At 70.8% G+C, this 223,846-nt stretch carries 210 protein-coding genes, 2 pseudogenes and 2 riboswitches (1 of these 214 cut by a window edge); of the genes and pseudogenes, 93 read left to right on the top strand and 119 right to left on the bottom strand.

The genetic code is table 11. The features are described 5' to 3' along the window. The 8 genes in view from ACFY36_RS42440 to ACFY36_RS42405 are tightly spaced (at most 60 nt apart) and all read right to left on the bottom strand, a layout consistent with a single transcriptional unit that may run on beyond the window. Positions 1-569, bottom strand: partial view of a COG1470 family protein gene (locus ACFY36_RS42440; protein WP_499751592.1) — the 5' portion only. It extends 382 nt beyond the left edge of the window; only the first 569 of its 951 coding nucleotides appear in the window; it begins with the start codon at positions 567-569; the stop codon falls past the left edge of the window. An 11-nt stretch (positions 570-580) separates the two neighbouring features. Beyond that, the gene (locus ACFY36_RS42435; RefSeq protein WP_499751591.1) at positions 581-1,201 is read right to left on the bottom strand and encodes a hypothetical protein; all 621 of its coding nucleotides are present in this window, start codon (positions 1,199-1,201) and stop codon (positions 581-583) included. 11 nt (positions 1,202-1,212) lie between these two features. Then, on the bottom strand, positions 1,213-4,209 hold the full coding sequence (locus tag ACFY36_RS42430; protein WP_499751590.1) for a family 43 glycosylhydrolase: 2,997 nt from the start codon (positions 4,207-4,209) through the stop codon (positions 1,213-1,215). Between the two features lie 60 nt (positions 4,210-4,269). Further along, positions 4,270-9,726 (bottom strand): OmpL47-type beta-barrel domain-containing protein, encoded by a 5,457-nt coding sequence (locus ACFY36_RS42425; protein WP_499751589.1) that lies wholly within the window; start codon positions 9,724-9,726, stop codon positions 4,270-4,272. A 39-nt stretch (positions 9,727-9,765) separates the two neighbouring features. Then, entirely contained in the window at positions 9,766-11,706 is a 1,941-nt protein-coding gene (locus tag ACFY36_RS42420) for a glycoside hydrolase family 127 protein (protein ID WP_499751588.1), read from the bottom strand. A 7-nt stretch (positions 11,707-11,713) separates the two neighbouring features. Further along, the gene (locus ACFY36_RS42415; protein WP_499751587.1) at positions 11,714-12,529 is read right to left on the bottom strand and encodes a carbohydrate ABC transporter permease; all 816 of its coding nucleotides are present in this window, start codon (positions 12,527-12,529) and stop codon (positions 11,714-11,716) included. Next, entirely contained in the window at positions 12,529-13,437 is a 909-nt protein-coding gene (locus tag ACFY36_RS42410; protein ID WP_499751586.1) for a carbohydrate ABC transporter permease, read from the bottom strand. Before ACFY36_RS42410 ends, ACFY36_RS42415 begins: the two co-directional genes overlap by 1 nt. A gap of 50 nt (positions 13,438-13,487) precedes the next feature. Further along, the gene (locus ACFY36_RS42405; RefSeq protein WP_499751585.1) at positions 13,488-14,798 is read right to left on the bottom strand and encodes an ABC transporter substrate-binding protein; all 1,311 of its coding nucleotides are present in this window, start codon (positions 14,796-14,798) and stop codon (positions 13,488-13,490) included. Positions 14,799-14,937: 139 nt separating this feature from the next. Here ACFY36_RS42405 and ACFY36_RS42400 point away from each other — a divergent pair, with 139 nt between their 5' ends. Genes ACFY36_RS42400 through ACFY36_RS42390 form a run of 3 tightly spaced genes read left to right on the top strand, consistent with a single transcriptional unit; the run spans position 14,938 to position 17,550 of the window. Next, on the top strand, positions 14,938-15,978 hold the full coding sequence (locus ACFY36_RS42400; RefSeq protein WP_499751584.1) for a LacI family DNA-binding transcriptional regulator: 1,041 nt from the start codon (positions 14,938-14,940) through the stop codon (positions 15,976-15,978). A gap of 5 nt (positions 15,979-15,983) precedes the next feature. Next, positions 15,984-16,652, top strand: a complete 669-nt coding sequence (locus tag ACFY36_RS42395; RefSeq protein WP_499751583.1) for an SUKH-4 family immunity protein — start codon at positions 15,984-15,986, stop codon at positions 16,650-16,652. 10 nt (positions 16,653-16,662) lie between these two features. Continuing rightward, a complete protein-coding gene (locus ACFY36_RS42390) occupies positions 16,663-17,550 on the top strand; it encodes a hypothetical protein (RefSeq protein WP_499751582.1) in 888 nt (295 codons plus the stop codon). A gap of 37 nt (positions 17,551-17,587) precedes the next feature. On the opposite strand, the gene ACFY36_RS42385 is transcribed toward ACFY36_RS42390, so the two are convergent. Together ACFY36_RS42385 and ACFY36_RS42380 are read right to left on the bottom strand one after the other, a co-directional pair. Continuing rightward, entirely contained in the window at positions 17,588-17,719 is a 132-nt protein-coding gene (locus ACFY36_RS42385) for an MFS transporter small subunit (RefSeq protein ID WP_499751581.1), read from the bottom strand. After that, the gene (locus tag ACFY36_RS42380) at positions 17,716-19,107 is read right to left on the bottom strand and encodes an OFA family MFS transporter (RefSeq protein ID WP_499751621.1); all 1,392 of its coding nucleotides are present in this window, start codon (positions 19,105-19,107) and stop codon (positions 17,716-17,718) included. Before ACFY36_RS42380 ends, ACFY36_RS42385 begins: the two co-directional genes overlap by 4 nt. 123 nt (positions 19,108-19,230) lie before the next feature. On the opposite strand from ACFY36_RS42380, the gene ACFY36_RS42375 reads away from it, so the two are divergent. The 5 genes from ACFY36_RS42375 to ACFY36_RS42355 all read left to right on the top strand — a co-directional run bounded on the left by ACFY36_RS42375 (position 19,231) and on the right by ACFY36_RS42355 (position 24,889). Then, positions 19,231-22,269, top strand: a complete 3,039-nt coding sequence (locus tag ACFY36_RS42375) for an NACHT domain-containing protein (protein ID WP_499751580.1) — start codon at positions 19,231-19,233, stop codon at positions 22,267-22,269. A gap of 224 nt (positions 22,270-22,493) precedes the next feature. Then, complete coding sequence (locus ACFY36_RS42370) at positions 22,494-22,730, top strand: hypothetical protein (RefSeq protein ID WP_499751579.1); 237 nt, start codon at positions 22,494-22,496, stop codon at positions 22,728-22,730. Further along, positions 22,724-22,951 carry a helix-turn-helix transcriptional regulator gene (locus ACFY36_RS42365; RefSeq protein WP_499751578.1) on the top strand — a complete coding sequence of 76 codons (228 nt, stop codon included), beginning with the start codon at positions 22,724-22,726 and terminating at the stop codon, positions 22,949-22,951. Before ACFY36_RS42370 ends, ACFY36_RS42365 begins: the two co-directional genes overlap by 7 nt. Next, positions 22,948-23,877 (top strand): NAD(P)-dependent alcohol dehydrogenase, encoded by a 930-nt coding sequence (locus ACFY36_RS42360; protein WP_499751577.1) that lies wholly within the window; start codon positions 22,948-22,950, stop codon positions 23,875-23,877. The genes ACFY36_RS42365 and ACFY36_RS42360 overlap by 4 nt, the downstream gene beginning before the upstream one ends. A gap of 7 nt (positions 23,878-23,884) precedes the next feature. Further along, positions 23,885-24,889, top strand: a complete 1,005-nt coding sequence (locus tag ACFY36_RS42355; RefSeq protein ID WP_499751576.1) for a methyltransferase — start codon at positions 23,885-23,887, stop codon at positions 24,887-24,889. On the opposite strand, the gene ACFY36_RS42350 is transcribed toward ACFY36_RS42355, so the two are convergent. Both ACFY36_RS42350 and ACFY36_RS42345 read right to left on the bottom strand, forming a co-directional pair. Then, complete coding sequence (locus tag ACFY36_RS42350) at positions 24,879-25,586, bottom strand: alpha/beta fold hydrolase (protein ID WP_499751575.1); 708 nt, start codon at positions 25,584-25,586, stop codon at positions 24,879-24,881. The two genes, ACFY36_RS42355 and ACFY36_RS42350, sit on opposite strands and share 11 nt — an antisense overlap. Before the next feature lie 113 nt (positions 25,587-25,699). Continuing rightward, a complete protein-coding gene (locus ACFY36_RS42345; RefSeq protein ID WP_499751574.1) occupies positions 25,700-26,554 on the bottom strand; it encodes an SDR family NAD(P)-dependent oxidoreductase in 855 nt (284 codons plus the stop codon). Positions 26,555-26,653: 99 nt separating this feature from the next. On the opposite strand from ACFY36_RS42345, the gene ACFY36_RS42340 reads away from it, so the two are divergent. Beyond that, complete coding sequence (locus ACFY36_RS42340; RefSeq protein WP_499751573.1) at positions 26,654-27,325, top strand: TetR/AcrR family transcriptional regulator; 672 nt, start codon at positions 26,654-26,656, stop codon at positions 27,323-27,325. 106 nt (positions 27,326-27,431) lie between these two features. Here ACFY36_RS42340 and ACFY36_RS42335 read toward each other — a convergent pair. The 6 genes and pseudogenes from ACFY36_RS42335 to ACFY36_RS42310 all read right to left on the bottom strand — a co-directional run. Next, positions 27,432-28,126 (bottom strand): annotated as a pseudogene (locus tag ACFY36_RS42335) (IS701 family transposase); the annotation flags it as partial. A gap of 1 nt (position 28,127) precedes the next feature. Further along, positions 28,128-30,635 (bottom strand): HAD-IC family P-type ATPase, encoded by a 2,508-nt coding sequence (locus ACFY36_RS42330; RefSeq protein WP_499751572.1) that lies wholly within the window; start codon positions 30,633-30,635, stop codon positions 28,128-28,130. Positions 30,636-30,690: 55 nt separating this feature from the next. Then, positions 30,691-31,350, bottom strand: coding sequence for a response regulator (locus ACFY36_RS42325; protein WP_499751571.1), 660 nt, complete (start codon positions 31,348-31,350; stop codon positions 30,691-30,693). Continuing rightward, a complete protein-coding gene (locus tag ACFY36_RS42320) occupies positions 31,347-32,681 on the bottom strand; it encodes a sensor histidine kinase (protein ID WP_499751570.1) in 1,335 nt (444 codons plus the stop codon). Before ACFY36_RS42320 ends, ACFY36_RS42325 begins: the two co-directional genes overlap by 4 nt. Before the next feature lie 81 nt (positions 32,682-32,762). Then, complete coding sequence (locus ACFY36_RS42315) at positions 32,763-33,539, bottom strand: ABC transporter permease (RefSeq protein ID WP_499751569.1); 777 nt, start codon at positions 33,537-33,539, stop codon at positions 32,763-32,765. Continuing rightward, positions 33,536-34,447, bottom strand: coding sequence for an ABC transporter ATP-binding protein (locus ACFY36_RS42310; RefSeq protein WP_499751568.1), 912 nt, complete (start codon positions 34,445-34,447; stop codon positions 33,536-33,538). Before ACFY36_RS42310 ends, ACFY36_RS42315 begins: the two co-directional genes overlap by 4 nt. 110 nt (positions 34,448-34,557) lie before the next feature. Between ACFY36_RS42310 and ACFY36_RS42305 the strand changes: the two genes are divergently transcribed. The 7 genes from ACFY36_RS42305 (at position 34,558) to ACFY36_RS42275 (ending at position 43,473) form a co-directional block, all read left to right on the top strand. Further along, positions 34,558-35,742 (top strand): SGNH/GDSL hydrolase family protein, encoded by a 1,185-nt coding sequence (locus ACFY36_RS42305; protein ID WP_499751567.1) that lies wholly within the window; start codon positions 34,558-34,560, stop codon positions 35,740-35,742. 50 nt (positions 35,743-35,792) lie between these two features. Next, entirely contained in the window at positions 35,793-36,992 is a 1,200-nt protein-coding gene (locus tag ACFY36_RS42300; RefSeq protein ID WP_499751566.1) for a M28 family metallopeptidase, read from the top strand. 42 nt (positions 36,993-37,034) lie between these two features. Beyond that, positions 37,035-37,721 carry a hypothetical protein gene (locus ACFY36_RS42295; protein ID WP_499751565.1) on the top strand — a complete coding sequence of 229 codons (687 nt, stop codon included), beginning with the start codon at positions 37,035-37,037 and terminating at the stop codon, positions 37,719-37,721. 80 nt (positions 37,722-37,801) lie between these two features. Then, positions 37,802-39,058 carry a hypothetical protein gene (locus ACFY36_RS42290; protein WP_499751564.1) on the top strand — a complete coding sequence of 419 codons (1,257 nt, stop codon included), beginning with the start codon at positions 37,802-37,804 and terminating at the stop codon, positions 39,056-39,058. Between the two features lie 13 nt (positions 39,059-39,071). After that, on the top strand, positions 39,072-41,570 hold the full coding sequence (locus tag ACFY36_RS42285) for a M14 family zinc carboxypeptidase (protein ID WP_499751563.1): 2,499 nt from the start codon (positions 39,072-39,074) through the stop codon (positions 41,568-41,570). 34 nt (positions 41,571-41,604) lie between these two features. Beyond that, positions 41,605-42,921, top strand: coding sequence for an MFS transporter (locus tag ACFY36_RS42280; RefSeq protein WP_499751562.1), 1,317 nt, complete (start codon positions 41,605-41,607; stop codon positions 42,919-42,921). 39 nt (positions 42,922-42,960) lie between these two features. Then, complete coding sequence (locus ACFY36_RS42275; RefSeq protein WP_499751561.1) at positions 42,961-43,473, top strand: hypothetical protein; 513 nt, start codon at positions 42,961-42,963, stop codon at positions 43,471-43,473. A gap of 45 nt (positions 43,474-43,518) precedes the next feature. On the opposite strand, the gene ACFY36_RS42270 is transcribed toward ACFY36_RS42275, so the two are convergent. The 5 genes from ACFY36_RS42270 to ACFY36_RS42250 form a co-directional block, all read right to left on the bottom strand. After that, positions 43,519-44,439 (bottom strand): DUF4240 domain-containing protein, encoded by a 921-nt coding sequence (locus ACFY36_RS42270; protein WP_499751560.1) that lies wholly within the window; start codon positions 44,437-44,439, stop codon positions 43,519-43,521. 40 nt (positions 44,440-44,479) lie between these two features. Then, entirely contained in the window at positions 44,480-45,259 is a 780-nt protein-coding gene (locus ACFY36_RS42265; protein WP_499751559.1) for a DUF4118 domain-containing protein, read from the bottom strand. A gap of 112 nt (positions 45,260-45,371) precedes the next feature. After that, positions 45,372-46,187: a MetQ/NlpA family ABC transporter substrate-binding protein gene (locus ACFY36_RS42260; protein WP_499751558.1), complete on the bottom strand. Its 816-nt coding sequence runs from the start codon at positions 46,185-46,187 to the stop codon at positions 45,372-45,374. A gap of 12 nt (positions 46,188-46,199) precedes the next feature. Beyond that, positions 46,200-46,856, bottom strand: a complete 657-nt coding sequence (locus ACFY36_RS42255) for a methionine ABC transporter permease (protein WP_499751557.1) — start codon at positions 46,854-46,856, stop codon at positions 46,200-46,202. Next, positions 46,853-47,818, bottom strand: a complete 966-nt coding sequence (locus tag ACFY36_RS42250) for a methionine ABC transporter ATP-binding protein (protein ID WP_499751556.1) — start codon at positions 47,816-47,818, stop codon at positions 46,853-46,855. The genes ACFY36_RS42255 and ACFY36_RS42250 overlap by 4 nt, the downstream gene beginning before the upstream one ends. 178 nt (positions 47,819-47,996) lie before the next feature. Between ACFY36_RS42250 and ACFY36_RS42245 the strand changes: the two genes are divergently transcribed. From ACFY36_RS42245 to ACFY36_RS42235, 3 genes are all read left to right on the top strand, one after another. Next, positions 47,997-48,638 carry a hypothetical protein gene (locus ACFY36_RS42245; RefSeq protein ID WP_499751555.1) on the top strand — a complete coding sequence of 214 codons (642 nt, stop codon included), beginning with the start codon at positions 47,997-47,999 and terminating at the stop codon, positions 48,636-48,638. Positions 48,639-48,732: 94 nt separating this feature from the next. Further along, on the top strand, positions 48,733-50,973 hold the full coding sequence (locus tag ACFY36_RS42240) for a catalase (RefSeq protein WP_499751554.1): 2,241 nt from the start codon (positions 48,733-48,735) through the stop codon (positions 50,971-50,973). A gap of 693 nt (positions 50,974-51,666) precedes the next feature. Beyond that, a complete protein-coding gene (locus ACFY36_RS42235; RefSeq protein WP_499751553.1) occupies positions 51,667-51,966 on the top strand; it encodes an HNH endonuclease in 300 nt (99 codons plus the stop codon). A gap of 399 nt (positions 51,967-52,365) precedes the next feature. Here ACFY36_RS42235 and ACFY36_RS42230 read toward each other — a convergent pair whose 3' ends face one another. From ACFY36_RS42230 to ACFY36_RS42205, 6 genes are all read right to left on the bottom strand, one after another. Beyond that, entirely contained in the window at positions 52,366-53,433 is a 1,068-nt protein-coding gene (locus ACFY36_RS42230) for an FAD-dependent monooxygenase (protein WP_499751552.1), read from the bottom strand. Positions 53,434-53,483: 50 nt separating this feature from the next. Next, positions 53,484-54,539 carry a tartrate dehydrogenase gene (locus tag ACFY36_RS42225; protein WP_499751551.1) on the bottom strand — a complete coding sequence of 352 codons (1,056 nt, stop codon included), beginning with the start codon at positions 54,537-54,539 and terminating at the stop codon, positions 53,484-53,486. A 5-nt stretch (positions 54,540-54,544) separates the two neighbouring features. Continuing rightward, on the bottom strand, positions 54,545-56,125 hold the full coding sequence (locus ACFY36_RS42220) for an SLC13 family permease (RefSeq protein WP_499751550.1): 1,581 nt from the start codon (positions 56,123-56,125) through the stop codon (positions 54,545-54,547). A gap of 44 nt (positions 56,126-56,169) precedes the next feature. Continuing rightward, positions 56,170-57,132 carry an ArsR/SmtB family transcription factor gene (locus ACFY36_RS42215; protein WP_499751549.1) on the bottom strand — a complete coding sequence of 321 codons (963 nt, stop codon included), beginning with the start codon at positions 57,130-57,132 and terminating at the stop codon, positions 56,170-56,172. Positions 57,133-57,470: 338 nt separating this feature from the next. Continuing rightward, complete coding sequence (locus tag ACFY36_RS42210) at positions 57,471-57,797, bottom strand: DUF3817 domain-containing protein (protein WP_499751548.1); 327 nt, start codon at positions 57,795-57,797, stop codon at positions 57,471-57,473. A 102-nt stretch (positions 57,798-57,899) separates the two neighbouring features. Further along, entirely contained in the window at positions 57,900-59,003 is a 1,104-nt protein-coding gene (locus tag ACFY36_RS42205) for a ScyD/ScyE family protein (protein ID WP_499751547.1), read from the bottom strand. Between the two features lie 185 nt (positions 59,004-59,188). Between ACFY36_RS42205 and ACFY36_RS42200 the strand changes: the two genes are divergently transcribed. Then, positions 59,189-59,608, top strand: a complete 420-nt coding sequence (locus tag ACFY36_RS42200) for a hypothetical protein (protein WP_499751546.1) — start codon at positions 59,189-59,191, stop codon at positions 59,606-59,608. Here ACFY36_RS42200 and ACFY36_RS42195 read toward each other — a convergent pair. Further along, positions 59,579-60,361 (bottom strand): MBL fold metallo-hydrolase, encoded by a 783-nt coding sequence (locus tag ACFY36_RS42195; RefSeq protein ID WP_499751545.1) that lies wholly within the window; start codon positions 60,359-60,361, stop codon positions 59,579-59,581. The two genes, ACFY36_RS42200 and ACFY36_RS42195, sit on opposite strands and share 30 nt — an antisense overlap. Before the next feature lie 56 nt (positions 60,362-60,417). Here ACFY36_RS42195 and ACFY36_RS42190 point away from each other — a divergent pair, with 56 nt between their 5' ends. After that, complete coding sequence (locus ACFY36_RS42190) at positions 60,418-61,098, top strand: hypothetical protein (protein ID WP_499751544.1); 681 nt, start codon at positions 60,418-60,420, stop codon at positions 61,096-61,098. Here ACFY36_RS42190 and ACFY36_RS42185 read toward each other — a convergent pair. Next, positions 61,052-61,486: a hypothetical protein gene (locus ACFY36_RS42185; protein WP_499751543.1), complete on the bottom strand. Its 435-nt coding sequence runs from the start codon at positions 61,484-61,486 to the stop codon at positions 61,052-61,054. The two genes, ACFY36_RS42190 and ACFY36_RS42185, sit on opposite strands and share 47 nt — an antisense overlap. 123 nt (positions 61,487-61,609) lie before the next feature. Here ACFY36_RS42185 and ACFY36_RS42180 point away from each other — a divergent pair, with 123 nt between their 5' ends. The 5 genes from ACFY36_RS42180 to ACFY36_RS42160 all read left to right on the top strand — a co-directional run bounded on the left by ACFY36_RS42180 (position 61,610) and on the right by ACFY36_RS42160 (position 66,190). Then, positions 61,610-62,353, top strand: coding sequence for an SDR family oxidoreductase (locus tag ACFY36_RS42180; RefSeq protein WP_499751542.1), 744 nt, complete (start codon positions 61,610-61,612; stop codon positions 62,351-62,353). A 99-nt stretch (positions 62,354-62,452) separates the two neighbouring features. Continuing rightward, positions 62,453-63,247, top strand: coding sequence for an SAM-dependent methyltransferase (locus ACFY36_RS42175; RefSeq protein ID WP_499751620.1), 795 nt, complete (start codon positions 62,453-62,455; stop codon positions 63,245-63,247). Between the two features lie 33 nt (positions 63,248-63,280). Further along, on the top strand, positions 63,281-64,174 hold the full coding sequence (locus ACFY36_RS42170) for a Sco1979 family transcriptional regulator (protein ID WP_499751541.1): 894 nt from the start codon (positions 63,281-63,283) through the stop codon (positions 64,172-64,174). Beyond that, positions 64,171-64,956, top strand: coding sequence for an SAM-dependent methyltransferase (locus ACFY36_RS42165; RefSeq protein WP_499751540.1), 786 nt, complete (start codon positions 64,171-64,173; stop codon positions 64,954-64,956). The genes ACFY36_RS42170 and ACFY36_RS42165 overlap by 4 nt, the downstream gene beginning before the upstream one ends. 97 nt (positions 64,957-65,053) lie before the next feature. After that, the gene (locus tag ACFY36_RS42160) at positions 65,054-66,190 is read left to right on the top strand and encodes a hypothetical protein (protein ID WP_499751539.1); all 1,137 of its coding nucleotides are present in this window, start codon (positions 65,054-65,056) and stop codon (positions 66,188-66,190) included. A gap of 7 nt (positions 66,191-66,197) precedes the next feature. Here ACFY36_RS42160 and ACFY36_RS42155 read toward each other — a convergent pair whose 3' ends face one another. Beyond that, complete coding sequence (locus tag ACFY36_RS42155; RefSeq protein WP_499751538.1) at positions 66,198-66,902, bottom strand: glycoside hydrolase family 3 C-terminal domain-containing protein; 705 nt, start codon at positions 66,900-66,902, stop codon at positions 66,198-66,200. A 111-nt stretch (positions 66,903-67,013) separates the two neighbouring features. Here ACFY36_RS42155 and ACFY36_RS42150 point away from each other — a divergent pair, with 111 nt between their 5' ends. Continuing rightward, entirely contained in the window at positions 67,014-67,421 is a 408-nt protein-coding gene (locus tag ACFY36_RS42150) for a TetR/AcrR family transcriptional regulator C-terminal domain-containing protein (RefSeq protein WP_499751537.1), read from the top strand. Here the strand turns inward: ACFY36_RS42150 and ACFY36_RS42145 are convergent. Continuing rightward, entirely contained in the window at positions 67,332-67,874 is a 543-nt protein-coding gene (locus ACFY36_RS42145) for a CPBP family intramembrane glutamic endopeptidase (protein WP_499751536.1), read from the bottom strand. The genes ACFY36_RS42150 and ACFY36_RS42145 overlap by 90 nt on opposite strands. Positions 67,875-67,948: 74 nt before the next feature. Between ACFY36_RS42145 and ACFY36_RS42140 the strand changes: the two genes are divergently transcribed. Beyond that, the gene (locus ACFY36_RS42140) at positions 67,949-68,656 is read left to right on the top strand and encodes a hypothetical protein (protein WP_499751535.1); all 708 of its coding nucleotides are present in this window, start codon (positions 67,949-67,951) and stop codon (positions 68,654-68,656) included. Between the two features lie 15 nt (positions 68,657-68,671). Here ACFY36_RS42140 and ACFY36_RS42135 read toward each other — a convergent pair whose 3' ends face one another. Further along, entirely contained in the window at positions 68,672-69,727 is a 1,056-nt protein-coding gene (locus ACFY36_RS42135) for a LacI family DNA-binding transcriptional regulator (RefSeq protein WP_499751534.1), read from the bottom strand. A 69-nt stretch (positions 69,728-69,796) separates the two neighbouring features. Between ACFY36_RS42135 and ACFY36_RS42130 the strand changes: the two genes are divergently transcribed. Continuing rightward, the gene (locus ACFY36_RS42130) at positions 69,797-70,936 is read left to right on the top strand and encodes a glycoside hydrolase family 53 protein (RefSeq protein WP_499751533.1); all 1,140 of its coding nucleotides are present in this window, start codon (positions 69,797-69,799) and stop codon (positions 70,934-70,936) included. On the opposite strand, the gene ACFY36_RS42125 is transcribed toward ACFY36_RS42130, so the two are convergent. The 4 genes from ACFY36_RS42125 to ACFY36_RS42110 form a co-directional block, all read right to left on the bottom strand. Continuing rightward, positions 70,928-71,152, bottom strand: coding sequence for a hypothetical protein (locus ACFY36_RS42125; protein WP_499751532.1), 225 nt, complete (start codon positions 71,150-71,152; stop codon positions 70,928-70,930). The genes ACFY36_RS42130 and ACFY36_RS42125 overlap by 9 nt on opposite strands. 75 nt (positions 71,153-71,227) lie before the next feature. Then, positions 71,228-71,470, bottom strand: coding sequence for a hypothetical protein (locus ACFY36_RS42120; protein WP_499751531.1), 243 nt, complete (start codon positions 71,468-71,470; stop codon positions 71,228-71,230). A 6-nt stretch (positions 71,471-71,476) separates the two neighbouring features. Then, the gene (locus tag ACFY36_RS42115; RefSeq protein WP_499751530.1) at positions 71,477-71,917 is read right to left on the bottom strand and encodes a VOC family protein; all 441 of its coding nucleotides are present in this window, start codon (positions 71,915-71,917) and stop codon (positions 71,477-71,479) included. A gap of 22 nt (positions 71,918-71,939) precedes the next feature. Then, complete coding sequence (locus ACFY36_RS42110; protein WP_499751529.1) at positions 71,940-72,272, bottom strand: hypothetical protein; 333 nt, start codon at positions 72,270-72,272, stop codon at positions 71,940-71,942. A 153-nt stretch (positions 72,273-72,425) separates the two neighbouring features. Between ACFY36_RS42110 and ACFY36_RS42105 the strand changes: the two genes are divergently transcribed. Together ACFY36_RS42105 and ACFY36_RS42100 are read left to right on the top strand one after the other, a co-directional pair. Beyond that, on the top strand, positions 72,426-73,160 hold the full coding sequence (locus ACFY36_RS42105; RefSeq protein ID WP_499751528.1) for a hypothetical protein: 735 nt from the start codon (positions 72,426-72,428) through the stop codon (positions 73,158-73,160). 10 nt (positions 73,161-73,170) lie between these two features. Beyond that, entirely contained in the window at positions 73,171-73,533 is a 363-nt protein-coding gene (locus ACFY36_RS42100) for a nuclear transport factor 2 family protein (RefSeq protein ID WP_499751527.1), read from the top strand. On the opposite strand, the gene ACFY36_RS42095 is transcribed toward ACFY36_RS42100, so the two are convergent. Further along, positions 73,499-74,233, bottom strand: coding sequence for a class I SAM-dependent methyltransferase (locus ACFY36_RS42095; protein ID WP_499751526.1), 735 nt, complete (start codon positions 74,231-74,233; stop codon positions 73,499-73,501). The genes ACFY36_RS42100 and ACFY36_RS42095 overlap by 35 nt on opposite strands. A 62-nt stretch (positions 74,234-74,295) precedes the next feature. Between ACFY36_RS42095 and ACFY36_RS42090 the strand changes: the two genes are divergently transcribed. After that, a complete protein-coding gene (locus ACFY36_RS42090) occupies positions 74,296-74,928 on the top strand; it encodes a TetR/AcrR family transcriptional regulator (protein WP_499751525.1) in 633 nt (210 codons plus the stop codon). Continuing rightward, complete coding sequence (locus ACFY36_RS42085; protein ID WP_499751524.1) at positions 74,925-75,362, top strand: acyl-CoA thioesterase; 438 nt, start codon at positions 74,925-74,927, stop codon at positions 75,360-75,362. The genes ACFY36_RS42090 and ACFY36_RS42085 overlap by 4 nt, the downstream gene beginning before the upstream one ends. 1 nt (position 75,363) lies before the next feature. Here the strand turns inward: ACFY36_RS42085 and ACFY36_RS42080 are convergent, their stop codons facing one another. Next, a complete protein-coding gene (locus tag ACFY36_RS42080; RefSeq protein WP_499751523.1) occupies positions 75,364-76,266 on the bottom strand; it encodes a LacI family DNA-binding transcriptional regulator in 903 nt (300 codons plus the stop codon). A 113-nt stretch (positions 76,267-76,379) separates the two neighbouring features. Here ACFY36_RS42080 and purU point away from each other — a divergent pair, with 113 nt between their 5' ends. Together purU and ACFY36_RS42070 are read left to right on the top strand one after the other, a co-directional pair. Then, positions 76,380-77,294: a formyltetrahydrofolate deformylase gene (gene purU, locus ACFY36_RS42075; protein WP_499751522.1), complete on the top strand. Its 915-nt coding sequence runs from the start codon at positions 76,380-76,382 to the stop codon at positions 77,292-77,294. A 70-nt stretch (positions 77,295-77,364) separates the two neighbouring features. Then, complete coding sequence (locus tag ACFY36_RS42070) at positions 77,365-78,216, top strand: class I SAM-dependent methyltransferase (protein WP_499751521.1); 852 nt, start codon at positions 77,365-77,367, stop codon at positions 78,214-78,216. A gap of 931 nt (positions 78,217-79,147) precedes the next feature. Here ACFY36_RS42070 and ACFY36_RS42065 read toward each other — a convergent pair. After that, positions 79,148-79,315, bottom strand: a complete 168-nt coding sequence (locus ACFY36_RS42065; protein ID WP_499751520.1) for a hypothetical protein — start codon at positions 79,313-79,315, stop codon at positions 79,148-79,150. Positions 79,316-79,754: 439 nt separating this feature from the next. Here ACFY36_RS42065 and ACFY36_RS42060 point away from each other — a divergent pair, with 439 nt between their 5' ends. Next, the gene (locus ACFY36_RS42060) at positions 79,755-80,753 is read left to right on the top strand and encodes a hypothetical protein (RefSeq protein ID WP_499751519.1); all 999 of its coding nucleotides are present in this window, start codon (positions 79,755-79,757) and stop codon (positions 80,751-80,753) included. 6 nt (positions 80,754-80,759) lie between these two features. Here ACFY36_RS42060 and ACFY36_RS42055 read toward each other — a convergent pair whose 3' ends face one another. Next, positions 80,760-81,650 (bottom strand): endonuclease/exonuclease/phosphatase family protein, encoded by an 891-nt coding sequence (locus ACFY36_RS42055; RefSeq protein WP_499751518.1) that lies wholly within the window; start codon positions 81,648-81,650, stop codon positions 80,760-80,762. A 16-nt stretch (positions 81,651-81,666) separates the two neighbouring features. Next, complete coding sequence (locus tag ACFY36_RS42050) at positions 81,667-83,889, bottom strand: putative bifunctional diguanylate cyclase/phosphodiesterase (RefSeq protein ID WP_499751517.1); 2,223 nt, start codon at positions 83,887-83,889, stop codon at positions 81,667-81,669. Between the two features lie 115 nt (positions 83,890-84,004). Between ACFY36_RS42050 and ACFY36_RS42045 the strand changes: the two genes are divergently transcribed. Next, entirely contained in the window at positions 84,005-85,639 is a 1,635-nt protein-coding gene (locus tag ACFY36_RS42045; RefSeq protein WP_499751516.1) for a glycoside hydrolase family 43 protein, read from the top strand. Here ACFY36_RS42045 and ACFY36_RS42040 read toward each other — a convergent pair. Continuing rightward, positions 85,627-86,163 (bottom strand): MBL fold metallo-hydrolase, encoded by a 537-nt coding sequence (locus ACFY36_RS42040; RefSeq protein ID WP_499751619.1) that lies wholly within the window; start codon positions 86,161-86,163, stop codon positions 85,627-85,629. The genes ACFY36_RS42045 and ACFY36_RS42040 overlap by 13 nt on opposite strands. A gap of 143 nt (positions 86,164-86,306) precedes the next feature. On the opposite strand from ACFY36_RS42040, the gene ACFY36_RS42035 reads away from it, so the two are divergent. After that, complete coding sequence (locus ACFY36_RS42035) at positions 86,307-86,693, top strand: acyl-CoA-like ligand-binding transcription factor (RefSeq protein ID WP_499751515.1); 387 nt, start codon at positions 86,307-86,309, stop codon at positions 86,691-86,693. A 24-nt stretch (positions 86,694-86,717) separates the two neighbouring features. Here the strand turns inward: ACFY36_RS42035 and ACFY36_RS42030 are convergent, their stop codons facing one another. Continuing rightward, entirely contained in the window at positions 86,718-87,749 is a 1,032-nt protein-coding gene (locus tag ACFY36_RS42030) for a hypothetical protein (protein ID WP_499751514.1), read from the bottom strand. Between the two features lie 122 nt (positions 87,750-87,871). Then, positions 87,872-88,468 carry a TetR/AcrR family transcriptional regulator gene (locus ACFY36_RS42025; protein ID WP_499751513.1) on the bottom strand — a complete coding sequence of 199 codons (597 nt, stop codon included), beginning with the start codon at positions 88,466-88,468 and terminating at the stop codon, positions 87,872-87,874. 89 nt (positions 88,469-88,557) lie between these two features. On the opposite strand from ACFY36_RS42025, the gene ACFY36_RS42020 reads away from it, so the two are divergent. Further along, a complete protein-coding gene (locus ACFY36_RS42020; RefSeq protein ID WP_499751512.1) occupies positions 88,558-90,669 on the top strand; it encodes an MMPL family transporter in 2,112 nt (703 codons plus the stop codon). On the opposite strand, the gene ACFY36_RS42015 is transcribed toward ACFY36_RS42020, so the two are convergent. The 4 genes from ACFY36_RS42015 to ACFY36_RS42000 form a co-directional block, all read right to left on the bottom strand. Continuing rightward, positions 90,619-91,701 (bottom strand): hypothetical protein, encoded by a 1,083-nt coding sequence (locus ACFY36_RS42015; RefSeq protein WP_499751511.1) that lies wholly within the window; start codon positions 91,699-91,701, stop codon positions 90,619-90,621. The genes ACFY36_RS42020 and ACFY36_RS42015 overlap by 51 nt on opposite strands. Positions 91,702-91,703: 2 nt before the next feature. Beyond that, positions 91,704-92,237: an RNA polymerase sigma factor gene (locus tag ACFY36_RS42010; RefSeq protein ID WP_499751510.1), complete on the bottom strand. Its 534-nt coding sequence runs from the start codon at positions 92,235-92,237 to the stop codon at positions 91,704-91,706. A gap of 16 nt (positions 92,238-92,253) precedes the next feature. Then, a complete protein-coding gene (locus ACFY36_RS42005; protein ID WP_499751509.1) occupies positions 92,254-93,204 on the bottom strand; it encodes a sugar ABC transporter substrate-binding protein in 951 nt (316 codons plus the stop codon). 167 nt (positions 93,205-93,371) lie between these two features. After that, entirely contained in the window at positions 93,372-94,346 is a 975-nt protein-coding gene (locus ACFY36_RS42000) for an SAM-dependent methyltransferase (protein WP_499751508.1), read from the bottom strand. A 129-nt stretch (positions 94,347-94,475) separates the two neighbouring features. Between ACFY36_RS42000 and ACFY36_RS41995 the strand changes: the two genes are divergently transcribed. From ACFY36_RS41995 to rox, 4 genes and pseudogenes are all read left to right on the top strand, one after another. Then, positions 94,476-94,889, top strand: coding sequence for a hypothetical protein (locus ACFY36_RS41995; RefSeq protein WP_499751507.1), 414 nt, complete (start codon positions 94,476-94,478; stop codon positions 94,887-94,889). A 16-nt stretch (positions 94,890-94,905) separates the two neighbouring features. Beyond that, positions 94,906-95,288: pseudogene (locus ACFY36_RS41990) on the top strand (transposase); the annotation flags it as partial. A 304-nt stretch (positions 95,289-95,592) separates the two neighbouring features. Then, on the top strand, positions 95,593-95,967 hold the full coding sequence (locus tag ACFY36_RS41985) for a PH domain-containing protein (RefSeq protein ID WP_499751506.1): 375 nt from the start codon (positions 95,593-95,595) through the stop codon (positions 95,965-95,967). 38 nt (positions 95,968-96,005) lie between these two features. Next, the gene (rox, locus tag ACFY36_RS41980; RefSeq protein ID WP_499751505.1) at positions 96,006-97,430 is read left to right on the top strand and encodes a rifampin monooxygenase; all 1,425 of its coding nucleotides are present in this window, start codon (positions 96,006-96,008) and stop codon (positions 97,428-97,430) included. A 3-nt stretch (positions 97,431-97,433) separates the two neighbouring features. Here the strand turns inward: rox and ACFY36_RS41975 are convergent, their stop codons facing one another. Both ACFY36_RS41975 and ACFY36_RS41970 read right to left on the bottom strand, forming a co-directional pair. Beyond that, entirely contained in the window at positions 97,434-97,643 is a 210-nt protein-coding gene (locus ACFY36_RS41975; RefSeq protein ID WP_499751504.1) for a hypothetical protein, read from the bottom strand. A 166-nt stretch (positions 97,644-97,809) separates the two neighbouring features. Next, the gene (locus tag ACFY36_RS41970) at positions 97,810-98,235 is read right to left on the bottom strand and encodes a hypothetical protein (protein WP_499751503.1); all 426 of its coding nucleotides are present in this window, start codon (positions 98,233-98,235) and stop codon (positions 97,810-97,812) included. Positions 98,236-98,294: 59 nt separating this feature from the next. On the opposite strand from ACFY36_RS41970, the gene ACFY36_RS41965 reads away from it, so the two are divergent. Beyond that, a complete protein-coding gene (locus ACFY36_RS41965; protein WP_499751502.1) occupies positions 98,295-98,636 on the top strand; it encodes a YciI family protein in 342 nt (113 codons plus the stop codon). Further along, complete coding sequence (locus ACFY36_RS41960) at positions 98,633-99,823, top strand: RNA polymerase sigma factor (RefSeq protein WP_499751501.1); 1,191 nt, start codon at positions 98,633-98,635, stop codon at positions 99,821-99,823. The genes ACFY36_RS41965 and ACFY36_RS41960 overlap by 4 nt, the downstream gene beginning before the upstream one ends. Here ACFY36_RS41960 and ACFY36_RS41955 read toward each other — a convergent pair. Further along, positions 99,806-101,398: a methyl-accepting chemotaxis protein gene (locus ACFY36_RS41955; RefSeq protein WP_499751500.1), complete on the bottom strand. Its 1,593-nt coding sequence runs from the start codon at positions 101,396-101,398 to the stop codon at positions 99,806-99,808. The two genes, ACFY36_RS41960 and ACFY36_RS41955, sit on opposite strands and share 18 nt — an antisense overlap. A 41-nt stretch (positions 101,399-101,439) precedes the next feature. After that, on the bottom strand, positions 101,440-102,207 hold the full coding sequence (locus tag ACFY36_RS41950; protein ID WP_499751499.1) for a sulfite exporter TauE/SafE family protein: 768 nt from the start codon (positions 102,205-102,207) through the stop codon (positions 101,440-101,442). Positions 102,208-102,259: 52 nt separating this feature from the next. On the opposite strand from ACFY36_RS41950, the gene ACFY36_RS41945 reads away from it, so the two are divergent. Together ACFY36_RS41945 and uppS are read left to right on the top strand one after the other, a co-directional pair. Further along, entirely contained in the window at positions 102,260-102,790 is a 531-nt protein-coding gene (locus tag ACFY36_RS41945) for a CGNR zinc finger domain-containing protein (RefSeq protein WP_499751498.1), read from the top strand. 52 nt (positions 102,791-102,842) lie between these two features. Then, the gene (gene uppS, locus ACFY36_RS41940) at positions 102,843-103,604 is read left to right on the top strand and encodes a polyprenyl diphosphate synthase (protein WP_499751497.1); all 762 of its coding nucleotides are present in this window, start codon (positions 102,843-102,845) and stop codon (positions 103,602-103,604) included. Between the two features lie 133 nt (positions 103,605-103,737). Here the strand turns inward: uppS and ACFY36_RS41935 are convergent, their stop codons facing one another. Beyond that, the gene (locus tag ACFY36_RS41935; RefSeq protein ID WP_499751496.1) at positions 103,738-104,709 is read right to left on the bottom strand and encodes a helix-turn-helix transcriptional regulator; all 972 of its coding nucleotides are present in this window, start codon (positions 104,707-104,709) and stop codon (positions 103,738-103,740) included. 53 nt (positions 104,710-104,762) lie between these two features. Here ACFY36_RS41935 and ACFY36_RS41930 point away from each other — a divergent pair, with 53 nt between their 5' ends. Both ACFY36_RS41930 and ACFY36_RS41925 read left to right on the top strand, forming a co-directional pair. Next, positions 104,763-105,416, top strand: coding sequence for an alpha/beta fold hydrolase (locus ACFY36_RS41930; RefSeq protein ID WP_499751495.1), 654 nt, complete (start codon positions 104,763-104,765; stop codon positions 105,414-105,416). A 4-nt stretch (positions 105,417-105,420) separates the two neighbouring features. Further along, positions 105,421-106,092: an HAD family hydrolase gene (locus tag ACFY36_RS41925; RefSeq protein ID WP_499751494.1), complete on the top strand. Its 672-nt coding sequence runs from the start codon at positions 105,421-105,423 to the stop codon at positions 106,090-106,092. Here ACFY36_RS41925 and ACFY36_RS41920 read toward each other — a convergent pair. After that, positions 106,043-106,348, bottom strand: coding sequence for a hypothetical protein (locus tag ACFY36_RS41920; protein ID WP_499751493.1), 306 nt, complete (start codon positions 106,346-106,348; stop codon positions 106,043-106,045). The genes ACFY36_RS41925 and ACFY36_RS41920 overlap by 50 nt on opposite strands. Before the next feature lie 18 nt (positions 106,349-106,366). After that, positions 106,367-107,155, bottom strand: coding sequence for an alpha/beta fold hydrolase (locus ACFY36_RS41915; protein WP_499751492.1), 789 nt, complete (start codon positions 107,153-107,155; stop codon positions 106,367-106,369). 54 nt (positions 107,156-107,209) lie between these two features. Here ACFY36_RS41915 and ACFY36_RS41910 point away from each other — a divergent pair, with 54 nt between their 5' ends. Then, complete coding sequence (locus tag ACFY36_RS41910; RefSeq protein ID WP_499751491.1) at positions 107,210-107,554, top strand: hypothetical protein; 345 nt, start codon at positions 107,210-107,212, stop codon at positions 107,552-107,554. Positions 107,555-107,642: 88 nt separating this feature from the next. Continuing rightward, complete coding sequence (locus ACFY36_RS41905) at positions 107,643-110,270, top strand: tetratricopeptide repeat protein (protein WP_499751490.1); 2,628 nt, start codon at positions 107,643-107,645, stop codon at positions 110,268-110,270. Here ACFY36_RS41905 and ACFY36_RS41900 read toward each other — a convergent pair. Continuing rightward, the gene (locus ACFY36_RS41900; RefSeq protein ID WP_499751489.1) at positions 110,265-111,194 is read right to left on the bottom strand and encodes a class I SAM-dependent methyltransferase; all 930 of its coding nucleotides are present in this window, start codon (positions 111,192-111,194) and stop codon (positions 110,265-110,267) included. The genes ACFY36_RS41905 and ACFY36_RS41900 overlap by 6 nt on opposite strands. A 103-nt stretch (positions 111,195-111,297) precedes the next feature. Between ACFY36_RS41900 and ACFY36_RS41895 the strand changes: the two genes are divergently transcribed. Further along, positions 111,298-112,458 (top strand): alkaline phosphatase PhoX, encoded by a 1,161-nt coding sequence (locus tag ACFY36_RS41895; RefSeq protein WP_499751488.1) that lies wholly within the window; start codon positions 111,298-111,300, stop codon positions 112,456-112,458. Between the two features lie 278 nt (positions 112,459-112,736). Then, complete coding sequence (gene fxsT / locus ACFY36_RS41890; RefSeq protein ID WP_499751487.1) at positions 112,737-115,103, top strand: FxSxx-COOH system tetratricopeptide repeat protein; 2,367 nt, start codon at positions 112,737-112,739, stop codon at positions 115,101-115,103. 206 nt (positions 115,104-115,309) lie between these two features. On the opposite strand, the gene ACFY36_RS41885 is transcribed toward fxsT, so the two are convergent. Together ACFY36_RS41885 and ACFY36_RS41880 are read right to left on the bottom strand one after the other, a co-directional pair. Further along, positions 115,310-115,618 carry an NIPSNAP family protein gene (locus ACFY36_RS41885; RefSeq protein ID WP_499751486.1) on the bottom strand — a complete coding sequence of 103 codons (309 nt, stop codon included), beginning with the start codon at positions 115,616-115,618 and terminating at the stop codon, positions 115,310-115,312. Beyond that, a complete protein-coding gene (locus ACFY36_RS41880; RefSeq protein WP_499751485.1) occupies positions 115,615-116,037 on the bottom strand; it encodes a winged helix-turn-helix transcriptional regulator in 423 nt (140 codons plus the stop codon). Before ACFY36_RS41880 ends, ACFY36_RS41885 begins: the two co-directional genes overlap by 4 nt. 86 nt (positions 116,038-116,123) lie before the next feature. Between ACFY36_RS41880 and ACFY36_RS41875 the strand changes: the two genes are divergently transcribed. Then, positions 116,124-117,050, top strand: a complete 927-nt coding sequence (locus ACFY36_RS41875; protein ID WP_499751484.1) for a Rossmann-fold NAD(P)-binding domain-containing protein — start codon at positions 116,124-116,126, stop codon at positions 117,048-117,050. Here ACFY36_RS41875 and ACFY36_RS41870 read toward each other — a convergent pair. Next, positions 116,937-117,659, bottom strand: coding sequence for a maleylpyruvate isomerase N-terminal domain-containing protein (locus ACFY36_RS41870; protein WP_499751483.1), 723 nt, complete (start codon positions 117,657-117,659; stop codon positions 116,937-116,939). The two genes, ACFY36_RS41875 and ACFY36_RS41870, sit on opposite strands and share 114 nt — an antisense overlap. Before the next feature lie 51 nt (positions 117,660-117,710). Here ACFY36_RS41870 and ACFY36_RS41865 point away from each other — a divergent pair, with 51 nt between their 5' ends. Beyond that, positions 117,711-118,292: a nucleotidyltransferase family protein gene (locus ACFY36_RS41865; protein ID WP_499751482.1), complete on the top strand. Its 582-nt coding sequence runs from the start codon at positions 117,711-117,713 to the stop codon at positions 118,290-118,292. Here the strand turns inward: ACFY36_RS41865 and ACFY36_RS41860 are convergent. Continuing rightward, complete coding sequence (locus ACFY36_RS41860) at positions 118,231-118,845, bottom strand: aquaporin (RefSeq protein WP_499751481.1); 615 nt, start codon at positions 118,843-118,845, stop codon at positions 118,231-118,233. The genes ACFY36_RS41865 and ACFY36_RS41860 overlap by 62 nt on opposite strands. A gap of 64 nt (positions 118,846-118,909) precedes the next feature. Beyond that, entirely contained in the window at positions 118,910-119,728 is an 819-nt protein-coding gene (locus tag ACFY36_RS41855; protein WP_499751480.1) for an alpha/beta fold hydrolase, read from the bottom strand. Between the two features lie 151 nt (positions 119,729-119,879). Between ACFY36_RS41855 and ACFY36_RS41850 the strand changes: the two genes are divergently transcribed. Continuing rightward, the gene (locus ACFY36_RS41850) at positions 119,880-120,521 is read left to right on the top strand and encodes an alpha/beta fold hydrolase (protein ID WP_499751479.1); all 642 of its coding nucleotides are present in this window, start codon (positions 119,880-119,882) and stop codon (positions 120,519-120,521) included. Here ACFY36_RS41850 and ACFY36_RS41845 read toward each other — a convergent pair. Further along, positions 120,494-122,764, bottom strand: coding sequence for a helix-turn-helix domain-containing protein (locus ACFY36_RS41845; protein WP_499751478.1), 2,271 nt, complete (start codon positions 122,762-122,764; stop codon positions 120,494-120,496). The genes ACFY36_RS41850 and ACFY36_RS41845 overlap by 28 nt on opposite strands. Before the next feature lie 158 nt (positions 122,765-122,922). Here ACFY36_RS41845 and ACFY36_RS41840 point away from each other — a divergent pair, with 158 nt between their 5' ends. After that, complete coding sequence (locus ACFY36_RS41840; RefSeq protein ID WP_499751477.1) at positions 122,923-125,880, top strand: helix-turn-helix transcriptional regulator; 2,958 nt, start codon at positions 122,923-122,925, stop codon at positions 125,878-125,880. Positions 125,881-125,883: 3 nt separating this feature from the next. Beyond that, positions 125,884-128,535 (top strand): LuxR C-terminal-related transcriptional regulator, encoded by a 2,652-nt coding sequence (locus ACFY36_RS41835; protein ID WP_499751476.1) that lies wholly within the window; start codon positions 125,884-125,886, stop codon positions 128,533-128,535. Here ACFY36_RS41835 and ACFY36_RS41830 read toward each other — a convergent pair. Then, positions 128,444-129,250, bottom strand: a complete 807-nt coding sequence (locus ACFY36_RS41830; protein WP_499751475.1) for a PrsW family intramembrane metalloprotease — start codon at positions 129,248-129,250, stop codon at positions 128,444-128,446. The two genes, ACFY36_RS41835 and ACFY36_RS41830, sit on opposite strands and share 92 nt — an antisense overlap. 201 nt (positions 129,251-129,451) lie before the next feature. On the opposite strand from ACFY36_RS41830, the gene ACFY36_RS41825 reads away from it, so the two are divergent. Further along, positions 129,452-130,651, top strand: coding sequence for a PP2C family protein-serine/threonine phosphatase (locus tag ACFY36_RS41825; RefSeq protein WP_499751474.1), 1,200 nt, complete (start codon positions 129,452-129,454; stop codon positions 130,649-130,651). On the opposite strand, the gene ACFY36_RS41820 is transcribed toward ACFY36_RS41825, so the two are convergent. After that, positions 130,648-131,559, bottom strand: a complete 912-nt coding sequence (locus tag ACFY36_RS41820; RefSeq protein ID WP_499751473.1) for an alpha/beta hydrolase — start codon at positions 131,557-131,559, stop codon at positions 130,648-130,650. The two genes, ACFY36_RS41825 and ACFY36_RS41820, sit on opposite strands and share 4 nt — an antisense overlap. 52 nt (positions 131,560-131,611) lie before the next feature. Here ACFY36_RS41820 and ACFY36_RS41815 point away from each other — a divergent pair, with 52 nt between their 5' ends. Next, positions 131,612-132,223, top strand: coding sequence for a mechanosensitive ion channel domain-containing protein (locus tag ACFY36_RS41815; RefSeq protein WP_499751472.1), 612 nt, complete (start codon positions 131,612-131,614; stop codon positions 132,221-132,223). Here ACFY36_RS41815 and ACFY36_RS41810 read toward each other — a convergent pair. After that, positions 132,183-133,286 (bottom strand): phytanoyl-CoA dioxygenase family protein, encoded by a 1,104-nt coding sequence (locus ACFY36_RS41810; protein WP_499751471.1) that lies wholly within the window; start codon positions 133,284-133,286, stop codon positions 132,183-132,185. The two genes, ACFY36_RS41815 and ACFY36_RS41810, sit on opposite strands and share 41 nt — an antisense overlap. A 72-nt stretch (positions 133,287-133,358) precedes the next feature. On the opposite strand from ACFY36_RS41810, the gene ACFY36_RS41805 reads away from it, so the two are divergent. Next, positions 133,359-134,378, top strand: a complete 1,020-nt coding sequence (locus ACFY36_RS41805; RefSeq protein ID WP_499751470.1) for a LacI family DNA-binding transcriptional regulator — start codon at positions 133,359-133,361, stop codon at positions 134,376-134,378. 317 nt (positions 134,379-134,695) lie between these two features. Here ACFY36_RS41805 and ACFY36_RS41800 read toward each other — a convergent pair whose 3' ends face one another. Both ACFY36_RS41800 and ACFY36_RS41795 read right to left on the bottom strand, forming a co-directional pair. Next, entirely contained in the window at positions 134,696-136,195 is a 1,500-nt protein-coding gene (locus tag ACFY36_RS41800) for an MFS transporter (protein WP_499751469.1), read from the bottom strand. 378 nt (positions 136,196-136,573) lie between these two features. Next, positions 136,574-137,956, bottom strand: coding sequence for a lysylphosphatidylglycerol synthase transmembrane domain-containing protein (locus tag ACFY36_RS41795; RefSeq protein ID WP_499751468.1), 1,383 nt, complete (start codon positions 137,954-137,956; stop codon positions 136,574-136,576). Between the two features lie 360 nt (positions 137,957-138,316). Between ACFY36_RS41795 and ACFY36_RS41790 the strand changes: the two genes are divergently transcribed. Then, on the top strand, positions 138,317-138,901 hold the full coding sequence (locus ACFY36_RS41790; protein ID WP_499751467.1) for a TetR/AcrR family transcriptional regulator: 585 nt from the start codon (positions 138,317-138,319) through the stop codon (positions 138,899-138,901). Here the strand turns inward: ACFY36_RS41790 and ACFY36_RS41785 are convergent. Then, on the bottom strand, positions 138,891-140,090 hold the full coding sequence (locus ACFY36_RS41785) for an MFS transporter (RefSeq protein WP_499751466.1): 1,200 nt from the start codon (positions 140,088-140,090) through the stop codon (positions 138,891-138,893). The genes ACFY36_RS41790 and ACFY36_RS41785 overlap by 11 nt on opposite strands. Further along, the gene (locus tag ACFY36_RS41780; protein ID WP_499751465.1) at positions 140,087-140,779 is read right to left on the bottom strand and encodes a FadR/GntR family transcriptional regulator; all 693 of its coding nucleotides are present in this window, start codon (positions 140,777-140,779) and stop codon (positions 140,087-140,089) included. Before ACFY36_RS41780 ends, ACFY36_RS41785 begins: the two co-directional genes overlap by 4 nt. Before the next feature lie 112 nt (positions 140,780-140,891). Here ACFY36_RS41780 and ACFY36_RS41775 point away from each other — a divergent pair, with 112 nt between their 5' ends. Continuing rightward, positions 140,892-141,683 carry a PHP domain-containing protein gene (locus ACFY36_RS41775; protein WP_499751464.1) on the top strand — a complete coding sequence of 264 codons (792 nt, stop codon included), beginning with the start codon at positions 140,892-140,894 and terminating at the stop codon, positions 141,681-141,683. Here ACFY36_RS41775 and ACFY36_RS41770 read toward each other — a convergent pair. The 5 genes from ACFY36_RS41770 to ACFY36_RS41750 all read right to left on the bottom strand — a co-directional run bounded on the left by ACFY36_RS41770 (position 141,680) and on the right by ACFY36_RS41750 (position 147,954). After that, complete coding sequence (locus tag ACFY36_RS41770; protein WP_499751463.1) at positions 141,680-144,562, bottom strand: MXAN_6230/SCO0854 family RING domain-containing protein; 2,883 nt, start codon at positions 144,560-144,562, stop codon at positions 141,680-141,682. The genes ACFY36_RS41775 and ACFY36_RS41770 overlap by 4 nt on opposite strands. A gap of 152 nt (positions 144,563-144,714) precedes the next feature. Beyond that, positions 144,715-145,641: an ABC transporter substrate-binding protein gene (locus ACFY36_RS41765; RefSeq protein WP_499751462.1), complete on the bottom strand. Its 927-nt coding sequence runs from the start codon at positions 145,639-145,641 to the stop codon at positions 144,715-144,717. A 14-nt stretch (positions 145,642-145,655) separates the two neighbouring features. After that, positions 145,656-146,315 carry an ABC transporter permease gene (locus tag ACFY36_RS41760; RefSeq protein WP_499751461.1) on the bottom strand — a complete coding sequence of 220 codons (660 nt, stop codon included), beginning with the start codon at positions 146,313-146,315 and terminating at the stop codon, positions 145,656-145,658. Beyond that, complete coding sequence (locus ACFY36_RS41755; protein WP_499751460.1) at positions 146,312-146,947, bottom strand: ABC transporter permease; 636 nt, start codon at positions 146,945-146,947, stop codon at positions 146,312-146,314. The genes ACFY36_RS41760 and ACFY36_RS41755 overlap by 4 nt, the downstream gene beginning before the upstream one ends. Then, complete coding sequence (locus ACFY36_RS41750) at positions 146,944-147,954, bottom strand: ABC transporter ATP-binding protein (protein WP_499751459.1); 1,011 nt, start codon at positions 147,952-147,954, stop codon at positions 146,944-146,946. Before ACFY36_RS41750 ends, ACFY36_RS41755 begins: the two co-directional genes overlap by 4 nt. Before the next feature lie 117 nt (positions 147,955-148,071). Between ACFY36_RS41750 and ACFY36_RS41745 the strand changes: the two genes are divergently transcribed. Then, complete coding sequence (locus ACFY36_RS41745; protein WP_499751458.1) at positions 148,072-149,505, top strand: aromatic amino acid ammonia-lyase; 1,434 nt, start codon at positions 148,072-148,074, stop codon at positions 149,503-149,505. Here the strand turns inward: ACFY36_RS41745 and ACFY36_RS41740 are convergent. Together ACFY36_RS41740 and ACFY36_RS41735 are read right to left on the bottom strand one after the other, a co-directional pair. Beyond that, positions 149,478-149,996: a cysteine dioxygenase gene (locus ACFY36_RS41740; protein WP_499751457.1), complete on the bottom strand. Its 519-nt coding sequence runs from the start codon at positions 149,994-149,996 to the stop codon at positions 149,478-149,480. The genes ACFY36_RS41745 and ACFY36_RS41740 overlap by 28 nt on opposite strands. Continuing rightward, positions 149,993-150,880 carry an amidohydrolase family protein gene (locus ACFY36_RS41735; RefSeq protein WP_499751456.1) on the bottom strand — a complete coding sequence of 296 codons (888 nt, stop codon included), beginning with the start codon at positions 150,878-150,880 and terminating at the stop codon, positions 149,993-149,995. The genes ACFY36_RS41740 and ACFY36_RS41735 overlap by 4 nt, the downstream gene beginning before the upstream one ends. Before the next feature lie 117 nt (positions 150,881-150,997). On the opposite strand from ACFY36_RS41735, the gene ACFY36_RS41730 reads away from it, so the two are divergent. Continuing rightward, on the top strand, positions 150,998-151,990 hold the full coding sequence (locus ACFY36_RS41730; protein WP_499751455.1) for a LacI family DNA-binding transcriptional regulator: 993 nt from the start codon (positions 150,998-151,000) through the stop codon (positions 151,988-151,990). Here the strand turns inward: ACFY36_RS41730 and ACFY36_RS41725 are convergent. Together ACFY36_RS41725 and ACFY36_RS41720 are read right to left on the bottom strand one after the other, a co-directional pair. Beyond that, complete coding sequence (locus ACFY36_RS41725) at positions 151,908-153,323, bottom strand: aromatic amino acid lyase (RefSeq protein WP_499751454.1); 1,416 nt, start codon at positions 153,321-153,323, stop codon at positions 151,908-151,910. The two genes, ACFY36_RS41730 and ACFY36_RS41725, sit on opposite strands and share 83 nt — an antisense overlap. Next, complete coding sequence (locus ACFY36_RS41720) at positions 153,320-154,315, bottom strand: ornithine cyclodeaminase family protein (protein WP_499751453.1); 996 nt, start codon at positions 154,313-154,315, stop codon at positions 153,320-153,322. Before ACFY36_RS41720 ends, ACFY36_RS41725 begins: the two co-directional genes overlap by 4 nt. A gap of 56 nt (positions 154,316-154,371) precedes the next feature. Between ACFY36_RS41720 and ACFY36_RS41715 the strand changes: the two genes are divergently transcribed. After that, positions 154,372-155,361 carry a MurR/RpiR family transcriptional regulator gene (locus tag ACFY36_RS41715; protein WP_499751452.1) on the top strand — a complete coding sequence of 330 codons (990 nt, stop codon included), beginning with the start codon at positions 154,372-154,374 and terminating at the stop codon, positions 155,359-155,361. 18 nt (positions 155,362-155,379) lie between these two features. Here ACFY36_RS41715 and ACFY36_RS41710 read toward each other — a convergent pair whose 3' ends face one another. Further along, positions 155,380-155,598, bottom strand: a complete 219-nt coding sequence (locus ACFY36_RS41710; protein WP_498699506.1) for a hypothetical protein — start codon at positions 155,596-155,598, stop codon at positions 155,380-155,382. 57 nt (positions 155,599-155,655) lie between these two features. Beyond that, on the bottom strand, positions 155,656-156,936 hold the full coding sequence (locus tag ACFY36_RS41705; RefSeq protein WP_499751451.1) for a glucose/sorbosone family PQQ-dependent dehydrogenase: 1,281 nt from the start codon (positions 156,934-156,936) through the stop codon (positions 155,656-155,658). Positions 156,937-157,034: 98 nt separating this feature from the next. Between ACFY36_RS41705 and ACFY36_RS41700 the strand changes: the two genes are divergently transcribed. Next, complete coding sequence (locus ACFY36_RS41700; RefSeq protein ID WP_499751450.1) at positions 157,035-157,382, top strand: hypothetical protein; 348 nt, start codon at positions 157,035-157,037, stop codon at positions 157,380-157,382. Between the two features lie 2 nt (positions 157,383-157,384). Then, positions 157,385-157,885 carry a carboxymuconolactone decarboxylase family protein gene (locus ACFY36_RS41695; protein ID WP_499751449.1) on the top strand — a complete coding sequence of 167 codons (501 nt, stop codon included), beginning with the start codon at positions 157,385-157,387 and terminating at the stop codon, positions 157,883-157,885. Here the strand turns inward: ACFY36_RS41695 and ACFY36_RS41690 are convergent. Further along, the gene (locus ACFY36_RS41690; protein WP_499751448.1) at positions 157,882-158,859 is read right to left on the bottom strand and encodes an aldo/keto reductase; all 978 of its coding nucleotides are present in this window, start codon (positions 158,857-158,859) and stop codon (positions 157,882-157,884) included. The genes ACFY36_RS41695 and ACFY36_RS41690 overlap by 4 nt on opposite strands. A 103-nt stretch (positions 158,860-158,962) precedes the next feature. On the opposite strand from ACFY36_RS41690, the gene ACFY36_RS41685 reads away from it, so the two are divergent. Beyond that, the gene (locus ACFY36_RS41685) at positions 158,963-159,796 is read left to right on the top strand and encodes a helix-turn-helix transcriptional regulator (protein ID WP_499751447.1); all 834 of its coding nucleotides are present in this window, start codon (positions 158,963-158,965) and stop codon (positions 159,794-159,796) included. Here the strand turns inward: ACFY36_RS41685 and ACFY36_RS41680 are convergent. Then, on the bottom strand, positions 159,793-160,230 hold the full coding sequence (locus ACFY36_RS41680; protein WP_499751446.1) for a MarR family winged helix-turn-helix transcriptional regulator: 438 nt from the start codon (positions 160,228-160,230) through the stop codon (positions 159,793-159,795). The genes ACFY36_RS41685 and ACFY36_RS41680 overlap by 4 nt on opposite strands. A gap of 65 nt (positions 160,231-160,295) precedes the next feature. Between ACFY36_RS41680 and ACFY36_RS41675 the strand changes: the two genes are divergently transcribed. Both ACFY36_RS41675 and ACFY36_RS41670 read left to right on the top strand, forming a co-directional pair. Continuing rightward, entirely contained in the window at positions 160,296-160,652 is a 357-nt protein-coding gene (locus ACFY36_RS41675; protein ID WP_499751445.1) for a VOC family protein, read from the top strand. Position 160,653: 1 nt separating this feature from the next. After that, a complete protein-coding gene (locus ACFY36_RS41670) occupies positions 160,654-161,496 on the top strand; it encodes a DNA-3-methyladenine glycosylase family protein (RefSeq protein ID WP_499751444.1) in 843 nt (280 codons plus the stop codon). Here the strand turns inward: ACFY36_RS41670 and ACFY36_RS41665 are convergent. Next, positions 161,463-161,801 (bottom strand): hypothetical protein, encoded by a 339-nt coding sequence (locus ACFY36_RS41665; RefSeq protein ID WP_499751443.1) that lies wholly within the window; start codon positions 161,799-161,801, stop codon positions 161,463-161,465. The genes ACFY36_RS41670 and ACFY36_RS41665 overlap by 34 nt on opposite strands. Positions 161,802-161,830: 29 nt before the next feature. Here ACFY36_RS41665 and ACFY36_RS41660 point away from each other — a divergent pair, with 29 nt between their 5' ends. Then, complete coding sequence (locus ACFY36_RS41660) at positions 161,831-162,670, top strand: TIGR02569 family protein (RefSeq protein WP_499751442.1); 840 nt, start codon at positions 161,831-161,833, stop codon at positions 162,668-162,670. Positions 162,671-162,704: 34 nt separating this feature from the next. On the opposite strand, the gene ACFY36_RS41655 is transcribed toward ACFY36_RS41660, so the two are convergent. Next, entirely contained in the window at positions 162,705-163,157 is a 453-nt protein-coding gene (locus ACFY36_RS41655) for an alpha/beta fold hydrolase (RefSeq protein WP_499751441.1), read from the bottom strand. A 23-nt stretch (positions 163,158-163,180) separates the two neighbouring features. On the opposite strand from ACFY36_RS41655, the gene ACFY36_RS41650 reads away from it, so the two are divergent. Beyond that, entirely contained in the window at positions 163,181-163,399 is a 219-nt protein-coding gene (locus ACFY36_RS41650; protein WP_499751440.1) for a hypothetical protein, read from the top strand. A gap of 4 nt (positions 163,400-163,403) precedes the next feature. Further along, positions 163,404-164,267, top strand: coding sequence for an NADP-dependent oxidoreductase (locus ACFY36_RS41645; protein ID WP_499751439.1), 864 nt, complete (start codon positions 163,404-163,406; stop codon positions 164,265-164,267). On the opposite strand, the gene ACFY36_RS41640 is transcribed toward ACFY36_RS41645, so the two are convergent. The 5 genes from ACFY36_RS41640 to ACFY36_RS41620 are packed head-to-tail and all read right to left on the bottom strand — an operon-like array spanning position 164,262 to position 168,478. Continuing rightward, complete coding sequence (locus ACFY36_RS41640) at positions 164,262-165,011, bottom strand: SDR family NAD(P)-dependent oxidoreductase (protein ID WP_499751438.1); 750 nt, start codon at positions 165,009-165,011, stop codon at positions 164,262-164,264. The genes ACFY36_RS41645 and ACFY36_RS41640 overlap by 6 nt on opposite strands. A gap of 12 nt (positions 165,012-165,023) precedes the next feature. Then, entirely contained in the window at positions 165,024-166,022 is a 999-nt protein-coding gene (locus ACFY36_RS41635; protein ID WP_499751437.1) for a zinc-dependent alcohol dehydrogenase, read from the bottom strand. After that, a complete protein-coding gene (locus tag ACFY36_RS41630) occupies positions 166,022-166,873 on the bottom strand; it encodes a fumarylacetoacetate hydrolase family protein (RefSeq protein WP_499751618.1) in 852 nt (283 codons plus the stop codon). Before ACFY36_RS41630 ends, ACFY36_RS41635 begins: the two co-directional genes overlap by 1 nt. Before the next feature lie 19 nt (positions 166,874-166,892). After that, positions 166,893-167,717 carry an SMP-30/gluconolactonase/LRE family protein gene (locus ACFY36_RS41625; protein ID WP_499751436.1) on the bottom strand — a complete coding sequence of 275 codons (825 nt, stop codon included), beginning with the start codon at positions 167,715-167,717 and terminating at the stop codon, positions 166,893-166,895. After that, positions 167,714-168,478, bottom strand: coding sequence for an IclR family transcriptional regulator (locus ACFY36_RS41620; protein WP_499751435.1), 765 nt, complete (start codon positions 168,476-168,478; stop codon positions 167,714-167,716). Before ACFY36_RS41620 ends, ACFY36_RS41625 begins: the two co-directional genes overlap by 4 nt. A gap of 79 nt (positions 168,479-168,557) precedes the next feature. Between ACFY36_RS41620 and ACFY36_RS41615 the strand changes: the two genes are divergently transcribed. Further along, positions 168,558-170,264 carry an IlvD/Edd family dehydratase gene (locus ACFY36_RS41615; protein ID WP_499751434.1) on the top strand — a complete coding sequence of 569 codons (1,707 nt, stop codon included), beginning with the start codon at positions 168,558-168,560 and terminating at the stop codon, positions 170,262-170,264. On the opposite strand, the gene ACFY36_RS41610 is transcribed toward ACFY36_RS41615, so the two are convergent. Next, positions 170,221-170,973 (bottom strand): TetR/AcrR family transcriptional regulator, encoded by a 753-nt coding sequence (locus ACFY36_RS41610; protein WP_499751433.1) that lies wholly within the window; start codon positions 170,971-170,973, stop codon positions 170,221-170,223. The genes ACFY36_RS41615 and ACFY36_RS41610 overlap by 44 nt on opposite strands. A gap of 75 nt (positions 170,974-171,048) precedes the next feature. Here ACFY36_RS41610 and ACFY36_RS41605 point away from each other — a divergent pair, with 75 nt between their 5' ends. Further along, positions 171,049-172,170 (top strand): FAD-dependent oxidoreductase, encoded by a 1,122-nt coding sequence (locus tag ACFY36_RS41605; protein WP_499751432.1) that lies wholly within the window; start codon positions 171,049-171,051, stop codon positions 172,168-172,170. 45 nt (positions 172,171-172,215) lie between these two features. Next, on the top strand, positions 172,216-173,658 hold the full coding sequence (locus ACFY36_RS41600) for a tetratricopeptide repeat protein (RefSeq protein ID WP_499751431.1): 1,443 nt from the start codon (positions 172,216-172,218) through the stop codon (positions 173,656-173,658). On the opposite strand, the gene ACFY36_RS41595 is transcribed toward ACFY36_RS41600, so the two are convergent. After that, positions 173,642-173,962, bottom strand: a complete 321-nt coding sequence (locus ACFY36_RS41595) for an ArsR/SmtB family transcription factor (RefSeq protein WP_499751430.1) — start codon at positions 173,960-173,962, stop codon at positions 173,642-173,644. The genes ACFY36_RS41600 and ACFY36_RS41595 overlap by 17 nt on opposite strands. 160 nt (positions 173,963-174,122) lie before the next feature. On the opposite strand from ACFY36_RS41595, the gene ACFY36_RS41590 reads away from it, so the two are divergent. Next, the gene (locus ACFY36_RS41590; RefSeq protein WP_499751429.1) at positions 174,123-174,494 is read left to right on the top strand and encodes a hypothetical protein; all 372 of its coding nucleotides are present in this window, start codon (positions 174,123-174,125) and stop codon (positions 174,492-174,494) included. A 3-nt stretch (positions 174,495-174,497) separates the two neighbouring features. Here ACFY36_RS41590 and ACFY36_RS41585 read toward each other — a convergent pair whose 3' ends face one another. The 3 genes from ACFY36_RS41585 to ACFY36_RS41575 all read right to left on the bottom strand — a co-directional run bounded on the left by ACFY36_RS41585 (position 174,498) and on the right by ACFY36_RS41575 (position 177,348). Then, positions 174,498-175,151, bottom strand: coding sequence for a biliverdin-producing heme oxygenase (locus tag ACFY36_RS41585; protein WP_499751428.1), 654 nt, complete (start codon positions 175,149-175,151; stop codon positions 174,498-174,500). After that, complete coding sequence (locus ACFY36_RS41580) at positions 175,148-176,119, bottom strand: WxL protein peptidoglycan domain-containing protein (protein WP_499751427.1); 972 nt, start codon at positions 176,117-176,119, stop codon at positions 175,148-175,150. Before ACFY36_RS41580 ends, ACFY36_RS41585 begins: the two co-directional genes overlap by 4 nt. A gap of 80 nt (positions 176,120-176,199) precedes the next feature. Beyond that, on the bottom strand, positions 176,200-177,348 hold the full coding sequence (locus ACFY36_RS41575; protein ID WP_499751426.1) for an HtaA domain-containing protein: 1,149 nt from the start codon (positions 177,346-177,348) through the stop codon (positions 176,200-176,202). Between the two features lie 106 nt (positions 177,349-177,454). Here ACFY36_RS41575 and ACFY36_RS41570 point away from each other — a divergent pair, with 106 nt between their 5' ends. From ACFY36_RS41570 to ACFY36_RS41550, 5 genes are all read left to right on the top strand, one after another. Further along, positions 177,455-178,348, top strand: coding sequence for a hypothetical protein (locus ACFY36_RS41570; protein ID WP_499751425.1), 894 nt, complete (start codon positions 177,455-177,457; stop codon positions 178,346-178,348). Beyond that, positions 178,345-179,364 carry a heme/hemin ABC transporter substrate-binding protein gene (locus tag ACFY36_RS41565; protein WP_499751424.1) on the top strand — a complete coding sequence of 340 codons (1,020 nt, stop codon included), beginning with the start codon at positions 178,345-178,347 and terminating at the stop codon, positions 179,362-179,364. Before ACFY36_RS41570 ends, ACFY36_RS41565 begins: the two co-directional genes overlap by 4 nt. Then, positions 179,355-180,473 carry a FecCD family ABC transporter permease gene (locus ACFY36_RS41560; RefSeq protein WP_499751423.1) on the top strand — a complete coding sequence of 373 codons (1,119 nt, stop codon included), beginning with the start codon at positions 179,355-179,357 and terminating at the stop codon, positions 180,471-180,473. The genes ACFY36_RS41565 and ACFY36_RS41560 overlap by 10 nt, the downstream gene beginning before the upstream one ends. Further along, complete coding sequence (locus tag ACFY36_RS41555; RefSeq protein ID WP_499751422.1) at positions 180,470-181,228, top strand: heme ABC transporter ATP-binding protein; 759 nt, start codon at positions 180,470-180,472, stop codon at positions 181,226-181,228. Before ACFY36_RS41560 ends, ACFY36_RS41555 begins: the two co-directional genes overlap by 4 nt. Positions 181,229-181,594: 366 nt before the next feature. Next, positions 181,595-182,692, top strand: a complete 1,098-nt coding sequence (locus ACFY36_RS41550; RefSeq protein ID WP_499751421.1) for an NAD-dependent epimerase/dehydratase family protein — start codon at positions 181,595-181,597, stop codon at positions 182,690-182,692. Here the strand turns inward: ACFY36_RS41550 and ACFY36_RS41545 are convergent. Further along, positions 182,679-183,494 (bottom strand): hypothetical protein, encoded by an 816-nt coding sequence (locus ACFY36_RS41545; RefSeq protein ID WP_499751420.1) that lies wholly within the window; start codon positions 183,492-183,494, stop codon positions 182,679-182,681. The genes ACFY36_RS41550 and ACFY36_RS41545 overlap by 14 nt on opposite strands. Positions 183,495-183,753: 259 nt before the next feature. Beyond that, a complete protein-coding gene (locus tag ACFY36_RS41540) occupies positions 183,754-184,311 on the bottom strand; it encodes a GtrA family protein (protein WP_499751419.1) in 558 nt (185 codons plus the stop codon). Positions 184,312-184,764: 453 nt separating this feature from the next. On the opposite strand from ACFY36_RS41540, the gene ACFY36_RS41535 reads away from it, so the two are divergent. Beyond that, the gene (locus ACFY36_RS41535; RefSeq protein ID WP_499751418.1) at positions 184,765-185,115 is read left to right on the top strand and encodes a hypothetical protein; all 351 of its coding nucleotides are present in this window, start codon (positions 184,765-184,767) and stop codon (positions 185,113-185,115) included. Between the two features lie 107 nt (positions 185,116-185,222). Here the strand turns inward: ACFY36_RS41535 and ACFY36_RS41530 are convergent, their stop codons facing one another. Further along, on the bottom strand, positions 185,223-186,053 hold the full coding sequence (locus tag ACFY36_RS41530; RefSeq protein WP_499751417.1) for an ABC transporter permease: 831 nt from the start codon (positions 186,051-186,053) through the stop codon (positions 185,223-185,225). Then, positions 186,050-187,012, bottom strand: coding sequence for an ATP-binding cassette domain-containing protein (locus ACFY36_RS41525; RefSeq protein ID WP_499751416.1), 963 nt, complete (start codon positions 187,010-187,012; stop codon positions 186,050-186,052). The genes ACFY36_RS41530 and ACFY36_RS41525 overlap by 4 nt, the downstream gene beginning before the upstream one ends. An 84-nt stretch (positions 187,013-187,096) precedes the next feature. Between ACFY36_RS41525 and ACFY36_RS41520 the strand changes: the two genes are divergently transcribed. Then, positions 187,097-187,312 (top strand): hypothetical protein, encoded by a 216-nt coding sequence (locus ACFY36_RS41520; RefSeq protein ID WP_499751415.1) that lies wholly within the window; start codon positions 187,097-187,099, stop codon positions 187,310-187,312. Here ACFY36_RS41520 and ACFY36_RS41515 read toward each other — a convergent pair. Next, the gene (locus ACFY36_RS41515; RefSeq protein ID WP_499751414.1) at positions 187,296-188,084 is read right to left on the bottom strand and encodes a universal stress protein; all 789 of its coding nucleotides are present in this window, start codon (positions 188,082-188,084) and stop codon (positions 187,296-187,298) included. The genes ACFY36_RS41520 and ACFY36_RS41515 overlap by 17 nt on opposite strands. Before the next feature lie 82 nt (positions 188,085-188,166). Between ACFY36_RS41515 and ACFY36_RS41510 the strand changes: the two genes are divergently transcribed. After that, the gene (locus ACFY36_RS41510; protein WP_499751413.1) at positions 188,167-188,517 is read left to right on the top strand and encodes a DUF1304 domain-containing protein; all 351 of its coding nucleotides are present in this window, start codon (positions 188,167-188,169) and stop codon (positions 188,515-188,517) included. On the opposite strand, the gene ACFY36_RS41505 is transcribed toward ACFY36_RS41510, so the two are convergent. Both ACFY36_RS41505 and ACFY36_RS41500 read right to left on the bottom strand, forming a co-directional pair. Then, positions 188,518-188,727, bottom strand: a complete 210-nt coding sequence (locus tag ACFY36_RS41505; protein ID WP_498651808.1) for a dodecin family protein — start codon at positions 188,725-188,727, stop codon at positions 188,518-188,520. A gap of 5 nt (positions 188,728-188,732) precedes the next feature. Further along, positions 188,733-191,258, bottom strand: coding sequence for an alpha/beta hydrolase (locus ACFY36_RS41500; protein WP_499751412.1), 2,526 nt, complete (start codon positions 191,256-191,258; stop codon positions 188,733-188,735). Positions 191,259-191,323: 65 nt separating this feature from the next. Between ACFY36_RS41500 and ACFY36_RS41495 the strand changes: the two genes are divergently transcribed. Continuing rightward, positions 191,324-193,537, top strand: coding sequence for a molybdopterin-dependent oxidoreductase (locus ACFY36_RS41495; protein WP_499751411.1), 2,214 nt, complete (start codon positions 191,324-191,326; stop codon positions 193,535-193,537). Here ACFY36_RS41495 and ACFY36_RS41490 read toward each other — a convergent pair. From ACFY36_RS41490 to ACFY36_RS41470, 5 genes are read right to left on the bottom strand one after another with little or no spacing between them, the layout of a single operon-like run. Next, entirely contained in the window at positions 193,494-194,771 is a 1,278-nt protein-coding gene (locus tag ACFY36_RS41490; protein ID WP_499751410.1) for a hemolysin family protein, read from the bottom strand. The genes ACFY36_RS41495 and ACFY36_RS41490 overlap by 44 nt on opposite strands. 10 nt (positions 194,772-194,781) lie before the next feature. Continuing rightward, on the bottom strand, positions 194,782-195,699 hold the full coding sequence (locus ACFY36_RS41485) for a cation diffusion facilitator family transporter (RefSeq protein ID WP_499751409.1): 918 nt from the start codon (positions 195,697-195,699) through the stop codon (positions 194,782-194,784). A gap of 5 nt (positions 195,700-195,704) precedes the next feature. Next, positions 195,705-196,511, bottom strand: a complete 807-nt coding sequence (locus ACFY36_RS41480; RefSeq protein WP_499751408.1) for an ion transporter — start codon at positions 196,509-196,511, stop codon at positions 195,705-195,707. Between the two features lie 23 nt (positions 196,512-196,534). Then, on the bottom strand, positions 196,535-197,671 hold the full coding sequence (locus ACFY36_RS41475; RefSeq protein WP_499751407.1) for a hypothetical protein: 1,137 nt from the start codon (positions 197,669-197,671) through the stop codon (positions 196,535-196,537). After that, positions 197,661-198,170 (bottom strand): SigE family RNA polymerase sigma factor, encoded by a 510-nt coding sequence (locus tag ACFY36_RS41470; protein ID WP_499751406.1) that lies wholly within the window; start codon positions 198,168-198,170, stop codon positions 197,661-197,663. Before ACFY36_RS41470 ends, ACFY36_RS41475 begins: the two co-directional genes overlap by 11 nt. 86 nt (positions 198,171-198,256) lie before the next feature. Here ACFY36_RS41470 and ACFY36_RS41465 point away from each other — a divergent pair, with 86 nt between their 5' ends. From ACFY36_RS41465 to ACFY36_RS41455, 3 genes are all read left to right on the top strand, one after another. After that, entirely contained in the window at positions 198,257-199,315 is a 1,059-nt protein-coding gene (locus ACFY36_RS41465) for an esterase-like activity of phytase family protein (RefSeq protein WP_499751405.1), read from the top strand. A gap of 25 nt (positions 199,316-199,340) precedes the next feature. Beyond that, positions 199,341-202,211 carry an NACHT domain-containing protein gene (locus ACFY36_RS41460; protein ID WP_499751404.1) on the top strand — a complete coding sequence of 957 codons (2,871 nt, stop codon included), beginning with the start codon at positions 199,341-199,343 and terminating at the stop codon, positions 202,209-202,211. 120 nt (positions 202,212-202,331) lie between these two features. Beyond that, positions 202,332-203,927: a serine/threonine-protein kinase gene (locus ACFY36_RS41455; protein ID WP_499751403.1), complete on the top strand. Its 1,596-nt coding sequence runs from the start codon at positions 202,332-202,334 to the stop codon at positions 203,925-203,927. A gap of 10 nt (positions 203,928-203,937) precedes the next feature. Here the strand turns inward: ACFY36_RS41455 and ACFY36_RS41450 are convergent, their stop codons facing one another. The 5 genes from ACFY36_RS41450 to ACFY36_RS41430 all read right to left on the bottom strand — a co-directional run bounded on the left by ACFY36_RS41450 (position 203,938) and on the right by ACFY36_RS41430 (position 213,303). Beyond that, a complete protein-coding gene (locus ACFY36_RS41450) occupies positions 203,938-204,894 on the bottom strand; it encodes a hypothetical protein (RefSeq protein WP_499751402.1) in 957 nt (318 codons plus the stop codon). After that, a complete protein-coding gene (locus ACFY36_RS41445; protein WP_499751401.1) occupies positions 204,891-205,403 on the bottom strand; it encodes a SigE family RNA polymerase sigma factor in 513 nt (170 codons plus the stop codon). Before ACFY36_RS41445 ends, ACFY36_RS41450 begins: the two co-directional genes overlap by 4 nt. A 62-nt stretch (positions 205,404-205,465) precedes the next feature. Beyond that, positions 205,466-205,900 carry a universal stress protein gene (locus ACFY36_RS41440; protein WP_499751400.1) on the bottom strand — a complete coding sequence of 145 codons (435 nt, stop codon included), beginning with the start codon at positions 205,898-205,900 and terminating at the stop codon, positions 205,466-205,468. Between the two features lie 9 nt (positions 205,901-205,909). Beyond that, the gene (locus ACFY36_RS41435; RefSeq protein ID WP_499751399.1) at positions 205,910-207,580 is read right to left on the bottom strand and encodes an MFS transporter; all 1,671 of its coding nucleotides are present in this window, start codon (positions 207,578-207,580) and stop codon (positions 205,910-205,912) included. Between the two features lie 107 nt (positions 207,581-207,687). Then, entirely contained in the window at positions 207,688-213,303 is a 5,616-nt protein-coding gene (locus tag ACFY36_RS41430; protein WP_499751398.1) for an NB-ARC domain-containing protein, read from the bottom strand. Positions 213,304-213,446: 143 nt separating this feature from the next. On the opposite strand from ACFY36_RS41430, the gene ACFY36_RS41425 reads away from it, so the two are divergent. Next, positions 213,447-214,001, top strand: a complete 555-nt coding sequence (locus ACFY36_RS41425; RefSeq protein WP_499751397.1) for a TetR/AcrR family transcriptional regulator — start codon at positions 213,447-213,449, stop codon at positions 213,999-214,001. Here the strand turns inward: ACFY36_RS41425 and ACFY36_RS41420 are convergent. Beyond that, positions 213,955-214,914, bottom strand: a complete 960-nt coding sequence (locus tag ACFY36_RS41420; RefSeq protein ID WP_499751396.1) for an SDR family NAD(P)-dependent oxidoreductase — start codon at positions 214,912-214,914, stop codon at positions 213,955-213,957. The two genes, ACFY36_RS41425 and ACFY36_RS41420, sit on opposite strands and share 47 nt — an antisense overlap. Before the next feature lie 68 nt (positions 214,915-214,982). Then, positions 214,983-216,578, bottom strand: a complete 1,596-nt coding sequence (locus ACFY36_RS41415; protein ID WP_499751395.1) for a methyl-accepting chemotaxis protein — start codon at positions 216,576-216,578, stop codon at positions 214,983-214,985. A 127-nt stretch (positions 216,579-216,705) separates the two neighbouring features. On the opposite strand from ACFY36_RS41415, the gene ACFY36_RS41410 reads away from it, so the two are divergent. After that, positions 216,706-217,515, top strand: coding sequence for a S41 family peptidase (locus ACFY36_RS41410; RefSeq protein WP_499751394.1), 810 nt, complete (start codon positions 216,706-216,708; stop codon positions 217,513-217,515). A gap of 7 nt (positions 217,516-217,522) precedes the next feature. Here ACFY36_RS41410 and ACFY36_RS41405 read toward each other — a convergent pair whose 3' ends face one another. The 3 genes from ACFY36_RS41405 to ACFY36_RS41395 are packed head-to-tail and all read right to left on the bottom strand — an operon-like array spanning position 217,523 to position 220,520. Continuing rightward, entirely contained in the window at positions 217,523-218,365 is an 843-nt protein-coding gene (locus ACFY36_RS41405; protein WP_499751393.1) for an SDR family NAD(P)-dependent oxidoreductase, read from the bottom strand. Further along, a complete protein-coding gene (locus tag ACFY36_RS41400; protein WP_499751392.1) occupies positions 218,362-219,546 on the bottom strand; it encodes a zinc-dependent alcohol dehydrogenase in 1,185 nt (394 codons plus the stop codon). The genes ACFY36_RS41405 and ACFY36_RS41400 overlap by 4 nt, the downstream gene beginning before the upstream one ends. Beyond that, positions 219,543-220,520 carry an NYN domain-containing protein gene (locus ACFY36_RS41395; RefSeq protein WP_499751391.1) on the bottom strand — a complete coding sequence of 326 codons (978 nt, stop codon included), beginning with the start codon at positions 220,518-220,520 and terminating at the stop codon, positions 219,543-219,545. Before ACFY36_RS41395 ends, ACFY36_RS41400 begins: the two co-directional genes overlap by 4 nt. A gap of 70 nt (positions 220,521-220,590) precedes the next feature. Between ACFY36_RS41395 and ACFY36_RS41390 the strand changes: the two genes are divergently transcribed. Then, positions 220,591-221,835, top strand: coding sequence for an alpha/beta hydrolase (locus tag ACFY36_RS41390; protein WP_499751390.1), 1,245 nt, complete (start codon positions 220,591-220,593; stop codon positions 221,833-221,835). Between the two features lie 6 nt (positions 221,836-221,841). On the opposite strand, the gene ACFY36_RS41385 is transcribed toward ACFY36_RS41390, so the two are convergent. Next, positions 221,842-223,188, bottom strand: a complete 1,347-nt coding sequence (locus ACFY36_RS41385; RefSeq protein WP_499751389.1) for an L-serine ammonia-lyase — start codon at positions 223,186-223,188, stop codon at positions 221,842-221,844. 30 nt (positions 223,189-223,218) lie between these two features. Continuing rightward, positions 223,219-223,322: riboswitch (glycine riboswitch) on the bottom strand. Then, positions 223,323-223,415, bottom strand: a riboswitch (glycine riboswitch). It lies immediately after the preceding riboswitch. Positions 223,416-223,846 lie beyond the last annotated feature (431 nt).

Below are 223,846 nucleotides of genomic sequence, written 5' to 3'. Positions count from 1 at the left end.
GGGCGGAACGGGTTCCACGAGCGCTCGTAACGGGCCTGGAGCTGGTCCGCGGTCGCCTCCGAGCGGATCTCGCCCGAGGCTCGCAGCAGGACGCGGAAGCCGACTCGGCTCTCCACCTGGACGGTGCCCTGCTTGCCGGCGATGGTGGCGGCGATGCCGGCCGGGTGGTCGCCCGGGGTCACCTTGGCCGGGACTGTGATGGTGAACGGGACGACCTTCGTCTCCTGCGGGCCGACCGTCACCGATTTCTGGACGCTGATCCACGTGCCGCCGTCGACCGACTTCTTGTCGGACGGCAGCATGTTGAAGCGGCCCTTGCCGGTCAGGTAGCCGTCGGCCGCTTTCAGGGCGAAGACCGCGCTCGTGTCGCCGAAGTTGCGGACGGCCAGGTGTTCGGTGACGGTCTTTCCGGGGTCGAGGGTCTGCTCGATCCAGCGGCGGCCGTCCGGGCCGTTCTTGCCGGCGGGCTGGACGGTCCAGGTGACGGATCCGGATGCGGGCGCCGCCGCGGCCGGCACGGCCGGCAGCAGGAGGGCGGCGGCGATGACGGCAACGACGACGCGACGCATGGCGAGAATCCTTACTCGAACAGGGAAAGGGTGAGCTTGGCGTGGTACGTGCCGGCCGGGACGTCGGCCGGCGTGCGCAGGTTCAGGCCGGCGTTCACCGTGTAGGCGCCGCCGGTCACCTCGCCCGAGTCGTAGGTGGACACCAGCAGTTCCTGGTCGACGAGACCGACATTGTTGCCGGGCTGCGTGGGCTCGTCCAGGACCGTGACGACCTCCTCGCCCTCGGAGACCAGGCCGGTGTCGCCGCCGTCGAGCAGCTTGGGCTTCCAGCCGAGGTGGTCGGCGGTGATGGCGGGCTTGCCGGCCGCGGTGAAGTCGCTCGAGCTGCCGAGCACGGCCCAGGCCGCTCCGGCCGGGATCTCCTCCAGGGTGCGGGTGTCGGTCACGGTGACCGTCGGCAGCGTGCCGGTGAACTGCCGGACCAGCAGGTCCGAGCCGTCCTCCTTCAGGGCGACCGAGTTGCCGGCGACCGTCAGGGCCAGCACGCCGGGCTCCTTGATCTCGGTGATGTCGACGCTGACGTCGAGTTCGGCCTCGTCGCCCGGGTCGGCCACGGCGGCGGCCGGGAAGACGGCGACGCCGGCGAGCAGCGAGCCGGCCGCGGCCAGGCTGATGCGGGTTCTTCTGTTCATCGGTTCTCCCTTTACGAGCAGTTCAGCGCGGAGTAGGTGGCGGTGATGCCGTTGGCGGTCGCGGTGCCGGCCGGCACCGAGGAGGTCCGTGCGGCGAAGGACTGGTACGCGTTGCCGCCGGCCGCGACATCTTCGAAGACCTTCTTGCCGTACGCCGTGACGAGCTCGACGTCGGTGGCGGCGTCCCCCTCGTTGCGGGCGGTCACGGCGACGTACGCCTTCCCGGCGACGCACCGCGGCTGGGCCGTCACGGTGAGCGCGGGCCGGGTCTCGTCGGCGAAGGCCCGCCACTCGGTGACCGCGACCGCCGAGTAGGTGGTGCCGTTGCCGTTGGCGGTGATGGTGGCGCGCAGCCGGGAGGTGGTGACCGGGTCGAACGTCACCTTGTTGAAGGCGGTGCTGCTCGTGCCGTACGCGCTGGGGTTGGTGACGTCGTTCCAGGCCGTGCCGTCCCAGTACTGCAGCTTCCAGCCGTCCGGTTCGGCCACGCCGTCGCCGGTGCCCTTGTTGCTGTCGCGCCAGAACTTGAGCTCGGCGCTCGTCAGCCGGATGGGCCGGGACCAGTCGTACTGGATCCACTGGGTGGCCGGGCGGGTGCCCGACCAGGTGCCCCAGATCTGGGCCTGGCCCGGACTGGCCGGGTCGCTGTCGTCGTTGAGGGCGGAGACGCTGTTCCATCCGGCCGTGTACGAGGCGGTCGGCACGGCGATCGGCCCGACGTTGCCGGTGAGCGGGCCGGACAGGTCGGCCGGGATGACCACCGACTTGGCGGTCTCGAGATTCCCCGCCTTGTCGAGGGCGCGGAACGACACCGTGTGCTTCGACGAGGAGGGCGCGGCGATCGGCCCGGCGTAGGTTGCCCAGGTTCCGTCGCCGAATGTGTACTCGATGCGGGCCAGGCCCGAGGTGGCGTCGGTGGCGGTGACGGTCACCTTCCGGTCGGCCACGGTGCCGCTGCTGGCCGGGGCGATGGCGTCGATGTTCACCGCGAGCGTGGACGCGGCCGAGGTGTTGCCGGCCCGGTCAGTGGCGGTCGCGGTGACCGTGTGCCGCCCGTCGCCGCTGACCGTGACGTCGGTCTGGCGTACCGGCGTGGCCTCGACCGGTGCCCCGCTGTCCACAGTGGTGCGCAGCGTCATCCGCCCGCCCCGGTCGTCCACGGCGGCGGCCCGGACGCGGACGGCCGAGCGGTACCAGCCCTCGGTTCCCGCGCTGCCGCTCGGTGTCAGCGTCAGCGTGGGCGCTGTCGTGTCGCCTTCAGTGTCGGACGGCGAGACGACGGTGACCTCGGCCGTGACCCGGCCGGTGGCATAGCCGAGCACGCTGCCCGAAACCGTGAACTTGCCGGGCTGGGCCACGTCGGCCGGGGTGACCGCGTCCCAGTAGACCGGGGTCTGGAGGCCGTCGACCGGCAACGTGGCCGGCAGGTCGGTCTCGCCGACCTCGACCGTGAGGGCCGGGGCCGTGATCGGCGCGGCGGGCTGGGCCGCCAGAACCTTCCACTCCTCGACCGCGACCGCCGAGTAGGTGGCGCCGTTGGTCGAGGCGTCGAACACCGCCCGCACCTGGGTCGTGGTGACCGCGTCGAAGGTGGTGTTCTGGAAGCCCTGCGTGGCCGTCGGATAGCCGCTGGGGCTGGGCACGTCGGCCCACTGGCCGGTCGTGAGGTCCCAGTACTGGATCTTCCACTTGGCCGGCGCGGCCACACCGACGCCGGTGCCCTGCGGCTGGTCGTTCCAGAACTCGATCTGCGATCCGGCGATCCGCATCGGCTGGTCCCACGTGTACTGGACCCACTGCTGCGGCGGGTTGCTGCCGGTCCAGGTGCCCCACATGTCCGGTGGCAACGGGTTGGCCCGCACGATCTCGTCGTTGAGCGCCTTCACCCAGTACTGCGTGGGCACGGGGTTGTTGGAGACGGTGACCTGCGCGGCCTGGGCGATGTTGGCCCGTGGGCTGCGGTCCGGCTGCTTCACCGGGGTCTGCACGACCTGCTTCATGCGCGGCGGCGACTGGGTGTCGTCCCACTCGACCTTGTCGATCGCCACCGAGCGGCGGAAGTGGTTGCCGCCCACGGCGTCGGCCGTGTGGTAGGCGATGTACCACTGGCCGTCGAACTCGAGGATGCCCGGGTGGCTGGTGGTCGAGGAGACCGGGGTGAGGACGGTACCCCGGTACGTCCACGGCCCCTCCGGGGCGGACGCGGTGGCGTAGGCGATGCAGGCGTGGTAGTTGGCCGGGGTGCACGCCGACGCCGGCCCGGCGTTGTTACCGGCGTACGCCAGGTAATAGGTGTTGTTCCGCTTGAAAAGCCACGGCGCCTCGAAATATCCGGTGGGCGCGGCGATCGAGCGCTGCGTGCCGACCGGGGTCTTCATGTCGGCCTGGTACTCCAGGAAGCGCAGCTGGCCGAACGTCCCCCAGTAGACGAAGACCCGCTGGCCCTCGACCAGGACGGTCGGGTCGATGTTCTGGATGTCGTTGGCGGTCGGGGTGCGCTGCGAGATGAGCGGCCCGCCGATGTGGTCGGTCCACGGGCCGGTCGGGCTGTCGGAGACGGCCACGCCGATGGCGAACTTGTCGGCGGCGGTGCTGACGCGCTCGCTGACCGGGACGTACCAGTAGTAGCGGCCGTCCGGGCCCTGGACGACCTGACCGGCGTAGGCGCGGCCCGGTGTGGCCCACGAGAAGACGGCCTCGGGCCGCATCAGGGACGGGAAGTGGGTCCACTCCCCCTCCGCGACGTCCCCGGTCCGGAAGGCGCCCCACTCGTTCATGATGAAGTCGTTGGTGGTGGGCCCGGCCTCGTCGTGGCCGGTGTAGATGTAGAGCTGGTCGCCGGCCACGAGGGGCGCCGGGTCGGCGGAGTAGTAGGAGCCGTCGGCCAGAATCGGGTTCGACGTGTGGGTGAAGGTGGTCGAGTCGGCCGCTCGGGCGGGCGCGGCGGGGGCTGTGAGGAGCAGCCCGGCCGCGACCATCCCCGCGACCGCTGTTCTCAGCGGTCTCACGGAGGCGATTCCTTCTGGGTCCGGGGTGGCGGCGCCCCGCGAAGGGGCGCCGCCAGGCGATCAGGAACAGCTGATGGAGCCGTACGGGGCGGTGATGGTGGCCGTGCCCTCGACCTTCACGGTCGCCGTGCCCGCGGCGATCTGCGTGGCCCGGCTGGTGAACGACTGGTAGGCGATCTTGCCGGGGGCGAGGCCGGTCACGGTCTTCGTTCCGTACGGGGTGACGAGCTCGACGGTCAGCGGCCGGTCATCGTTGTTGCGGGCGGTGACGGAGACGTACGCCTTGCCGGCGATGCACTGCGCCTTCGCCTCGGCCGTCACCTCATAGGCCTGAGCCGGGACGTCGTAGACCTCCCACTCCTGGACGCCGGGAGCGCCCTTGCCCTCCTCGGTGCCGCTGGCCGTGAGCAGGGCCCGCAGCTTCGTGGTGGTGACCGCCTTGAAGCCGACGGTGTTCCACGAGGTCGCCGAGTTCTCGTAGGCCCCCGGGTTCTCGACGTCCTGCCACGCGCCGGCGGAGGACCAGTACTGCAGCTTCCAGGCGCTCGGCGGGGCGACACCGTTGCCGTCGCCGTCGATGTCATTGGCGAACCAGATCCGGGTGCGGTCGACGGTGACCGGTGAGGCCCAGTCGAGCTGGATCCACTGCTCGCCCACCTGGGGCCAGGTGTTCCACACGTCGGTGTTCGGCCCGAGCGGCCCGGTCGGCGTGACGCCGTCGACCAGGTTGTCCACCGTGAGCCAGCCCGGTGTGTAGGACGCGGAGGCGGTGGCCGTGCGGGCCACGTTCACCGGCGCCTGACCGGCCTCGACCTCGAGGGTGCCGACGGCCGAGGTGTTGCCGGCCTTGTCGACCGAGCGGTATTCGACCGTGGTGGCGGCGGAGCCGATCGGCACCGCGCCGGTCGCCGTCGTCCACTCGCCCGCGTTCAGCCGGTACTGCACCGCCCCGATCCCCGACAGCGCGTCGGTTCCGGTGATGGTGACGGTCCGCTCCCCCGACGAGAAGACGGCTTTCGCGGTCGGCGCGGTGCGGTCGATTCCGACGACCAGCGAGGTGACCGCGGAAACGTTCGAAGCGTCGTCGGTGGCGCGGGCCTTGACCGTGGTCGAGCCCTCGGTGGAGACGGTGACCGGGCCCGTGTAGGCCTTGAAGGCGCCGTCGCCGACCGCGATCTCGATGGACGGGGACTGGTCGCGGTTGTCGGTCGCGGAGGCGGTCACCTTCACGTCGGACGTGGTCCACGACGTGGCCGGGTCGGCGGTCAGGGCCGCGACCGGCGCTGACGTGTCGACCGGGCCGCCGGCGCCGACGGTGACCGTCGCCGTGGCCGTCTTGTCGGTGCCGGCCACCTGGCCGATCGCCTCGAAGGTGCCCGCTTTCGAGTAGGAAGCGGGATCGATCTGCGCCCAGGTGACGCCGATGCCGCTCTGCCGCGAACCGTCGTTGTAGCCGACCGTGACACCGGTGGGCAGGACGGGTGCGACACCGACCGCGGTCGTGACCGCCACCGGGTCGACCGTGTTGATCTGCACCGGGGCGCTGCCGCGGACCCACACGTGAGCCGAAGCGGTCAGCGTGGTCCCGGCGACGAAGCCGCTGACCGTGAAGTCACCGATCTCGGCCAGTTTGGCCGGGTCGACCGTGCCCCAGGCCACCGCCACCGGCAGGGTGGCGCCGTCGGCGTACGTCACCTGGACCGTGGCCGGCAGGGCCGGCTGCACACCGGTCTGGGTGCGCACGTCCACCGGCTGGATCGAGCTCGCCGCGGCGGCGAAGACCCGCCATTCGGTGACGCCGACGGCCGAGTACGCCGTGCCGGCCGCGTTCGGCAGCGCGTTGAACGTGGCCCGCAGCCGGGTCGTGGTGACCGGGTCGAAGGTGACCGCGTTGGTCCGGCCCCGCACGGCCGGGTCGAAGCCGGTCGCCCCGGTCACGTCCTTCCAGGCCGCGCCGTCCCAGTACTGGACCTTCCAGCTCTTCGGCACGGCGACGCCGCTGCCGCCGGTGGTGCTGTCCGACCAGAAGTCGATCGACGCCCGGTTCACCCGGACCGCCGACGCGAAGTCGTACTGGAGCCAGCGGGTGGCCGGCTCGTTGCCGGTCCACGTTCCCCAGATGTCGGAGTTCGAGCCGCCGCTGAAGAACGGCGCCTTGTCGTCGTTGATCGCGTTCACGTTGTTCCAGCCGGCTGTGAAGCTGGCCGACGCGGTGGCCGCGGTGGCGATGTTGATCTCGCCCTCGGTCAGCGCGGTCGCGTTGACCACGACGTCCTTCGTCGAGGTCTCCGAACCGGAACGGACGGTCAGCCGCAGCACGTGCCGGCCGGCCGCGGTGAAGCGGGCGATCGTGGTGGGTGAGGTGGCCGGGTCGAAGGCGACCGAGCCGCCGGCCGGCGCGTCCACGACCGACCACGACGAGGTCACCGGGGTGCCCGGGGTGCCCGGGGTGCCATCGTCCTGGGCCAGGCCGAGGAGCCGGACCGAGCCGTCCTGCGAGTAGGTGGAGTCCACCCAGGCGTCGGCCAGGGGCTTGGCGTCCTGCGCGGCCGGCGCGGCCACGTTGGTGTCGTACGCCTGGACCTCCTTGATGCCCGTTCTGGCCCCGGCCGCGTGGTGCACGGTGATGCGGAGCTTCTGGGCGGTGACCTCCGGGAAGCGGACCTGGTTGAGGTTGCCCTGCGGATAGGCCGGGAACCGGCTCTGCCCCGGGACGGTCTTCCAGCCGTCGCCGTTGTCGTACTCGACCGTGAACTGGGCCGGTGGCGCGTAGCCCTGGACCGTCGCGGTGGTGGACGTCTTGTAGAAGTGGACCCGGACGTCGTCGATCTTGCGCGAGCCCTCCAGGTCGACGGTGATGGCGTCGGTCGCGTTGGGCGAGCCGGCGGTGCCCCAGAAGGGCTCGTTGACCGTGGTGCCGTTGACCGCACCGGCCGGAGCACGGCCCGAGGCCGAGAACGTGGCGGTGGCCGGGTGGCCGGCCGCGACGTTGGTGGCGGTGTTCATGCCGGCCTTGGCCATGATGTCGGTGACCCGGGCGCCGTCCGCGAAGGTGACGTCCTGGGGCGCTTTAGCGGCGATCTTGGCGGACGAAACGACCTGGATGCCCGGCGCCGCTGAAACCTCGCCGGTGGCCGGGTCGTACACGAGCTTGCCGAGCTTGTCGGCGGTGAAGGCGAGCTGCCCGTCGAGGTAGACCGAGTAGCCCTCCGGGGTGTCGCCGTAGTACCGCTGGCCGCCGGGCGCGTCCCAGACGACGGTCAGGTCCTTGTCGCGGTACTTGATGTTGTTGGCGGTGAAGTGGTCCCAGCCGATGTCGATCGGGTCCAGCTCGACCTTGGCGTCGGAGCGCGGGCGCAGGCCCATCGCGTCCTCGATCACGGTGAAGTTGGTCGCGCCCAGGATCGTGTGGTGGATCCAGGAGCGATATCCGATGCTCTGGTTGGCGGCCGAGCCGTCGGCCCAGAACTCGTTCTGGTCCGGGTAACGGTTGTCGCCGTTGTTCTGGTAATGCGCCCAGGCGTTCCAGTACAACAGCTTCTTGTACCACTCGGCGTTGATGTACTGGGTGGGATAGTTGCGCAGCACCGACGAGAGCATCCGGAACGTCACCGTCGAGTTGATGACGGAGAAGTTGTTGCTGCCCGGGTCGCCCTGCGCGGCCGCGGCCGCCTTGTCGGCCTGGTTGGCCGTGGTGAACGGGAAGATCGGGTACTGCGCGTCGTCGGCGAACAGCCGCAGCGCCTCGACGTACGGCTGGTCGTAGTCGGGGTCGCCGGGCTTGGGCATCAGCCCGACCGAGAACGGGTAGTAGTTGTTGATCTCCTTCCACGGCACCAGCGTGTCGGAGGGGACGTTGCGGTGCTTGAGCAGGTTGCCCTTGAGCCCCATCTCGTCCGGGGTGTCGCGGGCCGGCTCCCAGAGGTTGTCCAGCACCGCCTTCTTGATGCGGGCGGCGAAGGCGTCCATCTCGGTGGCCTTGGTGGTGTTGCCGGCCGTGCGATAGGCGGCGGCCGCGGCCTTGGCGTTCGAGTAGAGGTACGCGTTCTCGGTCCGGTCCATGTTCTGGTTCTTGCGCCAGTCGAACGACACCGCGTCGGCGTCGTTGCCGGTCATCGCGCCCCAGCTGTACTCGATCAGGCCGTTGCCGTCGAAGTCGTACGCGTCGAGCAGCCCCTCGACGTCGCTCTCGGCGTACTCGGCGAGGTTTCCGGCGATCGACGCCGGCCCGCCGTGCAGCTGGTACGAGCGCCAGGCGGCCTCCGAGATGTACTCGGTGTAGCTGTTCGACCAGTTGGCCGGGTCGCCCGGGTTGTCGACGTACTTCGCGCTCTTCGCGACCTCACCGGCCGACACCCACGGGCCGTACGAGAAGCTGGGGTCCCGGAAGTACTTCAGGTCGTCGATGAACATGCCGGTGGTCAGCACGATGGCGTTGTTGTAGCCGAGCACGCCCTCCATCGACGTCGGGAACTGGTAGTCGTTGCCCGGGATGTCGGCGTCGAGGAAGTTGTAGCGCATCAGCCACCAGCGGTAGAACAACGTCTTGTCGATGTTGTTCTCGGGGGTGTCCAGATAGGGGACGTTGTCGGCCCACCAGCGGTTGTACGCGGTGACGTGCTCCTTGTAGGCGGCGGCCGGAGCCAGGCCGCGGTAGTGCTCGTACTCCGAGGCCGAGGCCGGTATCTCCTTGGCGACCAGGCCCAGCTGCACCTTCGTACGGGCCGAACCGCTCGCCGGCACGGAGAGCGTGCGCTTCAGGGTGCCGTCGACCGGCGCGAAGCCGTCGCCGGAGAAACGCGGGAAGAGGTCGGTGAGCTTGTTGAAAGCGCGAACGGCGCCGGTGAGTTCGCCGTTGTCGCTCTCGATGGTGCGGGCGAAGGGCGAGCTCGCGGTGAGCGTGACGTCCTTGGCCCCGTTCGTGCTGGTCACCTCGACGTCGGTGACGAGCACGTTCTGGTCGGTGATGTACTTGGTCTGCACCAGCCGCAGGCCGGCGGCGGTGCTGGTGAACACCGAGCGCCAGTAGCTGGGCGTCTGCTTGCGTTGCGCGGCGTCCTCGGTGAAGGTGACGTCGGCGCCGTTCACGGACGCGGTGATGGTGTAGCCGCCCTGGCCGCCGGCGATCGACTCGATGTAGGCGAGCTCGCCGCCGAAGCCGATGACGCCGGGCGTGTGGGTCTTCATGAAGGCGGCGCGGCCCCGGCTGAACAGGTACTGGTTGGCGTCGCCGTTCGACCCGCCGGGCTGGTTGCCGACCCGGGCCAGCATCTTGTCGACCCAGAAGTCGCTGTCGGTGGAGGCACCGGCCCCGGCCGCCACGTCGGCGTCGAAGATGCCCTGGAGCTGGTTGCGGACGTGGTAGCCGGTGCGCTCGTCGGGAACGGGGTTGGCGTCACCCTTGAAGACGGGAAAGGGCGTGCCGGTGTTGGGAGCCGCCTCGGCGGCGGCGATCGGGCTCAGGAAGGTGAGGAGCAATCCGGCGGCGAGGGCCGCCCTCAATCGTGGTGTCTGCACGGACGGGGACACCTTTCTACGGGGGTGTTTCGCAGGCCGTCAGTCGCCGTTGACCGGCAGCCAGACGCGCATGGTGGAGGGGCCGCGGCGGGCCCATCGGTGGTACGGCCGCAGCGGCGCCTGGAAAGTGGTGGCCGCGTCGGTGGGCGCGGTGGCGGCGCCGTACGGCCACGCGTCGCTGCCCTCGGGCAGCGTGCGGAAGGACGCGACGACCTCGCCGTCGCGCTCGGACAGCCCGGCCGTGAGGTCGAGGCGCACCTCGTCGACGCTGAGGCCGCCGGGCAGGTCGACCGACTCGACCGAGTACACCTCGGGGCCGCGCTCGACGGCGACGCTGCCGCGCGCGGCGTCGATCCGCGGGTCTCCGAAGGTGACCCGCGGCGCCACCGGCAGATCGAGGACGACGACCTCGCCGGCGGTGAAGCGGCGACGGATCTGCACGGTGCCGGGCTCGACCCGGTGTTTGCCGGAGCCGTCGTCCACAGTGGCGCCCTCGGCCCACCGGGGCACGCGCAGGCTGAGCGTCCACGGGGTCTCCGGGGCGCGCACGACCCGTACGGCGATCCGGCCCTCGGCCGGGTACTTGGTGTCGATCTCCAGGGCGACCGAGCGGCCGCCCGGCAGGGAGACCTCGAGCGACGCCGCCGCGTACTGGTGGATCTGGACGCCGTCCTCGTCGGTGGTGGCGAGATAGGCGCCGAGCCCGGCGAAGGTGCGGGCCAGGTTGGTCGGGCAGCAGGACACCGCGAACCAGGGCGCGCGCAGGCTGGAGGCGGCCCGCGGGACGATCTGGTCGGGCTGCGGCTCGGTGCCGGGCACCCGCTGGTGCAGCGTGTTGGTGTAGAAGAACCGGGTGCCGTCGTCGGCCGGCGAGGCCGCGATGACGTTGAACAGCGTGCGCTCGATCAGGTCGGCGTAGCGCGGGTCGCCCTCGGCCAGCAGCAGCCGCCAGCTCAGCATGATGGAGCCGACGCTGGCGCAGGTCTCCGAGTACGCCCGGTCGGCCGGCAGGACGTAGTCGTCGCCGTAGGCCTCGTCCTGGTGCCGCGAGCCGACCCCACCGGTGATGTACGTACGGCGGGCCACCGCGTTGCGCCACTGCCGGGCCACCGCTTCGAGCAGGTCGGTGTCGCCGGTCTCGACGGCCACGTCGACCGCGCCCGCGCCCAGGTAGTTCGCGCGGACGGCGTGGCCCCGCAGCACGCCGGCCTCGCGGACGGGCAGATCGTCCTGGAAGTACGCCCGGCCGAACTCGATGTCGTCGAGGACCTGGTGCCCGCGGCGCTCGACGAACAGGCTGGCCTGGTCGAGGTAGCGGCTGTCGCCGGTGACGCGGTAGAGCTCGGCCAGGGCCGGCTCGATCACCGGGTGCCCGCAGACCGACGGGATGCCGTCGGGGCCGAACGTCGCGCAGACGTGGTCGGCCGCGCGGATCGCCACCTGGGCGAGTTCGTCGTTGATGCCGTACGCCCGGGCGGCGGCCACCCCGGCCTGGATCAGGTGCCCGTAGCAGTAGAGCTCGTGACCCCATTCCAGGTCGCTGTAACGGGGCTCCTGGCCCGTACGGCCGAAGTTGGTGTTGAGATATCCGTCGTCCTCCTGGGCCGCCGCGACCCGGTGGACGATGGCCCGGTAGCGCGCGCCGAGATCCGGGTCGCCGGCTCGGCCGTACTCCCAGGCCATGGCCTCCAGAAGCTTGTAGACCTCGCTGTCGGAGAACTCACGGCCGCGGCGGTCGGCCGGCAGCCGGCCCTCGACGGCGGCGTCGAAGTTGGGCAGCCAGCCCGCTTTTTCGAGCCAGTGCTCGATGTGCGCCAGCGAGTTGGCCCGGTTGGTCTCCTGGCGCTGCTGCCAGAAGCCGGGTCGAAGGGTGACCTCGCGCAGGCCGAGGGGACGAAGACGGCCGGTGCTGGGCACGGCGGGAGTGCCCCCGCGCTCGGTCCAGTCCGTACGAGTGGGGAGTGCTTCGTTGATGGTCACGTGTTGATCAACCCTTGAGTGCGCCGGACATGAAACCACGGACGTAGTGCCGCTGGAGGGCGAGGAACAGCACGATGCAGGGCAGCGCGAGTACGACCACGCCGGCCTCCGTCGCTCCGTAGTCGACGATGCCCATCACCTGTTGGCGCATGTTGGCCACGGCCAGCGGCAGGGGCAGCTTCTCGGAGTCGCTGATCAGCACCAGCGGGGTGATGAAGTCGTTCCAGGCGGCCAGGAAGGCGAACAGGCCCACGGTGATCAGGCCCGGCTTCACCGCCGGCATCAGGATGTGGGTCAGCGCGCGGAAGCTGCCGCAGCCGTCCACCTCGGCCGATTCCTTGAGGTCCTTGGGAATCGCCTCGAACGAGATGCGCATCATGAAGACGGCGAACGGCAGCTGGAACATGGTGAGCACGAGGGCCAGGCCGAACAGCGAGTTCTGCAGGCCCAGCTGATTGAGCAGGACGTAGAGCGGGATCAGCAGGGTCGCGTACGGGACCATGAGGATCGCCAGCGTCACCAGGAACAGGGCGTTGCGACCCGGGAACTTGAACATCGCGAACGCGTAGCCGCCGAAGGTGGCCACGCCCAGCGTGAACAGTACGGTCATGGCAGAGACCAATGTGGAGTTCAGCAGGTACTGCCCGATGCCGGCCTGATAGTTGGCCAGCGTCTCGTAGTTGGCGAAGCCGAAGCCGCTGGTCTGCGCGGTGCCGGGCTGCGGGCTGACCGAGGCGTACGAGGCCCAGACCAAAGGAAAGAGGAAAAGCAGGGCCAGGGCGCCGGTGAGTACGTACTGAGGCATGCGGACGAAGCGCAACATCAGCTCTCCTTGTCGCGGAGGCCGCGGAACTGAAGGGCGTTGAGGACCAGGAGCGCGATCAGGATGAGGATCGACAGCGCCGCCGCCCGCCCGAGGTTGTTCTGTCCCTGGAAGGCCATGTTGTAGACGAGCTGGACGATGGTGATCGTGCTGTTGTCCGGTCCGCCCTTGGTGAGGATGTAGAACTGGTCGAAGGCCAGCAGGGAGCCGGTGACGCAGAGGATCGTGCAGAGCGCGATCGACGACTTGAGCAGCGGCAGGGTGACGTACCGGAAGGTGTGCCACCGATTCGCGCCGTCCAGCCGCGCCGCCTCGTACACGTCTCCGGAAATGCCCTGCAGGCCGACGAGAAGCAGGAGCATGTAGAAGCCGGCGAACCGCCACACGATCAGCGCGACCGTCGACCAGAGCGCCTTGCCGGGCGTGCCGAGGAACGACACCGGGCCGAAGAAGTCGAGCGGGCTGCTCTGCGGAGAGTAGAGGGCGTAGAAGAGCAGTGAGGCCGAGGCCAGGCCGAGCGCCGACGGGATCAGGAACGACGTCCGCAGGAAGCCGGTCCAGCGGGTCGACTCCTGCACGAGCAGCGCCAGGCCGAGGGCCAGGGCCAGCAGGATCACGGTGGTGACGACGGTGTACTTGATGGTGAACCACACCGCCGGCCACAGCAGCCGGTCGTCGAGGACGTCCTGATAGTTCTCCGGGGCGTTCCAGCCCTGGTCGCCGGCGAACAGGCCCCAGTCGGAGACCGACATCCGGGCCACGATGATGATCGGCACGACGAAGAAGAGCAGGACGAAGACGGCCGTCGGGGTGGCGTAACCCCAGCCCGCCAATGCTTTTGAGCGCTTCTTTGTCCGGTTCAGCGGCGCGGCGCTTGCTTCCCTGCGCGCCACAAGTGGTGATGCCACGGGGTGTTCCTCCCTGTGCGGCGCCGGGCTTCCCCGGCGCCGCCGCTACGTCACTGGCCGAGGACCTGCGTGATGGCCTCGTTGTCCTTCTCGAGGCTCGATCCGTCGCCGTAGACCTGGTTGCGGAAGAGGGTCACCCAGGGGCTGCCGGGAGCGTTGAACGCCTGCTGGAAGTTGACCGCCACCGGCGTCTTGCTCTGCGGCGACGCCGCCACCTTGTTGATCGTCGCGACCCGGGGGTCCTTGGCCGAGTACTGGTTGTCGGCCAGGTCGGTGCGCGACGGCGAGGTGTTGTTGGCGGCCAGGACGTCGACCTGACCCTGCTCGGACATCATCCAGGACAGGAAGTTCCACGCCTGCTGGGCCTTCTTGGAGTCCTTGGAGACGCCGATGCCGTCGCCGCCGACGAAGGTCGAGCCCTCACCGGCCGAGGCGCCCGGGATCGCGGTGACGCCGACGTCCACGGTCTTGGCCGCGGTCGGCAGCAGCGTCGCCGGGTACGGCATGACGCCGATCTTGTTCTCCTGGAAGGCGGCGACCCAGGTCGCGCCGGTCTCGTCCTTGGAGCCGGGGGCGATGGCGCCGGCCTTCTGGAGCTCGCTCCAGGTGCTGTAGACCTTCTGCGCCTCGGGGCTGTTGAGCAGCGACTTCTTGCCCTCGGCGTCCATCACGTCGGCACCGCTGGCCCAGACCATCGGGAACCAGGTGAACACGCCGCAGCCGCCGCAGTTGCCGCCGAAGTAGGTGCCGTTGACGCCCGGCTTGTTCAGCTTCTGGACGGCGAGCGCCTGCTCCTTGAACTCGTCGAGGGTGGTCGGGCCCTTCTCGGGGTCGAGCCCGGCCTCCTTGTAGAGCTTCTTGTTCCAGAAGATGACCGACAGGTCGAGCACGAACGGCAGCACGAACTTCTTGCCCTCGTACGTGCCGGCCTGGATGTGCCCCTGGTTGATCTTGTCGGCGTACGGAAGCTTGCCGATGTTGCTCGTCAGATCGGCGAACAGGCCGGCCTTGGTCCAGTTGGGCACGTAGACGATGTCGGCCGCGAACAGGTCGGGCAGATCGCCGCTGCCGGCCGCCGCACCGACCTTCGCGACATAGTCGTCGTTGGGGACGATGGTCAGCTTGACCTGGTTCTTATGGCTCTTGTTGTACGCGTCCACGAGCGCCTTGGCCTGGAGCTCGAGCGGGGCGCGGGTCCACAGGGTCAGTTCGGAGCCGTCGTCGACGCCCTCCGCGGTCACCTCGGCCAGGGCCGCGGTGGGGTTCCCCTTGTCGCCATCGCCACCGCAGGCGGCAACCGCGGGCGTCATGAGCCCCGCAATGGCGGCGACAATGATGCCCTTCAATATGGTCCGTCGCACGGATGCACCTCCATGTTTTCGGTGAGTTTTCGGTGATGCCCGTTATGGGGTAGCCTTCAAGCGCAGCGACCTGGGGTTTTGGGGACCGAAAACGTTTTCAGGAACGTAATACGGAGGAAATTTCTTGTCAAGAGCTTCGATGGGCGCTCCGTCTTCATCGGACGGAGACCAGCCGCCCACCCGCACGGTCACGCTGCGCGACGTCGCCCAGCTGGCCGGCGTCTCCATCGCGACCGCGTCGAAGGCGCTCAACGGACAGCCCCAGGTGCGCGCCACCACGCGCGAAAAGGTGGTCAGGGCGGCCGAGCAGCTGTCGTTCTCCCCGAACACGCTGGCCCAGGGCTTGATCACGCAGCGCAGCGGAACGGTGGGCCTGCTGACCTCCGACCTGGAAGGCCGCTTCTCGATACCGATCCTGATGGGAGCCGAAGATGCCTTCGGATCCGACCAAACGTCCGTCTTCCTTTGTGACGCCCGCGGCGATAACGTGCGCGAGCGCCACCACCTGCGGGCGCTGCTGTCCCGCCGGGTCGACGGCCTGATCGTGGTGGGCGCACGCCCCGACGCCCGCCCGTCCCTGGGCGACCTGCCGGTGCCGGTGATCTACGCCTACTCCCCCTCGGACAACCCCGGCGACCTGTCCCTGGTCACCGACAACGTCGGCGGTGGCAGCATGGCCGTCGACCACCTGATCCGCCACGGCCGCCGGCACATCGCCCACATCACGGGCGACGCGACGTACGGCGCGGCACGCGACCGAGCCGCGGGGGCGCTCGACCGCTTGCGGGAAGAAGGACTGCCGCTGGCCGGCGACCAGGTCTGGTACGGCGCGTGGTCCGAGGCGTGGGGCCGGGGCGCGACCCGCATGCTGCTCCAGAGGGACCCCGGCGTCGACGCGATCTTCGCCGGGTCCGACGAGATCGCCCGGGGCGTCCTCGACGTCCTGCACCAGGAAGGCCTGGACGTGCCGGGCCGGGTGGCGGTCATCGGCTTCGACAACTGGAACATCCTGGCCGCGAATGCCCGCCCGCCACTGTCCACCATCGACATGAACCTGGAACAGCTGGGCCGCCTGGCCGCGCAGAGGCTGTTCGCGGCCATAGACGGCAACGTCGGCTCGGGCACGGAGACGATCCCGCCCCGCCTGATCACCCGCGAGTCGACAGCACCCCTACAGTAAGGATCATGACGCCACTGACCCGGGCCGACGCGGAGGAAAGGGCCCGCGAGTGGGCCCCTCCCGGCTCGGAGCCCGTCCTGTACGAGTTCGAGCTCGGCTGGGTTCTGTCCGCCCGCTTTCCGCCCGGCGAGCCCTACGGGGTGCCGAGCATGGTGCTCGACCGGAGGACCGGCGAGCTCGTGGTCGGCGGCACGCTGCCGTCGTCACACATAGCGGAGTGGTACGCGCGTGACTTCCAGCCGAGGCCGGCCGCTCCCGAGCCCCGGCCCCGGCCGTCGGTGATGTGCCGGCTGACCTTGGACGGCCGCAGCTGGCTGGCGGTGAGCCCGCGCCCGGACGACGGCCGGCCACCACACCCGGCGGTGAGCTCGTTCTTCGAGGCGATGCCGGAGCAGTACCGCGAGCCCGGATGCGAGCGCTCAGCCGAGGCGACGGCCTTCTCCGACCTGTTCTGGGCCGAGGAGAACACGCGTGCGGAGGCCGGGTTGCCACCTTTGGGCCCGGCCGAGATGAGAGAGCTGGTCCGAGACGCCCGCCTGGAGACTTTCCGGGTCCGCGACGACGGCGACCCGGCCGACGGCACGCGAGTGCGCCCCGCCCTCCCGGTCCTCCTGTTCCTGGACTACCTGGGTCTGGGCCCGGAAGCCGTGATCATCGACGTCCGGGCGATGTAGTCTCGCCGGCGTGATCGGCGGTCAGGAACGCAACAGCGACGACGTGGCTCCCAGTACAGCCTTGATGGAACACGTGTTGGCGCGGGCATCTGAAGTGCTGATCGTCGAGGCGTACGCCGATGAGATCGACGAACCGGACGCCGCTCGCACCGTGGTTTCGGGAGAGGACATCGGTCAGCTGGCTCGGCGGCTCGCCGTCGTGGACGGCGGCACGGGAGACCATTGCCTGTGCATGGGATGGCCGACGCTCCTCGTCTCGGACGACGCCGGCCGGGAGATCGCCCGCTGGACACTGCATCATCAGACGGGCATCCGAGGCCTCGGGAACTGTGACGCGGAGCTGCTCGACGGCCCCGGGCTGACCGATTGGCTGGCCGATCGGGGACTGACCAGATCACGCGAGGTCCAACAGGAGCTGGCGCGAGAGGCCGCCGAGGGGGAAGAACGCCGTGTCCAGTGGGTCGCAGCCGCTCCGCCCGGCCTTACCGAAGCCGCCGAGAGAACCTCGCGCAGAGAGCCCGGAGCGGAAGAAGCGCTTGCCGACCTCGTGGTCCGGCTCTATGCCGAGCCGATTGAGCGCATTCGAACGCTGACGGCGTGGGCCGGGTTTCCTCCTCGCCACACCACCACGTTGGGTGGCACACCCTGGTACGAACTGGCGCCTGAGCGCATCCTGCTCACCGAGTCACGGGAAGCGATCTTCGATGCGCTGGCGTCCGCATCGTTGTCCGCGGCCCAGCTCGACGGCGCCGCGGAACTGTTCACCTCGCTCGAATGGAAACGCGCGGAGGTTCCGGAGCCGCTCCGGTCCGCGCTGATCGTCCACGTGACGGCGACCGGGACCGATCCGATGAGATTTCGGATGCGGCACGGATACGGCCGGGATCGAACAGGCTGAGACCGGCCGCGCCCCGGGGACACGGCCGGTGTGCACGTCATTCGAAGAGCTTGGCGGCGGTGATGACCGTCTGGACGATGCCGTAGCCCAGCAGGATGGCCACCAGGAGCCACGAGAGGACCAGGCGGGCGGTGCTCGTCGTGGTGGTGGAGGTGTCCTCGGTGGTCATGCGGCGGCCTCCTTCGCGGCTGGGGATGACGTGGGCTCGTGATAGGTGGACGGGACCGGGCGGATCAGCAAGTTCGCTATGAAGCCGACGGCCAGGACGCCGACCATTGTCAGCAAGGCCGGCTGGTAGGCCGATGAGGTCAGTGTGCCGGGCTTGCCCTGCTGGTCGAGGAAGCCGTTGACGATCAGGGGGCCGGCCACGCCCGCGGCGGACCATGCCGTGAGCAGGCGGCCGTGGATGGCTCCGACCTGGTAGGTGCCGAAGAGGTCTCTCAGGTACGCCGGAACTGTGGCGAAGCCTCCTCCGTAGAAGGAGAGGATCACGCCCGCCAGCAGGACGAACAAGGCCGTCGCGACGTCGCCGACCAGGGCCAGCAGCAGGTACAGGACCATGCCTACGCCCAGGTAGACCATGTAGATGGGCTTGCGGCCGATCAGGTCTGATGTCGAGGACCAGGCGAAGCGGCCGGCCATGTTGAACAGGGACAGGACGCCCACGAATCCACCGGCGGCGGCCACGCTGACCGTCGAGACGCCGTCCGAGCGGAAGAAGTCCTGGATCATCGGGCTGGCCTGTTCGAGGATGCCGATGCCGGCGGTCACGTTGCAGAACAGGACAATCCAGAGGAGCCAGAACGCTTTTGTCCGGATGGCGTTCGCGGCCGACACATTCGCCGTCGTGACCAGGGGCTTCTCGCGTACCGAAGCGGGATCCCAGCCGGCCGGCTTCCAGCCGTCGGCGGGGACGCGGATGTTGGCCACGCCGAACATCATGATCAGGAAGTAGCCGATGCCCAGCGTCAGGAACAGGAGCACCAGGGCGTGACCCGACGCCACTGAGGTGGCCACGTTCGGGTCGTAGTCCGAGTCGTACAGGGAAAGCAATTGTCGTGAAGCGGGACTGGCGATCAGAGCGCCACCACCGAAGCCCATGATGGCCAGGCCGGTGGCGAGGCCGGGGCGGTCGGGGAACCACTTGATCAGGGTGGAGACCGGGGAGATGTAGCCGATGCCGAGGCCGATGCCGCCGAGGAAGCCGTATCCGGCGTAGACCAGCCAGAGCTGGCCGGTGGCTATGCCCAGGGCGCTGACTCCGAAGCCGGACGCCCAGAAGCAGGCGGAGACGAACATGGCCTTGCGCGGGCCGTTCGCCTCGACCCACGTGCCGCCGACGGCCGCGGACAGGCCCAGCATGACGATGGCGATGCTGAAGATGATGCCGATCGCGGTCTGGCTGGTGTCGAAGTGCGCGATGAACGAGTTTTTGTAGACGCTGGTCGCATAGACCTGGCCGATGCACAGATGCACGGAGAGCGCGGCCGGTGGGATCAACCACCGGCTGTACCCGGCCGGCGCCACGGTGTGCTGGCGGTCGAGCGCGGTGAGCAGGGACAACGGTACCGCCTCCAACCCTTGGGGGATGGCATCGATCCTCACCTCAATCGTTTGCGGCGGCAACCCGGGAGCGAGATCAAATTCCGTTGATACGGTCGCGGCCGGAGGAGGTGCGCGGTGCGGCGTTCCCTGCTGGTCGTCACGGTGGTCGTGGTGGTGCTCGGCACCGTCCAGGGCCTGGTGGTGAACTACGCGTCCGAGAAGGTGCCGGCGTTCTTCACGGACGACCCTTGGCGCCCCTGGCTGATCCTGGCCCTGATCGTCGCCGGCCTGGTCATCGCCGCGCTGGTGACCGCGCCGCCGCAGGCGCCGGAGACGGCTCCCCCGCCGTCGCGTGAGGCGCGCCGGCGGGCCAAGCTGGCCTCGGTGCTGTGGGACGACGTGCACAGCCTGGCCGTCAACGAGGAGTGGCGGGACAGCCAGTTCACCGAGCTCGAGGCCGAGGTGGAGGTCGAGGCGCCGGCCCGGTCGTGGTTGCGGCGGCGGGCGGCGGTCCGCGTGCGGCGGCTGCCGTCGCTGACCGAGGCGCTGCGCGTGCGGGAGGACAGCCTGGTCGTCCTGGAGGGTGAACCCGGCGCCGGGAAGAGCATCGCGCTGCGCCATCTGGCGGCCACCATGGCCGACGAGGTGCGGCGGCGGCCGGCCGAGAGCAGCGTGCTGCCCTTCTACCTCAATCTCAAGAATTTCGATGTACGGCAGGGGGTGTCGGCCGCCGATGTCGAGCGCTTCGTCCGCGACAACCTCAACCCCAGCCGCAGCCGGGACATCGACCGCTATCTGGAGGAGCGCTTCGACACCGACCGGGAGCAGGGGCGCTGGCTGTTCCTGTTCGACTCGTTCGACGAGATCCCGGCGATCCTGAGCGCGACCGAGGCGGGCCCGGTCATCGACGCGTACGTGGAGGCCATCGCGGGTTTCGTCGGTCTCGGCCAGAGCCGGGCCGTGATCGCGAGCCGGGAGTTCCGCGGCCCGACGCGCAGCGGAAAGCCGCTCCTGCGGGTGATGCCGCTGAGCCGCGAACGCCGGGAGCGTTTCATCCGCAACGCCGACCTGGACGCCGCTGTCGAGCGGACCGTCCTCGACGGGCTGGACGGCATGGAGCTCCAGGTCCAGCAGCTCACCGACAACCCGCTGTTCCTGAGCCTGTTCTGCGAGTACGTGCGGGCGACGGGGTCGCTGCCGTCGAGCACGCACGCGGTGATGGAGAGCTACGTGCGGACCCGGCTGAGCCGCGACCGCGACCGGATCGAATACCGCTTCGCCGTGGAGGTGGACCTCACCCGCCGGGTCGCCGAGGAGATGGCCTTCGTGATGCTCACCGAGCCCGATCTCGGCCTCACCGCCGACCGCGCGGCCATCACCGGACGGCTCGCCGAGCGCGCCGGCTCGTCCGTGGATGAGGTCGACTCCGCGATCGAAGCGTTGCTCTACAGCCATCTCCTCCGGTACACGGGCGCCCGCACCCGCGTGACGTTCTCCCACCGCCGACTTCAGGAGTACTTCGCGACGTGCGCGGTGATCCGCGACGACGGCGCGGTGACCCCCGCTCAGCTCCTCTCGGACGGCCGCTGGCGCGAGACCGCGGTGGTGATCCTGCAAACTCAGCGGGCCGAGCTCTCCACCGGCCTGCTCTCGGCGCTCGAACAGCGGCTGCTGGCCGCGGACGAGTCCACACTGTGGCCGCCGGGCACTCTTTACCTGCTCGATCTCATGGCCGACGCGCTCACGCCGGAGGAGATCGCGCAGCATCCGGTGAGCGAAGCGGCGGACCGGATCCTCGCCCGGGCCTGGGAGCGAGGAACCCTGCTGGACCGTAAGTGGGTGGTCGAACTCTGCGCGGCCGCGGGCGCCGAGAAGGCGGTCGGATATCTGGCTGGGGCCTTCGCCAAGGAGAGCGTCTGGCTGCGGGACGAGGCCTACCGTCAGGTACGGCGGGTGGGGCCGGCGGCCGCGCGCCTCGAGCCCGAGATCCGGCAGACGCTGATCGATCTCAGCCTGGACGGGCGCCTGTGGCGGGAACGCCGCTCGACCCGGATCCAGATGCAACGGCTGCCCTCCCCCGGCCTGCTGCCGCAGGTTGCCGACCTGCTGCTCGCCGCGCCGGTGGCGGCGCTGGTGGCCGGACCACTGGGCATGGCCCTGATCGCGCCTTTCATGCCGGGCGGCGGCGCGCCGTGGTTGCTCGTGGCGCTGGCGGCGCCCTTGCTGTTCCTGGGAACCTGGGCGGCTCGGCTGTTCATGGCCAGTACGAGTGGCATGGAACGGCACGTTGTGCACAGGTTCGGCCGGTACGGCATCGGCGAGATCGGCGTGAAGTCGGCCGTCACGATCGGCGCTCTCTTCGTCGCACCGCTGGCCCTGACGTTACCGATCGTGCCCCTGAACGCCGCCGTCGGCGCTTTCCGCGACGACCGCCCGGCGCTCGGCACGATGGCCGTGGCCTCGGCGCTGGCGGCGCTCTGGCTCTGGCTGTGGCCGTTCGGCGCGTTGTCGGCGGCGCGGTGGAAGACCCCGGCGCATCGCCGGAGCTGGGTCACGCTGCCGTACCGGCTGGTGCCGATCCTGGTGAGGGAGTCCCTCGGATCCGTCCGGCGCAGGCGGGCCGCACGGCGCCTCGCCCGCCATGATGCCGGGCCTGGGAACCGGCTGACGACGGCGGCCCGGCTGGCGGGATGGCTGGGCCTGATGGCCGGCCTCCTCGCCCTCATCGCCCTGGTGCCGTGGGCCTTGTTCATCCTCGCCGTCGTGCCGGCCGGATTGGTCGCCACCGGGATCCACCGGGTCTGGCAGCGTCACCGCGACCGCCGGACGGTGTCGTCCTTCGTCGCCCGGAAGTCGGCGGCCGGAGTCCCGGAGATCCAGCGGGCCTTCGACGATCTGCGCACCGACGCGGGCGTCCATCTGCTCGTGACCGAGATGCGGCGCCACGGCCTGCACCGCAATCCCGAACTGGGCGCGTTCCTGTCGTTCCTGGTTATCGCCTTCGACAGCTACGCCAGATTCAGGTCCACGATCGGTCATCACCCGGAGTGGGACGAATGGTGGCGGGCCTTCATCTCGGGCCGGTTCACCATGTTCGGGCCGTCGTCGGAGACCGTGGACGAGCTCGGGCGAATGGTGGAGGAGGCCAAGCGGGACGTCGCCTTCCACGAGTGAAGCTGAGACGGCGCTGAGGATCATGTCAAAGATCTTTGACTCGATGTCGTGGATCTTTTACATTTCGAAGCATGCCTCTCGAGGAGAAACGGGCCTGGAGCCTCGCCGTGACGAGCGTTCTGGGCTATGGGATCTATCTGGTGCTTCTGGTCGCCGAGGCCGGCTATGTGGCGGCCGCGCTGTAGACCGTCGGCGGCGGGATCGTCGCCAACATCGTCATCGGGATGTTCTTCGGCAAGGACCGGCAGACCGATCAGCGCGACCGCGAGATCGGCCGCTTCGGCGACCACATCGGACAGTCCCTGGTCGTGGCCGGCGCCGTGACCGCCATGCTGCTCGCCTTCGCCGAGGTGCGGCACTTCTGGATCGCCAACGTCATCTACCTGTCGTTCGTGCTGTCGGCCGTGCTCGGCTCGACCGCGCGCATCTTCGCCTATCGCCGCGGGTTCCACCCGTGGTGAAACCGACCCGCATCACCAATGCGATCCGGTCGCTGCGTTTCGCGCACGACGAGATGACGCAGGCTCAGCTCGCCGACCGGATCGGCGTCACCCGGCAGACCGTCATCGCCATCGAGCAGGGGCGCTATTCGCCGTCCCTCGAGGTGGCCTTCCAGATCGCCCGCGTGTTCGGCGTGGGCCTCGACGACGTGTTCCAGTACCCGGAAGGTGAGCAGACATGAGAGCGATCGTCCAGGACTCGTACGGAAACGCCGATGTGCTCCGCCTCGGCGAGGTCGCCAAGCCCGAGCCCGGCCCCAAGGACGTGCTGGTCGAGGTCCGCGCGGCCGGTGTCGACCGCGGCGCCTGGCACGCCATGACCGGCCTGCCGCTGGTGGCCCGGCTCGGGTTCGGCCTCGGCAAGCCGCGCCACCGCACGATCGGCATGGATCTGGCCGGCCGGGTCGCGGCGGTCGGCGCCGAGGTCACCGAGTTCAAGCCCGGCGACGAGGTGTACGGCTCGGGCAGCTCCGCCTGGGCCGAGTTCGCCCGGGCCAAGGCGGCCAAGCTCTTCGCCAAGCCGGCCCACCTGAGCTTCGAGCAGGCCGCCTCGATGCCCACCTCCGGCGCGACCGCCCGCCTCATGCTGGCCAAGGGCCGCGGTGACGTGCTGGTCCTGGGCGCCGGCGGCGGGGTCGGCGCCTTCACCGTCATGCTGGCCAAGGCGCGCGGCGACCGGGTCACCGCCGCCACGAGCAGCGGCAAGATCGAGGCGGTCGAGGGATTCGGGGCCGACACCGTCATCGACTACGCGACCACACCGCTGTCCGGCCGCTACGACCTGATCGTCGAGTGCGGTGGCAACCGCCCGCTGGGCGAGCTCCGCGAGCTGCTCAAGCCGCGCGGCGTCCTGGCCATCGCCGGCGGCGAGGACGGCGGCCGTTTCCTCGGCGGCATGGAGCGCAGCCTCCAGCTCCTGGCCGTCTCCCCCTTCACCAGGCAGACGCTGCGGGCCCCGCTCGCGCTGACCCGCCGCGCCGACCTGGAGGCGCTGGCCACGCTCACCGATCCGCCCCTGGAACGTTCCTACCCGCTCGACGAGGCGGCCACGGCGATGCACCGGCTGGCACAGGGGCGGGTGACGGGCAAGCTCGTACTGACGACATGATCGATGGATGTTGACGCCAACACCCCTCATGGAGCTCGTCACCGGGTTCTGGAGTTTCAAGACGTTCGCGGCCGCGGTGGAGCTGGACCTCTTCACCCGGCTCGCGGGCGGGCGCACCCTGACCAAGGAGCAGATCGGGCTCCCGGAGCGGCCGGCCGACCTGCTGCTCGCCGCCTGCGCCTCGCTCGGCCTGCTGGAGCGCGACGGCGACGGCTATCGCAACTCACCACTGGCCGAGGAGTTCCTCGTGCGCGGGAAGCCCTACTACTTCGGCGGTCAGGTCACCTACTGCGACCAGCGCACCTATCTGCCATGGCACCGGGTCGGCGAGGCACTGCGCACCGATCGGCCACTCACGTGGGACCCGGCGACCCAGGAGTCCATGTTCGACACCGCCGATCCGCGGATGCTGTCGACGTTCTGGGACGCCATGTATTCGACGTCGCTGTTCACCGCGCGGGCGCTGGCCGAGGCCGTCGATCTGGCCGGGCGGCGGCGGATGCTCGACGTCGGGGGCGGCTCCGGGGCGTACCCCATCGAACTGTGCCGGACCCACCCGGACCTGCAAGCGACCGTCCTGGATCTGCCCCATGTGTGTGAGATCGCCGCGGCCAAGGCGGCCGCGGCCGGTCTCGGCGAGCGGATCGCGACGGCGCCGGGCGATTTCCTCAAGGACGGTCAACTGCCCGGTGGGTACGACGTCGTGCTGCTCAGCATGATCCTGCACGACTGGGACGAGGCGACCAACCGGCGACTGCTCGCCAAGGCCTTCGCCGCCTTGGAGCCGGGCGGGCTCGTCATCGTGTCCGAGTTGCTGCTCGACGCCGACCGGACCGGGCCGGCGGCAGCCGCCCTGATGGGCATGAACATGTTGGTGGAGACGGTCGGCGGCCGCAATTACTCCGATGTGGAGTACGAGGAGTGGCTCGGCGGGGCCGGCTTCACCGAGGTCCGCACGGTCCGCTTCGACGCGCCCGGCGCCAACGGGGCCGTGATCGGGGTCAAACCCTAGAGAGCAGAGTGTGTACGACGGCCGGGTCCTCGACATGAGCATTGTGGCCGAGGCCCGGCAGGTCGTGCGGCTCGGCGCCCAAGGCCCGGATCTGCGCGGCCGACACCATGGGGTCGTTCTCGCCGCGAGCCAGGATCACGGGTACGCCGGCCGAGGCCAGCAGCGACTCCATCGGCGGGGCGCCGACGGCGAAGGCGCGGGGGTCGAAGGTCGTACGCCAGCCGCCCTCGACCTCGGCCACCGCCTCCTCCGGCGCCTGACCGTCGAGGCCGGCGACCCGGAGGTGACGGCGCTCCGCCTCCGCGCGGGTGGGGAAGACCTGGGCCGGCCGCTGCGCGAGGGCGGCCGCCTTGGCCAGCTCCTCCTCGGACCATGACACCTTGATGCCCAGGCCGATGACGGCGCGCACGCCGGGCCGGCCGGCCAGCTGAAGCGCGACCACGCCGCCGAAGCTGTGCCCGACGATGACCGTGCCCCGCGAGTCGATCAGGTCGGCCACCGCCTCGGCGACCGCCGCGAACGTGTAGTCCGGCAGCGCCGCCGAACCGCCGTGGCCGGGCAGGTCGGGCGCGATCCACGCGCGGGCGCCGGGTTCGTCCGGCAGCCCGGTCCACACGTCGGCGGTGGCGCCGAGGCCGTGCAGCAACAGGACGGTCGGTGACTCGGTGCCACCCGTGCGGATGCGGAGCGCTGTCATGCGTACAGCATCTCAGGGAGGGAACCATGACCCACGCCGAGGCCGGACCCTGCACGAGACCGCCTGGACGCTGATGAACCGGGCCCGCGCCGAGTACGACGCCCGGCCGCGCCCTAACTGACCTTCTCCGTCGACCAGGCGGACGCGGAGACCTCACGCCACTGGGCATCGGACTCGGCCAGAGCCTTCGACGCGGCGTCCCAGTACTGCAGGGCGTCCTGGCCGAGAAGGATCCGAAGCGGGGCGTCGGCACGGCCGGCGAGGGCGGCCACGATCTCGGCGATCCGGGCCGGATCGGCGGAGTTCGCCGCCGCGGCCTCAGGGTCGGCCGGGTCGCGGATCATGTCGGCGAACACGCCGACGGTCTCCTGATAGGGCTCGCTGACCAGCGGCACGGTCATCGACGAGCCGGCCCAGTCGGTACGCATGCCGCCCGGCTCCAGCACCGTGACCTTCACCCCGAACGGCGCGACCTCCTGGGCCAGGCCGAGGGAGAAGCCGCCGACGGCCCACTTCGCGCTCTGATAGGCGGTCAGGCCGGCCGTGGTGATCCGGCCTCCGAGGGAGGACACCTGGAAGAGGTGCCCGGACCCCTGTCGGCGCAGGATCGGGGTGACGGCCTTGCTGACGTGGACGACGCCGTAGAAGTTGGTGTCGATCTGCGCCCGGAAGTCCTCCAGGGCGACGTCCTCGACCGCGGCGAGGTCGGCGTAGCCGGCGTTGTTGACCACCACGTCGTAGCGGCCGAACGCGGCCAGACCAGCCCGCACGGCCTCGTCCACGCCGGCCGCGTTCGTGACATCCAGCGCCACCGGCAGCACCCGGTCGCCGTACTGCTGAACCAGGTCGTCGAGCTGCTCGGGCTTCCGCGCGGTGGCGACGACCCGGTCGCCGGCCTTCAGCGCGTTCTCGACGACGGCGCGGCCCAGGCCGCGCGAACTACCGGTGACGAACCAGACCTTGGACATTGTCTCTTCTCCCCTTGGATTTTGCGTACCGTCGGTCCCTTAAGCTAAGGGACCGACGGTCCCCTGTCAAGAGACCGACGGTCCCGTACGATGCGGGACATGACGACGTTCCAGCGCGCCCGCAGCGAGGAAGCGCGGGAGATCCGCCGGCAGGCGATCCTGGACACCGCGGCGCGGATGCTGACCGAGATGCCGGCGAGCGCCGTCACCCTCAACGAGCTCAGCCGCCGCAGCCGGCTCGCCAAATCCGGCTTCCTCAAATACTTCGAGTCCCGCGAGGCCGTCCTGCTGGAGTTGCTCAACCGGGCCTGGGAACAGTGGAACGCCGACCTCGGTGAACTGCTCCCGGCCGGCATGGACGCGGACCGGACGGCTCAGCAGCGCGGCGCCGAGATCGCCGCCGTCCTCGCCCGCAGTCTCGCCGACCGGCCGCAGTTGTGTGATCTGCTCAGCGCCCAGGCCGGCGTCCTGGAACACAACGTCTCGGCCGACGTAGCCAGCCGCTACAAAAAAGCCGCCTTCGCCAACGTCGCGGCCCTCACCGGCCTCGTCCGCGAGCGGCTACCCGAGCTCGGGCCCGCCGCCGGGCAACTGTGCGCTCAGATCATCATGGCGGCCGGCGCCGTCTGGACCCACTCCCGGCCCTCCCCCGGCATGATCGCCGCCTACGACGCCGACCCCGAGCTGGCGAAGATGCGCCTGCCCTTCACACCCACCCTGGAACACATGATCACCACCCTGATCGCCGGCGCGCTCGCCCTGGTCCAGTAATGCCATTGCCGGTGGCGGCGGAACAGTGACCAGCTGATGGTGTGCTCGTTGCCCGGGTGAGCCCAGGTGAGGAGGGCGGCGATCAGGCGGCGTGCTTCGGGCACGGTTATGCCGATGAGTTGCTGTTTCTCTGTTCGGATACCCCTTTTTGGTGTTCGGCGGCGCGGACCGCGGCGAGCCAGGCCAGGGCGAGCATGGACAGGGTGATGTGGGCGTACCAGCCTCGCCAGGTCCGGACCTGATAGTGGTCCAGGCCGGTCTCCTGTTTGGCTTGTTTGAAGCATTCCTCGACCGCCCACCGCCGGCCGGGTGCCCAGGACGGCCGGATCGGCACCCGGGCCCAGTCATAGAGGCGGGGCCCTTGGGCGCCGTCCCCGGCCGGCCGACAGGCGTTTCCACCTTCGCGTCGAGAGCGCGTTGCAGCATGTCCATCGCGACTCGGGGTTTGGTCTGCAGCTCGGTGTCTTCCGGGATACCCGCCGCTCGGCAGCGATCAGGGTCACTGATCCAGGACTCGGGCAGATACAAATGCCGGTCGATCAGAGCGTGCCCGGCCGGGGCGACATAGGCCAGGAAGATGCCGATCTGGCAGTTGTCGCGTTTGCCGCTGGTGCCGGTGTATTGGCGTTGCACCCCGGCCGGCTTCACGCCTTTCTCAACGAAGCAGATGTCGTCGTTGACCAGCACCGCCCCGCTATGACCGAGCCGGTCAACGACGTAGTCGCGGAGGTCATCACGCACCCCGCCAACGTCCCAGTCCGCCCGGCGCAGCGGCCGTCGCATCCCGTCCGGGCTGATCTCGCTAGGGCAGATTGTCGAGGCCGAGCACCCGGTCCATGACGCGGAAGCGGTAGGCGCAGCTCAGCGTCACGAACCACAGGCCGAGCATCGGGAAGACCACCTCGAAGGTCGGCTCGGACGGGCCGGCCAGGCCGAAGTAGTTCCACAGGACCGGGATGAACAGCACCGCGAAGAAGACCAGGACCAGGCCGATCACCAGGTAGAGCGGGCGGCGGTCGGCCACCGGCGCCGTCCAGGCCGCGAAGAACCGGTGCGGCGGCTCCAGGAACAGGATCAGAACGAACGAGGCCAGGCAGAAGAAAGTGGACAGTCCGGTCTGCGCGCCGATCGTGGCGGCCGCCTCGGCGAAGTCGGTGTCGCTGCCGTACGTCAGGCCGGTGTAGCGCTCCCACTGGTCGATGATCTCGGCCGGGGTGCGGCCGTCGGAGAAGCCCTTCTCGATGAGGTGGTAGAACAGCGCGTAGATGGCCGTGCCGAAGCCGGCTGTCACCACGGCCGCCGGGACCACGAAGCGGGCCATGTTGCCCAGCAGATGTTTGTCCGGGGGCAGCGGCTTGGCCCACCACGTCATGAAGAACGTGGGCACGCCGACCGTCAGCAGGGTCAGGCCGACCTGGGCCGGCGAGTACGGGAAACCCAGGCCCAGCATCGTCACGGCCAGGATGACCAAGCCCTGCGAGGCCACCCGGGCCAGGAAGACATAGAGGGAGATGCCGATCCCGTTGAGGATGCGGCGGCCCTCGCGCTGGGCCGGGAGCAGCGCGGCGAACGAGTCGTCGACGAGCACGATGTCGGCCACGTCGCGGGTGACCGCGCTGCCGCTGCGCATGGCCACGCCGACCTGGGCGCCCTTGAGGGCGCGGGCGTCGTTCACCCCGTCGCCGATCATCGCCACGTAGTGGTGGCGGCGGCGCAGCGCGGCCACGATGCGTTCCTTCTGCTCCGGGGCGACGCGGCCGAAGACGGTCGTCCGCTCCACGAGGCGGTCCAGCGCGGCGTCGTCGAGACCTTCGAGACGGCTTCCGGGTACGGCTTCACCCGGCTCCAGGCCCGCCCGTTCGGCCAGCGCGGCGACGGTGCGGGGATCGTCGCCGGAGAGCACGATCAGCCGTACGCCGTCGTCGCGGAACCGGGCGACGGTCTCGGCCACCTCGGGTCTCAGCTCGTCGGCCAGCGCGACCAGGGCGACCGGCTGAAGCTCCGGCAGGACGGCCCGTCCCTGCTCGTCGTGCAGGCGCTGACCGGGCCCGGCCGCGCGGGCGAGCAGCAGCACCCGCAGGCCGCGGCCGGTCCGATCGGTGACCAGCGACGGCTCCACCGGCCAGCTCAGGCTCTCGGCGAGCGCGTCCGGGGCGCCCAGCACCCACGTGGCGGTGTCGGTGGCGATGCCCGACCAGCGCAGCGACGACGCGAACGGCACCTCGTCGCGGACCGTCCACGGCTCCCCCGGCAGCGAACCGGCCAGGGCAGTGGTCGTCAGGTTGGGCGTCTCGCAGGTGCGGGCCAGGGAGCCGAGGGTCTGGCGCACCTCGGCGGCGTCGTATCCGCCGAGCGGCACCACCTCGTCGACGGTGAGCTTGCCGGTGGTGAGGGTGCCGGTCTTGTCGGTGCAGACGACGTCCACATTGCTCACCGACTCGACCGCGTTCACCTGCTGCACGAGCGCGCCCTGCCCGGCGATCCGGGCCGCCCCGGCGGTGTAGGCGACGGCGATGAGGAAGAACAGGCCGTACGGCACCAGGCCGGACAGGACCGCGCCCATCTGCACCACGCGCAGCAGGCTGAAGCCCTCGAGCGCGGCCTGGGCCAGGATGGTCAGGCTCATCAGCAGCGCGAGGGCCATGACGAGGCGTACGACGAACTCGATCCGCCGTTGCAGTGGGGTGTCGTCCGTGGTGGCCCGCCGGGCCTCGGTGGTGAGCCGTCCGGCGTAGCTGTGCGGGCCGACGTCGCGGGCGTGCTGGAAGCCCTCGCCGGCCACGCAGAGGCTGCCGGAGCGCAGATCGTCGCCGGGCGCCTTGGCCACCGGGTCGGACTCGCCGGTCAGCAGCGACTCGTCGGCCTCGAGGCGGCCGCCGTCCTGAAGCGGGCCGTCCACCACGATCTGGTCGCCGGCGCGCACCCGCAGCAGGTCGCCCCGGACGACCGCGCCCGGCGCGATCGCGACCTCCCGGCCGTCGCGCACCACGACGACCATCGCCCGGTCGAGCAGCTGGAGACGGTCGAGCTTGTGCTTGGCCCGGATCTCCTGGAGCGCGCTGATGACGGCGTTGATGAGGCCGAGCCCGACGCTGATGAGCGCGTCGCTGTAGCGCCCGAGCAGCAGCAGCGCGGCGCCGATCACGAACAGGATGATGTTGAAGAACGAGAAGACGTTGGTACGCAGGATGGTCGCGTAACTACGGCCGCCGCCCTTGCCGGTGGTGTTCGCCTCGCCCCGGCGGCGGCGCGCCTCGGCCTCCGCCTCGGTCAGCCCCTGCACCGGCGCCGGCCGCACGTCGAGGTCCACGATCAGCCGCCCGATCAGCCCGAATGATTATGTTTTGACCATACACAGGACGTGCTCAGCCCGTGCCGGGTCGGGCCAGACCCATGTCGTACGCGAAGATGACGGCCTGGATGCGGTCGCGGGCGCCGATCTTCGCGAGGACGCGGCCCACATGGGTCTTCACGGTCGACTCGGAGAGCACGAGACGCCCGGCGATCTCGCCGTTGGTCCACCCCTGGCCGATGGCCACGAGGATCTCGCGCTCGCGGTCGGTGAGGGTGGCCATCCGGCCGTCCTGTTTCGGCGGAGCGCTCAGGTGCTGGGCGAACTCGTCGAGCAGGCGCCGGGTCAGCGCCGGGGCGATCACCGCGTCGCCCGCGGCCACGGCCCGGATGCCGGCCAGCAGCTCCTCGGGGTGGGCGTCCTTGAGCAGGAAGCCGCTGGCGCCCGCCCGCAGCGCCGCGTGCACGTACTCGTCCAGGTCGAACGTGGTGAGCATGAGGATCCGGCTGCGGCCACCGGCGGCGACGATGCGGCGGGTGGCCTCGATGCCGTCCATCCCCGGCATGCGGACGTCCATGAGCACCACGTCCGGCCGCAGTTCCGAGACCTGCCGTACGGCGTCGGCGCCGTTGGCGGCCTCACCGGCCACTTCGGTGTCGGGATTGCTCTCCAGCAACATCCGGAAGGCGAACCGCTGCAACTGCTGGTCGTCCACGATCAGCACGGTGGTCATGTGAGGCCCTCCAGCCGTACGGCGTCCAGATCCGCGGTCACGCGCCAGCCGCCGCCGGGTATCGGGCCCGCGTCCACCGTCCCGCCGTAGATCGCCGCCCGCTCCCGCATGCCCACCAGGCCGTGCCCCCGCTCGCGCATGCCCACGCCCTGCCCCTGCTCGCGCATGCCCACGCCCTGCCCCTGCTCGCGCATGCCCGCCCGGCCGCGCGTCTCGCTCGCCGGGGCCGCCGGGCCGTTCGCGGCGCCCTCGGGTGGGCCGCTGTCGCGGATGTCGAGGCGCAGCCGATCGTGGCCGGCGGTCACCGAAACGCTCACGGCGGTGTGCGAACCTGCGTACTTGAGCGTATTCGTCAACGCCTCCTGCACGATTCGGTACGCCGTCACCTGAACCCCGCGGTCCAGGTCGGCGAAGTCGCCGGCGGTCCGGTACTCGATGCGCGGGCCGGCGGCGCGGATCCGCTCGCAGAGGTCGTCGATGTCGGCCAGGCCCGGCTGCGGGCGCAGGTCGGGGGTGCTCTCGTCGTCGCGCAGCACGCCGACCGTGCGGCGCAGCTCGGCCAGCGACTTGCGGCCGGTGTCGCCGATCAGCTGGAGCGCCTCGCGGCCGCGTTCGGGGGCGGTGCCGACCGCGTACGCGCCGGCGTCGGCCAGTGAGACGATGACCGACAGACTGTGGCCGACGATGTCGTGCATCTCCCGGGCGACCCTGGTCCGCTCGGTCGCGGTGGCCAGCCGGTCCCGCTGCTCGCGCTCGACCTCCAGGCGTTCGGCCCGGTCGCGCAGGGCGGCCACGTTGGCGTGCCGCAGCCGCACCGCGATGGCCAGGGCCCCGGCCGCCGTGAAGACGCTGAGAAGGAAGAACAGCACGTCCGAGACGCCCATCCGGTCGGACAGGCGCCACGTGACCGGCACGAACGACGCCAGCAGCACGGGGGCGGCCCAGATCAGGCGGTCGAACCGCCCGTACCGGATCAGGCTGTAGAAGGCGATACCGACCGCCGCGTCGGCCCGCATCAGGATCCCGGACGCGCTCTGCGCGATGAAGACCAGCATGACCACGTGGAACACCGCCATCGGGGCCCGCCGCCGCCACCAGAGCGGGACCAGCAGCGCCAGTTGCAGCGCGACCATCTCGCCCGCCGGCAGGTCGGAGAAGGCGACCGGCCCGTCCTCGTGCCGGACGCCGCCCAGATCGGGCAGGCAGAAGTTCAGGAAGAGCAGCACCACCAGGGCCGTGTCGAGCGCCCACGGCCGCCGGGTGTCGAACCGCCGGAGCCGCTGGCCCAGCCGCAGCAGCCCGGCCGTCGCCCCGGCGTCCTCGCTCCTCACGTGATCATCTTCCCTCGGTAGGGGCCGGCCCCGCCGCCGCCCGAGATCATCCGGGCGATCGGCCGGAAAGGGGCGGTGGGCTCAGGCGTCGGAGCGCTTCAGGCGGTAGGCCGCGCCCGCGAGGGCGGCCGCTGTCCAGGCGAGCATGACCAGCAGGCCGGCGCCGGCGCTCAGCGAGCCGTCGGTCTGGGTCAGGGCGTAGATCGACGCGCCGGCGTTGCTCGGCAGGTACGGGGTGATGGCGTCCGACCACGAGTCGGGCAGCAGCGACATCAGGCCCGGAACGAGCAGGAACGTGCCGACCAGGGTTGAGATGCCGCCCGCGGTCGAGCGCAGCAGCGCGCCCAGCGCCACCCCGATCACGCCGACCAGACCCAGGTAGACGCCCGCGCCGAGCAGGCCTCGCAGCACGCCGTCGTCGGACAGGCTCACCGCGCCGCTCGTGCCGGACAGGACGGCGCTGGTCGCCAGGAACGCCGCGAAGGCACCCACCACGCCGACCAGGAACGCGATGACCCCGTACACCAGAGCCTTGGCCCAAAGGACCGGAAGCCGCCGGGGCACCGCCGCGAGCGTGGACCGGATCATGCCCGTCGTGTACTCGGCCGAGGATGTCAGCACGCCCAGCACGCCGATCGCGATCAGCGCGAACGTCACTCCGAACAGCGCCATGCTGTAGCCGGTGGTACCCTCCGAACCGGGGGCGTCGATGCCCGAGCGGAACTGGAACGCGGCGATGACGCCGAGGCCGACCAGGAACAGCAGGGCCAGGCCGAGCGTGATCCAGCTCGAGCGCAGCGACTCGAACTTGGCCAGCTCCGACCGGGCGACGCGCGGCTGCGTCACGGCGATGCTCATGCCGCCCTCGCCACGTACTCGACGGCGTCGTGGGTCAGGTTCATGAAAGCTTCCTCCAGGGAGACCTCGTGCTTGGTGAGCTCGAAGAGCGGGATGCCGTGCTCGGCCGCGGTGAAGCCGATCTCGCGGGCGCTGCGCCCGGTCACCATCAGCTGTTCCGAGCCGGGCCGGCCGGTCACTTCGACACCGGGACCGGCGAGCAGGCTTCGCAGCCGTACGGGGTCGGCGGTCGCCACGAGCACGGTGTCGCCCCCGGCGTCACGGACGAGCTGCTCCACGGTCGTGTCGGCCAGGATCCGGCCGCGGCCCACGACGATCAGGTGATCGGCGACCAGGGCCATCTCGCTCATCAGATGGGACGACAGGAAGACCGTGCGGCCCTCGGCGGCCAGGCCGGTGAGCAGGTTGCGGATCCACAGCACGCCGTCGGGGTCGAGGCCGTTGACCGGCTCGTCCAGCATCAGCGTCTCCGGGTCGCCGAGCAGCGCGGCCGCGATGCCGAGCCGCTGGCCCATGCCGAGCGAGAAGGCGCCGGCCCGCTTGCGGGCCACCTGGGCCAGGCCGGTCATCTCGATCACCTGCTCCACCCGGTGGCGGGAGATGCCGTGCGTGTGGGCGAGCGCCATCAGGTGGTCGAAGGCGGAGCGGCCGGGGTGGATGGCCTTCGCCTCGAGCAGGGCGCCGATCTCGCGCAGCGGGGCGGGGTGATCGGCGTACGGGCGGCCGTTGACCGTCACCGTGCCCGAGGTCGGCCGGTCCAGGCCGACGATCATGCGCATGGTGGTCGACTTGCCGGCGCCATTCGGCCCCAGGAAGCCGGTCACCGCGCCGGGCCGGACCGTGAAGGTCAGCCCGTCGACGGCGGTTTTCTCGCCGTACGTCTTCGTGAGTTCCCTTGCTTCGATCATGTATCCAGCGTCGGCCCGGCCGGGCTCCGCAACGTCGTACCGCGGGTCGATCTTGCCGGCGGGGCGTAGTACCGCGGTACCACATGATCGACTTCGGTACCCTGGTTCCGATGACATGGACCAAGAAGATGCTGGTAGCGGCTCTGACGGTCCTCGGCGTGGCAGGGTGCACCGCCACGACACCGGCCCCGAGTGCGACGGCCGTGGACTGGGTGGGCAGCTGGGCCGTGGCCGGGCAGAGCGGCGGGCGGACGTTCGGCGAGCAGACCGTACGGCAGGTGGTGCACACCAGCGCCGGCGGTTCGACCGTGCGCCTCCGGCTGACGAATGTGTTCGGCAGCGCTCCGCTCACCCTCGCCAACGTGCGCCTCGCGCTCAGCAAGGGCGACGCCACGATCGACGCGAGCACGTCCACGGCCGTGACGTTCGGCGACGCCCCGAGGGTGACGATGGCCGCCGGTGCGAGCATCGAGAGCGACCCGGTCGCGTTCGGCCTGCCGGCGAGCGCCGACGTCGCGATCAGCGCCTATCTCCCGAACGGCAGCCAGGCGACCACCCAGCACTCGTTCGCGAACCGTCACAACTACGTCGGCTCGGGCGACCAGACCACGAACGCCACCCTCGCCGGCGCGCAGACCGTCGACAGCTACTTCTTCCTGGCCGGGCTCGACGTGCGCGACGCGGCGGCCGAGGGCACGGTGGTCGCGCTGGGCGCCTCCATCACCGACGGCTTCGACTCCGCCTTCGGCGCCGACAAGCGCTGGCCCGACCTGCTCTCCCGCCGGTTCAGCGCGGCCGGCCGCACGGTCGGCGTGCTCAACGCCGGCATCAGCGGCAACAAGCTCCTGAAGGACGGCGCCGGCGAGAGCGTACCGAAACGCTTCGAGCGTGACGTGCTCTCGCAGCCCGGCGTCAAGTGGGTGATCCTGTCCGACGCCGCCATCAACGACCTCGGCGACGACCGCCCCACCGGCGACCAGCTGATCACCGCCCTGCGCGCCGTCATCCAGCAGAGCCACGACGCCGGCGTGCGGATCTTCTGCTCCACCCTGACGCCGTTTCAAGGCACGAGCTATTGGAGTACGGAGGGTGAAGCCGGCCGGGAAGCGGTCAACGCCTTCCTCCGTGGCGGCTCCAGCGGCTGCGACGGCGTGATCGACCTGGACACCGCCACCCACGACCCGGACGCGCCGGCCCGGTATCTATCGGAGTACGACAGCGGCGACCATCTGCACCCCAACGACGCCGGTATGCAGGCCATCGCCGACGCGGTCGACCTGTCGCTCTTCCGCTGAGTCGGGCAGCCGACTGAACCCGCGGCGCCCGGAGGAGGATCGTCGGGGCCATGGAACGTCACATCCACTGGGCCGTGCTGCCCGCCGGCGAGGCCGGACCGGACGGCCGCACCGCCGGACATCGCGTGCTCGTCGGCGACCAGGTGCTGCTCTGGTCGGAGGAAGAGCAGGCCGAGCCCGCTCCCGCCGCGCGCTCGGGCGCCGTGGCCACCGGGCTGTCCCTGGTCACCCAGGTGGGCCGGGCCTTCCAGGAGGCGCACCCGGACGTGCCGGTCATCCTCGACCACGGCCGTCACCTGGTCGTCGAGGGCGGCGAGGCGCTGCGCGGCAAGGACGACACGTGCTGGCGGGTGGAGCCGCTGCCGGCCGGCCCGGTCGTCGTCGACCGGCCGGAGCGACAGGCCCGGCGCGCCGACCCGGCGGTCGAGAACGTGCTCCTGGGAGTCGCCCGCCCGGCGTACGAAAGCGATCTGACCTGGATCTCCCAGCTGGAGACCCGGCACTCGCTCAGCGAGGGGTTCCGTCAGGCGGCCGATCGGGCCGAGATGGCGCTGGCGACGCTGGGCTATGCGACGTCGCGCCAGGCGGTGAGCGTCGGCGGCGGGCAGAGCGCGAACGTCATCGCCGACCGCCCTGGCCAGGCCACCACGGATCGCAAGGTCGTGCTGGTGACGGCCCACCTCGACTCGGTCAGCCAGGCCGGCGGCACCAGGGCGCCCGGCGCCGACGACAACGGCAGTGGGGCGGCCGGGGTGCTGCTGCTGGCGAGCGCCCTCGCGGCCCACCGGTGGGAGAACGACCTGCGGCTCATCCTGTTCGGCGGCGAGGAGCAGGGGCTGTTCGGCAGCAAGCAGTACGTGGCGGGACTGTCACCGGACGAGCGTCTCCGGATCCGCGCCGTCCTCAACATGGACATGATCGGCGTCCGCAACGGACCCGAGCCGGGTGTGCTGCTGGAGGGCGCCCCGGTCTCGAAGGAGCTGATCGACGACCTGGCCGCGGCGGCCGCCACGTACACCGGGCTGCGGGTGGAGACCTCGCTCAGCCCGTTCGCCAGCGACCACGTGCCGTTCATCGTGGCCGGCGTCCCGGCCGTGCTGACCATCGAGGGCAACGACAGCGCCAACGGGAACATCCACAGCGAGAACGACCTGCTCGCGCACATCGACTACGGGCTCGCGGTGGAGATCCTGCGGATGAACGCGGCCGCCGTGGCCGGGTGGCTTCGCCCGGTGGAGGTGGCAGGCTAACATTGCCGCGGTTTCGTCCTTTGAAAGCGAAAACGAGGCGACATGCGGTGGTTCCGGCGCGGGTCCGGCGGTCAGAAAGACCCCGGCCAGCAGCAGGCTCTCGTCGACGACGTCCGCGGCCGGTACGGTCCGCACCAGCCCGGCACGTTCCTCCAGCAGGCCGACGCGGCCGCCGCCCAGCTCGCCGGTGACGACGGCCTGCTGGCCGCGGCCTGGATCGTGCGGGAGTTCACCGACGCCGCCTACGCCGACGTGGCCGGCCAGGTCGGCGGCTACGGATATCAGGTCGACCGCCGCAACTACCGTCCGCTGTGGAGAGAGACGGGCAGCCGGCTGCGCTGGAACCTGTGGGCCCTGCCCGGCGGCCTCCATCCGTACATCCAGGTGAGCGGGGCCGTCGCGGCGGTCGGCGCCGACCCCAAGCGGGTCGTGAAGGTCACCGACCCGGGCCCGCTGTTGGCCCACCTGTTCGAGGTCCTCGACCTGACGATCGCCGGCTGGGAGTTCGCCCGGGTCCGCCCCGACACCGACGCCGCCACCCTGGTCCACCGGGTCATCACGACCACCCGCGACCTGCGCGCGGCGATGAGCGACGAGCCGCCCCTCCCGCAGCCGGTCCGCGAGCTGATGCGCCGCAACAACGTCATCGACATCTACGACCCGAGCTCCCCCGCGGTCGTCGGCGGCTTCAACCCGGGCAAGGAGATGCGCGAAGCCCTCCTGGCCTAGCGCCCGGACGGGACGGCGGCCCGCGACCGCCGGCCCTATCCTCGTCCGGTGATCTCGCGCTTGTCGCCGGCGGGCCGGCCGTGCTCCGGCTGACCGCCTGGCTCGTCCTCGCCGCCGTCTTCACCGGGCTCGTCAAGCTCGGCCTCGACGAGCTGGATGGCGGCACCGGCGGATGGCTCTGGCCGATCGGGACCGCCCTGGTCTCGATCCTGGCGCTCACACCGCTGCACGAAGTCGGCCACCTCCTCGCCGCGCCCCTGCTGCGCTTCCAGGTGACAAAGGTCGTCATCAGCTACAGGGCACAGTCGTACGTCCAGGTCAGCACCACCCACACCGGACGCGCGCTGCCGCTCCGGTTCGCCCTGCTCCACCTGGCGGGCCCGGCGGTCGACGTCGCCGTGGCCGTCGGCCTGGCCCGCTGGGCGACCCACCCGATGCCCGCGCCGGTGCGGGTGTGCCTGCTCGTGGCCGCCCTGACCGCCGCGTTCCTGGCCCTGGGCAACCTGCTGCCGTACGCCCGCGGCGGCGTCACCACCGACGGCGCCCACATCCTGTGCTGGATCCTCCGCCCCGCCCGCACCCGCGCCGATGCCACGGTCATTCCGGCCGGTGCCGCCGACCCCGTCACGCTCCGCCGCGTCATCGACGAGACCATCGACGACGCCATCCTCGACGCCTTCATCGAGGCCACCGCCGACCGGCGGGCGGTGGCGATCGCCGTGTTCCTGCGGCTGCGCCGTACCCTCGGCCTGGTCCCGGGGCGGCCGCTCGCCCTCGAGAACGTCACCATCGGCCCGGCGGCCGCCGCCGACTACATCAGGCTTCAGGAGTACGTCATCTCGCCCGGCGCCGACGTCGCCGTGCTCGACGCGCTCGCCGCCACCCTGGGCGTCGTCCCGGGTCTGTGGCAACTGCACCGCGCCTCGGTCTCCGGGCTGCCGCCCCAGCCCGCGATCGTGGCCCGGATCGAGGCCGTCGCCGCCGCCCTGGCCCACCGCCGCCCCGACACGGTGTCCCGCCGGATCGTCGGGGCCGTCGCCGACCTGCTGCACGACCGTCCGGCCGAGGCGCGGCGGGCCCTGATCGGCGTCGCCCCCTCGGCGAGCGCCGACGGGACCTACGCGCCGCTGATCCGCGCGATCGCGGAGGCGGCCCTGGGCGACCACGATCAGGCCGCCCGTCTGCTGAACGCCGTCCGCCGCACCCGCGTCGAGGCCGGCGTGCCGGGCGCGGACGACCCGATGCCCGTCGTGACCGGCATCCTGGCCGCCCGGCGTTCGGGCCCATCGCTTCCAGCGAATGGCACAGACGGTATTACCACTGACGTACGTCAATAGGTAATAGTGCATTGTGGACCTCTCACGGCTCGCCGCGGGCTTCGGCGCGGCTCTGCTCATCACCGCCTTCCCCGTGCCCGCGCACGCCGACGACCGGGGCTCGACCCGCGAGTTCGGAAACGGGCCCGAGCGCAACGAGGTCGCGGCCACCGACAGCGCGGCGGCGCGGATCCTGTCGGCGCCCGCCCCCGACGTGGCCTGGAAACCCGGGCGGCAGGGCTATCCGCGACAGCATGAGCTGCGGGTCTACCCCGCCAATCCGGAGGACCGCTCGATCAAGCTCGGCCTCATCCCGTACCACGGGATCGCTCCTCGGCTGAACGCCCTCCAGCAGGCCTCGAACCGGGTGTCGGCCGAGGTCGTCGGGCATTCGGCCCTCGACCGGGACCTCTATCTGGTCACCGTCACCGCGCCCGAGAGCGCGGCCGAGGCGGCCCGGCAGGAGCGCTGGCGCAAGCTGATCGAGGACGATCCGGTGGCCGCCCGGCGCGACCGGTCGCTGGCCCGTGGCTACAAGACGCCGGTGTGGATCAACGCGAACATCCACGGCGACGAGTGGGAGGGCACCGACGGGGCGCTGCGGGTCATCGAGCGGCTCGCCACCGCGACCGACGCCGCCACCGCCGCCTTCCTGGCCCGCAGCCGGGTCTACGTCACGGTCACCAACAACCCGGACGGCCGGATCGCCGGCACCCGGGCCAACGGGGCCGGCTTCGACATCAACCGCGACCACGCCACCAGCTCGCAGCCGGAGTCGCGCGCGGTCCGCGACGTCGTCATCGCCACCCAGCCGTTCGTGATGCTCGACGAGCACGGCTACACCGGCACCACGCTGATCGAGCCGGCCACGCCGCCGCACGGGCAGAATTACGAGTACGACCTGTACATCAAGCACGCCCTGCCCAACGCGCTCGGCATGGAGGCGGCCATCCAGCGCCTCGGACATCCGGAGACCACCCGGGCCGACATCCCGTTCCGGGACTACGCTCCCGGCGACTGGGACGACTGGCCGCCGATCTTCACCCCGATGTACGCGATGTACCACGGGGCCATCGGCCACACCGTCGAGATTCCGTTGCAGGTCAACCGGGGCCTCTACACCACGCTGCCGGTCGAGGAGCTGCGCCGCCGCTCGGCCGTCAACACCGACGTCGCGGCGGCGACGATCGAGGCGGCCCTGACGTACGCCGACACGAACCGCGCCGCGCTGCTGGCCGACCAGATCGAGCAGTTCCGCCGGGGCTGGGCCGGCGAGCCGCAGCGCGACGTCCCGGACGGCTACGTGCCCGGCTTCGGCCCCGAGGACCGCTACTCGACAGACTTCCCCCGGGCGTACGTCGTACCGGCCGGCCAGAAGCAGCGTTCCGCGCCCGCCGCCGCGCGCCTCGTCAACCACCTCATCGCCAACGACGTCCGCGTCACCAAGGCCCGGACCGCCTTCGTCCTCAACGGCCGCCGTTACCCGGCCGGCTCGTACGTCGTCGACATGCACCAGCCCAAGCGCGGCCTGGCCAACGTGCTGCTGGAGGCCGGCCGGGACATCTCTTCACTGGTACCCCAGATGTACGACATATCCGGATGGAGTCATCGCCTGCTCTGGGGCGCCTCAGTCGACATAAGCCGCTGGGTTGCGCCACGCGTCGCCACGTCGCCCGTCTCAGCCGCGTCGTTCACCAGCGCCACGCCCAAGCGCCGGGAACTCGCTCTCACGCTGCGGGACCCGGCCGACATCCGCGCCGTCAACGCGCTGCTCGACCAGGGGATCAAGCTGCGGTTGCACGGCCCGGCCACGGTCGTCCTGCCGGCCACGGCCGCGTGGGTTTCAGACCGCTTCGGTGTACGCCTCGACGCCGCCCCGCGCGGCAGCGCCGGCACCCCGATCTCGCGTCCGGTGCTCGCCGCCGCCGTGGCCGCCGACGAGCTGTTCGCGCTGCGTGAGATGGGCTTCGACGTCCGTACGGTCTCCACCGCCACCCTCAACGCCGGCGCGAGCCTGGCCGGGGTGACCGGTCTGATCGTCTCCTCCGGCCTGAACTACACGCAGCTCACCGCGGCCGCCAAGGCGCAGGTCGACGACCTGCTCAGCCGGGGCGGCGTGGTCACCCGGGGCGTCACCGGCGCGATGTTCAACGCGACCGCCGGCCTGCTCCCGGCGACCGCGGTCGCGGGCCGCGGCGACGCCAACGGAGTCGTCGCCGTCCGCAACACCGGGCAGGTCGTCGGCGCCGACTCGCCGCCGCACTCGTTCGTCTACTCGCCGCTGTGGTTCACCGGCACCGGATTCACCGTCGAACAGCGCTACGCCGACGACCCGCTGGTGGCCGGCCACTGGCTGCCGACCACCCCCGGCGTGGGCGGCCCGTCGCAGGCCGCGGGCCAAGCCGCGGTGGTCTCGGGCACCACCGCCCGCGGCAGCCGGGCCGTCCTGTTCGGCACGGAAACACTGTTCCGGGCCCACCCGAAGGGGCTGTACGCGCAGTTCGCCCGAGCGCTCTACTGGACAAATTCATAGACCTCAACCAAGGTTCACCCCTTACGGTGTGCCGATGGGGCGGGTCTTCTATCAGTTGCTGGTCAACACACTGCTGGTCTCGGTCATCAACTTCACCGTATGGTTCGCGATCACCTTCTACGTCTACATCGAGACGCAGTCGGTCTTCGCCACCGGCGTGATCTCCGGGATCTTCCTGGTGATGACGGCGCTGACCGGCATCTGGTTCGGCAGCCTGGTCGACCACTACCGCAAGAAGACGGTCATGCAGGCGTCGGCGCTGGTGTCGCTGACCCTGTACGGGGTCGCGCTCATCCTCTACCAGGCGACGCCGCGCGAGGAGTTCCGCGACCCGGCGAGCGTCCGCCTGTGGCTCCTGGTGGTGCTGCTGATGTTCGGCGTGATCGCCGGCAACCTGCGGACGATCGCCCTGCCCACGATGGTGACGGTCCTGGTCGAGGAGAACATCCGCGACCGCGCGAACGGCCTGGTCGGCACGGCCTCCGGCGTCTCGTTCCTGGTCACCTCGGTGATCAGCGGCCTGCTGGTGGCGCTCGGCGGCATGTTGTGGGTCCTGGTGGTGGCGCTCGGGGTGCTGGGGTTGGCGGTCCTCGCCCTGGCCCTCGTCCGGATGCCCTCCGGCGCGGCCGTGCCCGCCGCCGCCTCGGAGAAGCGCTCGGTCGATCTGCGCGGCACCATCCGGGTGATCGGCGGGGTGCCCGGACTGCCCGCCCTGATCGCCTTCTCCGCCTTCAACAATCTGCTCGGCGGCATCTTCATGGCGCTGCTGGACGCGTACGGCCTGTCCTTGGTCTCGGTACAGACCTGGGGTTTGCTGTGGGGAGCCTTGAGCACGGGCTTCATCGTGGGTGGCCTGCTGATCGCCCGTACGGGCCTGGGCAAGAACCCGGTCTGGCTCCTCCTCATGGTCAACATGGTGCTCTGGACCGTGACCCTGATCTTCCCGCTCCGCGAGTCGATCGTCTGGCTGGCCGCCGGCCTGTACATCTACATGCTGGTGGTCCCGTACGCGGAGGCGGCCGAACAGACGATCCTGCAGAAGGTGGTGCCGTACGAGCGCCAGGGCCGCGTGTTCGGCTTCGCCCAGAGCGTCGAACAGGCGGCCTCCCCGCTGACGGCGTTCCTGATCTCCCCCACTGCCCAGTTCGTCTTCATCCCGCTGATGACCGACGGCGCCGGAGCTCGCTTGATAGGCGATTGGTTCGGCACGGGCGCCAACCGGGGCCTGGCCCTGGTCTTCGTCCTGACCGGCGTCATCGGCGTCTTCGCCACGACGGTGGCCCTGCGAAGTCGTCCATATCGCCGCTTGAGTCGCCGATACACCGAGGAGCCGGCCCCCGTTTCGCCGTAGTCTCTGGAGCCGCGGCCGGCACAAGGAAGGACGTGACATTTGACGGACAAGCAGCCCAATCCCGCGGCCTCGGACTTCGACGCGGCCATCTGGCACCGCCAGGACATGCTCAGCGATCTGCGGGATTGGATCGAAGCCCTGCCCGGCATCGACACCAGCGGCTACATCACCAACATCAACGAGGCCGAGACCGGCTCCACCGTGCTGGTGTGGCACGGTCCGCCCGACCGCGTCCAGCAGCAGATCAGGGACGAAGCTCGCCGCCGGCGCATTCCCCTCTCGATCGAGCAGCGCAAACACACCATGGCCGCTCTCGAAGGGGCTGTCGATCGGCTCTGTGCCATCAGGCCGGGCACTGGCGTGTTCCAGAATTTCCAGGTCAGCGCGCTCGCCGCCTTCGACATCGACTTCGACGGGGTTGTCGTCATCGGCGAGTACACGCGGCCCCCAGCCGAGGACGTCTCCGCAGCGGACGCTGCACTCGCCGGGGCGATCAGCGCCGAAACCGGCGTAGCCGTGGCAATCGAACACGGCAAGTTCGAACTTCTGTGATCAGCGCAGTGCGGGGCGAGCGACGGCCGTCGCCGCTGCGACAGCTCAATCGGTGACGAATTGTCGCCAGAAGGCGGCGTCCTCGGCGTCGGGGTGGGCGCGGACGTAGTCGATGATGTCGTCGATGCCGATGGGCTCGCCGCGCATAGCCCGTTCCTCGAGCTCGGGCGGCAATATTTGCAGCTCGTCGCTCGGGACCGGCTGGAAGGACTCCGGCGGAAGATCGCCGGCCTCGGGCGCGGGCAGCGGCGGCAGCGGGCCCAGGCCCAAATGGTCGCGGGCCATGTCGAGCAGGCCGCGCATCTCGTCGACGGCCAGTGTCAGCAGCGCCTGCGCATCGTCGGACGGGAACGGAGCCGGCACGCGGGTCAGCAGGATCCGGAGGCGCTTGCGGCCCTTCTTGACGTCCACTTCCGGTGGTTCGGCCAGCGTGAGCCACAGCTCCAACGACGGCAGTCCGGCCGGCGCCCACCACCGCCGCCAGGCCGGGTCGGCCCCCACCCTCGCGACGATCTCGTCCAGGAAGTCCGGGTAGGCGCGGGGCACCCCGCCCGGCACAGCGTCGCCGAACGCCAGCGTCAGCCACGGCTCCGGGCCGGCCGGATCGTCGTCGTGCTCCCACAGCATGCCGGTCGCCTGCTCGTACGCGCGTGGCGCCACGGTGAGCAGCAGTTCCGCCTCGTCGTCGGCGAAGCCGGTCAGCCGGTCCGGCGTCTGGAGGACCTTCTCGTACGCCTCCTGCCCGGCCGCCACGACCGCGCACCGCACGTAGAGGAACACGTCGTCGCTCACCGTGTGCGCGGCGGCCAGGTGGGCCGGGGTGTCCAGCGCCGCCAGCAACGCGTCGAGCCGCTCGGCGAAGCCGGTGATGTCGGCCTCGGGCCGCTGCGCGAGCCGGTCCACCACGGGGCCGAAATCCGGGCCCGGCGTCTCCGACAATTGCCAGAACGCTTCCTCGCCGATCACAAGCAGGAGCATATTCGCTGGTGGCGGCCAGCGCGGCAGGTCACCGGCCGGGTGACGGCGTTTCGTCCCGCTCGCCGGGCCGAGGCGATGGCGGCCGGCGCAGCGCCGCGGCGACCTGGTCGGCCAACGTCACCGCGACGCGCAGCTCGTCCATGGACGCGGGTGTATGGGCCGTCGCGCGCAACATGTACCGCCCGTGGACCTGCCCGGCGCTTTCCACCAGCAGCTCGGTCTCCGGCGGCAGGCCGTCGTGCGCGACGTCGATACGCTTGCCGCGCCAGACGATCTGACCGTCGTGCCGCAGCCGTGCCGGTTGGCCCGCCCCGGCCACGCCGGGCTCGTACCGCGCCTCCCGAAGGTGGAGAGTCCCGGCCAGTTCGGCGGCGACCTGTTCGATCACGGCCTGCGCCGGGCCACCCGCCGCGCTCGCCCGTGCGGCTGCGTGGATGCCTTCGAGATACGCCGCCTCGCGCGTGGCGGCGGACGCCTGCCGGCGACCCCAGACCGCGAGCTCGGTGACGGCGACACCGACGGCCAGGAGCAGGAAGAACGTACGGACGTCGGACCGGCCCGAGATGTCCAGCTGGAGATAGGGCGGCGCGTAGAAGAAGTTGAACCAGACACCGGCCGAGGCGGCGGCCAGGTAGCCGGCGGGCCGGCTGCCGAAGGCGGCCACGCCAACCACGGCGACGACCAGCAGCAACGCGACCTGCGTGTTCTGCACATCTCCACGGAACGGCACGAGCGCCGCCGCGACCCCGAAGGGCACGACGATCGCAAGCCCGACGGCGAGCCGTGTCCGGGTGAGCCAGGTGCGCACTCCCCGACTGTATCGATCGGAACGACTGCCGCCTCTGTATCACCGCTCACATGCCAGTGGGCGTACGGAAAAGCGCCGGACCGCCACGCAGCCCGGCGCTTTTCAGAACCGGTCAGAAGGCCGGCAGGACCGAGCCCTGGTACTTGTCGGTGATGAACTTCTTGACCTCTTCGCTGTGCAGGAGCTTCTCCAGCTTCTGGACGCGCGGGTCGTTCTCGTCGCCGGTGCGGACGACGACCAGGTTGGCGTACGGGTTGTCGTCGCCGGACTCCAGGGCCAGCGAGTCGGTGGCCGGCTTGAGGCCGGTCTCGATGGCGTAGTTGCCGTTGATGACCGAGATCGCCGTGTCCTCGAGGCTGCGGGGCAGCTGGGCCGCCTCGAGCGCCTTGAACTTCAGGTTCTTCGGGTTGGCCGTGATGTCCTTCTCGGTGGCCTTGACACCCACGCCGTCCTTCAGCGTGATCAGGTTGTTCTTGGCCAGCAGGCTCAGCGAGCGGCCCGAGTTGGACGGGTCGTTCGGGATGGCCACGACGCCGCCGTCGGGGATCTCGGCCAGGCTCTTGACCGTCTTGGAGTAGACGCCCAGGGGCTCGATGTGCACCGGCTTCAGCGCCGTGAACTTGTAGCCCTTCGACGCCACCTCCTCCTCCAGGTACGGGATGTGCTGGAAGTAGTTGGCGTCGAGCTGCTTCTCCTTGAGGGCCACGTTCGGCTGGATGTAGTCGTTGAACTCGACGATGTCCAGCTTGAGGCCCTCCTTGGAGGCCAGGTTGTCGGCGACGTACTTGAGGATCTCCCCGTGCGGGACCGGGCTGACGCCGACCTTCAAGGTGTCGGAAGAGGCTTCCGAGGAGGAGTCGGAACCGCAAGCGGCCAGCCCCAGCAAGAGGGAAGCGGACGCTACGAGGGCGGTGATGGAGCGGCGCACGAGAGAACCTTTCTATTTGTGGGAGAGCCGGCGGACGACGAGATCGCCCGCCATCTGGACGAGTTGGACGAAGACGACGAGCGCGGCCACGGTCGCGACCATGACCTCGGTCTCGAAGCGCTGGTAGCCGTACCGGATGGCCAGGTCGCCGAGCCCGCCGCCGCCGACCACGCCGGCCATGGCCGAGTAGCCGACCAGCGCGATGACCGTGATGGTCAGGCCCGCGACCAGGCCCGGCCGGGCCTCGCGGAGCAACACCTTGCCGACGATCTGGGTGCGGGTGGCGCCCATCGCGGTGGCCGCGGCGATGACGTCGCCGGGTACCTCACGCAGGGCGGCCTCGACGATGCGGGCGAAGAACGGGATGGCGCCGATGGTCAGCGGCACGATGGCCGCGTCGGTGCCGATGGTGGTGCCCACGACGGCCCGGGTGAACGGGATGACCGCCACGAGCAGGATGATGAACGGCAGGGACCGGGCGATGTTCACGATCAGGCCGAGCACGTTGTAGAGCGGCGGCGCCGACAGCAGCCCGCCGGGCGCGGTGAGCACCAGCAGCACGCCGAGCAGCAGCCCGCCGATCGCGGTGAGCACGGTCGACACGAAGACCATCCAGGCGGTCTCCTGCAGACCCACCCAGAGCAGGTCGAAGACCTCGGACCAGGTCATGCCACCACCTCCACCTGGGCGCCGGAGGAGCGCAGGAACTCGATCTGGGGCGCGGCGTCGCCGGACAGGGCCAGCCGCCACCGGCCGGCGCGGGTCGCCGCGAGGGTTTCGACGGAGCCTTCGAGGATCCGGAAGTCGAAGCGCCGGGCCAGACCGGTGAGGGGCGCGTCGGCGTCCGCACCGCTGGCGGTGACGTCGACAACGGTTTCATCGGGCGCCGTGGAACGGGCCGCCAGAGGGAACAGCCCGTGCGCCAGCTCCGAGCCCTCGCGGTGGAGGAGCTCGGCGACCGGGCCGGACTCGACGAACTTGCCGTCGCGCATGACCGCGGCCGAATGGCAGATCTTCTTCACGACCCCCATCTCGTGGGTGATCAGCAGGATCGTGAGGCCGAGCCGCTGGTTCAGATCGAGCAGCAGCCGCAGGATGGAGTCGGTCGTCTCGGGGTCGAGCGCGGAGGTGGCCTCGTCCGACAGCAGGACCTTGGGCCGTGCGGCCAGCGCCCGGGCGATGCCCACGCGCTGCTTCTGACCTCCGGACAATTGCGAGGGGTACGCCTCCTCGCGGCCGCTCAGGCCCACGAGGTCGATCAGCTCGGACACGCGGGCCTTGCGCGCGGCCCGCGACTCGCCGGTGACCTCGAGCGCGAACGCGATGTTGCCGGCCACGGTCCGCGAGGAGAGCAGCGCGAAGTGCTGGTGGATCATCCCGATGCCGTGCCGGGCGATCCGCAGCCGCTTGCGGTTCAGCGCGGTCAGGTCGACCCCGCCGACCGTGATGCGCCCCTCATCGGGCCGTTCCAGCAGGTTGACGCAGCGCAGCAGCGTACTCTTGCCGGCGCCGCTCTGGCCGAGCACGCCGAAGACGTCACCCTCGCCCACGGTGAGGTCGACGCCGTCGACGGCGCGCACCTCACGCCCGCGGCTCCGGTAGGTCTTCCGGAGTCCCGTTATCTCGATCAAGAAGAAGCACCCTTAAAACCTAGATATCCCATAGGCTGATGGGACATCGACAGACCATAGCGACGTTGCGCGCGCGAGGAAAGCCGGTGTAACGACTGTCACGAGCCTGATACCTGACCGTCACCTACGCACAGCGACGACATAGGGACCGCACAGGCGCCGCGCCTACCTTCGGGTCATGGCACTCCTGGTTCTGGCGCTGCTGTTCGGAGTCGGCGCGGTTCTCCTGTTCTCCGGCCGGCGCAACACAAGCGGACAAAAACACAACGCGCTCAGCGACGCGCGGGCCGAGGCCCAGCGCTGGTACGAGCGTCTCGGCGGCCAGCTGGTCAACCTGAGCAGCGACGATCCGGCGGCCCGGCAGGCGCTGGTCGACGCGGCCGAGCGCCACCAGGCGGCCGGCGGCCAGCTCGCCCGGGCCGAGACGCCGCTGCAGTTCGACATGGCGCGCGAGACGGCGCTGGAGGGCCTGGCCTACGTACGGGCGGCCCGCCTCGCCATGGGCCTGGACCCCGGCCCCGACCTGCCCTCGGCCACCCGCAACACCGGCACGCTCAGCGACGATCGTCAGGTCACGGTGCAGGGGCAGACCTTCTGGGCCGGCCCGCAGGCGAGCTCGCAGACGCCGTACTACTACCCCGGCGGCTACGTCGGCGGACGCCCGGTTCCCGCGGGCTGGTACTCGACGCCATGGTGGAAGACCGCGCTCGCGGCCGGCGCCGGCGCTCTCGGCGGCATGATGATCTTCGACGCGCTCTTCGACCACCACGGCCCGCACGGATTCGGCGGCGGCCCCGGCGGTTTCGGCGACTTCTTCTAAAGGTCTTGACTGGTTCCAGTTCCCGTTTATCGGCTCCGGACCCGGGTACCCGGGTGGCGTCGCAATCCGCCACCTTCCGGAGGATCTACGCAAAATGGCAGCCAGCAAACCGATCAAGAAGATCAAGGAAAAGGTGGCCGAGGCGCTGACCCCGCCGGTTCCGGGAGCGCCCTCGAGCGCACCCCCGACCGTCGCGGAGCCCACCACGCCTGTCGAGCCGCTGCCCCCGAAGAAAGAGCACGGTGCGCCGGACACCCGTACACCCACCGGAGCCGAAACCGGCGCACCCGCCGAAACCAAAGGCCAGCAGGGCGCCTATCTGACCACGGCGCAGGGCGCCCGCCTGCGCGACACCGACCACTCGCTCAAGGCCGGGCCGCGCGGCCCGATCCTGATGCAGGACCACCACTTCCGCGAGAAGATCACGCACTTCGACCACGAGCGGATCCCCGAGCGCGTCGTGCACGCCCGCGGCGCCGGCGCCCACGGCACGTTCGTCGGCTACGGCACCGCCGAGGGCGTCACCCGGGCCGGCTTCCTGAAGAAGGGCAAGGAGACCGACGTCTTCGTGCGCTTCTCGACGGTTCTCGGCTCGCGCGGCTCGGCCGACACCGTGCGTGACACCCGCGGCTTCGCCACGAAGTTCTACACCGACGAGGGCACGTTCGACCTGGTCGCCAACAACATCCCGGTCTTCTTCATCCAGGACGCGATCAAGTTCCCGGACGTCATCCACGCCGGCAAGCCGCATCCCGACCGCGAGATCCCGCAGGCGCAGAGCGCGCACGACACGTTCTGGGACTTCGTCTCGCTGCACACCGAGGCCCAGCACCACACCATCTGGAACATGTCCGACCGGGGCATCCCGCGCTCGTACCGGACCATGGAGGGCTTCGGCGTCCATACGTTCCGGCTGGTCAACGACGCCGGCGAGACCGTGCTGGTCAAGTTCCACTGGAAGCCCAAGCTCGGCGTGCACTCGCTGACCTGGGAGGAGGCGCAGATCGCGGCCGGCGTCGACCCCGACTTCCACCGGCGCGACCTCTACGACGCCATCGAGTCGGGCGCGTTCCCCGAGTGGGAGCTCGGCATCCAGGTCTTCCCGGACAATCCCGAGGAGACGTTCGCCGGCATCGACCTGCTCGACCCCACCAAGATCGTGCCGGAGGAGCTCGCGCCGGTCCAGCGGGTCGGCAAGCTGGTGCTGAACCGCACCCCGCGCAACTTCTTCGCCGAGACCGAGCAGGTGGCCTTCCACCTCGGTCACCTGCCCCCGGGCATCGACGTGACAAACGATCCACTGCTTCAGGGGCGGCTTTTCTCGTACGTCGACACGCAGCTCACGCGCCTCGGCGGCCCGAACTACTCGCAGATCCCGATCAACCGCCCGCACGCCCCGGTCAACGACATGCTCCGCGACGGCTTCCACCAGCACGCGGTCCACGCCGGCGTGGCGCCGTACCGCCCGAACTCGCTCGACGGCGGCAACCCGTTCACGGCGGGCGACAAGGAGCAGGCCTTCCTGGACGTGCCGGTCCGGGTAGCCGAGGCACCCAAGATCAGGGAGAATCCGGCCTCGTTCGACGACCACTACAGCCAGGTGCGCCTGTTCTGGCTGAGCATGTCGCCGGTCGAGAAGGAGCACATCATCCGGGCGTACACCTTCGAGCTGGGCAAGTGCTACGAGCAGGCGATCAAGGAGCGCCAGCTCCAGTCGCTGGCCAACATCGACCCGGTGCTCTGCGCGGAGGTCGCGACCGGCCTGGGCCTGCCCGCCCCGAAGCCCACCATCGAGCTGATCGACCCGCAGCCGAGCCCCGCCCTGTCGCAGGTCGGCGCGGAGTGGCCGCCGGACGGCCGGATCGTCGGCATCGTGGTCGGCCCCGACGGCACCGACATGCCGGGCCTGGCCGAGGTCCGCGAGACGATCCAGGCGGCCGGCATGGTTCCCTTGATCATCGCCCCGCACGGCGGCAAGGTGGGTGGCCTGGCGGTGCAGCGCACGTTCGCCACCGCCCGCTCGATCGAGTTCGACGCGATCCTCGTGGGAGCCGCGCCCGTCCCGGCACCGGACGCGATCCCCGCCCGCGACGACAAGGCAGGAGCCGCAGCCACCTCGGTCGACCCGCGCGTGGTCCTGCTCCTGGACGAGGCATGGCGCCACGCCAAGGCAATCGGCGCCTGGGGCGAGGGCGTAGAGGCCCTGGCCTCAGCCGGCATCACCGGCACTCCCGGCGTCGTCACCGCCGAGTCCGGCGCGGCCGCCCTGACCCAGGTCCAGCAGCTGATGGCCGCCCACCGGGTGTGGGAGCGCTTCCCGGCCACGGTCGCCTGAGCTTCAGGGCACACCGGATTCACTTGCACGAGCACCGGCCCGACTCCCCTCGGGCCGGTGCTCCCTTATTTCTCCCGCGGTCCGCTACTGGCTTCAGCATCTCGACTCCGATGGCGCGCCGGCAAAACTGTCACACCCTTGAGGTAGGACAGAGCAATGACATGCAGCATGCCGAACTGCGGGAAGCCACGGTACAAAACGACCTCATCCTGCTACGAGCACTACTTGCTGCGCACCCGGTGCGAAGTGGCAGACTGCGAGCGCTTACCGATACGCGCCGGCAAAAGGTGCTTCGTACATCAAGAGAGTAAGATCACGGGCCCTGCGAAACCTTGCCCCGGGCCGGAGTGTAAGCGTCGGGCGACCGCAAGAGGCCTATGCGGCGCTCACGCCAAGCAACGGCGGAAAGGTCAGGAGCTTCGGCCTTTGAGAGAAACTTGGTACCAACCCTACTGCAGCTTCGAAAACTGCGGCAGGCCGCATTTAGCCATGGGATATTGCTCTACCCACTATCAACAACTACGCGCAGGGAAGCCGCTCCGATCGATTCCCACCGACAACCGGCGCGGGAAAGCCCCTCGACCACCTTGCGCCTTCAACGGCTGCGAGCGTCTGGCCCGAGGACTCAGCGGCAAAATGATCTATTGCGCAGGCCACCATTCGCAGGTTTTAGCTGGCCAAGATCTTCGGCCGTTGTTCGAAAGCAAAGTAAGCGCCGGATATGTGAATGCGTACGGCTATCGGATCGTCGGCGTCGGCGGTCGCCAAGTCATGGAGCATCGCCTCGTGATGGAGCGCATGATAGGAAGGCCGCTGGAACCATACGAAAACGTTCATCACCTGAACGGCGAGAAGCTCGACAATCGGCCGGAGAATCTTGAGCTCTGGGTGACACGACAGCCGCGCGGTCAGCGCGTAAGTGATCTCATCGCGTTCGTGCTGAAACACTATCGACCCCAGTTGAACGAGCAGCTTAAGGGCACGGGTCAGTAGCGAGCGCCAATACCTGGCGGTGGCCGCGCCGGAAGCACCATGCCATCACGGAGTGAAAGGGCCGTCAGTTCTTGTAGAGGCGCCGGTGCCACCATGGCAGCGGGTCGCCGGCCCAGTTGTTCTGGGGCTGGAGTTGGGAAGAGTGCGGCGGCGGAACTCCTTGTCGAGGTGGCTCAGCAGGCGGCGCATCTCGGCGCGTGCGGGGATGGACGCCCTGTTCGACAGCCCTGACGGCGTCGGCCGCGGCTGGGGACAAGCCCTCGATCGGGCCGCCCGCTTCGCGGGTCCACTGGCGGACGGCACGGCCGGCGGCTTGGTGGGTGGCGCGGATCGCGCCCGGCCGTCTACGCGGCATGACCCTTTCGGTTGATCGTCATGGGGCGATTTTGGCACAGCCGGTCAGCGCAGTGGGCCGTAGGCGGCCTTGTACGAGATCGGGCCCATCAGCGGGAGCATCGCGTTGCGGAGGCGGATCGGGAGGCCGGCCACCTTGGAGAAACGGTCGGTGGCGGCCTGCACGTGGGTGACCCGGTCGCGGCGGCGCTCCTCGTAGCGGGCTCCCACCGAATCCCAGGCCCCGTCGGCCAGCAGGTCGGCGAGCTCGATCGCGTCCTCCATGGCCAGTGCGCCGCCCTGCGCCCAGACCGGGGCCGTGGCGTGGGCGGCGTCGCCGATCAGCACGCAGCGGTCTCGGTGCCACGTCGGGATGCGGACCTCCTCGATCGGCGAGTGGTACAGGCGGCCTGGGCTGTCCAGGACCGCTCGCACCTTCTCCGGGTAGGCGCCGAACGTCTCCCGCAGCCACGACGGGTCGGGGTCGACCGGGCCTCCCCCGGTCGCCGAGGCGAAGACGTACACCTCGGTGTCGTCGACCGGGATCAGCAGGAACGCGCCCTCGGCGCCCGACCACACTGTGAAGCAGCCGACGCCCGGGTTCGGGGCCATGAAGCGCCAGCTGGCCCGGCTCAGCATCGCCGAGCGCATGCCCGCGGTGCCGAACACCTGCTCGCGCACGCTCGAGTGCACGCCGTCGGCGCCCACCACGAAGCCGTAGCGCCGGCCGCCCACTCGCGCGCCCGATGCCTCCAGCTCGACCGGGCCCACCTTTTCGACCGTGCGGGAGATGTCCTCGCCGAGCAGCGCGTGCAGGTCGGACCGCCGTACGCAGCGGGGGCGGGCGTCCGGGCCCCAGAACTCGTCCTCGTCGACCGCGAACAGCACGCGACCGGTCGACGACCGGTATTCGCGGCGGCGGGTCGGGCGGCCGATCTTCTCCAGGCCGGCCCGCAGGCCCAGCGCGTGCAGCGCCGCCACCGCGTTGCCGGGCAGGTTGATGGCCAGGCCGCCGTCGCCGGCCCGCGGGTCACGCTCCACCAGCTCGAACGGCACCTCCCGCTGCCGCAGGGCGTGCCCCAGCGCCAGGCCGGCTATCCCGCCGCCGGCCACCAACACCGCGTCGTCAGTCATCACTCTTTCCTCCCCCGGATCCCGCGAGGAAGGTACCGTTCTGTCGGAGATCAGCCCAGAAGGGCAACCAGCGATGAGACGACGGACGCAGTGTCGCCGGTGCCGCCCAGGTCGCGGGTGCGGGTGTCCGGAGCCATGAGCGAATCCTCGATCGCGGACATCATGTCGGCCGCGGCCGCCGCGTGGCCCAGATGTTCCAGCATCAGGGCGGCCGACCAGACCGCTCCGATCGGGTTCGCCACGCCGTGGCCGGCTATGTCGGGGGCCGAGCCGTGCACCGGCTCGAACATGGACGGATACGTGCGGGTCGGGTCGAGGTTGGCCGACGGGGCTATGCCTATGCTGCCCGCCACCGCGGCCGCCAGGTCGCTGAGGATGTCGCCGAACAGGTTCGACGCCACGATCACGTCGAACCGGGCCGGGTTCAGCACCAGCTTCGCGGCCAGCGCGTCGATGTGCTCGCTGTCCGTCCGTACGTCGGGGAACTCCGCCGCGACCTCGGCCACCACCTCGTCCCAGAACGGCAGCGTGTGGACTATGCCGTTGGATTTGGTGGCCGAGGTGACGTACGAGCCGCGGGTCTGTGCAAGCTCGAAGGCGAACCGGGCGATGCGGGTGACGCCGGGCCGGGTGAAGACGGCCTCCTGCACGGCGAACTCGTCGGGGAAGCCCCGGTTGAGCCGGCCGCCGATCTCGCTGTACTCGCCCTCGACGTTCTCGCGGATCACCACGAAGTCGACGGCGCCCGGCTCGGCGTCGCGCAGCGGCGACCGCACGCCCTCGAAGACGCGGATCGGCCGCAGGTTGACGTACTGCCGGAACGCCCGCCGGATCGGGATCAGCAGGCCCCACAGCGACACATGGTCGGGCACGCCGGGCCAGCCGACCGCGCCGAGCAGGATCGCGTCGTAGGGGCGCAGCCGTTCGATGGCGTCGGCCGGCATCATCTCGCCGGCGGCCGCATAGCGCTGACAGGACCAGTCGAATTCGTCGTACGCCAGATCGATCTTGTGTTTGGCCGTGACCGAATCCAGCACCTGCCGGGCCGCCCAGGTCACCTCGAGGCCGATGCCGTCGCCGGGTATCACCGCTATCCGCTGCGTCATCGGGGTCACCCGAGCCCGACCACGGCCACCATGAGCGGCAGCAGCAAAAGGATGAGGAGGGCGCCGAGGACGTCGAACGAGGCCCCGGACCGGATCATCGTGGTGATCGGGACGACGCCGGAGCCGTAGACCACCGCGTTCTGCGGCGTGGAGACCGGCAGCATGAAGCCGAAGGACGCCGCGAAGGTGGCGGCCAGCGCCGGCACCAGCGGGTTGACGCCGGCCGCGACCGCGATCGGGATGATGATCGGGACGACCACGGCCGCCGACGCGGTGTTGCTGGTCGTCTCGGAGACGATGATGGCCAGCACGACGGCGAACGCGGTGATGGCGAACGCGCTGCTCAGGCCGAGCGCGTCGGCGCTGGAGGTGCCGATCCGCTCGGCCAGGCCGGTGTCGGCCAGCAGCGAGCCGAAGATGATGCCGGTGCCGAACAGCACGATCGTGCCCCAGTCGATGCGCTGGGCGTCACTCCAGTTGAGCGTGAACTCGCGCTCGCGCCAGGAGGTGGGCAGCAGGAAGAGCAGCGACGCGCCGAGCACGGCGACCACGCCTTCGTTGAGGCGGCCGCTCACCACGTCGTACACCTTCGAATCCGTGCCCGAGACCACGGCCACGACGCCGGGGAAGATCCAGAGGGCGACCGTGACCACGAAGGCGATCACCGTGTTGCGCTCGGCCGGGCTGAACTTGCCGAGCTGGGCCCGCTGCTCGGCGATGTACTGCTCGACGCCCTCGATCTTCCGGACCTCGGGCTTGTTGAGCAGCAGCAGGATCACCGCGAGGATGACGAACATGCACAGGCAGATGGGCGCCGCGATGGCCATCCACTGCGCGAACGAGATCTTCTCGCCGGTGGCCTCCTCGATCAGGCCGCGGCCGATGAGGTTGGGCGGGGTGCCGACCGGGGTCAGCAGGCCGCCGACGCTCGCACCGTAGGCCAGCATCAACATCAGCGCCGCGCCCACCCGCAGCCGGGTCGGGTCGAAGCCCTCGCCGACCAGGCCGCGGTCCTGCATCATCTTGGCGATCACGGCCAGGATGCCGAGCGCGGTCGGCAGCAGCATGGCGACCGTCGCGGTGTTCGACACGAAGGCCGACAGCAGGCAGGTGATCACCCCGAAGGCCACGATGACCCGGACCGTGGAACGGCCGATGCCGGGCAGCGACAGGATGCGGAACGCGAACCGGCGGGCCACGCCGTGCTTGAGCATGGCCTGGGCCAGGATGAAGGCGCCGATGAAGGTGAAGACCGTCGACGAGCCGAACGGCGCCAGCACGTCGGCCGCCTCGGCCACGCCGAAGACCACGATCAGGCCGACGCCGATCAGGCCGCCGACCGGGATCGGCACGGCCTCGGTCACCCACAGGATGATCACGCCGAGCAGGACGCCGGCCAGCACCTGCTGGCTGGGCGGGATGCTCAGCGGCAGGGCCAGGAAGACGATGGTGACGACCGGGGCGAGGAAGAGGCCGACCGTGCGGCGGCCGCGTTCGAAGCGTTCCTCGGCCGGTGACAGTTGCTGTTCACCCAGACTGCGGTACGTGGCCCCACCGAGCAGACGTTTCTCGACGTCGACGGCCATGTCGCCTCCTTCGCGTGATTCACATCACTCGATGGTAGGCGTCGTCAGGGCAGGTCGCTCAACAGGGCGTTACCCAAAGGGGTGAGCGTGTGCACCACGGCCTTGCCGGCCCGGCTCGTGGTGATCAGGCGGGCCTCGCGCAGCACCGCCGTGTGCTGGCTGACGCTGGCCGCGCTCACCCCGACCCGGCGGGCCAGCTCGGACGTGGTCCGGGGGTCGGAGAGAGATTCCAGAAGGCTTGTTCTCGTACGCCCGATCAGCGCGGCCAGGCTCGTCGCCTCGCCCGGCGCCCGCAGCGTCAGGTCGTGCTCGACCGGATAGACCAGCACCGGCGGCAGCGACGTGTCGCGCAGGACGTCGGGCGTGCCCCACGACAGGTAGGACGGCACGAGCAGCAGGCCGCGCCCGTCGAGGTGGATGGTCTGCTCGAACGGGACATCGGCCTCGAGGACCGGCGGCTCCCAGCGCAGCTGCGGGCGGAAGCTGTCGAGCAGGCCCTCGGCGCCCTGGTCGAGCAGCACCCGGGCCCGCCGGGAACGCTCGGCCTCGATCTGGGCCCGGGCCGTGTCCCAGAAGGGGGCGACGGCGGAGTCGTACTGCGACCGCAGAGCTCCGGCCAGCCGTTCCAGTGTGGTCCGGTCACCGTCGGCCAGCCGGGCCATCCAGGGCGGGGTGGGCCCGCCGGCGCGCACCAGCTCGCGCATCTCCTCGCGCAGCCGGGTGGCCGGGGTGGAGAGCACGGCCTCGAGAGCGGCCGGCAAACCCTGGGCGCCCTCGGCCGGGGTGAGGAAGTCGGGGTAATAGGCGCCTCGGACCAAGGGCAACAGCAATTCGAGGTCCGTACGCCGGCTCGCCCGCAACGCGTGGTCCCGCCAGCGCCCGTAGATCAGCTCGGGACCGGGCCGGCGCAGCCGCCAGACGCTGAAAATGGTCTCCCAGAGCGGATCGGGCTCACCGGCGATCCGCACGCGCCCGACATCCTCCGGCGTGAAGTGAATCCGCAACACGTCGGCCCGCCCCCTTGGATCTCAGGCGGCGATTCTATCCGGCGGTGGAAAGCACGACAAAGGGCCGTACGTCGCCCCGGAACGCACGGTGGAGAACGGGTGTCGCCACGAGCGGGTCACGGTTTTGGCGGGATACGCACCCCCGATACCGGCATATCCGTTATTGCCCAGGCCCGTCGACCGGCTCGTGGGCGACCCGGCGTCATGACCTTGCATGGGAGCGCGCCCGCCGGGCAACACGTTTAATGCGTCGCTGAAAGGATCGCGCTCTCCCAGCCGTTCAGCGAGCCATTTAGCGGACTATTGCCGGTTTCGTTCCTACGCCCTTTTCGACCGGATCAAGCGGCCTGCCGGATTTCGCCGGCGCCGGCCCCGGCCGGGCGGCGCTTGGCCACCCAGCGCTCGAAGATGAGCGACGTGAAAGGCGGGATGGAGGCGGCCAGGCCGGCCAGGGTGCGCAGCAGGGACCAGCGCTCGGCGCGGGCGGTCCAGATCGCGGCGGCGATGTAGACGACGAAGAGCAGGCCGTGCACCCGGCCGAAGATGTAGACGCCCAGGTCGGTGGTCTCGGTGACGCGCTTGAGGTACATGCCGACGAGCAGGCCGGCCCAGGAGAAGGCCTCGGCCACGGCGGCGATTCGGAAGATCTTGTACGGGGTGAACACGGTGTTCGATCGTACAGACGCAGCTGCCGGGGTGACTTGTCGTCACCCCGGCAGCCGGGGGCGGCGCCGGTCGGAGAGGCGCGCCGCTCCTGTGGAGGGCCCTTAGTGGAAGGCCTTCGGGCTGACCTGCACGAGGCGGCCCGCCTTCTTGATGCCCACGAAGCTCGCCGTGCTCCACGCGGTGGAGTAGAGGCTGCCGTTGGCGTACTCGATGCCGGTCGGCATGGTCACCTGGGCGTGCGTGACCTTGCCGTGCTGGATGCGGGTGAGGCGGCCGACCTTGGACGGGTCGAAGCCGGGCGGCGGCGTCGGCCCGGCGGGCATGCCGTAAAGCACCTCGGAGGCGTACAGCGTGCCGTTGGGCGCGACCGCGACGCCGGTCAGCGACGTGAAGCCGTGCCAGACCTTCAGGACGCGGCCGGTGCGACCGTCGAGCTTCCAGATGGACGACGCTCTCGGCTTCTCTGCGCCCAGGGTGGACACGTAGACGTACTTTCCGCTGGCCACGACGCCGGTCGGCACCGAGTCACAGCCCTTGGTGCCCGGGTTGGCCTGCGCGTCCGGCTTCAGGCATTCCTTCGTGCGCGGGTTCGGCGGGACGAAGAAAGTTGAGACCTTTCCCGTACGCGGATTGACGCGCAGAACATCATTCGCCCCGCCGTCCGCGACCAGCAGTCCCCACTTCGTGGAAGTGATGCTGAACGGGTTGGAAAGAGCGTCGTACGGCTTGCCCTTGGCGTCGAATTGCTTCTGCCTGTCCGGGTTGTGCTTCAGTTCATACTTCAGCAGATCGGCCAGGACCCGGACATTCTTGCCGTTCTTGTCGGCGACCAGCACGGTGGCCGGCTTGTATTTCGACGGCGGCGGCGGAGGCCCGTCCGGCGCCGGCCCGCCCAGCGCGATGTAGATCCGGCGGCCGTCGGTGGTCACACCGGACGGTGACGGCAGCTTCGAGATCAGCGTTCGCTGACGGCCGTTGTGCAGGTCGACCGCGGTGATCTCGCCGGAGTCCCCCTCAGCCACCAGCGCGTGGCGTGACGACGTGACGTCCAGGCCGAACGGCCCGTCGAGACCTTTGGTGATCGTCCGGATCGGCGGCGGGCCGTGGTGGCCACCGCCTCCGGCATAGGCCGGAACGCCGGCCAATACGGTCACCAGGCCGGTCGCGGCGGCCGCCGACGCGGTCAGCGCGTGCGTGAATTTCATCCCTGTCCCCCCGACAGATACGCTCGCTATTCGGTGATTTCCGATAACACTTTTCAACGCACCCGGTAACGGCGCAACCATCCGATCGGCCGAGTGAATGGAGAAATCGGCCTCCCCAATTCGGGTGCTTTTCTTGATCGTTTCTTTTGATGTCAGATCTTGTGCAGCGGGTCTACAGTCGCCTCATGGAACTGCGCTGGTGGTCGATCGAGGTCCTTGACGGGCCCGGCGGCTCCGCGCGCGCCTGGCGCGACGGGCTGGGCACAGCGCTGACGGAGGCCGCCATCACTCACGGTGCCTATCAGTGGGAGTGGCACACCCACACGTGGGGCGTTCTGTTCGAGATCGCGTTCGTGAGCGACGAGCGCTGGACGGCGTTCCGCGCCCTGCCGCTGGTGACGGCGGCGCTCGACGCGGTGCCCGATCCGGTGCACGGCCTCTACGTCTATCCGGGCCGCGGCGGCAGCTCGGGCCCGCACGTGCCTCGCCGGCCGCGCCCGATCGCCGGCGCCGGGGCGGCGCCGCTGCCGATGGAGGAGGAGCAGGATGTCGTACGGCTGACGGCGGCCCCGACCTCAGCTCCGCCCTTCCGCATCGCCGTCTGAATCGGCGCCACCAGGGGCAGCGCTGTCAGGGGCAGCGCCACCCTCGCCGTCAGGGGCGGCACCGTCGTCGCCGGCTGGGCGCGCGCCCGCGTACTCCCGGAAACGCTCGACGGCCCGCCCGGTGACGGCCCGGCCGTGGCCGAAGACGGCATGCTCGAAGTTGTAGGTGGCCAGCTTGGCGATGCTGCGCCCCTGCTCGGCCGGGTCGGCCGAGACCTGCGTGGGCCCCAGCGCCACCTTGCCGTCACGGGTGGTGCCGGCGGTGTCGCCCACGAAGAGCACCCCGCCGTCGCGGTCGAGCAGGTAGGAGACGTGGCCGCGGGTGTGCCCGGGCGTGTGCAGAGCGGTGAAGCCCGGCACGGGGCTGCTCTCGTCACGCGTGATCAGCTGGTCGATCTTGGTCGGCTCGGGGGTGCCGATCAGGCGTACGGCGAACTTGGCCAGGCCTTTGGGAGGCTCACCGGTGATCGCGCCGGTGATGACCGGAGCGTCCGCGGCATGGGCGACGACCCGGGCGCCCGACCGGCGGCGGATGTCGGCCACGTTGCCGATGTGATCGGCGTGATGGTGCGTGAGCAGCACGACGCGGACGTCACCGATCGCCTTCCTCATGTCGCGCAGGGCGCGGTCGATGCGCTTGGCGTTGCGCGGCAACCCCGTGTCGACCAGCACGACACCGTCGTCGGTGACGACCAGGTGCACGTTCACGAAACCGAGGCTCAGCTCGAAGACCCCATCCACCACTTCTCGCACGCGATCATTCTGCCCCACCCGGCCCGGCGATCGTTTTGCCCGTTTAGTCTGATCGAATGGACCGCCGAACGTTCCTGACCACCGCCGCCGGCGCCTTCACCGTGCTGGCGGTCGGCGCCGGAGGCGTACCCAGCCGGCCGATGTTCGAGTGGTCCCGGCCGGGCGGCTTCTTCAAGCCCGGCGCCGGCGTCTTCGAACCGCCTCCGCTCGTGGTCTACGACGACGGCACCGCGTACGCCGACGCGGCAGCCAGCCTGCGCCTTCGCGCCGCCGAGGTGCGGGCGCTGCGGATCCACGCTCTTGACGCGCTCAGCACGCCGGTCGATACGACCAGGGGCGACAGACCTTTCCATGACGTACGGGTGTGGGTCGCCGGCGGCAGATATCTCCGCGCCCGGCTCGACGCGGGACCGGTCGTCTCGTTCCCACCGGCGCTGCACGAACTGCACGACCGCGTGCAGCGGCTGCGCCGCCAGGTCCTCCACGGCGAGATCTTCCGCCCGCCCGCGGTCCTGCTGGCCACGGTGAAGATCGACTACGAGCCCGATTCCTGGAAGGCCTGGCCGTTCGACGCCCCGCCGGCCGGCTGGTACGCCGAGCAGCGTCTTCGCGGTGCGGCCGCGCTCGAGGTCCAGAGCCGGCTGCCCCGCGCCACCGAGCCCGTCTGGCCGATGTACCGGGTCGGCGCCGCTAACTACGTGGCCGCGACGTGGCGTTGTCTGCTGCCCCACGAGTAGCCCAGGCGACGTAGAGCAGCAGGGCGGCCAGCACCACCTCGATGCCGAGGCCCGTGCCCACGCCCAGCGCCTCGGCCAGCGAGAAGTTGTCGAAGTGCGTCACGTGGAAGAAGAAATGCGTCGCGGCGTAGATCAGATAGCCGATCAGCGCCGACATGACGACCTTGTTCTCCATGATCACGGCCGCGAAGTACAGCATCGCGGTCAGCGCCAGCCCGAGCCCGCCCACGTCCGACACCAGATGCTCGTTGTACGGCGGATCCAGCTTCACGGTCGGGAAGTGGTCGTAGAACGCCCGCGGGAAGAGGTACTGCCAGGCCGAGACGATCGTCTGAAGCCCGGCCAGGGTCAGCAGGCCGCCCCGCAGCCACGTGTTCACAGGTGTCATGCGTCATGGACGAGCCATCCCGCCGTTTCGTGACGGCGCGGGTTGTGCCACGGGTCACTGTCACGTTCCCGGCGGCTGCCTCGTCCCTCTCCCGTACGGCCCCTTCAGAGAGATGAGAAGACCATGAAGATCGCAGTCGCGGGCGGCACCGGCCTGGCCGGACGGCAGGTCGTCGAGGCGATCCGCACCCGAGGCCACTCCCCCGTGGTCCTGTCCCGCGCCGCCGGGGTCGACCTGCTGACCGGTTCCGGCCTGGACGCGGCCCTGACCGGCGCCGACGCGGTCATCGACGTCAGCAACGTGCTGACCCAGCGCAAGGCGGTCGCCGTCGGCTTCTTCGACAAGGCCGGCACCAACCTGACGGCCGCGGCCGCCCGAGCCGGTGTACAACACTTCCTGTCCCTGTCGATCGTCGGTGTGGACCGCGTGAAGAACGGCTACTACGCCGGCAAGCTCCGCCAGGAGGAGATCGTCCGCTCCTCGGGCCTGCCGTGGACGATCCTGCGAGCCACGCAGTTCCACGAGTTCGCCGGCCAGCTGCTGTCGTCGGTCCCCGGCCCGTTGGCCCTGGTCCCGACGGGCAAGGTCCAGCCGATCGCCGTCCACGAGGTCGGCGAGCACCTGGCCGGCCTGGCCCTGGAACCCCCGCGGGCCATGGCCCCCGAACTGGCCGGCCCGCAGCTGGAGACCCTGGTCGACATGGCCCGCCGCCTGATGGCCGCGGGAGGCGCCCGCCGCCGCCCCATCCTGCCCGTCTACTTCCCCGGCGGCATGAGCGCCGGCGGCCTGGTACCGACCGGCGACGGCCCCCGGGGCACACAGACCTACACGGAGTGGCTGAAGGAAAACGCACCCGCCGTCCACTAAGCTTGTCAAGCTCAATGCGCCGAGCGGTTGAAGGAAATAGCCGACCGGGTGGAGACTCACCCGGTCCCGGCGTGAGTATGCTGTCGATCATCGTCGTGGATCTCCACAAAGGATGGTCGCGTGGCTGAGGACATCGACCGGCTCGACACGAACGTGCCGGAGACCGCACGGATCTGGAACTACCTGCTCGGCGGCACCGACAACTTCGCCGCCGACCGGGCCGTCGGTGACCAGATCATCGCCACGTTGCCGCAGCTCGCGGAGCACGCGAAGCTCTCGCGCGCCTTTCTCGCCCGGGCCGTCCGCTACCTGGTGCTCGAGGCCGGGATCACCCAGTTCCTCGACATCGGCACCGGGCTGCCGACTGCGGAGAACACGCACGAGGTGGCGCAGAAGGCCGACCCGGCCGCCCGTGTCGTCTACGTGGACAACGACCCTCTGGTGCTGGCGCACGCGCGCCGTTTGTTGAGCAGCACCGACGAGGGAGCCACTGACTACGTACACGAAGATCTCAGAGACCCGGAAGCGATCCTCCGGGCCGCCGCCGCGACGCTCGATCTTTCCCGGCCCGTCGCGGTGACGCTGATGGGCGTTCTCGGGCACATCGAGAGCGACGACAAGGCCAAGAACATCATCGACCGTCTGATGCGCGGCCTGCTCAGCGGCAGTTACCTGGCCATGTACGACGGCGCCGACACCGACCCGGCCACCACGGAGGCCAGTCGCATCTGGAATGTCTCGGCCAACCCGAAGTATCACCTGCGCAGCCCCGAGCGGATAGCGAAGCTCTTCGATGGACTGGCGCTTGTGGAGCCCGGCGTGGTGCCGGTGACCCGCTGGAGGACCGACGAAACCGAGATCAGTCAGTTCTGCGCCGTCGGCCGCAAGCCGTAGCGTGCGAGCTCAGAGCCTGATAAGCAGGTCAACGTGACCGGGAGACAGGACAGCGGTGGCTCCACCGTGCGCAGGCTCCAGCTGGGCGCCCGCCTGCGCGAACTGCGCCTGGCCAAGGGTGTCAGCCGGGAGGACGCCGGATATCGCATCCGTGCGTCCGAATCCAAGATCAGCCGGATGGAGCTGGGCCGGGTCAGCTTCAAGCCCCGCGACATCACCGACCTCCTTGTTCTGTACGGAGTGGAGGACAAGGAGGAGCACGACCGGCTGCTCGAACTGACCCGCGAGGCCAACTCGCCGGGCTGGTGGCGCACGTACGGCGACGTGCTCGACAGCTGGTTCACCAACTACCTCGACCTGGAGCAGTCGGCCGAGCTCATCCGGACGTACGAGATCCAGTTCGTCCCGGGACTGCTGCAGACCGAGGCGTACGCCAGCGCGGTCATCCGCCTCGGCCACCAGGGACCGGGCACGACCGAGGTGGAGCGCCGGGCGAAACTGCGCATGGCCCGCAAGCAGATCCTGACCCGGCCCGACGCCCCGAAGCTGTGGGCCGTGCTCGACGAGGCCGTGCTGCGCCGGCTCATCGGCGGCCGCGAGGTGCTGCACGAGCAGATCCTCTCGCTGCTCGAGGCCACGGAGAACCCGAACATCCGCCTGCAGATCATCCCGTTCGACTCGGGCGGGCACGCGGCGGCCGGCGGCGCGTTCAGCATCCTGCGGTTCCCGCACGAGGAACTCGACGACGTCGTCTACATCGAGCACCTGACCAGCGCCGTCTACCTGGACAAGCACGACGATCTGGACAACTACGCGACCGCGTTCAGCCGCCTGATCATCGACGCCGCGCCGCCGGACGAGACACCCCTGATTCTTCGCAAGATCGCTGATGACGTGGCATTCGATGACAAGGAGAGGGACACATGACGGACGAAGCCCCCGCCGACCTGCAGCCCAACGTGCCGCACGCGGCCCGGATGTGGAACTACTGGATGGGCGGGAAGGACAACTTCGCCGCCGACCGGGCCGCCGGTGACGCGGTCGCGCAGGTCTACCCCGAGATCGCGGTGATGGCCCGGCTGTCCCGGCAGTTCCTGATCCGGGTCGTCCGCCACCTGGCCGCCGAGGCCGGCATCAAGCAGTTCCTCGACATCGGCACGGGCCTGCCGACCATGCAGAACACGCACGAGGTGGCGCAGGGCATCACCCCCGAGGCCCGCATCGTCTACGTGGACAACGACCCGCTGGTGCTGGCGCACGCCCGGGCCCTGCTCGTCAGCGTCACCGACGAGGGCGTCACCCAGTACGTCCACGCCGACTACCACGACCCGGAGAAGATCCTGGCCGACGCCGACGGCCCGCTCGACTTCACCGAGCCGGTCGCGGTCATGTTCATGGGCGTGATGGGTTACGAGCCCAGCCTCAACCGCATCCGCGAGATCGTGAACACGGTGATGGACGCGGTGCCGTCGGGCAGCTACCTGGTCTTCTGGGACGGCACGGACACCACCGAGGCGGTCCGCGAGGGCGCCCGCAAGCTGGCCGAGAGCGGCGGGGTGCCGTACATCCTGCGCAGCCCCGCCCAGATCGAGAGCGTCTTCGACGGCTTCGAGATCATCGAGCCGGGCGTCGTGCAGATCAGCGCCTGGCGCCCGGACGGCGAGGTCGAGACCATCGAGGCGTACGGCGCGGTGGCCCGCAAGCCCTGATGCCGCTCCCCGTCGACGCCGGCGGCTTCTGGGCCGCCGGCGTCGACCAGCCGGGTCAGCCGCTGCTCCGGTCTCCTGATCTTCTAATCTTCGGTCGATGACTGACAAACATGCCGGCGACGTCGTTGACAGTGCCTGGGCCAGATTGACGGCGACGGCCGACCTCGACCAACGCATAGCTCTCGGCTGGCTTTTCGGGCTCGGGCTCAACCGCTCGGCGCCTGAAGACGTGCTTCTCGACCTGCTGGATTTCGGGGAGACCGGCCTTCTCCACCGGGACGACCTTCCGGCCGGAGTCATGGATGCCGCCGTCGTCCACGGCGCCGCGCGGGTGCGCGCCGCCGCGGCCGAATCCGGTCATCTTTCCGCCGCGCAGTGGGACCGGCTCCTCACCACCACGCCGGATCCGGGACAGCGGGACATGTTCGCGGAGCTGGCGGCGGAGCAACTGGCCGCCCGGCGACGTTCCCGCGGTGGCCGCGGCGTCGGCCGTGCTCCGCACCCCGACGCCGCACCACCCCGGACACCGCAGGACATCGAGGCGATGGCCGCCGAGGTCCCCGACATCGACCCGGCCGACGTCACGACCGCGCTCTGGTGGATCGGCGCCCTCCACGACGACGCCGACGCCATGCGCCGGCTCGCCGCCTCGCCGAAGTTGCTGGTCCGCCGCAGCGTCGCACGAGCACCGCGCCTGCCCGCCGACGTGGCGGCGACGCTCTCGCGTGACCAGGACCGCATCGTGCGGCTCTTCCTCGCCGAGTCATGCGACGACGCCCCGCCCGAGATGCTCCTGGAGGTGGCGGCATGGTGGGAGGGAAGCCTGTCCTTCCCGGGCCGGCCGCGCACACATCCTCACTTCCCCCGGGACGGGCTGCTGCGCTACTCGGGTGATCCCAACCCCCGGATGCGGATCCTCGCCCTCGCCGACCCGGCCTCCACGAGCGCACTCGCCGAACAGTTCAGCCACGACCCCGACCCGATCGTGCGCCGAGCCGCCGCCGAGGACCACCGCCTCTCGCCGGAATCGCTGCGGCGGCTTGCCGCCGACACCGATCAACGCGCACGCCTGCGGGCGTGGCTCAACCCCTCGATATCGGCCGGCACCTTGGTGTCCCTCCTGCTCCACGCGGGCAGTGCCAAACACGCCGCCCGGAATCCCGGCATCCCGATCCCGGTCATGCGCCACATGGCCACCATCGCGAGGCTGCCCTCCACAGCACAGACCTTGTGAGTACCGGTCAGCTCAGCGACAGGCCATCGCCGAAGCGGAACGTGGCGCCGGCGGTGTCGAAGGGGACGTCGGGACGGCTGGCCTCCACCGCCGCCATCGAGGACGGGATGTCGAATGGCAGGCGGCCCAGCGGCTGGGCCGCGCCGAACAGCACGCGGATGAAGGCCTCGGCCGACGCTCCGAAGTTGACGATCAGCGCGGCCGCCGACTCGGCCAGTGGGTCCAGGATGGCCGGGCGGTCCAGGTAGACGTCGACGATCGTCGGCACGGTGGCGGCGATGGCCTGGACGCGGGCGACCTCGGCCGGCGGGAACTCCAGGGAACCGGCGCGGAAGAACGACTCGATCGTGCCCTGCTCGCCGCGCTGCTCGAACGGGGCCTGCAACCTCAGCACGGCCACGTCCGCCTCGGCCGGGGTTTCCACCACGGTCGCCCGGTCGGCGAAGGACGACGGCGGCACTCCCTCGGCGTACACCCGCAGACCCGGACCCAGCGGCAAGCGCGCCGGGCCCTCGGAAGCATTTGTCAGTACGGTGTGGGCGGCGGCCTGTGCGGCCACGCCCTCCGCCCGGGCCGCAGCCCCGCCGACGATGGTCTCGGCCGCCGTGGCGTCGACGAACGGGTTGTCGAACAGGCCCAGCTCGAACTTCCCGCGCAGTAGGCGGCGGGCCGACTCGTCGATCCGGGCCTCGGTCAGCGTGCCGTTCTTCACCAGCGCGACCAGCCCGAGCCGTGCGGTCAGGGCGGCGTCCTCGCCGAACGTGGAGCTCTGGCGGGCCCAGCGCGGCTCGGTGGCCAGGTCGACACGACGGCGCGCGACGGGATGTTGCGCACCGGGGCGCTGTTCGACTACGTGAAGATGTCGCTGCCGACCGGCCTGTCCACCATGCAGCCGGCCGAACGGTTCCTCGAGGTCATGGTGAGCGCGGGCTTCACGCCGCACGACGCCTCACGGGCTCTCGCTTTCATTGCCGAGTTCGTGTACGCCTCGGCGCGCGACACGGTGCTGATCGAGCGCTACGACGAGCATCCGCAGGTGACCGAGCTCAGGCGCATGCTGGACGAGGCCCCGCCGGAGTCCCTGCCGATGATCCGCGGGCTCAGCGGGGTGACGTCGCAGGAGGGCCAGTTCGAGTTCGACCTACGGGTCTGCGTCGCCGGGCTGGCCGCGCTGCTGGAAGAAGAGAACGCCCAGGCCATTGGCGGCCCAGTGCCAGGCGAAGGGAACTAGCAGGGACACCTCGGCGCCCCAGGAGAGGACGAGGCCGGCCGCGGCGGTGAAGAGGACTGTCCCGGGCGCACCCTTCGGGTGGAGGTGCCACAACCCGAAAAGGACGGCGGACCAGTACGGGCCGATCTCCGCTTGGAGTACGCCCCGGAAGGCCACCTCTTCGAAGAGGACCACGGCCAGCGGGATCTCGACCAGGGCCTTGCGCCACGGGTGCTCGTCGGCCCGGTTGGCCGGCACGAACCGCGACGCGACGGCGTAGATGATGGCGATCGCGGCGGCGCCCGTGACGGCGTACACCAAAGCGGTCTTGGAGATCTTGACGTCGAGGCCGAAGGCCGTGAACAGCAGAAACGCGGCGATCGGATTGACGACGGGCTGGAGTTTCGGCGGGCCTGCGTAGTTCCAGACCCGGACGGCTACGAGCGCCAGGAGGATCTCCCCTATTTCTGCCATGACCGTCGTCGTCCGCTCCGCGGGGGTGGGTGTGGTGGGCAGGATGCTCGCAACCGACTCAGAGGAGAGCTTCCGTGCGCACCGACTTCAGCATCGCCCGCGTTCCCGCCGCCGTCACGGCCTTCACGGGGCTGATGCTCGTCGCGGCCTGCTCCAGCGAGTCCTCCCCGGCCGCTTCTCCGGGCGCTTCGGCCTCCTCGACCACCACCTCCTCGCCGCCGCCGCCGCCGCCGTCTTCACCGTCGTCCTCCGCCGCCGCGCCCTCCTCCGCCGCCGCGCCCTCCTCCTCCCCCGCCTCCTCCGCTGGTGTCTTCTCGGGGACGCGGCAGGTCTATCTGCTGCCGAAGAACAGCGAGCCGGGTGTGGCCGTGCTCGACAACGGGAAGCTCGGGCTCTCCGAGGCCTTCGACGACAGCGCGCTGTTCGTGCTCACCCGCACCTCGCCCGAGGGCGACCAGTACTGGATCCGGACCGCGAAGATCCGCAAGGGTAGCGAGGCGCTGTGTGTCTCGGCCAAGGCCCCGGCCGTCACCACCGTCGCCTGCGACGCGGCGGCTCCGGACCAGTTGTTCCGCTTCCGCCGGACCGGCGAGTCGAACGGGAAGCCGACCTACACGATCCGGACCGGCAAGGACACGTACATCATCCAGGATCCGACCGGCGAGATCGCCGGCACGGGCACCGGGGTGGCCGCGGTGACGATCGGCGAGGGCACTCCGGACATCGACACCCCGTTCCTGCTCCCGGACCGCGGAAAAGCGACCATGCCCGCCTTGGACTGATTCCCCTGTGAGCGCTCACGCGGACTCTCGGATCACAAGCTCGGTGGGCAGCACGCGGGAGGACGCGGGACGGCCGGCGATCAGCTGGGTCAGCACCTCGACCAGCTCGGCCGCCACCTGCGGCAGGGGCTGGCGGACCGTGGTGAGCGGCGGGGTCGTGGCCGGCGCGATCGCCGAGTCGTCGAAACCGCCGACCAGAACGTCGCCGGGCACGGACCGGCCCGCCTGCCGCAGGGCCTGGAGCGCGCCCACGGCCAGCAGATCCGAGGCGACGAAGACGGCGTCGAGGTCGGGGCAGCTCTCGAGCAGCCGGCTCATCGCGTCGCGGCCGGCGTCGATCGTGTACGCGCCCGCGTAGGCGATGACGCGACGACCGGCCCGGCGGCCCAGCACGTCGCGGAAGCCCTGCCGTCGCTCGGCGCCGCCGGCCATGTCCTGCGGGCCGGCCACCATGGCGATGCGGCGGCGGCCACGGCCGGCCAGATGCCGGGTCATGAGCCGGGCCCCGTCGCGATCGTCGGCGGCGGCGAACGGGAAGGCGGGGCCCGCCGACGGCGGCCGCCCACAGACCACCACCGGCACGCGGGTCTCGTGCAACTGGGCCGCGAGCGGATCGCCGTCGTGCATCGAGACGAGCAGGACCCCGTCGACGTGGCCGCCGCGGGCGAAGTGCAGCACCCGCTCGCGCTCCTCCGGGGCGCCGGCCAGCATCAGCATGAGGCTGCTCCCCCGCTCGGCCAGCAGTTGCGTGCACGTGCGCATCAAGGCGCCCAGCACCGGATCCTCGAAGAGCCGGTCGGGCGCGTCCGAGAGCACGAAGGCGACCGCTCCCGACCGGCGGGTGACCAGGCTGCGGGCGCTCTGGTTGATGACGTAGCCCGTGCTGCGCATGGCGTCGTGCACGGCGGCGAGCGCGGCCGGGCTCACGTGGGCGCCGCCGTTGAGCGCGCGCGACACCGTTCCCCGCGAGACGCCGGCCAGCGCGGCCACGTCCTCCATGGTCGGTCCCCGGCGCTGGGCCCGCCGGGCCGCCCCGCGCGATTTGGGATGAGGCGCCTCGTCGTCCGCCATCTGCCCCTCCTCTTGACTTCCGCATTGTGCAGGAGCACCGTGAGCGCTCACAAGCATTGGAGGTTCTCGATGTCATCAATCAGCCGCCGTGCCCTCCTGGGCGGCGCCGGCGGGGTCGCCCTGGCCGCGCTCACGCCGGGCGCCGCGTCCGCGACCTCCCCCGCGCTGAGCATTCGCGGGGCCGACATGTCGTTCCTTCCTCAGCTGGAGGAGGCCGGCGTGCGCTACCGCGACCTGAACGGCCGGGTCCGCCCGGCCGAGCAGATCCTGGCCCGCGAGGGCGCGACCCACATGCGGCTGCGCGTCTGGGTCGACCCGCCCGACGGCTACAGCGACAAGGCCCGGGCGCTCTATTTGGCGCGGCGGGCCAAGAAAGCCGGCCTGAAGATCGTGCTGGACCCGCACTACAGCGACTTCTGGGCCGACCCCGGCAAGCAGCCCATCCCGGCGAGCTGGCCCCAGGACCTGCCCGGTCTCATCAAGAAGATCCGCTCCTACACCCGCGACCTGCTGCGCGACTTCGCGAGGCAGGGCACGCCGGTCGACATCCTCCAGGTCGGCAACGAGATCACCAACGGCATCCTGTGGCCGGTGGGCCAGCTCTACCTGCCCGACGGCACCCAGCAGTGGCCGGCCTTCACCGACCTGCTCAAGTCGGCCATCACCGGCGCCCGCGAGGCGGCGTCCGACCGCGTCCGGATCATGCTGCACATCGACCGCGGCGGCAAGATGGGCGACACCCGCTGGTTCTTCGACAACATCGCCGCTTACAACGTGCCGTACGACATCCTCGGCCAGTCGTACTACCCCATGTGGCACGGCTCGATCGCCGACCTCGAGGCCAACCTGGCCGACTCGGCCGCCCGGTACGGCAAGCCGATCCTGCTGGCCGAGATCTCCTACCCGTGGACGATGGAGGACGGCGACGGCCGCGGCAACATCGTCACCGACCCGTCCACGCTGCCCGACCTGGCCCAGTTCCCGGCCACACCCGCCGGCCAGGCCGCCTTCTACGAGCGGATCCGCCAGGTCCTGCGGGCCGTGCCCGGCGCCTTGGGCCGCGGCTTCCTGGCCTGGGAGCCGGAGTGGATCCCCGGCGTCGGCTGGGAGCCCGGAGCCGAGGCCCCCAACGACAACCTGACCCAGTTCGACTTCACCGGCCGGGCCCTGCCGTCGATCCGCGCTTACCGCCCGGCCGCCCTACGCTGACCGTTCCACACGCAGAAGGAATCGATGCGCGCGCACGCGGAACTCCCCGTGCGCGCGGATGCGCCGGTCGATGCCGCGCAGACCTTCCTCGTACCGCTCGACCGTGAAATCCGGAACCTGCCAGGCGACCGCGCGCAACTGATAGACCAGAGCGCCCACGTCAAAGAAGGTCAGGAACGGCCATTCCTCCCGTACGTCGGTGACGGCCAACCCCACGGCCTCAAGCCCCGCTCTCACGTCAGGGCGCGAGTACGCGCGCCATCTCGTCCGGGTCGAGTAGGCCATGCCTGTTCAGCACCACGCCGATCGACCGGTGGCAACGGTGCCGGCCGGCAACGGTCCCAACGACGAGAGCAGTTCACCTCCGCCGGTGTCCACATCGAGCAACCGCGTGCTGCCGCGCACGAGCTCTCCCGCCAGCGACGGATAGGACCAGCTCGGATCCGACCCCGCGACCCGCCCGGCCACCCAGCCGAAGTCCCACCCTTTCAGCGGCACGCCGGCCGCCTCGGCCACCAGCCGCTCGAACTCCACCGCGCCTCAGGCTCCGCCTTCCGTGATCGTGTACTTGCCGCCGACCCGGCCGGCGGGCAGTTCTTCGCCCGGGGTGTGCAGGTTCCACCGGTGGCCGAACGGGTCGATGATCCAGCCGGACCGCGCGCCGTCGTCCTGAACCGTCACCGGCCGGTCGACGGTGGCGCCGGCTTCCACGGCTTTACTCAGGGTCGCCTCGGCGTCGGGCACGACGAGCACGAACGACACCGCCGTGCCGCCGATCGTGGTCGGCCCGCGCACGCCGATCTCCGGGTGCTCGTCGGCCAGGAACAGCGTCTCACCGCCCACGCTCACCTCGGCGTGCCCGATGCGGCCGTCGTCCGCCGTCCAGCGCTGCACTTCGACCGCGCCGAACACCGAGGTGTAGAAGTCGATGGCCGACGCGGCGCCGGCGCAGCACAGGTACGGCACCAGTCCTCGTCCCATACCCGGACTCTATGCCGCCGGGTCACGATCCAGCCCGGCCTCGCCCGGCGAATCCCGCCCGGATCGACGACGGACGGGAGCCGTCCACGTCGTGAACCCTTATTCCTCGGCCAGCTCGGTCACGACCAGACAACGCCCGGCACGCCGCCGTGACGTCACGCGCGGTCAGCTGAGCGGCGGTCACCGCACGGGCCGTCTCCCCGACCGTGCCGCCCACCGCCGGAAAGGTCACCCGGCCCCCGGTCGACCGGCCGGTCACGTGGACGACGAACCCCGCCGCGCCGAGCGCCACCGCTATCCCTTTGCCCACCCCGCGGCTCGCCCCGGTCACCACCGCGACCCGCTGCTCAGTCATGCCGAAGACCCTGTCAAAGGGGTACGACAATCCCGGCGCCGCCACCAGCTAGCAGATCGAGGACCCAACCACCGAAGCGGACGCATTTGTGGCAGAGGATGCCGTTGCGGCCATTGACGAGGCCGTTCAATACACGGGGTCGGAGGGCCGGCCATGGCGAGCAGAAGCGTGCGGGCGATCGGCGTAGCGCTGCCCACGTACCTCGTCTCCACAGCCCTGGCCGTGGTCGTCAACATCGCCACCGAATCGTGGCGGTCACCGACGCCGTGGCTCATCATCGGGGTCCTGGTCGTCGCCTCGGCGGCGATTGCGGCCGTGACCGCACCCGCGCAGCCCGACCCCACGCAACCGCCTCTCCCGACGGGCCACTACGGTCCGTACGCGCCGCCGTCCCGGCCCCGGGGCAGCGGCACCTGGCGTGCCGTGATCGCGGTCGTGGTGGTGGCTGTCCTGGTCGTGAGCATCTTCGCCGTCCGCTTCGCCTTCGGCCTGGTCACCGGCCGGGAGTCGGGCGTAGACCGGCTGGTCAAGCCGGTCTCGGCCCGCAACGGCGCGCTCACCCTGACCGTCGACCGGGTCGAGGTGACCGCCCACTTCACCCGCATGTCGATGACGGCTGCCAACGCCGGCGAGAATGCGCTCATGCTGCCGCTCTACGGCAACTGTCAGATGACCGCCGACCGCATCACTACCAGCGCCTCAACGATCGCCAGCCAGTGGCCCGACAGCGTGCCACCCGGATCCACGGTCTCGGGTGTGGTCGTCTTCCGCTTCGTAATCCCAGGTGACACGACCAAAGCTTCGGTGTCGTTCTCCACGATCTTCGGCTCTTTGACCACCCGTGGCTCCATCGTGGTCCGCACCATTCCCCTCCGGACCGACCCGTAGGCTGGGAATCGTGAGCCTGTCGCATGAGGAGCTCTTCCGGAAGTACGTCTACGCCGGTGCCATCTCCCGCGATCCTGATGCGGTGGCGGAGCTATTTGCCGAGAACGGGGTTCTGGAAGCGCCTCTCGTTCCGCTGCGGCTTGCCGGGCGGGAAGCCATCCGCCGTGGTGTCGTCGAGCTGCAGCGGGCGCCTGCGGCCGCGGTCGATGTGGAGCGGTCCGGCTACATGCTGCATGAGACGGGCGATCCCGACGTCTTCATCGCTGAGATCGACACTGTTTTCGAGGGTGGTGGCGTCTTCCCGCTCGTGCAGATCTTCCGGGTGCGGGAGGGGCTGATCACGGTGCTGCGGGACTATTTTCGCGTGCCGTGATGATCCATGCCCGCGCGTCGAACCAGACGCCGTCGGGGGTCTGGTGATCGGCGAACATCGACCGCAGCCGCTCGACGGCCTCCGGGTCGGTCGAGGCCGGCTGAGCGCACGTGAAACCGCTGACCCATGTGACGGCCGCGTCCACGTCGGGGCCGTAGTAGACCGGCTCGTGGACGTCGATGAAATCCACATCCGTAAAACCCGCGGATTCCAGGATCCGGCGGGCCGTTGGCGGGTCGGACAGGGAGAACGGCTCGGGAGCCACCGGCACGGACAGGGCGCGGCGGATGGTCACGTCCCACTCGTTGCGGTCGGCGGCCTGCCAGACCAGCATGGCCAGGCGGCCTGAGGGGCGCAGGGCCCGCGCGATGTTCGTGAAGGCGGCCACCGGGTCGGTGAAGAACATCGTGCCGAAGCGGCTGATCGCCACGTCGTAGGAGTGCGGCGTGAAGGCGTACGTCTGGGCGTCTCCGCACCTGAATTCGACGTTGTCCTGGCCGAGAGCGAGAGCGCGGGCACGCTCGATGGCGACGGGCGATACGTCGATCCCCAGTGCGGACGTGGCCGCGCGGGCGGCCTCGCGTGTGGTCTGGCCGGCGCCGCAGCCGATGTCCAGGACGCGGTCGTGGGAGTGCGGGTTCCAGTGGCGGCGCAGCGCGTCGGTGTGCAGGCGCAGCTCGGCGTCGTAATCGAGAGGCACACCACACGATAAGCCGGTGACAAATGTTTACGAACGGTCGGTCGTTTTGTAGGGTCGACGGCATGACGGTGGACGGCAGGCTGGTACGCGGTGAGCGCACGCGCACCGCCGTGCTCGATCAGGCGCTGCGGCTCGCGACCGTGAACGGGCTCGACGGGCTGTCGCTGAGCCAGGTCGCCGACGCGCTCGGGGTGAGCAAGTCGGGGCTGTTCGCTCACTGGCGGTCCAAGGAAGCGCTGCAACTGGCCGTCATCGAGCACGCCCGCGCGCAGTGGACCGACGAGGTCATCAAGCCCGCGATGGCCGCGCCCAAGGGCGTACGGCGGCTGTGGGCCCTGCATGACCGGCGGCTCGCCTTCTACGAGGCCCAGGTGCTGCCCGGCGGATGCTTCTTCGCCAACGCCAACTTCGAGTTCAACGCCCGGCCCGGCGTCCTGCGTGACCGGCTCGGCGTGCAGCTCGCCGACTGGATGGCCTTCCTGACCCGGCTCGCCGGCGAGGCCGTCGAGGCCGGGGAGCTGCGCGCGGGCGAGGGCGACAGCATTCCCTTCCTGATGGAGTCGCTGGGGGTCTGCGCCGTCATGCAGGCCACCGCGCTCGGTCCCGACGTCACCTTCCGGCACGCGCGGCTGGCCCTGCTCAGCTATCTGCGTGCCCTCGCCACCGACCCGACGATCCTTCCGGAGCTGTCATGACGACCTTGACCGAGACGTACGGCGCCGTCGTGCGCCTGCCCGTGCACTTCGACGACCTTGACGCCATGGGCGTGCTGCACAACTCCCGCTACGCCGTCCTGGTCGAGCGGGCCATCGTGATCTGGTGGCAGGAGCGCGGCGTCTCGTTCACCAACGGCCGCCCGACCACGCCGGACGCTTTCAACGTCGTTCGTGAGTACGCCATCACGTTCCACCGCCCGATCACCGGCACCGGTGAGATCGCCGTGCGGTTCTGGCTCGACCGGATGGGCACGACCAGCGCCGAGTACGGATTCCGGGTGGCCTCCGAGGACGGCGAGACCGTGTTCGCCGAGGGGCGGCGTGTCAACGTACGTCTCGACGCCAAGACCATGCGGCCGGCGCCGTGGACGGACAACGGCCGTGAACTGGCGACGGCGCTGCTGAGGAACTGACCTACGCCGACTCCCGCACGATCACCCGGGCGGGGGTCGGTTCCAGGCCGTCCGCGCTCATTCCCAGCAGAATACGGGCGGCCAGGCGCCCATGGGCCTCGGCGTCGATGTGGATCGTGGTCAGCGACGGGGTGACCATCGCGCCGTGCTCCGTGTCGTCGAAGCCCATCACGGCCAGATCGCCGGGCACGGACAGGCCCTGGTCGCGGGCGGCCACCAGCGTCCGCATGGCGATGTCGTCGTCGTAGCCGGCGACGGCGGTGATCCCGTCGGCGATCAACTCGCGCAACTTCGACAGGCCGGTCAGCGGCCGTAAGGGCGACAGGCCCAGCTCGGCCGCCGCCTCCCCCGCGAACCGCAGGCGCACCTCCCGCAGCGGGGCGTTCGCCGGCAGCGCCATCGCGACGCGGGTGTGCCCCTTGCCGGCCAGATAGCCGATCTGCTGGGCAGCGTGCGCGGCCAGGCCGTCGTCGCGGCCGCCGCCGTGATCCTGCAACTCGTGGCCGGTCAGGTAGGGCTCACCGAACCGGAGCGCGGCTCTCGGGCGTACGACATCAAGAATCTGCTTCTTGGCGACCTCGGTGACCAGGCCGTGGCGGACCAGCAGGACATGGTCGTGCGCGCTGAGCTCGTCGTCGAGACCGCGGATGTAGCTGCGCGAATAGTTGCCCTCGAGCCCGTGCTCGATGAAGAGGACGACCAGCCGGGACGTACCCTCACGCAGGGCTTTGGCAATGCCATGAGGCACATAACCCAGATCTCGTACGGCCTGGAGCACCCGCTCGCGCGTGGCCTCGGAGATCGTCTGGTTCGGCGTGTCGTTGAGAACGAAGCTGACCGTGGCCCGGGACACGCCGCTGGCCGCCGCGACATCCTTCAGGGTCGCGCGACGGGCCTCCGGCATGCGTGTAGCTTACGGAACTGGCTCGATTTAGCCAGGCCGGGTGGGTCACAAACCGACCGCAGCGTGCGGATCTTTGCGTACCCTCGCCACGATCGGATCGGAAGGATTGCTCAGTGACGCTCATCCAGGACGCGCCCCTCGCCAGCCGTCGCCCGCGCGACGACAGCCCTCGTGACCAGGCTGTCCTCATCGTGCACGGCGCCGACCGCACCGGCATCGTGGCCGCCGTCGGTTCGGTGCTCAGCAAGCACGGGGCGAACATCGTGTCGCTGGACCAGTACTCGGACAACCCGCACGGCGGCGCGTTCTTCCAGCGTACGGTGTTCAGCCTGGACGGGCTCAAGGCCGCCCTCCCGGAGATCGAGAACGACCTGCGCACCGAGATGGACCGCGGTTTCGACCTCGAGTTCACGCTGCGCGACCTCTCCCGGCCCAAGCGCGTGGCGATCTTCGCCTCGAAGGAGGACCACTGCCTCCTGGACCTGCTGTGGCGTCACCGCCGAGGCGAGCTGCCGGTGAGCGTAGCGATGGTCATCTCCAACCACACCGACACGGCGGACGAGGTGCGCTCGTTCGGCATCCCGTTCTTCCACGTGCCCTCCCCCGCCGGCCCCGACAAGTCGGTGGCCGAGGCCCAGCATCTCCAGCTCCTGCGCGGAAACGTCGACTTCGTGGTGCTGGCCCGCTACATGCAGATCCTGTCGGGCCGTTTCATCAAGGAACTGGCCGTCCCGATCATCAACATTCACCACTCGTTCCTGCCGGCGTTCATCGGGGCGGGCCCGTACGCCAAGGCGAAGCAGCGGGGCGTGAAGCTGATCGGCGCCACGGCCCACTACGTGACCGAGGACCTGGACGAGGGCCCGATCATCGAGCAGGACGTGGTCCGGGTGACCCACGCGGAGACGGTGACCGACCTCCAGCGCCGGGGCGCGGACGTGGAGCGGGCGGTCCTGTCCCGGGCGGTCCGCTGGCACAGCGAGGACAGGGTGATCCGCCACGACAACCACACCATCGTCTTCGCCTAGCCCGGCGTCCGCTGTCTCCGCTGGGCGAAATTCCTGGCCGTCGCCACGCGCCGCGGGCAGGCTTCCCGGCATGGGATTGGGTTTCCAAGGCGACGTGGTCGACTACTACCAGCGCTACCGGCGGGGATACCCGGCTCCGGTGATCGACGCCCTGGCCGCAGCGGTGAACCTCGACGGTTCCAGCCTCGTCCTGGACCTGGGCTGCGGCACGGGCCAGTTGACGCTTCCGATGGCGTCACGCGCCCGTGCGGTCATCGGCATGGACCCCGAGCCGGAGATGCTGGCCCGAGCGCGGCAAGTGTCACGGGATCGGGCGGTCAGGAACGTGACCTGGATCCTGGGCGCCGACGTCGACGTCCCAGCCGTGGGCGCCACGCTGGGACGGGATGCGATCAGCGCGGTGACGATAGGCCAGGCGCTGCATTGGATGAACGCCGAGACCGTTTTCAAAGATCTGGTCCCCCACCTTCACCCGGGCGGCTCGGTAGCGGTGGTGACCAACGGAAGTCCGGCGTGGTTGCACGACTCCACGTGGTCCCAGGCTCTTCGCGGTTTCCTGGAGGACTGGCTCGGAGAGCCCGTGAGCTACGCCTGCGGCACAGACGCGGCCAGCCAGCAGCGTTACGCGGGTCTGTTACGGGAAGCGGACCTGATCGTATCGGAAACCAATGTCCATTACGTCGACACCATCGACTTCGAACACCTCATCGGCAGCCTGTACTCCGCTTTCTCCATCGACCAGCTCCCCGCTCCGGACAAACGGGAATACTTCGCAGCCAAACTCCGCGCGGCATTACCCGCAACCGAAACATTCGACGAGCCGGTCTCGGTGAAAATACTGATCGGAACAAAGTATCAGGCACGCCGCCATTACCGGGATGAAACTGGCCGCCTCCGCACGCCGACCTCGCACAGACCTTGAGGCGCTTCACTCGCGGCCTCACCAATGATTTCGTTGAGCGCGGCGCCGCAATAGTGCACCGACCGCTGAGGCCATGCGCGAATGGTGGATTCGATCCCGCGACCGCCGCCCACGGCCGGAATCCAAAGCGGGGATCCGGCCTCCCCGGCGGACTCGGCCCGCACCGTGACCTTCATCCGGCCCAGCCGATGCCACAGTTTCAGCCCGCATCATCACTTCAACCGGACCGGTCGACTCAGGTCGAGCCACCGCCCCGACCCGGGCCGCCGGCTCCGCCCGCGCTACCGTCTCGGCCTGATCGACCGGCTCAGCGCGCACTACGGCCCCTGCCCGCACCGCCGGCTCGGCCCGCCCTTCCACCTCGGCCTGCACCGCCAGCTCGGGCCGCACCTCCACCTGCACCGCCAGCTCGGGCCGCACCTCCACCTGCGCCGCCATCTCGACCCGCGCCGGCGACTCGGCTCGCACCTCCGCCTGCGCCGCCATCCCAACCCGCGCCGGCGACTCGGCCTCAACCGGCTCATCCGCACGGCCGGCAGGCGCAACCTCCGGGTGCCCACCAGCCACCGCGCCCGGACGCGGGGGCCGCGCCCAGCTGACCTCCTCATCCCATATCAACGGCGGTATCCGCTCAGTCGAATCATGCAAACCCAACTCTCCGCACACCCGCGAACAACCATGCAGGCGACACAACTTCAACGCATGACGTCGTTGAAGACCCCACCGCCGCCGCTCATCCTGACCACGCCGGAACTCCACCATCTCCGGCGAATGACTCGGCACCCCCGACCAATCCCGCATGGAAGCAATAACCGACCTCGAAAAGAACCCCAGCTGCGCCATGAACCATTATCCCGCGCTCCGAAGATCGAGTGCAAAGAAAGGATCATGCCATTCGGAATTGGCGCAACGCGGTCAGGACAACGGATCGCTACTTTCCGTACAGCTCGGCCATGGCGTGGAAAGCCCGCTTCGGTTCGAGGCGGCCGCCGGGCATCACCTTGCACACCCCGAAGCCGGCCATGTCGAGATCCGGGTGGGGATCGGGGTCGTACGGGCTGTTGTAACTGGCGAAGGTGAACCAGAACGCCGTGTCCACGGCCTCGTGGTCGCGCCCCGGTATGTGCAGCAGCCGAACTCGGTTGCCGCCAGCGGCTTGCCGTGCCGGCGGAACTGCCTCACCGCCGGGCGGAAGCCGGGGCCGTCCGGATCGACGTAGGCGTCGACGCCCACTGTTCAACGCGGCCGACGCCTCCGCGAGCTGAGGCACGTCGGTGGACAAAAATTTGATCCGGGCGAAAGTGTCGTCCTGGGCAGAAAACCCGCTCCGAACAGGCTCAGCTCGCACCCGGTGACGAAGACCGCCGCCTCGGCCCGGTCGGCGGTGGGCCGGTTCCTCGAGGAGCTGGGCCGGTTCGGGAACCGCGCGGCGGAACACGAGGCCGGTAACGCCCCTTGGCAAGAGTCGCGTGCGCGGCGACGATGACAGTGTGAAGAGGACACCTTCGACCGATCGAAGGTGGTCATTGCGAAGGTTGGTGACGTCGGGCGACAGCCGGGCCATCAAGGTCATCACCTCGACGCTCGTGGTGGTGCTGTCGGTGGCTATCGGCATCGCGACCAACAAGGTCTCGGAGAAGTTCACCTGGGGGTGGGCCGCCGGGTTGGCCATGTTCGCGCTGGGCGTCGCGGCCATTCAGATTCTTGATGCCTGGCAGGCACGCTCCGACGCGCAACCCGACGGCGGACGCCAGTCGATATCCGTAGCTTTCACGGCAGGGCGTGACATCGTCGTCGGCCATCCCGTTCGCCTGATGTCCCTGATGCTGACCTCTATTCTGGTGATTGCCATCGCCATCCTTGTCGCCGTTCTGGCGATCCGGCCACAGCGAAATCCTCCACATCAGACCGCATCCGAGGAACAGATACTCGAAAAGCTGGAGCCTGGCGGCACCTACGCACGATTCAAACAACTCCTGAATCAGGAGGCCGACAAGGAGGACAGGATCCAAGACGGCTTCATCGCCCAATTCGACCGCGAGAGTGAATATATCCATGCGGTAGTGAACGGCGACGGGAAAGTTCTTGCCATAACCGTGGTCCTGAAGGACGGAGCAACACTGCGACCGTCCCATCTCGGGGGATGGCCATACCCGTTCGGCAAGACCGTGGCCCAGCACGAGGATGCGCTCAGATTTGAACCGGACGGCGCGGCCGGTGTCTGCGGCGCTCGACACGGCGCCTATCTCAATGTCTACAACACCACCGACGCCTCGTACGACTTCCAGCGTATGGCATTCGGGTTCATCGACACCGGCGACTTCGATTGCACCGGCATCGACATCAAACTGACTACCTGCGATCCGAACGAGAACGACGGCGGATTCGGCGCGTGCCTGGACCGCATGGAATGGAAATCGGCACCGGCCCGGCAGGTGCGGGAGAAGATCGCCGCCTCGGCGATTGTGGTCACGGCGCCGGACGTCGACATCACGACGGAGATGTTGCGCTTCACCTATGATTTCGCCCGTTTCTGACGCGATTCATCCGGGCAGGCGCAACCGGACCTGCACCGGCAGATGATCGCTGGGATATTGGGTGCCGCCACGGTAACGGTTGATCAGAGCGGCCGAGACCGTGACGCCCGGGGTGGTCAGCACCCAGTCGATCCGGGGGCCGTCCGGGACGAGTGGGCGATAGCCGTGGAACGTGCCGTACGCCGGGCCGCGCCGCCCGGCCTCGGCCCAGGCGTCCCGGTAACCGGCTCGGGTGACCAACAGGTCGTAGACAGGGCTGCTCGAGCGCGCGGGAGTGTTGAAATCGCCGGTCAGGATGATCGGCCGGGGCGGGTCCATCGCGGCCAGCCGGGTGCGGATGAGGTCCGCCCCCCGGTCGCGGGCGTACTCGCTCAGATTGTCCAGGTGGGTGTTCACGGCGTAGAAGCTCTTGCCGGTCGCCCGGTCCAGGAACCTCGCCCACGTGACCATCCGGATCGCGAAACCACCCCACGTCTCCGAGCCGGGGACCTGGGGAGTGTCGGAGAGCCAGAAATGGCCGTACGCCTGCGGTGTCAGCCTGTCCTTGCGGAAGAAGATGGCCATGAACTCGCCGGCGGCGCCGCCCTGGCGGCCCTGTCCTATGTAGTCGTAGCCGCCGCCCAGATCGTCCCTGATGTCGCCCAGCTGGGCGGCCAGGCCCTCCTGGGTGCCGATGACATCGGGCTTCTCGGTCGTCAGGAGGGCGCGCATGACCGGGCGCCGCCGCACCCACGAGTCGTCCGCGAAGCGCAGGTTGAACGTCATCACGTGCAGGTCGGCGGGGGCGGCCGGGCCGGCCAGGCGGTCCATCGCCGAGGTGGCCGCGGGGGCCGGGGGCGCCGTCACGTAAAGGAGGCCGGCTATGACGAGCAGAGCTGACATCAGCGGCCTCGCCATGGCGGAATGATAGGCGTCAGGTCGTGATCGTGGCTCCGGGGACCCAGGCCGGCGTGCCGATGATCTCGTTGATGCGGGCGGCCGGCACCGGGCGGGAGAACAGATAGCCCTGGCCGTACTCGTAGCCCAGGGCCAGCAGCAGGTCCCTCTGCTCAGTGGTCTCGATGCCCTCGGCCACCGACGACAGCTCCAGCGCGCCCGCCATCTGGCTCACCGCCGTCGCCACCGCGGACTGGCGGCCGACCGTGGTGATGGACTCGACGAAGGAACGGTCCAGCTTCAGGGTCGTCACCGGGGTGGTCAGCAGCAGGCCCAGCGACGACGCCGCCGTGCCGAAGTCGTCCAGGGCCAGCTTCACGCCGAGCGCGCGCAGGGCCAGCAGGGCGTCCAGCGACTCCTGATCGTCCAGCACCGCCGTCTCCGTCACCTCGATGGTCAGGCAGCTCGGCGGCATGCCGGTCTCCCCCAGCGCCCGGGCCACCTCGGCCACGAAGCCGTGCTCCTTCAGCTGGCGGCCGGCCACGTTGACCCCGACCGACATGCCGGACACCTCGGGGTTGGCGCGCAGCCAGGCCACGCCCTGACGGCAGGCCTGCCACAGGACCCAGCGGCCGATCGCCACGATCAGGCCGGTCCGCTCGGCGACCGGGATGAACTCGACCGGGGAGACCAGGCCGCGTACGGGGTGGTTCCACCGGAGAAGGGCCTCCACCCCGGTCGTACGAAGGTCGGTCAGGCGCACGATCGGCTGGTAGACCAGCTCGAACTGGTTCCCGTCGAGGGCCTCGCGCATCTCGCGGATGAGCTCCGCCTCGGCGCTGATCCGCGCGCCCATCTCGTCGTTGTAGCGCACCCACATGCTCTTGCCGCGGCCCTTGGCCTCGTACATGGCGATGTCGGCGTTGCTGAGCAGGCTGGACGGCTCGTATCCGGCCGGCGCGGCCGCGACGCCCACGCTGGCCCGGGTGAACAGCGTGTGGGACTGGATCTCGACCGGCTCGTTGAGCAGCCGCTGGATCTCGTCGGCGATGGCGCCGCCGATGCCGGCGTCGGCGCCGGGCAGCAGCACCGCGAACTCGTCGCCGCCGAGGCGGGCCACCAGGTCGTCGCGGCGCACCGACCGGCGCAGCCGCTCGGCCACCGCCACCAACAGGGCGTCGCCGGCCGCGTGGCCCATCGTGTCGTTCACCGTCTTGAAGTCGTCCAGGTCGATCAGCAGGACGCAGGCTTCCTGCTTCTCGACGACCGCGGCCATCCGCTCGTTGAACGTGATCCGGTTGGCCAGCTTGGTCAGGCCGTCCAGGGACGCCTGCTCGCGCAGCAGCACCTCGTGCTCGCCGAGGCGGCGGATCAGGGTCATGTTGTCGTGGAAGGCGATGAGCTGCCGCCCGGCGACCAGGCAGGTGATCACGACGACGGCGAGGGCCGCGCCCCAGAGCTGCGACGAGGCGTGGCTGGGCATCATCGCGAAGAAGATCACGAAGGTGAGTGCGATCATCCCGTACGGCAGGAGGCTGTACGGGCGCCGCTGGACCCGGCGGCTGGTGCCGCCCCGGCGGACGAGGACCTCCTGGATGCGGGGGCCGGCCGCGATGAGGGCCGACGGCAGGAGGCGTACGACAAGAACCCAGGGGTTGTTGGGGTCCTGGAAGACGCCCGGCAGGAAGGTGGCGATGCCCTGGAGGCCGGCCGCGGCGACCATCGGCCAGGCGGCGACGCGGGCCATGGGCGGCTCGGGGATGAGCGCGACCTTCGTGGCGCAGAACGCGGCCACGACGACCAGGGCGGCGGTGAGGCCGGCGTTGAACTGGTCGTCGCTCGAGTTGTAGGCGTAGCACCAGGCGGTGACGCCGCCGCCGACCAGCACGGTGGCCGCGTCCAGCCAGAAGATGACCTTGTCACGGCGGCCGTCGAGGCCCTGCGGGAAGATCAGGCAGGCGATGACGTTGCTGCTCATCCCGACCGTGAACAGCACCGTCTGCACGACGCCGCCGTTCATCGAGTCCGATGAGAACGTGATGAACTGCGAGAAGTCGCCGATGGTGAAACACGCGCCGGCGAAGGCGATCATCGTCCAGAAGCGGCGGAAGCGGGCCGGCGAGATCTGGCGCAGCCGCCAGGCGCCGACCGCGAGCAGGGCGTCGAACGGCACCTGGAGGCCCCAGAAAGCGGACACCTGGAGCACACCGTCCGGCAGGGCGTAGAACAGCACACCGCCGACCAGCGTCAGGGCCGCCATGGCCAGTAGGACAGGGTCACGTCGCACAGACTTTTAGATCGGACTTTTCTGGAACCACTCAAGGACTTTCCGCAGGGACTTCCGCAACTTACATCGGAGTCCGTAACTTACGAGGATGACGACGAGTGCCATCACGGGGCGAGCCATCCGGAACCCGATTCTCAGCGGCTTCCATCCGGACCCGTCGATCCTGCGGGTCGGCTCGGACTACTTCATCGCCACCTCGACCTTCGAGTGGTATCCGGGCGTGCGGATCCACCACTCCACCAACCTGGTCGACTGGCGGCCGATGGGTGGCGCCCTGACCGAGAGACGGCTGCTCGACCTGACCGGCGCCGGCGACTCCAACGGCGTCTGGGCGCCCAGCCTCAGCTACCACGACGGCCTGTTCCACCTGCTCTACGCCGACGTGGCGACCTTCGAGGGCGGTTACTGGGACCCGCGGAACTATCTGGTCACCGGCCCGACACCGACCGGGCCGTGGTCCGATCCGGTGGCGCTGCACGGCCGCGGCTTCGACGCGTCGCTCTTCCACGACGACGACGGCACGACCTGGATGCTGTCGATGATCGCCGACTGGCGGCCCGGCCGGAACCGCTTCGCCGGCATCTCCATCCAGCAGTACGACCGGGAGGCCCGCCGCCTCGTCGGCGATGAGCACACGATCTTCCAGGGCACCGGGGCCGCCCTCACCGAGGCGCCCAACCTCTACCGCAAGGACGGCTGGTACTACCTGGTCACCGCCGAGGGCGGCACCAGCTGGGAGCATCAGGTCACGGTCGCCCGCTCCAGCCACCTGCTCGGCCCCTACCTCGCCGACCCCACGGGACCATTGCTGACCTCGTACGGCCATCCGTCGCTCACCTTGCAGAAGGCGGGCCACGGAAGCCTCGTGCGGACACCCGCCGGCCAGTGGTACCTGGCCCACCTCGTGGCCCGCCCCTACACCCCGCTCGGCCGCTGCGTGCTGGGCCGCGAGACGGCGATCCAGGAGGTCACCTGGACGGAGAAGGGCTGGCCCCGCATCACCGACGGCGTGCCGGCCGACTCGCTTCCGGCCCCGCGCGGGGTCACGGTGGCCGAGGTACGCCCGGTCTCCTCCGAGGAGAACGAGCACGACGACTTCGACGAGCCCGCCCTGGGCGTCAACTGGTCGACGCTGCGCCGCCCGGCCGCACCGGACTGGATCGACCTCGCCTCACGCCCGTCGTTCCTGCGCCTGCGCGGCGGCCAGTCCCCCATGGGCCGGCAGCGCCCGAGCCTGGTCGCCCGCCGCGTCGTGGCGGCGAACTGCACCTTCGAGGCGACCATGGAGTTCACCCCGCGCAACTACCGTCAACTGGCCGGCATCACCGCGTACTACAACACCCGCAACTGGTACTTCCTGCACGTCACGGCCGACGACGACGGCACACCGGTGGTCGACCTCCTGGCCTGCGACTCCGGCCGCGTGGCGGTGGTACCCGGCGTCCGCTCGGCCTTGACGGCCGATCGGATCGGACTTCGCCTGCGCTTCGAGGGCCCTCAATTGCGTTTCTCGTACGCCCGTGAGCCCGGCCCGTCCGCCGACTGGACCGACGCCGGGCCCGCACTGGACGCGACCACCCTCTCGGACGAGTACGCGGCCCACGTGGTCGACGGCGAGCCGTCGGCCTGGGGCTTCACCGGCGCCTTCACCGGCCTGTGGGTGCACGACCTGGGAGCCGAGGGCGCCTACGCCGACTTCGACAGCGCCACCTACCGCGCCTGAACCCAGCCGCCGCAAGGGGCGATCCGCCCGAACGACGGATCGCCCAGGTGCGCCGGGGCGAGGACGATTCTGCTCCTCGGCCTCGGCGAAGAGCCGAGCCCTTTCGGCGGTGGCCAGCTCGATGACCACGTGCCCCGGCACGGGCATGACGCGCACGCCGGGCAGGTCCTCGGCGCCGTAGGGACGCAGGACGCCCGCCTTGGCCGCGGCCTCCATGATCTCCCGCGTGGGTTCGTCGCCGTCCAGCAGCGCCCAGTCCTCGGCGCCGTAGTGGACGACAGCGTTCGGAAAGAACGGGACGTCGTCCTCCAGATCCAGCCGACGTGGTCGAGGTGCAGGTGCGTAAGGAGGACGGCGGTGACGTCCTCGGGCGCGACGCCGGCCTCGGCCAGGGCGGCGGGAAGCTTCCCGGCCAGCGCCAGGTGGGACGGGCTGTGCTCGGTGGCCAGCTCGACCGGGAACGGCAGGGCGAGCTCGCCGGCGCCAGCGTCGATCAGGAACGCGCCGGCCGGGCCCTGGACCAGGTGGGCGCCGATCCGGATCTCGTACGTCCTCCCCCAGCAGCCCGGGGAAGCGGTAAAAGGACGGCGGCAGGTACGAGGACCCGTCCCGCAGCACGGTCAATTTCCCCACGAAGGAGGACGCGGTCCTCCAGCCGATCGAGGCCTTGGGCCCGTCGATCGCCGCCGAGCTGCGACGGCGCCCCGCCTCGGAGTCCCCGGCGACGGCGTTGAGGGCAGCCTTCGAAGTAGCCGTCGACTCGGTCACCGCCGACCCGGCCACGATGGCCACGGTGATGCGCCTCAGCCGAAGCGAGCCGGCCTTGCTCGGCCGCCATTTGCAGCAGCAGGATTTGTGGGTGAGCGCTCTGGCCGAGGCCTTGGGCGAACGCCTGAACCGGCCGCCCGCCTCCCCACGCTCACGAATGGAGTGCGGCTTGATGATGCCGGCTTGGGAAAAGGCTTTGACCAGCTGCTACGAGCACAACGACTTCACCCGCGCCGGAGCCGAGCTCGACTCCGCTCTGACCGAGCTGCGCACCTTCCTGAGTTAGCGCGGCCTCGTCACGCCTTTCGGCTCAACGTCGTTGAGGCGTATAGCGCAGCTGGTACACCTTTGGCACATCGCCGATCCACCGGTAAATGATGATCGCCGACAACAGAGTGCGCTTCAGCCAGCGGGTGTTGGCGCGACCTTCCGCCTCGTCGGTGATCCACCCTTCCACATGTTCAGGCAGGCCGAAAGTAAGCGTGTACGCGGACGGCGCATCCGCGGGCGAGCGCAGCCAACGGCTGGCTTGCTGCGATTCCGATCCGGGTGTGTCGTCGCGCCGCAAGTGGACATTGTGTTCGGGATACCGCTCTGCATACTCGGTGAATTGCACGATGCTGTCCGGCGTGGTGCCGGTCAACGTGAGAATGAACGGCGCCGGAGGAAACGCGAGCAGGAATTCGCCACCGTTATAGGCTTCCAGGCTCGCCTTCATGGTGGCTGCGACGTCATACAAGGCCGACACGACCGCATCCGTGACGGGCGGAGATGGTTGGGCGGCGGTCTCCAGAACGGCACGAAAGGCCGTCCTCATAACGCCCACTCCACCGGGTCCGTCGACGTACGGACGGGCACCGCCGGCAGCCGCGCGGACTGCACGACGGAGTGCAGCGAACATCGGCAACGACAAATCGACGAGGCTGACCTGATGCGCCAGCGCGAACCGCTGGGCGTCGGCGGTGAAACCCGACCGAGAGAACAATGCGTAAACGTACCGGTATCGGCCATACGGACCGTCGGATACGTGAAATTCATTGATGTCGGCCACCGTCGCCGAGGCATTACGCACCAGATTGAGACCGACCGGACGAGCCTGGCCGTAGTATTTGGCTTCGACAAACATTCGGATGGGCAGGGAGAACGGCGGGGTGAACGCGAAATCACCAAGCACGTCAGCCTGATGCTCGGCGCCGCGTCCCCGGACGGTCAATCCGGCCCCGTTGGCGGCGAGGCCACTGTTCGGTGATGGTGCGACAATCAGCTGGTAGCCGCTGTTGCGGAGCAACCAGGCCAGCGCTTCTTCCAGTACGTATCCACGAAGCTGATAGATCGTCGGCACCCCAGAACCGTACCGGATCTTCAGCCGGCGTTGACGTCCTTGGCCCCGCGAGCGGGAAGCACCTCGAAGAATGTTCTTTTGAGACACCGCGCCGCCTTTTCGACTGACTGCCGTGGCGCCCGTCAGCCGAGGCCGGCAACGTAGCCGAGCAGGGCGCGTTTCAGCTCGGCGACCAACGCGGCGCGCTCCTCTCCGCCGGCGGTGACGATCGGGACCATCAAAGCGGCGACGATCTGGACCGCGACCATGGCGGCGCGGGCGGCGTCGGCGTCGGGCAGAGCCGGGAAGCGGGCGTGGATCAAGGCGGCCACGCGGCCGGTGACCGCCTCGTGCAACGGGCGGGTGGTGGCGGTCAAGGCGGCCGGCATCGCCGTGGTGCCGAACAAGGTCTTGGCGCCCGGGTTGGCGACGTTGAAGGCGACCAGCGGGTCCACCACGCGGGAGATCAGGTCGGGTAGGGGCAGGTCGGCCGCCGCGGCCTGGTCGAAGGCGGCCGCGTGGGCCGCCCGCAACTCTTCCAGCAAGCGCTGCGACAGAGCCTCGGCGATCGCTTCCTTGTTCGGGAAGTACTGGTAGAGCGAGCCCGGTGACATGCCGGCGCGGGCCGCGATCGCGTTGGTCGAGGTCTTCTCGTAGCCGACCTCGGCGAACAGCGCGAGCGTCGCGTCCAGGATGTCGCCGATCCGGCGCTCGCCTCTCGCCTGCCGCCGCACGGGCATACCTACCCCCTTGCCTTTTACGAGCGGTCGCTCGTATTCTTCGGAAACACGATCGATCGCTCGTATTTTCGCACACCGGGAGTCCTGCGATGATCCTCTACCGCCGTCGCCGCCTCGTCCTCTTTCTCGGCCTGCTGGTCACGCTGGCCGCCGCCGTGCTGGCCACCGGCACCATGAGCCGTCTCGTCCTCAGCCGCTGGGAAGCACCGGGCACGGAATCCGTGCGGGCGCAGCAGGAGCTGGCCCGCTTCGGCACCGGCAACGCCAACCTGATCCTGCTGGTCACGGCCAAGTCCGGCGGGGTCGACGCGCCGGCGGTCCGGGCGGCGGCGGACGCGGTGGCCGGGGAGCTCGCCGCCGAGCGGGCCGTCGCCGATGTCTGGTCCTACTGGACGCGGGACCGGGATCCGACGATGCGCAGCGCCGACGGGCGGGCGGCGGTGATCCTCGCGCACGTCGGCGGGGACGCGACCACGGCCCGGATGGAGATCCGGGAACGGCTCCTTCCGGCGTACACCCGGGACGACGGCACGATCTCGGTGCGGGTGGGTGGCAGCGAGGCCGTGTCCAGTCAGGTCAGTGAGCGGGCGGCGGCGGACTTCGCCCGGGCCGAGCTGCTGATCGTGCCGCTCATGCTGGGGCTGCTGGTGTTGCTCTACCGGCGGGTGCGGCTGGCCCTGCTCACGCTCGGGATCGGGGTCTTCGCCGTGGTCGGGACGCTCGCAGGGCTGCGGGTCGTGGCCGGTTTCACCGAGGTGTCGACCTTCGCCGCGAACATCACGCTGGTCATGGGCGTGGGGCTCGGCATCGACTACAGCCTCTTCGTGATCTCGCGCTTCCGGGAGGAGCTGCGCCGCGGGGTGCCGGAGGCGATGGCGGCCACCATCGGCACAGCCGGGCGGACCGTGGTCTTCAGCGGGCTGACCGTGGCCGCCTCGCTCTCGGCGCTGCTGCTCTTCCCGTTTCCGTTCCTGAGATCTTTCGCGTATGCCGGAATGCTCGTCGTCGCCGTAGCGGTCGCCGGCGCTTTGACGCTGCTCCCGGCCGCCCTCGGCGTGCTCGGACACCGTGCCTTGCGCCGAGGCGGGGCCGAAGGAGGTGGCGGCTTCTGGCATCACAGCGGATCGGCGGTCGTGCGCCGGCCGGTGCTGTTCGCTGTGGTGGGGCTCGTGATCGTCGGAGTCCTCGGCGCGCCGGCGCTCGGGCTGCGGATCGGGCTGCCGGACGATCGGGTGCTACCGCCTTCGGCTTCGACGCGGCAGACCTATGACCTGTTGCGGGCGGGCTTCGCCACCGAGGCCAACGACGCGCTGCATGTGATCGGCGGGCGGCCCGACGTAGTAGCGCTATCGCGGGTGCCCGGCATCGCGCAGGTCAACTCCCCCGCCGGCGTCTTCGTGGCCGGTTCCCGCGTCGGCGACCTGCCCGATCTGGAGCGCTTCGTGCGCGGCGACCTCGCGCGCGTCGAGGCGATACCCGCCCGGGCAGCGCTGGCCGGCACGGGCGTACCGGAAATGGTCGAAGCCGTGCGTAACGCTTCTCCCGACGCCCTGGTCGGCGGTTTTCCGGCCGAGCTGACCGACTTCCGCGCCGCCCTCACCGATCGGATCCCGCTGGTCGGCGGGCTGATCCTGGTGATCTCGTTCGTGCTGCTGTACGCCATGTCGCGCAGCGTGCTCGTGCCGGTCAAGGCAACCGTGCTCAACCTGCTCAGCCTGGCCGTGATGTTCGGCGTGCTGGTCGTCGTCTTCCAGAACGGCGCGCTGGCGGACGTGCTGGGCTTCACTCCGATCGGGACGCTCGATCCGGCGTTCCCGATCCTGATGTTCTGCGTGGCCTACGGGCTGTCCATGGATTACGAGGTGCTGATGCTGTCGCGGATCAAGGAGAGCTACGACCGGCACGGCGACAACACCCGCGCGGTTCTGGAGGGATTGACGCGTAGCGCTCCCCTGGTCACCGCGGCCGCCGCGATCCTGGCCCTGTCGTTCTCGCTCTACGCCACCGGCGAGGTCATGTACCTCCAGATGATCGGTGTCGGGGCGGCGGTGGCGATTCTGGTCGACGCGACCGTCATCCGGGGCGTGCTCGTGCCGTCGCTGATGCGGCTGGCCGGCCGGGCGAACTGGTGGTCGCCCGGCCGGCGCCGCTCACGGCACGGTGAACGGCGTGAGGAGCCGCTGGGTGCCGCTGTCAATTAGCACTGCTCCGCGTACGGACTGGTCGTCCTGCCAGGCCAGTTCGACGGCTGTCCCCTGGCCGTCGACGGGCGTGGCGGCGATCCGGCGGTCGATCAGCACGCGTCCGTCCCCGGCGTCCAGTAGCGCTACTCGGAAACCGTCCTGGCCCAGGTAACCGACGGCCAGCCGGTTGCCGTCGCGGTTGAGCCGCAGACTGGTCAGATGAACGCAGCCAGGCAAGTTCGGCGGCCGCGACTCCCTGATCGAACCGTCGCTGGTCACCTGCCTCACCTGCGGGTGGCACATGTTCGAGGCTGCGTCGTACGCGACCGCGGTGGGGATGCTGTCCAGCGCGATCAACTGTTTGGGTATCCGAAGCAGGAGCCTCTCCCAGCCGGTCGCCAAGTCGTGCGAGTAGTAGCCGTCGGGACGCCACAGATACGCCGTCGTTTCGGTCGCGGCGGCCAGCGTCACCGGTCTGTCCTTCTGCCGTACATTCCGCGACCGCTCGACCTTGCCGTCCGTCCCGACGACCACCAGATCAACGGCGACTCCGTTGGGTGTCGGGCCGTCGGTGATCTCCACGCCCGGGGGCAGGTCACGCGGCCCGAGCCCGACCACGCGGCCGTCGTCGAGCACGGTGAACCCGTCCCATCCTTCGGTGCCCGTGACGGCGTACGTCTGAAGACGGCCGTCACCGAGCAATTCTCCGACGCGTTCCCGCCTGTCGATGGTCACGGCGGCCTGGCCGCCGATGCTGTAGCTGCCGGCGGCGTGATGCAGCAGGAGCCGCTGTGGCCGATCATGCGCGATGGAGGGCGCCGGGCTCGGCTCGACCACTGGCAGGCTCGCCCGTTCCCGCGTCCGCAGCGCGAAGCCGGCGCCGACCACCATGAGCACCGCCACGAAGCTGGCGACGGCACCCACGTACCGCTGCCGGCGCCGCCGGTCCGCCGCCCGTCGATAGACATCGCCGAGCGCGCCCGGGTACCCGATGGCCGTCTCCGCTGCCTGCCGGACCGCGACGGCGACGTCGCGAGGAATCTCGTCCATGATCACTCCTCGGTGCTCAGCGCGGATCGGAGGGTGGCCAGCCCCCGGGAGAGGCGGCTCTTCACGGTTCCTTCGGTGAGCCCGAGCGCGGCGGCCGTCTCGGCGGTCGACAGGTCGAGCAGGATGCGGCAGGTGAGAACGGCCCGTTGCGGGGCCGGCAGCATCGCGAGCGCGTCGCGCGCCACTATCGCGCCGTCCGGCGGCCCATGATGCGGGTGCGCGTCGTCCTCGACCGGCGGCCGTTCGCGGCGCAGCTTGCGCCGCCATGACGTCGCCCAGTTGAACCCGACCCGGAAGACCCAGCCGGCCGGCGACTCGAGCTCGCCGACCACCGGCCATCTCGCGTACGCCCGGGCCATCGCCTCGTCGACGGCCTCGTGGGCAAGGTCGTCGCGGCGCAGGGTTACCGCCAGCGCGCGGTAGACCCGGTCCACATTGGCCCGGTAGAACGCCTCGAAGCCGTCGACATCACGGAGGGCCGGCGCCTCGCCGGCCCTCCTTGTGGAAGCCACCATGTCCGGTACACGCGGGAGCACCGCGAAAGGTTCCCCCTTACAAGCAGTACTTCGGGGCCTCGGCCACATTGTCCTTGGTGATCAGCTTGATCGGGGCCTGGGCGATCTTCTCGGCCGGCTGCTCGTCGAGCAGGGCGAGCACGTTCTTGACCGCGCCCTGGCCGATGTCGGTGGCCGAGTTGGAGACGGTGGCCGAGAACCGGCCGTCCTTGACCGCCTCCAGGCCCTGCTCGGTGCCGTTCACGGTGACGATCTTGACGCTCTTGCCGGCCGCCTTGAACGCCTCCAGCACGCCGAACGCCATGTCCTCGTTGGCGACGAACGCGTACTTCAGGTTCGGGTGGGCCTGGATCATGTTGTCGGCCACGTCCTGGGCCTTGCCCCGGTTGAACATGCCGGGCTGGTTGGCCACGACCTTCACATTGGCCGGGAGGCCGCCGGTGAAGCCCTTGACCATGATGTCCGAGGCGGCGCCGGGCGCGCCCGCGATCACGCCGACCTCGGCCGGTTCGCTGCCCGCGTCCTTGGCGATCCACTCGGCGTCCAGCGCGCCGACCTTGCCCAGGTCGACCACGGTGGCGCCCAGGATCGAGCTGGTGTCGTCGGTGATCACCGACGTCAGGTAGATCGGGATGTTCGCGCTCTTGGCCTTGGCGATGTCGTTCTTGAGCGCGTCGACGTTGACCGTCTGCACGACCAGCGCGTCGACGTTGCGCGAGATCATGTCCTCGATGTTCGACAACTCCGTACCCGGGTCCTGCTTCGAATTGGCCGAGATGACCTTGGCGCCGCTCGCGCTCGCCTGAGCCTCGACCGCCTTGAGCAGACAGGTGTGGAACTCGGTGTTGGCGCCGTTGACGAAACCGAGAGTCACGGACTCGCCGCCCGACCCCTCGGCTTCGGACCCCGAGTCGCAGGCGCTGATCGAGGTCGCGCAGAGCGCGATCGCCGCCAGCGCGCTGACGGAACGGAGCAAGGATTTCGGCATGGTGGCCGCCTTTCTTCGGGCTGTCTCCGGGGAAGGACGCGACGCGTTGTGATCAGGACCACTGGGCGATTCCAGTGCGCAAGAACGTAGCAACGGTTTGATATGTCGCTACACGGCGTGACGCGCAACGTAAGGCTGCACGCCACGTCGCGTACCCCGGAGAGGCCCTAAGGCCGGCGAAGCAGGGCGATCCGCCCAAGGTCAATTTCGAGCGTACGAACCAGCTCGAACCCCGCCGCCTCGATCTCACCCACCAGCTCATCGAGCGGCCGGGCAAACGCCAGCCCTTGAGCCCGCGCGACCAGGCGGGGCAGAGTGAAGGCGGCCCGCGCGGCATCATCATCGTCGCCCGGCTCGGCATCCAGCTGCTGAACAAGCAGGATGCCACCGCTCCGGAGACTGCGCAGAATCATCGCGAGAGTGCCGGCCCGGGTCTCCTCCGGAAAGAAAGGCTGGGCCCAGAAGACCGCGTCGTACGGGGCGGGGTCGTCGAACTCGCGAGCGTCCACGGCCCGGATGTCGACCCGGTCAGTCAGCCCCAGCGCCGAGGCCCGCTCGGTGGCCACAGCGGCGACCTCAGGCAGCAGCTCCAGCGAAGTGGCCCGCAACCCAGGCAGCAGACTGGCCGCGGTAAGCACAAAGCCCCCGACCCCACTGCCGACGTCAAGCAGACGCCCATCAGTGATCGCGTCGCGCATCTCCGGCACAGCATCAAGAATCTGGCCGACAACGCCCCGCGCCGCATCGTTGGGCGTCAACGCCACCGACCGGGCGATCACCACACTCTCGGCCGGCGTCACCACCGAGCCACCCGTACGTACGACATCTCCCACCTGCCGCGCGAGCAGAGCCCCCCGCTCGATCTGCGCCGCGAAATCAACCGGCGCCGCAGCCGACAGCGCCCCGGCCAGCTCCCCCTCAAGCTGAAACTGACCGTCCACCCGCACCACAACGCCATGCGCGACAAGGGCGTCCAGCACATCGCCCGCATCATGCCCCGCAAACGAGGCCACTTCCTCAGCAGTGCGCGGCTCGGTCAGAAAAGTCAGATAGCCCCGCTCACGGGCAGCATCAAGCAGGGCGAGAGCCCGAGCCCCACGTTCCCACCCGGCCAGCGTCTCGGTAACCGATGTCGATCCCATGGCTGCATAGTGCCCGCCACCCCAACCCCCATCCATGCTCTTCACCTGTGCCAAGAATCTCCCACCACCGCCCGCGCAACCCACTGGATGTGCCGCGGGCCGTGAATCTGGGCCCGGTACCGCCGGACGTTGGAGAACGCCGCCGTGGCCGGGCGGCCGGTGAGCTGGCGGCTGTTCGTGCGACGGTTCCGCTGCCCGGCGCCGGCGTGCGAAGTGGCGAGGTTCGCGACGCAGATACCTGAATTGACCTGGAAGTACGCTCGTCGGAGTCTGGTGCCGAAGCGAGCGTTGGAGGCGATCGCAGCCGCGTTGGCCGGACTCTCGACCGGCGGCCACACTCGGCCGATCGGCCAGCCGCAGCGTGCTCCTGCGCCTGCTGCGGGCCTTGCCGCTGCCCGCAGCGAGACCAACGCCACCGCACTGTTCCGCGAGATCGTCGCCTGCGGCTACCAGGGGCCGTCCTGGCGGCCTGCCCGTTACTTTTTTGACCGTCCCCAGCCGGGGCTGCTCGGTCGCTCGGTCCGGTATGACTGTGAGGCTTGATCGCGTCGGTTGATTAATGATCAGCGCTGGCACTACCGCTGCCGAGAGCATCCTGCTCGAAGTCGGCTACATCGCCGCGTTCCCCACATCCGGCCACCTGGCCGCCTACGCCGGACTCGCCCCGGTGACCCGCCGCTCGGGCACCAGCGTCCGCGGGGAACACCCGCCCAAGGGCGGCAACAAACAGCTCAAACGCGCGTTCTTCCTGTCAGCGTTCGCGGCCCTCGCGGACCCGCTCAGCCGGGCCTACTACGACCGCAAAAGAGCCGAGGGCAAGAAGAGCACAACGCCGCCCTCATCTACCTCGCCCGCCGTCGCATCGACGTCCTACACGCCATGCTCCGCACCCGAACCACCTACCAGCACAAACCGGCAGAAAAACTTGCCCTCGCTGCTTGACAGAACCCATAGGGACGCCCCCTGAAGGCGCTGGCGAGCCCCGCGCCGACAATGCCAAGAATCAATCTCCCACCAACCCGCGCAACCGGCCTGGAATTGCCGCGCAACCCACCACCAAGCAGGCCCGCGTGACAAAGCTCCCCCACCCGAACCAAAGCGCGGCAGCGAACAGCACCCCACCCCGGTTCGCAAGGTGACCGCCCAGCCGCCTCACCCACCCAGCGGCGCTCAACCACGTCCTGGCCGTCAGGTGACTCCCCGCCGTCCCAGCGCAGGCAATCCCCCACCCACTACCGTGACCAAGGTGATCGACTTCAACAGCCCTTCAGTCTTCAAGCTCAACCCCTGCGACCCCGCCACGGTCCACCCCCAGGTAGCTCCGCTCCTGATCCAGGGCGAGCATCTGGTAGCCGCCTTCCGCACCACCCGAGACTTCGTGACGTTCACCAACAAGCGCCTGATCGCCGCCAACGTCCAGGGCATGACCGGCAAGAAGATCGACTACACCTCCTTGCCGTACAACAAGATCCAGGCCTTCTCGATCGAGACCGCCGGCAACTTCGACCGCGACGCCGAGCTCGACCTGTGGTTCAGCGGCTTGGGCAAGGTCCGCCTCGAGTTCAAGGCCAACGCCGACATCCGCCAGCTGGGTCAGATGATCGCCTCGTACGTCCTCTGATCGCCTCCCCCGCTCTACGGTAGGGCGGGAGGTTTCTCGTGACTGAGGTGATCGTTGCCGGCGCCGGCCCCACCGGCCTGATGCTGGCCGGCGAGCTACGACTGCACGGCGTCGACGTCGTCGTGCTCGAACGCGACCCCGAGCCGACCCCGAACGTGCGGGCCCTCGGGCTTCACGTCCGCAGCATCGAGATCATGGATCAACGGGGCCTGCTCGGCCGTTTCCTCGAGCGGGGCAAGCAGTTCCGGCTCGGCGGTTTCTTCGCCGGGCTCGGCACGAAGTGGCCCGACGGCCTGGACACCGCCCACTCGTACGTCCTCGGTATCCCGCAGACCGTGGTGGAGCGGCTTCTCGCCGAGCACGCCGCCGAGGCCGGCGCCGCTCTCCGGCGCGGGGCCGAGGTGACCGGGATCGTCCAGGACGACTACGGGGTCACGGCCGAGCTGGCCGACGGCTCGCGGGTGCAGGGCCAGTTCCTCGTCGGCTGCGACGGCGGCCGCAGCACCGTGCGCAAGCTGCTCGGCGTCGGGTTTCCCGGTGAGCCGTCCCGGCACGAGACGCTCCTGGGGCAGATGGAAGCCTCGGCGCCGCCCGAGGAGATCGCCGCCGTCGTGGCCGAGGTGCGCCGGACGCAGTTGCGGTTCGGGCTCGGCCCCTCCGGTGACGGGACCTACCGCGTGGTCGTCCCGGCCGACGGGGTGGCCGAGGATCGTACGGCCGCACCGACCCTCGACGATTTCCGGCATCAGCTGCGGGCCTTCGCCGGCACCGATTTCGGTGTTCATTCGCCGCGCTGGCTATCGCGGTTCGGTGATGCCACGCGGCTGGCCGAGCGCTACCGCGACGGGCGGGTCTTCCTGGCCGGCGACGCCGCGCACATTCATCCGCCGACCGGCGGGCAGGGCCTCAACCTCGGGCTTCAGGACGCCTTCAACCTGGGCTGGAAGCTGGCCGCGGCGGTCGCCGGGTGGGCGCCGCAGGAGCTGCTCGACTCGTACGAGGCGGAGCGTCACCCGGTCGCGCTGGACGTGCTCGACAACACCCGGGCCCAGATGGAGCTGATGTCCACCGAGCCGGGCCCGCAGTCCGTACGCCGCCTGCTGTCCGATCTCATGGACATCGACGAGGTGAACCGCCGGCTGATCTCGAAGATCACCGCGATCGGCGTCCGCTACGACTTCGGCTCGCCGCAGGACCTGGTCGGGAGACGCTTGCGGGATGTACGCCTGAAGCACGCCGGCCGCCTCTTCGACCTTCAGCACGCGGGCCGCGGCCTGCTGCTCGACCAGACCGGCCGGCTCTCGGCCGAGGGCTGGTCGGACCGGGTCGACCACGTCGCCGACGTCAGCGACGAGGTCGATGTCCCGGCCGTCCTGCTGCGCCCCGACGGCCATGTCGCCTGGGCCGGCGCCGACCAGCGGGAGCTGACGGAGCAGCTGCCCCGCTGGTTCGGCCCCGCTTAGGGTCTAGCCCCGCCGTCCCCAGAGGCCCGGCCGTCGCGCGTCGCGCCACGAGCCGCGGCGCGGTGGCGAGTACTTCCACGGCGGCAGGGTCGGCGGCCGGCGCCGCCGGGTCCACCGGGACTTCTCCGCGGTGGGCTGCTGCCGGAAGAGGCTCGACGGCCGGACGTCGTACGGAGCCGGAAGACGGATGTCCAGAAGCTGATGGAAGAGCATATATCGCACCGATCTGCTGAGGTGATCCGCGCACGCCGATGAAGCGCGTGGCACGCGCGGGATGTCACAAGCGGGAAGCTCAGCTGACGCGGTACAACGGCCTGTCCTCTCCCGGTGGGTGTCCGGCGACGCTAGCAGCGCGCCGCCGGTCACCTCCACCGGTTTTTCAGAGCTTGACGAGCGCCAGGTCCCACTGGCCGTGCTCGTCCGCCCACACGGTGACGACCTCGCCCACCGGCAACGGGTTGACCGTCGGGTTCTCCTCGACGTCGATGTCGCCCTCCTCCTCCATCTGGTCCGTGATCCGCAGCGCGTCCTCGCGGGTGCCGTCGGTGGCCACCCGGATGCGCACGACCCGCCACTCGCGGCCGCTGAGGTCGCGCCCGGCCAGTTCGCGTCCCTCGACCCACTCGTCGTCGACGTCGTAGTAGGTCCCGGGCCCGTCGACCAGCAGCGGCCCGTCGTCCACGATGGTCAGGTTGTCGTCGACGACGGCCCGCTCGCCGCTGAGCACGGCCGGATCGATCCAGGCGGGCAGGCGGTCGAGCTCGGCCTCATTGATGAAATTTCCCCAGGCGTACAAGGCGTACATGTAGAGAATCGCGCCTTTCCGTTCGTGTAGTCAGTGAGAAGCGAGAACGAGGAGGAATGATGGCGCAGTATCTACTGAGCATCTACCAGCCCGACGGCGACCCTCCGCCGCCCGAGGTGCTGGGCCCGATCATGGCCGAGCTGGAGAAGCTGAACGACGACATCCGGGCGGCCGGGGCCTGGGTGTTCGCGGCCGGGCTGCATCCGCCGTCGTCGGCCACCGTGGTCCGCGACCGCGACGGGGAGACGCTGCTGACCGACGGGCCGTTCACCGAGGGCAAGGAGCATCTCGGCGGCTTCACCGTCATCGAGGCGGCCGACCTCGACGAGGCGCTCGGCTGGGGCGCCCGCCTGGCCGGGGTGCTGGCGCCGCTGTCCATCGAGGTGCGCCCCGTCGCATGACCGGCAGCGAGATCGAACGGGTCTTCCGGGCCGAGTTCGGCCGGGCGGTCGCTGTTCTGAACCGCCACTTCGGCGACCTCGACGTCGCCGAGGAGGCGGTGCAGGAGGCGTTCGCGGTGGCCGTGCGCCGCTGGCCCGAGACCGGGGTGCCGCCGGCGCCGGCCGGCTGGATCGTCATGACGGCCCGGAACCGGGCGATCGACCGCCTGCGCCGCGAGTCCCGGCGGGCCGAACTGGAGGCGGAGGCCATGCGCGAACGGGAGCCCGGCCGGCGGGACGACCAGCTCCGGCTCATCTTCACGTGCTGCCATCCGGCGCTGGCGCCGGCGTCCCGGGTCGCGCTGACCCTGCGGCTGCTCGGCGGCCTGGCCACGAGCGAGATCGCGCGGGCCTTCCTGGTGCCCGAGGCGACGATGGCGCAGCGGCTGTCCCGGGCCAAAGGCAAGATCCGCGACGCCCGGATCCCCTATCGGGTGCCGCGCGACGAGGATCTGCCGGGGCGGCTCGGCGCGGTCCTGGCGGTCCTCTATCTGATCTTCAACGAGGGGTACGCGGCCGGGGCCGGCGACAATCTCACGCGCGACGATCTCACCGCCGAGGCGATCCGGCTGACCCGGGTGCTGATGAGTCTCATGCCGGACGAGCCGGAGGTGCGGGGCCTGCTCGCCCTGATGCTGTTCATCGAGGCGCGCCGGCCCAGCCGTACGACCGAGCAGGGTGACCTGATCCGCCTGGGTGACCAGGACCGGAGCCGGTGGAACCGGCGGTTGATGGACGAGGGGCGTGAGCTGCTGCGCGCCTGCCTGCGCCGCGAACGGCCGGGCCCGTATCAGTTGCAGGCGGCCATCAACGCGGTGCACGCGGACGCCGCGAGCGCGGAGCAGACCGACTGGCCGCAGATCCTCGCGCTCTACGACCACCTGGCCCTGTTCGACCCGGGGCCGGTCGTCGCGCTGCACCGGGCCGTCGCGGTCGCGGAGGTGCACGGCCCGCACCAGGCGCTGGCCATTGTGGACGGCTTGAAAGGCTTGGAGAGACACCACATGTGGTACGCCGTCAGGGGCGAGTTTCTCGGCCGATGCGGCCGCCGGCGGGAGGCGGCACAGGCGTACACCCAAGCGGCGCAACTCACCGGAAACGCGAGTGAGAAACGGTTTTTGCTGCGGAGGTCAGACGCGGAAGGCTGAGACCACGCTGCGAAGCTCGGACGACATGCGGGACAGCTCGGCCGTGGCCTCCTGCGTCTCGGTGACGCTCTGGCTGGTCATCCGGGCCGCCTCGGCGACGCCGGTGATGTTCTCGGCGATCTCACCGGTTCCGCCGGCGGCCTCGGCGACGCTGCGGTTCATCTCGGCCGTGGTCGCGGTCTGCTCCTCCACCGCGGACGCGATGGTGGTCTGGAACTCGCTGATCCGCTCGATGACGATCGAGATCTCCTCGATCGCGGCCACCGCGCCGCTGGTGTCGGCCTGGATCGCCTCGACCCGGCGGGAGATGTCCTCGGTGGCCCGCGCGGTCTCCTGAGCGAGATCCTTGACCTCGGAGGCGACCACGGCGAAACCCTTGCCCGCGTCACCGGCCCGGGCCGCCTCGATCGTGGCGTTCAGGGCGAGCAGGTTCGTCTGCTCGGCGATCGAGGTGATCGTCTTGATGACGTTGCCGATCTCGGCCGACGACTCGCCGAGCTTGCCCATGGTGGCCGACGTGGTGGCCGTGACGCTGACCGCCTCGGCCGCGACCCGCGCCGCCTCGGCCGCGTTCTGCGAGATCTCGCGGATCGACGCGCCCATCTCCTCGCTGCCGGCCGAGACCGTGTCGACGCTGCGCGACACCTGCTCGGCCGCAGCCGACACCGCCTGCGCCTGCGCGGAGGTCTCCTCGGCCGAGGCCGCGATGTGGTGCGAGGTGTCGGTCAGCCGCTCGGAGGCGCCGGCCAGCGAGGCCGCCGAGCCCTCGATGGTGGTCACCGTGGCCCGGAGCCGGGCCATCGCCGAGTCGAGCGAGCGGCCCATCCGGCCCGGCTCGTCGCGGCTCTGGAGGCCGGTGGTGCGGGTGAGGTCGCCGTCGGCCAGGCCGTCGCAGACCACTGTCACCTTCACCAGCGACTGTACGATCTTGCGCGCCACCCAGAGGCCGAGCACGAGCGCGACGGCGAGGCCGACGATGAGCGTGATCAGCGAGAAGGTGCGGCTGCTGGTGTACGCGTCGCCGGCCGCGTCCGAGTTCTTCGTCGCGTCGCCGGTCTCGGCCTTGTCCAGGGCGGTCGTATTGGCGTTGATCTTCTCGAGGATCGGCGCGGCCTCGGTGTCGCGAAGAGTGGCCCACTCGGTGAGCGCGTTGCGCGCGCCGGCCGGGAGCATCTTGTTCTTGGCGACGTCGGCGTAGTCGTCCCAGTTCGACTGGAGCTCGTCGATCAGCGCCGGGTCGCCGGCCGGCATGCTGTTGCGATATGCCGTCATGGCGGTGCCGAACAGCTCGAGGTCGCTCGCGAAGCTCTCGGCGTACTTCTGGGTCGTGGCGGCGTCCACCGACAGCGCCTGGTTGGCCAGGTCGATCCGGGTGGCGCTGATCGCGGCCCGGATCTGGCCCACGGCCTTGACGCTGGGGATGTTGCTCTTGGAGATCAGCTGGGCCTTCTCGTTGACCTGGCTCAGCGAGACGATCCCCAGGATGCCCACAATCAAGGCGACCAGGGCGGCCACGCCGACCGCGATGAGCACCTTGGCGCTGACACCGAGGTCGGAGAAGGAGAAACGGCTCACTCTGCCCACTATCGCGAATCGGTTTCGGCAAAGAGGCGGATTCACCCGAAATACTGAACGGCCAGACGTATCACCATGCCGACGACGACCACGACCAGCGCCATCCGTACGAATCCCGCGCCCCGTTTCAGAGCGGTCCGCGCCCCGAAGCGGGCGCCGGCGATGTTGCAGACGGCCATCGACAGGCCCAGCCACCACAGCACGTGGCCGCCGGCGGCGAACACCACCAGCGCGCCGAGGTTGGTGCCCACGTTGAGGATCTTCGCGGTGGCCGAGCTGCTCACGAAGTCGAGCCCGAGCAGAGCGGTGAACGTGATGATCAGGAAGGTGCCGGTGCCCGGGCCGAACACGCCGTCGTAGAAGGCGATCGCCACCCCGGCCACGACCACGGCGATCGCGCGGCGCCGCGCGGTGGGATCGGCCGCCTTGACGGTGACGCCGAACGACGGCCGCAGGACGACGAAGGCCAGCACGCCCAGCAGCAGCACCATGATGGCCGGCCGGAACCAGTCGACCGGGATGCTGCTCGCGGTGACGGCCCCCAGGCCGGCGAAGACGACCGCGGCCCCGGCGGCCGGGCCGGCCACCCGCCAATCGATCTTCGTGCGGCGCGCGTACGTGACCGCCGCCGTCGTGGTGCCGCAGATGCTGGCCACCTTGTTGGTGCCGAGCGCGGTCACCGGCGACAGGCCCGGAAGCCCGAGCAGCAGGGCCGGCACGAGGATCAGCCCGCCGCCACCCACGACGGCGTCCACCCATCCGGCGGCCGCGGCCACCGCGAGGAGCAGGAGCACTGACTGCCAGTCCATCGGCATCCCTTCGATCGTTGTGGGCCGACGGTCATGATGCTGTAATGGTCTTATGCACCTCAACCCTTACGGGGAAGATGCGGTAAGGCTCGCACTGTCGCTGGTCGCCGACCCGCCCTCGTCCGCCTCGGCCCTGGCCGCACGGTGCGTCGCCGCCGACGTGGCGATCGAGCAGCCGGCCTCCGCGTCCGATGTGGCGGAGATATCGGCGTTTCTGGGGCGTTGGCTGGAAGTGGTGGACGCGGCCGGCTCACGCCGCGCCGAGGCCCTCAACGCGCTGCTGCGGGACACCGCGGCCTACCCGCGCCTGACCGACCACGCGGGCAGCGGCTGGCACATCCACTACCGCGAACCCGACCAGTCACTGTCCTCGCTGTTGTGCACGCTGATCAGCGTGGGCACGGCCCTGCATCTCTCCGGTCGCGGCATGCACCGTCTCGGCCGTTGCGCCGCCGCCGGCTGCGGCCGCCCGTTCGCCGACTTCAGCCGTACGGGCGTACAGAAGTACTGCTCCCACGCGTGCGGCAACCGCGACGCCGTACGCCGGCACCGGGCTCGTGCCGAAACGGTGAAGATGCCGTAGAGGTCCCATGCGGAAGGCGGCCCGCGAAGGCCCGATCTGCTGGGATCGCCGCATGCTCCGCTCCTTCGCGTACGCCGTCTACGCACGCCTGCTCCGCCACCAACTGGCCGGGGCCACACTGCCCCGGCACGTGGCGATGGTCATGGACGGCAACCGCCGGTGGGCCCGCCAGATGGGTTTCGGCGACCCGAGGGTGGGTCATCGGTACGGAGCCGAACACCTCGACGAGGTCCTGGGGTGGTGCAGCGAGGCGGGAATCCGGCACGTCACGGTCTTCGTGGCGTCGGTCGACAACGTCCGCAAACGCGACGCGGTCGAGGTCGGCAACCTGATGCGCATGATCGAGGACGTGGTCGCCGAACGCCTGCGCCGCCCGTCCAGCCCGTGGCGGGTCCACTTGGCCGGCCGCCTGGACGTCCTGCCCGACTCGACGAGGAACGCGCTGAAGCTGGCCGAGGAGGAGACAAGAAACCCGGCCGCCTCATCGCACCTGACCGTAGCCATCGGCTACGACGGCCGCGAGGAGATCGTCGACGCGGTGCGCGCGCTGCTGTCGTCGGCACCGTCCCTGGCCGACGCGATCGAGACCCTGACCGCCGACCAGATCGCCGAACACCTCTACACCAGCGGAAGCCCCGACCCCGACCTGGTCATCCGCACGAGCGGCGAGCGCCGCATGTCAGGTTTCCTGCTATGGCAGGCCGCCTATTCCGAGCTGTACTTCTGCGACGTCTATTGGCCCGGCTTCCGCCAGATCGACTTCCTGCGGGCTATACGCTCGTACGCCGCCCGCCACCGCCGCTTCGGCGCCTGACCGGCCGGCTGATCTCGCCGCTGTCACCCGGCCCAGAAAACCCTGCACTGCCCTTCGGCCGAAGGCGTACTCCGGCTCGGCCTTGATCTCCTCCAGAAGCCCCGGCGACATCCGCCGGAACTCCCCAGCACACTCACGCCGTTCCTCCGTACGGGTCGAGGGCGGCGGTGAAGCGGGCGGCCACCGCGGCCACGGCGTCGCGCAGCTCGGGGCCGCCCTCGACGGTGAAGTCGATGGGGATCGTGGCCAGCCACTCCTGGGCGTACATCTCGGTGTTCGTCGTCGTGCCGATGAGGACGCAGCGGTCGCCGTCGGGCTCCAGGCGGCCCATGGGCGGGCGGATCCAGCGGGCCACCTTGTCCAGCGGGGCGTGGAAGACGACGCGCGTGGTGTATTTCCAGCCGGCGCCGAGGTTCTGCTCCAGGGAGGCGACCGGGTCCAGGTCGGCCGGTGGGGTGAAGGTGTGCGGGAGGCGTTCGACGGCCCGGATGCGGTCGATGCGGTACGTGCGGATGGCGTCGGCCCGGTGGGAGTGGCACAGCAGGTACCAGCGCCCGAAGCGGACCACCACCGCCCATGGGTCGACCTCGGCGTCCCAGGCGTCGCCTCGTTCGGAGCGGTAGGTGACCAGCACGCGGTGACGGTCGGCGGAAGCGGCCACGAGCGCGCTCGTCGTGGCCGGATCGGGGCGGGCCGCGTGCCGGTCGGGGGCGGCCGAGGCGTACGCCCGCAGGGCCGCCGCCTGGCGGCCGATGCTCTCGGGCAGGGCCCGGATGACTTTGCTGAGGGCGGCGCCGACCAGGTCGTCGGCGTCGATCGCGGCCGGGTGGCCGTCGAGCACCGCCATGACCAGGCCCAGGGCCTGATCCTCGGTGAAGACGACCGGGGGCAGGCGGGTGCCGCGGCCCAGGCGATATCCGCCGTACGGGCCGCGGGCGGACTGGACCGGGATGCCGGCCTCGCGCAGGATGCCGACGTAGCGGCGGGCCGCCCGTTCGGTGACGCCCAGGTGGGCGGCGAGCTGCTCGGCCGTGGTGCCGGGGCGCGCCTGGAGCAGTTCCAGTGTGCGCAGGGCCCGCGCGGTGGGGCTCGATCCGTCCGGCACACGCAGCACGCTACCGGAAGCCAATCGTCCGGAATAGGCCGTACGTTGCCCGCATGACGATTGTTCTCCTGGGCGGGTTGTGGTTGGACGGGTCGGCGTGGCGCGAGGTCGTGCCGGAGCTCGAGCGGCGGGGGCGCACCGCTGTCCCCGTACCACCGACGGGCCTGACCTTGACCGATCAGATCGACGCCGTGATCGCGGCCGTGGACGCGGCCCCCGGACCGGCCGTCGTGGTGGGGCACTCGGCGGCGAGCGCGCTCGCCTGGATCGCGGCCGACCGCCGGCCCGGCAAGGTCGCCAAGGTGGCCATGATCGGCGGCTTTCCCTCGGAGGACGGGAAGGCGTACGCGGACTTCTTCGAGATCAAGGACGGCGTGATGCCGTTCCCGGGGTGGGCGCCGTTCGAGGGACCCGACGCCGAGGATCTCGGCGAGGAGGCCCGCAAGGAGTTCGAGGCGTCGGCCGTCGCGGTTCCGGAAGGGGTGGCCCGGGGCGTCGTACGGCTGACCGACGACCGCCGCTTCGACGTGCCGGTCGTGCTCGTCTGCCCGGAGTTCAGCCCGGCCCAGGCCCGCGAGTGGGTCAAGGACGGCGACGTGCCCGAGCTGGCCCGGGTGAAGCACCTCGACTACGTCGACATCGACTCGGGGCACTGGCCGATGGTCACCCGGCCGGCCGAGCTGGCGGAGATCCTCGCGGCATTATGAGGCGGTGACGATCGACGCGCTCATCTTCGACTTCGACGGCCTCCTGATGGACACCGAGACGACCCTGCTGGAGAGCTGGCGGCACGAGTGGTGGCAGCACGGCTTGGAACTCGCCGAGGAGGGGTTTTTCGCCGACCACGGCGGCGACGTCAACGAGGAGAGGTACGCGGCGCTGGCGGCCGCGGTCGGAACGGGATACGACCGCGCGGCGAGTCACGCCCGCCGCACCGCGTACCGCCTCACCCTGAACCAGAAGCTCGAGCCGGCGCCGGGCATCAGGGAGTGGTTCGAGGAGGCGGCCGAGCTGGGGCTGCGGCTCGCGGTGGCCAGCAGCTCGCACGAGGACCACGTGCGCGGCCTGCTGGAACGGGCCGGCCTGGCCGCCGCGATCGACGTGATGGCCTGCGGCAACGAGGTCGCCGCCCACAAGCCGGACCCGGCGGTCTACCTGCTCGCGCTGTCCCGGCTGGGCACCGCCCGGGCGGTCGCTTTCGAGGACACCCCGCACGGCGTGGCGGCGGCCCAGGCGGCCGGCCTGCCCTGCGTGGCCATCCCGAACCCGTACCTCTCCCCGTCCCGGTTCCCGGCGGCGGACATGCTCCTGCCGAGCGCGGCGGTGGCGGGGCTCAGCGAGGTGCTTTCCGGTCTGAGAGGGCGTACGACGCCGCGGCCGTGACCGCCGAGACGGCCAGCACCGAAGGCCACGCCCCGATCCGCTTGGCCAGCGGATGCGACAACCCGAAAGCACCGACGTACGTCGCCACGAGCCCCGCCGTCACGGCCGGGCTGGTGCGGCGCGCCCACTCCCGCCCGGCCAGCACACCACCGGCGGCCAGAACGGCGCCGCCGAGGGGACGGACACCGGTGCTGCGGGCGACCTGCCACCCGCCGATCAGGGAGGCCGCGGTGACCGCGGCGGTGGAGACGCGCATGCCCCGACCGTACACGCGTCAGCTCAGCCAGCCGTAGATCTCCCCGTAGACGTCGGCCCCCGGCAGATGCCCTCCGGAGTAGACATGTCTTTGCGCACCCGGGATCGTCGCCAGCATCCACTCGGCGTTCTCCGGCGGCACGACCTGATCGTCGGTACCCCGCCACACACCGACCGGCACGGCGATCCGAGCCGCGTCGAACCCCCACGGCCGCGCGAAGGCGAGACTGTCGTCCACCCACCCGTCCATGCTGTCGGCGAAGGTGGCCCGGATCCGCGCCATGGCCTCCGGGTCGTCAAGCGCCGGCCCGCCCGGCTCCCACGGCACCTCGGGCCCGCCCGCCTCGATCTGAGCCAGGATGTGCGCCGCGCTTTCGGCCTGCCGCTCCCGCAACGTCTCCTCACCGGTGGACGACTCGCGGGGCTTGATGCCGGACAACACCGCGCACCGCGTCACCCGCTCCCCCAGCAACGCCGCGGTGGCCAGCGCGTGAGGCCCACCGCCGGACCCACCAAAGACGGCAAACCTTTCCCAGCGGTACGCCTCGGCAAGCGCCCGCACGTCCGCAGCCGCATCGGCCACGGTCCGCCCCGGCTGCCGCGTCGACCCGCCGTACCCGGGCCGGTCGTAGACGAGGAAGCGAAGCTTGCTCCGCTCCATGACATCGATGAGGCTGGGCCGCTTCCACCGGCTGCTGGGCGACCCGCTGTGAAAGACGGCCGGCAGTCCGTCCTCGGGCCCGTAAAGGCAATACCGTAGGACGCGACCGTCCGGGAGCGTCAGCTCCGAGGTTTCCGGCAAGCTCATGCCGACCATCCAACCAGGAGCCCCATGAGACCCGGCGAGGTATGGCACTCAACCTTGGACCCCGAGTGGCCGGTGCTGCTGCTCTCCGAGGACCTGTCCGTCATCCAGATCGTCGCCCCCGCGACAGAGGCCGAAAAGCAGGGCTACACCCTGCTGTCCCCGTCGGAGGCCGAACATGCGAGCCCCACCGGCCTGGCCGGCATCGAGGTCCCGCTCGGCCTGCCACAGCCTGGGGTGATCCGGGTCGCCCTCCCCCACGAGAACCACATCTTCTGCACGTGGCAGACAACCTTGACCCCGGACGCGCTGACCGGGTACGTCTGCACCCTGCCACCCGCGAAGTTCCGCGAGGTCGAACTCGCCCTCCGCCTCTCCGGCTCCCCGCGTCCCACCCCATAGGCTTGCGGAACTGGCGCCCTGCGCGCCTTCCTCGGCCGGAGGTGCTATACCTGCGGTTATAGCGGTGCGTTGTTGGGCGGTGACAGGCATGGATCTGGGTGTCCCGTCGGATCCGGTCGCGCCGACAGCCGGGACAGTGATCTCGGCCAGTAGCGGGGTCCAGGTCGGTGACCACAACACCCAGACCAATCTCGTCGTGGACGCGTCGACGCTGCCGGCGCCCCAGACGCCGGGCGCCGACGGGCCGGCAGTGCACAACCTGCCGCCGGCGACGGCGGTCTTCGAAGGCCGCGATGTGGCCGTGCTGGATCGCCTGCTCGGTCGCGGTCCGGGTACCGGGCTGGTGGTGGGCCAGGCGGCGGTGCACGGGCTCGGTGGCATCGGTAAGAGTGAGTTGGTCAATCAGTTCGCGCGGGCGTTTCTCGATCAGTATCGGCTGGTCTGGTGGGTCACCGCGGAGAACCGGCAGGCACTCGAGTTGGGGCTGGCGGCGTTGACCGCGCGGTTGCATCCGGTGGCGATGTTGGCCGATGCGCAGGCGTGGGCGGTGGGCTGGTTGCAGTCACACAGCGGCTGGCTGCTGATCTTGGACAATGTCGAGGACATCGCCGACATCGAGCCCTTGCTGGGGCAGGTCGCCGGCCATGGCCGGCTCGTGGTGACCACCCGCCGTGATCTGGGCCTGGCCCGGTGGACACGGTTCGGGTTGACGCCGATGCGGCTGGGTGTGCTGGAGCCGGCCGCGAGTGTGCGGTTGCTGGTGCGGTTGACCGGCTCGGATGATGTCGACGGTGCGGGCCGGCTGGCGCGGGCGCTGGGAGATCTGCCGCTGGCGTTGGAGCAGGCCGCTGCCTACATCTCCCAGCACGACGGGTTCGGGTTCGACGGCTATCTTCGGTTGCTCACCGAGCGGTTCGGGCTGGTCGCCGCCGACCCGGGTGAGTGCGGGCCGGCGCAACGCACGGTCGCGGCGGTCTGGCGGGCGAGCATGGGGGCGGTCGCGGCCCGATCCGCGCCGGCCGTGCGGGCGCTGCAGGTGCTGGCCTGGCTGGGCCCGGACAATCTGCCGGAAGACGTGCTTGATCCACTCGGTGCCGACGACCCGGTCGTGATGGGTGACGCCCTCGCTGTGCTGGCGTCGTTCAGTCTCGTCACCCGCGGAGGTGGCCAGGTCAGTGTGCACCGGCTGGTGCAGGCCGTGGTCCGGCGGCAGACTCCGGCTGGGGACGGGGCCGAGCCGGCCGACGCGACGGCGGTCTCGCTGCTGCGGCAGACGATCCCCCGCGACCCGATCGGCAATGTGGCCGGATGGCCGCGGTGGAATCAGTTGTTGCCGCACATCGACGCCCTGACCGAGCATGCCGGCCCCCGGCACAATCACGCCGATCTCATGTACGTCAATGACCGGGCGGCAGCCTACCGACAGTTCCAGGGCCAGACGTCAGCCGCGATCCTCCAGTTCGAGCAGGTTCTCGTGGACCGGCGGCGGGTGCTCGGCGACGATCACCCGGACACCTTGACCAGTCGCCACAATCTGGCTGGAGGCTACGAGTCGGCGGGCCGGGTCGCGGAGGCCATCACCCTGTACGAGCAGGTTCTCATCGATCAGCGGCGGGTGCTCGGTAACGACCATCCGGGCACTCTGGCCAGCCGCAGCAACCTGGCCGGGGACTACCGCTCGGTGGGCCGGATCGCCGAGGCGATCATCCTGTACGAGCAGGTTCTCACCGACCGTCGCCGGATGCTCGGCGACGATCACCCGGACACCCTGACGAGCCGCGGTCTCCTAGCCGGCGCCTACGCGTCGGTGGGGCGGGTCGCGGAGGCCATCACCCTGTTCGAGCGGGTCCTCATCGATCAGCGGCGGGTGCTCGGCGACGACCATCCGGCCACTCTTGGCAGTTGCAACAACCTGGCCGGCGCCTACGCGTCCGTGGGCCGGATCGCCGAGGCGATCAGCCTGCACGAGCAGGTTCTCGCCGAGCGTCGGCGGGTGCTCGGCGACGACCACCCCGGCACCTTGGCCAGCCGCCACAATCTGGCCGGCGCCTACGTGTCCGTGGGTCGGGTCACGGAGGCGATCACCCTGTACGAGCAGGTTCTCAACGACTTCCGGCGCATGCTCGGCGACGACCATCCGGACACGCTGAGCAGCCGCCACAATCTCGGCTACGCCTACGAGTCGGCGGGCCGGGTCGCCGACGCGATCACCCTGTACGAGCAGGCTCTCACCGGGCAGCGGCGTGCGCTGGGCGACGACCATCCGGACACCCTGACGAGCCGCAGCAATCTGGCCGGCGCCTTTGTGTCAGCGGGCCGGACCGCCGAGGCGATCATCCTGTACGAGCAGGTTCTCACCGATCGACGGCGCGTCCTCGGCGACGACCATCCGGACACTCTGAGCAGCCGCCACAACGTCGGCTACGCCTACGAGTCGGCGGGCCGGATCGCGGAGGCCATCACCCTGTACGAGCAGGTCCTCGCCGACTACCGGCGTGTGCTCGGCGGCGACCACCCGGACACCCTGACCAGTTGCAACAACCTGGCCGGCGCGTACGCGTCGGCGGGCCGGATCGCGGAGGCCATCACCCTGTACGAGCAAGTCCTCGCGAAGCGTTCTCGGGTGCTCGGCCGCGACCACCCGAGAACGACGAACACTGCCTCCATGCTCCGCGGTGTGCTCGAAATGCGGGAGGATGACAACAGGGACTCATGAATCCGGCGGACTGAGCGCGCCGACCGACGGGGCCGGTGGCGGTGTCAGCTGGAAGTGCCAGATGATCTGGCTCGGGGTGCCGTTCCAGGCGGCGCCGGTCGCGGCCGGGGTGATCTCGTGCAGGGACCAGGGCCATAGGTCCCACGGGCCGGTGGTGATGTCCTCCGGCATCTGGCCGCTGGGGTCGCCCCCCATTCGGGGCTCCTCGCACCGCCGGGGCACCAGGCCCAGCGGCAGCGCGGCGCGAAGATAGTCGCTGGGGCGGTGCCGGAACGCGGGCAGCAGGCCCGGCTCGCCGTCGCCGGAACGGACCCGGGGCACCGAGCCCAGGGCCACCAGTTCGTGGTGCACGTCGGTGATGACCAGGTGGCCGCCGGGGCGCAGGACCCGGGCGAACTCGCTGATGGCCGGAGTGAGGTCGGGCAGGTGGGTCAGGGCCAGCGCGCACACCACGATGTCGACGTGGTCGTCGGGGAGCGGGAGCTCGTGCAGATCGCCCTGCCGCAGGTCGGCCGACGGGACGCGTTCGCGGGCGTGGGCCAGCATGTCCGGTGAGCTGTCGACGCCGATGACCCGGTGGCCCCGCGCGGCCAGATATCCGGTGTAGCGGCCGGTGCCGCACGCCGCGTCCAGGGCCACTCCGGGCGGCACGGGGCCGAGCATCTCGTGGACGATGGGCTCCTCGATGGCGAACAGGCCGTTGCCCGGCTGGTCGTAGGTTGAGGACCAGACCTTGTAGCCGTTCACGGTGTCCACCCGCTCGGCGGTGACCCCGTCGTCGTTCAGGGGCGGGCTGTCCAGCAGACGCCGGATCTCGCTGATGCGGGCTTCGGTGAAGGCTCGGTCGTACTCCCCGGCGAAGGCGCGGAGCAAGGCCACACCTTCCATTCCCAGGGTGTACGCCAGTGGATGCTGATAGACCACGAGGCGAACCTAGCGGCGGGCGGCAGGCCGGACCACTGATTATCCAATCGACGTTCATCTAATCATTGAGCCGCCGTCAGTCGCGTCCGGCTGAATGTGAGCCATGGATCGACGAGCGATGTTGCGAGCGACAGTGGTCGGCGCGGGCGCGGTGGCGCTGCCCTTCACGGCATGGTCGGCGGCGTACGGGGCGCCGGCGCAGAACGCCACCGGGCCGTACGGCCCGCTTCAGGCCGCGGACGCCCGCGGCATCCAACTTCCGGCCGGTTTCACCAGCGCGATCGTGGCCCGGTCACGGCAGGCGGTGCCCGGCACGTCGTACGTCTGGCACGACGCCCCCGACGGCGGCGCGGTCATCCCCAACGGCACCGGGTGGATCTACGTCTCCAACTCGGAGGTCTCGTCCTCCGCGGGCGGTGGCGCCTCCCGCATCGTCTTCAACTCCAGCGGCGTTGTGACAGGAGCTTCGAGGATCCTCTCGGGTACGAATCAGAACTGCGCCGGCGGCAAGACGCCCTGGAACACGTGGTTGTCGTGCGAGGAGGTCTCGCTGGGCCGCGTCTACGAGACGTACCCCCTGGGTGGCAGTGCCGTTGCCCGCCCGGCGATGGGCCGCTTCAAGCACGAGGCGGCGGCCGCCGATCCCGTACGCAAGGTCGTCTACCTGACCGAGGACGAGACGAACGGCAAGTTCTACCGCTTCGTGCCCACGGTGTGGGGTGACCTGTCGGCGGGCGTCCTGCAGGTCTTCGTGGCCGGCTCGGGAACGTCCGGCACCTTCACGTGGGCGAACGTTCCCGACCCCGACGGCTCGCCCACGGTGACCCGCTCGCAGGTGTCCGGCGCCAAGTCCTTCAACGGCGGCGAGGGCTGCCACTACGCCGACGACACGGTCTGGTTCACCACGAAGGGCGACAACCGCGTCTGGCAGGTGAACCTGGCGGCGGGCACGTACGAGCTGGCCTACGACGACAACCTGGTCAGCCCCGGCACGGCCCCACTGACCGGCGTGGACAACGTGACGGGTTCGACGTCCGGCGACCTCTACGTGGCCGAGGACGGCGGCAACATGGAGATCTGCCTGATCACCCCCGACGACAAGATCTCCCCGTTCCTGCGCATCACCGGCCAGAGCAGCTCCGAGATCACCGGCCCGGCCTTCACCCCGGCCGGCGACCGCCTCTACTTCTCCTCACAGAGGGGAACGACGGGCTCTTCGTCGGGCGGCATCACGTACTGCGTGACGGGCCCCTTCCGCCGCTGACGGGCGAGACGCCGCGCTCGTAGAGTCGCCACGACACGAGCGCGGCGTTGCTCATGGGCGACGCAGGATAGGGCGGGACCATGGGCAGCTTGGGCGTCAAGCCGTTCGACAACGACGACGCGGCCGATCGGCAGTGTGCTCACACGCCGCCGCTCGTTCCCCGAATCTTGAGACGCATCCGCCAAAGGCCTTTGTGGCGTCCCACCGACAAGCGCCGACAGGTTGGGCACGAACGGACAGCTGCCGACCAAGCGGATTCTACGATAGACCTGTAGCCGATGACGACGCGACTTCCTCCGGACTCGTCCGGGGCAACGGGACAGGTTTCGGTGACGGGCTCGTCAGGACTGCAAGTCGGCGATCACAACCATCAAATCAACAACGTCACCCATGTCGTGGTCGAGCCGCTGGATCCGGCGACGGTGGATGCTTCCCCCGGAATGCACAATCTTCCCCGCCCGGCCGGCGGCCCGTTCGTCGGACGCGACAGTGCGATCGCGGACCTACTGGATCTGGCCGAGGCCGACGACGCGGTGATCGGCCAGACTTTGCATGGTCTCGGCGGCGTCGGCAAAACCCGGCTGGCCTTGCAGTATGCGTACTCCTACCGCGAGCGGTATTCGCTCGTGTGGTGGATCAACGCGGACACCTCGGAACGGATCGTGTTGGGCCTCGCGGATCTCGCGCAGAGACTCCTCCCCTCGCCTGTGACGCTTGCTGACGCGCATAAATGGGCAGTGAGGTGGCTGCAGGAGCGTCCGGGCTGGTTACTTGTACTCGATAATGTTGAGGACTTCGCCGAGATCGAACCTCTGCTCGGACAACTTCGAGGTCGAGGTCGTGTCCTCGTTACCACGCGGCGTGACCTCGGCGGGACCGTTTGGGAGCGGTTTCGCTTGACGCCCCTACGGCTGACCGCCCTGGACAGGGCGTCCAGCGTCGAGCTGTTGATCGGCTCTTCTGCTCATGCTGGGAACGTCGACGATGCCGCGGCCTTGGCCGCGGACCTGGGCGACCTACCTTTGGCTTTGGAACAGGCGGCTGCATACATCAGCCAGCGCCACATCTCAATCGCTGACTATCGGCGACGGTTGAACCTCTACCCGGACAAGATGTTCGCAGTGGTGCCGGAAGGCTTCCCGGAGGGAGTCGCCCTGTATCGCGTGTGGGCATTGACCATGGAGACGATCGCCGACCGTTCACCATTCGCGCCTTGGGTGCTGCGAGTTCTGTCGTTCCTGGCGCCGGATGAGCTTCCTGTGGAGGTGGCGGCGAGCCTTAGCGAGAGCCCGATGGAAGTAGAAGACGCCCTGGCGCTGCTCGCCTCATACAGCATGATTACCTGGACCGATGACATGCTGAGTGTGCATCGGCTGGTTCAGGAGGTCACACGCCTGCGCCCGATCGCGGGAGAGTCGTTGTCGCCAGCGGCGGCGGCTGTGACCCTTCTCTCCGGCGCCTTGACCGCAGACCCATGGGGAGAACCGTCGAGTTGGCCACGGTGGAATAGTCTTCTGCCTCACATCGACGCCATTAACCCACATATCAGCGGACGGGAACGCGTTGGTGAGATCTCCTCGCTTCTGTATCGTGCCGCCACTTATCTGGAGGGCCAGGGGCAATACGACCGCGCCATCGCGATGTTCACGTCGGTCCTCACCGATCACCGCAGATTTCTCGGCGACAATGACCGGCTCACCCTGGTGGCGGGTGGCAACCTTGCTCGTGCTCGTCAAACAGCGGGGCGTGCCGAGGAAGCGATTCCGCTTTTCGAGACCGTTTTTGAGGGCTTACGGCGAGTGGCTGGCGCGACTGATGTCACTACGTTGGTAATAGGAGACAACCTTGCGGTTGCCTACCTGGCGATGAGTCGCTCGGACGACGCGATTCTATTACCGGAAACGATTCTTCCGATATTCGAGCGGCTGCCGGGAGTGCCATTCCATGACGTCACTGTATGTCGCGGAAATCTCGCTGCCGCCTATCAGTTGGAGGGCAGGCTTTCCGACGCGATCCCGCTGTTCGAGTTGGTTCGAGAAGACGATCTCCGCCTGTTGGGCGACGAGCACCCCAGTACGCTTATGGCTGGCAATAACCTCGCCCAGGCCTATAGATTTGCCGAGCGGCATGACGAGGCCGTCGATCTCTACGACGAGATTGTCGCCATCTCCCGCCGAGTGATGGGAGACGAGCATCCTGATGTGCTGACCTTTCGCAAGAATCAAGCGGACCTGTATCGTCACCTAGGGCGTGCTATCGAATCGATAGCAATCCTTCAGGCGGTGCTCGATGGTTACCGCCGTACCATGGGATCTGACCATCCGGGCACATTGATCTGTCGAGACAATCTCGCTACGGCGTACCAATATTCAGGTAGGCGGGCCGAGGCGGTTGCCCAGTTCGAATCGATTCTTCCCGACTTTCGCCGCGTCCTTGGAGATGGTAACCCAAGTACCTTGACCTGCTGGAACAATCTCGCTTTCGCCCTATACGATGCCGGACAATTCGATGAGGCCGCTGCTCAGTATGAGATTCTTTTGGCCAAATTCCGCCGAGTTCACGGCCGGGACCATCCACACGCTCTGAGGATCCAGCGGATCCTGCAGGATTCGCGCCGCAAAGCCAGCATGAAGCGGCGTTCATGACGGGTGAGGCCCAACGTTTCATCGAAACGCGAACGCCGCGCTCGTAGAGTCAGCGCGACACGAGCACGGCACCTGGTCACGGTTGGATCGTGGTTTCGGGTGCGAGCCGCGGAACGGCTGAGCAGCCTAAATGCCACAGTGGCAGGTCGGAGGCGGTGGGCGTCGCAAAGGTGCCCAACATCGACCCTGACCGCGGGGACTGCCGGTCAGTGGGGCAGCAGCGGGCGCATGAAAGTGCGGTCGTACCGCAGGACGCATCCTGACTCGTCGCGGATTCTGTCGGCGGCGATGAATTCCGGGTCGTGGCCGAAGCGGGAGCGGTACAGCTCGTACGCGGCCAGGCTCTCGAAACTGAACAGCGCCTCCGCCCGGTCGCTGGCGCCCTCCGCCGGAAGGAAGTAGCCGTGGTGGACGCCGCCGTGCTTCGTCACCAGGCGCATCCACTCGCGGGCGAAGCGCTCGAACGCCTCGATCTGCGCGGGGTCGATGACGTAGTGCACGACGCAGGTGATCATCGGATCTCGTTGTCGGGGTGGGTGGTGTCGTACGACCGGCGCGACTCGGCGATGGCGGCGCGGTGTTCCAGCGACCAGTCGGTGAGGGCCTTGACCAGGTGGGTGAGGCTGGCGCCGGATTCGGTGAGGCGGTAGTCGACCTGGGCCGGCACTGTCGCGTACACGGTTCGCAGGACCAGCCCGTCCCGTTCCAGGCGGCGCACGGTCAGGGTCAGCATGCGCTGGGAGATGCCGTCGATGGCGCGCTGCAGCTCGCGGAAGCGCCGGGGGCCGTTGGCCAGTTCGACGATCACCAGGACCGACCACTTGTCGCCGACCCGGTCGAGGACGTCCCGGATGCCGCAGTCGGGATGCTCGGGCAGTCCGCACGGGTCGAGCTCGGCCGCGCCGGTGGTTACCTCGGTGTGCCTCACTGACACGAGACTGCCTCCTTGTGAGCGGCCGGGCGCCTGGCCAGGATCTGACCGTAGTTACTGAAGAGAACCACGGCAGGAGACCGACCGCAATGATCATGGTGACCGGAGCCACCGGACAGCTCGCTTCCCGCACCCTGGCCGAGCTGCGCGAACGAGGGGTCCCCGCGCTGGGAGGCAGTCGTACGCCCACCGGCGGCCAGCGCCGGCTCGACTTCGACGACCCCGCGTCTCTCGACCTCACCGGCGTCTCGACCCTGGTCCTCGTCTCGGCCGGATACGCCGAGGACGACCAGGTCATCGCGCGTCACGCGGCTCTTCTCGACGCCGCCGTCCGCGACGGCGTGGCCCACGTGGTCTACACCAGCCTGACCGGCGCCGGGGACCACCTGGGGTTCGCGCTGGCGCACCGGGCCACCGAGCGGATGATCGAGCGCGGCGGGCTCGCGTGGACCTTCCTCCGCAACGGCCTGTACGCCGAGCTTTTCGGCGCCCTGCTCGCCTGGACACCCGGCGGCCTGGAATCGGCGTTCGGCGCCGGCGCGCTCTCCGCCGTGGCACGGGCCGACCTGGCCGCCGCCGCGGCCGTCGTCGCGAGCGAGCCGGCCGCGCACGCGGGCCAGACCTACGAGCTGGTCGGCACACCGATCACCGCCGCCGAGGTGGCCGAGCGCCTGGGCGCCGGCCACCGGACGATCGGGCTCGGCGAGTACCGCGCCCGCCTGCTCGGCGACGCCGGCCTGCTGCCCTTCCAGCCGCCGATGCTGGCCTCGATCGCCTCCGGCGTCCGTCACGGATTCCTGAGCAACACCGGTCCGGACCTCGCACGCCTGTTGGGCCGCCCGCTCACCGACCCGCTCACCGTCGCGGCCGGGACCGCGGACGCCATGCGCCCCGGACCGCGGTCAGGCCGACGGGTCCCAGGCGATCAGTTGGTCGAACACGCCGGTGTCACCGTCGAGTTTGGCGGTGGTCAGCGGGACACGGCCGTAGAAGATCAGGACCAGGTCGCTGGCTGAAGCCTCAGCGGAAGCGGCCGCCTCGCCAAAGGTTGAAAGGCGCTCGGCCCGGGCGCCCTCGGCGGAGAGGTCCAGACGCCAGGCCGGGCCCTCGGTGGTCCGGTAGTCGACGGTGGCGGGGGCGTGCGGCCACGGGGCCGTGGTGGCCACGCAGGTCACCAGGAACTCCTCCACCCCGTCCAGGGCCACCTCGGTGGGCAGGGGCTGCGGGTCGCCGGCCGCGAGCTGGGCGTCGTAGGTGTGTACCGCGATCTCCTGCAACTGGTGGCGGGCGGCGGCGCCCGCGGTCAGCGGGGACTGCGGCGAATCGCCCCACCAGCCCCAGCAACCCTGGTCGGGGCCGGTCTCGCGCAGGGCCGCGAGCAGCTGCCGGGTCGCCTCGGCGAAGTCGGCCGGCTCGTCGGGCTGGGGCGGGGGCGCGCCGGCCGGGCCGGCCGCGACGATCGAGGCCCACTTGCGGCGGCCGTCCGCCAGGTGGCGCACCAGATCGTCCAGCGTCCATCCGGGACAGCTCGGCACCGGCGCGTCAAGGCCGGGTGCGGCGGCGACGGCGGCCTGGAAGGCGGTCGCGCGTTCGTCGATCAGGCGCAGGAGGTCAGGAAATTCCACCCGCGCTGTCTACCAGCACGCGGCGGCCGGGCGGAAGCGATTATCTACGTCATGTACGGACGCCTTCCGCTGCACGAGCAGCTCGCCGCCCTCAGGACCATGCTGGAACGCAACGAAAAACTGTTGCAAGTGCTCGAGAACGCGGCCGAGGTCGCGCCCCCGAACTGGTATGTGACGGCCGGCTGCCTGTTCCAGACGGTGTGGAACGTCGTCACCGGGCGGCCGGCCGCCGAGGGCATCAAGGACTACGACGTCTTCTACTTCGACGGCAGCGACCTGTCCTGGGAGGCCGAGGACCGGGTGATCAAGGCGTTCGCCGGGGATGCGGACGTCGAGGTGCGGAACGAGGCGCGGGTTCATCTCTGGTACGAGGAGAAGTTCGGCGTGCCGTGTCCCCCGTACGACTCCACCGAGGCCGCCATCGACTCGTTCGCGGCCACGACCTGCTGTCTCGGGGTGCGGCTGGAGCCGGACGGGAGCTGGCGCGTCTACGCGCCGCACGGGCTGGCCGACGTGTTCAACCTTGTCGTGCGGCCCAATCCCGTCCTGGCTCCGCGCCACGTCTACGAGGCTAAGACCGCGCGCTGGCGCCGACAGTGGCCGGTGTTGCGGGTGCTGGACTGGCCGGCCTGAGCGGCCACAGCAGGGCCGCCGCGATGCCGCCGATCAGCGGGCCCGCGATGTAGGCCCACCAGCCGGTCCACTGCCCGGCGACCAGCATCGGGCCCAGGGACCGGGCCGGGTTCACGCCGGCGCCGGTGATCGGGCCGCTGATCAGGATGGCCACGCCGAGGGCGGCCCCGATGGCCAGGGCCGCCCCGGCCCGGGAGACCCGGTCGTCGGTGGCCACGGCCACCACGACCAGGACCAGGACGAAGGTGACGAGCGCTTCGACGAGCAGGACGCGCAGACCGCTCACCCCCGTTGCCGGAGCGGTCGCGCCGAGGGCCGCCTGCGAGCGGGCCCGGGAGCCGTCGATCCCCCACGCCGCCAGGGCGGCCAGCACCGCGCCCGCCAGCGGCACCGTCGCCGAGCTGAAGGCGGGGCCCGCGATCGGTGTCGCCAGAGCGGCCGAGACGGCCGTGGTGACGATGGTCAGCACGAGGATGAACGTGCCGATCAGCTCGGCGACCGCTGAGCGTTCCAGGGCCGCGCCGATGCGGTGCCCGTGAAGACCGGTAGCCAAGAGGGACCTCCGAGAGAAGAGAGCCGGCGGCCGTCGGGGGACGGCCGCCGGCGTACACGACGAATCAGCTCTGCCAGAACTCGAGCAGGTCCTTGTCGAGCTCCTGCTGGTACGAGCCGGCGATGCCGTGCGGGGCGCCCGGGTAGACCTTCAGCGTGCCGTTCTTGACCAGCTTGATGGTCTTCTCGGCGGCGGCCGCGATCGGCACGATCTGGTCGTCGCCGCCGTGGGCGATGAAGATCGGGACGTCGAGGGCCTTGAGGTCCTCGGTGAAGTCGGTCTCCGAGAAGGCCTTGACGCAGTCGTACGCCCCCTTGAGGCTCATCTGCATGCCCAGGCGCCAGAACTGGTCGCGCTGGCCCTGCGAGACCTCGAAGCCGTGGTTGATGCCGAAGAAGGACTCCGAGAGGTCCTTGAAGAACTGCGAACGGTCGGCCAGCACGCCGGCGCGGATGCCGTCGAACACCTCGATCGGGGTGCCCTCGGGGTTGGTCTCGGACTTCACCATGACGGGCGGCACCGCGCCGGCCGTGGCGATCTTGGCGACCCGGCCCGCGCCGTGCTGGGCCGCGAAGCGCACGGCCTCGCCGCCGCCGGTGGAGTGGCCGACCAGGATGACGTCCTTGAGGTTCAGCGCGTCGACCAGCTCGGCCAGGTCGGCCGCGTACGTGTCCATGTCGTTGCCGAGCCAGCTCTGCGAGGAGCGGCCGTGCCCGCGGCGGTCGTGGGCGATGGCGCGGAAACCGTTGTCGGCGGCGAGCTTCAGCTCGACGTCCCAGGCGTCCGAGTTGAGCGGCCAGCCGTGGCTGAAGATGACCGGCTGCCCGGTGCCCCAGTCCTTGTAGAAGATCTCGGTTCCGTCGGTGGTGGTGATGTAAGGCATGGGGTCGAGACTTCTGCGCGGTGACTGCCCCGCCATCGGTCACTTGACTGCCTGTGCGAGCGCGGCCGTCGTCCGACCGATGACGGATGACTAGATCAATCTTCGTGCAAACTTCCTGGCGCGCCGATGATCAAGGCCGTCCAATGAATCGGTGCCGTACGGACGGAACCGCCTCCCTCACAGCGATCAGGGCTCCGGCAGCCCGGTCGTGCTGGTGGGCGCGGGCTGGGAGGAACAGGCCCGGGCGCTGCGCGCCGCGGGTCACCGGGTCATCGGCTTCGACCGCAGGTCCGGGCTTTCCCGGCCGTACGAGGTGGACGCGCTGGCCGAGGATCTGTGCGCGCTGCTGGAGCAGCTCGACCTGACCGGGTGTGTGCTGGCCGGTTCGTCGGCGAGCGCCGGAGATGTGGTGCGCTATCTCGAGAAGCACGGTTCCGGGCGGGTACGCAAGGTGGTCCTGTCGGCCGCGGTCACCCCGTTCCTGCGGCGCACGGACGGCAACCCGGACGGCGTCGACGAGGCCGGCCTGGCCGACATCGAGGACCGCGCCGAGCCCGGCTTCGGCGACGCCGGGCGCGTCGACTTCCGGGCCGGGCTGCTCCGGCTCGACGTGCCGGTGCTGCTGCTGCACGGCGACGCGGACAAGCTGCTGCCGATCGACGCGACCGCGCACCGGATGCCCGACCTGGTGCCCGACCTGCGCTACGAGGTGATCCCGGGCGGCCCGCACGATCTGGGGCGGGCCGTGCCGGATCTGGTCAACCGCTATCTGCTGGAGTTCTCCGCGTCGTAGGCGGCCAGCAGCGCCTCGACCTCGGCCAGGCGGTCGCGCAGCGCGCCCGGGCGGGGCTCGGCGCTGCCGTTGCGTTCCATCAGGACCCGTACGGCCGAAAGCTCCTCCCGGGCCTGCTCCATCCGGCCGAGCCGGGCGAAGACCAGGGCGCGCTGCGACCGGGCGGTCATCAGCCGCTCCAGCGAATGCTCGAGGCGCTCGGCTGCCGCGATCGACTCGTCGACGCGGCGCAGCGCCCGCAGCCACCGCTCGGCCGCGATCTCGATGTTGGCCAGGAACGAGCGGGACACCGTCTCGATGAACAGGGCGATGTGGGCCGGCGGCGCCGTCGCCGGGTCGGTCACCGCCTCGATCACCTGCTCGTGGAGCGGGATCGCGTCGTCGGCCGGGCCGCGGCCCTGCACGGCCAGCGCGCACAGGGTGAGCCCGTTGGGCAGGCCCTCCCGGTCGTTCACGGCGCGGAAACCGGCGACCGCCTCCCGCCCGTGGTCGAGGACCTCGTCCCAGCGCTGGCGGCGGCTCAGCGCCCAGCCGATGTAGTAATGGGCCCACGCGATCTGCTTGCGGTCGCCCGAGCGGACCGCGTGGTCGAGCCCTTCGCGGGCGCGTTCCAGCGCGATCTCCGGCTGTCCCAGGCAGACGATGTGCACCCAGGCCAGATAGCCGAGGTGGATGGCGGTGAGCCGGTCGTCGCCGAGCTTGCGGGCGGCGCCGGCCGACAGGCTGAAGACGTCGAGCCAGTACGGCCAGTTGGCCCACCCGTCGGAGAACCAGTGCAGCGAGTCGGCCACCTCGATCACCCGCTGGTCCTGACCCGCCGCGGCCGCCGACTGCAGGGCGGGCAGCCAGTTCTCGGCCTCGCGGCGCAGCCAGTCGCCGGCCTGGGCGCCGCTGGTGAAAGGGCTGCCGGCCGGTGGATCGCCCTGTCCGGGCTCGAAGAACAGCCCGGCCCGGGTGGCCGTGTCGAGCAGCCAGTCGTCGCGGCGGCGGACGGCGGCGGCCCGGTCGGCGGCGCCTTCCTCGCGTTCGAGCTCGCCCTGGGCGTACAGACGCAAAAGGTCGTGGAACTCCAGGCGGCCGTCCGGCCGCTGCTGGAGCAGGCTCAGCTCGATCAGCTCGTCGAGCGCGTCCTCGGTGACCGCGATCGGCTCCTGCACCAGCACACTCGCCAGTTCGACGCCGGCCGACGGGCCCGGCACCAGGGCCAGCCGCCGGAAAAGGCGACGGGCCACACCCGAGAGCTGCTGGTACGACAGATTGAAGGCGGCCTTGACCTGAAGGTCGCCCGCGGCGAGCGCGTCGAGGCGGCGCTCCTGCGCGGCCAGGCGGGCGATCAGGTCGGCCGGGGTCCAGCCGGGCCGGCTGAGCAGCCGGTTGCCGGCGATGCGCAGCGCCAGCGGCACCCGGACGCAGAGCTCGGCGATGCGCCGCAGGCTCTCCGGGGACGTGTCCGGGTCGTCGAGGATGGCGCCGAGAAGGGCAACGGCGTCGGTCTCGCTGAGCGCGTCGAGCCGCAGGCGGCGTACGCCCTCGAGCCCGCTCAGGGCACGGCGGCTGGTGACCAGGACCACGGCCGGGCCGTGCGGCGGCAGGACCGGGCGCACCTGGCCCTCGCTGACCGCGTTGTCGAGCACGACGACCAGGCGCCGGTCGCGGCACAGGGTGTGCCACAGGGCGGCCGCATCGTCCGGCTCGCGGGGCACGGCGTGCTGCTCGGGGCTGAGCGCACGGATCAGCTTGCCGAGCACGGCGGCCGGGGTGAGCGGCTTGTCGTCGAGACCGCGCAGGTCGACGAACAGGTGCTGCTCGGCCGGCCAGGCCTGGGCCGCCTGCACGGCCAGCGAGGTCTTGCCGACGCCGGGCGGCCCGCTGACGACCACGACGGGGGCCGGGGCGGCCGCGCTCGACCCGGCCGCCCACCGGGCGATCCGGGCCAGCTCGGCGTCGCGGCCGGTGAAGTCGCTGACCCGCCGGGGCAGCGGCAGCCCGGCGACCGGCGCGCTGCCGACCCGGCCGGCGCGGGCGGCGGCGAGCAGCCGGTCGCGCTCGTCCCGGCCGAGGCCCAGGCCGTCGGCGATCGCCTCGATCGTGCGCGCCCGCGGGCTGCGGCTGACGCCACGCTCCATGTCGCTGATCCCCCGGTCGCTGACGCCGGACGCCTCCGCGAGCTGTTCGAGGGTGAGGTCGGCGGCGATCCGTAACCGGCGCAGCATCGCGCCGAACGGGACGTCGTCGTCCGTCATGGTGTACGTCCCCCCAGGTCATGTCCGGGTCACAGCCTTGCACGCAGGTCGTTCTTCGTCCTTTCTTCGTGGTGCACGGCTCACTTCCGATGATCGAATACGGTACCGGCGCAGCCCGCCCGGCCGGCTTTCGTACTGATTTCTGACGATCAAGGGGGATGCGAGGAGTGAGCTCGACGACGTTGTACGGGCGTGCCCGGGAACGGGCCGACCTCACCGCCTTCGTCGAGTCGGCCGCGACCCGGCCGATGTCCATGGTGCTGCTCGGCGAGGCCGGGATCGGCAAGACGGCGCTGCTGCGCGCGGCCGCCGGCATCGCCCGCGAGCGCGGCTTCCGGGTCCTGCCGCTCGACCGGGGCCTGCTGCGCGAGCTGGCCGCGCCCCGCCTCGACCCGGCGATCCGGTCGTGGGCGCGCGGCGACCTCACCGACGAGTCCGCCCTGCTCACGGCGATCCTGACCGGGCTCGACGGGCTGACCGCGAACGGACCGGCGCTGCTGATCCTCGACCGGGCCGACCGGGCCGACCCGGACCTGCTGCGGCTGCTGACCCTGGCCACCCGGCACGCCTGCACGGAGCGGGCGGCCCTGCTGCTGGCCGCCCGCGGATCGGAGCCGCCGGCCGGGCTGGGCGCCGAGATCCCCCGCTACCGGGTGGGCCCGCTGACCGACCGGGCGGCGGCCCGGCTGCTGAACACCCGGCCGGAGAGCGAGGCCGGCGTGCCGCGGCGGCTCATCCTGCGCCGGGCCGGCGGCAACCCGCTGGCGCTGACCGGCGACGAGCCGCCCCGCGAGTTCCAGGAGCGGCTCGCGGGCCTGCCCGCCACCACCCGGCGGCTGCTGCGCCTGGCCGCCCTGGCCGACGAGGCCGAGCCGATCGGCACCGTCAACCGGGCCGGTGGCGGCGACGATGGCCTGCGCGACTGGGCCCCGGCCGAGGAGGCGGTCCTGGTCACACTGGCCGGCGGGCGGGTCCGCTTCGAGCATCCGCTGATCCGGGTGGCAGCGGCCGCCGGCCCGGACCGGCGCGCGCACGCCGCCCTGGCCGAGCACGCCGCCCTGGCCGAGCACGCCGCCCTGGCCGAGCACGCCGCCCTGGGTGAGCATGCCGACGAGTCGTATGCCCGGGCGCTGCACGCCGCGTTGGCCGAGCATGCCGACGAGCCGTACGCCCGGGCGCTGCACGCGGCGCTGGCCGGCGACGGGACGGACGAGGTGATCGCGGCGGCGCTGGAGGACAGCGCGGCCACGGTCGGCCGCCGGGCCGACTTCCTGGCCGAGGAGCGGGCGCTGCGGTTGGCGGCCGAGCGCAGCCCGCACCCGGCTGACGCGGCCCGCCGGCTGGCCAAGGCGGCGGTCGCGGCCTATCGGGCGGGCGAGCCGGCGTGCGCGATCGAGCTGCACCGCCGGGTGACCGCGCTGACCGGCGACCCGGACGTGCTCGGCCTGGCCGCCGTGGGCGCCGGGCTGGCGCTCGTGCACCAGGCGCGCTTCGCCGAGGCGTACGAGCTGGCCCGGGCGGCGGTGGAGAGCCGGCCGGCCGACGGGCAGGTGGCCATGAGCAATGTCGCCGTCGCCGCGAACGCGGCGGCGCTGTCCGGCGACCCTGAGCACCGCGCCGGGCTGCCCGCGCTCCTGGATCTCGTCGTGGACGGCACCGGCGGCCCGCTCGGCGAGAGCATCGTGCCCGGCGCGGCGAACCCGGCCACCAGAGCCTCGGTCCTGACCGTGGCAGATCCGGCCGCACCAGGCATGGCGGACACGGCGGGCATTGCTGGCGCAGCCGGCATGGCAGGCATTGCGGGCGCGGTGGGTATCGCGGGCGCGGTGGGTATCGCGGGCGCGGTGGGCATTGCGAGCGCGGTGGGCATCACGGGCGCGGTGGGCATCACGGGCGCGGTGGGCATTGCGGGCGCTGTAGCGAATCCGGCCGCGCTGGGTACGACGCCCGCTGTGGCGCATCCGGTTGCTCCCGGCTCGGGGGGCCCGGTCCTGCGCGGGGGCGCCGAGCCGCTCAACGGGCTTGCCGAGATCTGCCGGCTGCTGGCCACGAGCACTGTCGCCTGGCTCACCGACGACTCCGTGCGGGCGGCGGCCGAGCTGTCGGCGCTGTGGCAGGCGCAGCGGGCGTACGGGGCGCCGGGCGCGCTGGCCGGGCGGATCCCGATGATGATCCTCGCCATGATCGACTGCGGGCGGTGGCCGGACGCCGACGAGGCGATCGAGGACTCGGCCACGCTGGCCGAGGTGGGCAACCTGACGCTGCTGCTGCGCTCCCTGCCGGGGCTGCGGGGCATCCTCGCGGCCGTACGCCAGGACACCGGCACCGCGGTGGCGCTGCCGCCCCGGCCGTCCGGCGATCCGTTCAGCGAGAGCCTGCGCCGGCGCGCCGCGGGTCTGGCCGCTTTGTCGGCCGGGGACTACGACACCGCGTACATCCAGTTCCGGTCCATGTTCGACGCGGCCGGCGAGCCGATCCACTTCCTGCTCGGGCCGCGCTCGCTGCCCCAGCTGGCGCTGGCCGCCGGCCGCTCGAGCCGCCGGGCGCGGGCCAAGGCGCAGGCCCGGCAGATCTTCAACGGCTGCCGCACGCGGGCCGGGGACCCGCCCACACCGCGGATGGCCATGCTGCTGGCCCACGCCGCCGCCCTGCTCGACGACACCGACGGCGCCGAGGAGGGGTTCCGGGCCGCGCTGGCCGACCCCGACCGGGCGCTGCACTGGCCCCTGGAACGGGCCGAGGCCCAGCTCAACTACGGCATCTGGTTGCGGCGGCAGCGCCGGGTGCCCGAGGCCCGGCCGCATCTGCTGGCCGCGCTCGACACGTTCACCCGGCTCGGCGCGCGGGCCCACGCCGATCAGGCCCGCACCTATCTGCCGGGCAACGCCGACGCCGACCGCAGCGGCACCGCCGGCGCCTTCGCCGCGCTCACCGCGCAGAAGCAGATGATCGCCCGGCTGGCCGCCGACGGCATGACCAACCGCGAGATCGCCCAGCGGCTCGTGCTGTCGCCGCGCACCGTCGGCTCGCACCTCTACGACATCTATCCGCAGCTGGGCGTCGGCAACCGCCACCAGCTGCGCGAGCTGCTGGGCAGCACGGGCACGGAGGGCTGAACGATGCCGGACAGCACCCTCATCGACCCCGGCGCCGGGCTGATCGGCCGCGACCGCGAGCTGGCCCGGATCACCGGCTGCCTCGGGCCGGGGCGGCACGCGCTGCTGTTCACCGGCGGACGTGGCATCGGCAAGTCACGGCTGCTGGCCGCGGCGGCGCAGCTCGCCCGTGACGAGGGCCAGCACCGGGTGATCACCGTCGACGTGCCGCCGGGGCCGCCGCTGGCCGCTCCGGCGCTGATCCGGCGGCTGCTGATCGCGCTGCGGCACGATGTTCCGGGGCCGGTCGACCTCGGCCGGGCCGACCCGGCGGCGCTGTGCCGGATGCTCAAGCGTGTCGGCTCGCCGCTGCTGGTCACGGTCGACGACGTGCACCGGATCACCCCGGACGCGGCCGCCGTGCTGGCCGAGATGGCCGGGGTGGTGCCGGCGCTGCTGCTGGCCGGCGTCGCCGACCGGATCCCGGCCGCGCTGCGCGGCCTGCCGGCGGCCGAGCTGCGGCCGCTGGACCGCGAGGACGCCGCCCGCCTGCTGGAGGCGCAGCCCGATCCGCCGACCGGCCGCCGGCGGGCCGTGGTGCTGCACCGGGCGGCCGGGAACCCGGCGGCGGTGCTCGAACTGGGCGCCGGCGGCCGGCTGCGGTCGGCGTTCGCGGCCGAGATCGCCGCGCTGCCCGAACCCTCGCGCCGCCTGCTGCTGCACCTGGCCGCGGCGAACCCGCCGGCCGGACGGGCCGGCGTCACCCGCGCGGCCGGGCTGCGCGACCAGCAGTGGTGGGCGCCGGCCGAGCAGGCCGGTCTCGTCGTGCCCGGCGGCGACACCGTCGACTTCGCGCACCCGCTCGCGGCCGACGCCGCGTACGAGGGTGTTCCCGCCTATCAGCGGCGGCAGGCCCACCGGAACCTGGCCTGGGCGCTGCCGGCCGGGTCCGAGCTGCGGGCGCTGCACCTGGCCGAGGTGGCCGGCGGCCCCGACGAGCGGATCGCGGCCGGCCTGGAGGCGGCGGCGGCCGCGTTCCGCGAGCGCGGGGACCTGTTCGAGGCGGCCGAGGCGATGGAGAACGCGGCCGAGCGGTCGCCGGAGCCGGCCGCGGCGGCCCGCCGCTACGCGCTGGCCGCGATGGACGCCCGCAACCTCGGCGAGACGGAGTGGCCGGGCGAGCTGTACACGACCGTGCGGCGGCTCACCACCGACCCGGAGCTGATCAACATGGCCGGGCACGCGGCGGCCACCGCCCTGACCCGGGCCGGGCGCCAGCACGAGGCGTACGCCATGGTCTCCGCGGCCCACCGGGCCGGCGTGCCGTCGGACCCGCGGATCGCGGCGGCCCTGGCCGGGCTGGCCTCGGTCATCGCCTCCACCTCGGGCGACGAGGAGCACCGGCGCGGCCTGGCCGGGCTGCTGGCCGCGGCCGGGCCGGGCGCCGACCGGGCCACCGCGACCTTCGTCCGGCTGGTCCACGACCCGGCCGCCCATCCGGGGCGCGAGCTGTGCGACGCGACCGCCGTCCCGCCGCCCGGTGCCCCGCTGAGCGCGGCCGAACGGCACCGGCTCAACGTCATCGGCACGATGGCCGGATATGAGGACCGCTCGGCGCTGGCGGCCGGCCTGCTGCGCGCGACCATGGCCGGCGAGAACGACCCGCGCGCGTCGGTCTCCGGCGTGGAGATGATCCCGCATCTGGTCAGCGCCCTGATCGACACCGGCGAGTGGGCGGACGCCGAGCGCTGCGCCGACGTGGTCGGGCCGGGCGGGCTGCCGGTTTTCTCGGCCCAGATGGACGCGCTGCGGGCCCAGCTGCTGGCGTTGCGCGGCGAGTCGGCGCCGGCCCAGCAGCTCGTCCGGGAGGCGGTGGCCCGGGTCGACCTTCAGCAGCACCGCTCGGTGCACGTGCGGGTGCTGCGCGCGGCCGGGCTGGCCGCCACCATCGACGGGGACTACGAGAGCGCCTACCGCTATCTGCGGACCATGTTCGACCGCGACGGCCGCCCCCGGCACCGGCTGCTGGCCGGCCGGCACATCGCCGAGCTGGCCGCGGCGGCGGTCCGGAGCGGGCACCGCGACGACGTGCGGGTGGTGGTCGACCACGTGCGCGAGGGCGCCGGCGAGGACCCCAGCGCCCGGATGCGGCTGCTGCTGCACCTGGCCGACGCGCTGCTGAGCGACGGCGAACGGGCCGAGCACCACTTCCGGCTGGCCACCGTCGACCCGGCCGGGCACCAGTGGCCGTACGAGCGGGCCCTGGCCCGGCTCCACTACGGCGAATGGCTGCGCCGGGCCCGCCGCCCCCGCGACGCCCGGGCCGTGCTGGCCGCGGCCGAGCAGGCGTTCACCGCCCTCGGCGCGGCCCACGCGGCCGGGCTGGCGGCCCGGGAACTGCGGGCCAGCGGGCAGCACGACGGTCCGGCCGGCAGCGCCCGGCTGGCCGTGCTCACCCCGCAGGAGCGGCAGGTGGCCGAGCTGGCCGCGCGCGGGCTGCGCAACCGGGAGATCGCCGAGCAGCTGTTCATCTCGGTCCGCACGGTCGGCGCCCACCTGCACAGCGTCTATCCCAAGCTGGGGGTCAGCGGGCGCCACCAACTGCGAGACGCGTTTCAACGGCCGGGTGAAAGGCCCGGTAGTGGCGCATCATCAGGGTCAGCCAGCCCAGGCTGAGCACGCCCAGCACCAGGTAGGCCCAAGTGCTGCCGAACGTGTCCCAGGCGGTGTGCAGGGCGACCGCGCCCACGAAGGTGGCGGCGAACTGGAGCAGGTGGCGCCCGCTGGGCGAACTCAGCATCATCCACAGCGCGCCGCAGGTCAGGCCGGTCCACGCGGTGTGCCCGGCGGGCGAGGTCAAGCCGCGCACGAACAGCGTCTCCTCGACCGCGCCGACGTTGCCGTCGGACTGCAGGAGCGCCGTGAAGGCGTACCCCATGGTCTCCAGAGCGGCGAAGCCCATGCCACTGGCGATGCCGATGACCAGGCCGTCCGACGGCAGCCGGCGGGTGTGCCGGACCAGCACCGTCATCAGCAGGACGACCGGCACGACCAGCTTGGCCGACTCCTCGACGAGCGCCACCACGACCATCGGCAGAGTGCCCAGGTCGCGCAGCGCGTCGTACTCGAGCGTGCCGGCCACGACGACCCCGATGACGCCGCCGAAGAAGGCCGTGACCAGCAACACACCGGTCGGCACCTCCCACCGCCCGGTGCGGGCCTGGGCGAACGTCAGGAACGAGGCGGGCACCACGCTCGCGCCGAGCAGGATCAGCGCCGGCACGAAATTGGGGTTCTGCGTGTGCACCAACGTGCGCAGGACCAGGAAATACAGACCCAGGCCGACGACGAGGACCGCCAGCCAGGCCCAGCGGCGGGACTTCTCACCCATGGACGCACCTCCTCCGGCGCTCATCGTCGGCCGCGATCACCGCGACCGGCATCGGTCATTCGACTCACCGCGTGCCGGACGCGACGGGATGCGGCAGACAGGACAGTCATTTGGCGGATGCCTTGGGAGCGCGATCTCGTCACGCTCTTATTCATCCTCGTGACCAGCAGTCATGAGGGGTCTTCTCCGGGGGGAGTTGTCATGACTGAGAACATTCTGGCCACAGCGCCGCCGCTCGTGCGGGACGACGCGGCACTTCGGCGCAGCCGGCTGCTGCTGCACGCCAGCGAGTCGCTGTCCGTCACCGCCACCACCGACGATGTCCTGCTGGTCGTGCCCGAGCTGCTGAAGGCGGCGCTGGGCGCCACGCACGCGGAGGTCGTGCTGCCCGGCGATGCCAGACGCGGGGCGGTGTCGGACCGGCTGACCGCGACGGCGATGCGGGACCGGCGCTCGCGGTACTACGAGAGCAGCATGGACGTGACGCTGGAGCACCCCACGCTGGCCGAGGAGCTCGAGCATCACGGCTGGCAGGCCGCGGTCTGCGCGCCGCTGCCGGACGCGCTGGGCGCGCTGATGCTGGCCTGGGACGAGCCGCAGACCTTCTACGTGGCCGACCGGGCGATGATCGCCACCCTGGCCCTCTACGTGGCGCAGGCGCTGGAACGGGCGACCCGGCACGACTCGCGCACCGCCATCACCGACACGCTGCAACGGGCGATCGAGTCGCGGCTGCCGCACGTCGACGACTTCGAGCTGGCCGCGTACTACCGGGCCGCGGACAGCCACCGCAAGGTCGGTGGTGACTGGTACGACGTGATCCCCGGCCCGAACGGGCGGCTGGCGCTGGTCATCGGCGACGTGGTCGGGCACGACACGGCCGCCACGGCCCGGATGGGCGAGCTGCGCAACATGCTGCGGGCCTATCTGGTCGACCGGCGCGAGCCCCCGTCGGCGCTGCTGCGCCGCCTGGACGCGGCCAACTTCGCGCTCGGCGGGCCGGCCATGGCGACGGCGGTGGTGGCGTTCCTCGACCGGGCGCCCGGCGGCGGTTTCCGGCTGCGCTGGTCGAACGCCGGCCACCCGCCGCCGGTGCTGATCGGCCCGTCCGGCGAGGTGCGGCCGCTGACCGGCAACGACCTGCTGCTCGGGGCGCGGCGGGGCTCGCCCCGGCACACGTACACGGCCACGCTGGAGCGCGGCTCGATCGTGCTGCTGCACACCGACGGGCTGGTCGAGAGCCGGAACCACGGCATCGACGAGGGGTTCCAGCGGCTCTACGGCAAGTTGCGCATCCGCAACGCGGGGGCGCCGCGCGACCTGCTGGCCCGCGTCGCCCGGGAGATGACGACCGACCGGGCCGACGACGTGGCGATGCTGGCGGTCCGCATCCCCCGCTAGTGGTCGCGCAGGAAGGCCGCACCCTGCTCGATCGCGGCCCGTGTGGCCGGCCGGTCCCGCAACGGGGTCAGCGACACGAAATCGTGCACCATGCCCAGGAACCGCACCGCCGAGGCGTCCACTCCAGCGTCGCGCAGCCGCGCGGCGTACGCCTCGCCCTCGTCGCGCACCGGGTCCGCCTCGGCGCAGACGACCAGGGCCGGCGGCAGCCCCGCGAGGTCCTCCACCGGGGCCAGCGCGGGTGACAGGGTCGGCTCGGCCCGCTCCGCCGGGTCGTCGCTGTACTGCCGCCAGTACCACCGCACGGCCTCGTGCGTGAGCAGATATCCGGAGCCGAACTCGCGGTGTGACGGCTGGTCGCAGGCGATGTCGAGGATCGGGTAGAACAGCAGCTGCGCGCCGATCCGCGGGCCGCCGCGCCGCTTGGCCATCAGCGTGAGCGCGGCCGCCATCGTCGCGCCGGCGCAGTCACCGGCCACGGCCAGGTCGCCGCCGATGGTCTCGTCCACCCAGACCAGCAGCGCGTAGATCTCCTCGATCGCGACCGGGTAGCGGGCCTCGGGAGTGCGCGAATACTCCGGCACGACGAAGACCCGGCCGCTGAGCCGGGTGAGATCACTGATCAGGCCCCAGTGCGTCCGCGCGTCGCCCAGCATCCACTTGCCGCCGTGCGCGTAGACGACCGTGCCGGTGGAGGCGCCGCGCGGCCGGAAGACCCAGAAGCCGACGAGACCGGACGGCCCGACCGGCGCCACCTGGAACTCGGCCGACACGTCCGGATCGGGCCGCGGCGGGCCCTGCGACTCCAGCAGCGCCTGACGGCCGTCGCTCGGCCCGATCTGGTGCAGGAACGGCGGACCGGCGGACGCCTCCACGAGGAGCCGCACGACCGGGTCGAGAACCGTCACGTACGCATCATCACACTCGCGGCGGCGATCCCGGCCGATAGGGTCACCAAGAGTGATCAACTTGTGGAGGCCGGACTTCCGCCGGACCCTCGCCTACGGCTTCGCCGCGCTGGCCGCCCTCGTCACCGGCTCCCAGTTCGGCACCGCCACGACCAGGGACAGACTCATCACGTACGGCTGCGCCCTGCTCGTAGCGGTCTTCGGGGTGACCGCGACGCGCACCGCCGCGCGTGAGGTGCACCGGATCGCGGTGGCGCGGGCCAGTGAGGCGGCGGCGACCCCGTTGCGCGTGATGGTCGAGCTGACCGGATATCTGATCGCGGCGGTGTCGGTCTGCGACCTTCTCGAAGTGGGCCTCGAACGCCTGCTGGTGGCCGGCTCGGTGACCGGGATCGTGCTCGGCCTGGCCGCCCAGCCGGTGCTGGGCAACCTGTTCGCCGGGCTGGTCATCCTGTTCGCCCGGCCGTACGTGCCGGGAACCCGCGTCCGGGTCATGTCGGGGGCGCTCAACGGCCCGCACGTGGGCACCATCGTGTCGGCCGGCCTGCTCTACACCGTGCTGGAGACCGACGAGGGGCCGTTGAACATCCCGAACTCGGCGCTGATGGCCTCGGCGGTCGGTCCTACGACCGCCGACGTTGATGTGCCCGCAGAGCCTCGGTGAACCGGTCGAAGGGCCAGTCCTCGTCCAGCGCCCGCCGCAGAAGCTCGGCCTGGGCCGGCGGGGCCAGGCCGTCGACGGGCTGGTCGAGGTCGAGGTTGGTGGGAAACGCGTAACCCTCGGCCGCGGCGGCCACCACGTTGCCGGGCTCGGTCAAGGTTCGCAAAGTGGGATACAGCGCCAGGCACATGGCCGCCCGGTCGACGGTCTCCATGGCGCGGCCGAAGGCGGACGACACTTGCAGAAGGTTCGCCATCCGGCGTACCTCCGCGCTGTGATTGGTCCCCGCCCCGTGGAAGAGGGCCGGGTTGAAGAACGCGGCGTCACCCTTGCCCAGCGGCAGCTGCACGTGGTTGGCGTCGAAGTAGCCGGTGAACTCGCGCTGGTGGAAGGCGAGATAGCCGGCCGGGTACTTCTGCGAATGAGGCAGGTAGAGGGTCGGCCCGGTCTCCACCGGCATGTCGACGTGGGCGACCGCGCCCTGAAGGGTCAGCACGGGCGAGAGCAGATGGGCGTGGAGCGGGAAACGCGCGGCCTGCTCCCGCGACATGAAGCCGAGGTGGTAGTCGCGGTGGGCGACCTGGGCCCGCCCGCCCGGGTTCACGACGTTGACCTGTGAGGTGAGCTGATAGCCCGGCCCGAGCCAGGCCTCGCAGATCAGGGCGAGCAGATCGTTGTCGTAGTACGCGGCGAACGCCTCCGGGTCGCGCAGGGCGAACTTGTCGAGGGCGCCCCAGACCCGGTCGTTCTCCCCCGGCTGGGCGAAGTGGTCGCCGCCGGAGACACCGGCCGCCTTCTGCTCGGCGATGAGCGCGGCGAACACAGCGGTGGCCCGGTCGACCACCTCCGGCTCGAAGGCTCCCCTGAACACGACGATGCCGGGGCCGTCCCGCAACGCCTTGACCAGTTCGTCCCTCGCGGCCGGGCGGTCCGCCGCGAGAAGTTTGGGCCCGTAGATCAGGACGTTGCGCTCGACGGCGTCGGCGAGCGGGTAGTCGGCCGGATAGGTGGTCTGCTCGACGACGGCCCGGAAGTCCTCCAGACTGACGTCCGTCCATGTAGTCATGCCTCGACGCTAGGTGCTTCCGGCGGCCCCGCGGGGTTGTGAACACCTCAAAAGCACCTCAGGCTGGACGGCATGCGGTACCGGATCCGGGAGATCGCGGCGCAGGCCGGCCTGAGCGCGGCCACCGTCGACCGGGTGCTGCACGAGCGCGGCGGGGTGCGCGAGAGCACGGTCCTCGAGGTCCGCCGGGCCATCGACGACCTCGATCGGCAGCGGTCACAACTGGCGGTCGGCGGCCGTACGTTCCTGATCGACCTGGTGGTCCAGGCGCCACCACGCTTCTCGGCCGCGGTGCGCGCGGCCCTGGAGGCGGCGCTGCCCGATCTGCGCCCGGCCGTGGTGCGGGCTCGTTTCCACTTGCTGACCAGCCCGGCCGTGCCCGAACTGCTGCGCGTGCTGGCCGACCTGCGCGGCTCGCACGGCGTCATCCTGAAGGCCCCGAACGTGCCCGGCGTCGTCGCCGCGGTCAACCGCCTCGACCGCCAGGGCGTACCGGTGGTCACGCTGGTCACCGACCTGCCCGGCAGCCGCCGCGTCGCGTACGTGGGCGTCGACAACCGGGCGGCCGGAGCAACCGCGGCCTACCTGATCGCCCAGTGGCTGGGCTCCGACCCGGGTGAGGTGCTGGTGGTGCGCGGCCACGGCTCCTACCGCGGCGAGGACGAACGGGACGCCGGCTTCCGCGCCGAGCTGCGCTGCTTCGACCGCCGCGCGGTCGAGGTCGTCGACGAGGAGGACCGCCCGTCCGCCGTCCACGCGGCGACAAGGACGGCGCTGGTCGCCCATCCGGGTCTGGTCGCGGTTTATTCGATGTACGCCGGCGCGGGCGGCACCACCGCTGTCATCAACGCCTTCCGCGACGAGCAGCGGTCGTACGCGGCCCTGATCGCCCACGACCTGGACGCCGACAACACCCCGTTGCTACGCCAGCGCCGCATCTCAGCCGTCCTGCACCACGACCTGCGCCAGGACCTGCGGACGGCGTGCCGCTCCGTCCTGCGCGCCCGCAAGGAACTACCCGGCACGCCGTGGACGACCCCATCGGCCATCCAGGTCATCACCCCGCACAACGCACCACCGGTGGAGTTCTGAGGCTCCTTCAGCCCTCCGGCTTTCCCTGCTCAGGCGAGGAGTACGGCCCGGGCGGATAGTGCTCCGCGGGCGAGAACGGCCCCGGATAGGGCCCCCGCGGCGGAAACGGCCCGAGCCGGGGCGCTCGACGCGCCCGCCGCCCACGAACCAGAGCAGCGACCACGAGCACGACAGCCAGCCCGAGCCCACCACACAGCAGCACCAGGCCAACCAGCTCCGGTCCCAAGCCGCCTCCCGCATGGATCTTGTAGTGGGCGGCGAGACTCTACCCCGATCGGCCGCGGCGGGGGGAGCCGTCGCGGCCGATGTCGAACGGGTCAGGAGTGGCGGTGCGTCAGATGAAGCTCCTCGGGCTCCGGCGGGAGGTCCTTGACGCCCGTCTCGACGGCCACCTCGTGGCGGCGGTGGGCCGACGGGAGGGCCAGGGCGGCCACTACCGCCAGGACGGCTACGCCCGCGCAGACGGCGAAGCCCATGGTGAAGGCGTTGTCGGTGGGCAGGCCCTGCGCGGTCGTGTGAGAGGAGATCACGGCCGCTACTACTGCTGTTCCGATGCTGCTTCCGACCGTACGGGCAATGGTGTTGACGCTTGTGGCTTCTCCGGTCTGCGCGGCGGGGACGCTTTCGATGATGGCGTTCGACATGGCGGAGAAGGCCAGGCCGATGCCGGCGCCGGTCAGGACGCCGGAGGCCAGCACCTGCCAGATCTGGCCGTGGCCGATCGCCGGCAGCGCGAACGCGGCCACGACCGAGACAGCGCCGAGGAACATGGGGAGCTTCGGGCCGAACTTGCGGTTGAGCAGGCCGGCCAGCGGGCCGAAGAAGACCATCATGATGACGGTCGGCAGCAGGAACAGGCCCGACTCGGAGACCGACTTGCCGAAGCCGTAGCCGGTGGCCGCGGGAAGCTGAAGCAGCGTCGGCACCAGCAGGAACGTGCCGAACATGGCGAAGCCGAGGATCAGCGCGACCAGGTCGGTCGCCCAGACGCCGCGCAGGCGCATCAGGCGCATGTCGACCAGCGGCTCCTTGACGCGCAGCTCGACCAGGACGAACCCGGCCAGCGTCACGACGCCGAGGGCGAGCAGGCCCACGGTCTTGCCGTCGCCCCAGCCCCAGGCCTGGCCCTTGCTGATCGCCAGCAGCAGCGACACCAGCGACACGGACAGGATCAGAGTGCCGAGAACATCCAACTTCCCGGGTGTACGGACCGGCGACTCCTTCATGCCGAAGATGGCACCGAGAAGCGCGATCACCACGAGCACGAGCGGCAGCCAGAACAGCCAGTGCCAGGAGAGGTGCTCGACGATCGGGCCGGCGCCGACGATGCCGACACCCGCGCCGACACCGAAGATGGCGGACAGCAGGCCGACGATGACGCTGACCTTCTCGCGGGGCAGTTCGTCACGCACGATGCCGATGGAGAGCGGCAGGATGGCGCCGGCCGCGCCCTGGAGCGCCCGGGCCACGATCAGTACGCCCAGGTTGGGGGCGAGCGCGGCCAGCAGGGTGCCGGCGGCCAGGGCGGCGAGGACGCCGATCAGAACCTTGCGCTTGCCGGCCATGTCACCAAGACGGCCCAGCACGGGCGTGAGGACGGAGGCCGAGAGCAGGTAGGCGGTGATGACCCAGCTGACGTCGCTGGTGTCGGCGCCGAGGTCCCGCCCGATGGTGGACAGGGCCGGCGCCACCAGCGACTGGAGCACCGCGAACGCGAGGCCGCCCAGCGACAGGTAGAGCACGAGCAGATTGCCGGCACGGCGCTCGCCCGCCGGCACTGAGGCCGGCGGCAGCGACTCGTCGATGGTTTGCGTCATGGGAACCCCGAACCAGAGATGTAAACGATTGCTGACTTATTATCGCCCCCACCTCCGGTAAGTCAACAATTGCTTACGTCACACTCCGCAGGGTTCGGGCGCCGGCACTTTCCGGCGAGTACCGTCCGGACGCGGCGGCGGTCGCTGGTTCGACGGGGCGGCCGGTCTCCGCCGAACTCACCCCAGGCTCGAGGACTGAGCTGGTCGAGGCAGGGGAAGGCGGGCCGCGCGGGCGGGCCGAGCGAGTAGGACAGGCGGGCCGCGCGGCAGCTGGGCCGCACGAAGAGGGCAGGCGGGCCGTCGCCGGTATGGGGGCGGCCGCAGGCGAGGCCGGGGCGGCGAGGGCAAGGCCGGCGGGAACGGGGCCGGCGGGGGCGGTTATCCGCGCGAGGGGGCCGGCTCGGAGCGGCTCAGCCGTAGGTACGTGGCCAGGCCGATGGGGAGCATCAGCCAGAACGAGACGACGCGGTAGCCGAGGACCACGGCGGCGGCTGCGGCCTCCGGGGCGCCGGCGGCCAGGAAGCCGGCCAGCAGGCTGGCTTCGATCAGGCCGATGCCGCCCGGAGTGATCGGGATCTGGCGGACGATCTGCACTGCCATGTAGACCGACGCGAGCTGGAGCGTGCTCAGTGGGAAGTCGCACGCCTGGGCTACGGCGATCAGGCAAGCGAGGTCGAGCGTCCAGTTCAAGGCCGCGTATCCGAGAGCCAGCGACCAGTGCCGCGGGCGCACGGCCTTCGCCTCACCGATCATCCGGCGGGATTGGGTGGCCGCCCATGCGAACCACCGCCGGGCAAATGCCACGAGATTCCGCCACAGGGCGGGAAATCCGCGCCGCTCCCCCACTACCGGAACGAGCGAGGAGGATGCGGCGGACCGGCTCGGCGAGGCGAGAAGATCGGCGGCCGGGACGGGCCGAGGCGGCGAGCTGACGGCCGGGCTGAACAAGGACGGCGAGGCGGGGCGGCGGACGTGAGTGAGGACGGCGGCTGTGGTGACCAGGGCGATCAACGCCACGGCCAACTCGGTGCTGCGGGACGGGGCCAGGTGCAGGGCCGCGGTGGCCACGTAGAGGAGGGCCAGGCCCAGCACGGAGGCGGTGGCCGAGAGCACCACGGCGGTGGTCGCGGCGGTGACGTGGGCGCCTCGGCGGCGGAACTGCCGCAGGGCGAAAGCGGCCGACACCGCGGAACCGGCGGGCAGGACCGAGCCCATGGCTGTGCGGCTGAAGGTGATGGCCAGGGCGTCCGGCACGGTGAGGCGGGTGCCCAGCGCGGTCAGCAGGGTGCGCTGCTGCAGGGCGAAGCCGGCCTGGGAGAGGATCTGGGCGACTACGGCGACGGCCAGCCAGCGCGGGTCGGCGTGGGTGAGGGCTTCTACGACCGACGAAGGGTCGGGGAGCCGGCCTCGCAGGGCGATGACCACGGCGGCCGCGGCGGCGGCCCACAGCAGGAGGCGGAGCGCGGTGCGCCGGGGTGGCTTCTGACGCGGCGGCGGCGACTCTTCGGGTGGGCGGGGCCGGGCGGAGGTGGGGCGGAACGCGGCCGGCGCGTAGAGAAGCGCGGCCGGAGCGAACGGGAAGACCACGGGGGCCAGGCGCAACGCGGCGGGGGCCAGGCGCAGGGCGGCCGGGCGCAGACGCAGTGCGGCCGGGCGGAGGGAGAAACGGCGCGGGGAGAAACGGCGGTGACGGCGCGCGCAGGTGCGAGGGCGGTTGCTTCGCCGCCGGGAAGAGCCGGGCCTGCGGGCGCGCAGCGTCATCGGAACCGGGCCGGGAAGGAAGCGGAGCGGCTTGAGGCGGCTCGCCGAGAGCGCAGGTAGTGCGTTGCGGCCGCGGCCACGGCTACCGAGGCGGCCAGGGCGGCCGTGGCGGCGTACAAGAAAGTGAATGGAGGCACGGCCAAGTCGGTGTCTGGGGAGGGGAGGTTGGCCCACTCCTCGAAAGCACGAGCCATGGTGGCCCTCCGGGGTGCGAAAACAATAGTAAACGTGCGCTGACTTGCAACCTAGACCCCTCGGAGCGTCACTAAACAGTTGCTAATGCCGGTTTGAGCCGTGGATCACATACCGCCAAGTAGTCAATGAGCGTTTACACTTCGGTCACGAGCGAAAGGCGGGGCCGTGGCGGCTGAGCAGGACAGGCGGCGTGACGCGGGCCGGACCCGGCAACAGCTGCTCGAGGTGGCCCGCTGTCGCTTCGCCCGGCAGGGGTACGCCACCACGACTGTTCGCGACATCGCGGAGGACGCGGGCGTGAACGTGGCGCTGATCAGCCGCTACTTCACGTCGAAGGAAGGGCTGTTCAAAGCCTGCCTGGACACGGCCTTCGCCGAGCTGCGGCGCGATGCCGAGCAGGCCACGCCGAACGACGTCGCGGCGGTGCTGGCCCAGCGGATCGCGGGGGCCCAGGACTCGCCGCGGCGCATGGAGGGGCTTCTGCTGCTTCTGCGCACGTCCGGTGACGAGCGCGTCGACGAGATGCGGCGCGGCGTCCTGCGCTCGGTCAGTGAGCGGCTGGCCGAGGTGACCGGCGACCCGGACGCTGTGCTGCGGGCCGAGGTGGTGCTGGGCGCGATCCTGGGCATCGCGATGATGCGCTCCTCGCTGCGGGTGCAGCCGCTGGCCGACGCTACCGAGGAGGATCTGATCGGGCCGCTCTCCGACCTGGTCGAGGGCCTGATGGGCCGGCGCGGCGTCAGCCGATGACGCGGCGGCGGCCGGCCAGATATCCGAAGACGATCAGCAGGGCCTGGATGGCCAGGACGACGGCCAGGGTGGGTGTCCAGGAGCCGGTGGCGTCGTGCAGGGCGCCGGCCGCGATCGGGCCGGCGGCGGCGATCAGGTAGCCGACGGACTGGGCCATGCCGGACAGGGCCGCCGCCTGCGAGTGGTGGCTGGTGCGCAGGCCGATGAAGGACAGCGCCAGCACGATGCTCGAACCGCCGGCCAGGCCGGCCACGCAGTCCCAGATCACGGCGTACGACGAGGCCACCAGATGGCCGCCGGCCGCGATGGCGAACAGCACCGGCGCGATGACCGCGGGCAGGCGCTGGTCGCGCAGGCGCGGGATGACCGCCGAGGCGGCCAGGCTGCCCATGATGGCGCAGCCGTTCAGCAGGAACTGGTGCAGTCCGGCCGCGGTGGCGCTGATGCCGGCCGAGGTCTCGATCGACGGCAGCCAGGTGATCAGGACGAAGTAGACGACCGACTGCAGCGCCATGAACGCCGTCACCTGCCAGCCCAGCGCCGACCGCCACGGGCTGCGATGCGGGGGGTCGTGGCGGATGACCGACGACGGCACGACCGTGTGGCGGCGCAGCTGCGGGGCCAGCGCGCCCAGTCCGATCAGGGCCAGGCCGGCCCACATGCCCATCGGCAGGCGCCATCCGGCCGACGTCAGCGACGCGACGGGCACGGCGGCACCGGCCGCGATCGCGCCGAACACCGACTGCACCGCCGAGTAGGCGCCGGTGACCTGGCCGATGCGCTGCGGGAAGTCCCGTTTGACCAGGGCCGGCAGCACCACGTTGAGGACCGCGATGGCCACGCCGAGCAGGCCGGTGCCGATCCAGAGCAGCGGCATCGCCGGCAGCGACCGGACGACCAGGCCCGCCGCGAGCACGGCGAGCCCGGCGCCGAGGGCCCTTTCCAGGCCGATCCGCCGGGCCAGGGCCGGCGCGAACGGCGACACCACTCCCCACGCGATCAGCGGCAGGCTGACCAGCACCGACGCCGTCAGCGAGGAGAAGCCCAGATCAAGTTCGAGGTCTTCGAGTACGGGCCCGACGGTCGTGATGCCGGCCCGCAGGTTCGCCGCGACCAGGAGCAGGCCGGACAAGACCAGGGCGGGGCTGAGCGCGCGGGTGACCGGGCGCGGACGTTCGATGGTGGTCATCGGCCGAGCCCGGCCTGCTCGTGGGCCAGCCGGACCATGCGCTCGGCGGCCTCGGCGGCGGCCGCCGGGTCGCGGGCGGCCACCGCCTCGACGATCGCGGCGTGCTCGTCGTCGATCGGGCGGATGACGGGCCGGGCCGCGGCGAAGTCGACGCCGGGCGAGTTCAGGTGCAGCAGGGACTGCTCGTTGCCGCCGCTGCCCCGGTAGAGCTCGGCCAGCAGCGCGTTGCCCGACGCCTCCAGCAGCTGCTGGTGGAACGCGAAGTCGGCCGCGGCGTACGAGGGACCGTCGGTCGCCGCCTCGCGGGCCGCCAGGGCCACGGTCAGCTGCTCGATCTGCTCCGGCGTGGCCCGGGTGGCGGCCAGGCGGGCGCCCTCGCGCTCCAGCAGCAGCCGCACCTCGGCCACGTCGGTCGCCCGGTCGCGCGGGATTCGCCGGGCCAGCGCCGGCGCCAGGTCGCTGGTGGCGATCACGAAGGTGCCGTAGCCGGCCCGCGCGCCCAGGATGCCCGCGTGCACGAGCGAGCGCAGCCCCTCGCGGACGCTGTTGCGGCTGACGCCCAGCTCGCGGGTCAGCTCGGCCTCGGTCGGCAGCAGCGACCCGACCGGGAACTCGCCGTCGGCGATGCGGCGCCGCAGCTGGTCGGCGACCTGCTGCGCGAGGGGGACGTTGCGGGTGAGCTGAGGCATGGTCCGACCCTAACCGCTTGAGCCATTTGTTGGACAAATGACGGAGCCAACGTGACCACGATCATCGTGGCGTTCGCTTGCGTGGTCCCCGGCCTGCGGAAGGATCGTCGGTATGGCCCTGGAACTCCCCGCCGACAACCACGTGCACAGCGAATGGTCCTGGGACGCGGGCCGGCGCGGCGCCGACATGATGGGCACCTGCGCGCGGGCCGTCGAGATCGGCCTGCCCGCCCTCGCCTTCACCGAGCACCTCGACTTCACCGCCTGGGTCGGCTTCACCGCGCCGGCCCTGGACGTCGACGGCTATCTGGACGCGGTCGACCGCTGCCGGCACCGCTTCCCCGGCCTGCGGATCCTGACCGGCCTCGAGCTGGGCGAGCCGCACTGGCACGCCGAGGCCGTGGCCAAGCTGCTGGCCGGTGGCGAATTCGAGCGGGTCGTCGGCTCGCTGCACACGGTCCCGGTGGCCGGCGGTCTGGCCGAGGTCGGCCCGGCCTTCGCCGAGCGGCCCGCGGCCGAGGTCGTACGCGACTATCTCCTGGAGATCCCCAACCTGGTCGCCGGGTCGGACGCGTTCGAGGTGCTGACCCACATCGACTACACGGCCCGGAAATGGCCGGTCTCCGAGGGGCGCTTCGACCCGTACGCCTTCGAGGAAGAGTTCCGCGTCGCGCTGCGCTCGCTCGCGGGCAGCGGCCGCGCGCTCGAGATCAACACGACGGTCCCGCTGAGCCCGGTCATCGTCGGCTGGTGGCGGGACGAGGGCGGCACGGCCGTCACCTTCGGCAGCGACGCCCACAACCCCGACGAGCTCGCCCGCGGCTTCCGCGACGCGGTCACCATGGCCGAGACCTTCGGCTTCAAACCCGGGCTTCGGCCGTACGACTGGTGGTCGCGCTACTAGGGCAGAAGCTCACCCAGCAGGTCGCCGATGTGGCGGGCCGTCCACGGCTCGGCGGGCTCCCCGCTGACCGTCACCGCGACCGATCCCGCCGCCGGCGCCGGCACGAACCGCTCCAGCGTGGCGACGTCGACCGCGCCGGCCAGAACGGTCCCGGCCGGCGGACGGGCCGGCGATCCCGACGAGGCTCCGGCCGCCTCGCGGATGGCCGGAAGAGAGGCCGGGACCTCGGTGTACGTCCCGTCGGCGTGGGCGATCAGGATGCGGCCGGCCCGCCCGGCGGCGTGCCACGCGAGCACGTCGAGGACCGTGGCCCGGTGGCCGGCGGCGAAGTGGTCCCACTGGTCGGCGGCGGCCCGGGCCAGCTGGTCGCGGTGGCGGGCCACGCTGTGGCCGTAGCCGGCGCCGGGCAGACTGAGATCGGTCCACAGCAGCGACCGGCCGGTCAGGTCGAGCACCATCGGCATCAGCATGCGGGCGTCGCCCCGCAGGTCGAAGCGCTGCACCACCCGGGCCGCGTCGAACTGGGCGCCCTTGGCCTCGGGCAGCATGAGGCCGGCGAAGGCCTCGGTCAGGTTCTCGAACGGCACCTCGTTGTAGCTGAACACGATCGGCACCGCGTAGCGCACCCGCCGGCCGGCCAGCCGGGCCAGGTCGAGGTCGAGGAACTCGGTCGCGCCGAGCGGGCCGGGCGCCGAGGTGAGGTCGCCCGAATGGATCGCCGCGACGACGGCGAAACGCAGCTGGGTGTAGTCGCAGTAACCGACACGCCGCCACCGCTCGTCGAAGAAGACGCACGAGAGGTCGAGGTCGACCCGATGCTCCTCGGCGTCCTGCCAGTGCAGGAACAGCCGCAGCGTGCCGTCGCCGGGCAGGTCCCGGACGCTGCCGCGCGGCCAGCCGGCCAGCTGGGCCGAGGCGGCCCGCTCGCGCATCGGCGCCGGCACCCGGGCCAGGGCCGCGTCGAGCACGGCGACGTCGAAGCGCTCGTGCCGGGTGGCCCGGCGGGTCAGCTCGCCGTCGGCGATCTCGCGGACGGCCTCGATGGCGGCCGCGGGCAGCGGGCCACGCCGCTCGGGCTCGGTCCACGTCGTGACCGTGTCGCCGCGCGGGAAGAAGACCCGGCGCGGCATGCCCGGCCCCGGGCGCCCGCCGACGATCCCGTTCTCCTCGTCCGAGGAGACGTCGACCGAGGAGACGTCCACCGGGGAGGCGTTCGCCGAGGAGGCGTCCGCGGACGAGTCGACCGGGCCGTCGGCGCGTGCGCCGGCGGTGGGGATCGAACGGGTGCCGAGGCGACGGGCCGCGACGCGCAGGGCGTCGCGCAGGGCGTGGTTGGGGAACGCGATCGAGGACGGATCGGTGGCGACGGCGACCGGTGTCTGTGCCCGCGCCGCGGCCCGGGCCCGGGCGGTGGCGGCCAGCTGAGCCCCGGTCGCGGCGACCGTGGCGTCGCGGTGGGCCAGCGCGGCGGCCGCCGCGGCCAGGACGCCCGGCGCCACGCGGGCCGCCGTGGCCGCGAGGGCGCCGGTGACCGGTCCCGGGTCGTCGCCGGCCAGGCGCAGCAGGTGGTCGGCCCGGCGCCACAGCTCGCCCGGCCGCTCCGTCAGCAGCGAGGCCGCCGCGGCGGCGTCGCCCTCGGCCAGCGCGTTCTCCACGAGCGCCGGGTGCGTACGCAGGTGCACCGAGACCGTGGCGTCGTCGTGCGGGACGAGCGCGAGGTGCCGCGGGGAGGCCTCGCAGGCGGCGACGACGGCCGCGCCCAGCGCACCCTCGCGCGGAGCCCGGGTGCCGCGCAGCGCGGCGAAGGCCACGGCCGCGGCCGGGTGCGCGGCCACCTTCTCGTACGGATGAAGCCTCTCCCCCAGGCGCTTCCACACCGCCGGATGACGCCGGATGTCCTCGGCCGCCGCCGCAGCGCCGCAGGAGTCGAGATGGCCGAGCGCGGCCCGCCGCAGCTGTCGCGGCAGCGCCCGCACCCGGGCGACCTGCTTGGAGTTCGGTCCGGAAGGACGACGGGGCAGGATCAGACCGGGGTCACCACCCGAGTACGCCCACAGCGTGCGCGCCACGTCCGTCGCGGTCCCCCACCGCCGCCGAGCCTCGGCGATCACCGCCGGGTACGCCGGCGTGAGGGCGGTCGCGTGCAGCGCCCAGGCGATCACCAGGGCGAGCGTCTCGCGGGCCGGCACGGTCGCGGGAAGCCAGTCGAGCCGGCCCGGCGCGGTCGCGGCCACGAGCACCCGCAGGTCTTCACGGTCCTCTTCGCTGAGCGCGCCCGGCCGGGCCACGAGCGCGTCCCGCAGGCCGACCGCGGTCTCCCCGGCCGAGGGCGACAGCCCGATCAGCCGCATCGGCATGACGGGCACGCCGGGGAACACGGGGCGCGCGGGCGCCACCACCGAGAGGTAGACGTCGCCGCCCGACAGGCGGCGGCCGCAGATCGGGCACGCGCTGTAGAGGGCCGGCGGGAAGCAGACCGGGCAGACGACGTGCCCGCACGGGTCGAGCGGCGCCCCGCCCTCCTCGCGCCCGCACACCACGCACGGCGCGCCCGGCGCGGCGAACAGATGGGTCAGCAGCTTCGACACGAACTCGGCCTCGACGTCGACCGGCGTGTCCGGGAAAGCGCGGTGCAGCGGCGCCATCGGACGGTCGGCGCCGGTCATCGAGTCCACTGTGGCCAGCAGCCAGTCGGCCCACCGCACCCGGATCTCGACCGGCAGCCGCGCGGCGGCCGACCGCAGATCGGCCCGGAGCAGCCGTCCCCGCGCCGCGAGATCGGCCTCCAGCGCGGCGACCCAGGCGGAGTCGGCCGGACCGGATCCGGCGACCGACACCAGGCCCGCCCGGCGCAGAACGACCGAGGCCAGAGCATCCATCACGACTATCCCCCGTAGAGCGCACGAAGCGGTGGGCGGAGAGTCGCGACGCTAGATATCCGGTAGAAGGTTGGAGAAGGAAGCACCGCGGGGAGCCGCCCACCGCTGATCGACGATCATACGGAGGGCGGCCCTCGGTCGCGCGCCAATTATCAGGCGAGGCCGTTGTCGCTGATGAAGGCCTTGGCCACGGTGGCCGTGTCCTGCTTGTCGACCTGGACCTTGGCCAGGTACTGGGTCAGGTTCTCGGTGGTGAGCTTGGCCGAGACCGCGTTGAGGGCGCCCGACACGGTCGGGTTGTTGGCCTCCGTACGGATCAGCGGAATGATGTTCTCGGCCAGGTAGAGGTTGCGCGGGTCCTCCAGGACGACCAGCTTCTTGGTGGCGATGGCCGAGTCGGTGGAGAAGATGTTGGCCACGTCGATCTTGCCGTCGAGCAGGGCGTTCAGCGTGAGCGGGCCGCCCGCGTCGAGGGGCTGGAACTTCTTGAACTTGACCCCGTACAACTCCTCGAGGCCCTTGAGGCCCTGGTAGCGCTCCTGCCACTCGGGCCCGGCGCCGATCGAGAGCTGACCGGCGACCGGCTTGAGGTCGTCGATCGTCTTGAGGTTGTGCTTGGTCGCCGTCTCCTGGGTGACGGTCAGCGTGTCCTTGTCCTCGGCGGCCGACTGCTCCAGCACCTCGGTGCCGGCCGGCAGCACCTTCTTCAGCTCGGCCAGCACGTCGTCGGGCTTGGACACGCCCTGCGGGGCGCCGCCGGTGTGCAGGGCCGAGAGCAGCGCGCCGTTGTACTCGGGCAGCAGGTCGATCGAGCCATCCTGCAGCGCCTTGAGGTAGAGCTCGCGGGCGCCGATGTTGAACTGCCGCTTGACCTGCACGCCCTTGGCCTCGAGGGCCTGCGAGTAGATCTCGGCGAGCAGCTCGCTCTCGGCGAAGTTGGCCGAGCCGACCGTGACGGCCGACGTGCCGGTGGAGGAGTTGCCCGAGTCGGCCGCGAGCGGGTCCTCGTCGGCGCCGCAGGCGGCCGTTCCCAGAAGCAGCGCGGCGGCGAGCGCCGTGCCGATCATGCGTACACGCATATTCACAAACTCCTTCAGAAGCGCCCGGAGACACCGGGCGACACGACCCAGCGCTGCACGAGCGCCAGGAAAAGGTCGAGCACGACCGCCAGCACCGCGACGACGATGGCGCCGGCCAGCACACGGGAGTAGTCGTTGACGGCGAGGCCGTCGATCAGGAGGCGGCCGAGGCCGCCGAGGCCGACCGCGGCGGCGACCGTCGCGGTCGCCACCACCTGCAGGGCGGCGCTGCGGAAGCCGCCCATCATCACGGGCAGCGCCATCGGCAGCTCGACGCGGGTGAGGACCTGCCAGGGGCGCATGCCCATGCCCTTGGCGGCGTCGACGACCCGGCGGTCGAGGGTGCGCATGCCCGCGTACGCCGACGTCAGGATGGGCGGGATCACCAGCACGGTCAGGGCGATGAGCACCGGCAGCAGGCCGAGCCCGAGCAGCGTGACCATCAGCATCAGCAGGCCGAGGGTGGGCAGCGAGCGCCCGGCGTTGCCGGCGTTGATGGCGATGAACGAGCCCTTGCCGGTGTGCCCGATGTAGAGGCCGATCGGCAGGGCGATGACCGTGCCGATGACCATCGCCAGCAGCACGTACCAGAGGTGGGAGAGCAGCAGCTGCGGGAAGCCGCCGGCGGCGCTGGGATCCCAGTTGGCCGGGTCGAAGAGGTACGAGAGGTTCATGCGCGGGCCCAGGGGGTGACGGCGCGCTGGATCAGCACGATGACGAGGTCGGCCACCGCGGCCAGCAGCACCGACAGGACGATGCCGACGATGATCGGCTCGAGGTAGAAGAGCTGGAAGCCGCGGGTGAACAGCTGGCCGAGGCCGCCGATGCCGATCAGGGCGCCGACGCTGACCAGGCTGATGTTGGCCACCGTGGCCACCCGCAGGCCGGCCAGGATGACCGGCAGCGCGATCGGCAGCTCGACGTCGATCAGGCGGCGCGTGCGGCGATATCCCATGGCGGTGGCCGACTCGTTGACCAGCTTGTCGACCGAGCGCAGGCCGTCGGCGACCGTGCGGGCCAGCAGGGCCACGGTGTAGATGGTCAGCGCCACCACGATGTTCAGCGGCGACAGGATCTTCGTGCCGAGCACGACCGGCAGGAAGACGAACAGGGCCAGCGACGGGATCGAGTAGAGCACGCCGCAGACGTTCACCAGCGGGTGGTAGAGCCACGGGAAGCGCACGCCGAGATAGCCGATGGGCAGGGCGATGACGAAGCCGAGCAGCACCGGGACGAGCGCCAGGTAGAGGTGTTGCCGCAGGGCGGCCAGCACCGTGTCCGAGTTGTTCTGGAGGTACTGGATCACGAGGCCCGCCGGGCGATCAGGTGGTCGACGAGGTCGTGATGACGGACGATCCCGTCGCAGACCCCGTCGGCGTCGACACGCACCGCTATGCCGACCGGCGAGCTGATCGCCAGGTCGGTGACGATGCGCAGCGAGTCGTCCTTGGTGAATGTCCCGTTGACGGGCGTTTCGCCGGACGAGGTCCGCCAGGCGATCGGGCGGCCGGAGTCGTCGGTGACGAGGTCGGCGCCGGCGGGTGAGACCGGCACGGAGGACGCGGAGTCGAAGGAGAGGCTGCGCAGGCCCCGGTCCCGCCCGATGAAGGAGGCCACGAAGTCGTCGGCCGGGTTGTCGAGGAGCTCCTGGGGCGTGCCGAACTGGGCCAGGACCCCGCCCTGCCGGAGGATGGCGACGTGGTCGCCGAGCTTGATGGCCTCGTCGATGTCGTGGGTGACCATGGCGATGGTCTTGCCGAGGTCTTGCTGCAGGCGCAGGAACTCGGTGTGCAGCTGGGCCCGCACGACCGGGTCGACCGCGCTGAACGGCTCGTCCATGAGCATCACGGGCGGGTCGGCGGCCAGCGCCCGGGCCACGCCGACGCGCTGCTGCTGGCCGCCGGAGAGCTGCGCCGGATAGCGCTTGGCGAACTCGGTGGGCAGGCCCACGCGCTCGAGCAGCTCCAGCGACGCCGTGCGGGCCTCGCGCCGGGTCTTGCCCAGCAGCATGGGCACGGTGGCGACGTTGTCGAGCACCGTGCGGTGCGGGAACAGGCCGGCGTGCTGGATGACATATCCGATGCCGCGGCGCAGCTCGGCCTCGTCCTGAGCGGTGACGTCGCGCCCGTCGATCAGGACCCGGCCCGAGGTCGGCTCGACCATTCGGTTGATCATGCGCAGCGAGGTGGTCTTGCCGCAGCCGGACGGACCGACCAGAACCGTCATCTTTCCGGTCGGCAACTCCATCGAGAGGTGGTCGACCGCGGTACCGCCGCCGGGATAGATCTTGACGACGTCCTCGAAAGTGATCATGGTTCTCCTGGGCGGTCGTCTGAATGGCGCTATTCATACTTGCGGTGTAGTGAATAGGCTGTCAACGGAAGGCCGGAGCCCGTTACGGTCCGGAAACCTTCAAAGCTGGAGATCACTATGGAGGTGTCTCTCGACGGCCGCACCTTGACGATCGAGGGCCTGGTCGCCGTCGCTGAGGGTAAGGCCGGCGTCACCGTCGACGAGGCGGCGCTGCGCCTGATCGACGACCGCCACTCGCTGCTGCAGCTCGCCCGCGAGCACGGCGCGGTCTACGGCGCCAACACGGGCGTGGGCGCCAACCGGCACGAGCGCACCTCGGAGGGGCACGGCCTGCGGCTGCTGCGCAGCCATTGCGCGGCGGTGGGCCCGGAGGTCGACGACGTCACGGCCCGGGCGACCATGGCCGTACGACTGAACCAGATCCTGGCCGGCGGCAGCGGCATCTCCCGGGGCGTGGCCGAGGCGCTGGCCGTCGCGCTCAGCGCCGGCGCCGTGCCCGCCCTGCACTCGTGGGGCGCGATCGGCACCGGCGACCTGGCCTCCCTGGCCGAGCTCGCGCTCACCCTGGCCGGCGAGCGGCCGTGGCGCTCGGGCGACGCCCCGGCCACGGTGATCGACGCCACCGACGCCCTGCCGATGATCAGTTCGAGCGCGCTGACCGTGGCCACCGCGGCCCTGGCGCTGAGCCGCGTCGAGCGCCTCCTGCAGGCGTCCACCGTGGTCGCCGCCCTGTCCTTCCTGGCGCTGCGTGGCAACCCGGAGGCCTACCACCCGGCCGTGCACACGGCCCGCGCCCATCCCGGCCAGGCCGAGGTGGCGTCGACCATGAGCCGGCTGGTGGCCGGGGCCGGCGAGCCCGCCCGCATCCAGGACCCGTTCGGCCTGCGGGTGCTCCCCCAGGTCACCGCGCCGGCCGCGCACGCCGCGCGGCAGTTGCGCTACGTGCTGACCGAGGAGATCAACGCCGCGGTGGAGAATCCCCTGGTCACGGCGGACGCGGTGCTGCATCACGGCCAGTTCCACACGGCCACGGTGGCCACCAGCCTCGACACCCTGCGCGGCTCGTTCCTGCCGGTGCTGGCGCTCTCGTCGGCCCGGCTCGGCCTGCTGATGCGGCCCGACATGACCGGGTTGCGGGCGTTCCTGGCCGACGGCCCGGCCGGCAGCTCGGGGCTGATGATCAGCGAGTACGTGGTGCAGGACGTGCTGACCGAGATCCGCGTCGGCATGCAGCCCATCTCGGCCGGCACGCTGACCATCTCGCTCGGCCTGGAGGAGCACGCCAGCTTCGCCACCCAGGGCGCGCGGGCGCTGCGGGCCATGGCCGACCTCGCGCCGACGTTGCTGGCGGCCGAGCTCGTGGCGGCGGTCCGGGCGCTGCGGATGGCGCCCGGCCGGCTGCCGGACGGGCCGGCCCAGGAGGCGTACGACATGGTCTCGAAGGTCTTGGACCCCGAAGCCGGCGACCGGCCGATCGGCATCGACCTCACCGCCGCCGCCGAGGTTCTTCCCCTTCTGGCGAGCTACAGCGGCCGCAGCTCGTCGGCGTAGCTGACGGCCTTGCGCCGCATGACGCCGCTCTCGCTGATCGAATATTGCCCCATGCGCCAGAGCGGCGGCGAGTACGCGTGGATCGACACCGACCCGTCGACCGCGCCCGACATGCGGTGGATGTGGTCGGGACCGAAGGCGAACGCGCGCCCGGACTCGACCACCCGGTTCACCGGCTCGCCGCCCATCCGCGGGTTGGCCTCGTTCACCGCGCCCCGGGTGACCGCCACCGCGCCCGAGGAGATGTCGTGGTCGTGCCAGCCGGTGTCGTCCTCGGTGTTCCAGCAGAGCACCCACACGTCGATGTCGCTGTCGCGGTAGAGCGACGCGTAGTGCCGCTTGCCGGTGTCGTGCCGCACCAGCGGCTCCCACAGCTCGGCCCGCGCGGCCAGCTCGGCCACCCAGAGCTGGAGCTCCTTCGGGCTCAGCGTCCGGCCGGGCAGGACGGGCAGGTGCGCCGGGTCGGTGACGGCGACGGTGTCGGTCGTCATCTCGGTTCTCCTGTCAGCAGATGACGGGGGTTGGCGGTGAACAGCGCGTGGCGGAACGCGTCGCCCAGGCCGGGGTCGACCGGCTCCGCGTACGGGCGGTCGGAGCCGTGCACGAGCGGGTCGACGCCGACGACGCGGGTGAGGGCGTCGATCGCGCGCGTGCCGTACGAGCTGGTCTCGTAGTAGACGTACGGGTCGAGGGGCCCGAGCGCGCCGCCGCGGGCCGCGAGCCGCTCGTGGTGCAGCGGGGCCAGGCCGGCCAGCGCGACGAAGGCGATCCGCAGCCGGGGGTGCTGCCGGCGGCCGGCGACGTGCCAGGCGAGCCACGCGCTGTGCATCTGGGCCACGTACGGCACCATGGCCGGCCACCACGAGGGCGCGCCCGGGTCGCAGGCGGGGGCCGGGCCGGGGTGCACCAGCACCGGCTTGTTCGCCCGCTCGGCCTCCTCGAGCAGGGGGCCGATCCGCTCGATGGCGGCCGGGTCGGCCAGCGCGGTCGCGGGCAGCTGGACACCGACGACGCGGTCCTCGGTGAGGATCTTGGCCAGCGCCGAGGGGTCGGGCGCGGCGACGTTGGCGGCGGCCCAGATGCGGAACGGGCCGGGCAGCGCGAGGCCGCTCTCGTGCCAGACGTCGAGCAGCTCGGGCGAATCCAGATATTCCATACCTAGCGGAGAGGAGATGGAGAGGATCACCAGATCCTTACCCTCCGCGATCTCGCGGGCGCGGCGTTTCTCCACGTCATGGGCGTGCGGATCGACCTCGTAGGGCGCCTCACCGGGCAGGTACAAGGTCCACTCACGCAGGTAAGGATAAGAATTACGCCGCCTGAGGGCCTCGACCAGGCGCGCCGGCCAGAGGTGCTGATGACAGTCGATCAGCATGGCCGGTTCTCACTCTCCGTGCGAGGGAAGCGCTTCACAAGTTTCCAAAAGTGAAGCGCTTCCCCACCGGAAACGCAACGCGATCTCACCCTACGGAACGGGTGTTACCCTCAGTCGATGTCACGGCAGCAACCGCGACGGACCCTCCAGGATCTGGCGACCGCCGCCGGGCTGTCCCTGGCCGCTACCTCGTACGCGCTGCGCGGCGTGCGCGGCTCCCCCGACACCATCCGCCGGGTGCGCGAGCTGGCCGACGAGCTCGGCTACACGGTCGACCCGATCGCCCGAGCGCTGGCCAGCGGGCGTACGGGATCGGTCGGGGTCTCGGGGTCACTGCGCGATCTGTGGCAGCAGGACCTCTCGGTGCTGCTGACCCGGGCCCTGCGCAGCCGGGGCCGCTACGCGACGATCGCCGACGCCGACGCCGACCCCTCGCAGGAGCGGCTGATCGTCGAGCAGTTCGCGGCCCAACGGGTCGACGGCGCGATCGTCTCCCCGGTCGACCCCTCGGCCTCCTACTGGCGGCTGCTCGATCCGGAGGTCGCTGTCGTCTCGCTCGGCGACGCCCTGACCGAGCGGCCGGGGTCGGGGTGCGTGCTCTTCGACAACGAGTACGGGGTGACGGCCGCCCTCGGCCATCTCCAGGAGCTCGGGCACCGCCGGGCCGGCATGCTGGCGCCGTCGCTGCCGTCCACGCCGGGCCGCCCGTCCGAGGTGCTGGCGCCCCGCATCGCCGCCTCGATCGGCCTCGAGCTGAGCATCGTCTCGGCGCCGGCCGCGACCACCGAGGCCGTCACCGTGGTGTCGGCGCTGCTGGCCTCCCCCGACCGGCCGACGGCGCTGTTCTGCCTGAGCGACTCGCTGGCCTTCGCCGCCTACCACGCCGCGCGGGCGGCCGGCCTGCGCGTCCCGTCCGACATCTCCGTCATCGGATACGACGACCACCAGCTGGCCGCCCTGGTCAGCCCGGGGCTGACCACGATGGCGTGGGACGAGGACGCCATCGTGGAGTCGGCCGTGGGCCAGCTCATCGACCGGTCGGCGGCTCCGTCGCCGTTCCGCCCGGCGCTGGTGGAGCGGGGATCGACCAGCCGCCCTCCAGCCGGGTGACAAGTCGGTCGATCTCCGGCCCGAACGGCCGGTCATGGGTGCCGCCCGCCTGACCCGCCTCGCTGCCGTCGCCTGCCCGGCCCGGCTCGCCTGCCCCGTCGCGCAGGCGACGGCCCTGGTCGACGGCGAGGATCTCGCAGGCGAGGACGTCCCGGAGGCCGGACGCGGCCTCGGTGAAGCACTCGTACGCCTCGAAGCCGAAGCTCTGCACGTCCTCCTGGCCGGTCGACGTCTCCATCGGGCCGATCAGCGCGGGCAGCGCGAAGCGCCGCAGCCGGTGGGCCGTGCCGACGGCCCGCTTGTGCACGGAGACCATGCCGGCGTGCCGGCCGGGCGCGTCCGAGAGCTGCCGGGGCAGGCCGGTCACCTGCGGGTCGAGCAGTCGGTGCAGGCGGGCCGCGCCCAGCTCGGCCAGGTGCACGAGCGCGGTGGTCAGGGAGCTCAACGCGGCGGTCAGGTCCGTACCGGCGAAACCGGCCGTGCCGACGAAACGGCCGTCCAGGTGGGCCGGGGAGTCGGTCACGGCGGTCAGCGCGCGGTCGACGGCCGCCTCCAGAGCCTCGGCGGCGCGCAGGGCCACGGCCAGGGCGGGCGCGGTGACCCGGAACGAGACCGGGGCCTGGAGCGCTCGCGCGGGGGTGTCGCCGCGCCGGTCGCGCAGCGCTTCGAGGACGGCCGTCAGCTCGGCGTCGCCGCGGGCGGTGGCGGGGTGCAGCGGGTCGCGGCTGGCGCCGATCAGGGCCATCTCATCGCCCGCGACCGCCACGATCTGCTCGACCAGGGTCCGGGCCGCGGCCGCCGCCAGCACGGACAGGCCGGTCAGGCCGGGCACGCCCTCCAGGAACGCGACACCCTCCTTGGGGCCGAACGAATAGCCACCGTCGAGCACGGCCAGGCCGAGATGGGCGAGCGGGATGATCTCGCCGGCGGCGCCGCCCCGCAAGGGGATCTCCGGCTCCGCGCCGGCCTCCAGCATGCCGGCCAGGTGACTCACCAGCGAGGGTGAGACGCCGGCCGCGCGATCCAGGAAGGTCCGCAGCCGTACGGCCATGAGCGCCCGCGCCTCGACCGGGCGCAGCCACGGGGCGGAGCCGGCCGCGCGGCCCGCCATCAGGGTGTTCTGATGCTGCTTCTGGGCCTCGGCGTCGAGGCGTACCCCCGAAAGCGCGCCCATCCCCGTGTTGACGCCGTACACCGGTTCGTCGCCGGCCAGGTCGGCCAGCGCCGCCGCGCGGGAGGCTTCCAGGCGCTCCAGAAGCCCGGCCGACAGCTCGAAGGAGGCGCCGCGGGCGATCGCGGCGATGTTCATGTCGGCCGGCTGCTCGATCTTCATCGGTACCGCAGCATCGTGCCGGCGCCGGCGGCCTCGGCCCGGGTCAGGATCAGGTGGGCCAGGGCCACGTCGAGGATCGACAGGCCGCGGTGCCACAGCAGGATCCGCTCGTCCGGCGACTCGCGGCCCGGCTTGCGGCCGCTCACGATGTCGCCGAGCTGGGCGTAGAGGGTCTCCTCGCTCAGCCGGCCGGTGTCGACGTGCGCGCGCAGCGCACCGAAGCGCCCCGACTGCGACTCGCGCCAGTCGTCGACGACCACCTTGTCCATGACGTCGAGCAGATCAAGTTCAACGGCGCTGATGGTGCCGTACGGCACCACGAAGGCGCCGGGTTTCACCAGAGCCGTGCGCAGAAGCGGCCGCGGCTCGGTCAGGCGTGACGCCTCGACCAGGATATCGGCGCCGTCGAACACCTCGTCGGCGGTCTCCACCACGCGGACCGGGGTGCCGGTGACCTCGCGCAGCCGCGCGCCGAAGGCGTCCCGCGACTCGGCCCGGCGGCTGGTGACCCGGATCTCGTCGAGCTCGAACAGCCGGTCCAGCAGCGTGATGTTGGCGAAGGCGGTGCCGCGCGCGCCGACGTGGCCGAGCACGCGGGAGTCGGGCCGGGCCAGATATTTGGCGCCGACCGCGGTCATCGCGCCGGTGCGCATCTCGGTGATCCAGGTGGCGTCCATGATGGACAGCGGCACGCCGGTGTGCGGATCGAACAGCGTCACCATGGCCAGTTCACTGGGCAGGCCGCGCTCGTAGTTGGGCACGAAGTCGCCGACCACCTTGACGCCGGCCACGCCGAGGGGCTTCACGTGCCCGCGCAGCACGTTGAAGTGGCCCACGCCGCCGTTGTCGGGCACGAGGTGCGTGCGCGGCTCGAAGACCGTCTCGCCCCGCCCGTGCGCGGCGACGACCGACTCGACGGCGGCGATCGCGTCGTCCGGCCCGACGCCGAGCTCCTCGATGTCCGGGCCGGAGAGGAACCGCAGATGAATCATCGAATGCACCCTTGTCCGATCGTGTTTTAGGCTATTCAGGGTAGATCGGGGGCGGGATGGACATCGGACAGGCTGAGGATTGGCTGCTCGACCTCGCCCGGCGGCATCGGCTCTCGCCCTCGCAGCGGCAGATCGTGCAGCGCATGCTGGGCATGTTCCCGGACGTGGCGTTCCTGTCGACCATCGAGATCTCCAAGCGGGCCGGGGTGAGCCAGCCGACCGTGACCCGCCTGGCCACGGCCCTCGGTTTCGCCGGCTACCCGGATTTCCGCGCCGCCCTGCGCGACGTCGTCCTGTCCTCGACCGCGCCTCCCGCGCCGAGCCCTTTCGCGGTCGGCCACCACGCGCACAGCCCTTCGGGGGGCGGCCCCTCCGCGAGCGGCCCCGCGGCGGACGGCACTTCCGCGAGCGCCGGCTCCGCGAGCGCCGCCTCCGCGGACGGCGCCTCCGCGACGGGCCCTTTCGCCGCGCTCTCGGCGGGTGCCCGCGTGCCGTCGCCGCGGCACAGCGCGATCGATCAGGAGACGGCGAACGTGGCCGGGCTCGCACGGGCCGCCCGGAGGTTGCCCGCGGCCGTCGACGCCCTCGCGGCGACCTCTCCCCTGGGGGTGGTCGGGTTACGCGCCTCGGCCGCCCTCGCCGACTATTTCGGATATTTCGCCCGACGGGCGCTTCCTGCGGTTCGGGTGTGCACCGACGCCGGGAGCGTCGACGACTTCGTGCTGCACCTGCACCAGGAGGGCGCCTCGGCGGCGCTGTTCTTCGCGATGCCGCGCTATCCGGCCGGAACCGTCGAAGCGATGCGGCTCGCGCGCCGGCTCGGCCTGACCACCGTCGTGATCGCCGACACGGCGCTGGTGCCGTTCGCCGGCGACGCCGACGTGCTGCTGGTGGCGCCGGTCGGGACCGGGCTGGTCTTCGACTCCCACGCGGCGGTGGTGGTGCTGGCGATCAGCCTGCTCGACGCGGTCGCCGCCACCGACCCGGGAAGGACCCAGGAGCGCCTCGAGGCTCACGAGGCGCTCGTGGACCGTTGGGTCTACTGACCCCTGCTACTGGCCCTCCTATTGGCCGGACGCCGACAGGATCTCGCGGGCCTCTGCTTCATCTCCGGGGGCGACGTACACATGCACGCCGTTGAGCTGTAACTGCGGTTCCTGCTGGCCCGCGTCGTCGGCGGACACGCCCACCTTGAGCCCGTAGCTGCGCAGCAGACCTGCGATGATCTCCGCCTCCGACCGGCTGGAGACGACCGCGACCGACACCACATCCTCGCTAATCATGGGTCCAAGTGTGGCCTACGTTCCGATTGCCGGCGGAAGCAAGATGTTCCGGCCACTTCAGCCCGCGGTGAACTCGAGGATCGCCCCCGGATCGGCCAGCCTGGTGGTCGGTTCACCGGCCAGGTCGTTGGTGACCCCGGCGGCGTCGGTCGCCACGTAGAACGTGCGGCCGTCCTCGCCCGCGGCCACGTCGCGGTAGCGGTTGACCGTGCGCCACAGGGTTTCCGCCTGCCCGGAGCGGTCCACCCGGTAGACCGCGCCGTTCTTCAGCGACGGGATGAGCACCGACCCCTCCCAGCCGTCGATGGCCGCCGAGTTGACGACCTCGGCGCTCGACGGGGCGATCGTGGGCCAGCAGAGGTGCCCGCAATCCCCTTCGAACTCGTGGTCGGCGGGCACGGTGAAGAACGTCCGCAGCGGCGGCACGAAAGCGAGGTCGGTGAAGGACGACTCCGTCTGCCGGGGGACGGACGGCGGGATCCGGTAGTCGCTGAAGGTGAGGCGGCGGCAGTCCGGCGCGGCCGACCAGTTCGCGTAGACGTACGCCTTGTCGTCGCGATATCCGGCGACGCGCGGCCATCCGTAGTTGCCGCCGGGCCGGATCAGGTTCAGCTCGTCGTCGGACTTCGGCCCCTGTTCGGTCGAGTACAGCCGGCCGGCCGAGTCGAACGCGATGCCCTGGGCGTTGCGATGTCCATAGGAGTACACGTGGGTGCGTACACCTGAAAGAAAGGGGTTGTCGGCCGGCACCGAGCCGTCCCGGCCGAACCGCAGGATCTTGCCCTGATAGCGCGTGAAGTCACTGGCCGAGACCGGCAGCTCCTGGGCGAGGTTGGCGTCGCAGGCCCGCTCGAACTGGTTGGCGCCGCCGTCGCCGACGGTGAGATAGAGCTTGCCGTCGGGACCGAGCACCAGCCGCCCCGACACGTGGTCGATGGTCGCCGGCAGCCCGACGATCACGTCCACCGGATCGCGCAGCGTCCCGGATCCGGCGTCGTAGGTGTACCGCCGCACGTTCAGCGGCCCGTCCGTGTAGGCGACGAAGACGTACGGAAGGTCGAGCGCCAGCCCCAGCAGCCCGTCCTGCGTGCCGGCGGCCCGGCTCGGCACCGTCCCGACCACCGTGCGCGCCCCGGTCCGGGGGTCGATCCGGATCACCCGCCCGGCCGTCCGCTCGGTCACCCACAGATGCCCGTCCGGTCCTCTGAGGACCTCCCACGGATTCTCCAGGCCGTCGGCCACCACCCGCATGGTGAACGGCGGTTCCGGGAGCGCCGCCGGCACCAGACCCAGCACCAGCCCGAGGACGGCGCCGAACACTTGCACGAACCTCGTCATGCCCTGTTTGTCGCATACGGGGTCCGCCCGGCGGGCGGTTTACCCGTCACGGCCATCACAAAGGTGAACCCACCGGTCCGTTTGGCGTCGTCCCAGGCATGCGTATCAGTGACGCCCTGCGCGACGTGGCCCTCGAACCACGAACCGATCTGGCCGCCGCCCTCGACCGCTACTACTCCCCCACGTACGTCCACCGCAGCGACGGCAAGGTCATGGACCGGCAGGCCTTCGCCGCCATGGCGGCCGGGCTCCGCGATCGCGTCACGGGCGGCACCGTCACGGTCCTGGACGAGCTGACCGACGGCCGCCACTACGCCGAGCGGCACGTCTACGAGGTCACCATGACCGACGGCGCCACGCTCAAGCGGGAGATCTACGTCTTCGGGACGCTCGCCGCCGACGGCCGGTTCGAGCAGCTGTCCGAGACCGGGATCGAGGTGGCATAGCCGTGATCCGCCTCCCCGACCCCGATCCGTCGTCGCTCCCGGCCGGCCTGCCGCCCGACCCGATGGTCAAGATGCTGAGCCACTCGCCCGCCACCGTCGAGCTGTTCGTCCAGCTGGCCCGGGCCCAGTTCGCCTCGCTCGCGCTGCCCGCCCGCTCCCGCGAGCTGGTCATCCTGACCGTGGCCGTGACCCAGGAGTGCTCGTTCGAGCTGGCCCAGCACGAGCCGATCGCGTTGCGGGCCGGTCTGGAGCCCTCCGCGCTCGACCTGATCCGGCGCGGCCGTTTCGACGATCCGCTGCTGTCCGATCACGACCGCACGCTGATCCGCTTCACCACGACGGTGCTGGCCGGCCCGGCCGTCGGCGACGAGTTGTTCGCCTCGGTGCGGGCCGTGCTCGCGCCCCGCGAGATCGTCGAGGTGCTCCAGGTCATCGGCTACTACTGGACGTTCAGCCGGATCAACACCGTGCTCCAGGTGCCGCTGACCGAGGTCTACAACTAGTTGCCCACGCCGAGGGCGGCCATGAACCCCGCCGGATAGCGGTCGCCCCGGGCCGAACCCTTCGGGACGGCCTCCTCGATCGCGGCCAGCTCCGCCCCGGTCAGGCTGACGTCCAGGGCGGGCAGCGCCTCGGCCAGCCGGGCCCGGGTGCGGGCGCCGACCAGCGGGACGATGTCCGGGCCCTGCGCGGCCACCCAGGCGATGACCAGCTGGGCGACCGTGCAGCCCTTGGCCTCGGCGACGCGGCGCAGCCGTTCGACCAGCGCCAGGTTGTGCTCGACGTTCCCGGCGGCGAAGCGCGGCCCGCGCACCCCTTTCCCGGCGCTCCAATGACCCGAGATCAGACCACGGCCCAGGACGCCGTACGCCGTCAGGCCGATCCCGAGTTCGCGCAGCGTGGGCAGGACCTCGGGCTCGACGGCCCGCGACAACACCGAATATTCGATCTGCAGGTCGGTGATCGGGTGGACGGCGTGGGCCCGCCGGATGGTTTCCGCGCCGACTTCGGACAGGCCGATGTGCCGTACGTACCCGGCCTCCACCATCTCCTTGATGGCGCCCACGGTCTCCTCGATCGGGACGGCCGGGTCGAGTCGCGCCGGCCGGTAGATGTCGATGTACTCGACCCCGAGACGGGTCAGCGAGTAGGCCAGGAAGTTGCGCACCGCCTCCGGGCGGCCGTCCTGCGGCCCGGCCACCGGGCCCGGCCCGCGCATCTGCCCGAACTTGACGCTCAGCACGTAGCTGTCCCGGTCGCGGCCGCGCAGCGCCTCGTTGAGCAGCAGCTCGTTGTGGCCCATGCCGTAGAAGTCGCCGGTGTCGACGAGCGTCACCCCGGCGTCCAGGGCCGCGTGCACGGTCGCGATGCTCTCGTCCCGGTCGGCCTCGCCGTACGGGCCGCCGGACATCCCCATCGCGCCCAGGCCCATCGCCGACACCACGGGGCCCGTGCGCCCCAGCTGTTCGTTTCTCATCGTTCGAGCATGGGCGCGCATGTCGGCGTACAAAATCGGACTCTTTATCGTGGGAGAGCCGCTCCCTGGATGCGGGCCGCACCGGCGCGGCAGCATGAAGGGCATGGAACGTGAGCAACTGGCCGACTTCCTGCGCCGCCGCCGTGAGGCGATCCGCCCGGCCGAGGTCGGCATCGCCGGCGGCCCCCGCCGCCGCACGGCCGGGTTGCGGCGCGAGGAGGTGGCCATGCTGGCCGGCATGTCCGTCGACTACGTGGTCCGCCTCGAGCAGGGCCGCAGCAGCCAGCCCTCGGCCCAGCTGCTGACCGCGCTGGCCCGGGCCCTGCGGCTCTCCGACGACGAGCGCGCCCACCTGTTCCATCTGGCCGGCCACCAGCCGCCGCCCGCCGACGGCGTGGCCCGCCTGGCCCGCGCCGGCCTGCTGCGCATGCTCGACCTGCTCGGCGACACGCCCGCGATGGTGCTGTCGGACCTGGGCGAGGTGCTCGCGCAGAACCGGATGAGCCGGCTGATGGCCGGGGACCTGACCCGTTTCACCGGGGACGACCGCTACATGACGTACCGCTGGTTCACCGATCCGGCGGCCCGCGGCGTCCGCCCGGACGCCGAGGGTGAACACCACTCCCGCCAGCTCGTGGCCGACCTGCGCGCGGTGGCCGGCCGCCGCGCCGGCGACCCGGTCGTCGAGCGCCTGGTGGCCCGGCTGACGGCGGCCAGCGACGAGTTCCGCGCCCTGTGGTCCGAGCACGAGGTGGCGGTCCGCCGGATGGACCGCAAGACGCTGACCCACCCGCGGGTCGGCGACCTGGTGATGGACTGCGAAACCCTGGTCACCCCCGACCTGGGCCAGGAGCTGCTGGTCCTGACCCCGGCCGACACCGAGACGCGCGAGCGCCTGGCCCTGCTGAGCGTTTTGGGCGTCGAGGAGTTCGCCTAATCGTTGAGGGCCTCGGCGCAGGCGGCCAGATCGGCCACCAGACGGCCGACCGCCGCCCGGTCGAAGGCCGCGGTCATGCGGCGCTCGACCCCGGCCACGATGGCACTGGCCTCGGCCAGAATCCCCCGGCCGGCGTCGGTCAGCTGGGTCGGCAGCGCGCGGCCCTGCGGCGCCGTGACGGCCCGCTCCAGCAGGCCGCGTTCCTCCAGCCCGAGCAGGAGCGCGTGCATCGACTGCCGGGTGACGAAGACCGCGCGGGCCAGCTCGGCCGCCGACAGGCCCGGCCGCTGGCCCAGCACCTCCAGGCACGAGTACTGCGACACCGTGAGCCCCAGCGGCCGCAGCGCCGCCTCCATCGCCGCCCGGAGCGCCGACGCGGCCAGCTTCAGCGCATAGCCGACCGACCGGTCCAGGTCCCCCACGCCTTGCGTCATGTCAGCATCCTGACATACTCTCGTTCATGTCAGTCTCCTGACATCCACGTTCGAGAGGAATCCTCATGCCGGTCACCGGACCCGACTTCATCTCACTACAGGTGCGCGACCTAGACGCCGCCGCCGACTTCTACGAGACCCACCTCGGCCTGCGCCGCGCCGCCGGCCCGCCGCACGCGGTCGTCTTCGGCACCAGCCCCGTCCCGTTCGCCCTGCGCACCCCGCTGCCCGGCACCGACCTCACCCACCCCGGCGCCGGCGTGGCCCTCTGGCTGCTCGCCGACGACGCCCAGTCGCTGCACGACGACCTGGCCGCGGCCGGCGTCCCGATCGTCACCGACCCCGTCGACGGCCCGTTCGGGCGCACCTTCACGTTCCGCGACCTCGACGGCTACGCCATCACCGTTCACGACAAGGCCTGAGATGGCGCGGCTCACCTCCGTACACAATGTCGAAGGCCCCTGGTCCTTGGCCGTCTGCCGAGCCTTCTGGGAAGGCTTCGCTCCGGCCGCCCTGCGCGACCAGCCCTCGTCATCCTCCACCCTGCGGACCGTCTTCCGCGCCGAGCACGACTGGACCGTGGCCACCGCGACCGTCCGCCAGGACGGCCCGGCCGCCCACATCACCGTCGAGGGCCCCGGCGACCTGGACGCCGCCACCGTCCAGGTCGTCCGCTTCCTGTCCCTCGACATCGACGCCCGCGGCTGGCCGGAGGTCGGCGACCGCGACCCGGTCATGGCCGAGGTTCAGAGAGCCATGCCCGGCCTTCGGCCGTGCGGCTTCCTCTCCCCCTACGAGGCCGCGGCGTGGGCGGTTCTGACCCAGCGGGTACGCCGGACGCAGGCGGCCCGGCAACGCGCCGAGCTGCTCGAGGACGGCGCTTTCCCCGCACCCCAGAAGCTGCGCACCCTCGACCTCGACCTGTTCGGCCGCAAAGCCGAATATCTGCACGCGGTCGCCGAGGCCGCCCTGGACGGCCGCCTCGACGGCAGCCACCTGCGGGCGCTGGACGCCCCGTCCGCCATCGCCGCCGTCCGCGAGATCACCGGCCTGGGCCCGTTCGGCGCCGAGCTGGTCGTCCTGCGCGGCGCCAACCACCCCGACGCCGTCCCCCACCACGAGCCCCGCTTCGCCGCCGAGCTCACCCGGCTCTACGGCGCCGCCGCCACCCGGGACAAGGTGTCCGAGGCCTGGCGTCCCTTCCGCACGTGGGGCGCTTTCCACCTCAGGGCTCAGTCTTCGACGCCGTACGCCTCGAAGGCGTAGACACCCGGCACGGCCTTCTCGATCTCGGCGGTCACGCGGTCACCCTCGGCGGTCCAGACGTCGTCCTGGTCGGCCTGAATCGGGGCGGGCATCTGGCTGTAGACGTAGCCCGAATGCAGCAGCACTGCCAGCGTGCCCTCCTCGTAGCCGTGCGGGCGCGGCCGGGCGGGCTCACCGTTCTCGTCCCGGAGGCGCAGACGGGCGGCCGCCTCACGAGCCAGTTCCAGGACGCGCTGCCGCTCCGCCTCGGTCAGCTCGGCGCCGTCGCGGCGGGAGATGAAAATCGCTGGGCCGTACGCGGACACGGGCGCTCCTTCTGACTTACGATCTCGGCGTGACTTCGTCGGCCGGCCGGCCGCCCCCTAGTGTGCTGGACGCGTTCGGGATCACCGATGAGCCGGTCCTGCTGGCCGGTGGGAAAGGCGGGACGTGGTCGGCCGGCCCGCTGGTCGTCAAACCGGTGGAGTTTCTCCCCGAGACACTGTGGCGCGCCGAAGTGCTCCACGAGTTGCCGGACTCGCCGGACTTCAGGTTTGCCCGGCCCGTCCGGACCAGGGACGGCGCCTGGGTGGCCGACGGCTGGGAGGCCGCCCGTCTCGTCGAGGGCGAGCCCGATGTCCGTCGCCCCGACGATGTCCTCCGGGCCGGAACAGCCTTCCACACGGCCATCAGCGGCCTGCCGCGGCCGGCCTTCCTGGATCTCCGCGATGAGCCCTGGTCGCACGGGGATCGCGTCGCCTGGGAGGAGTTGCCCGTCGAGGGATCCCCGGCCGCGATGAATCTGCTGCGGCCCCTGGTGGAGGCTCGCCGGCCGGTCGGCCTTGTCTCACAAGTGGTGCACGGCGACCTGCTCGGCAACGTCCTGTTCGCCGATGGACTCCCGCCGGCGATCATCGACTGGTCCGTCTACTGGCGGCCCCGCTCATGGGCATCAGCTGTCGCGGTCGTCGACGCGTTGTGCTGGTACGGCGCGCCGCCCGGCCTGCTCACCGGCCGGTCCCACCTTCCTCAGTGGGGCCAGATGCTCATCCGTGCCCTGATCTACCGAATCGTGACGCACGACAAGGCGTTCGGTTGGACGGCGGACCAGGTCGACGCGTACCGGCCGGCCATCGAGCTCGCCACCGCGGTCGCCGGCCATCACACCGCGAAGATCTCGTCCCAGCGGTCGTAGCTCACCGTGCCGTGTCCGGCTCCGGGGAAGACCGTCAACGTGGCGCCGGGCAGCCGGCCGGCCAGCCAGCGGCCGTGCGACGGCGGGACCAGGCGGTCGGCCGAGCCTCATCGTCCACAATAGCCAGAATGTCGCCGTTCTCCGCGGCCAGCTGACGGCGGAAGCCGGCCAGGGCGGCCCCGATGTCCCCAGCGTCGGCCCCAGCCAGCAGCTGGCGCTCCTCGTCATCGGGATCGACCGGGTTGATCAGCCGCCACGGGCCGATGCCCGCGACCATGGCCACCCCGGAGACGCGGCCGGGAGCGGCCAGCGCGGTGGCCAGGGCGTACGGCCCTCCCCCGGAGACACCCACCGTCGCGAACCGGCCGATGCCCAGGCCGGCCGCGAGCCTCGTGGAGGGCGTCCCGTGGTGGAACAGCACCGGCCGCCCGCCGGGATCGCCACCGACACGGACATTCGTGCGGCGGCCGTCCGGGAGAACCATCATGCGAACAGCGTAGATTGTTGTCCATGTCTCGAGACTTTGTGGTGGTGCTGCGGGGCTACACGCGGGCCGAGGTCGACCAGGTCGTCTCGCTCGCCGAGGAGGCGCTCGCCTCCGGCAACACGGTGTCGCAGGCGGCGGCGCGGACCGCGATCAGCGAGGCCAACTTCTCGGTGGCGCTCCGGGGGTACGACCGGGGCGCGGTCGACCAGGAGCTGGCTCGGCTGCTCGAGAAGCTCGGGTGACGTCGTGCGTGCCGTAGAGGTCACCGCGCTCGGCGGGCCCGAGGTTCTCCAGCTGGTCGAGCGGCCCGATCCGGTGCCGGGCGAGGGGCAGATTCTCGTACGGGTCCTCGCCGCCACCGTCAACCCGGCCGACGTCGCCGCCCGCGTCGGGCAGATCCCGGGCGGCCCCGTGCCGCCGCCGTTCCTGCTGGGCTGGGACATCGCCGGCGAGGTGGTGACCGGCGACGGCGATCTGCCGGCCGGCACCCGGGTCGCCGGGATGGTGCCGTGGCATCTCACCCGGGGCGCCACCGGCGGCTATGCCGAGCTGGTGGCCATGGACGCCGACGCGGTGGTGCCGCTGCCCGACGGGCTCGACCCGGTCGTGGCGGCCACCGTGCCGCTCAACGGGCTCACCGCGCACCGGGCGCTGGACGTCATGGAGCTGACCGGCCCGAGCACGATCCTGGTCACCGGCGCCAGCGGCGGCGTGGGCGGGTTCGCGGCGCAGCTGGCGCTGAAGCGGGGCCACATGGTGCTCGCGTGCGCGACCCACGACGACGAGGAGTGGGTGCGCGGGCTGGGCGTCCACAGCGTGATCCCGCGCGGGGCGGAGCTCGACCGGCCGGTGCCGGCCGTGCTCGACGCCGTTCCGCTGGGCGGCATCAAGGGCGACGTAGTGGTGGCGACCCGCCCGATCCCGGACGACGGGCACACCCTCGTCCTCGTCGAGCCCGACCGGGACGCCCTGCGTGACCTGATCGCGGCCGTGGCCGACGGGACGCTCAAGACCCGGGTGGCCGCGACCTTCCCCCTGGAGGCGGCGGCCGAGGCGCACCGCCGCCTCGAGAACGGCGGGGTCAGGGGAAAACTGGTGCTGACGCTATGAACGCGGCCGCAGCCTGAGACCCTGCATGCCGCCGTCCACGGCCAGCGCCACCCCGGTGGTGGCCGACGCGAGCGGGCTCGCCAGATAGGCGATGGCGGCGGCGACCTCGCCGACCGTCACCAGGCGGCCGCTCGGCTGCCGGGCCGCGAGGGCCGCACGCTCGGCCGACGGGTCGTCCGCCTTGTCCAGCAGGCGCCCGATCCACGGCGTGTCGGCGGTGCCCGGGTTGACGCAGTTGACCCGGATGCCCTCGTGCAGGTGGTCCGCGGCCATGGCCAGGGTGAGCGACTGCACCGCGCCCTTGGTCGCCGAATAGAGGGCGCGCTGCGGCAGACCGGCGGTGGCGGCGATCGAGCAGACGTTGACGATGGCCCCGTGCTGGGAGCGCCTCAGGAACGGCAGGGCGGCCCGGCTCGTACGGACCATGCCCTGCACATTGACGTCGAAGACGCGGCGCCACTCCGCGTCGTCGTTGTCCTCGACCGTGCCCTGCGCGCCGATGCCGGCGTTGTTGACGACGATGTCGATGCCGCCGAACTCGGCCGCCGCCTGCTCCACGGCCGAGCGGACCGAGGCGTCGTCGGTGACGTCGGCCTTGAGGCCCAGCAGCGGCTCGTCGACCGACGGGTTCAGGTCGAGGCAGGCCACCTGTGCGCCCCGGCCGGCCAGCAGCTGGGCGGTGGCCAGGCCGATGCCGGACGCGCCGCCGGTGACGATGGCGGTCAGGCCTTGGAATTCAGACATACGAGGGGCCTTTCACAGTCGCGGATCCACGAGAACCTTCGGCCCGCCGTCGTAGCGGCGGCCTTCGAACACTTCGACGATCTCCTCCAGGCCCACCGTGGCCGCGACGAGCGGCCGCGGGTCGACGGCGCCCGAGGCGTACGCCTCGATCGCTCCGGAAAGCCCGGCCGACGCGCCCAGAATGCCCACCGCGGTGACGTCCTTGAGCACCAGCGAGCGGGTGTCGATCGTGCTCGGGGTGGAGGAGAGTCCGATGTAGACGACACGCCCGCCCGGCTCGACCTGGTGCAGGGCCAGCGAAGGCGACGTCGTCGCGTTGGTGGCGTCGATGACGCCGTCCCAGGGCCCGTCCGGCAGCGTCTCCTGGGTCCAGACGTCGGCGAAGCCGAGCTCGCGCGCCTTGGCCAGACCCGCGGGCAGGCCCATCAGGTGTACGGACACGCCCCGGGCCCGGGCGAACAGAGCGGCCAGCAGCCCGATCGTCCCGGTGCCCAGCACCAGCAGCCGGTCGCCGGCCTGGACGTCGGCGGCCAGGACGCTGCGCAGCGCGTTGCCGCCCGGCTCGACCATCGCGCCCGCCTCGACGCCGACCGGGGAGGGCAGCGCGTGCAGGAACCGCGCCGGATAGGCCAGCTGCTGGGCCAGCGCACCGGGCAGGCCCCGGATGCCCAGCTCGCGCAACGATTCGCAGACCCAGTGCCGGCCGCGCCGGCAGCGCCGGCACTGGCCGCAGCCGATCATCGTGTCGCCTGTGACCCGCTTGCCCAGCCACGAGGGGCCGACGCCGTCGCCGAGCGCGGTGACCACACCGCACCACTCGTGGCCGGGCCGGATCGGGTAGGAGGACTCGCCCGTCTCCAGATAGCTCATCGCTCCGGTGAACAGCTCGACGTCGGTGCCGCAGACGCCGACGCGGTCGACGTCGATGACCACCTGGCCGGGCTGGGCGACCGGCGGCGGCACCTCCTCGACCGCGGCCTTGCCGGGGCCGGTGAAGACGAGCGCTCGCATCAGCGGGGGCCGACCACGTTCTGCCGGGCGGTGCCGAGGCGGGCGATGCCGAGCTCCATCACGTCGCCGGGCTTGAGATAGACCGGCGGCTTCATGCCGAGGCCGACGCCGGGCGGGGTGCCGGTGTTGATGAGGTCGCCCGGCTCCAGCACCAGGAACTGCGACAGGTAGTGCACGATGTAGTACGGGTCGAAGATCATCGTCTTGGTGTTGCCGGTCTGCCGGCGGACGCCGCTGACGTCGAGGAACATGTCCAGGTCGCGGACGTCCGCGATCTCGTCCGCCGTGGCCAGCCACGGCCCGGCCGGGTTGAACGTCTCGGCCGACTTGCCCTTCGACCACTGGCCGCCACGCTCCTGCTGGAACTCGCGCTCGGAGACGTCGTTGACGAGCACGTAGCCGGCGATGGCGTCGCGGGCCTGCTCGACCGAGTCCAGATAGGACGTGCGGGCGCCGATGACGATGCCGAGCTCGACCTCCCAGTCGGTCTTGACGGAGTGGCGCGGGATGCGGACGTCGTCGTTGGGCCCGATCAGGGTGTTGGGCGACTTGGTGAACAGGATCGGCTCGTCCGGCACGGCGGCGCCGGTCTCGGCCGCGTGGTCGCTGTAGTTCAGGCCGATGCACAGGATCTGGTGCGGCCGGGCGATCGGGGCGCCGATCCGGACGTCACCGAAGGGCAGCACGTCACCCGTCGCGACCCGCTCGGCGACCGGCTCGGCCAGGCGGGCGAGGCCGCCCGTGCCGAAGAAGCGCTCGTCGAAGTCGGCGGTCAGGTCGGACACGTCGACGTAGTGACCCTCGTCGACGCGGACGACCGGCTTCTCGGCGCCGGGGGCGCCGATACGCATGAGCAACACGTGTTTCTCCCTAGTGGTGCCAGTACGGCGTGTGCAGGCCGGCTGCGCCGACCCGCGCGGTGAACAGCGGACCCTCGGCGGCCGTGATGACGAGAAGGTCGAGATCAGGCCCGGCGAAGGCGACGCTGGTCGTCTTCGGTGCGGCGACGGTGACGGTGGCCAGAAGTTCACCGCGGGGCGTGAAGCAGCGCACCTCACCCCGCTCGTGGACGGCGATCCAGAGGTTGCCGTCGCTGTCGACGCACAGCCCGTCGGGCAGTCCGTCGGTGACCCGGAACAGCTCGTGGCGGGCCCCGCCCGGATAGTCGCGCTCGTAGACGACGCCCGGGATGGAGTCGATGCTGTAGAGGCGGTCGCCGGCCGGGCTCCAGGCGAGCCCGTTCGAGAGGGTCAGGTCGTCGTCGAGCACGGCGATGCCGTTGCCGTCCCAGCGCAGCAGCTGCTCCTGCTCGTGACGGCCGTCGAGCGCCATGCTGCCGACCACGAACCGGCCCTGGGGGTCGACGGCGCCGTCGTTGAGGCGGCTGCCCTCGCCGTCGACCAGGCGCACCAGGCGTTCCCGGCTGCCGTCGGGACGTACCCAGGTCAGATGGTGCCTTTCGGCGACGAGCAGGTCGCCGTCACGGGCGACGGCGACCGCGCACGCGAGATCGTTGAACTGCCAGGTCTCGGTGACGCGGACGGCGCCGGTGCGGCGGTCGAGCTTGCCCGCGCAGACCAGGCCGGCCTCGATGTCGACCCAGAGAAGCCGATTCCGGTCGCGGTCCCAGAGGGGTCCCTCTCCCAGGGTGTACGTCTGTGAGCAGGCCACCCGGGCCTCGAAGCTCGCGCTCATGCCGGCTCCTCCACGATCGCTCGAATCACCGGCACGTCCTCGATGAGCCGCTCCAGCGGCGTCCGATAGGCCAGCGCGCTGACGCTCACGGCCCCGCTCGGCGCCGACGGCGAGTTCAGGAACACCGGCACCGCCAGGCAGTTCACGCCCGCCTCGTTCTCCTGGTTGTCGACGCCGAAGCCGCGCTCCCGGGTGCGCACCAGTTCCTCGTACAACTCCGGGGCCGTGCCGATCGACGTCGGCGTCGGGGTGGTCAGCGGAATGTCGCCGATCCAGTCCCGCACAGCCTGTTCACTGCGGAGAATGCCTGACAGGAGCAACTTGCCGACCGCCGTGGTGTGCGCCGCGTTGCGGCCGCCGACGACCGAGGAGAGGCGCACGGCCCCGGTCGGCGGGTCGAGTTTCGAGCGGTAGACCACCCAGCGGCCGTCGAGCGTCGCGTAGTGGGCGGTCTCACCGTAGCGCTCACTGAGCGCTTCGAGCACGGGCAGGACACGGACGTGATCGGGCCGGGCCTCGTGGTGGGCGAAGGCGAGGCGCAGGAACTCGTCGCCCAGCACATAGCGGCCGTGGCCGTCCTGGGCGGCGAAGCCGGCCCGGCGCAGGGAGGCGAGGGCGCGGTGCACCGTGGGTTTGGGGCTGGCCATGGCGCGGGCCATCTCGTCGAGGCCGACGCCGTCGGCGTGCCGGGCGAGCTCGGCCAGGACGGCCAGCACGCGGTCGGCGCCGACCAGCCGTGCCTCGTCCTGCGTCTCGGTCATGTTCCGAATGTTAGACCGATGTTCCGTCATCGTGAAAGAGGGCTTCTAAAACAGCCACCGAGGGGGTTAGAGTCCGGCCATGCGGAGCGCTGAGTGGTACGGCGGGAACGATCGCAACAGCTACATCCACCGGGCCTGGATGCGCCGGGGGCTGCCGGCCGACGCCTTCGACGGCCGGCCGCACATCGCGATCGCGAACACCGCGAGCGATCTGACGCCGTGCAACGCGCACCTGAACGAGGTGGCCCGCAGCGTCTCCGACGGCATCTATCAGGCCGGTGGGATCGCGCTGAATCTGCCGGTGGTGTCTCTCGGCGAGACGCAGGTGCGGCCGACCGCGATGCTGTGGCGCAACATGGCGGCGATGGCGATCGAGGAGATGCTGCGGGCGAACCCGATCGACGGGGTCGTGCTGCTCGGCGGCTGCGACAAGACGATCCCGTCGCTGCTGATGGCCGCGTCCTCGGTCGATCTGCCGGCCGTCGTCGTGCCGGGCGGCCCGATGCTCACCGGCACCTTCCGTGGCGTTCCCCTGGGCTGCGGCACCGACGTGTGGAAGCTGTCGGAAGAGGTGCGGGCGGGCACGCTGAGCGCGGCCGAGTTCACCCGGTCCGAGTCCTCGATGATCCGCAGCCGCGGGCACTGCAACACGATGGGCACGGCGTCGACGATGGGACTGCTGGCGGAGGTGCTCGGCATGACGCTGCCGGGCATCGCGGGCACCCCGGCGCCGGACAGCCGCCTCCTGGAGATGTCACACGAGACCGGCGTGCTCATCGTGGAGATGGTGCAGAAGGAGCGACGGCCGTCGGCCGTTCTGAGCCGGGGCTCGTTCCTGAACGCCATCGTGGCGCTGGCCGCCATCGGCGGGTCGACCAACGCGGTGGTGCACCTGCTCGCCATCGCCGGTCGGCTCGGCATCGAGCTGACGCAGGACGATTTCGACGCGGTCGGGTCGGAGGTGCCGCTGCTGGTCGATCTTCTGCCGGCCGGCCGGTTCCTGATGGACGACTTCTACCGGGCCGGCGGACTGCACGCGGTGCTCACCGAGATCCGCGATCTGCTCGATCCCTCGGCGCTGACGGTCACCGGAAGGCCGCTGACGGACTATCTGGAAACCGCTCTGGTGTACGACCGTGAAGTGATCCGGGCCCGGGAGGAGCCGCTGATCCCCGCCGCCGGCATCGCGGTGCTCTACGGAAACCTGGCCCCGGACGGGGCGGTCATCAAACCGGCCGCGGCGTCGCCCTCGCTCCTGCGACACCGGGGCCCGGCGGTCGTCTTCGACTCGGTGGAGGACCTGCACGCCCGCCTGGACGATCCGGACCTCGACGTGACGGCCGATTCGGTGCTCGTGCTGCGGGGTTGCGGCCCGAAGGGCTATCCGGGCATGCCCGAGGTGGCCAACATGCCGTTGCCGGCCAAGCTGCTCGAGCTCGGCGTGCGCGACATGGTGCGGATTTGCGACGGGCGGATGAGCGGGACGGCGTACGGCACGGTGGTCCTGCACGTCGCGCCGGAGGCGGCCGCGGGCGGGCCGCTGTCGCTGGTGCGGACCGGGGACATCATCGTGCTCGACGTGCCGGCCCGGCAGCTGTACGTCGACGTCCCCGACGCCGAGCTGCTGGCGCGGGCGCCGTCGGCGGCCACCGTCGAGGCGTTCGCCACCCCGAAGCGGGGGTGGGAGAAGCTCTACGTGGACACCGTCGGCCAGGCCAACACCGGGGCCGATCTCGACTTCCTCATCGGGTCGAGCGGGGATCGGGTGTCGCGCGAGTCGCACTGACCCCGTTGTCTGCTGAGCCCGGCTGGCGCGGCACCGGCCTGCGCTGGGCGGTCACTCCGGCCAGGATCAGGTCGACGCCGGCCACGAATTGGTCGCGGTCGTCGTGGGCCGGCAGCTGGCCCGCGACGGCCCGGATGAACGGGAACTCGGCGGCGTCCAGGCTCGCCCACTCGGACGCGATCGCGCCCAGGAACTCGGGCCGGTTCGTGCCCGGCGCCACCGCGCGGGCCAGCGCCGCGTTCTGCCCGGCCACGCCCAGGATGTAGTTGAGCAGCGCCGAGGCCCAGGTGAACTGGTCGGCCGGGGCCACGCCGAGCGCCTGGATCTGCCGCCCGACCCGCTCGAAGAGGCGCAGCATGACCGGCTGGACCGGCACGCGGGACAGCTGGGCGCCGGCCCACGGGTGCGCGTCGACGGCGTCGAAGACCCCCACGGCGAGCGCCCGGATGGCGTCCTCGGGCGTGTGCTCGGCCACCTCGGCCGCGATCGCGCCCGCCATCACCTGGCCGGTGGCCGCCGAGAGCAGCTCGTCCTTGTTCGCCACGTGCCAGTAGATCGCGCCGGCCCCGGTCCGGAGCCGCGCCGCGAGCGCCCGGAAGGTCAGCCCGCTCTCGCCGCCCTCGTCGAGCATCTCGATCGCCGCACCGACGATGCGCTCGGAGGAGAGCGCGTCCTCGCGCCGCTCTGTGTTCCGCGTCCTACCTGCCATGCACCCATCTTGACATGCACGGAACGCCGTTCCAAGCTGGTCTGGAACAACGTTCCACGGAGAGGGGTCCTCATCATGATCACGATCATCGGCGCCGGGCTGGGCGGCCTCACGCTCGCCCGCGTCCTGCACGTCCACGGCATCGCCGCCACCGTCTACGAGGCCGACGAGTCACCGGCCGCCCGCACCCAGGGCGGCCAGCTCGACATCCACGAGCACAACGGCCAGAAGGCCCTTCAGGACGCCGGCCTGTACGACGAGTTCCGCACCCTCATCCACGCCGGCGCCGAGGCGACGCGGGTCCTCGCCCACGACGGAACGGTCCTGCTCGACCAGCCCGACGACGGCACCGGCCACCGCCCCGAGATCCTCCGCGGCGACCTGCGGCGCATGCTGCTCGACTCCCTGCCCGAGGGCACCGTGCGGTGGGGCCACAAGGTCACCGGCGTCCACCCGCTGGCCGACGGCCGCCACGAGGTGACGTTCGCCGACGGCACGACGGTCACGGCCGAGGTGCTGGTCGGCGCGGACGGGGCCTGGTCCCGCGTACGCCCACTGCTCTCGGACGCCAAGCCCGAGTACTACGGAACATCGTTCGTCGAGACCTACCTGTACGACGCCGACGAGCGCCACCCGGCCGCCGCGAGGGCGGTCGGCGAGGGCGCACTGCTGGCCCCCGAACCGGGCCGGGGCATCCAGGCCCACCGCGAGGCGAACGGCGTGCTGCACACGTACGTGTCGCTGGCCCGCCCCCAGGAATGGTTCGCCGCCATCGACTTCACCGACGCCACCGAGGCCGCCGCCCGGGTGGCGGCCGAGTTCGAAGGCTGGGCGCCGGAGCTGACCGCCCTGATCACCGACGGCGAGACCCCGCCGGTGCTGCGCCCCATCTTCGCCCTGCCGGTCGGCCACCGCTGGCCCCGCATCCCCGGCGTCACCTTGCTGGGCGACGCCGCCCACCTGTCCCCGCCGAACGGCGAGGGAGCCAACCTGGCCATGTACGACGGCGCCGAGCTGGCCAAGGCCATCGCCACCCACCCCGGCGACGTGGAGGCCGCCCTCACCGAGTACGAGGCCGCACTGTTCCCCCGCTCCGAGGAGGAGGCCCTCGAAGCCGCCCGCGACTTCGAGATGGTGACCGGCGCCGGAACCCCGGGAAGCCTCGTAGCCCTGTTCAGCGCGCCCCAACCCTCCTGAGCCCCCGGGGTGGCGCCGAAGGCCATCGACGGGCAGCATGGCGGGGTGTTCGAGATCAACGCGCTCCCCCAGGCACGGAAGAAGGCTCAGGACCTGGCCGAGGCGGGCGACGCCGAGGGCGCGCGCGAGCTGCTCGAACAAGTCGTGGAGGGCAGCCGCGCAGCCCTGGCCGGCGGCGACCCGGAGCTGCTGGCGGCCATGCGCGACCTGGCCACGCTGCACTCCCGGGCCGGCGACCCGATGTCCGCCCGCCGCCTCTTGGAGGAGGCCCGGGCCGCAGGTCATCGGCTGGCCGCGACGGATCCACTCGCGGTCATGCTGGCGCACGACCTGGGCACCGTCGCCGAGGAGCTGGGCAACCGCCACGTGGCCCGCACCAGCTTCACCGAGGTCGCCACCCACGGCCCAGCGGCCCTGGGCCAGGAGCATTGGGTGGTGGAGCACGCCCGCGCCTACGTGGACGTTGCCATCGAGAAGGCCAGCCCCGAATGGCCCGACGCCCCGCCGCCGCAGATCGTCATCCCGGACGCGCCCCCACCGGCAGCCCCGATCTCAGCCCCACCCCAGAAACCGATCCCCCCACTGCCCACCCAGTACTCCCCACCAAGCGCGCCGCTGCCCACCTCCGGCGCCGCCCTCCCCACCGCCGGCGCCGCCGAGCGCACTCCCGGCGCCGCCCTTCCCACCGCCGGCGCCACCGAGCGCACTCCCGGCGCCGCTCTCCCCACCCCCGACGGGCCGGCGGAATCGGAGCGTTCGGCGGGGACTTCGAGCAGGAAGTCCTGGATCATCGCCTCGGCGGGAATCCTGGTCGGCTCGGTCATCGCGGCGACGGCGATCCTCGCCCGCCCCGGCGATCCGATGCCGTCGGCCGCCCCCACCGCCTCCGGAGCGGTCGCGCGGGTCGAGGCCGAGGCACCCCCCGCCGCCGTTCCACCCGCAGTCCCCTCGGCCGTGCCCACGACGGGCGCCACCACAACGACGACGGCGACCACCGCGCCGGCGACAAACCGGCCGCGCACGTCCTCGACGCCAGCAAGGCCGCCAGCGAAAACAATCGCCCCGACGACCGCGGCGGCGCCGGCGGCCAAGACCGCGACTCGCATCGTGGCGCCGGCCGACGGGAGCAAGGTGCCCTATCCGTTCGACGCGCGCTTCACGGTTTCCGCCGCTGATGTCAAAGCGACCGGCACCGTTCTCGCCGTGCTCGTCTGTGTGAACGGGCGGTGCTATCTCGACGGGAAGGTCGACATCGTCGAGGGCGCCGCCGCGCCGTACACGATCTATCTGGGGTCGACCAGGCCCGAAGGCACCGGCATCGCCTGGAGTCTTCGGGTCGATCGGCTGCCGGCCGCCACCTACTCCGCCCTGCTCGCCGAGCGGGAGGCTCGCTGGGCCGATGGTTCCTGGGGTGACAAGGGCACCACCCTGAGCCGTCTCAACCGCACGCCGGTCAGTGCCGTCTCCGTCATCAAGACAGGAGCTTGAGCAGCTCGTCGCGATCGGTCAGCACCTCGCGCAGGATGCGCCGCCCGGCCGCCAGCAGGTCGGCCACGGCGGTGGTGCTCAGGGCGTACATCACCAGGCCTTTGTCTCTGAACGACACCACCACGCCGGCCCGCCGGAGGACCGCCAGTTGCTGCGACAGGCCCGAGGCCTCGACGTCGATCTCGGACAGCAGGTCGCGCACCGGGCGCGGGCCGTCCTGCAGGAGTTCGAGGACGCGGATGCGGACCGGATGGCCGAGGACCCGGAACATCTCCGCTTTCGCCTGATACAGCGGCACCGACACGCGCACTCCATAAAGACCTAATTGCAAACAACTGCAACTTCTCCGGCGTACGTCCTGAGCTTCGTCTCACAGCGCGGCGCGGACCGGACAGCGAGTGCGACGAGGCATCGAAAAAGTCGGACATCATCGGGTCAGGCGACGACACTGTGGAGGGTCAGACATGGCGGAGATGGACGTGGCGCTCAAGGACGCGCTGCAGCTGGGCGGGGCGATCGGGGCGGCCGTCGTCGATCACGGCAGCGGCATGGCGCTGGGCACCGCGGGCGGCACCAACGATCTCGACGTGGCGGTGGCGGCCGCCGTCAACACCGAGGTGTTGCGGGCCAAGCTGCGCACCATGGACATGCTCGGCATCCAGGAGCGGATCGAGGACGTCCTCGTCACGCTGGACACGCAATATCACCTGATGCGGCCGGTGACCGGCCGCAACGGGCAGGGCCTGTTCATCTACCTGGTGCTGCGGCGGGACAACGCCAACCTGGCGATGGCCCGCCACAAGCTCCGGATCATCGAGCAGACGCTCGAGGTGTAAGGGTCAGGCAGCGGAGACGACGTCCTCCGGGTATGCGGTGCCGAGCTCGGAGAAGACGGCCGCGTTGAGCCGGAACGCCAGCTGGGCCTCGTCGATGGTGGTGGCCGCCTCCTCGCCGGTGAAGGGCAGCGCGTCCAGCCGCACCCGGTACGCGATCTTGTACGTGCGGGCGTCCTCGATGCCGTCGAACGAGTAGAACTGCGTGCCGGCGCGGCCCAGCGCGTACGTCTGGGCCACCGACTTGCCGACGAGCTGGCCGCCGCTGAGGTCGCCCAGATAGCGCACGTAGTGGTGGGCGATGAAGTGCGGTGCGCTTTCGTGCGCGAACGACCGTAAACGCTCAACGTATTGCACGGTGGCGGCCGCCGGCGCGATGTCCGTCTCCCACGCCGGGCCGTAGAGGTGGGCCAGGTCGGCTTCCAGCGTCTTCACGCGGAACAGGGCCGGATCGGCGAACGCGCGACCGTGCTCGTTCGCGCGCATGGCGACAGCGGCCGCTTCCAGCTCGCGATAGATGTAGAGGTACTGCGCGGTGAGGGCGGCGAAACCCTCACGGGACACCGATCCGGCCATCAGGCGCGAGATGAAGCTGCGGGTCTCGGCCTCACGGTGCTCGACCATGGTGGCGCGGCGGAGGCGGGCGGCGAAATCGCTCATGGGGTCACGTCCTTGGCGAGTGGGGTGGGCTTGCGGCGACGACGGGCGAACCGGAAGGCGAGGTAGAGCAGGGCAACGCCGATCACGGCGATCAGCGCCCACGGCCACGCCCACACGTTGGTGCTGCGGGCGACCGGCGGGAGTTTCTCGGCGAAATACACCGGCTGGACGTCGACATCGGCCGCCAGGCGCACGGTGGGCTGGACGCCGGTGATCTTCTCGGTGATCGTGATGGAGCCACCGGGCAGCAGCTCCGGGATGTCCATGGCGTCGGTCTGCGCGAGCTTCCAGCCGAACGGCCCGGTCACCTTCACCGAGCCGGTGCCGCTCAGCCGCAGGTTTCCGGCGTTTCGCACGAGATAGCGCACGGTCATCGAGCCGCCGTCGGCCGGGTTGGCCGACTGGCTGTACTCCATGCGGACGTTGTCGATGGTCAGCCGCGGGGCGACCGCGCCGGCCACGGTGAGGTAGACGCGGGACGCGACGCGCTGGTCGACCAGCACCTTCTGGCCGTCGGCGCCGGTCGTCTCCTGGGCGATGGAGGTGACCACCCCGCCGGCGTGGTCGCCGGGGGTCGCGTTGGCCGGCACGCTGACCGAGAACGGCACGTCGAGCCGGGTGTTGGCGGGCACCGTGTACTTCGAGGCGGCCAGGCCGATCCAGGATCCGACGTCGGTGGGCTTCTGCGCGGCCGCCAGAAGCGCGAACGACCCGTCCTGCGTGGTGTACGCGTCCGTTCCGTACACACTGAAGGTCAGCGGTTTGGTCGTGAGATTGGTGATGCCGACGTAGTCGGTGAGCCGCTCGCCGGGCGCGGCCCGCCGGATGATGTAGTCGCGGCCGTCCGGGCCCTTCGCGGTGGAGGGCTGCACGGACCAGCGCACGCCGTCCGCCTTCACCGCGGCCTGCGCGGGCGCCGGGGCCAGCACAAATAGAAGAACGGCGGCCAGCGCGCCTCGGACGATCATGTTGCTCCTTACGATGTACCAAGCCGGCCGGGGATAATTTCGGTATCCCCGGCCGGTCTCAGGCCCCGCCTGACGAAGAATCAGGCGAGCGTCAGGGTGAGAACCGCGCTGTACTCACCGGCCGCGCTGGACTCGGGCACGCCGAGCTCGAGCGCCGCACCGCAGGTGGAGCTGCCGAGGCTGCTCCCCGTCGCGGCCTTGCAGAGGGTGTGGCTGTCGCCCAGGCCGGAGCCGGGGGCAGCCGGGCTACCCGGGGTGACCGCGTTCTGCACGCCCGCCGCAGCCTGGAGGCTGCTGGTGGCGACGGAGGCGGTCGGCGTCCAACCGAGGTTGTTGGCCGGGATGGCGCCGCCGGCGGCCGACTTGAAGTCGGTCACCTGGCCGACCAGGTCCCAGCCGGAGTTGGTGCCACGCAGGTCGCTGACCGTGACCGCGTTCAGGTTTCCGGTCGCGGACTGGCCCGGCGTCGCCGCCGAGAGGGCCACCTGCGAGCCGGAGGAGGTCAGCGTGAGCGCGCCACCGGTGACCGCCGCCTTGATCGTCTGCGACGCCGAGTTGCCGCCCTGACCAGGGTCGGTCGGGTCGGTCGGGTCGGTCGGATCAGTCGGGTCGGTCGCCGAGGCGGAGGCCGACGCCGAGACCGGGTCGAGCGCCGTGCCGGCGGTGTAGAAACCGGCGAAGGCGCTGGCACCGGCGGCGGTGAGGGTGGCGCCCAGGTTCGAGAACTTGACGGCACCGCCCTCGACCGACGGGGCCGTGGTCACCAGGGTGGCGATCTCGGCCTGGTCGAGGTGCTGGTCGGTGGTGCCGTTGTTGGCCTCGAGGTCCACATCGGCCTTGAGCGAGCCGGTGCCGTCGCCGTCCACCACCAGGGTGGGGTTGGCCACGGTGATCTCGAACAGGTGGGCCGGGTAGGAGAAGACGACGGTGCCGCCGTACTTCACCTCGGCCGTGCCCGCGGCGGCGTCGTACGTGCCGCTCTTCGCCGCGAAACCGAACGTCCCGTCGGCGTTGCGGACGGCGCCGTTGCTCACCGCGATCGGCGGGGTGCCGTTGCCGGTGGAGACGTACGCCCGGAACGACGCCTTGAAGCCCCAGTCCAGGGTTCCACCGCCGACGCTGACCGGAGCGGCCAGGGCGGGAGCGGTGGCGGTCAGCGCGGCGGCCGCGCCGACGGTGATCGCACCGACCCAGAGCGCGACCCGCTTCGGGCCGTGGGTTGTGCCCATGAGAGTTCCTTCCATGGTTGGTTGCGCCCGCAGCAGCGAGCGTGGTTAGGGTAGCCTCACCTAAACTCATGATCAAAAGCAAGATCAAATTTCGCTGGGAGGCAAAGTGCGCATCGGCCGCGCCGCGGTGACGGTCACCGCCTCGGTCCTGCTCGCAACCCTCGGAATCGGCGCCCCCGCGCAGGCCGCGAAGCATCTTTCGGTCTCCAAGACCAAGGGCTTGAAGCGCGCCGGCGAGACCGTGACGGTCTCGGGCAGTGGCTACGACGTGACCAAGGGCATATACGTGGCGTTCTGTGTGGACAACGGCGCGGGCGTGATGCCCTCGCCCTGCGGCGGTGGGGCGGACATGTCCGGCGCCTCCGGCTCGTCCGCCTGGATCTCCTCCAACCCGCCCTCGTACGGCGAAGGCCTGGCCAAGCCGTACGGCAAGGGCGGCTCGTTCAAGGTGAGCATCAACGTCAGCCAGATGATCGGCGATGTCGACTGCGTGGTGAAGGGATGCGCGATCGTCACGCGCAACGACCACACCCGGACAAGCGACAGATCTCAGGATGTACGCATCCCCGTGCGCTTCGCGGCGCCCACGGCCAACACGCCCACGGCCAACGCGCCGGCCGCCACGGTGGCGCCCGCTCGCACATCCGGCGGTTCCACCTCGACCGGCTCCGGTTCCACCTCGACCGGCTCCGGCTCCGGCTCGACCGGCTCCGGCTCCGGCTCGACCGCGCCGGCCGGCGGCCAGAAGACGCCGGCCGGGCCGCCGAGCGTTCAGCTCGCGACCGCGGCCCCACCGGCCGCCACCACGGCCGTCGCGATGGACACCGTGGACTCGACCGCGCTCAACCGCACCAGCTCGGCCACCCCGCTCGGCCATTGGTGGGCCATCGGCGGGGCGTTCATCGCCGGCATGCTCGGCGCCGCGGTGATCGGCCGGCTCCGCCGCCGCCGGTCCCCCGCCGCCGTCGGCACTCCCGCCGGCGTCAAGGAGGAACTGTGATCCGCCGTACCACCGCCGCTGTTGCTCTGGCGGCTTTCCTGCTCACCGGCTGCACCTCGGTGAGCGAGGTCGGCGCCGAGCCGGCCGCCGCCGCGAACGGCTGCGGCGTCTCGACCGCCAAACTGGCCAGCGAGGATGTGACCCCGCTCGACCCCAAGCCCGTACCCAAGCTGCCGGTGACGGTCTCCTCGGCCGACGGCCGCAAGGTCACCGTGAAGAGCGCCGACCGCATCCTCGCGGTCAACCTCTACGGCTCGCTCGGCGAGCTCGTCTTCAGCCTCGGCCTCGGCTCCAATGTGGTCGGTCGTGACACCTCGACCACGTTCCCGTCCGCGGCCAAGCTCCCCTTGGTCACCCCGCAGGGCCACGACCTGTCGGCCGAGGCCATCCTCAAGCTCAACCCGACCGTGATCCTCGCCGACGACAGCATCGGCCCGGCGACCGCGCTCGCCCAGATCCGCGAGGCCGGCATCCCCGTCGTCATGATCGACGACCAGCAGACCATGGCCGGCGTACCCAAGCACATCCGCGCCGTCGCCGCCGCCCTCGGCGTTCCGGAGGCCGGCGAGCGCCTCGTCACCCGGGTCCAGTCCGAGATCGACGCGGCCAGGAAGACGGCACCCACCACAGGCAAGAAACTGAAAATTGCTTTCCTGTACGTCCGTGGCACCGCCGGCGTCTTCCTCATCGGCGGCAAGGACGCCGGTTCCGACGCGATGATCGAGGCGATCGGCGCCGAGGACGCGGGCTCGGCCGCCGGCCTGAAGAAGTTCCGCCCGTTGACGAGCGAGGGCCTGATCAACGCCGCCCCCGACGTCATCCTGGTCATGACCGAGGGCCTCAACTCGGTGAACGGCGTCGAGGGCCTCCTGAAGCTGCCGGGCGTCGCGCAGACCCCGGCCGGCGTCAACCGCCGCATCGTCGACATGGACGACGGCGTCCTGCTGAACTTCGGCGGCCGCACCGGCAAGGCCGTGGAGGCCCTGGCGAAGGCGGTCTACGGCCCATGCAGCTGACCACACCCCCGCAGTCGCCGTCCGTGCCGCCGAAATCGGCACGGACACCCCGCCTGCGGGTACCCGCCCACCTTCGCGGGCCGGCCCGCATCGGCCTGATCGGCGGCCTGGCCGTCGCCCTGATCGCGGTCTGCCTGCTGGCCGCCGGCCGCGGTCAGGTGCCCATCTCCCCGGCCGAGGTGGCCGGCTCGCTGCTGCACCGCCTCGGCCTCGACCTCGGCCCGACGCCGTCGGCCGTGCAGGGCGAGAACGCCCTCTGGCTGGTCCGTTTCCCCCGCGTCACGCTGGCCGTCGTCGTCGGCGCCTCCCTCGGCTGCGCGGGCGCCCTCATGCAGGGCGTCTTCGGCAACCCCCTCGCCGAACCGGGCGTCATCGGCGTCTCCTCGGGCGCCGCGGTCGGCGCCGCCGCCGCCATCGTCAGCGGCGTCACCGTCTTCGGCATCTGGACCACGGCGGCCGCCGCTTTCCTGGGCGGAATTCTGACAACCTTCATGGTGTACGCCATGAGCCGCGCCAACGGCCGCACGGAGGTCGTCACCCTGGTCCTCACCGGCGTGGCCGTCAACGCCACGGCCGGCGCCCTGCTGGGCCTGCTGATGTTCCTGACCGACGACGACGGCGTACGGGCAATCGCCTTCTGGCAGTTGGGCAGCCTGGCCCAGGCCACCTGGGGCGCCGTCTCGGTGGCGGCACCCTGCGCTCTCGCCGGCCTGGGCGTCTCCGTCGTGATCGCCCGCCGCCTGGACCTGCTGGCCCTGGGCGAGGCGCCCGCCCGCCACTTGGGCGTGGACACCGAACGCCTGCGCCTGATCGCCATCACCGCCACGGCCCTGCTGACGGCGTCGGCGGTGGCGTTCACCGGCATCATCAGCTTCGTCGGCCTGGTCGTCCCCCACCTGATCCGCATGGTCGCCGGCCCCGGCCACCGCGTGCTGATCCCGGCCAGCGCCCTCGGCGGCGCGGTGGTCGTGGTCCTGGGGGATCTGATAGCCCGCACGGCCATCGACTATCAGGAGCTTCCCCTCGGAGTGCTGACCGCGGTGGTCGGAGGCCCCGCCTTCTTCTGGTTGCTGCGCCGAACCCGAGCCAAGTCCGGAGGCTGGGGATGAAAGCGACAGGCATCGAGGTCATCCTGGGCGGCCGCAAGGTCGTCGACGGTGTCGGCCTGCACGCCGACCCGGGCGAGGTGGTGGCCCTGGTCGGCCCGAACGGCGCCGGCAAGTCCACATTGCTGGCGGCGCTGTCCGGCGATCTGCCCACTCCCGGGCGCATCGAGATCGCCGGGCGCGACCTGAGGTCGTACAGGCGAATCGATCTGGCCCGGCAGCGCGCCGTGCTGCCGCAGAGGTCGGCGCTGTCGTTCCCCTTCACCGTCGGCGAGGTGGTCCAGATGGGCCGGGCCCCGTGGGCGGGCCGCCCCGAGGCGTCCGAGGACGACGAGGCCGTGGCCGAGGCCATGCGGCGCACCGAGGTCACCGGTTTCGCCGACCGCCCGTTCCAGGCCCTTTCCGGCGGTGAGCAGGCGCGGGTCGCCCTGGCCCGGGTCCTGGCCCAGCGGACGCCGCTGCTCCTGCTGGACGAGCCCACTGCCGCGCTGGACCTGCGCCATCAGGAGCTGGTGCTCCAGGTCGCCCTGGAACGTTCCAGGGCCGGCGCCGCGGTGATAGTGGTCCTGCACGACCTGGGCTTGGCCGCCGCCTACGCCGACCGCGTCTACGTCCTGGCCGCCGGCAAGGTGAGAGCCGAGGGTCCACCCGCCGACATCTTCACCGAGGACCTCTTGACCGACGTCTACCAACACGACGTCGAGGTCCTCCCCCACCCCCGAACCGGCACTCCCCTGGTGGTCCCCCGCCGGTCCTGACCTCCACCGCCCGCGGCCCCATCCGTCCCGACCTCCTCCGCGCGCAGCCACCACCCGTCCCGACCCCCACCGCGCGCAGCCACCACCCGTCCCGACCCCCACCGCGCGCAGCCACCACCCGTCCCGACCCCCACCGCACGCAGCCACCACCCGTCCCGACCCCCACCGCACGCAGCCACCAAACCGTCCCGACCCCCACCGGAGGCGGCCCCCGTCGTGGGCCGCCTGCGGTGGATCTTCGACGCTCATGTGAGCCTTTTCTGGACTCCTTGTCATCGAAATGGACGTACCGATGGCCGTTTCCGATCGTCCACGCACGTTCGCTCACGATGAGGGCGTTCGAACCGGACACTCTTCGTCCACCCGATGTCCCGGAACTGGATGATGGATCGCTGGGAACGGATTCGGGGGTTGGTCATGCGGTCGGCTGTAGTCATCGGCGGTACAGGGTTGATCGGGCGGGCGGTGGCGCGCCGCCTGGTCTCGGCCGGATGGCGGGTCACTGTCACAGGACGGGACCCGGCACACATGCCCGCCGATCTGGAGGCGGCCGGCGTGCGGTTCCGGGCGGTCGACCGTGACGACGCGGCGGGGCTGGCGGCGGCGGTCGGGGGCGGGCTGGACTTCCTGCTCGACTGTGTCTGCTTCACGGGCGCCCAGGCGCGGCTACTGCTTCCGCTGCTCGGCGACGTCGGCTCGGCGGCCATGATCTCCAGCAAGGCGGTCTACGTCGACGCCGACGGCAATCACGTCAACTCGGCTTCCCCGCCCCGGTTCGATGCTCCGGTGACCGAGCGGCAGCCCACCATGAAGCCGGGCGACATGCCGTACAACTCCGCCGAGGGGTACGGCGCCAACAAGGTCGCCGCCGAGCACGTCCTTCTCGACAGCGGCCGGCCCGTGACAGTCCTGCGCCCGTCGAAGGTCCACGGCGAGGGCGCCACACCGCCCCGCGAATGGTATTTCGTGAAGCGCGCCGCGGACCGCCGCCCAGCGATCCTGCTGGCCGGCCACGGCCGGGGCGCCGACCACCCGTCTGCCGCGGTCAACATCGCCGCCCTGGCCGAGACCGTCGCGGAGCGGCCCGGCCGCCGCATCCTCAACGCGGCCGACCCCGACACCCCCGACGGCTTGGCGATCTCACGCGCGATCGCCGCCCTGACCGGCCACCAGTGGCGCGCGGTCCTCTTGAACGAGGACGCCCCACCCCACCTGGGCCGCCATCCCTGGCACACCCGCCCACCGATCGTCCTGGACACCAGCGCCGCCGAGGCCCTCGGCTACCGCCCACTCGGCACTTACTCCACCACGGTCACCCACGCCGTCACCCCGCTGCTCGACCAGCTCGCCCGAGACCCCGCCTGGACCCCACCGGGCATCGACGCCGAACTGACCGCGAGGTGGTTCGACTACGCAGCCGAGGACGACTGGCTCGACTCACAATGGCGCGTCAGTTCCACATGACGGCGTCCACCACCGAAGCGGACGAATCAGCAGATCTGACCCGTACGAAAATCACGTTGTCACCCATATTTCCACCCAAGCAAAGCGCCTTACCTTTTGCCGGCAGCTTTACCTTCTCCTCGCTCGAGAGCGCATTGGTGCTCAGACTTTCGACACATTGATCCTTTGACGGCGCCTCCGAGCTGTCCCAAACAGATCCATTTGTCCAAACGACCACCTCGAGCGCGGTGTCAGCGGCCCGGTAGCAAAGGTCAGCGAAGGCGCCATCAGCCGGGCGTGGCGGAGGATTTTCGAAACTGATGCAGACCTGGTCACCAATCCTCACCTTTCCGCTCCACTGAACGTCAGCTCCTTGCCCAGGGTTGGCCACGCCCGGCGAGGCGCCGCCGGAAGGCCCCGTACCCGTCGGGCCGCCCGAAGGACTGGGTGCCGGCGGCACGCTCGAGGGCTCGCTGCTGGGCGTACGTTCCGAGGGCACGGTGCCGAGCGGCAATGCCTGCGGCTGGGCACTGATGCGCCCGAGCAGGAAGACGACCGCGAGAACCAGCACGATCAGAATCGCGAGAAGGGCCCAGACGACTACCGGAATCCTTCGTTTCGGATAGGGAATCGGCCGCGGATCAGCCAGAACAGCGCCATGGCCCGCCGATTGCGACGGAGCGTAAAGCTCGGCCGGAGGACGCCACAGCGGGGGCTCCACGGGATTTGCAGGTTGCAATGCGGAATCCCGTACGTCCTGATTATCGCCAGTCGGCTGTGGTGGATCGCTGGGATCTCTCCGCTGGGAACGATAGTCCGCCATGGCTCAGGATCCTAAGTGGTCAGGTGCACGCCACCGTCACACACTCAGGCGAATCAGTAATCCGTTCGTACCCGTCAGTTCGCGTCTTACGCCGTTGGCCCGGCGCCGAAAAGATCATTAGCCGAAACGAATTCGGCCGCCAGTGGCTCACCTTCCGGGCAACGGAAACGCGGCGGCATGGATCCGCGAGGCCGGCCAGGGCCCAACCAGCCTTGATCGCATCGGAACGCCGGCCGGCGGGAACCACGGAAGCCATGATTCAGCGGCGTGAGGATTTCGCGGCTCGGCGGGCGGGTTTGGCGCGCTCGTGGTTGGTGATGGGGCTTCGAGGGCCGGGGGCGGACCGGCGGGAGGTGGGGCGGGGACGGGCTTCCGGGTGAGGGAAGACGAACTTCTTGAACGCCCACAACCGGAAGACCATGGCGATCAAGGTGCCGAGGATGATGCCGCTGACGAAGTCGGCTATCTCCTGGGCCGGGCGGCTCACGTCGGGGACGCGCATGTGCAGGACGTAGCGGGATACGCCCAGCGGGATCAGGTTGAGGACGATGCCCACGGCGCTGACGGCGAAGAACAGAGCGGCCTCGTGATGCTGCTCGCGGCCGCCCCTGGTGCGGAACGACCACTCGCGGTTCAGCAGGTACGACAGGATCGTGCTGAGCAGCGTGGCGATGGCCAGGGCGGTGACCGGCTTCTCGTGCAGGACGGTCAGCTTCAAGGCGTAGTTGATGAAGGTTGTCGCCAGGAAGCAGACGCCGCCGACCATCAGGAACTTGGCCGCTTCGTGGTGCTTGCTCCACAACCGGGTGAGCCACATTCCCGCGATCTTAGGCCAATGACCCAAATCGCCCACTCTCGATCGCGGTGATCGGGCGAACTCCGAGAGCGGCCGGCACTCGTTTCCGGCGCGGGTAGCGTCGAGTGCGGCGGTCGGTTCTTGCGGACCGGTCGCCGCTGCGGTCGGTCGCCGAGGAAGACGTGGAAGCTGAGCTGGAGGCGGTTGAACTCGTCCGGCGGGTGACCGCCCCGGACGTCAGTTCGGAAACGCTCGATCGACTGGAGCGGGCGGCCGACACCATGGCGATCGCGTGCGCCACGACGCCGCCAGCGCGGTTGCTGCCCCGGGTCCGGCGCCATCTCGACTACGTGGGCACGCTTGTGGACGCCCGCAAGACACTCGACCAGCATCGGCAACTGCTGGTCGTTGGCGCCTGGTTCGCCCTGCTCCGCGCCACGCTGCACATCGACTTGCGCCAAAGAGCCGCTGCCGATGCCTACCTGGCCACCGCGGCCGGGCTGGCCGGTCAGACGGACACGCCGAGATCGCGCCTGGTGCCTCGAGACCTGGGCATGGGACGTGCTGACCGCCGGCGACTTCCAGCAGGCGATCGCGCTGTCCCAACAGGCTCAGTCGATGGCGCCGGCCCACGGCTCGGCGATCGTCCAAGCGGTCGCGCAGGAGGGCCGGGCCTGGGCACGACTCGGCGACCGGCAGCAAACTCGACGTGCCCTCGACCGCATGGCGTCGGCGCAGCTGGACCACGGCCTGGCGCTGCTGGCCGGCGGGAAGCCCGACGAAGCGGCGGACGCGGCAACCCGGGCGATCATTTCGGGCCGGTAGCGGACAGGCGGACACGCAGGCATGACCCGGATCCCACTCATGGCCTCAGATCTGTAGTGCCTCCCCACGCCCCAGCAAGGAGGCAGCCAGTCCACGAGGCGCACCGCCTACTTTCGGTTGTAGAGGCGCATGGTTATGGCTCCGAAGATGACCACCAAGGCGGCGCTGGCCAGCAACGTCCACATGATCTCGGGCATGTCGGGGGTGCCGGACATGATCGAGCGGATGGCGGAGACCAGGTGGGTGATGGGGTTGACCTTCACGAACGCCTGTAGCCAGCCGGGCATCGTCGACGGCTCGACGAAGACGTTGCTCAGGAACGTCAAAGGGAACAGGACCAGCATGCTGACGCCCATCACCGATTTCTCGGAGCGCAGCAGCAAGCCGAACATGGTCCAGATCCAGGAGAAGGCGAACGAGAAGACGACCAGCAGGCCGATGCCGCCCAGTACGCCCATCACGCCGCCGTCGGGGCGGAAGCCGAGGATCAGGCCGACCACCATGATCGTGGTGGCGGCCAGGATGTAGCGCAGGACGTCGCCGAAGATCATGCCGACCAGGGCGGCCGGGCGCCACACCGGCAGGGTGCGGAAGCGGTCGAAGACGCCCTTCTCGATGTCGGTGTTGAGGCCCACGCCGGTGTACATCGTGATCATGACGACGCTGGTGACCATGATGCCGGGGAGGAAGAACTGCAGGTATTCGCTGGTGGAGCCGGCCAGCGCGCCGCCGAACAGGTACGTGAACATCAGCGTCATGATGATCGGGAACGCCGTCACGTCGAAGAGCTGCTCGGGGACGTGCTTGATCTTCAGGATCGCGCGCCAGCCGAAGGTGAGCGAGGCGGCCAGGGCGCTGGGGCGGGTGGGCGCGGCGCTGCGGGACAGCACGGCGCTGAACGTGTCAGTGGAAGGTGTGTACGTGGATGTGGTGGTCATGCCGGCACCGCCTGGGAAGAGGTCAGAGCCAGGAAGACCTCGTCGAGGCTCGGCTGGCCCAGGGAGAAGTCGTCCACGATGATGCCGGCCTCGGCCAGCCGGGCCAGCGCCCGCGAAGCCTGCGCGGCCGCACCCTGGGAGGAGCCGTCGGCCCGCGCCGTCAGCGCGACCGGATCGGCCTCGAGCTGCACGACCGTGCCCAGTTCCTCGGACAGGACCCGCTCGGCCTCCGGCCGCTGGGCGGCGTCGCGCAGGCGGACGTGGACCGTGCCGGCGCCGATCGACGACTTCAGCTCGCCGGGCGTGCCCTCGGCGATCACCTTGCCGTGGTCGATCACCGCGATGCGGCCGGCCAGCTGGTCCGCCTCGTCGAGGTATTGCGTGGTCAGCAGCACCGTCGTGCCGTTGGCGACCACGATCCGGATGATGTCCCACACCTGGTTGCGGCTGCGCGGGTCGAGCCCCGTGGTCGGCTCGTCGAGGAAGAGGAGGTCGGGCGTGTTGAGGATGCTGGCCGCGATGTCGATGCGCCGCCGCATGCCGCCCGAGTATTTCTTGATCTGACGGTCGGCCGCGTCGGTCAGCCCGAACGCCGCCAGCAACTGGGCGGCCCGGTCGCGGGCCGCGCTCTTGCGGTGCCCGAGCAGGCGGGCCAGCAGGACGAGGTTTTCGGTGCCGGTGAGGTCTTCGTCGACCGACGCGTATTGCCCGGTGAGGCTGACCCGGCTGCGCACCGCGTCGGCGTCGCGGACCACGTCGTGGCCGAAGACCCGGGCGGTGCCCCCATCGGGACGCAGGAGCGTCGCCAACATGCGTACCACCGTGGTCTTGCCTGCTCCGTTGGGCCCGAGAAGGCCGTAGACCGTGCCCGCGGGCACGGTCAGGTCGACGCCGTCGACCGCGCGGTTGTCGCCGAAGGTCTTCACCAGACCCGTGGTTTCGATCGCCGGTGGGTTCATGCCCGCCATGGTGCCTTAGGGGTGTGACATTTTTCTCTCCCGGAGGCGTACGGTGACTCCAAGGAGTGGCCCTGGAGAGTGGCAATGGAGCTGCGAACCCGCCTGTTGATTCTGCGATGCGACTTCCTGCTGCGCCGCGCCAACCACAAGCGGCGCCGGCGGCTGGCCGCCGAGCTCGCCATGTACCGCGGTCATGACGAGCTCAACGACCTGCACGCGCTGCTGGACACCTATCCGGACGGGCTGACCCACGAGATCCGGGAGATCCTCCACCAGCAGGCGGTCAGGCGCGCGCGATGAGCACCGGGCACTCGGCCCGTTGCAGCAGGCGGGTGCCGACCGGGCCGAGCAGCGCGCCCTGCTGGCGGGCGCCGGCCACCACCAGCTGAGCCTCGCGGCATTGCTGCAGCAGGACCCTGTCGGGCTTGCCGCCGATCACCTCGCGGGTGGCCCGCACCTGCGGATATTTCTCGCGCCACGGGTCGAGCTGAAGATCGATCTCGGCGCCCAGCGCCTCCGCGGCCGGCGACGGCCCGCCGTCCCGCACGGTGACCGCGATCAGCGGCGCCCCGCGCATGGCCGCCTCCTCGAAGGCCCGTCCGATGATCGTGGAAGCGTCGGGGTCGCTGTTGACGCCGACCACCACCGGGCGGTCGGCCGGCACCTCGCCGCCGCGCACCACCACCACGCAGCAGTGCGCCTGAGTGGCGACCTGGCTGCACACCGATCCGTGCGCCTGCCCGAAGAAGCCGCGGTCGCCGTGGCTGCCGAGGACGACCAGCGCCGCCTCCTCGGACGCGTGGACCAGCACCGGAACGGCGTATCCGGGCAGCGCGACCCCTCGCACCGAAACCCCCGGGGCGACGGCCCGGGCCTGCATCACCGCCGTGTGCACCACGGAAGCGTCGGCGTCGGCCGGCTGGGCGTCGAACGAGAAGGAGTCCGTGCGGTGGCGGGCGATCAGCACCCGCAGCTCCGCCTGGCGCATCCTCGCCTCGCCGGCGGCCCACCGCACCGCCGCCATGGAACCGGCCGACCCGTCGACGCCGACCACTACCCTCGTTTTGATCATGGCGTGTCCCTCCTCCATCAAGGAAAGACCCATCGGGAGGGGGTAATCAAGACGCTGTTCAGGTGGCGATAGCCTGGCCCGCATGATCATCGTTGCGAACGTCCTGGTCGCGCTCGTCGCGCTGATCCACATCTACATCCTGGTGCTGGAGATGTTCCTCTGGACGAGCCCGCGCGGGCGCGCGGCGTTCGGGACCACGCCGGAGTTCGCCGAGCAGACGAAGACGCTCGGCGCGAACCAGGGCCTCTACAACGGCTTCCTCGCGGCCGGCCTGATCTGGGGCCTGATCGACGGCGCCGACGCTATCAAGATCTTCTTCCTGGTCTGCGTGGCCGTCGCGGGCGTGTTCGGCGCGGCCACGGCCAGCCGGCGGATCATCTACGTGCAGACGCTTCCCGCCGTGCTGGCCCTGGCCGCTGTGCTGATCAAATAATCAGTCTTCCACCCGGAATCCGATCTTCAGCCGAACCTGATAGTGCGCGACCTCCCCGTCGACCACCTGGCCGCGGATCTCCTGCGTCTCGAACCACTCGATGTTGCGCACGGTCTGGTTGGCCTTGGAGATGGCCGTGCGGATCGCGTCGTCGACGCTGGTCGGGCTGCTGCCGACGACTTCGCTGAGGCGGTACACGTGGTTGGTCATGCGCCTCAGCTTCCGCTCACCGTTCCGGTCAGCACAAGGTCGGGCGTCACGTGCAGCTCGACCGACTCGTCCGGCTCGGCCAGCGTGTCGGTGATCGTCGGGACGACGAGCGAGCCCGTTTCCGAGCCCGGCTCGAAGACCGCCCAGGGCAGCGCCGGCGTCGAGGAGAGCGGCCGCGACGGTTCCGGTTCCTCCCAGGCCACGTCCATGAACCAGACCGGGTCGACGTCGGTGCTGGAGAGCTCGGCCCCGGCCGGCGGTTCCGGCGCCGCGCCGACGTAATAGGCGGACTCGACCGGCGCCGACAATCGCAGTTCCCAGCTCAGGGTCTCGCCCTCGGCTTTGCGCACCGATGTCACGGCCGCGCTGACCGCCGGTTCCGGATCGTCGTTCTCGACCGTTATGCCGCCGATGTAGTCGCGGATCTGGAAGCCCCGCTCGGCTTTCGCGAGCAGATATTGGCCCTCCCCTTCCCCGTACATCTCGTCGCCCTCGACCCGGAACGGCACGGTCAGCGAGCGGTCGACGGTGACCAGCCAGGTCTTCGTCACCTCATAGGTGACCGCGTCGAGCAGGAAGAACCGCACCTGCCCCTTTCCACGTCCTTCCACCGTCACCGGCACCTGATAGGTCTTCACCCCCGAGTCGCCCTCGTCGACAGTCAGATTTCCGATGTCCAGTTGCGGCAGGTTCGGGGTTCCGGTGGGCGGGGTCCCTTTGCCGTACGCCCACGCGTCGAGCACGAACGCCGGCCCGGATCCCGAGAATTCGAGCGCCTTCACGTTCAGGCGCGGAATCGGCAACCGAACCTCCTGACCCCAGTACGAGGTCGTCAATTCAGTTCCAGGCAGACCATTCAGCCGTACGTCTCCGAGCCGCACCCGGCGGCCGTCGGCCGCGACCGCCGTCACGCCGAAGGACGTGCCGCTCGTGTTCGGCGGAACGATCACCCGGAGAGCCAGCGTGCCGCTGTCCACCCGCACCGGCCGCGGCAGCACGGCGCGTTGCGCCGCCCCGGACAGCGACACCGCGTAGCGGCCCGGCTCGGGCACGATCGGCCCGAACGTCGTGAAGTGCCCGATCCGCGAGTCGATGTCCTCCGGATCGAGGCACGAGCGGGCGGCCACGTCGGTGACCTGCTCACAGATCCGGACGCCCTTGACGTCCGGTCCCGGGATCAGCACCGGGCTGCGCTGCCCGCCGAGCGCGTGGCTGAGCACCCGGGCCGGGTCGGCCGAGGGCGCCCGCACCCCGCTCCCGTCGAGCAGCGGCAGCACCCGGTCGTCGTCCTGGACGAACAGCCGCGCCGCGGCCGCGATGTAGGTGGCTCCCGCCTTCTGCTGCTGCGCCGCCGTCAGCCGGGTCGGCGTGCCCGGCGAGCACACCGCGTCCGGCTCGTCACCGCTGTAGAAGTCGTCCCACGCCGGCGCCGCCGCCTGTCCCGGCGTCCATTCCGTGTTGAAGAAGTTGTGGTTCGCCCCGATCATGTAGAGCGCGCTGTGCACCGCTTTCCCGCGGCTGACGCCCCGGGTCTCGTCCACGTACATCTGCCCCTGCAGGTCGAAGACGTCACCGTCGCAGCCGGGCAGGATCGTCGCCGACGGCACGTCCGGCACCGGGTTGTGCCCGAACAGCGTCGGCCCGATGAGCAGCAGCCCGCGAATGGTCCACCGCTTGTCGGCCGCCATCGCGGCCCGGCTGACCCCTTCGCCACCGCGCGAGTGCCCGACGAGATAGACCTTCGAGAGATCCACCCGGCGATCCTTGGCCAGCAGCGCGAGGTGGTGGCGCACCAGTTCGGCACGGGCCTGCGCCCCACCGTCCTCACTCGCCCAGTCCTGCCCGTTGATGCCGTTGGCCGAGATGGAGACGGTCACATATCCCTGCGAGGCGAGCAGTTCCTGCGCCTGGAGATAGCCGCGGTAGCTGGGAATCGGCAATGTCCCTTCCGGGCACGGCCATTCCTGCGGAACTTCCTCGCTGTTTCCCTGATAGCAGACCGAGTGCCGGCCGTGCAGGAAGAGCGCGAGGGGCCGTTTCCCGGTCGCGCCGACCGGCGCCACGACGACGGCCTTGGTCTCGACCGGCGCGGGATATTCGAGCTTGACCGGAGCCACGTCGTATTCCGAGGTGGCCGTCCGATAGGGCCCCGGCACACCGGGGTCGACACCACCGGAGGGGGACTGCGGCGGGACGACGGTTTTCTGCGAGCGGCGTGGCGCAGGCTGAGCGTCGAGTCTCTTACCGGCGGCCCGCACGGAAAGTTCGCCGACCGGAGCACCGGTGGCCAGGGAGAAGGTCCGCCCGTCCGGATGCGGTTTCGCCTTTCCGAGCAGCCGGTCGCCCGACCAGAATTCGACCGCCGCGTCGCCCATCGGCACCCGTTTCGCGGCCGTCCAGGTGAGCTTTCCGTCCACCACGGACCAGCCACCGCCCGGGTCCGTGGCCGTCGGTGGCGCGGCGACCGCGCTCCCGGCGATACCTACGACAAGTGTCACGGCGACCGCCGCCGCCGTCAGTAGTCTTCGCATGCAAGTCTGTCTATCTCACACCCGCAACCAGCTCGAAGATCGTCGAATCATGGCACCATGACACGATGGCTGAGGCGACGACGCGTACGGCATATCGGACCTGCCCGCTCTGCGAGGCCGCCTGCGGCCTGGAGCTCACCATCGCCGCCGACCGGGTCGTGGCGGCCCGCGGCGACCGTGACCACGTCTTCAGCCACGGCTTCGTCTGTCCCAAGGGCGCGACGTTCGGCCAGCTCACCGACGATCCTGACCGGCTGCGCCGCCCACTGGTGCGCCGCGACGGCCGCCACGTCGAGGTGAGCTGGGAGGAGGCGTTCGCCGAGGTCGAAAAGGTTCTCGGGCCGGTCCTTCAGTCGTACGGCCGGGACGCCGTCGCCCTTTATCTCGGCAACCCGAACGTGCACACCATGGCCGGCGGGCTCTACGTGACCCCGCTGGTCAAGGCGCTCGGCTCGAAGAACACGTTCTCGGCCAGCACGGTCGACCAGATGCCCAAGCACGTGTCCTGCGGCTATCTGTACGGCAATCCCCTGGCCATCCCGGTGCCCGACATCGACCGCACCGACCTGCTGCTCATCCTGGGCGCCAACCCGTGGGAGTCGAACGGCAGCCTGGCCACGGCGGCCGACTTCCCGGGCCGGCTGCGGGCGATCCAGCAGCGCGGCGGCCGTTTCATCGTGGTCGACCCACGGCGCACCCGCACGGCCGAGAACGCCGACGAGCATTTGTTCGTCCGGCCCGGCACCGACGCGTTCCTGCTCTTCGGCATCGTGCACACCCTGTTCGCCGAGGAGCTCACCGACGTGGGTCCCCACATCTCAGGCGTCGAGGGGGTACGTCTCCTCGCGCGCGACTTCCCACCCGAGGCCGTCGCGGCCGCGTGCGGCGTGCCGGCCGACCGGATCGTCCGGCTGGCCCGCGAGCTGGCCGCGGCGCCGAGCGCCGCCGTGTACGGGCGGATCGGCACGTGCACGGTCGAGTTCGGCACGCTGACCAGCTGGCTCATCGACGTGGTGAACGTGCTGACCGGCAACCTCGACAAGCCCGGCGGGGTGATGTTCCCGCTGGCCGCGCACACCCGCAAGCAGAGCCGCCCCGGCGGTAAAGGTTTCCGGGTCGGCCGCTGGCACAGCCGGGTGCGGGGACTGCCCGAGGTCAAGGGCGAGCTGCCGGTGGCGGCGCTGGCCGACGAGATCGAGACGCCGGGCGAGGGTCAGGTCCGCGCGTTCGTCACGGTCGCCGGCAACCCGGTGCTGTCCACGCCGAACAGCGGCCGGCTCGACCGGGCCCTGTCCGGGCTCGACTTCATGGTCAGCGTCGATCCCTATCTGAACGAGACGACCCGGCACGCCGACGTGATCCTGCCGCCGACCGATCCGGCACGGAAGGGCCACTACGACTTCTCGTTCCTGGCCCTCGCGGTGCGCAACTTCGCCGCGTACTCCCCGGCCGCGCTGCCGGCCGACCCGGGCAGTCTGGACGAGTGCGACATCCTGGCCCGGCTCACCTCGATCATCGCGGGCCGCGACACCGATCCGGCCGTCGTGCACGAGCAGATGCTGGCCGCCCTCCTCGAAAAGGCGGCCGGTCCGCTCGGGCGGGAGGCGGCCGACCTGCGGGCCGAGGTCACCGGTGATCATCCGGCCGAGCGCCTGCTCGACGTGGCGGTGCGCACCGGCGCCTACGGCGACCTGTTCGGCGTACAACCGAAGGGTTTGACCCTCCAAAAGCTCCTGGAGAGCCCGCACGGGGTCGATCTCGGACCGTTGGAGCCACGGATCCCCGAAGTGTTGCGGACGGCCAGCGGCACGGTCGAGCTGTGCCCGGAGCCGCTCGTGGCCGACACCGCGCGCCTCCGGGTGGCGCTGGAGCGGCGCCCGGACGAGCTCGTGCTGATCGGGCGGCGGCATCTGCGGTCGAACAACAGCTGGATGCACAACGTGCCGGCGCTGGTGAAAGGCCGCGACCGGTGCACGTTGCAGGTCAATCCGGCCGACGCCACCCGGCTGGCGATCAAGGAGGGTGATGAGGCTCAGGTGACGTCACGCGCCGGTCTGCTGCGCGCGACGGTCGAGGTCACCGACCGGGTGATGCCGGGGGTGGTGAGCCTGCCGCACGGCTGGGGCCACGGTGTGCCGGGCACGCGGATGCGGGTGGCGGCCGACCATCCGGGGGTGAACTCGAACCTGCTCACCGACGAGCTGACGATCGATCCGCTGTCGGGCAACAGCGTGCTCAACGGGATTCCGGTACAGGTTTCCGCCAGCGGATCTCGGTGATCGCGCGGCCGGCGACCCGGGTGACCTCGGCCGTGGCGCCGTCGATGTCGACCGTCTCGCCGGGCGCGGTCGGGATGTGCCCGAGCTTGGCCAGCACGAGCCCGGCCACCGTCGTGTAGTCGGCGTCCCCGAGGCGCTCGATGTCGATGCCGACGTCGGGCAGGTCGTGGATGGGGAAGGTGCCGGGCATGAGCAGCGCGCCGTCGTCCTCACGCACCACCGACTGGACGTCGCGGTCGGTCTCGTCGTAGATCTCGCCGACGACCTCCTCGACCAGATCCTCCATCGTCACGATGCCGTCGATGGCGCCCCGCTCGTCGACGACCATGGCGAACTGCTGGCGCTGGGCGCGCAGCTGCATCATCGCGTCGGAGACCTTGAGGCTCTCGGGCAGGAAGAGCGCGTCGAACATGTGGTCCCGCACGGGACCCGAGGCGTCGATCAGGTCACGCAGATGGGTCACGCCGAGCACGTCGTCCAGGCCCATCGGCCCGGTCACCGGCGCCCGGGAGTGCCCGCCCGCGACGAGCCGGGCCAGCGCCTCGTGGGCGGGCATGCCGGCCGGGACGACCAGGACGTCGCGGCGGGGAACGAGGATCTCGCGCAGCACCCGGTCGGCGATCTCGAAGGCCCCGCTGATGATCGTGCGCTGCTCCGGGGTGAACTCCTGCTGCTGGGTGACCAGGTCGCGGATCTCCTCGGTCGTGACCTCTTCGCGTGTCGCGTTGGGGTCGACGCCGGTCAGGCGTACCAGAAGGTCTGTTGATTTGCCCAGAAGCCACACCACCGGGCGCGACAGTCCCGACAGCACGTCGAGCGGCCGGGCCACCATCAGCGCCCAGCCCTCGGCCCGCTGCATCGCGATCCGCTTCGGGGCCAGCTCGCCGACGACCAGGGTGAAGAAGGTCAGCACGATGGTGACCAGCACGATCGACACCGGCTCGGCCGCGCTGCCCAGGAAACTCAGCGGATCGGTCAGCGGCTTGGCCAGCGACACCGCGGCCGACGCCGAGGCCAGGAAACCGGCCAGGGTGATGCCGATCTGGATCGTGGCCAGGAACCGGTTCGGGTCGCGGGCCAGCTTGGCCAGCGTGGCGCCGGTGCGCGACTTGCGCTCCAGGCGCTGCAACTGGCTGTCCCGCAGCGAGATCAGCGCCATCTCGCTGCCGGAGAACGCGGCGTTGAGCAGCACCAGGAAAACGACCAGGACGATCTGCCATCCGTAGCTGCCCATGCCCGACTCCTCAGGACGCCGGCCGGTAGATGTCCGGCTCCAGATAGATCACCTTTGCCGAGGGTACGGCAGCGCGGACCCGCGCCTCGGCGTCGTCGATGGTCGCGGCGATGTCGCGGCCCTCGTCCTCCGCCCCGATACCGATCTTGGCGGCCAGCAGGAGCTCGTCCGGGCCGAGGTGCATGGTCCGCAGGTGGATCACCTGGTCGACGCCGGGCGAGGAGAGCAGCGCCGTCTCGATCGCGGTGATCTGCTCGGGCACGGCCGACTCGCCGATGATCAGACTTTTGGTCTCGGTGGCCAGCAGCACGGCCACGGTCACCAGCAGCAAGCCGATGCACAGGGTGGCGATGCCGTCGAAGACGCCGTTGCCGGTGGCCACGCTCAACCCGACGCCGAGCAGCGCGAACAGCAGGCCGATGAGGGCGCCGCTGTCCTCGAGCAGGATCACCGGCAGCTCGGGGTTGCGGGTGCGCTTGATGAAGGCGAGCCAGTCCCGTTTGCCGCGGGTGCGGTTGGCCTCGCCGACCGCGGTGCGCAGCGCGTAGCCCTCGAGCGCGGCCGCGATCACCAGCACGATGACGGCGACGATCGGCGATTCCAGCGGATGCGGGTCCCGGATCTTGTGATAGCCCTCGTAGACCGCGTACAGGCCGCCCAGGCTGAACAGGATGATCGCCACCAGGAAGGCGTAGACGTACCGTTCCCGGGCGTAACCGAACGGGTGCAGCGCCGAGGCCGGCCGTTGGGCCCGGCGCCCGCCGATCAGCAGCAGCACCTGGTTGGCCGAGTCGGCCACCGAGTGCACGCCCTCGGCCAGCATCGAGGCCGACCCGGTGATCGCGGCGGCGATGAACTTCGACACGCCGATCGTGAGGTTCGCGCCGAGCGCGGTGATCACGGCCCGGGTGCTGCCCTCTGTCGCCATGATCGTCAGTCTTTCAGGAGTTCCCGGTCTTGGGGCAGGCGTCGCTCCAGCTCGTCGATGAGCAGGTGCAGGCGGGCCAGCTGCTCCTGCAGCGGTGGCTCGGACGCCTTGGCACCCCGGTTCTCGTCGTGGGCCTCCTGCAGGGCGGTCAGCACCACGCCGACGAGCAGGTTCGTGAGGAGATAACAGGCGGCGACCATGTACGACACGTAGTAGAGCACCGCCCACTCGGTCACCTCACGCCCGGCCTGCAACGTGTCGGTGATGCCGTCCAGCGACAGCAGCAGGAACAGCGTCAGCATGGCCTGCCCGACCGTGCCGTACCGCTCCGGGTAGGCCTCGCCGAACATCATCCAGCCCAGGATCGCGTACCCGTAGAGCAGAATCACCGTGACCAGCAGGAAGCTGCCGAGCCCGGGCAGGCTGCGCCGGATGCCGATCAGGATGACGCGCAGGCTCGGGAAGAACCGGAACGTGCGCACGATCCGCGCCAGCCGCAACAGCCTCAGCAGCGTCACGTTCTCCCGCACACCCGGCAGCAGCGGCGCGGCCACGATCACCACATCGAACAGGTTCCACCGGTCGCGGAAGAACGCCTTTCCGGCGGCCCCGAACCGGATGAGCAGCTCCACGACGAAGTACGCCACGCAGGCGTACTCGATCGCGTGCAGGACCGGCCCGGCCGCCGCGACCACCGGATCGTACGTCTCGAGGCCGAGCGTGATCGCGTTGATCACGATGGCGGCGAAGCCGGCGAGATTGAACCACGACGCCGCCACCAGACGGCTGCAGAAAAGGGCGGTGCGCGTCATCGCGGGAGAGCGTATCGCCTCGCTCAGCAGTGCCAGACGATCGGGCGGGTGATAGTTTCGCCGGCCTGCTCACCGGCTATGACGGTACCGTCGGCGCTGATTCCGGTGGCCACGTCGTAGTCGCGGCCGGCGCTCAGGTGCGGCAGGCGACGGGTCGACAGAGTGGCTTCCCGGTACGGCGGAGCGGGCTCCGTCTTGGTGGTGACTCCCGCCACGACACCTGTCCGGGTGATGCCGGAAGCCGCCATGCCGGGCACGGGCTGCGCGGGTTTGCCGTCCATCCGCCAGCGGACGGTGGGGCCGGTCGCGTTCGGGCCCATGCGCGGGGACGCGATGACACCCTCGGTGGTGGACGGTCCGGAGGTGCCGACGATCCAGTCGCCGGCGATCGCCGTCGCGCTGCCCTCGCCGGTGCCGGGCAACGGGCCACCCTCGACCGTGGACTTCCACGCGTACGGCTTGCCGTCCGCATAGCCGACGATCAGCTCCTCGTCGCCGATGCCGAAGGCGCCGGCCGCACCGGGAGCGTCCAGCAGGTGCACCTTGAGGGGATCGGCGGCGGGCCAGAACGCCGCCTGGCTCGACCCGTGAGGATCCAGAACCACGCCGACGATGTCGCCCCGTTCGTTGATCCCGTAGGCGGTGGCGTCCTTGCCGGCCGGCACGGGCAGGACGCGGACCTCGCCGTTCGTCCACGCCCACGCGACCTGCCGCTCGCCGCGGGTGACCCCGCCGACGACCGTGCCGCCGTCGTTGACACCCATCGGGGTGGGCCCGAAGCCGGTGATGCCCAGGTCTTTCAGCCGCCCGTCGTCCCAGAGCAGCGCCCGGCCCTGCGCGCCGGTCTCCTCCGAGGCCGGCACCGCGCCGGCGATGAAGCGGCCCCGGGGATCGACGGCGGTGGTCGTCACCCGCTTCTCCCCCGGCGGCATCGAGAGCGCGGCCGCCCGGCATCCGTTCTCGGCCGGGGTGATCAGCCTCTGGTCGTGCGGCCGGTTCACCGCCGCCACCACGCCGCCGACGGCCAGCACGCTCAGCGCCACCGCCCCGGCCTTGCGCAAGGCGACGCGGCGGCGGCCGGTGACGACGGCCCGGTCGATGCTCACGTCGAGCGGCGGCACGTCCAGGTCGCGCAGCGCCGCCAGGCGGTCAGTCCTCATGCTTCCTCCACTGTGCGGCGGCCACCGGCTCCTCGAGCAGGTGACGCATCTTGGCCAGTCCCTTGGCGCTCTGGCTCTTGACCGTGCCGTCGCTGATGTCGAGCATCTCGGCCACCTCGCCGACCGGCAGGTCGTAGACGAAGCGCAGCACCAGCACGGCCCGCTGCCGGGGCGGCAGCTGCTTCAGCGCCGCCACCAGCGCCGGCCGGTCCTCGTTGTCGCGCACCGGCCGTTCCGGGACCTCACCGCTCAGGCGGATGCGCGCCCACGGGCTCCGCTGCTCGATCAGGAACTGACGCAACAGCATCTTGCGGACGTACGCGTCCACGTGCTCCACCGTGCGTATCCGGTGCCATCGCGTGTAGAGCTTGACCAGCGTGTTCTGCACCAGGTCGGAAGCCCGGTGGGCGTCACCGCACAGCGTGTACGCCAGCCGCTGCAACCGGGGCACCCCGGCTCTCGCGTACTCGACGTACTCGCGCTCCGCGTCCGCGCGCATCGATGTTCCCCCTTCGTCACATTCTCAATGCGCGCCGCCGCCGCAACGGTTGCCCGTCGTTCACATCGGGCTCCTAGAAATGATTGATGATTCGACGTCTGTCCATCGCCACCGCCGTCGTGGCCGCCGGCGTGCTCGCGGCCTCGCCCGCCGTCGCCCGTCCCGGACACGGCCTGCCGTCCCTGAAGCTGGTGGACTCCCTCGTCTTCGCGCCGGGGCAGCCGTTCGGCGGCATCTCGGGCATCGACTACGACCCTCGCACCGGCCACTACGTGGCGATCAGCGACGACCGGTCGGCCCTCGCGCCGGCCCGCTATTACACCCTGCGGCTGCCGGTCTCGCGCAAGGGCCTGGGCACGCCGGTGGTCACGGGCGTGACCACGCTGCGCGACACGAACGGCCAGCCGTTCGCCAACGGCACGGTCGACCCCGAGGCCGTACGGGAGCTGCCCGGCACCGATCGGCTCGCGTGGACCAGTGAGGGCGCCGCCGCGACCGGCATCGCCCCGTTCGTGCGGGAGACGTCGCGTGACGGCGCTTTCCGCCGCGAGTACCGTCTGCCGGCCGCTTACCTTCCGGCCGCGGCTTCAGGCGTACGGAACAACCTCGCTCTTGAGTCCTTGACCGTCTCGGCCGACGGCCGTTCCCTGGTCACGGCGACCGAGAACGCGCTCGTGCAGGACGGCCCGGCCGCCACCCTGACCAACGGCAGCCGGTCCCGCGTGCTCGTGCTGGACCGGGCCTCCGGCAAGGCGAAGGCCGAGTACGTCTATCCGGTGAGCCCGATCGCGCACGCGCCGACCGACCCGGCCAACCTCTACGCCGACCGGGGCCTGACCGACCTGCTCACGATCAACAAGACCGACTTCCTGGCCGTGGAGCGCAGCTACGCCGGCGGCGTCGGCTTCACCATCCAGATCTTCTGGACGACCACCCGCGGCGCCACCGACACCGGTGGCCGCGCGGCGCTGACCGGCGCCGAGAAGGCCATGAGCAAGAAGCTGCTGTTCGAGTTCCCGTCGGCCGACAACGTCGAGGGCATCACGTGGGGCCCGCGCCTGGCCGACGGCCACCGCTCGCTCATCGCCGTCACCGACGACAACTTCGGCACCGCCGGCACCCAGTTCCACCTGCTCCGCTACTAGCCGCCGTTGTTTACTGTGGACAACGATGACTGACGCCTTCTTCGTCGCGCTGCTGGGCGTCGCCGGTCAGCTCGTGCAAGGGCTCACCACCGAGCTCGTGCTCGAGTTGCGGCGGCGCCGGCAGCCCGCCGCCCAGCTCGGTTCCCGCGAGCTCGACCGCGCCGTCGACACCACCCGCCGCCGCCTGGCCGACCTGCGGATCCAGTCCCCCGACGAATGGGAGGCGGCCACCGGCGCCGCCGCCGAGGCGCTGGCCGGCGCCGGCATCACCCTCGACCTGGTCTTCGACCTCGACCTCGACCCGGGGCGGCTGGCCAAGGCCGTCGAGACGCGCGGCGCGGCCGTCCTCGGGCGGTCCGGCCTGTCCTCGGCGGGCGAGGCCGTCTACCGCCGGATCATCGGCGTGACCTGCGACCACCTCCTGGCTGCCCTGCAGGCCCAGCCCGGTTTCGAGCGGCTGCTGCAGCTGCGCACCTACCGGGAGATCCACAGGACCCCCGACGACCCCGACCGCGTCTTCACGGCCCGGTACGTGGAGGTCGTCACCAGACGGCTCGGCCAGTTCGAGCTGTTCGGCGTCACCCGCGGCCGGCGGCCCCGGCGGCACGCCTTCGACAAATACGTGTCGCTGGCCGTGGCCCGCGGCGCTCCCGACGACGAGGAGGAGGGCCTGACCGGGGTCGGCATCGACGTCGCGAACGCGCTGGCCGACCATCCCCGGGCCGTGATCCGCGCCGGCGCCGGGGCCGGCAAGACGACGTTGCTGCAGTGGATCGCCGCCTCGCAGACCGGTCTGGTGCCGTTCTTCGTGCCGCTGCGCCAGTTCGCCCACGACGGCGTCGACTTCCCCGCGCCGGAGCAGCTGCCCGCCATCATCGCGGGAACGATCGCGGGTGAGATGCCGCCCGGCTGGGCCAGCCGCCGCCTGGCCGCCGGCGGGGCCATCCTGCTGATCGACGGGGTGGACGAGCTGCCGCCGGAGAAGCGCGAGGCGGTCCGCGACTGGGTGGCGTCGCTGGTCGAGGCATATCCGGGCTCCCGCTACGTGGTGACCAGCCGCCCGCCCGCGATCGAGGAGGACTGGCTCGACTTCGTGCCGTTCGACCTGCTGTCGCTCAGCGCCCAGGGCATCCAGGACTTCCTGGCCCGCTGGCACGAGGCCGCGCAGGAGGAGTACGGCGACGAGCCCGGCATGAACGAATGGCTGGCCACCTGCCGCCGCGAGCTGGGCGAGCTGATCGCGACCCGCCCCGAGCTGCGCCGCCTGGCCGCCAATCCGCTGCTGGCCGGGCTGATCTGCGCGCTCTACCAGGACCGGCACATGCACATGCCGCGCGATCGCAAGAGCCTGTACGACGCCGCCCTGGAGCTGTTGCTGCTGCGCTGGGACGAGCGCCGGGGCGTACGCCTGGACCAGGCGCCGGCGCTGAGCATGGAGGAACAGGTCGTCATCCTCCAGCGCCTGGCCTATTCGCTGGTGAAGAACCAGGACATCCTGCTGCCCCGCGACCAGGCGGTGCACCGCATCCGGCACGCGATGCGCGGCATCCGCCCCGAGCACGCCGAGCCGGCGGCGGTCCTGCAGCGCACGCTGGAACGCACGGGCCTGCTCCGCGAGGTGTACGACGGCCAGATCCAGTTCGTGCACCGCACCTTCCGCGACTACCTGGCCGCGAAGGAGGTCGTCGACGCCGGCGACTTGGGCCTGCTGATCGAGAACGCCCATCTGGACCCGTGGCACGACGTGGTCATCATGGCGGTGGCCCACGCCCGCCCGATCGAACGCGAACGCATCCTGAGCGACCTGCTGAAAGGAAACGCGGCCGCCCGCGAACGCCCCGCCGTGCACGACCGCCTGCGCCTGCTGGCGGCGGCCTGCCTGGCCCAGGCCGACGTGACGGAGAGCGACGAGATCCGCGAGCAGGTCCACCAGGCCGCCCGCCGCCTGATCCCACCGGCCAGCCTGGACGACGCGGAGCTGCTGGCCCGGGCCGGCCCGTTCGTGCTGGAGCTGCTGCCCGGCCCCGAGGGCCTGGACGACGAGCAGGCGGCCGGCGTGGTCCGCACGGCCGCGATGATCGGCGGCGAGGCGGCCCGCGACACCATAGCCCGCTTCACGGCGATCGATCAGGCCCTGGTGATCGACGAGCTGCTGCGGGCCTGGCGCGTCTCGGACGACCCGGAGCGCTACGCCACGGAGGTCCTGGCCGACGTCGACTTCGGCGACCGCCGCCTGGACATCCAGCGCTGGTCCCGTGTGCAGTACCTGCGCCATTTGCGCCGCCTGTCCACGGTCTCGTGCCGGGGCGACCTGACCCCGCTGGACCCGCTGGCCGCCATCCCGAACCTGCGCCGCCTGGAACTGCTGCAGAACACGGTCCTGCGCAACCTGAGTCCCCTGACCAGCGCCGGCGAGCTGCGCGTGTTGCACCTGGCCAGCTGCCCCATGCTGCGCGACCTGTCCCCGCTGCGCCACACCAGGCTGACCGAGCTGAGGCTCTACTTGATGAACGCCTCCCTGCCCACGTTGAGCGGCGCCCCCATCACCCGCCTGGTGATCAGAGATCAGGCCCTGACGGCGGGCCTGCACGACCTGCCCGCGTCCCTGCCACTGACCGAGCTGGTCCTGGAGAACCGCCCACCCGACCGGAACCTGCGCGGCATAGAGCAGTTGACCCAGCTACGCCACGTCGAGTTCATCGGCACCCCCACACCCGCCGAGCTGGAGTCGTTGGCCGCCCTCCCCCACTTGACCAGCGTGGAGGTCCACGCCCCCGACGCGATAGACGGCCTGCTGGAGCTGCCGTCCCTAACCCATTTGACCCTCCATTCCGTACGCCCGGACGTGCGCACCCAGGCGCAATCCCTCACCCACCCGCACATCGAGCTCCACTGACCCAGCCCCCCGCCCGCCCCTCGCCCGCCCCTCTCCCGCGCGGCCGTGAGCCGAACGCCCGCCGATTTCGGACGGTCGGCCGAGATGCGGACGGCCGTCGATCGATGCACACTGCCCGGGATGAACGGACAGCTACTAGGCGGCCGCTACCGGTTGCTGGCACCGGTCGGCAGCGGCGGCATGGCCGTGGTCTGGCGCGCCCACGACGACGTGCTGGCGCGGACGGTCGCCGTCAAGGTCCTGGCCCCCAGCCAGGTCGGCGACCCCGCGTCGAGGGACCGCATCCGCCACGAGGCCCGGGCCGCCGCCGCCCTGTCCCACCCCAACGTCGCCCAGGTCCACGACTACGGCGAGATGACCAACGGCCCGCAGGTCTTCCCGTACGTGGTGATGGAGCTGATCCCCGGCGGCACCCTCCTGCGCCGCCTCTGCGAGGGCCCGGTCCCTCCCCGTTTCGCCATGCGGGTGGGCGCCGAGATCGCCGCCGCCCTGGCCGCCGCCCACGCCCAGGACCTGGTCCACCGCGACATCAAGCCCGCGAACGTCATGCTCGCCCCCACCGGCGCCAAGGTCGTCGACTTCGGCATAGCAGCCGCCACGTCCCCCGGCACTCCCGGCGCCGTCTCCGACGAGGTCCTGGGCACCCCCGCCTACCTGGCCCCCGAACGTCTGCTGGCCGACGTGGTGGAGCCCGCCTCCGACATGTACGCCCTCGGCGTGGTCCTCTACCGCCTCCTGGCCGGCCGCTCCCCGTGGACCACGAACGAGCCCACCCACCTCCTCGAACAGCACATCCACCTGGACCCCGAACCGCTGTCACTGCTCCCCGGCGTCCCCGACTACGTAGCCGACCTGACCAACCGCTGCCTGGCCAAACACCCGGCCTCCCGCCCCACGGCCCGCGAGGCCGCCACCCTGCTGGCCCGGGGCGCCGGCCTCCGCGTGGTAACCGACGACCACCACCCCTTCCCCACCACATCCGAGCCCCCGCCCGAGCCTTCGGTCCTCATCCCCACCGCCCGCCATCTCCACAAACTGACGCCGTCCCCACCACCGGCGGAACCAGCCGGACAGCAGCCGGCGGCACCCTCGACCCCGCGTCACCGCCCGGCCCGCCGCTGGGCGGCGGCGGCCGCGCTGGCGATCACCGCGGCGGGCGGTGTCTGGCTGGCCCTGCCCGAGGACGACAAGCCCGCCGAGTCCGCCCCATCACCGCCGAGCTCCCCCTCGGCCACGGCCCTGCCCTCTCCGGACGCGCGAAACTCAGCGCGCGCCCGCCCGGTGGCGACCTCCAAGCCCGCCCCGGCCGCATCGAGCCAAGCCGCCCCCGCCGCCGCCGACCCGACCGGCCTACCCGCTCCCACCGGCCCGTCCGTTCCCTCCGGCCCGGCCACTCCGACCGGCCCGGCCGACCCGACCGGCCCCGCCATTCCGCCGGGCCCGGCCGGCACCCCCGCCCCGAGCGCCTCCGTCACACCGGCCGCTCCCCGCACCTTCTCCTCCGCGGCGGGCACGCTCCAGGCCACCTGCCCCGCGCCCGCCACCGCCCGGATCACCTCCTGGCAGGCGACGAAGCCCTACCACGTCCTGACCGCCACCGGCGGACCGTCCCAGGCTCCGGCGGTGACCTTCAAGCAGGGCAAGTCCTTGGTGACCATGACCGTCACCTGTGCCGCCGGCACCCCCTCCGTGGCCCTGTCGGAAACGGCCTCCTGACGGCCCGGCGTCAACTGGTGACCTCGATACCGGTGGCGAAGTGCAGCACGTCCTCGTGGCTGAGTTCGATCGCTTCGGGGTCCCAGGTGATCTCGAGGGCATTGTCGTTGGGCAGGTGGATGCGCATGAGGGCGGCGTCGGCGTACAACTCGGCGGTGTTGCCGTTGACCGAAAGCGTCTCGGCCGGCTCGGACCCGGGCTCGGCGTCGTCGGTCAGGGACACGCAGAGGCCGGTCGGCTGGCGTTCGTGGGCGGCCTCCGCCTCGGGGGCCAGGCAGGTCATGTCCGTGCTCTGGTGTTGCAGCCTCAGCTGCGGCGGGTAGGCGCCCAGGTGGAAACCGGCGGGGGCGCCGTCGACGCTGCCGGTGGTCAGGCCGGCGGCGAAGCGCAGCACGTCGGCCTCGGTGGGTGGTCCGAGGCTGATGACCTGCACCCAGCGTTTGTCGGGCAGTTGCCAGCGGACGCCGACGAAGCGGTCGCCGGGGCGGGCGCCGTCGTACGTCGTGGAGGTGTGGACCGTGGCGGCTCGGCCGTTGACCGTGGTGGTGTGTTCCTGCTCGGCCTCGACCTCCCAGCCGGGTTGCAGGGGGCCGATCTCGGCGCTGAGCGTCTGTTCGCCGCGGGTGTAGTCGATGCGCCTGTTCGGGCCCATGCCGGTGACCGTGGGCTCGCCCAGGCCGGGCGGCACCCAGCTCGGGGCCATCGGGAAGACGGCCACGCGCCAGGCCGGCCAGCTCCACTCCCATTTGTGGGCGGGCGGTGACGGCTCGGCCTCCTCGTGGCGCAGGGCCGGAATGGCGACGGCCGCGGCCACCACCGCGGCGGCCACCCCGCCCGCGGCGAGGGCCTGCCGGCGGCGGCGGTCACGGCGGACGCCGGCGTCGACGGTGGCGAGCAGGCCGGGCCGCGGCACCTGCCGGGCCGCGCGCTCGTGCAGGATGGTGCGGAGGTCGTCTTCCAGGCTCACGGCGTGGCTCCCGACTTGTCGGTGGCGGACGGTGTCAGCTCGGCCCGTAATCGGGCCAGCCCGCGGGCGGCGTGCACGCGCACCGTGCTGGGCGCGCACCGCAGCGTCTCGCCGATCTGGCGGTCGTCGAGGTCTTCGTAGAAGCGCAGGACCAGCACGGCCCGCTGGGCGCGGGTGAGCCGCCCGAGCCGCGGCCACAGGTCGTCGCGGTCGGCGACCTGTTGCGCGAAGTCGCTCGGGTCCTCGCGGTCGTCCTCGATCGGCCCGGGTTTCTCCCAGGCGCGGCGCAGCCGCAGCCAGGACACGTGCCGGCGCACCAGGGCGGTGCGCATATATCGATCGGGGTCGTCGGCGTCTATCCGATGCCATCGGCGGTACGCCCGGACCAGCACCTCCTGGACCAGGTCCTCACCGAGTTGATGATCGCCGCAGATCAGGTAAGCGAATTTCCGCAGGGCGTCCCCGCGGGCCTTGACGTACTCCTCGAAACCGCTGTGCAACTCGCTCACCCCGTTCGGTTTTGCCCCTCTACTTAGAAGGACGCCTCGAGCGGGCGAGGTTGCTTACCTCCTCAGGGGACAATCGTGACGGGCCATCGTCCGCTGCGCTCGAGCTGCCGCGCGACCGATCCCACGATGCGGTGTGCCAAACATTCCGGACGCCCGACCACTACCGTTCCAGCCTGCACCTCATGGGCAACTTCGGAGATCACTGTGTACGGGTTCCCGGGGCGTACGACGAAGTCGACGTCCAGGTCCGACGCGCTGAGGGCGGACCGCAGCGTGGCCTCCACCCGGTCCTGGGCGTCGACGACCTGGGCCACCCCGGTGCCCGAGGTGTCCATGGTGGTGAGCAGCCCGTTCGGCTGGCTGCGGGCGTAGACGACGACCAGCCGGGCCTGTTGACGGCGAGCGAGCCCGGCGGCGTACGCGGCCGCGCGCAACGACGAGCGTGACTCGTCGACGCCGACCACGATCGCCGCCGGGCCCGGACCCTGCGATCTCATGATCTTCCGCTATCCGGCACGCAGCTCGGCGATCGCCTCGGGGGTCAGTGGCCGGGGTTCGGCCTCGTCGCTGACCAGGATCACCGACATGGTCGCGGCGTGGTTGAGGGCGCTGGTGAAGCTGCCCTCGGTGAACTGCGCGAGAGCGCCGCGCGGCGAGCGCCCGATCGCGATCAGCGGCGCCTCCACCTCGGCCGCGTGCTGAGCGACGGCCCGCCCGGCCGCCGCGTGGTCACCGACGCTCTCGATGATCCGCCCGGTGGCGGCCACCCCCGAGCCGGCCAGCCGGTCGAGGTGGCGGGCGACGGCCGCCCGGGCCTCGGCCTGGCCCTCCGGCTCGATCGCCAGCTCCTCGATCACCATCGTCTCGCGGACGTGCACGACCTCGAGGGGCCGTCCTTCGCGGCGGGCGACCAGGGCGGCGGCGTCCACGGTGGCGGCCGCGTCCGGGGTGCTGCCGACGGCGACGATCACGGGCCGGTCCGCGACCGGCTCGGGCGACGCCTTCTCGGCCGCCGACACAAGCTTGTGCCCGCTGGCCAGCACCACGATGGCCAGCAGGAACGCCACCGCGCCGACGTAGAACGGCACGCTGAGGTCGAAACGATCGGCGAGCTTTCCGGCGACGTACGGCGCCAGCCCGCCACCGATGAACCGCACGAACCCGTACGCCGAGGAGGCGATCGGCCTCTCGACCGGCGAGACGAGCATGACGGCCTGGGTGGTCAGCGTGTTGTTGATGCCGATGAACGCCCCGCTGACGATCACCGCCGCGATGACCGCGGACGGCGTGTCGACCCCCGCCGCGATGATGACCATGACGACGGCGAGGCCGGCCATGTTGACGTACAGAACCGGCGCTGTCCCGAATCTCGCCTGGAGCCGCGGCGCGAAGAAGACGCTGAAGGCGGCGACCAGAAGGCCCCACGCGGTGAAGACCAGGCCGAGCTTGTGGGCGTTGAGCTCCATCGGATAGGGCGCGTAGCCGAGCATGGTGAAGAAGCCCCAGTTGTACAGCAGGGCCATGATGCCCATGGTGAGCAGCCCTCGGTGGCGCAGCGCCTTGAGCGGCGCGGTCAGCGACACCTTCTCCGCCGGCGTGGGCAGCGGCTTGACCATGACGAGCGTGGCGATCAGCGCGATGGCCATCAGGATCGCGACCCCGAAGAACGGCCACCGCCAGCTGATCGATCCGAGCTCTCCGCCGAGCAGCGGCCCGACCGCGATGCCGAGGCCGAGCGCGGTCTCGTACAGGATGATCGCCCCACCGAACCCGCCGCTGGCCGAGGCCACGATCACGGCCAGGCTGGTGGCGATGAACAGGGCGTTGCCGAGCCCCCAGCCGGCCCGGAACCCGACGATCCCGCCGATCGAGCCGGACGCCCCGGCCAGGGCCGCGAACACCACGATGATGGCGAGCCCCGCGATCAGCGTCTTCTTGGCCCCGATCCGGCTCGACACCCACCCGACGCCGAGCATGGCCACCGCGGTGACCACGAGATAGCTGGTGAACAGCAACGACACCTGGCTGGGCGTCGCGTGCAGGTCGTCCGCGAGCGCCGGCAGGATCGGATCGACGAGCCCGATCCCCATGAACGAGATGACACAGGCGAACGCCACCGCCCACACAGCTTTCGGCTGCCGGAACGGGCTGACGGCTTTTTCATGAGAGGCGCTCATGCGCACGCTCCATCGAAGCAACGGGTGGTTGATAACTACGTTATACATCATCCCGCGACTCGGCCGTCACCGCCTCCCGGCGCGGCTGTTCCCCGGGCCACACTCCGTCAGCGGTGGTGCCTGCGGAAGAACGCCTTCACTCGGGCCCGGTAGAGCCAGTGAAGGACTCCGCCGACCTCCTTCGGGTCGTCGTCCTCGCTCGAGTAGAGAGCCCGGCACTGCTCGAGGACCGGCACCGCCTCCGCGTAACGCTCCATCGCGTAAAGGCTCTGGCCGGCCAACAGCAATCCCAAGCGGGCATTTCGCGGTTGACCTTGCCGCGCGTAGATCCGGGCGCTCCGCAATCCGGCTTCGGCCGACTCGCCGAAATCGCCGATGCGAAAGCTGAGCGAGCTGACGCTCCACCATACGAACGCCTCGTCGCCGGCGCCGCCGGACTCCAGCCACTTCCGGTAGTAGCCGATAGCCTCGGGCAGGCGCCCTCTCTTCTCCGCGAGGGACGCCACGGCGATGATGAGCGGCCCCGACCGGTTGACTCTGACGGTGTCCAGGACGGCCGCGGTCAGCTCGGCGGCGGCGAGGTCGAGGAGCCGGCGGTCTCCGCTCGATGTCGCGACGGAGGAGAGCAACAGCAGCGCCTCCTCCACACGTTCCGGCCAGTGGCCGTCGTCCGGGTACTGATCCCGGGCCTGGCGGAGAGACCGGAGCGCCTCGCCGAGAGCGTGTCCGGCCGCGTTCCAGTCCCCGGTCCCGCTGTACGTGCGGGCGGCTTCCAGGAGCATGAGGCCCTCTGCGCTATGCCCCTCCGGCCGCAGCAAGCCGGCCGACCGCTCGAAGGCCCGGGCGGCGTCCGCGCTCTGCCCGATTCCGCGGTAGGCGAGCCCCAGCAGTCGATCTCGCTCGGCCAAGCTCAGGACGTCCGCCGCTCCGCTCAGCCGCACGCCGGACAACACCGTCAACGCCCGCTCGAACAGGCCGGCCGCGACCAGGCCCCGGCCGACCGCCAGCCGGACGGAGGCCAGCGCCGCGGGTATGCCCGGCGCGCGGTTCAGCGCCGCTTCCGCACCGCTCACGTCACCGTCTTTCAGCAGCGCCGTCGCGCCGAGGTCGAGCATCTCGCCCAGCTCGCCGGGCGTGCCTTTACGGCCGACGTACTCGATCACCTCACCGAGATGACGACGAAGAATGTCGTCAATGGGCGCCTCGTCGTCCGCCTCCCCCTCCGCGGGGATGCCGCGCGCCCTCACATAGGCGAGAGCGGCCCCGCCGTACCGGCCGCGCCGGAGTCGGGCATCGCCGAGGCGGCGCAACGCCCATCGGCGGTTCGCCGCTTCGCCCAGTTCCTCGTACGCGTCGGCCAGCCGGGCGATCTCCCTGGGACGTGCGGCGAGAGCGGCCGGAAGGTCGGATTCGATCAGCAGGCGCAGGCACCGGACGGTCTCGTCGACGCGGCCGTCGCCGGATGCCGCGCGCAGGATCCCGGCGGCGTCCGCCGGCCTGCCCGCGGCCAGCGCGTACGTCGCGGCCGCGCGGGCGGCGACACCGCCGAGGTGGCCGGTCCGCCGAGCCATTTCCCAGGCTTCCATGGCGTAGGTGAGCGCGGAGGTCACATCGGACTCGGCCGCCAACGATCGGGCCAGGCTGAGCAGGGTGCCGGCGACGTCGTCGTTCTCGCTGCCCTGCGACAGCTCGCGGCTACGCCGGAACGCCTCGGCCGCCCGCGCGTGGTCGCCCACCTCGACGAGGCAGAGTCCCATCACGTCCCAGGCGCGGGCCAGGGCCGCCAGATCGCCGGAACGCTCGGCCGCACGGAGCGCCAGGCTCGCGTACGCCGGCCCCTTGCCCCGCAGATTCATCGAGCTGACGATCAGCGCGTGCTGGGCCGCCAACTCGGCCTCGGAGGGATCACCGCCCGCCTCGGGCAGCGGCCCTTCGCCGAGTCGCAACAGATAGATGCCATGGTCGCCGACCAGACAGATCAGCGATGAGCCGCCCACCCAGGCGCATTGGTCCACGTTCCCCTCGACGTGCAGCTCCGCCAGCAGGGCGCCGCTCGCCGTCTCGTGGACGAGCACAGTCGAGAACCGGCTCTCGCCCGAGCGGTGGACCGAACAGAGCAGACCCAGCTGGGGACTCACCGCCAGGCATCGGCCGGCCGAGGTGTCGATCTCCACCGTCCGGCCGCCGAGTAGGTCGAGCCTGACCACGGCGCTGTCGCCGCGGATGACGACATAGCCCTCGCCCACATCGCCGTGCAGAAGGCGGCCGGACCGGATGCCGCTGCCGCGCCGTGCGATCGTGACGCCCTTGCTGAGATCGATCAGGGAAACCCGGCCGTCTTCGGTCAAGGCGAACGCCATGTGGGAGTCGTCCGCGATCACCACCGACGTGCACCGCGCGTCAGCGGGCTCTCGCGGCATGCGGCGGATCACGCCGGACGCGACGTCCACGACGTCGAGGTCGCCCTGGCCGGAGATCGCCACCAACGCTGTGTCGTTCAGCGCCGGTCGCACCGAGTCGCGGTCCGCTCGATAGCTGTGAAGGGTGTACAGACGTCTTCCCGCGGCCAGATCCCACACCGCGAGCTTGCCCGCGACGGTGTCCTCGGTCGTGACCACCCAGGACGCCGCGCCGGAAACGCCGCCACCCACGGCGACGGTTTCGTTCTGGTACGTCGGTAGGCGGTACAGCGTCTCGCCCGTACGCGGGTCCCATACTTCGGTGAAGACGATGGGCCCGTGTTTAGCGCTCTCCGCCACCATCGGCCGATCCGGATCGGTCTCCGACATCGCAGTGGTGACGTCGTAGCGGTAGGTGGCGACGAATTTCGGCTCGGACATCCGTATCGCTCTGCCGGTGGTCACATTCCAGGTCACCGTCGGCGTGCCGTACGTGATAAGCCAGGACTGCCTGGACCCAGCGGCGCAGCGGTCGACGTCGCGGTTCCTGCCGGCGTTCTTGTGCACGAAGTCCCAGGTCTCCGGGTCGGCCAGCCACACCCCCCGGGCGGCCGGCATCGGCCGGCCGGTGGCCGGGTCGGTGTACGCGGGCGGCCGGGCCGGCTCGTCACCGGTTGGCATACCGTTCGTGTGGACCCGGACCGGACCCGGGCCGAACTCGGAGGTCGCCAGCCACGACCCGTCCGGGCTGAAGCAGATACCGACGACCGGCCACTGGTGTCGGGTGAGCCGTGTCGCCCGGGCCTCGCCGGTGAGATCCACGACGAACGCCTCGCCACCCTGATATCCGACGCCCAGAGCGGAGCCGTCCGGGCTGAAGACACACGCGGTGACCATGTCGTCGTGCAGCGTGAGGCGGTGCCGGAGCACCGGGCGCCGGGGCTGGGCGATGTCCCAGACGGTGAGGACCTCGAGACCTCGCTCGACCGTGACCAGCAGTCGCCCATCCCGGCTGATCGGCTGATCGCCGTGCTGGACGACCATGCCCTCCAGAGAACCGAGCCACTCTCCCCCACGGACGTCGAGGAAGTAGATGGCCCGCTCGCGGCTGTCAGTGGATACGACTGCCGTCTCCCCGCTGACGACGATGTGGTCCGCTGTGCCGTCGAAGTCTGCGGGTGGGTCGACGGTCACGAACGTGTTCTCGTGGACCGCCCACACCGTGACGCTTCCGTCCTTCCGCAGAGCGAGCCCATAGCGCCCGTCCGGAGTCGCAGCGCAACCGACGACCCCGGCTTGCGCCGGGGGTGCCTCGGCCACCGGCTGGTCCGGATGGTCCGGTGCCACCGCCCACAAGTCGCCGCTCGTGGCGCCGAAAAGGATCCATTCGAGATGGTCAGGCATCGCGCATGACAGCTCTGTACGAGAACCAGCCGGTATGCGTGAGCGGACCTCGAGCTGGTCCACGTCCCACACGAGGATCGTCGTCTCGGAGCCGAGGACCAGCCACCGGCTTCCGGGCCGAGCGCCGCCGTCGATGACATCGCCATCGAACTCGTACTGGGTGGTGAGCCGCCCGGTCGACAGATTCCACACCAGCACGGTGTCGGCGACACCCTCGGCCACGCCGGTGATCTCGTCTGCCCTGGTTCCGGCGGCCACTGTGCGAATGGGCATGCCGTCGGCGCTGACGAAGACGTTACGCAGTGAGGGCTCCGGCCGGTCGGGGAGCGGATGCGCGGCCAGGAGCGCCGGAGCGGACAACGTCTCGCGCAACCCCGTCGCGAGCGAGGCCAGTTCCCGTCGGCCCACGAGCCGGCTCAGCAAGGTGGCCGTCAGCGCTCCCGGTGACCGGGCTTCGATCAGCAGGTGCCGGGATTGACCGACGGCACGCAGGAGCGGACGAGCCGCGGGAACGGCCGGGTCGTCGAGGTCGGCGTACAGCGCGACGACGCCCACCGCCTCCAGCTTGGCCGCGACCCAGGCGGGACTGGTGACCAGCGCCGCCCAATCCGCGTCGCGCCCCGCTCCGAGAAAGTGGTCACGCAGATGGTTCCAGAGGTAGGACTCGTGGGCGTCGAGCAGCCACCACTGCGCCGCCCTGCGCCGCACCGCCGCGAGCAGCCGCGCGTGGCTCTCCCTGACCGTCGCCTCGCCGGTCCGCACGATCAGGAAGTCCCGGACGACCTCATGGAGCCGCACCCGCGGAGGATCGAAGCCGAACTCGTCGACCAGAGAAAGCTCCGCGAACAGGAGACAAAGATCCACGGCCTCGGTCGTGGGCACCTGCCACAGGCCGGCGACGACGTCGACCGGGACCGGGTCACGACTGGAGAAGATCGCCAGTTCGAGATAGCGATCGAGAACCTGGCGGCCACGCTCCGCTTCCAGGAAGGAGAGACTGGTGTCCAGGACGGCGCCGGCGGCGTTCCGCGCCGAGAGAGTGTGCTGGCGGATGGCGGCCAGATAGCGAACGACGCCTTGACCGGGCGTGAGATAGCGCGCCAGCATGCCGCTGACCAGGGCGAGGAGCAGAGGCCAGCGACCGGTCGCCTCGAAGAGCGCGGTGACGTCGTCGTCAGTGAGCAGGCCGGCCCGAGCGGTCAGCAGTGCGCGCGCTTCGGCATCGGACATTTCGCCGACCGGAACGGGCGAGAACGCCGAAGGAAGGCTGGTCTGGTTACGCGTCGTCGCCAGACAGCCGTGGTCACCGAGAAAGCGAAAGGGCGTGAGCTGGTCCACGGTCCACACGTCGTCGACCACCACGAGGCTGTCGGCCGCCAGCGATCGCGCGAGTTGCTGCACCGCCTGATCAGGATCGATGATAGCCGCCTGGCGCCCGGTGAGGCGGTAGGTGGCCTGGCTGATCACCCGCGCGAGCGCGGCTCCGGATCGCCCCTGGCCGACCTGGATCCAGACGACGCCGGCGGGATAGCGGGAGATGACGGCTTCCTCCCGGCACATCGCGGCCGCGGTGGTGGTCTTGCCCAGCCCGCCGGAACCCACCAGGGCGACCCGAGCCGGGCCGGAGCGCTGCAGCAGATCGATGACAGCCCGGCTCAACTCGTCACGCCGAACGGTCCCGGACGGCAGGGCGGGAGCCATGTCAGCCCGGTCCGCCACGGCCGGCCCGAAGTGCTGAACGGTGTAGTCCCCGGCGACTTGGACGAAGTCGCCCTGGACAGGGCCGATGTTGGTCTGGGTGTTGTGGTCGCCGACTTGGATCCCGCTGCTTTCCGCGATCAGCGCTTCGGGCCCCGGCGAGAGGTGCTCGGGTGGGACCGCTCCGGTGCTCTCGGAGTCGCCGTCGGCGTTCTCAGGCACGCTCAAGATCCATCTCGGTCACCATCCCGCGACGCACGGCTACTACCGCAGGTATAGCAACGATCCACGACAGATGCCCTCGTACGGTCGGCCGGTGAGGGCGGGCTCTACTGCTTCCGTTACGCCCACCTACCATGAGATCCGTGGCCAAGCGGGACGAGATCCGGAACGCGGCCGGGCGGCTTTTTCGGGAGCGGGGGTTCGCTCGTACGGCCGTACGGGACATCGCGGCCCTCGCTCAGACCAGCCCCGCCCTGGTCATTCGGCACTTCGGGACCAAAGAGCTGCTCTTTCTCGACACCATGCGGCTGACCATCGATGACGAGCCGCTGCTCGATGTGCCGCTCGACGAGCTCGGTGAACGGTTCATCGAGGTCATGGTGACCTCCGGTGATGACGTACGGCAGGTCTATCTCGCTCTTGTCCGTGGGTCCCATGAGCCGCGGATCCGCCAGCGGCTCCGGGACATCCACGAGACCACGCTCATCGCTCCGCTGCGGGAACGGCTCAGAGGTGAGGACGCCGACCAGCGCGCCCGGATGGCCGGAGCGCTGGTCGGCGGCCTGCTCTACGCCCTGTGGGTCGTCGGGGACGAGCGGCTCGGGGACGAGGAGCTCGTCGCCCGGTACGGGGCCTTGTTGCAGCAGGTGCTCACTGGACCGACCAGCCGCCGTCCGACGGGAGGATCGCGCCGTTGATGTTGGCGCCGTCGTCGCTGAGCAGGAACGTGATGGAGGCGGCCAGCTGCTCGGCGGTGGCGATCGGGGGGATCTGGCGCAGGAATGGGCCCGTACGCGTCGCTCCGAACTCCGATCCCGGGTTGTGCTGGATGCCGGTCGCCACACCGCCCGGCGCCACCGCGTTGACCCGGATGCCCTCCAGGCCGTACATGAAAGCGCAGCTCTTCGTGATGCCCACGACCGCGTGTTTCGAGGCGGTGTAGGCGATCCCGGCCGCGTTGCCGCGCAGCGCGGCCTCCGAGGCGACGTTGACGATCGAGCCCCGCTTGTGGGCCAGCATGGACGGGAGCACGGCGCGGGTCAGGTTCAGGACGCCGTCGACGTTGACCGCGAAGACCTTGCGCCACAACGCGTCCGAGACCTCGTGGGCCGGCGTGAAGTCGTCGACCACGCCGGCGATGCTGGCCAGGCCGTCGATACGGTCGCCGGCCGCCTCCATCACGCGCCGCACGTCGTCGGCGGAGGTGATGTCAGCCGTGACGCCTGTATCGGAAATGTCCGATATGTCGACGCCGATCACCCGGCCACCCTCCCGGGCGATGCGCGAGGCCACGGCCCGCCCAATCCCCGAAGCGGCGCCCGTGACGATGATTGTCATACCGTCGAAGCGGCCGGGAACAATCCGTTCGCGCCAGCCGGTCTCCTCGACAAAAGGCATGACACCGTCGTTGACCCTCAGCACCAGCGCGTCGATCACGTCCTGCGGCAACTTGCCCTGACTGAGCGCGACCATCTGCTGTAACGGAAGCTGCCGTACGGGCGTGAGCACCGACTCGTCGAAGCCACCCTGCCCGAGCAGCTCCCGCAGCGCCGGGCCACCCTCCGCATGCGAGAGCCAGTCACCCACGGTGCTGCCCGCCGTCAACGCCATCTCGTGTCCCTTCGTCGAAAACCCGGAGTGAACTTAGTTCACTCCGGGTTCCGGGGACAACAACGGGGTCAGTAGATGAAGCGCGACACCGCCGCCTGCAACTCGTTCGACATGCGCGACAACTCGGCCGCCGAGCGCTGGGCGTCGCCGACCGACTCGGCGGTCGTGCGGGCGTTCTCGGCCACGCTGTTGATGCCCTGGTTGATCTGGCCGGTGGCGTTGGCCGCCTCGTTGACGTTGCGGTTCATCTCGGCCGTGGTCGCGCTCTGCTCCTCGACGGCCGACGCGATCGTCGTCGTGTAGTCGCTGATGTGCCCGATGATCTCGCTGATCTCGCCGATCGCGTTGACCGCGTGGCCGCTGTCGTTCTGGATCGCCTCGACCCGCTTCGCGATGTCCTCGGTGGCCCGTGCCGTCTCCTGAGCCAGATCCTTGACCTCACCGGCCACGACGGCGAAGCCCTTACCGGTCTCGCCGGCCCGGGCCGCCTCGATGGTCGCGTTGAGCGCCAGCAGGTTCGTCTGCTCGGCGATCGCGGTGATCACCCGGATGACGTCGCCGATCTCACGGCTCGACTCGCCCAGCGTGGCAATCGTCTGGTTGGCCGAGGCGGCCACGTTGACCGCCTGACCGACCACCTCGGCGGCCGAGTTGGCGCTGTGCGCGATCTCGGCGATGGCCGAACCCATCTCCTCCGAGCCCGCCGCCACCGTGTTCACGCTCAGCGACACCTCCTCGGAGGCGGCCGAGACCCGGCGGGCCTGATCCGAGGCGGTGGCCGCGCCGTCGCTGATCTGGTTGGCGATGACCGAGGTCTGCTCGGCCGCCGCGGCCAGGCTCTGCGAGGCGGAACCGACCGAGGCGACCACGTCGCGGGTCTGCTGCTGGGCGACCAGCAGCATCGCGGCCATCTCACCGACCTCGTCGCGGCCCTTCACGTCGACCGTGGCGGTGAGGTCGCCGTTGGCCATGGCGGTCAGCGAGGCTTTGACCTTCCCGAGGCGTTTGACGATGGCCGAGGCCACGTACGCCCCCAGGCCGATCGCGGCGATGAGACCCACCACCAGGAAGATGATCTGGAGCCGGCGGGCGTCCGAGGCCGCGGTGGCCGCCTCCTCCGAGCGGGCCTTGGCCTGCTCGAGCTGGGCGTTGTTCTCGGCCTCGACCGCGTCGGAGGCGTCCGACATCAGCGGCAGCGCGGTGTCGCGGTAGGCGTTCTCGAACGCCTCGTACCGGTTGGCCTTGGCCAGCGGGATCATCGTGTTCTCGCCGACGTCGACGAAGCCGCTGAACGCCTTCTCGAAGGCGTCCACGTTCTCGGTGTTCACCGCGCCCGAGCGATAGGCCGCCAGCGCCTCGTCGAGCAGCTTCTGCCGGTCGCTGATCTCGCCACCCAGCTTGGCCTGCACCTCGTCGGTGGCGATGCCGTACTCGAGGTAACGGGCCCGGATGGCCTGCGAGTTGCGCTGGATGGCCGACAGCTGGGTCAGCGGAGCCACATTGTCCGTGTACAAAAGCTTGGTCTTGTCGTCGAGCGTGGAGATCGCGACCAGACCGGCGATGCCGATCGCCAGCGCGGCCAGCGCCGCGACCAGGATCGCGGCCTGGATCTTCATCCCGACCTTCACGTTGTCGAACCAGCCGCCGCCAGCACCGTCAGCCATGGCGCACCCCTTTCACCCCAACTACTGTGGGTCCTCGGAGCGCTTCACCTGGCCCAAATTGAGAATTCTGCGCATTGAAGTCCCGTCTTGACGATCGCTCAACATCCCGGCGCCCTATCGTCCTGGCATGCCTCACGAGCATCTGGGAGCACTCACAACCCATCTGGCGCACTGGTTGCACCGCCTGATGCCACCCGGCCCACGCCTGGAAACTTTGGCCGGCGGCCTGGAGCCGGCCTTCGGCGACCGCCGCGACCCGGTGACGGCCGAGACGTGCCGCGAGCTGGAGCTGCACTGCCAGCGAACGGCCCGCCACCTCGAACTGCACTTCGACCCGGACGGCACTGCGCCACCCGACGAGCACGCCCCCGGCTGGCCACCGCCCGACCCGGCCGCCGTCCGCCGGCGCGCCGGCGGCGTCACCGGCGTCCGCCGCCTGGACGACGGCACCTGCGAGATCAGGATCGACAGCCTCGAACCCGTGAGCTTCGCCCTGCCGTACCTCCAAGCCGCCTTCGACCTGGCCCGGGAGGCGAGCAGCCTGGTTCTGGACCTTCGGTCCAACGGGGGCGGTGACCCGGCCACCGTGGCCGTCATCGCCGGCCGGCTCCTGGGCGAGACCACGCGGCCGCTGTCCGAGGTGGTCTACCGGGACCGACGCCGTCAGTGGTGGCCGTCCGTCACCGGGGAGGTCCTCACGCAGGACGCGACGGTGCTGGTCAGCGGCCGGACCTACTCCTCGGCCGAGGCCCTCGCCTATCACCTTCAGGCCCGCGGCCGCGTGACGGTGATCGGCGAGAGAACGCCGGGCGCCGCCGATCACGTCACGCCGATCCGCCTCACGCCGCGGGTGCTGGGATTGCTGCCCGAGGCCACGGTCGTCGACGCGGTGACCGGGACGAACTGGGAGCAGACCGGGGTGCGGGCGGGGCCCTAGGACAGGACTATCCCGCTGCCGCCCGGTCCTGCTCGGGATGGAAGACGTTGCCCTCGTGGGCCTCGATCTTGCGACGGGACAGGCCGAACGTGCGCATCATCGTGGTCACCAGCGCGTCGTACACCGGGGGCAGCATCACGAAACCGAGCTCGATGACACGGTTGGCCAGGCCCACCGACACCTCCGGGCGGGGCTTGTCGACCTGCCGCAGGATCGCGCCGGCCACCTTCGCCGGGGAGGCCACGGGCGGCGGCGGGCTGCCCACCCGCCCCGCGTAGTTGGCCGCCCGCTGGTAGATCGGCGTGTCCACGCTGCCCGGGGCCACCGTGCACACCGTGATCCCCGGCGCGTCCCGGGTCTCCTGCCGAAGCGTACGGATGAGACCCCGCAATCCCCACTTAGCCGTCACATAAGCCGACATGTACGGCACGGTCACATGAGCCAGCAGGGAACTGCACAGCACCAGCGTCCCCTGGCCGCCCTGCGCCCGGAACACCCGCAGCGCCGCCCGGGCCACGTTCGCCGCGCCCAGCAGATCGGTGGTGACGACCTTGTCGAAGACCGCGGGCGGAAGATCTTCGAATTTCCCGTACGCCATGACGGCCGCCGTGTCGACCCAGACATCGATGCGGCCGTACGCCTTCACGGCCACCGCGGCCAGCGTGTCCACCGACGCCGCGTCCGAGATGTCGGTGGGAACCGCCAGTCCCCCGGTCGATTCGGCCACCGACGCCAGCGCCGGCGAGCCCCGGGCCGCCAGCACCACACGATCACCCCGGCGGGCGAAAGCGAGCGCGGCGGCCCGGCCGATGCCGCTGGAGGCTCCGGTCAGAACGACGACCCGGCTCACGGCTTCAGGACGACCTTGATGCAGCCGTCTTCCTTGTTCTTGAAGATGTCGTACGCGTGCGGCGCCTCTTCCAACGGCAGCCGGTGCGTGACCAGATCGTCCACGCCGAGCGGGTCGCCGTCGCCGATCAGGATCGGCAGGATCTCGTCCGACCAGCGCCGCACGTGGGCCTGGCCCATCCGCATCGTGATGCCCTTGTCGAACAGGTCCATCATGGGCATCGGGTCGGCCTGACCGCCGTACACCCCGATGATGGAGACCGTCCCGGCCCGCCGCACCGCCGCGAAAGCCGTTGTCAGCGCGGCCATCCGGTCGAGACCGAAGGTGTCGACCGCCTTGCGGGCGACCGCGTCCGGCAGCTTGCCGGCCGCCTTGATCGCCGCCGACTGGAACGGCGAGCCGTGCGCCTCCATGCCGACCGACTCGATGACGCTGTCCGCGCCCCGGCCGTCCGTCAGCTCCAGCACCGCCGCCGGCACCTCGTCCTTGGACGCGTCGATCACCTCGATGCCGTGCCGCCGGGCCATCTCCAGCCGCTCCGGCACGAGGTCGGAGGCGATGACCCGGCCGGCGCCCAGATGACGGGCGACCCGGGCGCTCATCTGCCCGATCGGGCCCAGCCCGGTCACGAAGACCGTGTCGCCGGGCTGGATGTCGGCGTACTTCGCGGCCTGCCACGACGTGGTCAGCACATCGGACAGGAACAGGTAGTGCTCGTCCGGGCGGCCGTCGTCCGGCACCTTGATCGGCCCGAAGTGGGCCTGCGGGACGCGGAGATACTGCGCCTGGCCGCCGGGCACCTGCCCGTACAGCTTGGTATATCCGAACAGCGACGCACCCTTGCCCTGATCCTTGTTCTGGGTCGTCTCGCACTGGGCGTAGAAGCCGCGCGAGCACATCCAGCAGGACCCGCACGAGATGTTGAACGGGATGACCACCCGGTCGCCCGGCTTGATGTGGGTGACCTCGGCGCCGACCTCCTCGACGATGCCCATCGGCTCGTGGCCGAGGATGTCGCCCTGGTCGATGTACATGCCGAGCACGTCGTAGAGGTGAAGGTCGGAACCGCAGATCGCGGTGGACGTCATCCGCACGATGGCATCGGTCGGCTGCTCGATCCGCGGGTCGGGGACCGTCTCCACCGAGACCTTGCCGGTGCCCTGCCATGTCAAAGCTCTCATGCCATTTTGGGTGCCCCGCTGGTGAGCAGATAATCCTCCGCCTCGGGACTCCAGCGCAGGCCGACCGCGCCCGAGGTGTCGGCCGCCCGCACGAACTGCAGGAAACTGCGGTAGCCGAGCTTCTTCTCGGTGAAGCCGGGCTCGGCCTTGCGCACCTGGTTCTTCAGCCCCGACAGCGCCACCGACCCGTCCGGCCCGGCCAGCCCCTCGACCACCCCGCGCAACAGCGCGAACGCGGCCTCCCGGTCGCCGTGCTCGGGCAGCGACACCTCCGGGTCGGAGCCGCCGCTGAGCTCGACCACGCCGTCGCCGGCCAGGTGGCGCAGCAGCTCGCCGAACGAGCGGAAGCCGTAGTCGGCCTCGTTGAAGGTGGGGTCCTTGCGCAGCAGGGTCCGCTTGAGCCGGGACGCGGTGATGGTGCCGCTGACGCTTTGCGCGACCAGCGCCGGCAGCGCCTCGACCTCGCGGGCCGGCGTCTCCACCTCGGGCGCGGGCTGGGCCACGCCCTCGAGCCGGTCGTAGTAGAGGAACTCGTCGCAGGCCGGCGGCAGCAGGGCCGAGGTGGTCTTCTCGATGCCGACCCCGATCACCCGCTTGTTCAGCTCGCGCAGCTTGGCCACGAGCGGGGTGAAGTCGCTGTCGCCGGTGCCGAGCACGAAGGTGGAGATGTAGTCACGCTCGAAGGCCAGCTCCAGCGCGTCGACGACCATCTTGATGTCGGCCGCGTTCTTGCGGGAGGCGCCCATGCGCTGCGGGATCTCGATGAGCTCGACATGGGCGCGGGTGAGCATGCGCCTGTCCTCGCCGAAGAACGACCAGTCGGCGTACGCCCGCCGCACCACCACGCGCCCGCGCTCGGCCAGCGCGTCGGTCACCGGCCGCAGGTCGAAGGGATGGCCGCCGAGAGTCTCCCGCGCGCTGATCGCGAGGTTCTCGTAGTCGAGGAACATGGCGATCCGCTCTTCTTGATCCACGCCGCTCAGCCTAGTCGGTTTATAGTTGCACCCACCGTGCAGTAATCATCACCATCGATGGAGTGTGATCGTGCGCCGACTGATGCTCCTGCTCGTCGTCCTTACTGCCTCATTACTTCCAGGCCTTCCCGCGTACGCCTCCTCGCCGCTCCGGCCAGTCGTCTTCGTCCACGGCAGCGCCGGCTCCGCCGCCCAATTCGCCACCCAGGCCAAACGCCTCGCGGCCAACGGCTACCCCATCGAGATCATCGAAGCCCACGAGTACGACTCCCCGAACATCGCCACGATCCTGCCGTCGGTCCACACCGGCATCGACGCCCGCATCGCCCGCCTGCTCGCCGACACCGGCGCCACCCAGGTCGACCTCATCGCCCACTCCCTGGGCACCTTCGTCTCCCAGAGCTACCTGAACTCTTCACCCGCGCGCGCCGGGCGCGTCGCCCACTACGTCAACCTCGACGGCCGTACGGCCACAGCACCACCCGGCGGCGTCGACACCCTCGCCATCTGGGGAGAGGGCGACCAGTCGCGCCAGATCGCCGGCGCCGCCAACCTGTATCTCCCGGACCAGTCACACACCCAGACCGTCTCGTCGGCCGAGTCGTTCCGAGCGGTGTTCCGCTTCTTCCGCGGCCGCGACCCCCGTACCACCGTCATCGTCCCGGCACTTGTCGCGCACGTCTCCGGCCGAGCCGTCCTCTTTCCCAGCAACGCCGGGGCGGGCGGCACAGTGCGGATCTACGACGTCACCGCCGGCCGCCATCTTCGTCGTTCGCTCACCGTCGCCGACGACGGCTCGTTCGGGCCCGTGCCGCTCTCACCCCTCGCCCGGTACGAGTTCACCCTCGTCCGCCCCGGCGCACCCGACCACCACTTCTACTTCCAGCCGTTCCTGCGCTCCGATTCCTTCGTACGCCTGCTCGCCGGCCGTCCCGGCGAAGGCGTCGGCGCCCTGATCGAGACCTCGCCCGCGCACACCGCCCTGACCCTCAACCGCCAGAAGGAATGGTGGGGCTCCGCCGACCGGCTCTACGTCAACGGCCGCCAGATCCTCAACGAAGCCAACGCCCCGCGCGCGAAGCGGGTCATCGGCGTCTTCGCCTTCGACGAGAACAGCGACCGCGTCACCGACCTGACCGCCCCGCTGCCCGACATCTACGCCCAGACGTTCCTGACCGGCATGGACGTCTACATCCCGGCCGGCCGCCTCGTCTCCGTCGTGGTGGCCCACCGCGGCGGCGGCTGGGAGGCCACCACCTTGCCGGCCTGGCCCTCCGACCGGCACCGCGTCACGGTCAACGTCAACGACTACTGACGCCGGTCAGCACTCGATCACGTTGACGGCCAGCCCACCCCGCGCCGTCTCCTTGTACTTGATCTTCATGTCGGCCCCCGTCTCCTTCATGGTCTTGATGACCTTGTCGAGGGAGACGTGGTGCCGCCCATCCCCGCGCAGAGCCATCCGCGCCGCCGTGACGGCCTTGACCGCCGCCATGCCGTTGCGCTCGATGCACGGAATCTGCACCAGCCCACCGACCGGATCACAGGTCAGCCCGAGATTGTGCTCCATGCCGATCTCGGCCGCGTTCTCCACCTGCTCCGGCGTCCCGCCCAGCACCTCGGTGAGCCCCGCCGCCGCCATCGCGCAGGCCGACCCCACCTCGCCCTGGCAGCCCACCTCGGCCCCCGAGATCGACGCGTTCTCCTTGAAAAGCATCCCCACGGCACCGGCGGCCAACAGGAAACGAACAACCCCGTCCTCGTCGGCGCCCGGCACGAAGTCGATGTAGTACCGAAGAACCGCCGGAATGATCCCGGCCGCCCCGTTCGTAGGAGCGGTCACCACACGCCCACCGGCCGCGTTCTCCTCATTGACCGCCATCGCGTACGCCGTGAGCCACTCCATCGCATGCTCGGCCGGCCGCCCCGCCGCCCGCAACTGCCGAGCGGTGGCCGCCGCCCGCCGGCGCACCTTCAGCCCACCGGGCAGAATCCCTTCCGCGGCCAGCCCGGCATCGACACACTCGCGCATGACAGCCCAGATCCCGAGCAGCCCCGCCCTCACGTCGGCCTCCGGCCGCCACACGGTCTCGTTGGCCATCATCAGCCGCGAGATCGACCACCCGGTCTCCCCCACAAGCCCGAGCAGCTCACCCCCACTGCCGAACGCATAGGGCAGCACAGTGTCGTCGGCCCGCACGCCGCCACTACTCTCATCGATGACAAACCCGCCACCGACCGAGAAGTACGTCTTGGCGAACAGCTCAACCCCGTCACCGTCCAGCGCCGCGAACGTCATCCCGTTCGGATGCCCAGCCAGAGCCCGCCGACGATGCAGCACAACCTCAACCCCGACCTCGGTCTCCCCCAGAAGGCACAGCCGGCCGGACGCGTGAATGTGCGCGGCCCGCGCGTCCGCGCTCGCCACATCGACAGCCTCAGGCGTCTCACCTTCGAGCCCGAGCAGCACAGCCTTGGGCGTGCCGTGCCCATGCCCGGTAGCGCCGAGCGACCCGAACAGCTCCGCCCGCACCAGAGCGGCCCGCCCGCTCAGCCCACTCTCGGCAAGCCGCAGAGCGAACATGCGGGCCGCGCGCATCGGACCGACAGTGTGCGAGCTGGACGGCCCGATGCCCACGGAGAAAAGGTCGAACACAGAGACGGCCATGACGGCGTGAGGCTCCTCATCGAGGTCGGCCTCCCCCGCTCTGTCATGGGTGCCTGAGAGCTTCACCGCCCGCGAACGGACGGCTTGCACCGTGGGCGCAGAACGCCGGCCGCGTCCTGACTTTCCAGAGTCGCCTGACCGCCGCGGTACCGGGGCCTGAGAGATTCTGAGGGAGAAGTTGCTCCTTCGGCGCCCCGCATGCGCGGGAACTCTCCCGCAGCGGTTCGAACAGCGATGTTCGGTTGTAGGTCTCCAACGCTAGCCGCCGCTCTCACCGAGGGTCAAGAACGCCCAGCTGAACGCCACAAGACCCCACCCGTTCCACCCGGTGAAGCGCCCGCCGGCGGCCGCTCGCCCTCGCTGCCCGCGCGCGTTGTGCACAAGCGCACACGCCCGAGGGCATCCTAGGAACCTGGGTCAGTTACATCGGGCACGGCGCGGAGGCAGACCGGAGAAGGCACAAGAAGAGCGAGAAGGCGCGGCGTGGCGGAAGGCGGAGGCACGGCGCGGAGGCGGAGGCGGAGGCGGAGGCGGAGGCGGAGGCGCGGCGCGGAGGCGCGGCACGGCGCGGAGGCGCGGCACGGCGCGGAGGCGCGGCACGGCGCGGAGGCGCGGCACGGCGCGGAGGCGCGGCACGGCGCGGAGGCGCGGCACGGCG

It is taken from the genome of Actinoplanes sp. NPDC000266 (assembly GCF_042899005.1).
In the GTDB taxonomy this organism is placed as follows: Bacteria; Actinomycetota; Actinomycetes; order Mycobacteriales; family Micromonosporaceae; genus Actinoplanes.
This window is presented reverse-complemented; position numbering and strand designations above follow the sequence as displayed.

What these genes read in the sequence shown, in the direction of transcription:
- ACFY36_RS41495 (WP_499751411.1), top strand. Translation starts at nt 191,324, where the DNA reads ATGGCTGAGGCGACGACGCGTACGGCATATCGGACCTGCCCGCTCTGC.
- ACFY36_RS41865 (WP_499751482.1), top strand. Translation starts at nt 117,711, where the DNA reads ATGTACGGACGCCTTCCGCTGCACGAGCAGCTCGCCGCCCTCAGGACC.
- ACFY36_RS42360 (WP_499751577.1), top strand. Translation starts at nt 22,948, where the DNA reads ATGAGAGCGATCGTCCAGGACTCGTACGGAAACGCCGATGTGCTCCGC.
- ACFY36_RS42395 (WP_499751583.1), top strand. Translation starts at nt 15,984, where the DNA reads ATGACGCCACTGACCCGGGCCGACGCGGAGGAAAGGGCCCGCGAGTGG.
- ACFY36_RS41490 (WP_499751410.1), bottom strand. Translation starts at nt 194,771, where the DNA reads ATGGGCAGCTACGGATGGCAGATCGTCCTGGTCGTTTTCCTGGTGCTG.
- ACFY36_RS42230 (WP_499751552.1), bottom strand. Translation starts at nt 53,433, where the DNA reads ATGACTGACGACGCGGTGTTGGTGGCCGGCGGCGGGATAGCCGGCCTG.
- ACFY36_RS41670 (WP_499751444.1), top strand. Translation starts at nt 160,654, where the DNA reads ATGGCGCGGCTCACCTCCGTACACAATGTCGAAGGCCCCTGGTCCTTG.
- ACFY36_RS41710 (WP_498699506.1), bottom strand. Translation starts at nt 155,598, where the DNA reads ATGATTAGCGAGGATGTGGTGTCGGTCGCGGTCGTCTCCAGCCGGTCG.
- ACFY36_RS41470 (WP_499751406.1), bottom strand. Translation starts at nt 198,170, where the DNA reads ATGCGCGCGGACGCGGAGCGCGAGTACGTCGAGTACGCGAGAGCCGGG.
- ACFY36_RS41410 (WP_499751394.1), top strand. Translation starts at nt 216,706, where the DNA reads ATGCCTCACGAGCATCTGGGAGCACTCACAACCCATCTGGCGCACTGG.
- ACFY36_RS41855 (WP_499751480.1), bottom strand. Translation starts at nt 119,728, where the DNA reads ATGCCTTACATCACCACCACCGACGGAACCGAGATCTTCTACAAGGAC.
- ACFY36_RS42025 (WP_499751513.1), bottom strand. Translation starts at nt 88,468, where the DNA reads ATGCCCGTGCGGCGGCAGGCGAGAGGCGAGCGCCGGATCGGCGACATC.
- uppS (WP_499751497.1), top strand. Translation starts at nt 102,843, where the DNA reads ATGCTCCGCTCCTTCGCGTACGCCGTCTACGCACGCCTGCTCCGCCAC.
- ACFY36_RS42255 (WP_499751557.1), bottom strand. Translation starts at nt 46,856, where the DNA reads ATGACCTGGTCCGAGGTCTTCGACCTGCTCTGGGTGGGTCTGCAGGAG.
- ACFY36_RS41615 (WP_499751434.1), top strand. Translation starts at nt 168,558, where the DNA reads ATGCGGAGCGCTGAGTGGTACGGCGGGAACGATCGCAACAGCTACATC.
- ACFY36_RS41775 (WP_499751464.1), top strand. Translation starts at nt 140,892, where the DNA reads ATGGCCCTGGAACTCCCCGCCGACAACCACGTGCACAGCGAATGGTCC.
- ACFY36_RS41575 (WP_499751426.1), bottom strand. Translation starts at nt 177,348, where the DNA reads ATGGGCACAACCCACGGCCCGAAGCGGGTCGCGCTCTGGGTCGGTGCG.
- ACFY36_RS42370 (WP_499751579.1), top strand. Translation starts at nt 22,494, where the DNA reads ATGTTCTTCGGCAAGGACCGGCAGACCGATCAGCGCGACCGCGAGATC.
- ACFY36_RS41675 (WP_499751445.1), top strand. Translation starts at nt 160,296, where the DNA reads ATGCCGGTCACCGGACCCGACTTCATCTCACTACAGGTGCGCGACCTA.
- ACFY36_RS41540 (WP_499751419.1), bottom strand. Translation starts at nt 184,311, where the DNA reads ATGTGGCTCACCCGGTTGTGGAGCAAGCACCACGAAGCGGCCAAGTTC.
- ACFY36_RS42340 (WP_499751573.1), top strand. Translation starts at nt 26,654, where the DNA reads ATGACGACGTTCCAGCGCGCCCGCAGCGAGGAAGCGCGGGAGATCCGC.
- ACFY36_RS42415 (WP_499751587.1), bottom strand. Translation starts at nt 12,529, where the DNA reads ATGTTGCGCTTCGTCCGCATGCCTCAGTACGTACTCACCGGCGCCCTG.
- ACFY36_RS41400 (WP_499751392.1), bottom strand. Translation starts at nt 219,546, where the DNA reads ATGAGAGCTTTGACATGGCAGGGCACCGGCAAGGTCTCGGTGGAGACG.
- ACFY36_RS41680 (WP_499751446.1), bottom strand. Translation starts at nt 160,230, where the DNA reads ATGACGCAAGGCGTGGGGGACCTGGACCGGTCGGTCGGCTATGCGCTG.
- ACFY36_RS41930 (WP_499751495.1), top strand. Translation starts at nt 104,763, where the DNA reads ATGACGATTGTTCTCCTGGGCGGGTTGTGGTTGGACGGGTCGGCGTGG.
- ACFY36_RS41975 (WP_499751504.1), bottom strand. Translation starts at nt 97,643, where the DNA reads ATGCTCTTCCATCAGCTTCTGGACATCCGTCTTCCGGCTCCGTACGAC.
- ACFY36_RS41760 (WP_499751461.1), bottom strand. Translation starts at nt 146,315, where the DNA reads ATGAACCTCTCGTACCTCTTCGACCCGGCCAACTGGGATCCCAGCGCC.
- ACFY36_RS41480 (WP_499751408.1), bottom strand. Translation starts at nt 196,511, where the DNA reads ATGACGCGCACCGCCCTTTTCTGCAGCCGTCTGGTGGCGGCGTCGTGG.
- ACFY36_RS42045 (WP_499751516.1), top strand. Translation starts at nt 84,005, where the DNA reads ATGACGACGAGTGCCATCACGGGGCGAGCCATCCGGAACCCGATTCTC.
- ACFY36_RS41720 (WP_499751453.1), bottom strand. Translation starts at nt 154,315, where the DNA reads ATGATTCATCTGCGGTTCCTCTCCGGCCCGGACATCGAGGAGCTCGGC.
- ACFY36_RS42385 (WP_499751581.1), bottom strand. Translation starts at nt 17,719, where the DNA reads ATGACCACCGAGGACACCTCCACCACCACGACGAGCACCGCCCGCCTG.
- ACFY36_RS41515 (WP_499751414.1), bottom strand. Translation starts at nt 188,084, where the DNA reads ATGATCAAAACGAGGGTAGTGGTCGGCGTCGACGGGTCGGCCGGTTCC.
- ACFY36_RS41715 (WP_499751452.1), top strand. Translation starts at nt 154,372, where the DNA reads ATGGACATCGGACAGGCTGAGGATTGGCTGCTCGACCTCGCCCGGCGG.
- ACFY36_RS42105 (WP_499751528.1), top strand. Translation starts at nt 72,426, where the DNA reads ATGGCGAGCAGAAGCGTGCGGGCGATCGGCGTAGCGCTGCCCACGTAC.
- ACFY36_RS42165 (WP_499751540.1), top strand. Translation starts at nt 64,171, where the DNA reads ATGACGGACGAAGCCCCCGCCGACCTGCAGCCCAACGTGCCGCACGCG.
- ACFY36_RS42225 (WP_499751551.1), bottom strand. Translation starts at nt 54,539, where the DNA reads ATGACGCAGCGGATAGCGGTGATACCCGGCGACGGCATCGGCCTCGAG.
- ACFY36_RS41795 (WP_499751468.1), bottom strand. Translation starts at nt 137,956, where the DNA reads ATGACGCTGCGCGCCCGCAGGCCCGGCTCTTCCCGGCGGCGAAGCAAC.
- ACFY36_RS41945 (WP_499751498.1), top strand. Translation starts at nt 102,260, where the DNA reads ATGCACCTCAACCCTTACGGGGAAGATGCGGTAAGGCTCGCACTGTCG.
- ACFY36_RS41730 (WP_499751455.1), top strand. Translation starts at nt 150,998, where the DNA reads ATGTCACGGCAGCAACCGCGACGGACCCTCCAGGATCTGGCGACCGCC.
- ACFY36_RS41465 (WP_499751405.1), top strand. Translation starts at nt 198,257, where the DNA reads ATGATTCGACGTCTGTCCATCGCCACCGCCGTCGTGGCCGCCGGCGTG.
- ACFY36_RS42130 (WP_499751533.1), top strand. Translation starts at nt 69,797, where the DNA reads ATGTCATCAATCAGCCGCCGTGCCCTCCTGGGCGGCGCCGGCGGGGTC.
- ACFY36_RS41810 (WP_499751471.1), bottom strand. Translation starts at nt 133,286, where the DNA reads ATGACTACATGGACGGACGTCAGTCTGGAGGACTTCCGGGCCGTCGTC.
- ACFY36_RS41970 (WP_499751503.1), bottom strand. Translation starts at nt 98,235, where the DNA reads ATGTACGCCTTGTACGCCTGGGGAAATTTCATCAATGAGGCCGAGCTC.
- ACFY36_RS41475 (WP_499751407.1), bottom strand. Translation starts at nt 197,671, where the DNA reads ATGAGGACTGACCGCCTGGCGGCGCTGCGCGACCTGGACGTGCCGCCG.
- ACFY36_RS42205 (WP_499751547.1), bottom strand. Translation starts at nt 59,003, where the DNA reads ATGAAATTCACGCACGCGCTGACCGCGTCGGCGGCCGCCGCGACCGGC.
- ACFY36_RS41725 (WP_499751454.1), bottom strand. Translation starts at nt 153,323, where the DNA reads ATGAAGATCGAGCAGCCGGCCGACATGAACATCGCCGCGATCGCCCGC.
- ACFY36_RS42240 (WP_499751554.1), top strand. Translation starts at nt 48,733, where the DNA reads ATGGCAGCCAGCAAACCGATCAAGAAGATCAAGGAAAAGGTGGCCGAG.
- ACFY36_RS42435 (WP_499751591.1), bottom strand. Translation starts at nt 1,201, where the DNA reads ATGAACAGAAGAACCCGCATCAGCCTGGCCGCGGCCGGCTCGCTGCTC.
- ACFY36_RS41640 (WP_499751438.1), bottom strand. Translation starts at nt 165,011, where the DNA reads ATGTCTGAATTCCAAGGCCTGACCGCCATCGTCACCGGCGGCGCGTCC.
- ACFY36_RS41830 (WP_499751475.1), bottom strand. Translation starts at nt 129,250, where the DNA reads ATGGGTGAGAAGTCCCGCCGCTGGGCCTGGCTGGCGGTCCTCGTCGTC.
- ACFY36_RS41840 (WP_499751477.1), top strand. Translation starts at nt 122,923, where the DNA reads ATGCGAGGAGTGAGCTCGACGACGTTGTACGGGCGTGCCCGGGAACGG.
- ACFY36_RS41905 (WP_499751490.1), top strand. Translation starts at nt 107,643, where the DNA reads ATGGATCTGGGTGTCCCGTCGGATCCGGTCGCGCCGACAGCCGGGACA.
- ACFY36_RS42300 (WP_499751566.1), top strand. Translation starts at nt 35,793, where the DNA reads ATGGAACGTCACATCCACTGGGCCGTGCTGCCCGCCGGCGAGGCCGGA.
- ACFY36_RS42085 (WP_499751524.1), top strand. Translation starts at nt 74,925, where the DNA reads ATGACGACCTTGACCGAGACGTACGGCGCCGTCGTGCGCCTGCCCGTG.
- ACFY36_RS42000 (WP_499751508.1), bottom strand. Translation starts at nt 94,346, where the DNA reads ATGGGATCGACATCGGTTACCGAGACGCTGGCCGGGTGGGAACGTGGG.
- ACFY36_RS41920 (WP_499751493.1), bottom strand. Translation starts at nt 106,348, where the DNA reads ATGCGCGTCTCCACCGCCGCGGTCACCGCGGCCTCCCTGATCGGCGGG.
- ACFY36_RS42220 (WP_499751550.1), bottom strand. Translation starts at nt 56,125, where the DNA reads ATGGCCGTCGACGTCGAGAAACGTCTGCTCGGTGGGGCCACGTACCGC.
- ACFY36_RS41455 (WP_499751403.1), top strand. Translation starts at nt 202,332, where the DNA reads ATGAACGGACAGCTACTAGGCGGCCGCTACCGGTTGCTGGCACCGGTC.
- ACFY36_RS42345 (WP_499751574.1), bottom strand. Translation starts at nt 26,554, where the DNA reads ATGTCCAAGGTCTGGTTCGTCACCGGTAGTTCGCGCGGCCTGGGCCGC.
- ACFY36_RS41560 (WP_499751423.1), top strand. Translation starts at nt 179,355, where the DNA reads ATGCAGCTGACCACACCCCCGCAGTCGCCGTCCGTGCCGCCGAAATCG.
- ACFY36_RS41700 (WP_499751450.1), top strand. Translation starts at nt 157,035, where the DNA reads ATGCGTATCAGTGACGCCCTGCGCGACGTGGCCCTCGAACCACGAACC.
- ACFY36_RS41550 (WP_499751421.1), top strand. Translation starts at nt 181,595, where the DNA reads ATGTCCCGGAACTGGATGATGGATCGCTGGGAACGGATTCGGGGGTTG.
- ACFY36_RS42015 (WP_499751511.1), bottom strand. Translation starts at nt 91,701, where the DNA reads ATGGACGAGATTCCTCGCGACGTCGCCGTCGCGGTCCGGCAGGCAGCG.
- ACFY36_RS41875 (WP_499751484.1), top strand. Translation starts at nt 116,124, where the DNA reads ATGATCATGGTGACCGGAGCCACCGGACAGCTCGCTTCCCGCACCCTG.
- ACFY36_RS42185 (WP_499751543.1), bottom strand. Translation starts at nt 61,486, where the DNA reads ATGACACCTGTGAACACGTGGCTGCGGGGCGGCCTGCTGACCCTGGCC.
- ACFY36_RS41525 (WP_499751416.1), bottom strand. Translation starts at nt 187,012, where the DNA reads ATGAACCCACCGGCGATCGAAACCACGGGTCTGGTGAAGACCTTCGGC.
- ACFY36_RS41740 (WP_499751457.1), bottom strand. Translation starts at nt 149,996, where the DNA reads ATGACGACCGACACCGTCGCCGTCACCGACCCGGCGCACCTGCCCGTC.
- ACFY36_RS41435 (WP_499751399.1), bottom strand. Translation starts at nt 207,580, where the DNA reads ATGAGCGCCTCTCATGAAAAAGCCGTCAGCCCGTTCCGGCAGCCGAAA.
- ACFY36_RS42005 (WP_499751509.1), bottom strand. Translation starts at nt 93,204, where the DNA reads ATGCCGAAATCCTTGCTCCGTTCCGTCAGCGCGCTGGCGGCGATCGCG.
- ACFY36_RS42200 (WP_499751546.1), top strand. Translation starts at nt 59,189, where the DNA reads ATGGAACTGCGCTGGTGGTCGATCGAGGTCCTTGACGGGCCCGGCGGC.
- ACFY36_RS41835 (WP_499751476.1), top strand. Translation starts at nt 125,884, where the DNA reads ATGCCGGACAGCACCCTCATCGACCCCGGCGCCGGGCTGATCGGCCGC.
- ACFY36_RS42150 (WP_499751537.1), top strand. Translation starts at nt 67,014, where the DNA reads ATGTTGCGCACCGGGGCGCTGTTCGACTACGTGAAGATGTCGCTGCCG.
- ACFY36_RS41895 (WP_499751488.1), top strand. Translation starts at nt 111,298, where the DNA reads ATGGATCGACGAGCGATGTTGCGAGCGACAGTGGTCGGCGCGGGCGCG.
- ACFY36_RS42110 (WP_499751529.1), bottom strand. Translation starts at nt 72,272, where the DNA reads ATGACTGAGCAGCGGGTCGCGGTGGTGACCGGGGCGAGCCGCGGGGTG.
- ACFY36_RS42055 (WP_499751518.1), bottom strand. Translation starts at nt 81,650, where the DNA reads ATGGCGAGGCCGCTGATGTCAGCTCTGCTCGTCATAGCCGGCCTCCTT.
- ACFY36_RS41535 (WP_499751418.1), top strand. Translation starts at nt 184,765, where the DNA reads ATGCCTACCTGGCCACCGCGGCCGGGCTGGCCGGTCAGACGGACACGC.
- ACFY36_RS41735 (WP_499751456.1), bottom strand. Translation starts at nt 150,880, where the DNA reads ATGCTGATCGACTGTCATCAGCACCTCTGGCCGGCGCGCCTGGTCGAG.
- ACFY36_RS41770 (WP_499751463.1), bottom strand. Translation starts at nt 144,562, where the DNA reads ATGGATGCTCTGGCCTCGGTCGTTCTGCGCCGGGCGGGCCTGGTGTCG.
- ACFY36_RS41605 (WP_499751432.1), top strand. Translation starts at nt 171,049, where the DNA reads ATGATCACGATCATCGGCGCCGGGCTGGGCGGCCTCACGCTCGCCCGC.
- ACFY36_RS42400 (WP_499751584.1), top strand. Translation starts at nt 14,938, where the DNA reads ATGGGCGCTCCGTCTTCATCGGACGGAGACCAGCCGCCCACCCGCACG.
- ACFY36_RS41625 (WP_499751436.1), bottom strand. Translation starts at nt 167,717, where the DNA reads ATGAGCGCGAGCTTCGAGGCCCGGGTGGCCTGCTCACAGACGTACACC.
- ACFY36_RS41745 (WP_499751458.1), top strand. Translation starts at nt 148,072, where the DNA reads ATGGAGGTGTCTCTCGACGGCCGCACCTTGACGATCGAGGGCCTGGTC.
- ACFY36_RS41555 (WP_499751422.1), top strand. Translation starts at nt 180,470, where the DNA reads ATGAAAGCGACAGGCATCGAGGTCATCCTGGGCGGCCGCAAGGTCGTC.
- ACFY36_RS42180 (WP_499751542.1), top strand. Translation starts at nt 61,610, where the DNA reads ATGAAGATCGCAGTCGCGGGCGGCACCGGCCTGGCCGGACGGCAGGTC.
- ACFY36_RS42295 (WP_499751565.1), top strand. Translation starts at nt 37,035, where the DNA reads ATGCGGTGGTTCCGGCGCGGGTCCGGCGGTCAGAAAGACCCCGGCCAG.
- ACFY36_RS41505 (WP_498651808.1), bottom strand. Translation starts at nt 188,727, where the DNA reads ATGACCAACCACGTGTACCGCCTCAGCGAAGTCGTCGGCAGCAGCCCG.
- ACFY36_RS42350 (WP_499751575.1), bottom strand. Translation starts at nt 25,586, where the DNA reads ATGACAGCGCTCCGCATCCGCACGGGTGGCACCGAGTCACCGACCGTC.
- ACFY36_RS41845 (WP_499751478.1), bottom strand. Translation starts at nt 122,764, where the DNA reads ATGACGGACGACGACGTCCCGTTCGGCGCGATGCTGCGCCGGTTACGG.
- ACFY36_RS42160 (WP_499751539.1), top strand. Translation starts at nt 65,054, where the DNA reads ATGACTGACAAACATGCCGGCGACGTCGTTGACAGTGCCTGGGCCAGA.
- ACFY36_RS41765 (WP_499751462.1), bottom strand. Translation starts at nt 145,641, where the DNA reads ATGCGTGTACGCATGATCGGCACGGCGCTCGCCGCCGCGCTGCTTCTG.
- ACFY36_RS41460 (WP_499751404.1), top strand. Translation starts at nt 199,341, where the DNA reads ATGACTGACGCCTTCTTCGTCGCGCTGCTGGGCGTCGCCGGTCAGCTC.
- ACFY36_RS41805 (WP_499751470.1), top strand. Translation starts at nt 133,359, where the DNA reads ATGCGGTACCGGATCCGGGAGATCGCGGCGCAGGCCGGCCTGAGCGCG.
- ACFY36_RS41885 (WP_499751486.1), bottom strand. Translation starts at nt 115,618, where the DNA reads ATGATCACCTGCGTCGTGCACTACGTCATCGACCCCGCGCAGATCGAG.
- fxsT (WP_499751487.1), top strand. Translation starts at nt 112,737, where the DNA reads ATGACGACGCGACTTCCTCCGGACTCGTCCGGGGCAACGGGACAGGTT.
- ACFY36_RS41650 (WP_499751440.1), top strand. Translation starts at nt 163,181, where the DNA reads ATGTCTCGAGACTTTGTGGTGGTGCTGCGGGGCTACACGCGGGCCGAG.
- ACFY36_RS41580 (WP_499751427.1), bottom strand. Translation starts at nt 176,119, where the DNA reads ATGATCGTCCGAGGCGCGCTGGCCGCCGTTCTTCTATTTGTGCTGGCC.
- ACFY36_RS41965 (WP_499751502.1), top strand. Translation starts at nt 98,295, where the DNA reads ATGGCGCAGTATCTACTGAGCATCTACCAGCCCGACGGCGACCCTCCG.
- ACFY36_RS41520 (WP_499751415.1), top strand. Translation starts at nt 187,097, where the DNA reads ATGGAGCTGCGAACCCGCCTGTTGATTCTGCGATGCGACTTCCTGCTG.
- ACFY36_RS41545 (WP_499751420.1), bottom strand. Translation starts at nt 183,494, where the DNA reads ATGGCGGACTATCGTTCCCAGCGGAGAGATCCCAGCGATCCACCACAG.
- ACFY36_RS41590 (WP_499751429.1), top strand. Translation starts at nt 174,123, where the DNA reads ATGGCGGAGATGGACGTGGCGCTCAAGGACGCGCTGCAGCTGGGCGGG.
- ACFY36_RS41415 (WP_499751395.1), bottom strand. Translation starts at nt 216,578, where the DNA reads ATGGCTGACGGTGCTGGCGGCGGCTGGTTCGACAACGTGAAGGTCGGG.
- ACFY36_RS41915 (WP_499751492.1), bottom strand. Translation starts at nt 107,155, where the DNA reads ATGAGCTTGCCGGAAACCTCGGAGCTGACGCTCCCGGACGGTCGCGTC.
- ACFY36_RS42190 (WP_499751544.1), top strand. Translation starts at nt 60,418, where the DNA reads ATGGACCGCCGAACGTTCCTGACCACCGCCGCCGGCGCCTTCACCGTG.
- ACFY36_RS41610 (WP_499751433.1), bottom strand. Translation starts at nt 170,973, where the DNA reads ATGGCAGGTAGGACGCGGAACACAGAGCGGCGCGAGGACGCGCTCTCC.
- ACFY36_RS41420 (WP_499751396.1), bottom strand. Translation starts at nt 214,914, where the DNA reads ATGGCGTTGACGGCGGGCAGCACCGTGGGTGACTGGCTCTCGCATGCG.
- ACFY36_RS41530 (WP_499751417.1), bottom strand. Translation starts at nt 186,053, where the DNA reads ATGACCACCACATCCACGTACACACCTTCCACTGACACGTTCAGCGCC.
- ACFY36_RS41685 (WP_499751447.1), top strand. Translation starts at nt 158,963, where the DNA reads ATGGAACGTGAGCAACTGGCCGACTTCCTGCGCCGCCGCCGTGAGGCG.
- ACFY36_RS42280 (WP_499751562.1), top strand. Translation starts at nt 41,605, where the DNA reads ATGGGGCGGGTCTTCTATCAGTTGCTGGTCAACACACTGCTGGTCTCG.
- ACFY36_RS42020 (WP_499751512.1), top strand. Translation starts at nt 88,558, where the DNA reads ATGATCCTCTACCGCCGTCGCCGCCTCGTCCTCTTTCTCGGCCTGCTG.
- ACFY36_RS41655 (WP_499751441.1), bottom strand. Translation starts at nt 163,157, where the DNA reads ATGATGGTTCTCCCGGACGGCCGCCGCACGAATGTCCGTGTCGGTGGC.
- ACFY36_RS41620 (WP_499751435.1), bottom strand. Translation starts at nt 168,478, where the DNA reads ATGACCGAGACGCAGGACGAGGCACGGCTGGTCGGCGCCGACCGCGTG.
- ACFY36_RS41690 (WP_499751448.1), bottom strand. Translation starts at nt 158,859, where the DNA reads ATGAGAAACGAACAGCTGGGGCGCACGGGCCCCGTGGTGTCGGCGATG.
- ACFY36_RS42310 (WP_499751568.1), bottom strand. Translation starts at nt 34,447, where the DNA reads ATGATCGAAGCAAGGGAACTCACGAAGACGTACGGCGAGAAAACCGCC.
- ACFY36_RS42325 (WP_499751571.1), bottom strand. Translation starts at nt 31,350, where the DNA reads ATGACCACCGTGCTGATCGTGGACGACCAGCAGTTGCAGCGGTTCGCC.
- ACFY36_RS41385 (WP_499751389.1), bottom strand. Translation starts at nt 223,188, where the DNA reads ATGGCCGTCTCTGTGTTCGACCTTTTCTCCGTGGGCATCGGGCCGTCC.
- ACFY36_RS42135 (WP_499751534.1), bottom strand. Translation starts at nt 69,727, where the DNA reads ATGGCGGACGACGAGGCGCCTCATCCCAAATCGCGCGGGGCGGCCCGG.
- ACFY36_RS42355 (WP_499751576.1), top strand. Translation starts at nt 23,885, where the DNA reads ATGTTGACGCCAACACCCCTCATGGAGCTCGTCACCGGGTTCTGGAGT.
- ACFY36_RS41440 (WP_499751400.1), bottom strand. Translation starts at nt 205,900, where the DNA reads ATGAGATCGCAGGGTCCGGGCCCGGCGGCGATCGTGGTCGGCGTCGAC.
- ACFY36_RS41800 (WP_499751469.1), bottom strand. Translation starts at nt 136,195, where the DNA reads ATGACGCAAACCATCGACGAGTCGCTGCCGCCGGCCTCAGTGCCGGCG.
- ACFY36_RS41585 (WP_499751428.1), bottom strand. Translation starts at nt 175,151, where the DNA reads ATGAGCGATTTCGCCGCCCGCCTCCGCCGCGCCACCATGGTCGAGCAC.
- ACFY36_RS42070 (WP_499751521.1), top strand. Translation starts at nt 77,365, where the DNA reads ATGGGATTGGGTTTCCAAGGCGACGTGGTCGACTACTACCAGCGCTAC.
- ACFY36_RS42050 (WP_499751517.1), bottom strand. Translation starts at nt 83,889, where the DNA reads ATGGCGGCCCTGACGCTGGTCGGCGGTGTGCTGTTCTACGCCCTGCCG.
- ACFY36_RS41510 (WP_499751413.1), top strand. Translation starts at nt 188,167, where the DNA reads ATGATCATCGTTGCGAACGTCCTGGTCGCGCTCGTCGCGCTGATCCAC.
- ACFY36_RS41750 (WP_499751459.1), bottom strand. Translation starts at nt 147,954, where the DNA reads ATGATCACTTTCGAGGACGTCGTCAAGATCTATCCCGGCGGCGGTACC.
- ACFY36_RS41785 (WP_499751466.1), bottom strand. Translation starts at nt 140,090, where the DNA reads ATGACCACCATCGAACGTCCGCGCCCGGTCACCCGCGCGCTCAGCCCC.
- ACFY36_RS41485 (WP_499751409.1), bottom strand. Translation starts at nt 195,699, where the DNA reads ATGGCGACAGAGGGCAGCACCCGGGCCGTGATCACCGCGCTCGGCGCG.
- ACFY36_RS41630 (WP_499751618.1), bottom strand. Translation starts at nt 166,873, where the DNA reads ATGCGTATCGGCGCCCCCGGCGCCGAGAAGCCGGTCGTCCGCGTCGAC.
- ACFY36_RS42245 (WP_499751555.1), top strand. Translation starts at nt 47,997, where the DNA reads ATGGCACTCCTGGTTCTGGCGCTGCTGTTCGGAGTCGGCGCGGTTCTC.
- ACFY36_RS41780 (WP_499751465.1), bottom strand. Translation starts at nt 140,779, where the DNA reads ATGCCTCAGCTCACCCGCAACGTCCCCCTCGCGCAGCAGGTCGCCGAC.
- ACFY36_RS42115 (WP_499751530.1), bottom strand. Translation starts at nt 71,917, where the DNA reads ATGGGACGAGGACTGGTGCCGTACCTGTGCTGCGCCGGCGCCGCGTCG.
- ACFY36_RS41950 (WP_499751499.1), bottom strand. Translation starts at nt 102,207, where the DNA reads ATGGACTGGCAGTCAGTGCTCCTGCTCCTCGCGGTGGCCGCGGCCGCC.
- ACFY36_RS41705 (WP_499751451.1), bottom strand. Translation starts at nt 156,936, where the DNA reads ATGACGAGGTTCGTGCAAGTGTTCGGCGCCGTCCTCGGGCTGGTGCTG.
- ACFY36_RS42315 (WP_499751569.1), bottom strand. Translation starts at nt 33,539, where the DNA reads ATGAGCATCGCCGTGACGCAGCCGCGCGTCGCCCGGTCGGAGCTGGCC.
- ACFY36_RS41500 (WP_499751412.1), bottom strand. Translation starts at nt 191,258, where the DNA reads ATGCGAAGACTACTGACGGCGGCGGCGGTCGCCGTGACACTTGTCGTA.
- ACFY36_RS41825 (WP_499751474.1), top strand. Translation starts at nt 129,452, where the DNA reads ATGACTGAGAACATTCTGGCCACAGCGCCGCCGCTCGTGCGGGACGAC.
- ACFY36_RS42305 (WP_499751567.1), top strand. Translation starts at nt 34,558, where the DNA reads ATGACATGGACCAAGAAGATGCTGGTAGCGGCTCTGACGGTCCTCGGC.
- ACFY36_RS42145 (WP_499751536.1), bottom strand. Translation starts at nt 67,874, where the DNA reads ATGGCAGAAATAGGGGAGATCCTCCTGGCGCTCGTAGCCGTCCGGGTC.
- ACFY36_RS42090 (WP_499751525.1), top strand. Translation starts at nt 74,296, where the DNA reads ATGACGGTGGACGGCAGGCTGGTACGCGGTGAGCGCACGCGCACCGCC.
- ACFY36_RS41635 (WP_499751437.1), bottom strand. Translation starts at nt 166,022, where the DNA reads ATGCGAGCGCTCGTCTTCACCGGCCCCGGCAAGGCCGCGGTCGAGGAG.
- ACFY36_RS42080 (WP_499751523.1), bottom strand. Translation starts at nt 76,266, where the DNA reads ATGCCGGAGGCCCGTCGCGCGACCCTGAAGGATGTCGCGGCGGCCAGC.
- ACFY36_RS41960 (WP_499751501.1), top strand. Translation starts at nt 98,633, where the DNA reads ATGACCGGCAGCGAGATCGAACGGGTCTTCCGGGCCGAGTTCGGCCGG.